The 230,686-nt window shown below is 43.1% G+C and carries 182 protein-coding genes, 5 tRNA genes and 1 pseudogene (1 of these 188 cut by a window edge); 88 read left to right on the forward strand and 100 right to left on the reverse strand.

The features are described from left to right. Positions 1–602: 602 nt before the first annotated feature. The 3 genes from truA to ACE38W_RS19200 all read right to left on the reverse strand — a co-directional run bounded on the left by truA (position 603) and on the right by ACE38W_RS19200 (position 3,548). Positions 603–1,358 carry a tRNA pseudouridine(38-40) synthase TruA gene (gene truA / locus ACE38W_RS19190; protein ID WP_375833364.1) on the reverse strand — a complete coding sequence of 252 codons (756 nt, stop codon included), beginning with the start codon at positions 1,356–1,358 and terminating at the stop codon, positions 603–605. Positions 1,359–1,442: 84 nt separating this feature from the next. Next, positions 1,443–3,014 (reverse strand): DUF4476 domain-containing protein, encoded by a 1,572-nt coding sequence (locus ACE38W_RS19195; RefSeq protein ID WP_375833367.1) that lies wholly within the window; start codon positions 3,012–3,014, stop codon positions 1,443–1,445. A 36-nt stretch (positions 3,015–3,050) separates the two neighbouring features. After that, positions 3,051–3,548 carry a biotin/lipoyl-containing protein gene (locus ACE38W_RS19200; RefSeq protein WP_375833370.1) on the reverse strand — a complete coding sequence of 166 codons (498 nt, stop codon included), beginning with the start codon at positions 3,546–3,548 and terminating at the stop codon, positions 3,051–3,053. Between the two features lie 131 nt (positions 3,549–3,679). Between ACE38W_RS19200 and ACE38W_RS19205 the strand changes: the two genes are divergently transcribed. After that, positions 3,680–6,211 carry a M1 family aminopeptidase gene (locus tag ACE38W_RS19205; protein ID WP_375833373.1) on the forward strand — a complete coding sequence of 844 codons (2,532 nt, stop codon included), beginning with the start codon at positions 3,680–3,682 and terminating at the stop codon, positions 6,209–6,211. Positions 6,212–6,312: 101 nt separating this feature from the next. Here ACE38W_RS19205 and ACE38W_RS19210 read toward each other — a convergent pair whose 3' ends face one another. From ACE38W_RS19210 to ACE38W_RS19225, 4 genes are all read right to left on the reverse strand, one after another. Then, positions 6,313–7,230 carry a hypothetical protein gene (locus ACE38W_RS19210; RefSeq protein WP_375833376.1) on the reverse strand — a complete coding sequence of 306 codons (918 nt, stop codon included), beginning with the start codon at positions 7,228–7,230 and terminating at the stop codon, positions 6,313–6,315. 20 nt (positions 7,231–7,250) lie between these two features. Continuing rightward, positions 7,251–8,036 carry a TPM domain-containing protein gene (locus tag ACE38W_RS19215; protein ID WP_375833378.1) on the reverse strand — a complete coding sequence of 262 codons (786 nt, stop codon included), beginning with the start codon at positions 8,034–8,036 and terminating at the stop codon, positions 7,251–7,253. Between the two features lie 38 nt (positions 8,037–8,074). Beyond that, complete coding sequence (locus ACE38W_RS19220) at positions 8,075–8,530, reverse strand: TPM domain-containing protein (RefSeq protein WP_375833381.1); 456 nt, start codon at positions 8,528–8,530, stop codon at positions 8,075–8,077. Positions 8,531–8,605: 75 nt separating this feature from the next. Continuing rightward, positions 8,606–9,184 carry a LemA family protein gene (locus tag ACE38W_RS19225; protein WP_375833384.1) on the reverse strand — a complete coding sequence of 193 codons (579 nt, stop codon included), beginning with the start codon at positions 9,182–9,184 and terminating at the stop codon, positions 8,606–8,608. Positions 9,185–9,576: 392 nt separating this feature from the next. On the opposite strand from ACE38W_RS19225, the gene ACE38W_RS19230 reads away from it, so the two are divergent. The 5 genes from ACE38W_RS19230 to ACE38W_RS19250 all read left to right on the forward strand — a co-directional run bounded on the left by ACE38W_RS19230 (position 9,577) and on the right by ACE38W_RS19250 (position 16,092). After that, positions 9,577–10,041 (forward strand): response regulator, encoded by a 465-nt coding sequence (locus ACE38W_RS19230; protein ID WP_375833386.1) that lies wholly within the window; start codon positions 9,577–9,579, stop codon positions 10,039–10,041. A gap of 312 nt (positions 10,042–10,353) precedes the next feature. Continuing rightward, positions 10,354–11,724 carry a dipeptidase gene (locus ACE38W_RS19235; protein ID WP_375833389.1) on the forward strand — a complete coding sequence of 457 codons (1,371 nt, stop codon included), beginning with the start codon at positions 10,354–10,356 and terminating at the stop codon, positions 11,722–11,724. 72 nt (positions 11,725–11,796) lie between these two features. Further along, entirely contained in the window at positions 11,797–12,195 is a 399-nt protein-coding gene (locus ACE38W_RS19240) for an RNA-binding S4 domain-containing protein (RefSeq protein WP_375833392.1), read from the forward strand. 132 nt (positions 12,196–12,327) lie between these two features. Beyond that, a complete protein-coding gene (lysA, locus tag ACE38W_RS19245; RefSeq protein WP_375833395.1) occupies positions 12,328–13,551 on the forward strand; it encodes a diaminopimelate decarboxylase in 1,224 nt (407 codons plus the stop codon). A 192-nt stretch (positions 13,552–13,743) separates the two neighbouring features. After that, entirely contained in the window at positions 13,744–16,092 is a 2,349-nt protein-coding gene (locus ACE38W_RS19250) for a GAF domain-containing protein (RefSeq protein WP_375833398.1), read from the forward strand. On the opposite strand, the gene ACE38W_RS19255 is transcribed toward ACE38W_RS19250, so the two are convergent. Together ACE38W_RS19255 and ACE38W_RS19260 are read right to left on the reverse strand one after the other, a co-directional pair. Then, positions 16,082–19,732 (reverse strand): BamA/TamA family outer membrane protein, encoded by a 3,651-nt coding sequence (locus ACE38W_RS19255; protein ID WP_375833401.1) that lies wholly within the window; start codon positions 19,730–19,732, stop codon positions 16,082–16,084. The genes ACE38W_RS19250 and ACE38W_RS19255 overlap by 11 nt on opposite strands. Next, the gene (locus ACE38W_RS19260) at positions 19,729–20,586 is read right to left on the reverse strand and encodes an SdiA-regulated domain-containing protein (protein ID WP_375833403.1); all 858 of its coding nucleotides are present in this window, start codon (positions 20,584–20,586) and stop codon (positions 19,729–19,731) included. The genes ACE38W_RS19255 and ACE38W_RS19260 overlap by 4 nt, the downstream gene beginning before the upstream one ends. Positions 20,587–20,658: 72 nt before the next feature. Between ACE38W_RS19260 and ACE38W_RS19265 the strand changes: the two genes are divergently transcribed. From ACE38W_RS19265 to ACE38W_RS19290, 6 genes are all read left to right on the forward strand, one after another. Then, on the forward strand, positions 20,659–21,918 hold the full coding sequence (locus tag ACE38W_RS19265) for a Pycsar system effector family protein (RefSeq protein ID WP_375833406.1): 1,260 nt from the start codon (positions 20,659–20,661) through the stop codon (positions 21,916–21,918). 11 nt (positions 21,919–21,929) lie between these two features. Continuing rightward, on the forward strand, positions 21,930–23,906 hold the full coding sequence (gene ppk1 / locus ACE38W_RS19270) for a polyphosphate kinase 1 (RefSeq protein WP_375833408.1): 1,977 nt from the start codon (positions 21,930–21,932) through the stop codon (positions 23,904–23,906). Positions 23,907–23,931: 25 nt separating this feature from the next. Then, the gene (locus ACE38W_RS19275) at positions 23,932–24,441 is read left to right on the forward strand and encodes a thioredoxin family protein (protein ID WP_375833411.1); all 510 of its coding nucleotides are present in this window, start codon (positions 23,932–23,934) and stop codon (positions 24,439–24,441) included. 8 nt (positions 24,442–24,449) lie between these two features. Beyond that, on the forward strand, positions 24,450–24,962 hold the full coding sequence (locus tag ACE38W_RS19280) for a DUF4442 domain-containing protein (RefSeq protein ID WP_375833414.1): 513 nt from the start codon (positions 24,450–24,452) through the stop codon (positions 24,960–24,962). Between the two features lie 25 nt (positions 24,963–24,987). Then, complete coding sequence (locus tag ACE38W_RS19285) at positions 24,988–26,391, forward strand: MBL fold metallo-hydrolase RNA specificity domain-containing protein (RefSeq protein WP_375833417.1); 1,404 nt, start codon at positions 24,988–24,990, stop codon at positions 26,389–26,391. A 303-nt stretch (positions 26,392–26,694) separates the two neighbouring features. Continuing rightward, positions 26,695–27,036 carry a hypothetical protein gene (locus tag ACE38W_RS19290; RefSeq protein ID WP_375833419.1) on the forward strand — a complete coding sequence of 114 codons (342 nt, stop codon included), beginning with the start codon at positions 26,695–26,697 and terminating at the stop codon, positions 27,034–27,036. Positions 27,037–27,106: 70 nt separating this feature from the next. On the opposite strand, the gene ACE38W_RS19295 is transcribed toward ACE38W_RS19290, so the two are convergent. Continuing rightward, positions 27,107–27,676 carry an ester cyclase gene (locus ACE38W_RS19295; protein WP_375833422.1) on the reverse strand — a complete coding sequence of 190 codons (570 nt, stop codon included), beginning with the start codon at positions 27,674–27,676 and terminating at the stop codon, positions 27,107–27,109. 177 nt (positions 27,677–27,853) lie between these two features. On the opposite strand from ACE38W_RS19295, the gene ACE38W_RS19300 reads away from it, so the two are divergent. Continuing rightward, on the forward strand, positions 27,854–28,261 hold the full coding sequence (locus ACE38W_RS19300; protein WP_375833425.1) for a DoxX family protein: 408 nt from the start codon (positions 27,854–27,856) through the stop codon (positions 28,259–28,261). A gap of 37 nt (positions 28,262–28,298) precedes the next feature. On the opposite strand, the gene ACE38W_RS19305 is transcribed toward ACE38W_RS19300, so the two are convergent. Further along, positions 28,299–28,688, reverse strand: a complete 390-nt coding sequence (locus ACE38W_RS19305; protein ID WP_375833428.1) for a winged helix-turn-helix transcriptional regulator — start codon at positions 28,686–28,688, stop codon at positions 28,299–28,301. 74 nt (positions 28,689–28,762) lie between these two features. Between ACE38W_RS19305 and ACE38W_RS19310 the strand changes: the two genes are divergently transcribed. Beyond that, entirely contained in the window at positions 28,763–29,506 is a 744-nt protein-coding gene (locus tag ACE38W_RS19310) for an SDR family oxidoreductase (protein WP_375833430.1), read from the forward strand. A 54-nt stretch (positions 29,507–29,560) separates the two neighbouring features. On the opposite strand, the gene ACE38W_RS19315 is transcribed toward ACE38W_RS19310, so the two are convergent. The 4 genes from ACE38W_RS19315 to ACE38W_RS19330 form a co-directional block, all read right to left on the reverse strand. Continuing rightward, positions 29,561–30,994, reverse strand: coding sequence for a TolC family protein (locus ACE38W_RS19315; protein ID WP_375833433.1), 1,434 nt, complete (start codon positions 30,992–30,994; stop codon positions 29,561–29,563). Next, positions 30,987–34,160, reverse strand: a complete 3,174-nt coding sequence (locus ACE38W_RS19320) for an efflux RND transporter permease subunit (RefSeq protein ID WP_375833435.1) — start codon at positions 34,158–34,160, stop codon at positions 30,987–30,989. Before ACE38W_RS19320 ends, ACE38W_RS19315 begins: the two co-directional genes overlap by 8 nt. 27 nt (positions 34,161–34,187) lie before the next feature. Beyond that, the gene (locus ACE38W_RS19325; protein WP_375833438.1) at positions 34,188–35,270 is read right to left on the reverse strand and encodes an efflux RND transporter periplasmic adaptor subunit; all 1,083 of its coding nucleotides are present in this window, start codon (positions 35,268–35,270) and stop codon (positions 34,188–34,190) included. Between the two features lie 185 nt (positions 35,271–35,455). Then, the gene (locus ACE38W_RS19330) at positions 35,456–35,860 is read right to left on the reverse strand and encodes a hypothetical protein (protein ID WP_375833441.1); all 405 of its coding nucleotides are present in this window, start codon (positions 35,858–35,860) and stop codon (positions 35,456–35,458) included. A gap of 190 nt (positions 35,861–36,050) precedes the next feature. On the opposite strand from ACE38W_RS19330, the gene ACE38W_RS19335 reads away from it, so the two are divergent. Both ACE38W_RS19335 and ACE38W_RS19340 read left to right on the forward strand, forming a co-directional pair. Further along, entirely contained in the window at positions 36,051–37,307 is a 1,257-nt protein-coding gene (locus ACE38W_RS19335) for an MFS transporter (RefSeq protein ID WP_375833444.1), read from the forward strand. Positions 37,308–37,437: 130 nt separating this feature from the next. Beyond that, positions 37,438–37,509, forward strand: a tRNA-Glu gene (locus ACE38W_RS19340). A gap of 50 nt (positions 37,510–37,559) precedes the next feature. Here the strand turns inward: ACE38W_RS19340 and ACE38W_RS19345 are convergent. Next, positions 37,560–37,997 (reverse strand): SRPBCC domain-containing protein, encoded by a 438-nt coding sequence (locus tag ACE38W_RS19345; protein ID WP_375833447.1) that lies wholly within the window; start codon positions 37,995–37,997, stop codon positions 37,560–37,562. A 114-nt stretch (positions 37,998–38,111) separates the two neighbouring features. Between ACE38W_RS19345 and ACE38W_RS19350 the strand changes: the two genes are divergently transcribed. After that, positions 38,112–38,690 (forward strand): hypothetical protein, encoded by a 579-nt coding sequence (locus ACE38W_RS19350; RefSeq protein ID WP_375833449.1) that lies wholly within the window; start codon positions 38,112–38,114, stop codon positions 38,688–38,690. 159 nt (positions 38,691–38,849) lie between these two features. Then, positions 38,850–42,035 carry a two-component regulator propeller domain-containing protein gene (locus tag ACE38W_RS19355; RefSeq protein WP_375833452.1) on the forward strand — a complete coding sequence of 1,062 codons (3,186 nt, stop codon included), beginning with the start codon at positions 38,850–38,852 and terminating at the stop codon, positions 42,033–42,035. A gap of 429 nt (positions 42,036–42,464) precedes the next feature. On the opposite strand, the gene ACE38W_RS19360 is transcribed toward ACE38W_RS19355, so the two are convergent. Continuing rightward, positions 42,465–42,536, reverse strand: a tRNA-Glu gene (locus ACE38W_RS19360). A 140-nt stretch (positions 42,537–42,676) separates the two neighbouring features. Between ACE38W_RS19360 and gap the strand changes: the two genes are divergently transcribed. The 3 genes from gap (at position 42,677) to ACE38W_RS19375 (ending at position 46,618) form a co-directional block, all read left to right on the forward strand. Beyond that, entirely contained in the window at positions 42,677–43,693 is a 1,017-nt protein-coding gene (gap, locus tag ACE38W_RS19365) for a type I glyceraldehyde-3-phosphate dehydrogenase (RefSeq protein WP_375833455.1), read from the forward strand. Between the two features lie 165 nt (positions 43,694–43,858). Next, the gene (locus ACE38W_RS19370) at positions 43,859–45,049 is read left to right on the forward strand and encodes a phosphoglycerate kinase (protein WP_375833458.1); all 1,191 of its coding nucleotides are present in this window, start codon (positions 43,859–43,861) and stop codon (positions 45,047–45,049) included. A gap of 147 nt (positions 45,050–45,196) precedes the next feature. Beyond that, on the forward strand, positions 45,197–46,618 hold the full coding sequence (locus ACE38W_RS19375) for a cation:proton antiporter (protein WP_375833460.1): 1,422 nt from the start codon (positions 45,197–45,199) through the stop codon (positions 46,616–46,618). 319 nt (positions 46,619–46,937) lie between these two features. On the opposite strand, the gene ACE38W_RS19380 is transcribed toward ACE38W_RS19375, so the two are convergent. From ACE38W_RS19380 to ACE38W_RS19420, 9 genes are all read right to left on the reverse strand, one after another. After that, positions 46,938–48,215, reverse strand: coding sequence for a transglycosylase SLT domain-containing protein (locus tag ACE38W_RS19380; protein WP_375833463.1), 1,278 nt, complete (start codon positions 48,213–48,215; stop codon positions 46,938–46,940). A 10-nt stretch (positions 48,216–48,225) separates the two neighbouring features. After that, entirely contained in the window at positions 48,226–49,671 is a 1,446-nt protein-coding gene (gene gatA, locus ACE38W_RS19385; protein WP_375833465.1) for an Asp-tRNA(Asn)/Glu-tRNA(Gln) amidotransferase subunit GatA, read from the reverse strand. A 58-nt stretch (positions 49,672–49,729) separates the two neighbouring features. Beyond that, positions 49,730–49,987: a twin-arginine translocase TatA/TatE family subunit gene (locus ACE38W_RS19390; protein ID WP_375833468.1), complete on the reverse strand. Its 258-nt coding sequence runs from the start codon at positions 49,985–49,987 to the stop codon at positions 49,730–49,732. Between the two features lie 164 nt (positions 49,988–50,151). Continuing rightward, the gene (gene rplS / locus ACE38W_RS19395; protein WP_167013105.1) at positions 50,152–50,499 is read right to left on the reverse strand and encodes a 50S ribosomal protein L19; all 348 of its coding nucleotides are present in this window, start codon (positions 50,497–50,499) and stop codon (positions 50,152–50,154) included. A 118-nt stretch (positions 50,500–50,617) separates the two neighbouring features. Then, entirely contained in the window at positions 50,618–51,289 is a 672-nt protein-coding gene (gene trmD, locus ACE38W_RS19400; RefSeq protein ID WP_375833471.1) for a tRNA (guanosine(37)-N1)-methyltransferase TrmD, read from the reverse strand. A gap of 43 nt (positions 51,290–51,332) precedes the next feature. Next, complete coding sequence (gene rimM, locus ACE38W_RS19405; protein WP_375833474.1) at positions 51,333–51,854, reverse strand: ribosome maturation factor RimM; 522 nt, start codon at positions 51,852–51,854, stop codon at positions 51,333–51,335. A 74-nt stretch (positions 51,855–51,928) separates the two neighbouring features. After that, positions 51,929–52,387 carry a 30S ribosomal protein S16 gene (rpsP, locus tag ACE38W_RS19410; RefSeq protein ID WP_375833476.1) on the reverse strand — a complete coding sequence of 153 codons (459 nt, stop codon included), beginning with the start codon at positions 52,385–52,387 and terminating at the stop codon, positions 51,929–51,931. A gap of 182 nt (positions 52,388–52,569) precedes the next feature. Then, positions 52,570–53,898, reverse strand: a complete 1,329-nt coding sequence (gene ffh, locus ACE38W_RS19415; protein WP_375833479.1) for a signal recognition particle protein — start codon at positions 53,896–53,898, stop codon at positions 52,570–52,572. A gap of 157 nt (positions 53,899–54,055) precedes the next feature. Continuing rightward, positions 54,056–54,925 (reverse strand): RNA polymerase sigma factor RpoD/SigA, encoded by an 870-nt coding sequence (locus ACE38W_RS19420; protein WP_073083942.1) that lies wholly within the window; start codon positions 54,923–54,925, stop codon positions 54,056–54,058. Positions 54,926–55,289: 364 nt separating this feature from the next. Between ACE38W_RS19420 and ACE38W_RS19425 the strand changes: the two genes are divergently transcribed. Next, a complete protein-coding gene (locus ACE38W_RS19425; RefSeq protein ID WP_375833482.1) occupies positions 55,290–55,670 on the forward strand; it encodes an START-like domain-containing protein in 381 nt (126 codons plus the stop codon). Here ACE38W_RS19425 and ACE38W_RS19430 read toward each other — a convergent pair. Beyond that, the gene (locus ACE38W_RS19430) at positions 55,667–56,281 is read right to left on the reverse strand and encodes a hypothetical protein (protein ID WP_375833485.1); all 615 of its coding nucleotides are present in this window, start codon (positions 56,279–56,281) and stop codon (positions 55,667–55,669) included. The genes ACE38W_RS19425 and ACE38W_RS19430 overlap by 4 nt on opposite strands. A 126-nt stretch (positions 56,282–56,407) precedes the next feature. Here ACE38W_RS19430 and ACE38W_RS19435 point away from each other — a divergent pair, with 126 nt between their 5' ends. Genes ACE38W_RS19435 through ACE38W_RS19445 form a run of 3 tightly spaced genes read left to right on the forward strand, consistent with a single transcriptional unit; the run spans position 56,408 to position 60,181 of the window. After that, complete coding sequence (locus ACE38W_RS19435) at positions 56,408–57,847, forward strand: LptF/LptG family permease (RefSeq protein ID WP_375833487.1); 1,440 nt, start codon at positions 56,408–56,410, stop codon at positions 57,845–57,847. Positions 57,848–57,858: 11 nt separating this feature from the next. Further along, complete coding sequence (locus ACE38W_RS19440; protein WP_375833490.1) at positions 57,859–58,533, forward strand: phosphatase PAP2 family protein; 675 nt, start codon at positions 57,859–57,861, stop codon at positions 58,531–58,533. A 19-nt stretch (positions 58,534–58,552) separates the two neighbouring features. After that, complete coding sequence (locus tag ACE38W_RS19445) at positions 58,553–60,181, forward strand: ArnT family glycosyltransferase (RefSeq protein ID WP_375833493.1); 1,629 nt, start codon at positions 58,553–58,555, stop codon at positions 60,179–60,181. 70 nt (positions 60,182–60,251) lie between these two features. Here the strand turns inward: ACE38W_RS19445 and ACE38W_RS19450 are convergent, their stop codons facing one another. Next, the gene (locus ACE38W_RS19450) at positions 60,252–60,989 is read right to left on the reverse strand and encodes a superoxide dismutase (RefSeq protein ID WP_375833495.1); all 738 of its coding nucleotides are present in this window, start codon (positions 60,987–60,989) and stop codon (positions 60,252–60,254) included. Positions 60,990–61,483: 494 nt separating this feature from the next. On the opposite strand from ACE38W_RS19450, the gene ACE38W_RS19455 reads away from it, so the two are divergent. The 7 genes from ACE38W_RS19455 (at position 61,484) to ACE38W_RS19485 (ending at position 68,166) form a co-directional block, all read left to right on the forward strand. Beyond that, positions 61,484–62,206, forward strand: coding sequence for a hypothetical protein (locus ACE38W_RS19455; RefSeq protein WP_375833497.1), 723 nt, complete (start codon positions 61,484–61,486; stop codon positions 62,204–62,206). A gap of 15 nt (positions 62,207–62,221) precedes the next feature. Beyond that, a complete protein-coding gene (locus ACE38W_RS19460) occupies positions 62,222–63,340 on the forward strand; it encodes a ThiF family adenylyltransferase (protein ID WP_375833499.1) in 1,119 nt (372 codons plus the stop codon). A 12-nt stretch (positions 63,341–63,352) separates the two neighbouring features. Continuing rightward, positions 63,353–65,527 carry a 7TM diverse intracellular signaling domain-containing protein gene (locus tag ACE38W_RS19465; RefSeq protein WP_375833502.1) on the forward strand — a complete coding sequence of 725 codons (2,175 nt, stop codon included), beginning with the start codon at positions 63,353–63,355 and terminating at the stop codon, positions 65,525–65,527. Positions 65,528–65,549: 22 nt separating this feature from the next. Beyond that, positions 65,550–66,647 (forward strand): ATP-binding protein, encoded by a 1,098-nt coding sequence (locus ACE38W_RS19470; protein WP_375833505.1) that lies wholly within the window; start codon positions 65,550–65,552, stop codon positions 66,645–66,647. Beyond that, positions 66,631–67,050, forward strand: coding sequence for a two-component system response regulator (locus tag ACE38W_RS19475; protein ID WP_375833508.1), 420 nt, complete (start codon positions 66,631–66,633; stop codon positions 67,048–67,050). The genes ACE38W_RS19470 and ACE38W_RS19475 overlap by 17 nt, the downstream gene beginning before the upstream one ends. 68 nt (positions 67,051–67,118) lie before the next feature. Further along, positions 67,119–67,194 (forward strand) — tRNA-Ala (locus ACE38W_RS19480). A 108-nt stretch (positions 67,195–67,302) separates the two neighbouring features. Then, entirely contained in the window at positions 67,303–68,166 is an 864-nt protein-coding gene (locus ACE38W_RS19485) for a VOC family protein (RefSeq protein ID WP_375833510.1), read from the forward strand. Positions 68,167–68,204: 38 nt separating this feature from the next. Here the strand turns inward: ACE38W_RS19485 and ACE38W_RS19490 are convergent, their stop codons facing one another. Continuing rightward, positions 68,205–69,278, reverse strand: coding sequence for a hypothetical protein (locus ACE38W_RS19490; protein WP_375833513.1), 1,074 nt, complete (start codon positions 69,276–69,278; stop codon positions 68,205–68,207). Positions 69,279–69,426: 148 nt separating this feature from the next. Between ACE38W_RS19490 and ACE38W_RS19495 the strand changes: the two genes are divergently transcribed. Then, the gene (locus ACE38W_RS19495) at positions 69,427–70,017 is read left to right on the forward strand and encodes a YdeI family protein (RefSeq protein WP_375833515.1); all 591 of its coding nucleotides are present in this window, start codon (positions 69,427–69,429) and stop codon (positions 70,015–70,017) included. A 42-nt stretch (positions 70,018–70,059) separates the two neighbouring features. Here ACE38W_RS19495 and ACE38W_RS19500 read toward each other — a convergent pair whose 3' ends face one another. Both ACE38W_RS19500 and ACE38W_RS19505 read right to left on the reverse strand, forming a co-directional pair. Then, on the reverse strand, positions 70,060–70,473 hold the full coding sequence (locus tag ACE38W_RS19500; RefSeq protein ID WP_375833517.1) for a VOC family protein: 414 nt from the start codon (positions 70,471–70,473) through the stop codon (positions 70,060–70,062). A 60-nt stretch (positions 70,474–70,533) separates the two neighbouring features. After that, positions 70,534–71,757, reverse strand: coding sequence for an ROK family protein (locus ACE38W_RS19505; protein WP_375833520.1), 1,224 nt, complete (start codon positions 71,755–71,757; stop codon positions 70,534–70,536). A 203-nt stretch (positions 71,758–71,960) separates the two neighbouring features. On the opposite strand from ACE38W_RS19505, the gene ACE38W_RS19510 reads away from it, so the two are divergent. The 7 genes from ACE38W_RS19510 (at position 71,961) to ACE38W_RS19540 (ending at position 79,110) form a co-directional block, all read left to right on the forward strand. Continuing rightward, positions 71,961–73,829, forward strand: a complete 1,869-nt coding sequence (locus tag ACE38W_RS19510) for an FAD-dependent oxidoreductase (RefSeq protein ID WP_375833523.1) — start codon at positions 71,961–71,963, stop codon at positions 73,827–73,829. An 8-nt stretch (positions 73,830–73,837) separates the two neighbouring features. Further along, positions 73,838–74,530, forward strand: coding sequence for a GDSL-type esterase/lipase family protein (locus ACE38W_RS19515; RefSeq protein ID WP_375833526.1), 693 nt, complete (start codon positions 73,838–73,840; stop codon positions 74,528–74,530). A 70-nt stretch (positions 74,531–74,600) separates the two neighbouring features. Beyond that, complete coding sequence (locus ACE38W_RS19520; RefSeq protein WP_167013154.1) at positions 74,601–75,533, forward strand: DUF4434 domain-containing protein; 933 nt, start codon at positions 74,601–74,603, stop codon at positions 75,531–75,533. An 11-nt stretch (positions 75,534–75,544) separates the two neighbouring features. Next, a complete protein-coding gene (locus tag ACE38W_RS19525; RefSeq protein ID WP_375833529.1) occupies positions 75,545–76,741 on the forward strand; it encodes an AGE family epimerase/isomerase in 1,197 nt (398 codons plus the stop codon). Between the two features lie 2 nt (positions 76,742–76,743). Continuing rightward, complete coding sequence (locus tag ACE38W_RS19530) at positions 76,744–77,979, forward strand: sugar MFS transporter (RefSeq protein WP_375833532.1); 1,236 nt, start codon at positions 76,744–76,746, stop codon at positions 77,977–77,979. Beyond that, a complete protein-coding gene (locus ACE38W_RS19535; RefSeq protein ID WP_375833534.1) occupies positions 77,976–78,881 on the forward strand; it encodes a DUF1501 domain-containing protein in 906 nt (301 codons plus the stop codon). The genes ACE38W_RS19530 and ACE38W_RS19535 overlap by 4 nt, the downstream gene beginning before the upstream one ends. A gap of 147 nt (positions 78,882–79,028) precedes the next feature. Next, positions 79,029–79,110: transfer RNA gene (locus ACE38W_RS19540), tRNA-Leu, on the forward strand. A 31-nt stretch (positions 79,111–79,141) separates the two neighbouring features. Here the strand turns inward: ACE38W_RS19540 and ACE38W_RS19545 are convergent. Then, a complete protein-coding gene (locus ACE38W_RS19545; protein WP_375833536.1) occupies positions 79,142–79,699 on the reverse strand; it encodes a hypothetical protein in 558 nt (185 codons plus the stop codon). 424 nt (positions 79,700–80,123) lie between these two features. Between ACE38W_RS19545 and tig the strand changes: the two genes are divergently transcribed. The 4 genes from tig to ACE38W_RS19565 all read left to right on the forward strand — a co-directional run bounded on the left by tig (position 80,124) and on the right by ACE38W_RS19565 (position 83,937). Next, entirely contained in the window at positions 80,124–81,503 is a 1,380-nt protein-coding gene (tig, locus tag ACE38W_RS19550) for a trigger factor (protein ID WP_375833539.1), read from the forward strand. Beyond that, positions 81,493–82,197 (forward strand): ATP-dependent Clp endopeptidase proteolytic subunit ClpP, encoded by a 705-nt coding sequence (gene clpP / locus ACE38W_RS19555; protein ID WP_167013166.1) that lies wholly within the window; start codon positions 81,493–81,495, stop codon positions 82,195–82,197. Before tig ends, clpP begins: the two co-directional genes overlap by 11 nt. Before the next feature lie 166 nt (positions 82,198–82,363). Next, entirely contained in the window at positions 82,364–83,608 is a 1,245-nt protein-coding gene (gene clpX / locus ACE38W_RS19560; protein ID WP_375833542.1) for an ATP-dependent Clp protease ATP-binding subunit ClpX, read from the forward strand. A 35-nt stretch (positions 83,609–83,643) separates the two neighbouring features. Next, positions 83,644–83,937 carry a hypothetical protein gene (locus ACE38W_RS19565; protein ID WP_375833545.1) on the forward strand — a complete coding sequence of 98 codons (294 nt, stop codon included), beginning with the start codon at positions 83,644–83,646 and terminating at the stop codon, positions 83,935–83,937. A 505-nt stretch (positions 83,938–84,442) separates the two neighbouring features. Here ACE38W_RS19565 and ACE38W_RS19570 read toward each other — a convergent pair. The 5 genes from ACE38W_RS19570 to ACE38W_RS19590 form a co-directional block, all read right to left on the reverse strand. Continuing rightward, entirely contained in the window at positions 84,443–85,582 is a 1,140-nt protein-coding gene (locus ACE38W_RS19570; protein ID WP_375833548.1) for an acyl-CoA dehydrogenase family protein, read from the reverse strand. A 44-nt stretch (positions 85,583–85,626) separates the two neighbouring features. Continuing rightward, positions 85,627–86,571 carry a ComEA family DNA-binding protein gene (locus tag ACE38W_RS19575; protein ID WP_375833551.1) on the reverse strand — a complete coding sequence of 315 codons (945 nt, stop codon included), beginning with the start codon at positions 86,569–86,571 and terminating at the stop codon, positions 85,627–85,629. Between the two features lie 181 nt (positions 86,572–86,752). Further along, entirely contained in the window at positions 86,753–87,514 is a 762-nt protein-coding gene (locus ACE38W_RS19580) for an MBL fold metallo-hydrolase (RefSeq protein ID WP_375833552.1), read from the reverse strand. A gap of 21 nt (positions 87,515–87,535) precedes the next feature. Further along, complete coding sequence (locus tag ACE38W_RS19585; protein WP_375833554.1) at positions 87,536–87,856, reverse strand: hypothetical protein; 321 nt, start codon at positions 87,854–87,856, stop codon at positions 87,536–87,538. A gap of 34 nt (positions 87,857–87,890) precedes the next feature. Beyond that, positions 87,891–89,444 carry a response regulator gene (locus tag ACE38W_RS19590; protein WP_375833557.1) on the reverse strand — a complete coding sequence of 518 codons (1,554 nt, stop codon included), beginning with the start codon at positions 89,442–89,444 and terminating at the stop codon, positions 87,891–87,893. Positions 89,445–89,787: 343 nt separating this feature from the next. Here ACE38W_RS19590 and ACE38W_RS19595 point away from each other — a divergent pair, with 343 nt between their 5' ends. The 10 genes from ACE38W_RS19595 (at position 89,788) to ACE38W_RS19640 (ending at position 100,463) form a co-directional block, all read left to right on the forward strand. Continuing rightward, positions 89,788–91,032 (forward strand): HD domain-containing protein, encoded by a 1,245-nt coding sequence (locus tag ACE38W_RS19595; protein ID WP_375833560.1) that lies wholly within the window; start codon positions 89,788–89,790, stop codon positions 91,030–91,032. 69 nt (positions 91,033–91,101) lie between these two features. Continuing rightward, on the forward strand, positions 91,102–92,151 hold the full coding sequence (gene lpxD, locus ACE38W_RS19600; protein WP_375833562.1) for a UDP-3-O-(3-hydroxymyristoyl)glucosamine N-acyltransferase: 1,050 nt from the start codon (positions 91,102–91,104) through the stop codon (positions 92,149–92,151). A 37-nt stretch (positions 92,152–92,188) separates the two neighbouring features. Beyond that, entirely contained in the window at positions 92,189–93,607 is a 1,419-nt protein-coding gene (locus tag ACE38W_RS19605; protein ID WP_375833565.1) for a bifunctional UDP-3-O-[3-hydroxymyristoyl] N-acetylglucosamine deacetylase/3-hydroxyacyl-ACP dehydratase, read from the forward strand. 5 nt (positions 93,608–93,612) lie between these two features. Beyond that, entirely contained in the window at positions 93,613–94,407 is a 795-nt protein-coding gene (gene lpxA / locus ACE38W_RS19610) for an acyl-ACP--UDP-N-acetylglucosamine O-acyltransferase (protein ID WP_167013186.1), read from the forward strand. Then, on the forward strand, positions 94,407–95,027 hold the full coding sequence (locus tag ACE38W_RS19615) for an ATP-binding cassette domain-containing protein (RefSeq protein WP_375833569.1): 621 nt from the start codon (positions 94,407–94,409) through the stop codon (positions 95,025–95,027). The genes lpxA and ACE38W_RS19615 overlap by 1 nt, the downstream gene beginning before the upstream one ends. Positions 95,028–95,070: 43 nt before the next feature. After that, positions 95,071–96,366: an MFS transporter gene (locus tag ACE38W_RS19620; RefSeq protein WP_375833572.1), complete on the forward strand. Its 1,296-nt coding sequence runs from the start codon at positions 95,071–95,073 to the stop codon at positions 96,364–96,366. A gap of 2 nt (positions 96,367–96,368) precedes the next feature. Beyond that, a complete protein-coding gene (locus tag ACE38W_RS19625) occupies positions 96,369–97,208 on the forward strand; it encodes an MBL fold metallo-hydrolase (RefSeq protein ID WP_375833574.1) in 840 nt (279 codons plus the stop codon). A gap of 84 nt (positions 97,209–97,292) precedes the next feature. Then, complete coding sequence (locus tag ACE38W_RS19630; RefSeq protein ID WP_205195123.1) at positions 97,293–97,673, forward strand: co-chaperone GroES family protein; 381 nt, start codon at positions 97,293–97,295, stop codon at positions 97,671–97,673. Positions 97,674–97,831: 158 nt separating this feature from the next. Beyond that, the gene (locus ACE38W_RS19635) at positions 97,832–99,379 is read left to right on the forward strand and encodes a helicase HerA-like domain-containing protein (RefSeq protein ID WP_375833576.1); all 1,548 of its coding nucleotides are present in this window, start codon (positions 97,832–97,834) and stop codon (positions 99,377–99,379) included. Positions 99,380–99,413: 34 nt separating this feature from the next. Continuing rightward, on the forward strand, positions 99,414–100,463 hold the full coding sequence (locus tag ACE38W_RS19640; protein ID WP_375833578.1) for a Gfo/Idh/MocA family oxidoreductase: 1,050 nt from the start codon (positions 99,414–99,416) through the stop codon (positions 100,461–100,463). A 51-nt stretch (positions 100,464–100,514) separates the two neighbouring features. Here ACE38W_RS19640 and ACE38W_RS19645 read toward each other — a convergent pair whose 3' ends face one another. Further along, entirely contained in the window at positions 100,515–102,413 is a 1,899-nt protein-coding gene (locus ACE38W_RS19645; protein ID WP_375833581.1) for an ATP-dependent DNA helicase RecQ, read from the reverse strand. Between the two features lie 48 nt (positions 102,414–102,461). Continuing rightward, positions 102,462–104,567, reverse strand: coding sequence for a heavy metal translocating P-type ATPase (locus ACE38W_RS19650; protein ID WP_375833584.1), 2,106 nt, complete (start codon positions 104,565–104,567; stop codon positions 102,462–102,464). A 171-nt stretch (positions 104,568–104,738) separates the two neighbouring features. Between ACE38W_RS19650 and tsaE the strand changes: the two genes are divergently transcribed. After that, positions 104,739–105,176: a tRNA (adenosine(37)-N6)-threonylcarbamoyltransferase complex ATPase subunit type 1 TsaE gene (gene tsaE / locus ACE38W_RS19655; protein WP_375833586.1), complete on the forward strand. Its 438-nt coding sequence runs from the start codon at positions 104,739–104,741 to the stop codon at positions 105,174–105,176. A gap of 49 nt (positions 105,177–105,225) precedes the next feature. Further along, positions 105,226–106,443, forward strand: a complete 1,218-nt coding sequence (locus tag ACE38W_RS19660; protein ID WP_375833589.1) for an alanine dehydrogenase — start codon at positions 105,226–105,228, stop codon at positions 106,441–106,443. Between the two features lie 92 nt (positions 106,444–106,535). On the opposite strand, the gene ACE38W_RS19665 is transcribed toward ACE38W_RS19660, so the two are convergent. The 3 genes from ACE38W_RS19665 to ACE38W_RS19675 form a co-directional block, all read right to left on the reverse strand. Continuing rightward, positions 106,536–107,336, reverse strand: a complete 801-nt coding sequence (locus ACE38W_RS19665) for an undecaprenyl-diphosphate phosphatase (protein ID WP_375833591.1) — start codon at positions 107,334–107,336, stop codon at positions 106,536–106,538. Between the two features lie 87 nt (positions 107,337–107,423). Then, positions 107,424–107,732: a DUF3098 domain-containing protein gene (locus tag ACE38W_RS19670; protein ID WP_375833594.1), complete on the reverse strand. Its 309-nt coding sequence runs from the start codon at positions 107,730–107,732 to the stop codon at positions 107,424–107,426. A gap of 33 nt (positions 107,733–107,765) precedes the next feature. Beyond that, on the reverse strand, positions 107,766–108,638 hold the full coding sequence (locus tag ACE38W_RS19675) for a cell division protein FtsX (protein ID WP_375833597.1): 873 nt from the start codon (positions 108,636–108,638) through the stop codon (positions 107,766–107,768). Between the two features lie 261 nt (positions 108,639–108,899). Between ACE38W_RS19675 and leuS the strand changes: the two genes are divergently transcribed. From leuS to ACE38W_RS19690, 3 genes are all read left to right on the forward strand, one after another. Beyond that, on the forward strand, positions 108,900–111,665 hold the full coding sequence (leuS, locus tag ACE38W_RS19680; protein ID WP_375833599.1) for a leucine--tRNA ligase: 2,766 nt from the start codon (positions 108,900–108,902) through the stop codon (positions 111,663–111,665). 151 nt (positions 111,666–111,816) lie between these two features. Then, complete coding sequence (locus ACE38W_RS19685) at positions 111,817–112,503, forward strand: peptidoglycan DD-metalloendopeptidase family protein (protein WP_375833602.1); 687 nt, start codon at positions 111,817–111,819, stop codon at positions 112,501–112,503. A 62-nt stretch (positions 112,504–112,565) separates the two neighbouring features. Next, positions 112,566–113,417 carry an endonuclease/exonuclease/phosphatase family protein gene (locus ACE38W_RS19690; protein ID WP_375833604.1) on the forward strand — a complete coding sequence of 284 codons (852 nt, stop codon included), beginning with the start codon at positions 112,566–112,568 and terminating at the stop codon, positions 113,415–113,417. A 59-nt stretch (positions 113,418–113,476) separates the two neighbouring features. Here the strand turns inward: ACE38W_RS19690 and ACE38W_RS19695 are convergent, their stop codons facing one another. The 3 genes from ACE38W_RS19695 to ACE38W_RS19705 form a co-directional block, all read right to left on the reverse strand. Further along, complete coding sequence (locus ACE38W_RS19695) at positions 113,477–114,229, reverse strand: hypothetical protein (RefSeq protein WP_375833607.1); 753 nt, start codon at positions 114,227–114,229, stop codon at positions 113,477–113,479. Positions 114,230–114,375: 146 nt separating this feature from the next. Next, positions 114,376–115,698, reverse strand: coding sequence for a M28 family metallopeptidase (locus ACE38W_RS19700; protein WP_375833609.1), 1,323 nt, complete (start codon positions 115,696–115,698; stop codon positions 114,376–114,378). Between the two features lie 9 nt (positions 115,699–115,707). Then, entirely contained in the window at positions 115,708–117,807 is a 2,100-nt protein-coding gene (locus tag ACE38W_RS19705) for a TlpA family protein disulfide reductase (RefSeq protein ID WP_375833612.1), read from the reverse strand. Between the two features lie 94 nt (positions 117,808–117,901). Here ACE38W_RS19705 and ruvB point away from each other — a divergent pair, with 94 nt between their 5' ends. After that, entirely contained in the window at positions 117,902–118,930 is a 1,029-nt protein-coding gene (gene ruvB / locus ACE38W_RS19710) for a Holliday junction branch migration DNA helicase RuvB (RefSeq protein WP_375834314.1), read from the forward strand. Between the two features lie 91 nt (positions 118,931–119,021). On the opposite strand, the gene ACE38W_RS19715 is transcribed toward ruvB, so the two are convergent. The 3 genes from ACE38W_RS19715 to ACE38W_RS19725 all read right to left on the reverse strand — a co-directional run bounded on the left by ACE38W_RS19715 (position 119,022) and on the right by ACE38W_RS19725 (position 121,642). Next, complete coding sequence (locus ACE38W_RS19715; RefSeq protein WP_375833615.1) at positions 119,022–119,723, reverse strand: response regulator transcription factor; 702 nt, start codon at positions 119,721–119,723, stop codon at positions 119,022–119,024. A gap of 146 nt (positions 119,724–119,869) precedes the next feature. Continuing rightward, a complete protein-coding gene (locus ACE38W_RS19720; RefSeq protein ID WP_375833617.1) occupies positions 119,870–120,661 on the reverse strand; it encodes a DUF3108 domain-containing protein in 792 nt (263 codons plus the stop codon). A gap of 9 nt (positions 120,662–120,670) precedes the next feature. After that, positions 120,671–121,642 carry a lysylphosphatidylglycerol synthase domain-containing protein gene (locus ACE38W_RS19725; protein WP_375834317.1) on the reverse strand — a complete coding sequence of 324 codons (972 nt, stop codon included), beginning with the start codon at positions 121,640–121,642 and terminating at the stop codon, positions 120,671–120,673. On the opposite strand from ACE38W_RS19725, the gene ruvC reads away from it, so the two are divergent. Together ruvC and ACE38W_RS19735 are read left to right on the forward strand one after the other, a co-directional pair. Beyond that, positions 121,538–122,251 (forward strand): crossover junction endodeoxyribonuclease RuvC, encoded by a 714-nt coding sequence (ruvC, locus tag ACE38W_RS19730; protein WP_375833620.1) that lies wholly within the window; start codon positions 121,538–121,540, stop codon positions 122,249–122,251. The two genes, ACE38W_RS19725 and ruvC, sit on opposite strands and share 105 nt — an antisense overlap. A gap of 178 nt (positions 122,252–122,429) precedes the next feature. Further along, on the forward strand, positions 122,430–123,125 hold the full coding sequence (locus ACE38W_RS19735) for a response regulator transcription factor (RefSeq protein WP_375833623.1): 696 nt from the start codon (positions 122,430–122,432) through the stop codon (positions 123,123–123,125). Here the strand turns inward: ACE38W_RS19735 and ACE38W_RS19740 are convergent, their stop codons facing one another. From ACE38W_RS19740 to rsmA, 4 genes are all read right to left on the reverse strand, one after another. Beyond that, positions 123,126–123,515 (reverse strand): HIT family protein, encoded by a 390-nt coding sequence (locus ACE38W_RS19740; protein ID WP_375833628.1) that lies wholly within the window; start codon positions 123,513–123,515, stop codon positions 123,126–123,128. Positions 123,516–123,604: 89 nt separating this feature from the next. Next, complete coding sequence (gene greA, locus ACE38W_RS19745) at positions 123,605–124,078, reverse strand: transcription elongation factor GreA (protein ID WP_375833631.1); 474 nt, start codon at positions 124,076–124,078, stop codon at positions 123,605–123,607. A gap of 185 nt (positions 124,079–124,263) precedes the next feature. After that, positions 124,264–125,193: an NAD(P)-dependent oxidoreductase gene (locus ACE38W_RS19750; protein ID WP_375833634.1), complete on the reverse strand. Its 930-nt coding sequence runs from the start codon at positions 125,191–125,193 to the stop codon at positions 124,264–124,266. Further along, positions 125,190–125,942 (reverse strand): 16S rRNA (adenine(1518)-N(6)/adenine(1519)-N(6))-dimethyltransferase RsmA, encoded by a 753-nt coding sequence (gene rsmA / locus ACE38W_RS19755; RefSeq protein WP_375833637.1) that lies wholly within the window; start codon positions 125,940–125,942, stop codon positions 125,190–125,192. The genes ACE38W_RS19750 and rsmA overlap by 4 nt, the downstream gene beginning before the upstream one ends. A 123-nt stretch (positions 125,943–126,065) precedes the next feature. On the opposite strand from rsmA, the gene pdxA reads away from it, so the two are divergent. Then, positions 126,066–127,112, forward strand: coding sequence for a 4-hydroxythreonine-4-phosphate dehydrogenase PdxA (pdxA, locus tag ACE38W_RS19760; protein ID WP_375833640.1), 1,047 nt, complete (start codon positions 126,066–126,068; stop codon positions 127,110–127,112). An 85-nt stretch (positions 127,113–127,197) separates the two neighbouring features. Here the strand turns inward: pdxA and ACE38W_RS19765 are convergent, their stop codons facing one another. From ACE38W_RS19765 to ACE38W_RS19810, 10 genes are all read right to left on the reverse strand, one after another. Beyond that, positions 127,198–127,845 (reverse strand): hypothetical protein, encoded by a 648-nt coding sequence (locus ACE38W_RS19765; protein ID WP_375833643.1) that lies wholly within the window; start codon positions 127,843–127,845, stop codon positions 127,198–127,200. A gap of 34 nt (positions 127,846–127,879) precedes the next feature. Continuing rightward, complete coding sequence (locus tag ACE38W_RS19770; protein WP_375833645.1) at positions 127,880–130,006, reverse strand: TonB-dependent receptor domain-containing protein; 2,127 nt, start codon at positions 130,004–130,006, stop codon at positions 127,880–127,882. A 238-nt stretch (positions 130,007–130,244) separates the two neighbouring features. Then, positions 130,245–143,090, reverse strand: coding sequence for a gliding motility-associated C-terminal domain-containing protein (locus tag ACE38W_RS19775; RefSeq protein ID WP_375833647.1), 12,846 nt, complete (start codon positions 143,088–143,090; stop codon positions 130,245–130,247). A gap of 148 nt (positions 143,091–143,238) precedes the next feature. Beyond that, complete coding sequence (gene atpA / locus ACE38W_RS19780; RefSeq protein WP_375833650.1) at positions 143,239–144,816, reverse strand: F0F1 ATP synthase subunit alpha; 1,578 nt, start codon at positions 144,814–144,816, stop codon at positions 143,239–143,241. 81 nt (positions 144,817–144,897) lie between these two features. Further along, positions 144,898–145,455 carry an ATP synthase F1 subunit delta gene (atpH, locus tag ACE38W_RS19785; protein WP_375833652.1) on the reverse strand — a complete coding sequence of 186 codons (558 nt, stop codon included), beginning with the start codon at positions 145,453–145,455 and terminating at the stop codon, positions 144,898–144,900. Positions 145,456–145,513: 58 nt separating this feature from the next. Next, positions 145,514–146,008 carry a F0F1 ATP synthase subunit B gene (gene atpF, locus ACE38W_RS19790; protein ID WP_375833655.1) on the reverse strand — a complete coding sequence of 165 codons (495 nt, stop codon included), beginning with the start codon at positions 146,006–146,008 and terminating at the stop codon, positions 145,514–145,516. Positions 146,009–146,088: 80 nt separating this feature from the next. Then, complete coding sequence (atpE, locus tag ACE38W_RS19795; protein ID WP_167013256.1) at positions 146,089–146,361, reverse strand: ATP synthase F0 subunit C; 273 nt, start codon at positions 146,359–146,361, stop codon at positions 146,089–146,091. A 38-nt stretch (positions 146,362–146,399) separates the two neighbouring features. Next, the gene (gene atpB / locus ACE38W_RS19800; protein WP_375833657.1) at positions 146,400–147,527 is read right to left on the reverse strand and encodes a F0F1 ATP synthase subunit A; all 1,128 of its coding nucleotides are present in this window, start codon (positions 147,525–147,527) and stop codon (positions 146,400–146,402) included. Between the two features lie 228 nt (positions 147,528–147,755). After that, entirely contained in the window at positions 147,756–149,423 is a 1,668-nt protein-coding gene (locus ACE38W_RS19805; RefSeq protein WP_375833660.1) for an ABC transporter ATP-binding protein, read from the reverse strand. 124 nt (positions 149,424–149,547) lie between these two features. Beyond that, entirely contained in the window at positions 149,548–151,743 is a 2,196-nt protein-coding gene (locus tag ACE38W_RS19810) for a hypothetical protein (protein ID WP_375833662.1), read from the reverse strand. A gap of 194 nt (positions 151,744–151,937) precedes the next feature. On the opposite strand from ACE38W_RS19810, the gene ACE38W_RS19815 reads away from it, so the two are divergent. The 3 genes from ACE38W_RS19815 to ACE38W_RS19825 all read left to right on the forward strand — a co-directional run bounded on the left by ACE38W_RS19815 (position 151,938) and on the right by ACE38W_RS19825 (position 154,827). Further along, positions 151,938–152,681 carry a DUF1003 domain-containing protein gene (locus tag ACE38W_RS19815; RefSeq protein WP_375833664.1) on the forward strand — a complete coding sequence of 248 codons (744 nt, stop codon included), beginning with the start codon at positions 151,938–151,940 and terminating at the stop codon, positions 152,679–152,681. Between the two features lie 162 nt (positions 152,682–152,843). Further along, a complete protein-coding gene (locus tag ACE38W_RS19820) occupies positions 152,844–153,527 on the forward strand; it encodes a response regulator transcription factor (RefSeq protein ID WP_167013266.1) in 684 nt (227 codons plus the stop codon). A gap of 184 nt (positions 153,528–153,711) precedes the next feature. Continuing rightward, complete coding sequence (locus tag ACE38W_RS19825; protein WP_375833666.1) at positions 153,712–154,827, forward strand: sensor histidine kinase; 1,116 nt, start codon at positions 153,712–153,714, stop codon at positions 154,825–154,827. A gap of 67 nt (positions 154,828–154,894) precedes the next feature. Here ACE38W_RS19825 and ACE38W_RS19830 read toward each other — a convergent pair whose 3' ends face one another. Beyond that, on the reverse strand, positions 154,895–156,211 hold the full coding sequence (locus ACE38W_RS19830) for a porin (RefSeq protein ID WP_375833669.1): 1,317 nt from the start codon (positions 156,209–156,211) through the stop codon (positions 154,895–154,897). Between the two features lie 168 nt (positions 156,212–156,379). Between ACE38W_RS19830 and ACE38W_RS19835 the strand changes: the two genes are divergently transcribed. Further along, complete coding sequence (locus tag ACE38W_RS19835) at positions 156,380–157,312, forward strand: helix-turn-helix transcriptional regulator (protein ID WP_375833671.1); 933 nt, start codon at positions 156,380–156,382, stop codon at positions 157,310–157,312. On the opposite strand, the gene ACE38W_RS19840 is transcribed toward ACE38W_RS19835, so the two are convergent. The 6 genes from ACE38W_RS19840 to ACE38W_RS19865 all read right to left on the reverse strand — a co-directional run bounded on the left by ACE38W_RS19840 (position 157,309) and on the right by ACE38W_RS19865 (position 165,274). Beyond that, entirely contained in the window at positions 157,309–158,793 is a 1,485-nt protein-coding gene (locus ACE38W_RS19840; RefSeq protein WP_375833674.1) for an MBOAT family O-acyltransferase, read from the reverse strand. The two genes, ACE38W_RS19835 and ACE38W_RS19840, sit on opposite strands and share 4 nt — an antisense overlap. A gap of 6 nt (positions 158,794–158,799) precedes the next feature. Next, positions 158,800–160,053 (reverse strand): GDSL-type esterase/lipase family protein, encoded by a 1,254-nt coding sequence (locus ACE38W_RS19845; protein WP_375833676.1) that lies wholly within the window; start codon positions 160,051–160,053, stop codon positions 158,800–158,802. After that, positions 160,022–161,452, reverse strand: coding sequence for a hypothetical protein (locus ACE38W_RS19850; protein WP_375833679.1), 1,431 nt, complete (start codon positions 161,450–161,452; stop codon positions 160,022–160,024). Before ACE38W_RS19850 ends, ACE38W_RS19845 begins: the two co-directional genes overlap by 32 nt. Before the next feature lie 59 nt (positions 161,453–161,511). After that, a complete protein-coding gene (locus ACE38W_RS19855; protein WP_375833682.1) occupies positions 161,512–162,048 on the reverse strand; it encodes a glucosaminidase domain-containing protein in 537 nt (178 codons plus the stop codon). A gap of 281 nt (positions 162,049–162,329) precedes the next feature. Next, positions 162,330–164,084 (reverse strand): aspartate--tRNA ligase, encoded by a 1,755-nt coding sequence (gene aspS, locus ACE38W_RS19860; RefSeq protein WP_375833685.1) that lies wholly within the window; start codon positions 164,082–164,084, stop codon positions 162,330–162,332. 128 nt (positions 164,085–164,212) lie between these two features. Continuing rightward, positions 164,213–165,274 carry an NAD(P)/FAD-dependent oxidoreductase gene (locus ACE38W_RS19865; protein WP_375833687.1) on the reverse strand — a complete coding sequence of 354 codons (1,062 nt, stop codon included), beginning with the start codon at positions 165,272–165,274 and terminating at the stop codon, positions 164,213–164,215. 242 nt (positions 165,275–165,516) lie between these two features. Between ACE38W_RS19865 and ACE38W_RS19870 the strand changes: the two genes are divergently transcribed. Together ACE38W_RS19870 and ACE38W_RS19875 are read left to right on the forward strand one after the other, a co-directional pair. Continuing rightward, a tRNA-OTHER gene (locus ACE38W_RS19870) sits at positions 165,517–165,635 on the forward strand. A gap of 150 nt (positions 165,636–165,785) precedes the next feature. Beyond that, positions 165,786–168,002: a hypothetical protein gene (locus tag ACE38W_RS19875; protein ID WP_375833690.1), complete on the forward strand. Its 2,217-nt coding sequence runs from the start codon at positions 165,786–165,788 to the stop codon at positions 168,000–168,002. A 73-nt stretch (positions 168,003–168,075) separates the two neighbouring features. Here the strand turns inward: ACE38W_RS19875 and ACE38W_RS19880 are convergent, their stop codons facing one another. The 7 genes and pseudogenes from ACE38W_RS19880 to ACE38W_RS19910 form a co-directional block, all read right to left on the reverse strand. Next, positions 168,076–174,165, reverse strand: a complete 6,090-nt coding sequence (locus tag ACE38W_RS19880; RefSeq protein ID WP_375833692.1) for an alpha-2-macroglobulin — start codon at positions 174,163–174,165, stop codon at positions 168,076–168,078. A 122-nt stretch (positions 174,166–174,287) separates the two neighbouring features. After that, the gene (gene sucD, locus ACE38W_RS19885) at positions 174,288–175,175 is read right to left on the reverse strand and encodes a succinate--CoA ligase subunit alpha (RefSeq protein ID WP_375833695.1); all 888 of its coding nucleotides are present in this window, start codon (positions 175,173–175,175) and stop codon (positions 174,288–174,290) included. A 132-nt stretch (positions 175,176–175,307) separates the two neighbouring features. Next, positions 175,308–176,126: an ABC transporter ATP-binding protein gene (locus tag ACE38W_RS19890; protein WP_375833697.1), complete on the reverse strand. Its 819-nt coding sequence runs from the start codon at positions 176,124–176,126 to the stop codon at positions 175,308–175,310. 16 nt (positions 176,127–176,142) lie between these two features. Further along, positions 176,143–176,886, reverse strand: coding sequence for an MlaE family ABC transporter permease (locus ACE38W_RS19895; protein ID WP_375833699.1), 744 nt, complete (start codon positions 176,884–176,886; stop codon positions 176,143–176,145). Between the two features lie 62 nt (positions 176,887–176,948). Further along, positions 176,949–177,980, reverse strand: a complete 1,032-nt coding sequence (locus ACE38W_RS19900) for a hypothetical protein (RefSeq protein ID WP_375833701.1) — start codon at positions 177,978–177,980, stop codon at positions 176,949–176,951. A gap of 118 nt (positions 177,981–178,098) precedes the next feature. Continuing rightward, the gene (locus tag ACE38W_RS19905; RefSeq protein ID WP_375834320.1) at positions 178,099–179,193 is read right to left on the reverse strand and encodes a phosphate acyltransferase; all 1,095 of its coding nucleotides are present in this window, start codon (positions 179,191–179,193) and stop codon (positions 178,099–178,101) included. Continuing rightward, positions 179,191–180,417, reverse strand: a pseudogene (locus ACE38W_RS19910) (malic enzyme-like NAD(P)-binding protein); the annotation flags it as partial. The pseudogene ACE38W_RS19910 and the gene ACE38W_RS19905, both read right to left, overlap by 3 nt. A gap of 146 nt (positions 180,418–180,563) precedes the next feature. Here ACE38W_RS19910 and ACE38W_RS19915 point away from each other — a divergent pair. Next, a complete protein-coding gene (locus tag ACE38W_RS19915; protein ID WP_375833703.1) occupies positions 180,564–181,007 on the forward strand; it encodes a DUF4293 domain-containing protein in 444 nt (147 codons plus the stop codon). A gap of 74 nt (positions 181,008–181,081) precedes the next feature. On the opposite strand, the gene ACE38W_RS19920 is transcribed toward ACE38W_RS19915, so the two are convergent. Then, positions 181,082–181,435, reverse strand: coding sequence for a DUF6717 family protein (locus tag ACE38W_RS19920; protein ID WP_375833704.1), 354 nt, complete (start codon positions 181,433–181,435; stop codon positions 181,082–181,084). 127 nt (positions 181,436–181,562) lie between these two features. Continuing rightward, a complete protein-coding gene (gene uvrA / locus ACE38W_RS19925; RefSeq protein WP_375833706.1) occupies positions 181,563–184,379 on the reverse strand; it encodes an excinuclease ABC subunit UvrA in 2,817 nt (938 codons plus the stop codon). A gap of 329 nt (positions 184,380–184,708) precedes the next feature. On the opposite strand from uvrA, the gene ACE38W_RS19930 reads away from it, so the two are divergent. Further along, positions 184,709–185,290: an RNA polymerase sigma factor gene (locus tag ACE38W_RS19930; RefSeq protein ID WP_375833708.1), complete on the forward strand. Its 582-nt coding sequence runs from the start codon at positions 184,709–184,711 to the stop codon at positions 185,288–185,290. Between the two features lie 155 nt (positions 185,291–185,445). On the opposite strand, the gene ACE38W_RS19935 is transcribed toward ACE38W_RS19930, so the two are convergent. Continuing rightward, positions 185,446–186,645, reverse strand: a complete 1,200-nt coding sequence (locus tag ACE38W_RS19935; protein ID WP_375833711.1) for an acetyl-CoA C-acyltransferase — start codon at positions 186,643–186,645, stop codon at positions 185,446–185,448. Between the two features lie 269 nt (positions 186,646–186,914). Between ACE38W_RS19935 and rlmN the strand changes: the two genes are divergently transcribed. The 3 genes from rlmN (at position 186,915) to ACE38W_RS19950 (ending at position 190,411) form a co-directional block, all read left to right on the forward strand. Continuing rightward, positions 186,915–187,958, forward strand: coding sequence for a 23S rRNA (adenine(2503)-C(2))-methyltransferase RlmN (rlmN, locus tag ACE38W_RS19940; protein WP_375833713.1), 1,044 nt, complete (start codon positions 186,915–186,917; stop codon positions 187,956–187,958). A 67-nt stretch (positions 187,959–188,025) separates the two neighbouring features. Next, positions 188,026–189,672, forward strand: a complete 1,647-nt coding sequence (locus ACE38W_RS19945) for a pseudouridine synthase (protein WP_375833715.1) — start codon at positions 188,026–188,028, stop codon at positions 189,670–189,672. 16 nt (positions 189,673–189,688) lie between these two features. Beyond that, on the forward strand, positions 189,689–190,411 hold the full coding sequence (locus tag ACE38W_RS19950; protein WP_375833717.1) for an RluA family pseudouridine synthase: 723 nt from the start codon (positions 189,689–189,691) through the stop codon (positions 190,409–190,411). Positions 190,412–190,663: 252 nt separating this feature from the next. Here the strand turns inward: ACE38W_RS19950 and ACE38W_RS19955 are convergent, their stop codons facing one another. After that, positions 190,664–191,299: a peroxiredoxin gene (locus ACE38W_RS19955; RefSeq protein ID WP_375833720.1), complete on the reverse strand. Its 636-nt coding sequence runs from the start codon at positions 191,297–191,299 to the stop codon at positions 190,664–190,666. A 316-nt stretch (positions 191,300–191,615) separates the two neighbouring features. Further along, positions 191,616–191,969, reverse strand: a complete 354-nt coding sequence (locus ACE38W_RS19960) for a hypothetical protein (protein ID WP_375833722.1) — start codon at positions 191,967–191,969, stop codon at positions 191,616–191,618. Between the two features lie 139 nt (positions 191,970–192,108). Between ACE38W_RS19960 and ACE38W_RS19965 the strand changes: the two genes are divergently transcribed. Further along, the gene (locus tag ACE38W_RS19965) at positions 192,109–193,113 is read left to right on the forward strand and encodes a helix-turn-helix transcriptional regulator (RefSeq protein WP_375833725.1); all 1,005 of its coding nucleotides are present in this window, start codon (positions 192,109–192,111) and stop codon (positions 193,111–193,113) included. Between the two features lie 54 nt (positions 193,114–193,167). On the opposite strand, the gene ACE38W_RS19970 is transcribed toward ACE38W_RS19965, so the two are convergent. Continuing rightward, positions 193,168–193,953: a hypothetical protein gene (locus tag ACE38W_RS19970; RefSeq protein ID WP_375833728.1), complete on the reverse strand. Its 786-nt coding sequence runs from the start codon at positions 193,951–193,953 to the stop codon at positions 193,168–193,170. Positions 193,954–194,051: 98 nt separating this feature from the next. Here ACE38W_RS19970 and ade point away from each other — a divergent pair, with 98 nt between their 5' ends. Next, complete coding sequence (gene ade, locus ACE38W_RS19975) at positions 194,052–195,689, forward strand: adenine deaminase (RefSeq protein WP_375833731.1); 1,638 nt, start codon at positions 194,052–194,054, stop codon at positions 195,687–195,689. A gap of 173 nt (positions 195,690–195,862) precedes the next feature. After that, positions 195,863–196,222, forward strand: coding sequence for an EthD family reductase (locus tag ACE38W_RS19980; protein ID WP_375833734.1), 360 nt, complete (start codon positions 195,863–195,865; stop codon positions 196,220–196,222). Positions 196,223–196,297: 75 nt separating this feature from the next. On the opposite strand, the gene ACE38W_RS19985 is transcribed toward ACE38W_RS19980, so the two are convergent. Then, positions 196,298–197,392, reverse strand: a complete 1,095-nt coding sequence (locus tag ACE38W_RS19985; RefSeq protein WP_375833737.1) for an anhydro-N-acetylmuramic acid kinase — start codon at positions 197,390–197,392, stop codon at positions 196,298–196,300. A gap of 107 nt (positions 197,393–197,499) precedes the next feature. Here ACE38W_RS19985 and ACE38W_RS19990 point away from each other — a divergent pair, with 107 nt between their 5' ends. The 5 genes from ACE38W_RS19990 to ACE38W_RS20010 all read left to right on the forward strand — a co-directional run bounded on the left by ACE38W_RS19990 (position 197,500) and on the right by ACE38W_RS20010 (position 202,791). Beyond that, a complete protein-coding gene (locus ACE38W_RS19990) occupies positions 197,500–199,299 on the forward strand; it encodes a von Willebrand factor type A domain-containing protein (RefSeq protein ID WP_375833740.1) in 1,800 nt (599 codons plus the stop codon). A gap of 44 nt (positions 199,300–199,343) precedes the next feature. Next, the gene (gene upp / locus ACE38W_RS19995; RefSeq protein ID WP_375833742.1) at positions 199,344–199,997 is read left to right on the forward strand and encodes a uracil phosphoribosyltransferase; all 654 of its coding nucleotides are present in this window, start codon (positions 199,344–199,346) and stop codon (positions 199,995–199,997) included. A gap of 167 nt (positions 199,998–200,164) precedes the next feature. Next, entirely contained in the window at positions 200,165–201,178 is a 1,014-nt protein-coding gene (locus ACE38W_RS20000) for a PorP/SprF family type IX secretion system membrane protein (protein WP_375833744.1), read from the forward strand. A 141-nt stretch (positions 201,179–201,319) separates the two neighbouring features. After that, entirely contained in the window at positions 201,320–202,084 is a 765-nt protein-coding gene (locus ACE38W_RS20005) for an EI24 domain-containing protein (protein WP_375833746.1), read from the forward strand. Then, entirely contained in the window at positions 202,084–202,791 is a 708-nt protein-coding gene (locus ACE38W_RS20010; RefSeq protein ID WP_375833748.1) for an SAM-dependent methyltransferase, read from the forward strand. The genes ACE38W_RS20005 and ACE38W_RS20010 overlap by 1 nt, the downstream gene beginning before the upstream one ends. Positions 202,792–202,840: 49 nt before the next feature. Here the strand turns inward: ACE38W_RS20010 and ACE38W_RS20015 are convergent, their stop codons facing one another. Together ACE38W_RS20015 and ACE38W_RS20020 are read right to left on the reverse strand one after the other, a co-directional pair. Continuing rightward, positions 202,841–203,236, reverse strand: coding sequence for a hypothetical protein (locus tag ACE38W_RS20015; protein WP_375833751.1), 396 nt, complete (start codon positions 203,234–203,236; stop codon positions 202,841–202,843). A gap of 31 nt (positions 203,237–203,267) precedes the next feature. Further along, complete coding sequence (locus ACE38W_RS20020; RefSeq protein WP_375833754.1) at positions 203,268–204,641, reverse strand: M20/M25/M40 family metallo-hydrolase; 1,374 nt, start codon at positions 204,639–204,641, stop codon at positions 203,268–203,270. A gap of 197 nt (positions 204,642–204,838) precedes the next feature. Here ACE38W_RS20020 and bshA point away from each other — a divergent pair, with 197 nt between their 5' ends. Next, a complete protein-coding gene (gene bshA, locus ACE38W_RS20025; protein WP_375833757.1) occupies positions 204,839–205,984 on the forward strand; it encodes an N-acetyl-alpha-D-glucosaminyl L-malate synthase BshA in 1,146 nt (381 codons plus the stop codon). On the opposite strand, the gene ACE38W_RS20030 is transcribed toward bshA, so the two are convergent. From ACE38W_RS20030 to porU, 8 genes are all read right to left on the reverse strand, one after another. Next, positions 205,981–207,360, reverse strand: a complete 1,380-nt coding sequence (locus ACE38W_RS20030) for a murein hydrolase activator EnvC family protein (protein ID WP_375833759.1) — start codon at positions 207,358–207,360, stop codon at positions 205,981–205,983. The genes bshA and ACE38W_RS20030 overlap by 4 nt on opposite strands. 50 nt (positions 207,361–207,410) lie before the next feature. After that, complete coding sequence (locus tag ACE38W_RS20035) at positions 207,411–208,874, reverse strand: murein hydrolase activator EnvC family protein (RefSeq protein ID WP_375833762.1); 1,464 nt, start codon at positions 208,872–208,874, stop codon at positions 207,411–207,413. Positions 208,875–208,983: 109 nt separating this feature from the next. Further along, the gene (locus tag ACE38W_RS20040) at positions 208,984–209,799 is read right to left on the reverse strand and encodes a DUF4292 domain-containing protein (RefSeq protein WP_375833765.1); all 816 of its coding nucleotides are present in this window, start codon (positions 209,797–209,799) and stop codon (positions 208,984–208,986) included. A gap of 51 nt (positions 209,800–209,850) precedes the next feature. Further along, on the reverse strand, positions 209,851–211,578 hold the full coding sequence (locus tag ACE38W_RS20045; RefSeq protein ID WP_375833768.1) for a tetratricopeptide repeat protein: 1,728 nt from the start codon (positions 211,576–211,578) through the stop codon (positions 209,851–209,853). 3 nt (positions 211,579–211,581) lie between these two features. Next, entirely contained in the window at positions 211,582–212,025 is a 444-nt protein-coding gene (dut, locus tag ACE38W_RS20050; RefSeq protein ID WP_375833770.1) for a dUTP diphosphatase, read from the reverse strand. Between the two features lie 35 nt (positions 212,026–212,060). Then, complete coding sequence (ispF, locus tag ACE38W_RS20055) at positions 212,061–212,549, reverse strand: 2-C-methyl-D-erythritol 2,4-cyclodiphosphate synthase (RefSeq protein WP_375833773.1); 489 nt, start codon at positions 212,547–212,549, stop codon at positions 212,061–212,063. Between the two features lie 116 nt (positions 212,550–212,665). Next, the gene (gene porV / locus ACE38W_RS20060; protein WP_375833775.1) at positions 212,666–213,844 is read right to left on the reverse strand and encodes a type IX secretion system outer membrane channel protein PorV; all 1,179 of its coding nucleotides are present in this window, start codon (positions 213,842–213,844) and stop codon (positions 212,666–212,668) included. A 104-nt stretch (positions 213,845–213,948) separates the two neighbouring features. Then, on the reverse strand, positions 213,949–217,296 hold the full coding sequence (porU, locus tag ACE38W_RS20065) for a type IX secretion system sortase PorU (protein ID WP_375833778.1): 3,348 nt from the start codon (positions 217,294–217,296) through the stop codon (positions 213,949–213,951). A gap of 267 nt (positions 217,297–217,563) precedes the next feature. Here porU and ACE38W_RS20070 point away from each other — a divergent pair, with 267 nt between their 5' ends. After that, positions 217,564–219,114 (forward strand): SUMF1/EgtB/PvdO family nonheme iron enzyme, encoded by a 1,551-nt coding sequence (locus ACE38W_RS20070; protein ID WP_375833780.1) that lies wholly within the window; start codon positions 217,564–217,566, stop codon positions 219,112–219,114. Between the two features lie 135 nt (positions 219,115–219,249). Here the strand turns inward: ACE38W_RS20070 and bcp are convergent, their stop codons facing one another. The 7 genes from bcp to ACE38W_RS20105 all read right to left on the reverse strand — a co-directional run bounded on the left by bcp (position 219,250) and on the right by ACE38W_RS20105 (position 226,645). After that, the gene (bcp, locus tag ACE38W_RS20075; protein ID WP_375833783.1) at positions 219,250–219,714 is read right to left on the reverse strand and encodes a thioredoxin-dependent thiol peroxidase; all 465 of its coding nucleotides are present in this window, start codon (positions 219,712–219,714) and stop codon (positions 219,250–219,252) included. An 11-nt stretch (positions 219,715–219,725) separates the two neighbouring features. After that, entirely contained in the window at positions 219,726–221,420 is a 1,695-nt protein-coding gene (locus ACE38W_RS20080; RefSeq protein ID WP_375833784.1) for a M23 family metallopeptidase, read from the reverse strand. 81 nt (positions 221,421–221,501) lie between these two features. Then, positions 221,502–222,311: an ABC transporter ATP-binding protein gene (locus ACE38W_RS20085; RefSeq protein WP_375833787.1), complete on the reverse strand. Its 810-nt coding sequence runs from the start codon at positions 222,309–222,311 to the stop codon at positions 221,502–221,504. Beyond that, positions 222,311–223,111: an ABC transporter permease gene (locus ACE38W_RS20090; protein ID WP_375833790.1), complete on the reverse strand. Its 801-nt coding sequence runs from the start codon at positions 223,109–223,111 to the stop codon at positions 222,311–222,313. Before ACE38W_RS20090 ends, ACE38W_RS20085 begins: the two co-directional genes overlap by 1 nt. Positions 223,112–223,186: 75 nt before the next feature. Then, positions 223,187–224,953: an OmpA family protein gene (locus ACE38W_RS20095; RefSeq protein ID WP_375833793.1), complete on the reverse strand. Its 1,767-nt coding sequence runs from the start codon at positions 224,951–224,953 to the stop codon at positions 223,187–223,189. A 47-nt stretch (positions 224,954–225,000) separates the two neighbouring features. Then, positions 225,001–225,987, reverse strand: coding sequence for a PspA/IM30 family protein (locus tag ACE38W_RS20100; RefSeq protein ID WP_375833796.1), 987 nt, complete (start codon positions 225,985–225,987; stop codon positions 225,001–225,003). Between the two features lie 4 nt (positions 225,988–225,991). Beyond that, positions 225,992–226,645 carry a hypothetical protein gene (locus ACE38W_RS20105; RefSeq protein ID WP_375833798.1) on the reverse strand — a complete coding sequence of 218 codons (654 nt, stop codon included), beginning with the start codon at positions 226,643–226,645 and terminating at the stop codon, positions 225,992–225,994. A gap of 284 nt (positions 226,646–226,929) precedes the next feature. Between ACE38W_RS20105 and gldA the strand changes: the two genes are divergently transcribed. From gldA to ACE38W_RS20125, 4 genes are all read left to right on the forward strand, one after another. After that, a complete protein-coding gene (gene gldA / locus ACE38W_RS20110; RefSeq protein WP_375833800.1) occupies positions 226,930–227,838 on the forward strand; it encodes a gliding motility-associated ABC transporter ATP-binding subunit GldA in 909 nt (302 codons plus the stop codon). Positions 227,839–227,921: 83 nt separating this feature from the next. Further along, positions 227,922–229,214, forward strand: coding sequence for a phosphopyruvate hydratase (eno, locus tag ACE38W_RS20115; RefSeq protein WP_375833802.1), 1,293 nt, complete (start codon positions 227,922–227,924; stop codon positions 229,212–229,214). A gap of 687 nt (positions 229,215–229,901) precedes the next feature. Next, on the forward strand, positions 229,902–230,183 hold the full coding sequence (locus ACE38W_RS20120; RefSeq protein ID WP_375833805.1) for a chitin binding peritrophin-A domain-containing protein: 282 nt from the start codon (positions 229,902–229,904) through the stop codon (positions 230,181–230,183). 124 nt (positions 230,184–230,307) lie between these two features. Beyond that, a protein-coding gene (locus ACE38W_RS20125) for a DUF1573 domain-containing protein (protein ID WP_375833807.1) crosses the window boundary here: on the forward strand, positions 230,308–230,686 show its 5' end (the start). Its footprint extends 728 nt past the window's final position; 379 of the gene's 1,107 nt are visible here — the first part of the coding sequence; its start codon is at positions 230,308–230,310; its stop codon lies beyond the right edge, outside the window.

The following is a 230,686-nucleotide window of genomic DNA, read 5'->3' on the forward strand; positions in this document are numbered from 1 at the left end:
AGCGTTCATCCTGAGCCAGGATCAAACTCTCCATTGTAAAGAAGTTGATACCTGACTAATGTCTCATCAGAGAATTAATCGGATATTTAATTATGTTTAGCTTAAACATTACCTGTGTTTATTTGAATCAAACTATCACTAATTTGATTCGTGCTGTTGTTTCCATTCTTTCAAAGAACTTTCAATTACTCTTTAGTAACTGTTGTTAATGTAAGAGATCCGATCTCTGTGCCCTATCGGCGTACATTTTCAATATTTCAATTCGACAATTGCTTTTCGTTTATCGCCCCGTTATCGTTGGGGTTGCAAAGGTAATCAACTTTTTATTTTCGCCAAATTTTTTTTAAAAAATTTTCATTTTTTATTTTTCATCATCAATGGCTTCAAACTCAGTACTAACAGGTTGTTAGCGTTAATGCCCTATCAGAGGAAAAGGTGAAAATTCAATGTCGTGAAGAGCTTTTATTTGCCGTGCTTTCTATCAAAGCGGGCTGCAAAGGTAAGCGGTTTTTAATATCTACCAACTTTTTCTGCAACTATTTTGAATAAAAAAGCTGAAATGCTTTACTACAAAGCATTTCAGCTGATAATATTTTTTGACATCAGAACGGATATGGCGTCAATAAACCTTCCGGATAATGCACTTTCATCAAAAACAAACCATGCCCAGGCACTGCAAAATCGGCATTTGTACAATCCTTACTCTCTATCGCAGTCCTGAACTGTGCCATGGTAAGCTTTCCCCTACCCACTCTCAACATAGTACCAACAAGGCCTCGCACCATTCCACGCAAGAAACGGTTAGCAGTAACGTTATAGACTATACGCTCTCCCTCTCTTCTCCATAAAGACTCTTCTATTTTACATATATATGTATGTACCTGGGTATTCCTTTTAGAGAAGGTGGTGAAATCCTCATATGATTTAATAATCTCCGCTGCTTCCTGCAAGGCATCCATATTCAGGTTATAAGGGAAGAAATAACCTCTGTCCTGCATAAACGGATCCTTATGGGTATATAATGTATACTCATAGGAGCGTCCCACTGCGTCAAATCTGCTATGTGCCTCCGCTGGCACGCTATAGATCTGGTTCAGGACCACATCTGCGGGTAATATAGCATTGATCTTATATAAAAACTGTGGATGTAACGGCAGATCAGTATCGAAATGCAGGAAGTTCTGCCTGGCATTTACACCAGCATCGGTACGACTAGAGCCCGTACTTTCAACTTTCGCTCTGAATAATGTGCTGAGCGCGCGATCCACTTCGGCTTGCACAGTATGGGCATTCTCTTGTACCTGGAAGCCACTGAAAGCTGCTCCCTTATATCCTACCTCTATAAAGTATCTGTTCATACGGCGCGAAGGTAATACGAAAAAAGAACAGGGGAGATATCCGCACCGGACATCTCCCCTGTTAATACTATTAAACTACGATAGTTATTTATGTAACATAGCTTTAAACCTGCCTTTGTAATAGTTATCTGTCAGTACAGACTCCAATACACTATATTTTTCTGTATCGTATGTTTTGGAATACGCCATATCCAGTAAGCGATAACGGGCATCTTCTCCTACTACCAGTTGCGCCAATGTTTTGATCTGGGTCGTTTCCATACAATAGTTACGACTCTGTTTACGGAAAACATCCAGCATACCATCGTCTGAAGCGGCTGCCACAAACTTGCGCAACATTTTGCGGAAGGTTGCATCATCCATAACATTAGCACAATCAGAATTAATTAGGCGTGTGCTGGAAGTCTTATCTGCTCCCTTATCGGCAACAACAGCAGCATTGTCATTTACAGCGACTGCATCGTCATCTCCTTTTTTCTTTTTCTTCTTGGCAGAAGTTGATGCCGGCTGGTCATACAATGCAACGCCATAGCCGCTGGTGTCAGTAACGATCTCACCAGAACGACTATCATCTCTTTTATGTTTTTTCCTGCCGGAAGTATGCTCCGCTTCTGTACTTACAGGTACGGCTACTGCTTCAGGAGCTGGAACAGCCACCTGCGCTTCAGTTTCAACAGCAGCATCTTCTCTTTCCTTACGTTTTTTCTTCTTCGGTGCTTCTTCTTCTACCGGCGTAGCAGTTACCGCAGGAGCTACAGTAGCATTTTTATCTTCCTGAAAATCTATAAACTCAGGATCATTTTCTTTCTTCTTATGATGTCTTGATTTCTTCGTGCTACCGTCCGCGTTAGTTTCTTTGGCTACGTCAGCTGCAGCAGCTTCACTAGCGGCAGTCCTGCTCTCCTCAGCCAGTACATCGGCCAGGAGGGCTTTTTCTTCCTCTGTGAGAGGAGCTCTTTCTACTTTTTCCTTGATAACAGCTGTAGCATCAGCTTTATTGGCCTCTTTGGCTTTTACAGCGCTTTTATTAGCTTCAGCTACCACTTCTTCGCGATCATCTCCACTCACCACAATTCTATCCAATGCAGATGCAAAACCGTTGCCAGAAGGTTTAGGTGTTTTTGTTGCAGTATTGGTAACAACAGCAGTGTTGCCAACGGCGGTCTGCAGATCGTTCTGCATTTTGTCCATCATTTCTTTGGTAGTATCAGGTGCAGCTACTGCTACAGCGGTCGACTCCTCTGCTTTTTCCACTTCCTGTTTGCCTTCATCTGCGGTAGCTTTCAGCAAAGCATCAGATTTCAGCTCACGGAATGTCTGCATATTATAGAGGGCATACGCATTAGCAGTGGCTTTCTTTAGCAAAAAGCCCTGATCTGCCTGAGTTACCTTGATATTGAAATGTTGTTCCGGCGCTTCATTTTTCGGGAAACCTACCGTAATAGGCACCGCACCGTTGCTCAGTTTAGGAAGGATGATATAACCCCTTTCCGTAGAGCTAAGGACGTCGCCATTATGTTTTACATAAAAAGGCTGCCCCTTTTCACTTTGAATATATATGTAATAGTGCTGGTTTTGCTGATTCTGGGCCACCAATCGGGTGCCCAAAAAAAGACATAAACAGGCCAGTATTACAGCCCTGTAGTTTAAATGCATACTAATTTGATCGAATAAAGCTCTCTTAAACAAATATTATTCCAGTACGATAAGCACCTCGCCTTTTTCAACAGCAGTACGCTCTGCGACCTTTATTTCTTTTACTACTGCATCCGAAGCGGCTTTGAATACATTCTCCATTTTCATTGCTTCCAGAATCAGTACCGGATCACCTTTCTTGATGGCTTGCCCCGGGGTTACCAGCACCTTTAAGATCAGTCCTGGCATTGGAGCCTTGATATCATTCACCTTACGAGCCATGGCATCTTTAATACCCATGGCGGCCAGCAGCTGATCTATTGGTTCTTCTATGGTTACTTCATGTTGCTGCTGCCCTATCTGTAATAATACAGTCTTGGCTTCTCTATCTACCTTTAAAACCTGGGCTTGATAACTAAAACCATCCATGATAATGCTATAGTCACCGGAGGGCAGTTTTACTGCTGACCAGTCAACTTCCTGATCATTACATACCAGTGTCTGAGCTTTATTTACGCTAAATGACGCTTTACCGTTTACTATTGCTTTAATCATAATGCTGTTTTATAGGCCCGAATAAAAACAAAAATAGCATTTTTAACCACTTGGCTGCTATTTGACCCATTTGTTTAAATTTGAGCCGCTTTATTTGCTATAAAGCAGATATTCACAATAAACTAAATTACATGAATCAACATCTGAAGCTGTCACTATTCGGATTGCTCCTGGGTGGCGCCACCGTTCTGGGATCGGGGCACTCTACCTATGCGCAGTCAGCTAAAGTTAACCCTGAAGACTCGCTCCTGAAAATCTACCGGGCATCTGCCACAAAAATCAATGACCTGCAACATACCAAACTGGATGTACGCTTCGATTACGCAAAAAGATACCTCTATGGTAAGGCATGGATTACACTGAAACCACATTTCTATAATACCGATTCCCTTACATTGGATGCTAAAGGAATGGATATCAAAGAAGTAGCCATTGTGGAAAACGGGAAAAATGCCCCGTTGAAATACTCATATGATAATAATCAATTATTTATTCATCTTCCTAAAACATATACTCCGGAAGAGAAATACACAGTATACATTGATTATACAGCTAAACCGGAAGAGTTGAAAGTAAAAGGCAGTGCAGCGATCTCTGATGCAAAGGGCCTTTATTTCATCAATCCAGACGGAAAAGATCCGAACAAGCCTACGCAGATATGGACGCAGGGGGAAACGGAAAGTTCTTCTGCATGGTTCCCTACCATAGACAAAACTAACCAGAAAACCACCGAAGAAATCAGTATGACGGTGGAAAAGAAATATGTAACACTTTCCAATGGTAAGCTGGTTAGCCAGAAAAATAATGCAGATGGCACCAGAACAGATACCTGGAAAATGGACCTTCCGCATGCACCATACCTGTTCATGATGGCTGTGGGTGAATATGCTATTGTAAAAGACACCTGGAAAGGCAAGGAAGTGAACTACTATGTGGAAAAGCCTTTTGAGAAGTATGCTAAGAACATTTTCGGTAATACTCCAGAAATGCTGACTTTCTATAGCAAGGTCCTTGGATATGAATATCCTTGGGTAAAATACTCCCAGATTACCGGCCGTGATTACGTTTCTGGTGCCATGGAAAACACCACTGCCACTCTGCACGGTGAATTCATGCAGAAAACCGACAGAGAGCTGCTGGACAACAACAACTACAATGAAACTGTAATTGCCCACGAGCTGTTTCACCACTGGTTTGGCGACCTGGTAACTGCAGAATCCTGGAGTAACCTGACCGTCAACGAATCATTTGCTGATTACAGCGAATATCTCTGGCTGGAACATAAGTACGGCAAAGACGCTGCAGATGAGCATCTGCTGGATGCCGGCAAACAATATATGCAAATGGTACAGTATTCCGGCGATGCTGACCTGGTAAGGTTCCATTATAAAGACAAAGAAGATATGTTTGATCAAATCACCTATCAGAAAGGTGGTTGTATCCTGCATATGCTGCGTAATGCAGTAGGCGATTCTGCTTTCTTTAAATCACTGAATCTCTATCTGAAAACAAATGCCTTCAAATCAGCCGAGGCGCATAACCTGCGTCTGGCCTTTGAAGAAGTTACTGGTAGAGATATGAATTGGTTCTTTAATGAATGGTATTTTGGAAAAGGCTCTCCGGAACTGGATATCAGTTATAAATACCAACCTGGTAAGGTTACTGTGCTGATCAACCAGCTGCAGAAGGCAGATAAGGTGTGGGAAGTGCCGATGGCTATCGATGTATATGCAGGTGGCAGTAAGACCAGATACAATGTAACCTTGAGAAACCGTGCAGATTCCTTTACGTTCAATGTTGCGGCTAAACCAGACCTGGTGAATGTGGATGCCGATAAAGTGATCCTTGGAAAGCGTGATGACCACCGTGATTTCAGCACTTATGTATTCCAATATTTCAATGCACCAAACTACCTCGATCGCCGTGAGGCAATCGAAGAAGCGCTGGATAATCAAGGAAATGCAGATGCAGTAAGAGTGTTACAGGCTGCACTGAAAGATAAATACTTCGGTCTGAGAGCTTTGGCAGCAGAGGGTCTGAAACTAGAGCTGGACGCGGTTAAAACTGCTACCGTTCCTGCATTAGTGAATATGGCTAAGAATGATCCTAGTGCTATTGCTAAAGCGGCGGCTATCAGGAGTTTGGGTGGACTGAAAGATAAATCCTATATTCCTTTATTCGAGGCTGCTACTAAAGATCGTTCTTATGGCGTAGAGGGGGCAGCATTAGAAGCGCTGAGCCAACTGGATATGGAAAAAGCCTATAGCATTGCCAAACAACTGCAGGCAGACTCTAAAGGCAAACTCGTGAATGCTATCACGCTGGTATATGCGAAGAAAGGCAGCAATGCTGATCTGGAATATGTAGCTAAGAAATTCGAAGAAACTGGCGGCCAGGATAAGCTGAACGCAGCCTTCGACTATCTGGGCTTCTTATCAAAAATCAATAATACTGATGCAGTGATTAAGGGTGTGGACCAGGTACAGGCAATGTGTGACCAGTTCAAAAATCCAACTGTGAACAAGTATATTGCTAACTTCCTGGAAAACATCTCTGATGTAAAGAAGGATAACGCTGGTAAGTCTACCGGTGCTGACCGTGATGAGTTGTTCAAACAGGCAGCTTATATGCTGAAGAAAGCAAAAGAAATACAGGTAAAGTAATTACTTGAAAAGAATAAATACTGAAGGAGGGTTGGCTATTGCCAATCCTCTTTTTTTATGCAGATGATGATCAGCAAAGGATTCCTTTGGGCGTGTGGCGCTTATTTCTGCATGGCTACGAGTCTACCCAGCTTTTTATTCCAGCGCCAGGGGCTTGTTTTTAGTCTGACTCCACCTAACCAACGATGTTCCATTGGAGCATAATCCAGGTAATTCTCTTCATTAGCTAGTATTTCCAAACCCAGGGAAGTAATTTTTAGTTTTTGATCATCTTGTTCCAGGACACCTACCTTGATCATACGATTAGTCATAATATCCAGCTGGAAGTCGCCGAAACCATAATCAGGCATTGAATCCCAGAACAGTTTGTAAAGGTCCTGCCAACGGTATTCACCCATTTGGAGGCGTTTGAGGAAGAACTCCTGTATGGAGCTAAGACCGTTTTCTGTGTTAGGAAATCTTGCCAGGTGGGCAGTGATGGCAGTGCTCATGTGTTTGAACTGCCCGTTATTCAGATGAGCGAAAAGTTCTAATGCTTGCGGAGTTTCGAGGCATAGAGCATCCCAGATATCATCAGCAATTTCGAGGTCGGTATCAGTAAGCGTGGTGCGGGTATCGAAAAGTTGTAAATAGTTTTCAGCAGTGGGGTGTCTGGGAATGTCCACCATACTGATTAGCGGCAGTACTTTGAATCGTTGTCTGATGAGGTGGATGATGAAAAGCAGGTTAAACTGGCAAAAGAGGTCACTATCGAACCAGAGGATGATTTCTTGTAAGGAACCGGAGGGTTTTAATTTCTCCAGTTCCTGTACAACCTGTGTATAATATGATTGTTTGTCAATACCATAGTGAAATTCGAGGTGTTTGGCCCTGCTTTGGAAGAATACGTCTGGGTCTTGGGTATTTTTGACTTTTCCTTCGCAGAGGACCTCCCTGCATACTACGAATTCACCGGGCAATTTGCTTTGGTGAAAGGCAGGAAGCACTGCGTCTCCGTTCAAAACATGCAGGTATGACATAACAACTTTTTTTGTGTTTATTACCAGCTGCCACTGGCGCCACCACCACCACCAGAACCTCCGCCGAAGCCTCCGAAGCCTCCGCCACCACTACCGCCGCCGGACCATCCGCCGCCACCGCCGCTTCCGAATCCACCCATACCACCAATTACAGGCCAGATCCATCCGCCTCTGCGGTTATAGGTAGTTCCGCGACCGCCGCCGCCACTGCCGCCACCTCCTCTGCTAATAAAGGAGATAACGATTACGATCAGCATTATCAGGAGGAACAGTGCACCAGGACTTATGCCAGGCTTACTTTTACGGGGATCAGCTTTGTATTCTCCTTTCATGGCCTTGATGACATCATTGGTAGCATCATCAAGTCCTTCATAGTAGTGGCCTTCCCTGAAGGCAGGCTGGATAGAATTGGAAATTATCTGATTCGCCAGCGCGTCTGGGAGGGCACCTTCCGCACCGGATCCAGTTTCGATACGTACTTTTCTATCATCTACAGCAACAAGAATAAGTACGCCATTGTTTTTGCCTTTGGTCCCAATTCCCCAGTCTCTGAGGATTTTAAGGGACACCTGGCTTATATCATAATCTCCGACAGACTTGAGAATTACGACCGCCACTTGTGTGGAGGTGCTGTCGTAGTAAGCAACTAATTTTTTTTCGAGCGCTTCGTCTTCATTTCTCAATAAAACGCCTGCAAAATCATTTACCAGTGTTGGCGGGTTGGGACGGGGCGGAATGTTTTGCGCATTTGCCAGGAGTCCCGAGAGCAGCAATACTACTGGTAAGAACCAACGTAATATTCTCATTAGTAACAAAGCTAAAGATGTTTGAAAAGGGTGGCCATTTATTTGCCGAAGACGATATCGTCTGGCAGTTCATTGACATCGTCGGCTTCATGTGGGAAGTGGGTACGAAGGGATTCACCGATTTCGCGGATACATTCTTCGATACCTTCAATGATGTGGCTATCACGGAAGTGTGAGAGCATGAGGTTAGCTTCTTTTATCCAGAAGTCGTTACCTACTTTTTCATGAATACCCTGATCACCCAGGATAGCGAACTGTCTGTCTTTTATGGCCACGTATACCAAAACGCCATTGCGTTGTTTCGTTTTTTCCATACCGAGCGAGGAGAAGGCCTCTTTGGCTCTTTCTATGGGATCGACGTATTTACAATGACTTTCTACGAATAACCTGATTTCTCCGGAAGTGAGTCTTTCGGCCACCCGGATTGCCTGCACGAGCCTATTCTTCTCCGATTCAGAAAAAATTTCCTTTCGTTTAAATGGTAAAAGCCCCATGATTTGGATGGATTTATCGGAGAGATGTCCCCGCAGGTTAAGCGGGGACTTCCTCAATTGCTGGATGTAAGAATATTAGAACTGCACTTTTGGCGCTTCCTGAGCGGCTGCGTCGGCAGTGAAACCTTGTTTTTGTTTGAAGCCGGTAACACCTGCAACGATGTTATTCGGGAAAGTACGAATGGTTTTGTTGTAGGAAGCAACGGCGTCGTTGAAATCGTTACGTGCTACGTTGATTCTGTTTTCAGTTCCTTCCAGCTGAACCTGAAGGTCGCGGAAGTTCTGGTTAGCTTTCAGGTCAGGGTAAGCTTCTGACACGGCAAGGAGTCTACCGAGCGCTTGTGATAACTGGCCCTGAGCGGCTTGGTACTGCTGTACTTTTTCAGGAGTAAGGTCGTTAGCATCCACTTTAATCTGGGTGGCGCTTGCGCGGGCTTCCATTACTTTAGTCAGGGTTTCGGTTTCGAAATTAGCGGCACCTTTAACTGTAGATACCAGGTTAGGGATAAGATCCGCCCTGCGCTGGTAGGCACTCTGAACAGTATTCCATTTATTCTTTACAGTTTCGTCCTCCTGTACCATTCCGTTGTATTTACCACAACCAACCATTACTAAAAGTGCAAGTACAATAAGTACAATAATACCTGTTCTCATCTGAGTTTGAATTTAAAGTTTAAGTTCCCGCTAATGATCAAAACGTATTCCTATTTTGAGCGTAGCCGGTGTAAGTAGTATAAAACGCCGGTAAATACTATAAATAAGGCGGTGAACGCCAGTATTTCCGTTGTCCACGAATGTAGCGAAAGAAATGCACTAAAACACTAATGCATACCGAAACGATAAATTTTAAAAAAAGTTCATCCATTGATTGAAAAATTCACGCTAAAACAGTATGTTTATATGTACCTTTACACAACGATAATGCTCATTTTCAGGTGAATTATCGTAATAGATGAATGGGGCAGAATGGTAACTAAATCGATTTCTAAGGTTTCATTGTTTTCTAACTCATTTATTATTAATTACTTGAGTCTAAGTCTTTTTAAATGAGTGCGCAACACATTAACATACTCTATATCGATGATGAAATACATAACCTGAATGCCTTTAAAGCTTCATTCAGAAGGCTTTATAGTATATTCACGGCTACTTCTGCCGAAGAGGCAGAAAAGCTGCTGCAAGAGCAGGAATTTCACATCATTATTTCAGACCAGCGCATGCCCAAAATGACAGGTATAGAATTTTTTGAGTCTATACTTGAACGTTACCCTGAACCGATCCGCATGTTGCTTACTGGTTATGCCGATATCAATGCTGTCGTTGATGCCATCAACAAGGGGCAGGTTTACAAGTACTTCTCCAAACCATGGAACGAAGAAGAGCTGAAACACAATATTGAAAAGGCTTTCGAAGTGTATTCCCTTAGAAAGGAAAATAAAGAACTGACCGCCAAACTTTTAGATGTAAACGAGAAACTTGAATTCCTTGTAAGACAGAAACTGATCTCCTAATTGCAGTCAATCGGTCATTCTGGCATTTTGTATAATATCTACCTGTATTTCATAGTCTACCTATTCCGATCATAGCAAACATCCTGGCAAGGGTTTAAACATCTTCCTGTTAATTACAGAATATTTATCTCCTTAAAATAATCCTGGACATTTATCTAACGAACAATGAAGGAATAATCTATTTAAATAAAATATAGGCAATTCTATTTCATTGTATTCAATGGAAAATAACCTACGTGTATAAGTTTTCATCATGGCACAGTAAGCAAAATCCTTAACTTGCAGCCTTTGTGAAACTTAACTTCATCAATCATGCAAGTTTGGAAAGACTACCAGGCTCAAAACAAAGATCGTTTCCTGGAAGAACTGCTGGATCTGTTACGCATTCCTTCGGTGAGTGCAGATTCTCGTTTTAATAAAGACACAGAGCGTTGCGCTGAAGCGGTTAAACAACGCCTCATTGAAGCTGGTGCTGATAAAGTAGAAGTATGTCCGACAGCTGGTCATCCTATCGTATACGGTGAAAAAATAATTGATCCATCTCTGCCTACAGTACTGGTTTACGGACACTACGACGTTCAACCTGCTGATCCGCTGGAGCTTTGGCATAGCGGTCCATTTGAACCAGTGATCAAAGACGGCAATATCTATGCGCGCGGAAGTGCGGATGATAAAGGTCAGTTCTATATGCACGTGAAGGCATTTGAAACCATGAACAAAACCAACACCATCCCTTGCAATATCAAATTTATGATTGAGGGTGAAGAAGAAGTTGGTTCTGCAAACCTGGGTATCTTCCTGAAAGAAAATAAAGAGCGCCTGAAAGCAGATGTAGTGTTGATTTCAGATACTTCAATGATCAGCCTGGAAAATCCTTCTATTGATACCGGCTTACGTGGCCTGGCTTACATGGAAGTAGAAGTAACCGGCCCTAACCGCGATCTTCACTCTGGCGTTTATGGTGGCGCAGTAGCTAATCCTGCTACCATCCTTGCTAAAATGATTGCCAGTCTGCACGACGAAAACAATCATATCACCATTCCAGGTTTCTACGATAAAGTACAAGAACTGACCGCTGAAGAAAGAGCTGCACTGAATGCTGCTCCTTTTGATGAGGAAGAATATAAGCAAGACCTGGGCATCAACGATGTTTGGGGCGAAAAAGGCTATAGCACTATTGAAAGAACCGGCATCCGTCCTACATTGGAAGTAAACGGTATCTGGGGTGGTTATACCGGCGAAGGTTCTAAAACAGTATTACCTTCTAAAGCATTTGCAAAAATCTCTATGCGCCTGGTTCCTGATCAGGATTGGCATGAGATCTCTGATCTGTTTACCAAACATTTCGAGGCAATTGCACCTAAGAGTGTGACCGTAAAAGTGACCAAACATCATGGTGGTAGCCCGTATGTAACACCAACGGATTCTGTTGCCTTTAAAGCAGCACAGCAAGCAATCAGTGATACATTTGGTAAAGAACCAATCCCTGTACGTGGTGGCGGTAGTATTCCTATCGTAGCGCTGTTTGAATCAGTACTCGGACTGAAAACTGTATTGATGGGCTTTGGTCTGGACAGCGACAACCTGCACTCACCAAATGAGAAGTATGGTTTAGCTAACTATTACAAAGGAATTGAGACTATTCCTTACTTCCACAAGTATTTTGCGGAATTAAGCAAGTAGTGCTATCGATATTTTATTAAAATGGTTCGATCGGCCTACGGCTGATCGAACCATTTTTTTTAACTTCACAGTATGAGTACGACAAACGAGAAATTAAGAGTAGATAAGTACCTATGGGCGATCAGGGTGTTCAAAACCCGCAGCCAGGCTGCAGATGCATGTGACGGCGGTAAAGTAAAGATGAATGGTGGTACCGTAAAGGCTGCAAAACCGGTATCTGTTGGCGATAAATTTGAGATCAAGACAGAAGCCCGCAAATGGGTAATAGAAGTAGTTGGGCTTATTTCTAATAGAGTGGCCTATAGTGAAGCCATTAAATTTTATGTAGATACAACACCAGAGGAAGATAAGCTGGCACCTAAATTTGAGGCGAGTGTGTTTCAGACGGGTAAGCGTCAGAGTAAGATTGGGCGGCCTACCAAAAAGAACCGCCGTACGCTGGATGGCTTTATGGAAAGCGATGAAGAATAACCCATCAAATGCCTTTCTGTTGCCCCTCTGCCATTGAATTCCCATATCTCTGCTTAGTAGTTACGAGAAAAAATAAAAATCTCGTATTTGCGTAGTAATTTTGCCAACTAATTTCTAAATCAAAGGATCAAAATGCCTAAAACAAGTGACGTTCTCAGCACCGATTTTCTGGTGAAAATCGCAGAAGAATTTGGTACCCCCGTTTATATCTACCATGCAGAAAAGATCAAAACGCAGTACGAAAAGCTTCAGAAGGCTTTTCATAAGTCTGACACCCGTTTCTTTTATGCTTGTAAGGCACTGACCAATATCAACATCCTGAAGTATATCAACTCTCTGGGATGTGGTTTGGACACTGTTTCTATCCAGGAAGTACAACTGGGTCTGAAGGCAGGTTTCGATCCTAAACGCATCATTTTCACACCTAATTGTGTTGACCTTCAAGAGATTATAGCAGCGAAAGACCTGGGTGTGAATATCAATATTGATAATATTTCTATCCTGGAACAGTTCGGTAACAAATTTGGAGACAGCTATCCTATTTGTATCCGTCTGAATCCACATATCATGGCTGGTGGTAACTTTAAGATTTCTACCGGTCACGTAGACAGCAAGTTTGGTATTTCCATTCACCAACTGCGCCATATTGAGCGCATTGTTAAATCTACCAAACTGAAGGTAACTGGTTTGCATATGCATACTGGTTCTGAAATCAAAGACGTAGATGTATTCCTGCGTGGTGTGGAAATCATGTTTGAAATGACTGCTAATTTCCCTGACCTGGAATCTTTAGATTTTGGTAGTGGCTTTAAGGTGGCTTACCAACCAGGAGATCCTGAAACTGATATTGATCTGCTCGGTAAAAAACTGACAGATGCTTTCAATAAGTTCTCTGCTAAATATGAGCGTCCGCTGCAGCTGTGGTTTGAGCCAGGAAAATTCCTGGTGAGCCAGGCAGGTTATTTCGTGGTAAAAGCGAACGTAATTAAGCAAACGACCGCTACCGTATTCGTTGGTGTAAACTCGGGCTTTAATCACCTGATCCGTCCAATGTTCTACGATTCTTTCCATCTCATAAAAAATATCTCTAATCCAAAAGGTACTGAGAGAATTTACACTGTGGTGGGTAATATTTGCGAAACGGATACTTTTGGTTGGGACAGAAAGATCAATGAAGTAAAAGAGGGAGATTTTCTGGTATTCTATAATGCCGGTGCCTATGGCTTTGAGATGTCTTCCAACTTCAACTCTCGCCTGAAACCAGCAGAAGTACTGGTAAAAGATGGCGTTCCTCAGCTGATCCGCAGAAGAGATACGCTGGAAGATCTGCTGAAAAACCAGATCGAGCTGGCTTAAGATAATACGATCGTAAGCGGTTATCATGCGTGTGTCAGGATAACTGCTTACGATCTTTTTCATACAATATTGCCCCGCCTTATTCGTCTTCTATACTATCCGCCCGCCTGTATAACCTTCACTGTATTCAACTGTTATTTGTTTGAAGCTTTTATTCATATGAATCCGTGTTGATTCAGAATAATTATTAATATGAAAATTTTAACTGCGCACCAGGATCTGTTTAATGATGATAAAGTGATTCAGTCAAACGTGTCGTTTGCCCCATTTTTGCGCTTTTTACAAAACAAAGTGGAACATGAGAAAGACGGCCGCACCGTTTTTTATCAATATATACTTGACAAATTCCAGGACAAACCTGAGTTACTGGGGCCGATTCCTGACGAAATGAATATGGATGAATACCGTAGTTACCTCGATCTGGTGATTGCGGCGATCTTCCCTGTGACCGTGGATACAAAAAAAGATATCTATGGTATCAGCATACCGTATAAGTTTTCCGTATTTTATTATTCAGAGATGTTCAAACAGCTGTTTACAGGGGAGAATGATTTCCTGTCGACGGTGCCTCATGGCATTTCTATTTCACGTGTGAAGCGCGACAAGAAGATCTGGTTATATAAACTAATTCTTGACAGACATTATCATTTCCCTATTGGTTATGCGAATGATATCATTCACACAATAGATACGCCAGATGGATTACGCAAGCAGGTGAAAGTGAATATTGACGCTCGTTTTGTGGACGTGCGTGTAAAAGGAAAGCTGCCCAAACTGGACTACAACCAGTTTTGCACCAGGCAGATGTCTGTGGATACACTGGAAACAATACTGCCGTTGGAGAATTTCGCACTGGAGGGCTTTGCCATCTGGACGATAGAAGATGTAACGCAGTCTGAGGCAGTGAATACCATCAAAGGGCTGGTCATGAATATGAACAGCACCAATGAAATTGAGAGCTATCGTTCATTAGAGCGCATGATCCCTACTATTCTTGGGATTTTTGATATCACGGCGCATATGGTTCCCTTTCCTAAAGTGAATGGCAAGCCTGTATTGGAGGAACAGTTTACCACTTCTGATCCGGTGTTGGGCATCGGCAATAAAAAGCAGCAGCAATTATTCTTCCAGCAGATGCTGGACTTTCTGCAGAAACGTCCCGAGCCGCTGATCATTCCGGAAGTAACGGAGGAGACTATCGCCAGTTATCCATTCCTGAAATATCTCTCCATAAAAAAAATCAGGAGCTTTATCCTCTTCCCTATCATACATAAAAAAGAACTGTTGGGGGTATTGGAACTGGCAGCATCTCGTCCGAATGCATTGTCTGAACGCCCACTGTGGCAGCTACAAGGCATATTCCCATTGCTGGTACTGATGTTGAACAGGAGTATCAACATACTGGAAGGCCGTATCAATGAAGTGATCAAAGACCAGTTCACGGCCCTACAACCTTCTGTGGAGTGGAAGTTTACCGATGCAGCCTGGAAGTACCTGCTAACGCCGGAGGCTGAACGAAAAGACATTGGCAATATCGGCTTTGAAGAAGTATATCCTTTGTTTGGTGCAGTGGATATCCGGAACTCTTCTATTGAACAGGGCAATGCCATTCGTGAAGACCTGGAAGAGCAGCTCCAGCTGATCAACGACACCTTACAAAAGGTATCAAATGCTATTCATCTGCCTTTACTGGAAGAGCTGCAGTTCAAAACAAAAGATATACTGGACCATCTTCACAATACATTACTGGCAGGAGAAGAAGCTAAAATCAATGAGTTCATTGACCAGGAAATTCAGCCTGTGCTGGAACATCTCTGTAGTAATAATGAAGCGCTTACTCCGGTGCTGCAGCATTATTATTCCTACGTAGACCAACGTGAAGGGCATGTTTATCATCATAGAAGAGAGTACGAAGAAAGCCTGGCGAGAGTAAACAGCGCCATCAATAAATATCTGGAAAAAGAGCGTCAGTATATACAGCAGTCGTTCCCATGTTACTTCGAGAAGTACAGGACTGACGGTGTGGAGTACACGATTTACATTGGCCAATCTATTGCCCAAGATAAAAAATTTGACAACTTATACCTGCGTAACCTGCGACTGTGGCAGCTTTCATCGATGGCTAACATTGCCAGGATCACGCATAAAATGATTCCTGATCTGAAGATACCATTACAGACAACACAGATGATATTGATGCACAGCGCTCCTATCACCATCAGTTTTCGTAATGATGAGCGCAGATTTGATGTGGAAGGCGCTTATAATATTCGTTATGAGATCATCAAGAAACGGATAGACAAAGTGCATGTAAAGGATTCAGGGGAAAGGCTTACACAGCCAGGAATGATCGCAATTGTTTATTCTAATGTGAGGGAGATGGAAGAGTATAAAAAATATATCAGCTTCCTGCAGAGTAAGAATATATTATTACCTGAGCTGGAGATGCTTGACCTCGAAGAGCTTCAGGGCGTTAGTGGCCTGAAAGCTCTCCGGGTAAAGGTTAATTTAGAAGGCTTACCGATAGATACTAAAATCTAAAGCCTAAAGTAAAGTACGGTAGGGTTTCCTCTTTGGAATGCCCTACCACCGCTGTAATGATCAGTGCATTGACAGGAGCCAGGTAGATACCTCCGCCATAGCCATCATGCCATACATGCGATGTTTCGTTTGAAGACCAAACACGCCCCACATCATTAAACACCAGCAAACCTACGCTGGCTGGCAGCAAATAAGTTTTCACATCAAAGAGTTTCAAGCGTACTTCCATGTTATTATAGGCGCCGGCTTCTCCTGCAAAACGGAAGTTGCGGTAGCCACGAAGGTTTTGCACACCGCCTACTGTATAAGCCTGGAAGTAATCAAAATTACCCCAAACCTTTCCACCTCCGAAACGGCTCACCAGCACAAACCTATCCGGATTATTGAAGCTGAGATAGATACTCAGATCAGTATTGAATGTTCCAAGATTATTGCTGGCACTATTGAGTCCACCGAGGCCAGTGAAGGTGGTTGTCCACAATACGCCACGTGTGGCGATCAGTTTATTATTACGTGTATCCAGCTGCAGGACTACCTTTCCCCCTATATAGCCTTTGTTTGCATAGGTATTGGCAGAATCAAGTCCATTTTCGGCCCAGTTGGTAATAAAGCGGCCATTGTTTTCTCCTTTATTGAAGGCGTAATAACCGCCAACAGGGCCATAAGAGATATTTAATTTAGGTCCGAAATCGGTTTTCAGCAGCAGTTCAGCGCTATATAGATTAAACCTGGCGCGGTAGTAGCTGATCTTTCCGGGTTTGGATTTATCAAAAATGGTTTCGTTGCCGTAGCCAAAGAAGTTAATGGTATTGTTAGGCGCTTTAGCTGTGGCGCGGGCGATGAGATCCGTTTTGCCAATGACATCTGTAAAGATGCCTTCATAGCGGAAGTTCCAGGCACGGGTAGATAATGCGTGAGTGGCGGAGAATGTCTGCCGGGAAGCGAAAGGTTCCTTTCTGAATCCATGTTTAAGATATTGCCCACCAAGTCCCAGTAAAATACCATCATCTTTATTAAAACCTATTGCCAGCAAAGGGAGTAACTTATCGTATTTAAAGAAGTTCCTGACATAGGTGATATTTTCCGGATCATTGGAAAGTCTTAATGCCTCCTGTCCTTTTACGTTGAAGGTATCGTTGCCGGTTTTCTGATCGTATATGCGTATACGTTTGCCTCCATCAGCATTGGAGCTATCGATATAGGTATCTGTATCGGCGCCACCAATCAGACGGATTCGTATAGGTGTCTTTTTAGCGCCGGTAATTTCCCAGCGGTCTTTTCCTCCGAGACCGTATATATTCAACTCTTTTGTTTCTTTTGGATCGAAGGTCCTGCTGTAGATATTTTGTTGGACTTCGTTTTTCTTGCTGATTTTATAGATATCCAGGGAGACGCCTCCATTATCTTTTTTATCGAGTTTAATGAGTTCATTTTTCTGTGTTGCCGGCACATCTACCCTTTTAGCCAGGAAGCGGTAATACCGCATCATGATGTCGTCCATATATTTACGACGCTCCTTTAGTGTATTGAGCATATAAGGATTTACGAGATGATTGACTGTATCCGGGAATGCAGATGCAGCTGCCTCCAACACGCTATCAGTCATTCTTTCAACGAGCTTACGTGTTTGCTTTTTCCAATCATCTTTATCTAAACCATTGAGGAAAGAGCGGTCAAAGAATCGGGTGGAAAAGTTCCATGGGCCGATGGCTGGCGTATTTTTTCTGAAGCCATAAAACTGCGGCATGAATGATGGTTTGGCCACAATGCGCGGGAGGAAGCCTGTGTTAATAAAGAAAGACTGATCGCGGTCGCGAGGAATCGGATAGAAATAATCTACGCCTTTATGTCTCTCCCTATACCATCTCCATTGGTCGTCATGACGATCATAATCACCGATGTAAGTATCGAAGACACGCGCTCTCAGCACAGCTTTCTGGTCTATCACATTATCATTATCTCCCAATACCTTAGCGACAACTTTGGGTGTATTGTATGTTTTGTCTTTATCACCGGTTTTAGGTTCTCTCTCTTCCATTAGATAGACATCATTACCGAAGTCATTTGCATAGATGCCGAGTATAGTATCTTTAGGCAGGAATACGAAACTAGGATGTGTATGCGGTACTTTAGCCGCTTCCGCCAGGATGCTTACTGCTAGCGGCGCATAAGGGTTCGCTGCTGAGATCTGGTCTTGTACTACTTCTCTGGCGATCGTTTCTCTTAATAATGGCGGAATAGCTGCCAGCGGATATTTCTTAAGAGATCGTATGGCGTATTCAGTGCCAGTACTATCTTCCAGGCGAAGAGAGCGGGTTTGCATACCACCGCCTCTTTGAATTATTTTGAGTCCCCCTTTTGCGGTTCTGAGGTCCAGCACCGGAAAGCTAACAGGGGCGGCCCATACATCGCGGTAGTTCTTTCCTAACAGCCATTTATGGAATCTTCCTACATCATTGTAAGTAGAATCAGCCGGCATCGTCACTTCTTTAGGCAAAGAGGTTGGTTGCTGGAAAGTGAGGCCCAGCCTACGGAAGTCAGAGAAATGCAGTAATGTATCTTCGAAAGAAGGTTTGCTCAGATCGGAGGCAAGGAAATATTTTACATGTACAGAGCTATCCTGTAATACTTCTAATACGCTGAAACCATTATCACAAGTGGCATACAGTGAATTCTTTCCTTTCTTCACGCGGTTATTTTTAGCGCCGCTACCGCTTACTATATAGTCGTTACCGTTATCTTTTATCAGCTGTAAGGTGTGATCATGGCCGGAAACGAAAACAACAGGGCCATGTTGTTTCATAGCAGCTTCCACACCTTTAACCATTTCCTGGTATTTAGGATTAGGTAGATCTTCCGGTGTACCAAAGACGCCTCTGGTGAGCGGATAGATGGAGCCGATCACTGGCAAGGGCACGTACAGCCAAGGTTTCAGGTCTGTAAGCGGAAAGATATGTTGCTTGATGGTGTAATAACCACCATGCGGACCGTGGCTACGGAAAGGGTGATGCGTTGCAAATACGATAAGTTTATTCTTGTTGAGGGCCACCAGCTCTGATATCTTCACTAATACTTCATCACGGGTTTTACACTCGCAATCAGATTCCACACCTGGCTTTTCGTACGGGAACACCCACCATTCGCTGTCCATGATAATAAGTGTAACATCATCGGAGATATTAACCGCTACCGGGCCAGGACAGCCATCTTTAGGGAAAAAAGTAACATTAGGCAGATGTAAGGAATCTACATAACGTTGCTGGTTAACTATTTGCTGCCATCCGTCTGGTTTGCTTTTTTGCCAGTCGTGGTTACCAGGAATGATAAATCCTCTGGAGCCAGTGCCTTTCACGAGGTCTATCTGGTAGTCAAGGATTTGTTTTGCTGTTGGATATTTTTTGTTGAGAGAATCGGGTAACCCTAATGGGTACACGTTATCTCCGAGGAACAGTACAGTGTTACGGCTATCCTGCATATTATACTTAGACCTTACTGCATCTACAACGGAGTTATGGCCGTTGGCGTGGAGTTCGCCGGCATCGCCGATGAGGATAAAGCGTTGTTTCACCTGATCGTCTTGTGCAAACAGGGTGGCGGACAGTAAGGAGAAGATGATGCTAAATGTATATTTCAGTTTCATTTTTTATGGTAGGTAAATTTGAGAATATTGGCTACACCATCGTAGCCGCCTTCATTAGAGATGTACATGTCTCCATTATTGGCAAAGGCGATGCCTTCTGGCTGTCGGAAGAGCCGGTGGCGCAGGTTATGTGCTTCTTGCACATGTCCTTCCAAATCGGCGATTACCAGAAGCTGGTTAACGGAAGCCATTATATATAGGCGGTGTTCCAGTGGATGAATAGCTGCTGCACTAGGTTTAAAGAAGCGCATATCGATGCCCGCCAGTTTTGCTATTTCAGGTGCACTGAATTGATAGGCAGGAACAGCGTCGAATTCCATTTTGTCCAGGTGGAACTGGAAAGCGCTGGTGACACCTTGCTTTTTGTCATCTTCACAATTCTTACATATCATAAAGATGCTGTTTTTTGTTTTGTCGTAGTAAGTAGCTTCAAATTCCTGCTTGCCTTCCTTTTTCCCGAGCTTATAGTGAACAGTAGTAATAGAGTCCTTTGTAAATAACCCATTAATCCGATATAGACTTCCATTACTCTTCAACACAAACCAGCCGCTATCTGTTCGGCAGATATCTTCATAATCTCCACTTTTACCAAATTTCCATTTGGGATAGGCCTTGGTAGCGTCTACATCGATCTGGTAAATGTAGCCTTCCTCATCGTTGATGGCGATAATATTGTGTTCATCGGGGTGTAGTACTATTCCGGAAATTTCCTGCATAGATTCTCTGACACGGTACCTCACAGGGGCTGCCAGGTCGTAACCGGCAGGCGAAGAGTATATTCTTTCTTCCCTGTCGGCAAAATAGTTACATGATAGCAGAAAAATCAGCAACAATGGAAGGAATCGGCGATCCATAGTGATATATTATAGCTTAAATTTAACTCAAAAATACAGTAACTTCAGATTGGATTTAATCATCTTCGTAATATGGAAAATACAGCCATTATAGATGCAGCAAAAGAATACGTACTGGCAAGGTATAGAGACAATCCCAGACCAACACTGGTATATCATAACCTCGTACATACGCAGGCGGTAGTAAGTGCCGCCGGGCAGATAGCTGCGCATTACCATCTTCAGGATGATGAGCTGACTGCTGTGTATGTGGCTGCCTGGTTTCACGACGAAGGTTACCTGGAAGGAGAAGGCAAAGTACATGAAATAGAAGGAGCAGCACAAGCGGTAAAATTCCTACAGGAACAAGGTGCTTCCGAGTCGTTGCAAGAAATGGTGAAAGGCTGTATACTGGCTACAAAGATGCCACAGTCACCGAAAAATCTCATTGAGCAAATCGTTTGTGATGCCGACTTATTTCACCTGGGTACCAAAGAATATGCTGACAGGAGCAAGCTGCTCAGACATGAAGTAGAACTCGTTCATCAAAAAGAAATCAACAGGATTGAGTGGCTGCGAGGCAATATCAAATTCCTGACGGAACATCAGTACTGGACAGACTATGCAAGAACTCTTCTTAAACAACAGAAAGAAGATAACATCAAGCAAATGCAGAAAAAACTGGACAAGCGACTGGCAGAAGAAACCAAGACGGCAAATACTGCTGAAACTCCAGAAATCAACGCAGGTACAGCAAACAGACAACCACTCACAGAAATAAGAAAGCCAGGAAAGGTAAAAGAAGAGAAATTGAAAAAGCCGGAACGCGGCGTTGAAACCATGTTCCGTATCACTTCTACGAACCATATACGCCTCAGCTCTATGGCTGATAGCAAGGCCCATATCATGATCTCCGTCAACTCTATCATCATCTCCATTTTATTGAGTGTGTTGATACGCAGACTTGAAGATTATCCTAACTTTTTGATTCCATCTTTGATATTTATTACTACCAGCGTGGTAACCGTCATCTTTGCGGTATTAGCCACCAGACCTAATGTTACCAGTGGCACATTTACCAAAGATGATATCTCCCGTAAAGATGCCAACCTCTTGTTCTTTGGCAATTTTTACAGGATGACATTAGATGAATATGAGTGGGGAATGAAGCAGATGATGAATGATGCAGACTTTCTTTATAGCAGTATGACAAGAGATGTATATCATCTTGGCGTGGTACTCGGTAAAAAATACAAGCTACTTCGTATATCCTATAACGTATTTATGTTTGGCCTGATAGCCTCTGTGCTGGCCTTTATGATTGCTGCAATATTTTTTCCGGTTAAAGTTTAAGTGAAACAGTTATGACGCCTTTGTTTAATCGGGACCTGAGCTGGTTGTCGTTCAACTTTCGGGTACTTACCATGGCACAAGACCAACAAGTACCTCTATACGAGAGAATAAAATTCTTGTCTATATTTTCTTCCAACCTGGACGAATTTTTCAGGGTTAGGATGCCAGCCATCATGGCGGTAAACAAGCTGCTGGAAAAGGAACCAGATGCCGGCGGCGACGAAACCGTGAGTCAGGATACACTCCGACAGGTTATGACGGAGATTAACCGGCAACAAGAAACCTACGGTCTGATATTGACCAAAGAAATTCTGCCAGCGCTGAAGGATCGTGGTATTCACCTTTGCTACAATGAGCCCTTTACTGAGCTTCAGCAGAAGCTGACAAAAGAATACCTGCTTACCAGTATATTGACTTATTTACAACCGGTATTTCTATCTGACCCAGACAAAAAATATTTCCCGGAAAACAATGCCTTACATTTCGCGATATCATTGTCCAGTGTGGAAAAGCCGGAACAGATCGAGTATGCCTTATTAAATATCCCGGCTGCATTACCGAGGTTTTATCAACTGCCAAAGGAAAACGATCTCGCTCAGATAACGATGTTGGATGATATCATACGTTATCATCTCAATTATATCTTCCCGGAATATCAGATAAATGGCTGTTACAGCTTTAAGCTTACCCGTAATGCAGAAATGGATATGGACGAGTTTAAAGGAGATATATTGGAAGAAGTAGAGACCTTGATCAAGAAGCGTGAGTTGGGTGTACCTACCCGTTTTTTGTTTGATGCCGCTATGCCAATGCCTTTGCAGCAATATCTTGCCAGTCATTTAAAAATAAAGCCAGAAGAAATGGTGGCAGGCGGCAGGTATCATAACCTGAAAGACCTGGCTGATTTCCCACTGCCATTGCCTTTGACGGATGTTTTTTATCCAAAGAATGTTCCCGCCAAAATATCCATGGCAGCAGAAACAGATCATATTCTTGATCTGATACAACGGCAAGACCTGGTGGTTCATGTACCTTATCAACGCTATGACTATATCCTGCGGTTCTTCAATGAAGCTGCGATAGATAGAGATGTCACGGAGATATACGTCACCCTTTATCGTATAGCCTCCGGATCTCAGATAGCGCAGGCGTTGATCACCGCCGCTAAAAACGGTAAGCAGGTGACGGTGTTCGTGGAGCTGAAAGCACGCTTCGACGAGGCTAATAATATACGTTGGTCTAAACGTATGAAAGATGCCGGCGTTAAAATCGTGTATAGCATTCCTGGCATGAAGGTACATGCAAAAACCGCACTGGTGAAGCGTAAGCGAGGATACTACCACGATTATTCCGGACTGATAGCCACTGGCAACTTTAATGAAAGTACGGCCCGTTTCTATGCAGATCATATTCTTTTTACCGCTCACCCAGGTATTACACGCGAAATGGAGCTACTGTTTCTCTACTTACAAAGTAGAGAACAGCCTGCAGACTTCCAGTACCTAGACTTCAAACATTTACTGGTGGCTCAGTTCAACATGACTGACCGTTTCAAATGGCTGATAGATCGTGAGATCGAAAATGCCAAGGCAGGCAAACCAGCCAGGATCACCATTAAGCTAAACAACCTTCAGGAAAAAGCCATGATAGCCAAACTGTACGAAGCAGCCGATGCTGGCATACAGGTAGACCTGATCGTTCGTAGTATATGCTGCCTGGTACCCAACTCCAATATTAAAGTGGTGCGTATCGTGGATAGATGGCTGGAACATGCCAGGGTATTCATTTTCCACAACAATGGCGAAGAAGAGATCTTTATGGGCTCTGCAGATTGGATGAACAGAAACCTGCACAGACGTATAGAAGTATGCGTGCCGGTATACGATCCGGAGATCAAAAAACAGCTGAAAGACATGGTGGACCTGCAATTGCAGGACCCTGCACAAGCCCAGACAGCAATTGCAGCGTATATCGGGAAAATAGAGTAAATTACAATTATTGAATATTTTGTTTATGAAGAAGTATGTATGGATGCTGGTATTGAGTTTCGGTTTTATTATTCCCGGAACCAATGCTCAGACGCATAACCTGGATTTAGAACATATCTACAATCCTACTGCCGATGCGAAGAAAGACTTAACAGCAGCGATTACACAGGCAGCAAAAGAAAATAAGCATGTGCTGGTACAGATTGGTGGTAACTGGTGTATCTGGTGCAAACGTTTTTACAAATTCACAGAAGAAGACCCAGAGCTGAAATCAGCTATGGAAAAGAATTATGTGGTATATCATCTGAACTACAGTAAGGAAAACAAAAACCTGCCTGTATTAAAAGAGTTAGGTTATCCACAACGATTTGGATTTCCTGTAATTGTTATTCTGGATGCAAAAGGCAATCGTCTTCATACACAGAATACCGGTTTATTGGAGTCAGCAGATTCATATGATAAGAAGAAAGTAGCGGAGATGCTGAAACAATGGAGTCCGGCTGCATTATTACCTTCTAATTATGTCAATGAATAAATAAAGTTATGGCCATAGAAAACGGCATCACTTACTTTGATACGGATGCTGTGCAATCTTTTATAAGATTTGCACAGCATCCGTTTAAGTTTTCGGCATTCATGTTCTGGAAACTTCCATCAGCATGGACTTCCGGCGTTAGATTGATATCGGTATCAGAAGAACAATGTGTAACAAGTGTACCGTATATGTGGCTATCGCAGAATCCATTTAATTCTACGTATTTCGCATGTTTGTCTATGGCCGCAGAATTAAGCACAGGACTGCCTGCGATGATGTATACCAAAAGTACCAAAGCACGTATATCCATGCTGGTAACAAGTATGCAGGCTGATTATATGAAAAAGGCAGTAGGTAAAACCTATTTTACCTGTGCGGATATTCCTGCTATGAAAGCAGCCATGGAAAAGGCAATCCGGGATAAGGAACCTACTTCAATTACCGTTCGTTCAGAGGGCAAAAATAAAGATGGCATACTCGTTGCCTCTTTTGCAATTACATGGTCATTTAAATCAAAGTAAATCTGTTCACAAAATATCCTAAGTTATGAAGATAGCATTTCATGGCGCCGCCCGTACAGTAACGGGGTCCAAGCACCTGATCACCTTGAAGAATGGTAAAAAAATCCTACTCGATTGTGGCATGTTCCAAGGGATGGGAAAAGAAACGGACGCATTAAACAGGGAGTTTGGCTTCGATCCGAAGGAAGTCACGTACATGGTGCTGTCTCACGCACATATTGATCATACGGGGCTTATTCCACGACTGATCAAGCAAGGCTATAATGGCCCTATCTATTGCACACCAGGAACCAGGGATTTGGCAGAAATCCTGTTATTGGATTCTGCAGAAATACAAGAAGATGATATCAAGTTTTCCAATAAGAAGCGCGCAAAAGAAGGCGCTCCTTATCTGCAGCCCTTATATACTGTGGATGATGCGAAGATGTCCATCGGATTTCTGAAGCCTACAGGCTATAACACCTGGACAAAGATAGATCCAGACATCCAGGTAATGTTTACCGATGCAGGCCATATCGTGGGCGCAGCAGCTGTGCATCTGCGCATAACAGAAAACGGCAAGACAGAGCAGATAACTTTCAGTGGCGATATTGGCCGTTATAACGATGCTATCCTGAAGTCACCCGCCGTTTTTCCACAGGCAGATTATATTTTGATGGAATCTACTTATGGTAGCACGCTGCATGCTGATGCCAAACCAGCTGATGATGAGTTGTTACGATATATTCAGCATACCTGCGTTGAAAAAGGCGGAAAACTGATTATCCCTGCATTTAGCGTGGGTCGTACACAAGAGTTATTATATGCCCTGAACAACGCGCAACTGGCCGGAAAGCTGCCAAGGATAGACATATTCGTGGATAGTCCTTTATCCACAGAAGCTACTGAAGTAACAAAAGAACATCCGGAAGTATTTAACAAACAGGTCTCTGATTTACTTAAGAAAGATAGTGACCCCTTTGATTTTCCAGGTTTACGCTATGTGAAATCAGTAGATGAGTCCAAGAACCTGAACTTCAGAAAGGAACCTTGCGTGATCATCTCTGCCTCCGGAATGGCGGAAGCAGGAAGGGTGAAACACCATATTGCCAATAACATTGACGATGCACAAAATACTATTCTTATCGTTGGTTATTGCGAACCTGAATCGCTTGGTGGTCGCCTGATGCGTGGCGCTAAAGAAGTATCCATTTATGGTACTCGCTTTGAGGTAAAGGCTGAAGTAGGCGTGATACGTTCTATGAGTGCACATGGCGACTATGAAGACCTGAGCCAGTGGCTTTCCTGCCAGGACCCAAGAGAAATTAAAAAACTCTTCCTGGTACATGGCGAGTATGAAGTACAACAGATTTTCAGAAACTGGCTGCATAAGAAAGGTTTCCTCGATATCGAAATTCCTTACAGACATTATGAGATTGGATTGACCTGATAAAAGTCTTTCTATACCCAATACATTTCGTGAAGCAGTGCCCAAAGCACTGCTTTTTCTTTTGCTTTTGATTCCGGTATACAGGACAAGTTCATTATCCTACCTATCTTTCCTGCTTATCATCTCCCTAAAAATCCAACTTACCAAGCTAAATCCACTGCGTGCTATAACTGGTTTGAATTTCGGCAGCAATATAATTGCAGTGAGCATCTTACTAAAATCAAAACACAAAATTATTTCATACATATCTGATACTTAATCTAAGTCCCATCAATTATCTTAACATTCTTAATTAATCCCTATATGAGTACCGAAACAGTAAAAAAGAAATCTCGCATTAAGTTAATCGTTGGCGCCGTAGTATTAATTTTTCTGATCTGGTTCTTTGTTGGTGGCGGTAAAGAGCAACAACAAAAAGAACTGGAAAAGCAAGCACACGAATCATTGCAGAGCATCCAGAACCAAGTTGCTGTTGATGCAGAACAGCAATACGAAATTGCTAAGAAGCAAGGTGATAAAATGCAGACCTATGTTCAGGCAGGACTGGTAGCTGCTGCTTATCTGCAGGCTAAGGATGAAGAAAACTACAATAAGTGGAAAGCGATTGAGAAAGAAGCTGGCAAGGAAGCTGGTATCTTTAAATAATTTACAGTACCTATTTTACCTAAAGTTATTGAAAAGGGCCGTCTCTATTGAGTAGAGACGGCCCTTTCGTTTATTGCCCAAGGCCAATTTGTTTCATAAATGATTGGTTATCCCAGAATAAATATTCTTCTGTCATCTTACCATCTTTCCAGTGGCCTATCGTTACCATTCCCAACTTAAAGGGCTTTCCTGTAGGTGGAATCGTTTTGCCTCCTCCTACAGGCATAGGCTTGGTAAACGTTCCGGTCATCTCTCCTATCACTGCTGTCCAGTCGCCTGAGCCAAAGCGAACCGGATGTGTTTTGATTTTTGTGTCTGGTGCAAATACGAACATAGGCTTCAGCATATCAATATGGGCAGGAAATAATCCGGTGGTAATAGCGCCATCAGGATAATACACTTTAATATCAGGTGCATGACTGATTGCCAACGAATCCCATTCCTGGCCTGAATAGAAGTCGAAATCCAGACTATCAAAGCGTTGCAGACGCATTGCGGTCATGGCCTTTTCATCACGGTATTGTTTTAGTTCAGATTGCAGCGAATCTACTTTAGCTTGTAGATGACCATCCCCCCCGTTTGTATTGCAGGCAGATAGTATGCAGATTGTTATCACGAGAACACCAATAAAACTTTTCATGATATGCAGTTTTTATTGATCGCTATAACAGCAATATTTACAGAATAGTTTTTGTCCACGCCTCTCCCTGCCCGGGTCAACCCTTGATTCGTCCAACTCAGGGACTTTCATTATGCCAAGCGCCTGCCACACAGCATTTTTGTGTCATAATCATTCACAAATAAACCTCTTGATATTATGAAACAGAAAACAACTACACTGATTTATTGGACAGGCGTCATTTTAACTTGCTTATGGTTTGGCGCCAGCGGTTTCTTTGAAATTACTGGCAACCAAATAGTATGGGGCATTACACAACAACTGGGTTATCCTCCTCATTTTATCTACATTCTGGGTATTGCGAAACTCTCTGGTATAGCGGTATTACTTGTACCAGGTAAATTATTAAGATTGAAAGAATGGGTATTTGCAGGTGTCTTTTTCGATATTCTCTTCGCCTTTGGATCCAAGATAGCAGTGCTGGGGCTTGCAGCTGCTACAGATGCCATTATCGCATTTATAATGGTATCAGTAACCTACATTATGTTTAGGAAATTATATAGGGTGGAAATCACGCCACGCACAACGGAGGCGGTGTTCAGTTAATAATTGGTTTTGCTGATAAAGCGGGTAATAGCCCGCTTTATTCTGTTGTTTTTCCCTTGATGATTTTAGCACGATGATGCTTTCCCCATTTAATCATTTCCAGGATGATATCTCCGAAAGAACGACAATAATCTGTGGCAGTATACTCCACGACTACAGGATAATCGGGGGTTACCGTTCTTTTTATCAGTTGGTTGGCCTCCATCTCTTTCAACTCCCGCGATAGCATACGGGTGGTAATACCCGGAATGCTACGCTCTATCTCCCGGAAACGATGGTTACCATTACAGATAGCATTGATAATAGGTAGTCGCCATTTTCCACCAATAACATAAATGGTGTCTTGAAGCGCTTGAACTTCATCTTTCTGATTACGAGGATTGGAAAGGACTTCCTTCACCAATTCCAGTCTTTTATCTTCTTTCATACTGGTATACTCTGTGATACTGGTTACAAAGTTATACCATCATCGGTATAACTTTGACAAAAATTAAAAATGCCATGAAAGGTTTAAATAATAAGGTGGCGATAGTCACCGGTGGAAACAGCGGCATAGGATATGCCACCGCAAAGGTTTTAAAAGAGCAAGGCGCTCATGTAATTATTACCGGCCGCCGCAAAGAAGCCGTGGAATTAGCAGGTCAGGAACTAGGTGTCACCGCACTGGTAGCTGATCAGGGCAATGTTAGTGATATTGAATTACTGGCTAAAAATATAGCAGCGCAATTTGGTAAGGTAGATATCTTGTTTATCAATGCCGGCATACTAGGTAGCGGCGCTATTGAAGATGCCTCTGAGCGTATATTCGACAGCGTTATGAATGTCAATTTCAAAGGTGCGTACTTCATGCTTAGCAGGTTCATTCCACTATTGAATGAAGGCGCTTCGGTCGTTTTTCTATCTTCTAACACTGCTCATATGAATCGCCCGAATGCTTCTATCTATTCTTCCAGCAAATCAGCGCTAAATGCCATTATGCGGATAGCAGCCATGGAACTGGCGCCTAAAAAGATAAGAGTGAATGCAGTGAGTCCGGGGCCAACAGAAACGCCGATACTTTCCAAACAAGGCCTGAGTGATCAACAGTTGAAAGACCTACATAATATCATTATTAACGAAGTACCACTGAAGCATATGGGTAAATCCGAAGATGTTGGGAAGATGGTGGCGCACCTTTGCAGTCCGGAAGCTGCTTTTATTACCGGAGCGGAATTTGTGATGGATGGCGGTATGAGCATAGCCTAATAAAAAAAGACCGTCTCTACCAAGTAGAGACGGTCACCTAAAAGAAGAGAAGAGTTACTTCCAACCACCCCCCAAATCTCTATAAACATTAACAACAGCATTCAGCTGATCTCTTTTTGTTTCTATCAGATCGAGTTTAGCCTCTAGCGCATCACGCTGTGTCATCAGTACCTCGAAATAATCTGCCCTGGCTGATTTGAACAGATCATTAGAGATATCGATGGATTTAGATAATGCATCTACCTGCTTAGATTTTATATCATAACTCTTATTCAGATTATTGATACTGGACAACTGGTTAGATACTTCCACATATGCGTTCAGGATAGTACGTTCGTAGTTGTACATTGCCTGAATCTGACGGGCGTTGGCACTGTTGAATTCTGCCGTAATAGCATTACGGTTGATCAATGGGCCAGCCAGATCTCCTGCGAGAGAAGATAACAGCGACTCAGGAAGTCGGAACAGGTAAGTAGGATTGAATGCCTGGAAACCCAGTGTAGCAGAGATGCCGAAAGACGGATAGAATTCTGCACGTGCTACTTTAACATCCAGTTTAGCAGCTGTCAGGTCCAGTTCGGCCTGTTTGATATCCGGGCGGTTGGCCAACAACTGAGAAGGAATACCTTCTTGTACCATTTGCGGCAGCAAGGCCAGGAAATTACTTTTATCCCTAGGAATTTCCTGTGGATAACGGCCTAATAACTGATTGATTTTATTCTCTGTTTCTTTGATCTGTTGCAGGATATCATATTCCATACTCTGCGACTTCAGCACTTCCGCTTCAAATTTCTTCACGCCCAACTCTGTAGCTCTTGCAGCTTCCTTCTGGATCTTCACGATATCCAGTGCATTTTTCTGCAGTTCTATTGATTGTCTGACGATCAGCAACTGATTATCCAGCGATAATAGTTCGTAATAAGAATTAGCAATTTCCGCGATCAGGTTAGTGATCACGAAGTTTCTGCCTTCTACTGTGGATAAGTATCTGGTAACTGCCGCTTTCTTGGCGTTATGGAGCTTTTTCCAAATGTCCACTTCCCAGTTGGCATAAGCGGAGATGTTATAGTCGCCTAATACTTCAGGAACTGTTTTACCTGGAGTGATTTCGGCAGAAGCATCACCAGCGCCCTGGCTGGTATACTTACCTACTTTTTCATAGCCAGCACCTATCCTGCCTCCTACTGTTGGCAGCAGTGCGGCTTTCTTAGAACGGATATCGTTTTTAGCGATTTCTATTTCCTGTAATGTGATCTGTAATTCCTGGTTATTCTTTAACGCAGTATCGATCAGGTTTACAAGATCTTTATCTGTAAAAAATTCCCTCCATTTGATGGAAGCAATGTTTGTAGAATCCTGTTTATCATTATAGGCTTGAGGCACATTTTTGTTTTCATTTACCTGAACAATTGCAGGCACTTTACAGCTTGCAATTGCCAGGCAAATTCCTAGTGCTCCAATACCTTTATTTATCTTTTGCTTATGCATATACTTTGTCCTCGATTTCTTCGGTTAATGGGTTTTCATCTTCCTTCTTCACCAGTTTACGTTTAGAGGCAATCGTTCCGAATATGAAGTACAATCCAGGAATTATCAGTACCCCGAAGATGGTTCCGAACAACATACCACCTGCAGCTGCAGTACCAATCGTTCTGTTACCAACCTTACCAGGGCCGGTGGCAAATACCAGCGGAATAAGACCCGCAATGAACGCAAAGGATGTCATGAGGATAGGACGGAACCTAACCTTAGCTCCTTCCATCGCAGCCTTCAATACAGAGATACCTGCTTCATGGCGTTGTGCGGCAAATTCCACGATCAGCACCGCGTTTTTACCTAACAAACCAATCAGCATTACCATCGCGATCTGCGCATAGATGTTATTTTCAAGACCCATTACTTTTAACAGGAAGAAGGCGCCGAAAATACCTGTAGGCAAAGAGAGAATTACGGCCAGTGGTAAAATGAAGCTTTCATATTGTGCAGAAAGAATCAGGTATACGAAACCAAGACAGATCAGGAATATGTATATCGCCTGATTACCTTGCGCTACCTCATCTTTTGAAATACCCGCCCAGTCGATACCATAACCTCTCGGTAATGTTTTCTTCGCGATTTCATTAATTACTTTGATCGCTTCACCGCTACTATAACCAGGTGCCGCAGAACCACTGATCTCAGACGCATTGTACATGTTGTGTCGGGTGTTCTCAGACAAACCATATACTTTTTTCATCTTCATAAATGCAGAGAAAGGCACCATTTCATCACGGTCATTCTTCACATATAATTTCAGGATATCCTCAGGCAAGGCCCTATATTCAGGGGCTGCCTGTACGATTACCTTATACTGACGATCGAATTTGATGAAGCTAATCTCGTAGTTACTACCTACCAATGTGGAAAGTGTATTCATCGCATTATCGATGGTAATACCTTTCTGCTGTGCCAGGTCGTTATCTACTTCCAGCATGTATTGCGGAAAGCTGGCGCTGAAGAAACTAAACACAGAAGCTAACTCCTTACGTTTATTCAGTTCTTTAACGAAGTCGTTACTTACCTGTTCCATTTTATGGGAATCTCCCATACCTGCCTTATCCAGTAAACGTAACTCAAAACCGCCAGCAGCACCGTAACCAGGTACAGCTGGTGGCTGGAAGAATTCGATGTTGGCGCCAGTGATATCCTTAGATTTTTCTTCCAGTTCATGAATAATTTCCTGTGCAGATTGTTTACGCTCATCCCAGCTTTTCAGGTTGATCAGACAGGTACCAGAGTTAGAGCCTGTACCTTCTGTCAATACTTCATAACCCGCCAGTGCAGATACGGATTTCACACCTTCTATCTTCTCCGCTATCTTCTGTAGTTTTTCAGAAACTTCGTTTGTCCTTTCCAGTGATGATCCCGGAGGTGTCTGGATAATAGCGTAGAACATACCCTGATCTTCATTCGGGATGAAGCCGGAAGGCACGCTGGCACTGAGGAAATAGGTACCGATACAGAATATTACCAGGATACCGAAGGTGATAACTCTTCTGTTGATAATGACTCCCAGTATTCGCTGGTATTTATTGGAAGCTCTGTCAAATGAATTATTGAACCCAGCCAGGAATTTATCTACAACTGATTTCTTCTTCGGCTTACCATGATTATTTTTCAGGATCATGGCGCAAAGTGCAGGCGTAAGCGTCAATGCTACCACACCGGAAAGGATAATCGCTGTAGCCATGGTAATGGAGAACTGACGGTAGAAGATACCTACAGGGCCCGACATAAATGCTACCGGAATAAATACCGCTGCCATCAGGAAGGTGATAGCCACGATAGCGCCGGCAATCTCTTTCATGGCTCGTTTCGTAGCCTTGAAAGGTCCTATATGTTCTTCTTCCATCTTCGCATGCACAGCCTCAATTACCACGATCGCATCATCCACAACCACACCAATAGCCAGTACCAACGCAAACAGCGTGATCAGGTTCAGCGTGATACCAAAGAACTGCATGAATACGAATGTACCAATCAATGATACCGGCACCGCCATGGTTGGAATCAGCGTAGAACGCCAGTCGCCCAGGAAGAGGAATACCACGATACCTACCAGGATAAAGGCTTCTACCAGTGTGTGTATAACCTTTTCAATAGAGGCATCCAGGAACTTGGATACGTCATAACTGATTTCATATTCCATTCCTTTAGGGAAGGAGTTGGCTTTAATCTCTTCCAGCTTCGCTTTTACGTCTTTAATAACCTGGTTGGCATTACTTCCGTAAGATTGTTTTAAAACCAAAGCCGCAGAAGGGTGACCATTCAGACTGGAATAGATATCGTACATGGAGCTACCAAACTCAATCTCAGCAACATCTTTCAGACGAAGGATCTCACCATTAGGATTAGAGCGGAGAATAACATTCTCGTATTGCTCTTTACTGTTGAACCTTCCGGAATATTTCAATACATATTCAAATGACTGGGATCTTTTACCAGAGCTCTCACCAGTTTTACCAGGAGATGCTTCCAGACTTTGTTTATCCAGTGCATCCATTACTTCATCAGCAGAGATCTTGTAAGCCAGCATCCTGTCAGGTTTCAGCCATATCCTCATGGCATATTCCCTGGAACCAAGGATATCCGCAAAACCTACACCGTCTACACGTTTGATTTCTGGCAGCAGGTTGATATCCGCAAAGTTGAAGAGGAATTTCTGGTCAGCCTTAGGATCCGTGCTGTAAAGGTTGATGTACATCAGCATGTTTGATTCTTCACGGCTGATCTTCACACCTTCACGTACTACCAGTGGCGGTAGTTTATTTACTACAGAAGCCACACGGTTTTGTACGTTCAATGAAGCCTGGTTAGGGTCTGTACCCAGGTTGAATACAACTTGGATGTTTGCCTCACCATCGTTACCGGCGCTGGATTCCATATATTTCATTCCAGGAACACCGTTGATCGCACGTTCCAGCGGAATAACCACAGATTTGATCATCAACTCACCGTTAGCACCAGGATATTCTGCTACTACGTTTACCTTTGGTGGTGAGATAGATGGGAATTGAGTTACCGGCAGCTGCGTAACAGCAATCACACCAAGGAATACAATGATGAGGGAGATTACTATTGACAGTACCGGCCTTTGTATAAACTTATTTAGCATTTCTCTACGTTATTGGTAATTGAACAACTACTCCGCTTTTAATCTCAGGTGAGAAATAATTTCTGCTGGTGCTTTATACTCAAAGCTGATTTTGTCATCATCTTTAGTTTTCTGCACACCTTCATAAAGGATCCTGTCTGTTTCAGCCAAGCCATCTGTAACTACGTACAGATCTGGCATACGACTACCTACAGTGATCAGTCTTGACTTCACATTACCATCTTTATCTACCAGGAAGACATATACTTTATCCTGTATTTCGTAAGTGGCTTTTTGTGGGATCAGTAAAGCATTTTTTAATGGCATGGTCATGAGTACCTTACCAGTTTCTCCGTTTTTCAGGAGCTTATCAGGGTTAGGGAACTTAGCTCTGAACGCGATGTTACCTGTTTCGTTGTTGAACTCCCCTTCTACAGTAGTCACTTCACCCGTGTATTTCAACTGGGTGTTATTTGCCAGCAGGAGATTTACTTTGTTATCACCACGACTTTTCATGTTCGTTTCATAGTCCAGGTATTCTGGCTCTGATACGTTGAAATAAGCGAACATCTGGGTGTTGTCAGACAGGCTGGTAAGCAGTTCACCATCATCTACAAGGCTACCAGGCTTTTTAGGGATACGGTCGATGATACCATCAAAAGGAGCCCTGATTTCAGTAAAGCCAAGATGAAGTTTAGCCATGGCTATTTCAGCTCTTGCCTGGTCCAGTTTCGTTTGAGCTACTGTTTGTTCGTTTTTAGAGATGATGTTTTTCTCTGCCAGCATTTTAGTATTCTGGAGCTCTACTTCAGCTGCTTTAGCTTCTGCTTCCGCTTTCAGTAATTCTGCCTCATACATTTTAGGCATCATTCTAAACAATACCTGGCCAGCTTTTACGTACTGACCTTCGTCTACCAGGATGGTTTGTAGATAACCTTTTTCCAGGGCACGGATTTCGATATTTCTAACAGATTTAATCTGAGAAACATATTCCTTCGTAAAAGAAGTATCCATACGTACAGGACTGGTAATCGTGTATTTACTGACTTCTTCTTTCTCTTCAGGTTTTGATTTACAGCTTGTGTAGCATAGTACCACAGACAAGCCGGCGAGCATGACAATTCTATTCATGATAATTAAAAAGGATATTATTCGACAAGTTGGTTGGAAGTAAAAAGTTTAGAGAACTTGCAGTAATTGAGTCAACGACTTGAGGAAAAGCATGGCACGGCAATGTGTAAATAAGATGGTTTCTAACTAAATACATATATACCAAGGTCTACATGCAAGCATGAGCCGAGACGATATATTGCAGGTCAGATTCTTAGAACACCTTGGAGTATATACTTACAGGATTCCTGTCCGAAGAAGGAGGACCGTGCTTTGAAGTATTGGTGTTGATTACTTAAACCAGCTGAAGAAGTCTGGTAATACGCTATGAGAAAGTATTTGAAAATTAGTTTGAACTTGGCAGCGAAGCCTTCCTGGTTATCATTCTCCTCTATATCTTCACTAACCATATATTGCTTGTCCTGGTATGGATTTTCATCATTAATAAAGATGAAATTCTGAGCAGGAGAGGCTTTGGTAACATGCTGTGTTCTATCCTGAAACTGAGTATGTGTATAGCTGATGCCATTGCGTTGCGTCTCCGCAAACAATCGTACATCCCCTCTAAAGAGAAGGAGGCACAGGCATACAAAAAATACTACTACTCTCATCTGTTCGCTAAGGCAATTAAAATGATATTAGAATCGGATTAGAACGTAAAACAATATCATAAAACGGAAACTTGAGACATGCGAATCAAACTTTAAGGAAGATTTAATATTTCCCGAGCGTATGCGGCGCTAACTTTGCAAAGTAAATTAATAAAGTTTCTTTACTATTTTTGGGGCGGAGATTCAGATCATGAGGATACAAACATTTAGTGCATTTCGGAGCCGTAACTATCGACTTTATTTCAGCGGACAATCCATTTCTCTTATAGGTACCTGGATGCAGAAAACGGCTGTCAGCTGGGTTATCTATGCTCAAACCCATTCTAAGTTCATGCTGGGGTTAACACTGTTTGCCAGTATGTTCCCTTCCTTCGTATTTTCTTTCCTGGGCGGCGTGGCGTCAGACAGATATAACCGATATAAGCTGTTGCTGGTGACACAGTTTGCATCGATGTTCCAGGCGGTATTGCTCACCTTATTGATCTATTTCCGTCATTATCAAGTATGGCAGATAATTGCACTAAGTGCTTTACTGGGATTGATCAATGCATTTGATGTTCCTGCCAGGCAATCCCTGGTATATGAAATGGTAGAAGATAAATCCGATCTGCCTAATGCTCTTGCATTAAATTCTTCCATGGTCAATCTCTCCAGATTGATAGGACCAGGTATTGCTGGTATCATTTTAGAGAAATTGGGAGATGATATGTGTTTTGCCCTAAATGCGGTTAGTTTCATTGCGGTGATCGGATCATTGCTAATGATGCGATTGCCGGCATATGAGGCTAAAAAGCGGCAAAAAAAGGTATTTACAGAGCTGAAGGAAGGATTGGCTTACGCCAAACAAACTACAGCCATTGCGCAAATACTGGTATTATTAGGCTTAATGAGCTTATTCGTACTGCCTTACACCACTTTGATCCCTGTATATGCGAAAGATATCTTTAAAGGCAGCGCCGCCACTTTTGGCGTGATAGACAGCGCCATTGGCCTAGGCGCTTTTCTGGGGGCTTTATATCTTGCTTCACTGAAACCAGGACATAACCTCCGCAAGATCCTGGCGATCAACACCATCATATTTGGTGTTGGATTAATATTCTTCTCACATACAACTATCTATCCTTTAGCACTGATCTTTGCTACTTTGTGCGGCTTTGGTATGATGTCGCAGATAACAATCAGTAACACCATTATCCAAACAACCGTCGATCCTTCCATGCGAGGAAGAGTTATCAGCCTCTATGCCATGGCCTTTTTCGGGATGCAACCGCTCGGCGGATTACTCGTTGGCACAATTTCTCAAACACTAGGCACACCAGACACGGTCATGCTGCAAGGCTTATTCACACTGGGTCTTGGCCTATATTCACTACAGCTGATCCGACGCAGACAACAGCAAATACAAGAGATTCCTGCAAAATCTTTTGCCGAAGTGAAGGAAAATTGACAAATATTACGATATTTGCACCCCGGTTCTTTGATAGCAATTGCTGACAGCAAAAAAAAATTCAAAAAAGTTGAAAATAAATTTTGCAGTTATAAACAAATGCCTATCTTTGCAATCCCAAAACGGAAACGCCGCGTTGGTCAAGGGGTTAAGACGCCTCCCTTTCACGGAGGAATCACGGGTTCGATTCCCGTACGTGGTACAAAAAATTAAAAAGCTGCTCTTCATCAGAGCAGCTTTTTTTTATCCCTATCACATCATCTTCTCTGCTATCTCTTTTATCTTATAAATTGTTCCTCTCCAATAAAATTCCAGGTGCTTACGTATAACCTCCGTAGGAAAATGATTAATAATAACCGTAAGCGCTGTTCCTCCTTCTTTTTCATTCAGCTCAAATCCAATCAGACTATAACTTTCCGCGACGTCCGGTAATCTCGATACAGAACTCAGGTGACTGTAAACAAGCCTTTTCTCCTGCTCCCACTCCATCACCATTCCCTTATTCTCAAAAGCAACATGATGAAAACCACTGATCCTGATAGCTGTATCCAACTCCCAGCTGGTTACTACACCTATCTGCATATCAGGAGTCCCCATCCACTCGGCCATCAATGATGTATCAGTCAAAACCCTCCACAGTATAGCTTTTGAAGAACCAACAGTTATTGTATGCGTATATTTTTCTGTCATATGCAGACGATTAAAGCGTTTTAAACGTTAATGTAAAATTTTCGACACGGACGCAGAACAGGAACTTTACAAGTGGCATATTACTTCCATGTAAAACAATCAAAAACTACCTATATGAAAAAAATCATCTGGCTATTGCTATTTCAATTAGTGCTATCACAAGCTTTCTCCCAGCCCGCCATCTACTTAGTAGCTAACTGCCAGGGCGAGAAACGCGCTATCCTCTTCAATGAACAACTAACCAATGTACTCTATACATCCTTCGGCAACTCCTTCAAGAAAAATGGCGTGATTAAGTACGCGGCTAATAATAAAATAGATAAGGATAGTCTCGATGCCGCAGCTGCTCGCCTGAAAGACGCTTTGCCAAAAGACTTCATGGAATACAACATTCCCGCTACAGCACTGAATTCACATCCTGATGAGCAAGGAAAAATCTGGTTCCAATATGTCATTACCGAAACAGTTAAAAACAAAACCAGGCTAATTGGCACGATCAAAGTCATATTCGCAGGAACAAATGCCGCCACCGTAAGCACAGACCCGAGGATTGAAGATATCACCATCTCCTCTGATCCACAGGATCTTAAGAAATACATGACTACTTTAAAACAGTTGAAAAAAGCCAATCACGTAAAAGCGCCATTAGCATCTCAAAAAGACGCTACAGCAGTGGCTTCAGCCAGAAGTTAACAGAAGAAAATATTCAAATTATAATAGTCAGGCCACCAGTCCGGTCTGACTTTTTTATTATCCACATGCCTCTGACTTTAAAAAATATCCATAATTCTTCTGCCAATAGTATCTTTACAGGAACCATAATAATTAGCAGGAATAAACAAGACGCCCCTAATGAGCCAGCTTCGTTCTATGCCAGGTTATGCCCCTTTCTGTGCTGCGGTCGTTTCCCTACTGCTCTGTTGTTGTATTGTATTCCGGCTCCAGGCCCAAACCAGCGTACCTCATAAATTCACACACCTGGATATTTCCGACGGACTTGCCAGCAATCATGTTTCTGCTATCATGCAAGACCATAAAGGGTTTATATGGATTGCCAGTACGGCCTTGCAACGATATGATGGTACCAATCTCATAACTGTCGCCAACTTCGACAAGGTACCCGGCTCTATTTATTATGATGATATCTGTCTTTGTGAAGATAAAAAAGGCCGTATCTGGATGGGAACACCAGAAAATATTCGTGTATACGATCCCGTTACTACCAAAGTAACAACGCTGAAAATGGCTGATAACAACCAGCTCCCGGAAGGCCTTGAATGCAGCAAAATCATCCAGGATCACAAAGGCACCATCTGGGCATCCACCCGCAACGGCCTCTTTCTATACGACGAACCATCTGCTTCCTTTCAAAAAGCTACCATCCTGCCAGAGCCTATCCGCGCAGAAATCCAGGATGGCATCCTCGAAGATGAACAAGGAAACCTATGGCTAGGTGGCCGAGACGGCATCTACCTACTCAATAGCAATCATACACAACTCTATCACAGTGGCAATAATCCCCAACACCTGCCAATCTTCGACATACATCACTCTATTAAAAAATTCTATACCGATCCACATCACAACATATGGATAGCGGCACGCGGCGGAAATGTATTCAAATACAATCCTACCAATCACCATCTGGATTCCTTCTTTTTCCGCCCTCCTCCCGGAGCTATGAAACTAGCCACAGATAAGGATCCCATCTTTGATGTTTCTGCCGATGTGGAAGAGAATATTTGGGTAGCTACAGAACATGGTGGCCTTTTCCGTTATAATTACCGCACCCAAAAATTCGATCTCAATATATCAGGGAACAACAACGATCCGCAAGGGTTACACTACAACTACGAAGCTAATTGCCTCATCAACGATCGCGAAGGCCAGCTGTGGATAGGTACCGACCATGGCGTGAATATCTTAAGTCTGTACAGCCAGACATTTCATCAGCTGGACGCTACTACCACTTTCCCTACTACCAACAAACGACTCCCCGCAGCAGAAGTCACCGGAATTTTTCAAAGTACTAACGGCAACGTATATATTGGCTATTGGGGCAAAGGCTTTGCCGTATTAAATGCCGATCTTCAATTAATCAACACCTACGCCGCAGGCCCCGAAGGCAATGCCACCACAATTCCCGAAGAAAGAGGACTGGTATGGACATTTGCAGAAATGAAAGATGGTACCGTTCTCGTCGGACAGGAAAATGGTAATCTCTCGCTCTATGATCCACGGCAGCACCGCTTTACACGGCATTTGCACGACGCTGCATTGTATGATCAAACGCTGCTAAATATACTGCCTGTAGATGACACAACCGTTTGGATTGGCCTCTACAAAAGAGGATTAGCTAGCTGGAACCCACAACGCAACACCTTTCGCAACTATAAAACATTATTGGACAGTCTGCACAAACCCACCTCCGTCATGGATATAGAAGCCGGCCGGGATGGCCGTTTGTGGCTAGCTACCAGCAATACAGGACTGGTACTGTTCAAACCATCTACCGATCAGGTACTACAACAGATCACTTTTAAATGGAATAATAAAACCTACACCAATGTCACATCTATCCTGAGACAGAATGACTCCACCTTATTAGTAGGAACGGATCATGGCCTCTGGATTTTCAATACACGAAGCTTCCATTATGAGCCCTACTTGGTGAACAGGCAGCTGTTTAATGAGTGGATTCTATGTTTACAGGACGATGATCAGCACAACATCTGGCTAACTACTCAATATGGATTCTATAAGCTACAGAGTCGCACAGGGATGCTTTTATCCTTTGTGCAGGGAGCCGATATCATCGACAATAATCGCAAGGTCAGGAAAAGGATTTTACAGTTAAAAAATGGAATGATGATGGTGGGCGCTTCAGATCATGTGGTAACATTTGATCCAGGGAGCTTGCTGGTGGCTCCTCCCCCTCCAGATGTCACTATATTGAATCTGCGTGCCATGGATAGTACAATCCAGGTTGAAGGCGCTTTGCGGGAAAACCAGCCAGTACAGCTGAGTTACCGTCAGAACTTCATCACTATTGAGTTTAAAAGCCTACAATATCATCCTGAAAAGATCAACTACTATTACAAGCTGGAAGGCATGGATGAAAAATGGGTGAATGCGGAAGGCTTGCTGACAGCACGTTACACAAATCTTCCTCCTGGCGATTATACCTTTCGGGTAAAAGCAGCCAATGCTACCAGCACTTTTTCAGACCATATCACGGAGCTGCATATACGAATTCAACCAGCCTTCTGGCAAACAAACTGGTTCCGTTTCCTGGCACTCATGTTGGCCGTAGCGTTGGTATACTTCTATTTCCGTTTACGCATCTCGCTCATCAGAAAAGAAGCAAAGCACCGAAACTCCATTCAGCAGAAGATTGCACAGCTCGAGATGAACGCACTTCGTGCCCAGATGAATCCACATTTCATCTTCAATGCACTGAACTCTATCCAGATATTCATGATGAAGAATGAGACAGAGTCAGCCCAGGCTTATCTAAGTCGTTTCGCTAAGCTGATTCGCAACGTCCTGGATAACTCCCAGCTAAATAATATTTCCATCTCAAAAGAAGTGAGTATGCTGGAGAACTATATGGAATTGGAGAAGCTACGTTTCACCGACCAGTTTGAATATAAAATAAACATAGCCCCTGAGTTAGATGCAGATATGGTGCAGATGCCAACCATGATTGTACAACCCTTTGTGGAGAATGCCATCTGGCATGGTCTCGTGCACAAAAAGGATAAGGGTCGTGTAACGATTAGCTTCAAAGAGGTTTCAGAACGCGTGTTATGCACCATTGAAGACAATGGCGTAGGTCGCGAAAAATCTGCCAGAATAAAACAACTACAAGGCTTACAACATTCTTCAAAAGGCTTACAGATTACGCGCGACAGGCTATCTATTTTTAGCAGCAAATTTGATGTGGAGGCAGGTTTCGAGATTGAAGATCTGTATGATGAGAGTGGGTATCCTACTGGCACAAAGGTTACGCTATGGTTCCCTGTAGAACTAAATTAACAACAGTGAAGAACCGGTGATAACAGGCAACTATCAAGTTAACCATGAACAGCTACCTGATTATCTACATCCGGTCAAACGGTTAATCAAACTCAATATCTTTTACTGATTATAGCACTTCCGGGTATGCCCCAACGTCTATTACAGACATCCGGTGGCAGAAGTAGTATATGAGTGGTTTTGGTATTTGGTAAATCAATCATTCAGGCTGTTATTAACAATGGCATGATCAAACCAACTAATACAGACAGAATAGGATTTGTTTTCGATTATTTTGATCTGAGCATTATAATATATCAGAGAGTAAACTAGATAGGTGAGATACCGTTTTTACCGGTTATTTTTTAAATAAATGTAGATGGGAGATGAGCAGTGAGGAAATGGCACAAATAAAAAACGGTCTCTACTGAGTAGAGACCGTTTTCTTTGTACCACGTACGGGAATCGAACCCGTGATTCCTCCGTGAAAGGGAGGCGTCTTAACCCCTTGACCAACGCGGCGTATCGTTTTGGGATTGCAAAAGTAGGATTATTTTTTAATTCTCCAAAAAATATTTTGATAACTTAAAAATATATTGATTTCTAGATCTATTGATTGTAAATTCGCCTTCGATTTTTTCATATTCAAATCACGATGTAAAATGGGAACTACTCTCAAAATTGGTATTAATGGTTTCGGCCGTATTGGTCGTTTGGTATACCGCCAGATTTACGCAATGCCAGGCATTGATGTTGTTGCTATCAATGACCTCACCAGCCCTAAGCAGTTAGCGCATTTGCTGAAATATGATTCAGCTCAGGGTAGATTTGATGCAGAGGTTAAAAATTCTGACAATTCAATTACTGTAAACGGTGACGAGGTAAAAATATATGCACAGAAAGATCCGGCTCAAATTCCTTGGGGCCAGCACGATGTTGATGTGGTTATTGAGTGCACCGGTTTCTTCGCTGATAAAGATAAAGCTTCTGCTCACCTCACTGCAGGTGCTAAAAGAGTAGTTATCTCCGCTCCTGCTACAGGTGATCTGAAAACTGTTGTTTTCAACGTAAACCATAATATCCTCGACGGTTCTGAAACAGTTATCTCTTGTGCTTCTTGCACTACCAACTGTCTCGCTCCAATGGCGAAAGTTCTCCAGGATAAATACGGTATCGTTAATGGTCTGATGACTACCATCCACGCCTACACTAACGATCAGAACACCCTGGACGCTCCTCACCCTAAAGGTGACCTGCGTCGTGCTCGCGCTGCTGCAGCTAACATCGTTCCTAACAGCACCGGCGCCGCTAAAGCTATCGGCCTGGTTCTGCCAGAACTGAAAGGTAAACTGGATGGTTCCGCTCAACGCGTTCCTACCATCACCGGTTCCCTCACAGAACTGACTGCTATCCTCGGTCAGAAAGTTACTGTTGAAGAAATCAACGCCGCTATGAAAGCAGCTGCAAACGAATCTTTCGGTTACACTGAAGATGAAATCGTTAGCTCTGACATCATCGGTATCCACTACGGTTCTCTGTTCGACGCAACTCAAACCAGAGTTCAAAACGTTGGCGATACTCAACTGGTGAAAACTGTATCCTGGTACGATAACGAAATGAGCTATGTTTCTCAGCTCGTTCGCACCGTGAAACACTTCGCTCAGCTGATCTCTAAATAATTATTACAAGCCCCCGCTTCGGCAGGGGCTTTGTTATAAATTCCGCGCAACTACACCATAACAGCAAACCAGCCGAATTGTCTTCGGATGATTTAAATGCTTTGTGCTGTTGGTTCCGCGGTTTTTTTATTGACTTATCCTCTGTTATTATAAAACTGATACTCCATGAGTAAGTTTTCAGAACATAACTTTAATGGCCAGAAAGCCCTGGTCCGCGTAGATTTCAACGTACCGTTAAACGATAAATTCGAAATCACCGACGATACACGTATGCGCGCAGCTGTTCCTACCATCAAAAAAATATTGAAAGATGGTGGCGCAGTTATCCTCATGTCTCACCTCGGCCGACCAAAAGATGGTCCTACGGATAAATATTCTTTAAGACACCTCGTATATCACCTCATCTCCCTCCTCGATGGCGTTACCGTAAAATTCGCCTCCGATTGTGTTGGTCCTGTTGCTGAAAAAGAAGCAGCCGACCTCCAGATGGGTGAAGTACTCCTCCTCGAAAACCTCCGCTTCCATAAAGCAGAAGAAAAAGGAGACGCTTCTTTCGCTGAACAACTGGCTAAACTGGGCAACGTATACGTAAACGATGCATTCGGTACCGCTCACCGTGCACACGCTTCAACTGCTGTAATCGCACAGTTCTTCGCTCCTGAAAACAGAATGTTCGGCTACCTCATGGAAGCTGAAGTTTCCAGCGCCGAGAAAGTACTGAATAACGCAGCAGCTCCTTTCACCGCTATCCTCGGTGGTGCTAAAGTGAGTGATAAAATCCTCATTATCGAAACGCTGATGGATCGTGCAAACAACATCATCATCGGTGGTGGTATGGCTTACACCTTCCTGAAAGCACAAGGCAAAGAAATCGGTAACTCTCTCGTAGAAAACGATAAACTGGACCTGGCACTCGAACTGCTGGATAAAGCAAAAGTGAAAAACGTGAAACTGGTTCTGCCTGTTGATTCCGTTGCTGCTGATAAATTCGCTGCTGATGCTGCTACCCAGATCGTTTCTAATGACAACATCCCTGCAGGATGGATGGGCCTCGATATCGGACCTGAATCTGTTAAACTCTTCAGTGAAGTCATTAAACAATCTAAAACCATCCTCTGGAATGGTCCTATGGGCGTTTTCGAAATGACCGCTTTCCAAAACGGTACCAAAGGTGTTGCTGATGCTATCGTTACTGCTACTGCTAACGGCGCATTCTCTCTGGTAGGTGGTGGCGACAGCGTTGCTGCTGTTAACCAATTCGGACTGGCAGAGAAAGTAAGCTATGTATCCACTGGCGGCGGCGCTATGCTCGAATTCTTCGAAGGAAAAATCCTTCCAGGTATCGCTGCTATCTAAGCATCCGCCTATATAAAATATAACTAACAAAGGTCTCTCTCTACCAAATGGAGAGAGACCTTTGTTGTTTAGGCGAATGACCGATTTCATAATATAAGCAGTAAAAGGTTTTTTTTATCTTTCAGGTAGATTTCAATTAGATAGATTATGAATAAACGCTTTATCTGGTATCCTGTGATTATCGGGATCTTTGGCGCCCTCATCTGGTTTGTACTGAGCAAAGGCCAATCTCTCCCTGTAAAACAAGCTATCGTACCTCATCATAGCCCTGCCGCTGTTCTCACCTCCAGCAATACCTGGAGCCAGTACCTGGAGAATTTTAAGCACCCGCTAAGCTTACTTCTATTACAAATTGTAGTCATCATGATCGTTGCCCGCTTCTTTGGTAAGTTGGCAAATCTGATCAAACAGCCTGCTGTTGTCGGAGAAATTATTGCGGGCGTCTTACTCGGCCCTTCCCTGCTGGGCTGGATCGCACCTTCTTTCTCTAGCTTCCTATTCCCGACAGAATCATTGAAAAGCCTTCAATTCCTCAGTCAGATCGGCCTGGCCTTCTTCATGTTCATTGTAGGCATGGAAGTAGATCTCAGCAAAATCAAGAATAAAGCACATGATGCAGTGATGATTAGCCATGCAAGTATTGTAGTCCCCTTTTTCCTGGGCGTAGGACTGGCTTATTTCATCTTTGAAAGCTATGCTCCTGCCAATGTTAACTTCATTGCATTTGCACTGTTTATGGGCATCGCGATGAGTATTACTGCTTTTCCTGTATTGGCTAGAATTGTGCAGGAGAGAAAATTGACAGGTACACCATTAGGCACATTGGCCATTACCTGTGCCGCAGCAGATGATATCACCGCTTGGTGCGTTTTAGCAGTGGTAGTAGCAATCGCTAAATCCACCGGCCTGGCAACAGCAGCCATTACAATTGGACTGGCACTCATTTTTGTGACCATTATGCTATTTATAGTTCGCCCATGGCTGAAAAATATGATCCAACGTCAGTTAAGTAAGGATAGTGAAAAAACCGCAGCAGGCATCGTATTCCTAACATTACTGCTATCCGCCTGGATGGCTGAAGTCATAGGTATCCATGCACTCTTTGGGGCATTCCTCGCTGGCGCCATTATGCCTGTACAGGAAACAGTACGTAAGGTATTTACCGATAAACTGGAAGATGTATCAGTGCAGATTTTGCTGCCGATATTCTTCGTCTTTACGGGCTTACGCACGCAGATTGGCTTGCTGACACAAGGGCATTTATGGGCCGCATTCGGCATGATTATGCTAGTGGCCGTAGGTGGCAAATTCGGAGGCAGTACTATTACTGCGCGTTTAATGGGTTCCAGCTGGCGTCAGTCTGTGAGCATTGGCGCTTTGATGAATACCAGGGGCTTAATGGAGCTGGTAGTACTTAATATTGGTTATGATCTCGGCATACTTTCTCCTGAGATTTTCGCAATGATGGTACTGATGGCGCTCACCACTACTTTCATGACAGGCCCCCTATTAGATGTAGTAGCATATTCTGAACGTAAACATCACGATGCACCAGCAGTAACCGCCTAACGTTTACGCCTATATCCGATTTATATTAATTATTTCGTCTCTATTCAATAGAGAGCAGATGATTAAGTAGAAATAAAAGCAGTGCCGTCTCTGTCAAAAAGAGACGGCACTGCTGCTTTTGTCATATGAGTTTGCCCTGCGGGCAGATGATTGGAGTAGAGACATACCTGAATCAGGTACCCTCTGCCTAACGTTGAAGTATATATTAAATGAGTTTTACAGCCTTCATCCAAAGGATGATGGCCATAAAAAAAGTCCTGGGCATATACCCCAGGACTTTTTCTTTATATCGTGTATATTTTATCGTAGTTGATAACGCTTACTTTTTAGCGGTTGACTTTTTCTTAGCAGAGTGATGTTTTTTCTTCGCGCTGCTGTGGTGATGAGTCGATGCTTTTTTGGTAGCGTTTCCTGCAGGTGCTTTAGCTGCCGGAGTTTTAGCTTCAGGCATTTTAGCTGGTGCAGGGAATTTAGATTTATCCACACCGCTAGCTTTATCATCCAGTGTCATCTGTACAGATTCTTTCAGTATAGACTCTTTATCAGCCAGGAACTGCTTCATTTTATCTTTAGGGATACGCAGGTCGTAGGCATTAGCAGGAGAAGCCATTGCTTTTGCGAAACCAGGATTCAGGCGGTCCAGTGCTGCAGGCTCCATATCGAGGCCTTTAGCAATGGCTTCCAGTCTGTATTTACCGGTAACGTTTACTTCTACGGAGCTGTAAATTTCTTCTTCTGTCAACGGGCCTCTTGCTACTGCAGCCATTGGAGCAGCAACTTCTGTAGCGTTAGTAACTACAGCTTTGTTGTCGTCCATGCTTACACCGAAGAAGTTGTTGAATCTATCAAGGATATAACCTGTAGCGATGAATTTGTAAACGTGGTTACGTGATTCAGCTGGCAGGAAATATTGCATGCCCCAGAAGTCTTCGCGGCCGCTGGCTTTCATAGCGCGTTGAACGCCGCCGGCGCCGCAGTTATAAGCTGCTACTACAAGTAACCAATCTCCAAACTGATCATACAGTTGGTTAAGGTATTGAGCGGCAGCGAGTGTAGATTTATAGAAGTCTTTTCTTTCGTCAACTTTTTTACCAACACTCAAACCGAAGATACGAGCGGTACCTGCCATGAACTGCCACGCACCTACGGCGCCCACTCTGGAACGTGCGTTGGTGTTGAAGCTGGATTCAATAACGGCGAGGTATTTCATTTCCTCAGGGATGCCGTGTTCACGGAAGATCTTTTCAACCATGGCGAAATAAGGCTGTCCTTTTTCGATCATGATCGCAAGATGTTGGCTATAACGGGTTGCATAGTTATTCACATAACCGGCAACCAGGTTATTATTAATTTGTTCGTAGACTTTTGGGCTACGAATATTATTAGGCAGGCTTTGAGCCGCCTTCTTTACTGCAATGGAGGTAGCTGTAGCGCGAACGACAGTATCCTTAGGTAGTTTTACCTTAGCATGATTTAATACAGCAGTGTCGGCGTATTGCGAGGCAATCGCCGTCTTTTTAGGTATGCCGTTGCTATCCGCTTTCACAATTCCAATACTCAATGCTGGCAATAGCGTAAGTAAAAAGATTTTTCTCATACAATTTATTTTATACAATCTCTCCCTGGTTGCGCTCCATCAGGTGATGGGCGATGTTTAACAGGTTCGACTCGTCAAACTTCTTTGTGATGATCTGTACACCAAAAGGCATCCCGTTAGAATGCTTCCACATGGGGACCGATATTGCAGGTACACCCGCCAGGTTCGCTAAGACCGTGTAAATGTCGGCAAGGTACATAGCTATAGGGTCGTCAGTCTTTTCCCCTAATTTAAATGCCGTTGAAGGCACAGTTGGCATTAAAATGGCGTCATATTGGTTGAGTACTTCATTCAGTTTATCTGCAACCAATCGCCTAACTTGCTGAGCTTTAGTGTAATACGCGTCGTAATAGCCCGAACTCAGTACAAAAGTCCCCAGTAAGATACGCCTTTTTACTTCTTTACCAAAACCTTCTGATCTGCTTTTCTTGTAAAAATCGACCAAATCGAGGTTTTGTTGCTCCGTTCTGTGGCCATATTTCACACCATCATAACGCGACAAATTGGAAGATGCTTCTGCGGTAGTCAGCACATAATAGGCTGGCACCACATAATCGATATAGTCAAAACCGCTTCCGGTTACTGTATGACCATCATCTACCAAAGATTCAAAAAGATCTATAAATGCGTTCTTTATCTCAGGATCAAGGCCATCATGATACAGTGCATCCCTTAAATACGCAAATTTGTAGGATTTATTGTGTGTGAGACCTGTCTGATAATCTGGTACTTCCTTTTGAGCAGCCGTGCTATCGAACTCATCAGGTCCTGCAATCACTTGCAAAACCGCTGCCACATCGGCAATATCCTTGCCAAAAACGCCAATCTGGTCAAAAGATGACGCATAAGCGACTAAACCATATCTGGATATTCTGCCATATGTAGGTTTAAGTCCCACAATACCACAGAAATCCGCTGGCTGGCGAACGGAACCACCAGTATCACTTCCCAGACTCACCTGACAGAGATCTGCCTGTACTGCTACAGCAGAGCCTCCTGAAGAGCCTCCCGGAACGCGGGTGGTATCCAATGCATTTAATACCGGACCATAGGCTGAATTTTCGTTGGTAGATCCCATCGCAAACTCATCACAGTTCAGGTTACCGATAATAATAGCATCTGCCTCCAGCAACCTTTCAATTGCTGTGGCAGAATATAAAGAATTAAATCCTTCCAGAATACGGGAAGCACAACTTACATTATGGCCTTTATAGCAAATAACATCCTTGATGCCAACTACCACACCAGCCAGGGGCCCTACCGTTTGACCGCTTTTTATGCGATCGTCCAGTTGGCGGGCCTTTTCCATGGCTTCCTCTTCATATACCTCCAGGAAGGCATTCAAATGTTTTAGCTCAGCTATACGGTTGAGATAGAAACGTACTCTTTCCGTACAGGTTATGCTGCCGGCGTATAATGCTTTGTGAAAAGTGATTATACTGCTGAATTCAGACAAAGCTAAACCAGTTAAAATAGATTAAAATATAGATACTCCGTAACGTGTACTAACCGAATTAAGCGCCGTGGCTGGTATCGGTAGTAGAAGATTGAGTGGGAGCAGCAGGTTTATCTTTCATACCTTCCTCAATTTCCTGACGCACGTTGTTTTTGGCATCATTAAACTCACGGATACCTTTACCCAGGCCACGCATCAGTTCAGGAATTTTTTTACCACCAAACAGCAGTAATACTACGATGGCAATCAGTAACAATTCAGAACCACCCACATCGGAGAGAAATAAGAAAGTAGATTTAGCGAAAACAGCAGTCATCTTTTTCGATTGTTTATTTAAAAATTCAGTCTACAAAGATAAATTATAAAATCCGCTTTTTTCTGGCAAATACAGGAGTGGAAAGAGATTTAATATCTTTTTAAGAAAACGAAAAAAGCGGAGCCTGCTGGCCCCGCTTATTACTAATTTCCCTGTATTTATTACTAAACCCTTTTTTCTTTAATACGGGCTGCTTTACCAGCGCGTTGACGCAGGTAGTACAGTCTTGCTCTTCTAACTTTACCTACCTTGTTTAACACGATACCATCGATGTTAGGAGAGTAAAGCGGGAACAATCTTTCAACACCAATACCGTCAGAAATTTTTCTAACAGTGAAAGACGCAGTAAACCCTGTACCCTGGATTTTCACCACATCACCTTTAAAGGACTGAATCCTTTCTTTATTACCTTCCACGATTTTATAATTGACAGTGACGTTGTCGCCTGCTTTAAACTTCGGGTACTGTTTTTTAGCTGTCAGTTGTTCGTGAACAAACGAAATTGCGTTCATCTTTCAAATATTTATGGGAGTGCAAAAGTATACTAAGAATTCGCATTTACCAAATTAATAGTGCATTAATTCTGCAAAAAGTTCAAAATACCTTTGTACTAATGTTTAAGTAATTAATTTACAATAAGTCAGGTCGTCTTTCTTTTGTTCTTTCTACGGCTTGTTGATGACGCCATTCATCGATTTTACGATGGTCGCCGCTCAACAGCACATCGGGTACTTTCCAGCCCCTGAATTCCGTTGGGCGGGTGTACACCGGCGGAGCCAGCAGATTGTCCTGAAAAGAGTCAAATAAAGCGCTGGTTTCGTCGTTCAGCACACCTGGCAACAGGCGGCCTATCGCATCTACCAGAACTGCTGCCCCCAGCTCACCGCCGGAAAGCACGAAATCTCCAATGGAAATCTCTTTGGTAATAAAATGATCACGGATGCGCTGATCTATCCCCTTATAGTGCCCGCATAAAATCATCAGGTTCCCTCTCATAGACAGCTGGTTGGCCATCTTCTGGTTCAGGGTCTCACCATCTGGTGTCATATAGATGATTTCATCATATTCCACCTTGGCTTTCAATGATTCGATACAGTTTACAATAGGTTCCAGCATCATTACCATACCGGCGCCACCGCCAAACTGGTAATCATCCACCTGCTGATGTTTCAGGGTAGAATACTCCCGCAGCGGATGCACATGCACTTCCAGCAAACCTTTTGCCTGCGCGCGTTTCATGATGGAATGAGAAAGTGGACTTTCCAACAGCTCCGGCAACACAGTTATAATATCAATACGCATAATGCTGGTGTGTTTTATCAAATTATTGCTGTTTTATTCCCCATTAACTGGTATAAAGCTCTACCAGGCCTTCCGGAAGCTGCAGATGTACCACCTGGTTCTTCTTATCCACCTTCACAAGCGATTGCTCGTTTACTGGCAATAAGGCTTCCTTGCCCTGGATCATGACTTTTATCAATACCTGCATGGGCATTTCGATAACTTCCTCTACGGTGCCCAGTGTTCCATATTGTTCGTCTTCCACTGTAAATCCCAGTAATGCCAATGGAGAAGAAGAGGCTGCCTGGTTTTTAAAATCAGCTTCCTGGAGATAAATCTGGCCTGGAAGCAGCTTTTGTGCCGCTTCTTTGGTATCGATCCCTTCCAGTTTAATATAGAGCTGTTCCGCATTTTTGGCGGTAACGTGCTGAATGAAATGAGGAATAAAAGAATTCTTTCTTTCCTCCAGGAAAATCGCTTCAACGCCTTTAAGCGTGGAACGTTTGCCCAGACTATGTCTTACAAGGATCTCTCCTTGCAGCCCATGGGCCGACAACATTTTCCCGATACTGAAGTAATTGCTCATAATTGGAAATTAAAAAAGGAAATATTTGCAGCCGCAAATATTTCCTTTTCAGGTATTTGTAAAACGTTGCCGTTTTATGCTTCTGTACCTTCGCCTTCTGCCGGAGAAGCCGGAGCAGCAGGAGTATCTTCTACTTTTCTAACGATTGGAGCAGCAAGTTTAGACTTTCTGTGTCCATCGCGGCGAGCAGAAACTTTCTGTTCGTGTTCAGCTTGCCATTGTGCAAATTTCTGGTAAGCAGTAGGCTCGTCGAACAGTCCCAGGGTAACACCTCTGAGGAGATGTTTCAAATACAATACACCTTTGAAAGAGAGGATTCTTCTTACAGTATCAGTAGGCTGAGCACCTTTCTGTAACCAACGCAATGCTTTTTCAGTATCGATGTTGATTGAAGCAGGTACAGTCAGTGGATTGTAAGTACCGATTTTCTGGATGAATTTACCATCTCTTGGAGCGCGAGCGTCAGCTACTACGATGAAGTAGAAAGGTCTTTTCTTCGCGCCATGTCTTTGCAGTCTGATTTTTACTGGCATAAATAAGTCGAGTTATTTTTTGCGAGTTAGGAAATATTGTTTAATTAGGGATGCAAATGTAACCTGTAATTCGATATTTGCAAAAAAAATTTATATAACTCAGTATAAACTTTACCCCGATTTATCTAGTGCCCTGACAATCAAATGGATAACCATTTTATGCGATGGGCGGTTACACAAAACTAGCGTTTCATCATGCTACCCAGGCCTTTTCCACCAGCACCAAACTTGTTCATCATCTTCATCATCTGACGCATCTGCTCGAACTGTTTCATGAACTGGTTGACATCCTGAATGTTTTTACCACTACCTGTTGCGATACGCTTACGACGGCTGCCATCGATCAGGTCTGGATTACCTCTTTCAGCTGGTGTCATGGAGTTGATCATCGCTTCAATACCTTTGAAAGCATCATCGCTGATATCAATATCTTTAATGGCCTTGCCTACTCCTGGAATCATTCCCATGAGGTCCTTCAAGTTACCCATTTTTTTGATTTGCTGCAGCTGTTCGCGGAAATCATCAAAATCAAATTGGTTCTGACGGATTTTCTTTTCCAGCTTTTTAGCCTGTTCTTCGTTGAACTGGGCCTGCGCACGTTCTACCAGGGTAGTGATATCACCCATCCCCAGGATACGTTGTGCCATACGTTCTGGGTAGAAAACATCGAGGGTATCGAGTTTTTCACCCATACTTACGAATTTGATAGGTTTTTCAACCGTATACTTAATCGTAAGTGCAGCACCACCACGTGTATCACCATCCAGTTTTGTAAGAACAACACCGGAGAAGTCGAGGCGATCGTTAAACGCTTTTGCTGTATTCACCGCATCCTGACCAGTCATGGAGTCCACTACGAACAGGATTTCCTGCGGTTTAACGGCAGCTTTAACGTTGGCTACCTCAGTCATCATCGCTTCGTCTACCGCAAGGCGGCCGGCGGTATCGATGATGATGATATTATTGCCATTGGATTTAGCGTGTTTGATAGCATTTTCAGCGATCTGAACTGCATTTTTGTTTTCAGGTTCGCTATATACTTCTACTTCGATCTGTTCACCCAATACTTTCAGCTGATCGATCGCCGCAGGGCGGTAGATATCGGCAGCAACCAGCAAAGGTTTTTTACCTTTTTTAGATTTGAGGTAATTCGCCAGTTTACCAGAGAAGGTAGTTTTACCAGAACCTTGTAAACCTGCGATCAGTACAACCGTAGGATTATTTTTGATATCAAATTCGGCTTCGGTACCGCCCATCAGTTCGGCAAGTTCGTCTTTCACGATCTTCACCATGAGCTGTCCCGGAGAGATAGAGGTAAGAACCTTTTCTCCCAGTGCTTTATCTTTTACTTTATCAGTAAATTCTTTCGCAATCTTGTAGTTCACGTCCGCATCCACCAATGCACGGCGGATTTCCTTAACGGTAGTGGCGATATTTATTTCCGAAATACGGCCTTCCCCTTTAAGTTGTTTAAATGCGGAGTCGAGCCGCTCTGATAGAGATTCAAACATTGTCGGTATTTTAAACGGATGGCAAATGTAGTTTTTTTCCCGGAGATTTTTTCCTTTCTTGTCTCTACTGATTAGAGACGAGAAAGCCTGTCTCAGGCGAAATAAAAAAGCGACAGGCCCATCGGGCCTATCGCTTTAAACCAAAATATCAATATTATCAACTTCCGAGATAATTGCGGAGCAATTTGCTGCGGGAAGTGGTTCTTAACTTAGTGATGGCTTTATCTTTAATCTGGCGTACACGTTCGCGTGTGAGGCCAAATTTTTCGCCAATATCTTCTAAAGACATTGGATGTTCTACAGCAATACCGAAGTATAACATGATCACATCCTTCTGACGGTCCGTTAACGTGGAAAGGGAACGCTCAATTTCACGGCGTAAAGAATCATGGTGGTCCAGTTCTTCATCGGCTGAAACGGCATTTGGATTTTCGAGTACATCGAGGAGAGAATTATCTTCTCCATCAATGAAAGGCGCATCCATTGATACGTGACGGGCAGCAACGCCAAGTGTGGCTTCTACTTCGTCGGTATTGATTTCAAGAATGGTAGCCAGTTCGTCCGGAGAAGGCTCACGTTCGAACTCTTGTTCCAACTGGGAATACGCTTTACTGATTTTGTTACTCAGGCCTACCTTGTTGAGTGGCAGACGCACGATGCGGGATTGTTCAGCCAAAGCCTGCAGGATGGACTGACGAATCCACCATACTGCATAAGAGATGAATTTAAAACCGCGCGTTTCATCAAAACGTTGAGCAGCTTTAATTAACCCCAGGTTGCCCTCGTTGATAAGATCGCTGAGCGACAGGCCCTGATTCTGATACTGTTTAGCAACGGATACAACGAAACGTAGGTTGGCTTTGGTAAGCTTTTCCAACGCTCTCTGATCGCCCTGCTTGATGCGGATAGCAAGATTAACCTCTTCCTCCGGCGTGATTAAATCCACTTTCCCTATCTCCTGCAGGTACTTCTCCAGGGATTGTGATTCCCTGTTAGTAATGGATTTAGTGATTTTAAGTTGGCGCATTGACATAGAGTCGGAACAGTTACAGGTTAATAAAATGTTAAGATTTGATGAATGCCTGACAAAAATAACTTTTTTTAGATACCGACCAAAAAATTTCTTAGGTTTTTAAAACATTTCAAAACAAAATCGATTGATGTTTAAGTGCTTGCAATTTTTGTAAAAATTTCCCATGGGAAACCATTATAGCGAATATACACTCATATATCAATAATTGATATTATTATTTATAATAATAAATAGATTTTTTTTAAAGCGAAGAAAGTTTTTTGAAGATAGTTAAAAAAAAACCGTAAATTATTTTGACAGAATAAATAATTTTCTATAATTGCAACCTGATGATATTGATTTACTAATTATTTGAGAGATGTCTAAGAAAGTGCTATACGAGCTGGAATTCCCGGTTAGATGTTCACCCTCTATTCTATACGAATTTCTTTCTACGCCGGCAGGCCTGCAAGAATGGTTCGCAGATAAGGTTGACTTCAGAGATAATGTTTTCTCTTTCTCCTGGAACGGCACGGAAGAAGAAGCTGAAGTACTGGAGCAGGAAGAGGATGAGTTTATCCGTCTACATTGGACCCATGCCCCGAAAGAAGAATACTTCGAATTCAGAATACAGATTTCAGAAGTTACCAATGAAACCATCCTGGTGGTAAAAGATTTCGCTGAAAAGAAGGAAATCAAAGATCAGAGCCAGTTATGGGAATACCAGGTAAAAGATCTGTTTCACAGAATCGGCAACTAACCAGCCTTTGTGTCTAGTAACGTAAGAAGTGTTGCGTATGTCGCCACAACTTCTTCCCTTACTTTTCCCCAATGCTCCAGCGAAAACGGTTTCGCTATTTTAAGGAAATCATGACGATTAATTATTACGCTCCAATCTTCTAAACTTAAACTTCCTATGGGCCTGTAATTCCCTCCTTCAAAATCATGTTCCCAGGGATCATCTCCCAGGTAAACCTGAAAACCATTACTGGCTAATACCGCATGGTTGCGTATTAATACGTTACTGAACATAGCTTTCACCCTACCTGCAAGATGAAGGGTGCTGCTAAAATAATGCCCCCACCAAAACATGGTGCGGAACGCAAATACATCACTATACCTAAAAAATCGTGGATAATCCAGCATTACCCATGGCAAACCCTTATACTGCTCACCTTTCGATATCTTAGCATGCTTTACTACCCATTCCGCCTCAAATGGAAACTGCTGATGTGCCACCTGTTCCCGCATATCCTCCTGTATGGCCCCCATCAGTTGCACCACCTTTCCTATCACGCTGTTCTTCATCCGCAATAGTTCCGCATTCGCGGCAATGGATGCCTCCGCTGCTGTTAATTCAAAATTTTCCATATAATTTAACGGTAATTTCAGGCGTTCTTTACGCTCCTTTGTGAAATCATACTAACTTTACGGTTTATAGTACCCGGAAGCTCGTGTATACGAAGTTCGGGATTCAGATCTAATACAGCATTATCAGTGAAAAAACTCGACAAACTCATTATAAAAACATTTCTTGGTCCCTTCGTAGCCACCTTTTTCGTGACGCTGTTTGTACTGATTATGCAGTTTCTGTGGAAGTACATCGACGACTTAGTAGGAAAAGGACTGGATACTACGGTAATTATTCAGCTGATTGCCTATACCAGCGCTACCCTCGTAACCCTGGCCCTTCCGCTGGCGGTACTACTCTCCTCCATCATGACCTTCGGTAATCTGGGTGAAAGTTTTGAGCTCGTGGCCCTGAAATCAGCCGGTATCTCCCTGCTTCGTTTTATAAGACCTTTACTGGTAATTTGTACTATCATCGCCATTGGCGCCTTCCTCTTTGCCAACTATGTAATCCCAGTGGCCAACCTTCAGGCAAAATCACTTCTCTGGGATATTACCAATGCCAAACCTGCATTCAATATTAAAGCGGGTGTTTTTTATAAAGATATTCCTGGCTATACCATCAAAGTAGCCCAGAAAGATAAAGATAACCAGACCATTCATCAGGTGATCATCTTCGACCACTCTACCGGTGGTGGTGATAAAATCATTACTGCGGAAAAAGGCCAGATGGTACTTACTGCCAATAAACGTTTTCTTTACTTCATCCTGGAAAACGGCTGGAGATATGAAGAACGCGGTAATCGTGGTTTCACCGTACCTCCTGACATGATCCGCTTTGGCTTCAAAAAATACAGCAAGGCATTCGACCTTAGCGCCTTTGCCTTCAACCGCCTGAACATGGATCTCTTTGCCTCCAACCAGCAAATGCTGAACGTTCGCCAGCTGGACCAGGCCATCGACTCCCTCCAGAAAGTAGAAGCCACCTACGGCAAAACCATGCGCGCTTATGTATCCAGCAGATATACTTTCTCTAAATGGAAAGACAGTGCCTGGGTAAAAAATGCACCTCCACTGAAAGTAAAAGAATTTGAAGATATTATCCCAATGGACCAGCGCAGAAATGTGCTGGAAAGAGCAGAACAAACCGTGCGTGAAGGGCTCAGCGCATTGGAAACGCCAGCAAAAGACTATGAAGACAGACATGGTGTTATCCTAATGCACAAAGTAGAATGGCAGCGTAAATTCACACTGGCAGCAGCATGTATTGTAATGTTCCTGATAGGTGCCCCACTTGGGTCTATTATCCGTAAAGGTGGGTTAGGTACCCCGCTTGTATTTGCCGTTATATTCTTTGTGATATTTAACGTATTTTTCATGATCGGAGAGAAAATGGCCAGAAGTGGTGTGATGATGACGTGGTCGGGGATGTGGCTATCCAATATTGTACTGTTGCCAATCGCGGCTTTTTTAATTTATAAAGCCATGAATGATTCGCAGCTTTTCAATAAAGAATTCTATTTTCGCATTATTCAAACAGTTAAGAAGTTCTTACAGAGATTTAAAAGGCAACCTACAACTACTTAAAACCTACAAAAGTGAAAACGCTGTTTACACTGTTCAGAAAGAATGCCTACTTCTTTCTGCCATTCTTCCTATGGGTTATCCTTGGAGGAGTCTTACTCTGCACCATCGGCCAACGTGATTTGTTCCTCCAGATTAACGGAGTACATTCAAATTGGGCTGATATGCTAGTGACGGGAATGACCTACCTCGGCGATGGTATCATGTTTAGTCTGTTACTATTGTTGATGTTGGTTACAAAAAGATTCAAGCTCTTTTTTACCGGGCTGGTTTCTTTTCTGCTGGCTGTACTAATTGTACAGGTGGCAAAACATTATTATTGCGCGCCCCGCCCGATCAGTTATTTTGGCGATCAGGCCGGAGCATTGGTACATACCGTAAAATGGGTAACTGTACATAGCAGCAATAGTTTTCCTTCCGGACATTCTGCCGGTGCTTTCGCGATGTTCTGCTTCCTTACGCTTGTTCTTCCTAACAAAAAATGGGGCATTTCATTTATCGCACTTGCATTATTAGCTGGTTATTCCAGGATTTATCTGGCACAACATTTCTTTGCAGATGTTTATGCCGGCAGTATTATTGGTACATTAAGTTCATTAGTCACCTATAGCATATTTCAATTCCGTAACACCACTTCTGCCACCGAACTATGTGCAGAAGCTATGTTGAATGCCAACGCGCCAGCTTAGAAAAATATTCACAACGATAATGAGATACCTGTTGATTGCCCTGTTTGCGGCTTTGTTGTTTATTCCTTTCCTCGGTGCAGTGCACCTTTTTGACTGGGACGAAATAAACTTCGCAGAAGCCGCAAGGGAAATGATTGTCACGCACAACTTTAGTCAAGTTCAAATCGATTTCAGACCTTTCTGGGAAAAACCACCTTTATTCATCTGGATGCAGGCAGGCAGTATGATGCTATTTGGCGTCAACGACTTCGCGGCTCGTTTCCCTAATGCAATCGTAGGTATCATTACTTTATTATCTGTTTATGCTATCGGCAAAAAAACTGCTGATGAAAAACTCGGCCTCTGGTGGGTGTTGGTATATGCAGGTTCCTGGTTACCTCATTTCTATTTCAAATCTGGAATTATAGACCCAACATTTAACCTGTTTATATTTCTTTCCATTTATTTTGCGTACCGTATTGCTTATGCGGAGAAACCTCTGTTGATGGCTGTTATAAGCGGTTTCCTGCTAGGCCTGGCGGTCCTTACCAAAGGCCCGGTAGCCATTCTGGTAGCGATTCTTTGCCTGGTGGTTTACTGGATTGTGAATAAAGGCCGCATTGCTATTAAATTTTCACATATTGGCATTATTGCATTATTCGCGTGCTTCACCACACTCCTTTGGTTTGGATATGAAATCCTCTCCCATGGCTGGTGGTTTGTGAACGAATTCGTGAAATACCAGATCCGATTACTTACCACAGAAGATGCTGGTCATGGTGGCCCATTCTTCTATCACTGGATAGTATTACTGGCTGGATGTTTCCCGGCAAGTATATTTCTCTTCTCTTATTTCCAGGGGAAAAAACAATCAATTTACAATGGCGGCAGCGGCTCCAGCCAGGAATTGAAAGATTTCAAAAAATGGATGTGGGTATTATTCTGGGTGGTGCTGATCCTGTTTTCTATTGTTAAAACTAAGATCGTTCACTATTCTTCGCTCTGTTATTTCCCATTAACCTTCCTTGCAGCTTATCAGGTTTACCTGCTTGCAGAGGGCAAAATACGCCTTCGTAGGTGGAATCTTAGCCTATTACTCTTCATAGGTGTTATACTCGGTATTGCCATTGGCTTATTGCCACTGGTAGGGTTTTACAAAGAACAACTGATACCATACATCGGTGATAAATTCGCCGTGGCTAATCTGCAAGCAGATGTGCCTTGGAGTATAGCCGAAGCTGGCTATGGTATTGCCTATGCAATTCTTGTTATCATCAGCGGCGTATTACTGGCTAAAAAGAAAATGAAGCAGGGACTCATTTGCTTGTTTGTAAGCACTATTCTTGCCATTCAAGTAACAGTAGTACATTTTGTTCCTAAAGTGGAAGCTTATTCACAGCGTGCTGCTATAGAATTCTTTGAGTCACTACAAGGCAAAGATGTGTATGTAAAAGCGCTTGGCTACCATAGTTATGCACAGCATTACTATAGCCGTGAAATGCCGCATGCCAACAAGAATTATTATCATGAGGAGTGGTTATTAAATGGTCAGATAGATAAACCTGCTTATTTCATTTGCAGGATTACAGATGCCGATCAATACAGGAATCATCCTAATCTGGAAGTTATTGGTGAGAAGAATGGATTCGTTTTCTTCAAACGTAAATAAAGTATCATAAAAAAGAAGCGGCCCGCAAGTAAATCACTTGCGGGCCGTTTCTTTTTATCTTAAGTGCTTATCAGCCGATAGCAGCTTTGTATCTTTTTTCTACCTCATTCCAGTTGATAACGTTCCAGAATGCGTTGATGTAGTCTGGGCGTTTGTTCTGGTAGTGCAGATAATATGCATGTTCCCAAACATCCAGCGCCAGAATTGGAGCACCGAGATCTTTTACGATGTTGGTCATCAGTGGGTTATCCTGGTTAGGGGTGCTGGTGATCGCCAGTTTCCTGTCTTTTGTAACAATCACCCATGCCCAACCTGAACCGAATACGGATTTAGCAGCATCGTTGAATTTCTGCTGGAAAGTTTCCCATGACCCAAAATCCTTATTGATAGCGGCTTTCAGTTTATCTGAAGGCGATGTTTTTTGTGGTGATAAGATTGTCCAGAACAGGGAGTGGTTATAGTGACCACCGCCGTTGTTACGGATTGCTTTATCAGCAGGATTAGTGCTAACTTTATTAAGAATTTGTTCGAGCGTAAGGGATGCATATGGTGTATTATTCACTGCATCATTTAGATTTTTAACATAAGCGCCATGGTGCTTGTCATGATGAATTTCCATGGTCAGTTTGTCAATGTTTGGTTCGAGGGCGTCGTAACCATAGGGTAATGCTGGTAAAACGAATGGGGCTTTAGGATCAGCAGCATTGGTTTTCACAGGGGCTGCCGCAGTTGCCAGACTACTGAGCGGACCGCTCAGCACAGCGGCACCGGCAAGGCCGGTAAGCTTTATAAATTCTCTTTTGTTCATATGAAAAGATTGAATTTGTTTAAACTGATGGTATTCACAAATCTACTGGTTCACAGGGGAAAAATTTTATCAAATTTTACACCAATATGTTGACTTCTAAATTTCTACAAAATATTTGAAGGGGTCTATACTATTGAGAACCAGTATTCCAGGTGATTTCACCCCGTTATTTCAACAAAATTCGCAGGTGACAATATGGATAATTCTGGAAATAATACTATTTTACCATTACCTTCATGTGAAGATGAATCGATTTTTAATCTTTTTCAACTGATGAAACTATTTATCCCGGGCGCCGCTAACTTCGGAGATAGAAACGCAACCCTTGCTGCTATGACCAACGTAAATCATTATCAGCTATCTCTGCTGGCGTAATCCGTTATTAGTGTGACCGAGTTGATCAAATTTAAGAGCATTAGTTCCAGTATTGTCTAAGCAGCAGCGTGGAAGCAACCGTAATCCTGGTTATAAATTATAAAAAGCATCCAAGTTACATGCTTAAGGTAAGAGTATTCAAGGCGATAGAGTATCCAGAAGAATGTTTGCAGTATATTGCAGGGCATCGTAAAGTGTTGGAAGCATACGGTGTTACTAAAGTTACGTCTGCAAACGTAGACTGGATGTACGAGCCTTATACTTATATCATTACCGTAAGCAACGACGACTATACGAAAATGTACGGCGGTTGTCGGATACAGCTGGCAGGCGGAAGTGTAGCTCTTCCCATTGAAAGCGCGATCAACACCATGGATCCCAGGATTTTTGAAATAGTACAGGAATTGGCTGCCACCGGAGGAACCGGCGAATTTTGCGGACTCTGGAACTCACGCGAAGTAGCTGGCTGGGGAATTGGTAGTATAGTACTATTCCGTGTAGTGAATGCAGTTTTAAACCAATTACCCGTTACTACATTTCTTGGGTTTTGTGCACAGACCACCTTCAGGAACAGTATTCGCACCGGTTATCAGATCATGACCAACATCGGTAACCAGGGTACATTTTACTACCCAAAGGAAGATCTTATCGCTACTGCCCTTATCCTGAAAGACCCGCTGGAACTCAAAAGCGCTCATCCTGAAGACCGAGAAAGAATGTTGAGTTTGCGTAACAACCCTGTTCAGACTATCATTGAAAAAGGACCAAAAGGTGAGATGCAGGTAGATTACGACCTTAGAATAATGTCAGCGGCCACTTCGGACCTGCCATTAGTTAAATAGCAACAAACTTCTGATATGAGCACAACTATCGAAAAGGCACTAGCAGCAGGCAGAAAGGATAATAACGAACGACAGGTAGTTTTTTATCGTTTGCATCAGCCAGAGCAGGAAACAGCACTAACAACCCTGCTACAACAATATCCTCATATAACCATATCCGATGCCTTTGAGGCGCAGGTCGCGGAACTGATAAAACTCCGCCATCCCACACAACGACTCACCGACCCGCAAATCCGGCAGCTTATCAACGAATATCTTGGTAATACTCCTCCATCACAACAAGGTGTTTGGGTTTATTATCCATGGTCATACCGCCTGGTACACATACTGGACGAGGCCGAATTCATAGAACTCAGGACTAGCAGGAATCAACAGAAAATAACTACTGCAGAGCGAAACATACTTGCAACAAAGAAAATAGGCGTAATAGGTTTATCCGTAGGACAGTCAGTAGCACTGGCATTGGCCATGGAAAGGCTTTGCGGCGAGTTGCGTATTGCAGATTTTGATACGCTGGACCTTAGCAATATGAACCGTTTACGCACAGGTATTCATAATGTAGGTATTCGTAAAACAGTATTGGTAGCCAGAGAGATTGCCGAAATAGATCCTTTTCTGGTAGTGCGTTGTTATGATGAAGGTGTTACCGATCATAACATAGATGGATTCCTTACTGAAAATGGGCAATTGGATATCCTCGTAGAAGAATGTGATGGCCTGGACATAAAAATTCTTGCCCGCCACAAAGCCAAGGCACTGCGTATCCCCGTATTAATGGACACCAGCGACAGAGGCATGGTGGATGTGGAAAGATTTGATGTACATCCTGATTTACCTATCTTGCATGGAAGAGTGCCCGAAACGCTCCGTCCAGAAGAGGTACGTACCATGGAAGGACCAGCACGTATGGCATTTGTAGATAGTATCGTCAATATAAGTGCGCTATCCCCTAAGATGCAGTCGTCACTGCAGGAAATCGGGAAAACCATCACCACCTGGCCACAGCTGGCATCAGCTGTTATGCTAGGAGGAGCAGCCATCGCGCATGTCTGCAGAGAACTTTCCCTGGGAGAAAACATACATTCCGGCAGATACTATGTAGACCTGGAACAAATTTTCAAAACATCAAAGTGATTACCTTATAAAATGCGACATCTGATCCAACCGGTATATTATAAATTCGTATGCCTGTTACTGTTAGTAACCTCATTTTGTTTACCAGCTTGGGCAGATACTATCAATATCTCAAATAATTATCCCATCCAGCTGGCAGAATACGGCCAGCTGGAGTTTTTACTTGATGCACCAGGTACCATGGATTTCAAGGAAATCCTTCATAATGGTAAATTCGCAAAACTACAGAAACAGATCCCGAATTTCGGACTCACAAAAGACGCTATTTGGCTAAGGTTTACTGTACAAAATAATACCAATGATGGAGAACTCATGTTCAATGTTACCTATCCTATCCTTGATATCATTGACCTTTATTACCCCGATAAGAATGGCCATTTTCAGATGATCCCCGGAGGAGAACTGAGGCCCTACAAAAAAAGACCTGTCAATCACCAGAACTTCGTTTATACCATCCAAATTCCATCGGGCACTGCACAAACGTTTTATGTGCGTATACAAAGCCGGGAAGCTATACTGGTACCGATCTACATAGGCACTTCCCGAGAAATCTATAACAAACTATACAATGACGATCTCCTATTATCTATCTACATAGGTATTATCCTCGTCATGATCTTTTACAATACATTTATTTTCTTCTCTGTACGCGACTGGAGCTATTTCTACTACATCATATATATCTTCTCTGTGGGCTTGGCACAAGTGTGTTTGCAGGGCTTTGGCTACCGGTTTTTCTGGAACGAAAATATATTTATCACCGAACAAAGCGTGCTATGGGCTGGGGCATTATCGGGTATATCCGTATTAGTGTTTGTCCAAAACTTCCTGCATGTAAAGGAAAAAGCGCCATGGGCTTATAGAATATTCACTTTATTCATTGTCGTTTATTCGAGCACGTTAGTAATGAGCTTACTGGGCTATTTTAGTATAGCCTATGCCGTTATTGATTTCCTGGCTATTACTGGCGTCAGCTTCATACTGCTTTTTGCGGTATCACAGGCATTCCGCCATTCCAAGCCGGCAAGGATATTTGTACTTGCCTGGACTATCTTCATATTATCGGTGATTGTATTTGTATTGAAAGATATCGGCATTATCCCGTATAACATATTTACCAGCCATATTCTTGTAATTGGATCAGGTATGGAAGTAGTGTTGCTGTCGTTTGCACTGGCTGATAAAATCAATACTTTCAAAGCAGAGAAAGAAGCCTCTCAGGCGCTAGCACTGCAGATTTCCAAGGAAAATGAGCAACTGGTAAGAGAACAGAATATTATCCTGGAAGCCAAAGTGCAGGAACGTACGGAAGAACTGCAGAACAGTAACAAAGACCTGAACGTGGCGCTCACCAATTTGAAAGATACCCAGACAAGGCTGGTGGAAAAGGAGAAAATGGCATCACTGGGTCAGTTGACGGCAGGTATTGCCCATGAGATCAATAACCCTATCAACTTTGTTACTTCCAATATCAAGCCATTGAAGATGGATATTGCAGATCTTAGAAGTCTGCTTAACCGCTATGATGCATTGAGAGACAGTCCGGATATCCAACAGGAACTCAACGGTATTGAAAAGTTCAAACGGGAAATTGATATTGATTATATTCATGAGGAGATTTCATCCCTGATAAAAGGAATTGAGGATGGCGCTGCCAGGACAGCTGAAATTGTAAAAGGGCTTCGTACCTTCAGCAGACTGGATGAGAGTGATGTAAAATCTATCGATATCCATGAAGGCTTGGATTCCACGTTGGTACTGCTTCGTAATGGTATTCCTTCCAATGTCAACATCATTAAGCATTACTCAGAATTGCCAAAAATAGAGTGCTATGCCGGAAAAGTGAACCAGGTATTTATGAATATCTTATCGAACTCGTTAAATGCGATCAGGACAAAAAAAGAGCAGACAGATCACGAGTCGATCACCATCTCTACCAAACAGGAGGGCGAGTTTGTTGTTATTAGTATTAAGGATACCGGTATTGGGATGTCTCAAGCGGTAAAAGAAAAAATATTTGACCCGTTTTTTACTACCAAGGATGTTGGCGAAGGAACAGGTTTAGGGCTTTCCATTGTATTTAGCATCATTGAAAAGCATAGAGGTAGAATTATCGTGAATTCGGCTCCTGGAGAGGGCGCAGAATTTATTATATATTTACCACTGGACCTTTCAAATCACCTGTAGTATTTAACCATAACTGCCATTGATGAAAGAGAACCGAATCAGAATTTTATACATCGATGATGAGATCCATAACCTGAACGCCTTCAAAGCCGCTTTCCGAAGGAGTTATGAGATCTATACTGCAACGTCGGCTCAGGAAGGGAAGCTGTTGTTGAAGGAAATAATGGTGCATATCATCATCGCCGATCAGAAGATGCCCGTATCCACTGGGGTGGAGTTCTTTAATGAAATAAAGGACGTACTGCCAGACCCTATACGCATCTTACTTACCGGTTATACTGATGTAGATGATATCATCGATGCTATCAATAAAGGTCATATCTTCTCCTACATAAAAAAGCCATGGGACGAACATGAGCTACATCGCACCATCAACAATGCCTATGAGATCTATTCCACCAGGAGACAATTAAAAGATAAGATTGCCGAATTGGAAAAAACCAATGATGAATTAAACAGGTTTATATACTCCACTTCTCACGATCTTCGCTCTCCATTAATGTCTGTACTAGGTATCATCAATCTTTCCCGACTGGATAATAGTGTTACTGATCCCAACGGATACCTGAACATGGTAGAAACCTGCGTACTGAAGCTGGATGGTTTTATTCAGAAAATTATAGAGTATTACAGAAATTCAAGGCTGGAAGTAGAGTATGAAAAGATAGAGTTCAATAACCTGTTGAATGACTGTATTACTGTCTTTCAACCACAGAATACGGATATACGTTTTCAGACCCAGGTAGACCAGCAGATTGATTTTCGGGGAGATACTTTCCGCATCAGCGTTATACTGAACAATCTGATTTCCAATGCTGTTAAATATCAAAAACCTGATGAAGCCAATCCAATGGTGTATCTTTCTGTAAAGGTAGAACCGCATAAGGCCACCATCTGGATAAAAGATAACGGCATAGGCATCTTAAGTGAGCATTTGAATAACATCTTCAAAATGTTCTTCCGGTCTAAGAATAATAACAAGCCAGGTAGTGGAATCGGATTATATATCGTTAAGGAAGCATTGACCAAAATTGGCGGCACTATTAACGTCGAGTCCAAATACGGAGAAGGCACTCAATTTGAAATTACTATTCCAAACAGAAATGAATTCGATACCTGATCTGAGAGTTATACTAATCGACGATAATGAAATAGATCTGCTGCTGCATGAGAAATTAATCACTTTGCAACAGATCAGTAGAACTGTGCTTTCATTCCTGAATCCGAATAAAGCGCTGGAATTCTTGTCCAGCAACATTTCCCTGCCGCGCATCCCTCCTACCATTATACTACTGGATATACAGATGCCCGAGATGGATGGATTCGAATTTTTACAGGCATTTGATACTTATCCTCAGAAAATAAAATCTCAATGCCATATTATCATGGTTTCTTCTACATTAGACTATAGCGACATCACACGTACAAATGCTAATCCTCTTGTCACTAAATTACTCCGCAAACCCTTACTGCTAAAGGAATTGAGAGAGGCAGTAGAAGGAATTTTCAAAGATTTTGTTTAAAATGTTTGGTTTTCAAAGAAAAAATATATTTTTGCATCCCGCAAGGGGTATAACAATACCATTGATATGGGGGATTAGCTCATCTGGTAGAGCGCAAGCATGGCATGTTTGAGGTGAGCGGTTCGAGCCCGCTATCCTCCACCACAAAATAAAAAGCTGCTTCATTCGAAGCAGCTTTTTATTTTTATAGACTTCCTTTAATCTCGCCAAAATAAGTAATTTCAATACTGTCAATCATCTCCCCCTGTTAACATGCGCATTTATACACGACTGATACTCGTATACTTACTTTGCGGTTCGAGCATACTATCCTCCACCGCACCGCCAAAAAAGCCACAGGCAAAGGTTTTGATACAAGGTATCGATCATATTCCTATTATTGTAAGCGATCCGGATAGTGTGGCAGTCATTTACAAAAAACTGGGATTCGCTATAAAGCCAGGCAGGTCACATCAAAATAGTATTCGCAATCAGCATATAAAATTCCCTGACGGTACAGAACTGGAGTTGATCACAGCCTCTCAGCCCACCGATGAATTATCCACGGAGTATTATAACTGGTTAAAAACAGGAGAAGGCCCATTATACTTTGGTCTTTATAGCAATGATATAAGTGCACTCGCAAAGCAATTAGATGGCTTCCGACAGTACGAAACTGAAGGCAATTCGATTACATTTCCAACCACAGATGTACTCCATCCATTGTTTTTCGGTAGTAGGAATTTATCTCCCTCAGATAAACCTGCACATTTTGCACATGCTAATACAGCCACCTCATTGATAGGTTTATGGATTGCTACTGATAGCATAGCTACTTACCTTACTCTTTTTAAAAGATTAAACATTCCTCTAGTATATAGGAAGATGAATACACCAGTGGGGAATGTAGATGTCCAGGTAGCGACCTTGGCGCAGGGAGAAATAATACTATTACCTAAATCTTTCAAAAAGATACCCGGACACCAGGTAATAGGTGCAACTGTAAGTGTAGCAGATATAACAGCAGTTCAGCAACAATTAGATCAAACAGGTATTAAGGCAGAAAGAAAGGCAAAAAGCATTTACATTGAGCCGGCGATTACACATGGTATCTGGTTGGAGTTTCGGCAAAAATAGTTAATAAAATGGCCTCTTGATAGAGGCCATTTTATTAACTATTTTTTGATGCTTTCTTTTATCTCTTTTACTTCTTCTTTCAATACTTTATTCTCGTTATCTAACTGAATCAGGTAAAGGGTTAACTCTTCCACCTTCTGAAGGAGTTTAGCATTCATCGCTTCCAGATCTATACCACTTCCTTTAATCTGCGCAGCAGCAGGCATATCAGGAAGATGTTTATTGCTGTTGATATAGGCAGATACTTCCTGCAATGTTGGGAGATGGTAGTTATGCTCGAAAACATAGTCCGGCCAATTTGTCTGACTTTTAACAATAACTTTTTCAGCGATGATATCTCCTCCTACAGCTAGTTTATGGCCTTTGGTATCATGAACGCCGATGCCTACACTCCCACCGTTGGGGTTTAGGAAGATGTTCCCATCTTGAGAAGAAGTTGAAAATGCCTGCAAGAAAGCACTATTATCCTGTCCGACAGAAATACCCATACCTCCTTTAAAGTTGGGAGATTCAAAGGTAATATGGTGGCCACTGAAGATTGATTCGGTATAAGTAGGCACCGTTATAGCCATACCACCAGTGGCAGAATGAAGAATAAAGGCATCTCCTTGATATTTATCTTTGGGTAACGCTGTTCCACTATTGTCAATAACAAATTGTGTCGGAATAGTAATTGGCTCATACTTCTCCAGATCCTTAACATTAGTTACTTCCTGATAGGTTACTAATTTAAAACCTGTCTCAGTTGTCCATCCAGTAAAAGCGAAACTATGAACCAGTGAGCCTGCGGCAATGGATAATGCCATATATTTTATCCCCTGGTAGTATAATGTCACTAATTTGGAGGGCTCCAAATAAGCAATTAAGGAACCTCTGTTTAAGTTATAAGCAGAGGAGGTATTTACTTCTACCACCCATTTGCGGTTCCAAGAGCCTTCATTTCCTCGCAGACCTGAAATCTTTCCAAAAACGTGATGATCTGGAATGAATTGGTTGTCATACGCCACATGTAAAAGCAAATAGTTAATACCTGTTCCGTCTAAAGTTTCACCAGGGATAGCTAGGTTTGTAGCATATGTACGTGACGACACTTGTGCCTGTGCTACATTCATGCAAAAGATTGTCGCTACAGTCAACAATAGGAAAACAAAACGTTTCATACGTATAGAGATTATTTTAATTCACCTTACAATGTCAACAAAAATCCCATTAAATTTATCATATCATCTATCTGATTTTAGCTTAGTAAGTTGAAGAATTATGAAACCTACATTTTTTCCTACTCCAAAAGATTTTCGTGAATGGCTACACAAAAATCATCTCAAAGAAAAAGAACTATTGGTTGGTTTTTACAAAACGGGCAGTGGTAAGAAAAGTATTACCTGGCCTGAATCTGTTGACCAGGCCATTTGTTTTGGTTGGATAGATGGTATCAGAAAATCAATCGATGAACATAGCTATACTATTCGCTTCACACCACGAAAAGCGGGCAGCATCTGGAGCTCAGTGAATATTGAAAAGGTGAATAACCTACAAGCCCAAGGCCTCATGTTTCCTGCAGGGTTGGAGATCTTCGAAAAGCGAAAAGTGGACAATACTAAGCGTTATTCTTTTGAGCAGGACAAAGAAAATGTGAAACTAGATGCCGCTTCAGAGAAGGCCTTTAAGGCAAATAAAGTAGCGTGGAAGTTTTTCACCGCACAAGCCGCTGGCTATCAGCACCAGGTAACCTGGTATATTCAAAGCGCCAAACAGGATACCACTCGTCTAAAGCGATTGCAAGAAGCGATTGAGTATTCTGCCTTAGAACAGAAAGTAGAGCGATTTATCAAATATCATAAGAAGAAATAAAAAAAGCGCTAACGAATATACATCAACGTTAGCGCTTTTTATTTACATGGGTTTGGTCACATTGACCATCCAGTTAAAACCATATTTATCTATCAGCATTCCGAAACGTTTTGCCCAGAATGTTTCTGCGAGTGGCATCGTCACTTTTCCACCTTTGGAAAGACCATTAAATATTTCTTCGGCTTCTGAGTTGTCTTCGGCATTGTAAGTCAAACTCACATTGGTACCCGTTACTGTTTTATCCTGGCTCATGTTATCACTGGCCATCAGTGAAAAGCCATTACCTTTCAGATAGGCGTGCATTACCTGATTGTGGTATTCCTCCGGTATCTGATCTTTGGCAGGCGAATCTTTTACCAACATCACCATCAACTGACCACCAAGTGCTTCTTTATAGAAGTTCATAGCCTCCGCACAATTGCCATTAAACGAGAGATAAGGTTCGATTTTAGACATAACAATGAATTTAGAATTACAGGAGACAATAAAGTTACTGCAATTCCATCGTCACTGATGCTAACTGATCAGTACCTTGTTTCTCACTAGCAAACAGGCGCCTATAATACCAGCACGCTCACCCAGACGAGAGATTTTCAGTCGCGTATCATTGTTAACCAGACTGAGAGAATATTTATTGATAGCGCTTTTTATTGGCAGACGGATATAATCTTCAGTAGCAGCCAGGCTTCCGCCAAGAATGACCAATTCAGGGTTAAAGATATTGATCAGCAAAGCAATACCGCGCCCCAGGTTTTCACCGATTTTAGCGATCAGTTCAATCGCTAATACATCATCGTGATTAGCAGCATTAATAATGTCTTGCAGCTGTATATCTACTGGTAGTATATTTTTCTTTGTCAGTAAAGATGAACTTCCTTCCTCCATCTTCTGGCGAAACATGCGTGTGAGTGCCCAGCCGGAAGCTTCTGTTTCGAGGCAGCCTTTCTTACCGCAGTGACAGATGATTTCGTTATCGAATAATGGGATATGCCCGAACTCACCCGAATAACCAGATTTACCATAGTAGAGTTTACCATCAATCAGCACGCCCATACCAATTCCATAGTCCAGGTTCAGGAATAGAACGTTCCTTTCGCCATGTACCGAATCGGAGCAGAATTCGCCATAGGCCATGGCCCTGGAATCATTTTCCAGGAATACACGGATACCTACTTTGGATTCTATTATTTTGGACAGTGGTTCTTCATCGAAATAGAAGAAGCTGTAACTATAGCCTGTTGCATAGTTAATGCGACCAGATAAGTTGATGCCGATACCAAGAATTTTTTCGCGGGGTACGGGTAACTCTTCAATGAACTGGTTAATGTGTTGACAAAGTTGCTCGAGCGACTCCTTATTATTATCCAGTTGATAAGGCAGGCTTTCAACTGTTTTGATCAGGTTTTTCTGTAGATCAGACAGGCCGAGGTTAAGATGATTTTGTTTGATGTCGACACCGATAAAGAAAGCAGAATCAGGAACGAGGCCGTAGAGATTGGGTTTTCGGCCACCTGTGGATTCTACTTTTCCATAATCTTTAACAAGTCCGTCCTGGATCAGGTCATTCAGTAATGTGGTTACCTTGGGGGCGCTGAGGTTTAACTCCTTGCACATATCTGCAATGGTAGCGTTGCCGATGTTGGCGAAATAGGCCAGGGCAGCCTTTTTCAAGTTGATGTTCTTGTATGCCACCCCGGTAACATTTTCACTATTGAGTTCTTCAAAAAATGTTTTAGCCATAACCGGTTTTATGCTTTTGCGATTTTGATTCTCCAATTTAAGCCGCTGAATTTTAATTTTTATTAAAAAATATAAAACAAAATTCGATTATTTAATCAAAATATTTAATTTTTAAAAAATATTTTCTTAATTACCAACATTAAATAAAATAAATTAAATAGTGTCTATTGTTTTTAAATTTATTTTTTTACTTTAGACCTATTATGAAACATTTATCAACCTTTATTCGCGGAACCATGCTCGCGGTGTGCCTCTATTCCACTACCGCCTATGCCCAACAACTACAAACAGACGTACTCATCATCGGCGGCGGCGCCTCCGGAACAACAGCCGGTATCCAGGCAGCCAGAATGGGCGCTAAAACAACCATCCTTGAAGAAAGCACCTGGTTAGGTGGTATGCTCACCAGCGCAGGCGTTTCTGCCATAGATGGAAACGACCAACTGCCATCTGGCCTATGGGGCGAATTCAGAAGCCGGCTCTTTAAATATTATGGCGGTCCTGCCAACGTTTCCACTGGCTGGGTAAGTAATACGCTCTTCGAACCTTCTATCGGCGATAGCATCCTCAAAAGCATGGCTGCCTCCGAGAAAGATCTCAATATCCTCTATTCCGTACAGTGGAAAACTGTAAATAAAGAAAATAATAAATGGATTGTCACCTTCCAAAAAGGTAAAAAGACACAGTCCATTCAAGCCTCCATACTCATTGATGCCACCGAACTCGGTGACGTAATGGCCGCCACCAATACCCCATACAGCATAGGTATGGACAGCCGCAATATTACCCATGAAGAAGTAGCACCAGTAGAAGCTAATCACTATATACAAGCTTTGACCTATGTGGTTACGCTCAAAGACTTCGGCACAGGTGCAGATAAAACCATTCCTAAACCAGCCGGATACGACCCAACTCCATTCCTCTGCTGCTGTAGCGCATCTAACCCTTACGGCAATACGAACAATGGTAAAATTGATTGTGATAAAATGATGGAATATGGCAAACTGCCTAACCATAAATATATGATCAACTGGCCAGGATGCGGTAACGACTATCCGCTGAACGTGATAGAAATGAGCAGGGAAGAAAGAAACGAAGCACTGAAAAAAGCCAAACTTCATACCCTCCAATATCTATACTACCTGCAAACCGCATTGGGATACAAACATCTCGGCATCGCTGATGAATATCCAACAACTGACAAATTGCCAATGATCCCGTATTACCGCGAGGCCAGAAGGTTACACGGTATTACCACACTTACACTCAATCATGTAGCCAAACCTTTTGACCAGCAAGAAGCATTTTATCGTACAGGTATTGCCGTTGGTGACTACCCTATCGATCATCACCAAAGCAAAGATCCTAATGTTCCAAAAATCGACTTCGGAAAAGCAAAAGTACCTTCCTACAATATTCCACTGGGCTCTCTCATACCTGCCAGCACAGAGTCTTTCATCGTTGCTGAAAAAAGCATCAGCGTTACCAACATCGTTAACGGCGCCACACGCCTCCAACCTGTAGTATTACAACTTGGACAGGCCGCCGGCGCACTTGCCGCTATCTCTATAAAACATAATATACAACCACGCCAGGTACAGGTACGTGAAGTACAGGATGCTCTCCTTAAATCAGGTGTTTACCTCATGCCTTATATTGATGTAAAGCCTGAAAATAAACATTTCGCAGCCATTCAGCGTATAGGCGCTACCGGTATACTCCGTGGTGCTGGCGTATCCTATACCTGGGCTAACCAAACATGGTTCTATCCAAACAGACCAATCAGCGAATATGAATTTGTGGAAGGACTGATGTCGTACTACCCTGCCGCTAAGAAATTACAACCTACCGGTGAAGACCTGACGCCAGCTTATATCGTTAAAGCCTTATCCACAGCAAGTACCAAAAACATCTCCTTGGAAAACCTTTCTAGCGCATGGAGTAAACTGCAACTGGACCTAGCCTTTAACGAACATACTCCCCTGAATAGGGAAGCTGCTGCTGTTATTACAGACTATCTCTTGCATCCATTTGACCTGCAGGTAGACTTTAACGGACACCTCATTAAATAATGGTAACCATGCGGAAATATACACTCATGCTGATATGCGCACTGACAGCCTCTTCGCTGTGCAGTGCGCAACAGCAGGATACAGCCAAAGCCAGCTATGACTCTACCTATCACAACTACTTGTATGATTCAAGGCTGAACTACTTCAAAGGACTACCAGATACAAAACACGAAATCATTTTTCTCGGAAACAGCATCACACATTGGGGCGATTGGGCCGAGCTACTCAACAATCCGCATGTACGTAATCGCGGTATCGCCGGCGATATCAGCTATGGTGTGCTTGCACGTATGGACGAAGTACTTTCTTCCAAACCTGACAAGTTGTTTATCATGATCGGTGTAAACGATATCGGCAGAAAGATCCCTTTGGAAAACACGTTATTCAACTATCGCCGTATCCTCGACAAAATCAAAACATTATCTCCCAACACAAAGGTTTATATCCAAAGCGTATTACCCATAAACGAAACCATTATTAACCGTGCCTATTATACCGGCACTATTCCTGAAATACAACGTATGAATAAGGCCTTGAAAGAACTGGCAGCTGCCAATAATGTTCCATTCATCGACCTCTATCAATTACTTGCTGATAAAGATGGTCAGATGCCTGCTGCATATACCTATGACGGCATCCATCTTTCAGCAGCTGCATACATACGCTGGACAAGCTTTCTGCGAGATAAACACTATTTATAGATACATCATCCAATATCATTTCACACGTTAGTTAACTGATAACCTATCGTGCCATCTTAAAATAATAACAATGAAAATCACAGGTACTTTTCTTGATGAAATCAGCCATGATATTCCCCATCAAAATTGGGGTCGCGCAGAATGGGACGCTGACTTCTCGCATATGAAGGCTATAGGAATAGACACAGTATTCCTTATACGCAGCGGTTTTCAACGCTGGTTAACTTACCCTTCAAAAGTATTGATGAAGGAAGAAAATTGCTACGAACCTCCGGTGGATCTGGTAAAGATGTTCCTGGAACTTGCCGATAAACATAAAATGAAATTCTATTTCGGACTCTATGATTCTGGCAACTACTGGTGGAAAGGCGATTTCCAAAAGGAAGTGGATATCAACCTGAAAGTAATTGATGAAGTGTGGAAAACCTACGGCCACTATAAATCCTTCCAGGGATGGTACCTGACACAGGAAGTGAGTCGCCGTACCGGAAAAGTAATAGACCTCTATGCTAAGCTGGGTAAGCATTGTAAAGATATCTCCGGTGGTTTGCCAACACTTATTTCTCCTTGGATAGATGGCAAAAAAGCTGTGATGGCCGCTTCTGGAACACTTTCTAAAGAAGACGCCGTTTCCCTGAAACAACATGAAGCTGAATGGTCAGAGATATTTGATGGTATCAAAGGCGTAGTTGATGCCTGCGCATTCCAGGATGGGCATATTGAATTTTATGAACTCCCGGACTTCTTCGCAGTGAACAAAAGTATTGCTGACAAATATGGTATTCAATGTTGGACAAATGCAGAATCATTTGACCGTGACATGCCAATAAAGTTCCTGCCAATAAAATTCGAAAAACTCCGCATGAAGCTGGAAGCCGCACGCAAAGCCGGTTATGACAAAGCCATCACTTTCGAATTCTCTCACTTTATGAGTCCACAGTCTGCCTATCTGCAGGCCGGACACTTATACAATCGTTATAAAGAATATATCAAAACCCTCTAATTAAAATAACTATGGGCTATAAAGAATATGCTGCATTATACCAGAAAAATCTGCTGGAAGATGTAGTACCATTCTGGATGAAAAACTCTCCTGATAAGGATTACGGTGGATATTTCACTTGTCTTGACAGATATGGAAAAGTATTTGACACAGATAAATTTATCTGGCTGCAATGCAGGGAAGTATGGTGTTTCAGTATGCTGTACAACAGAGTAGAGAAAAAGCAGGAATGGCTGGATATGGCTGCTCAGGGAGCGGAATTCCTGAAAAAGCATGGTCGCGATGCAGAAGGTAACTGGTACTTCTCTCTAACACGCACTGGTGAGCCTTTAATACAACCTTATAATATATTTTCTGACTGCTTTGCTGCAATGGCGTTTGGGCAGTTATACCAGGCCACTGGCAAAGAAGAATATGGAAAGATCGCTACGGATACGTTTTACAATATCTTAGAAAGACAAAACGATCCTAAAGGCAAGTACAGTAAAGCATTTCCAGGCACAAGACCTTTGCAGAACTTTGCATTGCCGATGATACTCTGCAACCTTGTACTGGAGATGGAACACCTGTTAGATAAAGAACTGGTAGAAAGTACTATTCAACATGGTGTTCATACTGTAATGGATATATTTTATCAGGAAGACTCAGGCCTGATACTGGAAAACACCACACCTGATGGTAGTTTCAGCGATTCTTTTGAGGGAAGGCTCATCAATCCTGGTCACGGACTGGAAGCGATGTGGTTTATCATGGACCTTGCCACCCGTAACAATGATACAGCACTCATCAGAAAAGCAACCGATATTACACTCAACCTACTGGAATATGGCTGGGATAAAGAACATGGTGGTATCTTCTACTTCCTGGACGTTAAAGGCGCACCGCCACAGCAATTGGAGTGGGACCAGAAACTCTGGTGGGTACACATCGAAACAATTATCAGTCTGCTGAAAGGCTACCTGCATACCGGCGATACTCGCTGCTGGCAATGGTTCCAGAAAGTGCACAATTATACATGGGCCAGGTTCCCAGACCCTTCCAATGGTGAATGGTATGGTTACCTAAATCGTCAGGGCCAACCATTGCTGACTTTGAAAGGCGGTAAATGGAAAGGCTGTTTCCACGTTCCACGCGGCCTTTTCCAATGCTGGAAAACATTGGAAGAGATTGAAGCCAAATATGAAGTTTTATCAACACAAGCAAAATAACTATGCCAATAGTTTCATCAACCAATGATCTAAAATCCTCTCCTGTAAGTGGTTCCGGGCAATCATACACGCCAGCGCTTATCTCGCTGGCAGTATTGTATTTCATGATGGGCTTTATCACCTGCCTGAATGATACACTGGTACCTTTTTTCAAGAAAGGGTTCACACTCACCTATTCCCAGTCTTCATTGGTACAGTTCTATTTCTTCCTGACATATGGTATTATGTCGATACCAGCAGGTAAAATAGTTACCCGTACCGGCTATAAAAAGGGCATGGTGCTTGGATTTGCGATAGCTGCTTTCGGCGGACTGCTGTTCTATCCAGCTTCCGTGTTCCATCAGTATACTTTATTTCTGGCAGCACTATTTGTGGTAGCTATTGGTATTGTGTTGCTGCAGGTGGCTGCCAATCCTTATATCACCGTGTTAGGTCCTGCGAATACAGCATCTGCCAGGCTGGCGCTGATACAGGGCGTTGGTTCTGCCGGTACTACGGTGGCTCCGTTGTTTGGTGCACATTTTATTTTGTCCAGGTTAGAAGAATCGAATGCTTCCAGCGAAGCCGTGAGATATCCTTATCTGGGGATTGCAGCCTTACTGCTCGTGATCGCGATTATAGTTTCACGTTTATCCCTTCCCGTTATATCCACCTCTGAAACCGGCCAGGATAGCAATAGTAAAGGACTATTCTCTTTCAGGCAGCTGAATTTAGGCATTATAGGCATCTTCATGTACGTAGGTGCAGAGGTATCGGTAGGTACATTTCTCACCAACTACATTGTGGACCTGTTGCATATACCAGAGCAGGAAGCTAACAATTACGTTGCTATTTACTGGGGGGCTATGTTGGTAGGTAGATTGATTGGCGCAGGATTACTAAGAATATTGAAACCAGCAATAGTGTTATCAACATGTGCAACGGCAGCTATTGCATTGATTGCATTGTCTATAAGCAGTACTGGTCTGGTGGCTGTTTACAGCATGATTGGCGTAGGCTTGTGTAATGCCATCATGTTTGCAACAATTTTCTCTTTATCGGTTCATGGTGTTGGCAAGCATACTACAGCCGCCTCAGGGCTGCTGTCTACCGCAATTTGCGGCGGGGCCGTCATCTCTTATCTGCAGGGCTTTGTAAAGGATCATTATACCTGGCAGGTGGCGTTTATGATACCAGTAGCTTGCTATCTCTACATTTTATTTTACGGACTGAATGGTCATAAACCCAGGACAGCATGAGAAGACGTGACTTTCTAAAACACGGTAGTCTGGCTGCAGGAGTAGCTATGATGCCTACCGTGCTCAAAGCGGCAGGAAAATCTGCTGTCAGTAATGGTAACAAAAACCTGATTTTTGTCCACCTTAAAGGAGGGAATGATGGCCTGAATACCGTGATCCCATATGCAGACCCTATGTACAGGGCAATGCGTCCTACTATTGCTGTCAGTAAGGAAGAGATGATATATGTAGATGATAAATGGGGATTTCATCCTTCACTATCATCACTGTTACCCATATACGAAGCGGGTCAGATGTTGGTGATGCACCAAGTGGGATTTGATCATAAAGAGCAATCTCATTTTCATGCCGCCCAAATATGGCAGACAGGCTGTTTGCAAGGCTTAGCAGCAAATCATTGGCTTCCTGACACACAACCTGTCAGAGATTACAGTGAGTTGGAATACGAAGTGGCACTAGATAAGATTTACACAGAGATCAGTGCAGATAATGCAGGTCATATCTATCATGTCGCCTTGGATGGATTTGATACCCACCAGTTTCAAAGGGTACAGCATGATTTGCTACTGGCAGCCTTCAGCGAGGGTATCAGCAATTTTATGAAACAATTAAAGGACAGTGCACATATTAACAACACGATGGTTGTTGCCTGGACAGAGTTTGGCAGAAGTCCGAAAGAAAATAACCGGAAGGGTACTGATCATGGCGCGGCTGGACAGCTATATGTTTTTGGAGGTCAGCTGAAGCGCGCTGGTATTGAAGATTGCAGCGTGGCAGGGATGCTGGAACGGGAAACGGCCAAAACCGACTTCCGTGAAGTATATGCTACTATCGGAGATTGGATGGGAATAAATCACCAGCTGACCTCGAAGAATGGCTACAGGAGGCAATCCTGGGCCTAATTTGAAATTTCCCTTCTGTACACCGCATCGTATAGAAGGGATTTCAGTTATAATTGATTTTGTTTATTCCTAAAAAAGAATACCTTTGCAATCCTTTGCTAGCTGCCGGTTATTTTGGCAGTAATTATCAATTGCAAATCATCACCTGCGGATGTGGTGAAATTGGTAGACACGCCAGACTTAGGATCTGGTGCCGCGAGGCATGGGGGTTCGAGTCCCTTCATCCGCACTAAAGCCAGCAGTGATGCTGGCTTTTTTGTTTACTCCCCCGTAACAGGCAATAAAAAATACTTCCTGTATTTGTGGTCTGTCCAGACATAATTCCCTCTTACATGCCCTTTGAAAATAATCATGTGGGATGCTGCATTTATAAAAAACTGATGTTCTACACCATCAATCAAAGCATATCCAACTATCTGCGCAGGCAAAACATCACACATCTTATCAATAAAATCAGCATCTGCGGCTTCTGCATTTCGAATGAGCGTAACCATGGTGGCGCTATCTAGCTTCCAGTATTTGCATTTTTTATAGAGCAGTACATTTGCCATAGTGTCTAATGTTGATAGCCTGGCGTCAGCAATAATTTTATATTCCACAATACTAATGGTGGCATTACGGAAGGATGGCGGAGAATCCAGCACCTGCAATGGTGTACTAGATGGAAATGAATCAGTGAGAATATGAAAGTTAGCAAGCCTTTTTTTGATAGTATCTTGTTGCACTGGAAGTCCATTGTCATGGGGACTTTTTACAGTTTTTGAAGTGCATGAAAAGAAGATTATTACATAGAACAGCATTAGGCAGTGCATGCGCATAGGGGAAACATTTATATAAAAATTATCGCAAATACCTGCGATTTCAATGGTAAAAGACTAAATTTTAACCCGCTTTTACCCTTTTACTTCGATAAAACGTACTATCTTCGCGCTCTGCTAGATTGGGCGTATTTTCATAATTTTATGTAAATCAATAGCTTAATCGACGAGATAGGACAGAAAAGCATAGGAAATCAGGAAAAAAGAGAAGAGGAACAGGCAGGCTTTATGCCAATATGACAACACCATCAAATTATCAGGAGGGCGTCTTTCCCCATTCAGATGTTCGGGTAAAAAACAAGTCTCCGCTTACCTTTCAGGAATTTTCCGGAAAACTGCCGGTATTTTTTGAAATGACGTCATGGCAGAAAAATAAAACAGGAATTATTATTGCTTCTTAAAGAACATTTTATACAATTCAATTATGGCAACCGTTACCAGAGAAAACATTGGTTTATTGAACGATAAGATCACTGTGAAAGTGAGCGCGGAAGATTACCTTCCTAATTTTGACAAAGCAGTAAAGCAATTCACGAAGAATGCTAACATCCCAGGCTTCCGTAAAGGAATGGTTCCTGCAGGTATGGTTAAGAAGATGCACGGTGCCGCTATTTTCAGCGACGAGGTGTTGAAATCAGTAGAAAAAGAACTGATGGGCTATATCCAGACCGAGAAACTGGAACTCTTTGGTCAGCCACTGTCACTGGAAAAAGAAGCTAAAAATTTAGACTTCAATCAGCCAGTTGATTATTCTTTCGACTTTGAAGTTGGTGTTAAACCTTCTTTCGATGTGACTCCACTCGAAAACAATAAAACTACTCTTACTAAATATAAAGTTACTGTTACCGAAGAAATGGTACAGGACGAGGTTGAGCGTTTACAACTGAAAGGTGGTAAAATGACTGAACCAGAAACAATTGATTCAGAAGATAACGTAATAAACGTTACATTCGAAGAATCAGATGCTGCAGGTAATGTAGTAGAAGGTGGTATCAACAAAGAAAATGCCCTGCTGGTGAAATACTTCACTCCTGCTATCCAGGAGCAGCTGAAAGGCAAAAAAGCTGGTGATTCCATCACTTTACAACTGGCTACTTCTTTTGACGAACAGCGTCTGGGCTGGGTACTGAGAGACCTCGGCTTTGCTGCTGACGAAAAAGAAGCTGCACAGAAAAATTTCAAACTGGCCATCACTAAAGTAGGTCTGATTGAAAAAAGAGAACTGAATGAAGAATTCTTCAAAGAAGTTTATCCTGCGGATAACATCACTACAGAAGAAGCATTCCGTGCTAAACTGAAAGAAGAAATCGAAAAGTACTGGAATTCCGAGGCTAAGAACCACATGCACAACGATCTGTTTGAAGTTCTGGTTCACGAAACACCTATTGAATTACCAAAAGATTTCCTGAAACGCTGGCTGCAAGTAGGCGGTGAAAAACCTAAAACTGCAGAAGAAGCTGAAAAAGAATTCCCAAGCTTCGACCATCAACTGCGCTGGACACTGATCAGTGATAAACTGATTCGCGATAATAAACTGGAAGTATCTTTCGATGAACTGAAAGAAAACGCTAAACAAAAAGTTTTAGGTTACTACGGTGGCGCTGCTACCGACGGTGCAGAATGGCTGGATAGCTACCTGGAACGTCTGTTGCAAGATGAGAAATTCGTAGACCAGACTTATCGTGAAATGATTACCCAGAAACTGTTTGACTGGGCTGAAGCGAAGGTGAATATTAAAGAAGAGGAAATCAAAGCAGAGGATTTTGTTAATTTACCTCATAAACATCACCATCATGAACATTAATAATAACGAATTCAGAAAGTATGCGATTAAGCATCACGGGATCAGCAGCCTGGTAGTAGATAGCTACGCTAAGAGCCATCAGGTGAACAGTCTGACTCCGTATATCTTAGAGGAACGCCAGATGAACATGACACAGATGGACGTTTTTTCGAGATTGATGGCTGATCGTATTATCTTCCTTGGAGATCCTGTGAACGACTACGTAGCGAATGTAATCACTGCGCAGCTGCTGTTCCTGGAATCTTCAGACCGCAACCGTGATATTCAGATGTATATCAATAGCCCTGGTGGTAGCGTTTACGCTGGCCTGGGTATTTATGATACCATGCAGATCATCTCTCCTGATGTAGCTACTATCTGTACCGGTATGGCCGCCTCTTTCGGCGCTGTACTTCTGGTAGCAGGTACAAAAGGTAAACGTACTGCACTGAAACACGCTCGCGTGATGATTCACCAACCACACGGTGGCGCCGAAGGTCAGACTTCTGACATCGAAATCACTGCACGTGAGTTCGTGAAACTGAAAAAAGAACTCAATGAAATCATCGCTGGCCACGCTGGTCAACCGGTGAAAAAAGTGGAAAAAGACGGCGATCGTGACTTCTGGATGACTGCTGATGAAGCCAAAGAATATGGCATCATCGACGACGTACTGCAGAAAAATCCGAAAAAACAGCTGGATACTCCACAGTAAATCTTAATATCAGATCAGGGTTTCCCTGATTTAGATTATTTTAACAGTCTCTACTTAGTAGAGACTGTTTTTATTTAACCGGGGCCCGGAATTTTAGTGTAAATTTGTAGCCCTGTGTTTTAATAGCAGGCAACGCCCAAGATTCGTCGAAAATTAATTTATTCAAATGAAAGAATCGAAAATTCGTTGTTCCTTCTGCAACCGCTCCAAAGAAGAAGTACAGATACTGATTGCAGGCGCAGAGGGACACATATGTGAAAACTGTGTAGCCAATGCACAGGAAATTATTGACCAGGAGCTGTTCGCTCCAGGCAAAAAACCTGTGGCTACTCCTGCTTCACAATTCGCCCCTAAGGTTTCCAAACCAATGGAAATCAAAAAATTCCTGGATGAATATGTGATCGGTCAGGATGATGCTAAAAAAATCCTCGCCGTAGCAGTATACAACCACTACAAACGCCTCAACCAACAAATCGATGAGGATGAAGTAGAAATCGAAAAATCAAATATTATCATGGTCGGTGAAACCGGTACTGGTAAAACCCTCCTCGCTAAATCAATAGCTAAACTGCTCAACGTTCCTTTCACCATCGTAGATGCTACCGTATTTACTGAAGCAGGTTACGTAGGTGAAGACGTAGAAAGTATTCTCAGCCGCCTGCTGCAGGTATGTAACTACGATGTGGAAGCAGCTGAACGTGGTATCGTTTACATCGATGAGATCGATAAAATTGCCCGTAAAAATGATAACCCTTCCATCACCCGTGATGTAAGTGGCGAAGGCGTGCAACAAGGCCTACTCAAACTGCTGGAAGGTACTGAAGTACTCGTTCCTCCTCAGGGCGGTCGTAAACACCCTGAACAAAAGCTGATCAAACTCAACACTCAAAATATCCTCTTTATCTGCGGCGGCGCATTCGACGGCGTAGAAAGGATCATCAGCAGAAGAGTGCAAACACATTCTATCGGCTTCAATGTGAATAAAGAGAAAGAAGAAGAAAGCAGGAAACAAATCCTCCGCTACGTAAACTCTCAGGACCTCAAATCCTTTGGTCTGATCCCTGAATTACTGGGTCGTTTGCCTGTGGTGACTTACCTGAATTCTCTCGACAGAGATACCTTGAAAGCTATTCTTACTCAACCTAAGAACGCACTCGTAAAACAGTACAAAAAACTGTTCAAGGTAGAAAACATCGACCTGATCGTGGAAGAAGATGCAGTAGACTACATCGTTGACAAAGCAATGGAATACAAACTGGGCGCACGTGGCCTCCGTTCCATCTGCGAAGTAGTACTCAGCGATGCAATGTTCGAATTGCCTTCTGCCAACGAAACCACCTTCACATTAACCAGGGAATACGCAGAAAACAAACTGGAAAAATCCACACTGGTTAAACTGAAAGTGGCTTAATAATATCGATTTCGAACCCTTTAAAACCCACAATCATGCAGGAACTTATTCAACAGTTACAGGAAAAAGTAGGTCTTACCGCAGAACAGGCCACTCAGTCCATCGACGTAATAAAGGAATATGTAAAAGGCAAACTGCCTCCTTTCATTGCTGGCACCGTAGATAGCTGGTTTGCCGGTATGGCCGGTAAAACCGAAGAAAAAGGTGACGGCATAATGGATAAAGCAGGTGATTTTCTGGATCACGCAAAAGATACTGCTGAAGACTGGGCCGAAGCAGCTAAAAATAAAGTGACTGACTTTTTTAATAAAGAAAAAGACAAACACTAAAACATTCGAATAAAACGCAAAGAGGGTGTCTCTATTCAGTAGAGACACCCTCTTTGCGTTTTATTAGCCCTATATTCAAACTGAAATAATCTCGCTGAACAATTTAGTGCCAATAAAAAAGACCGGCTAAAACCGGTCTTTTTATACGAGTAAGAATAAATAACTTATCAGTAATAAATAACGTGGATTACAGGTTATAATATCTTTTCAAACTTCTACATGCGATTTGAGCAGTTTCCCAATAAAAAGCACCCTCAGAGGGTGCCTTTGTTTGCGTAAATGTGTTTCAAATCTTAGTTTGATTTTGTGTTAAGGTTGATAAACGGTAAAGAGTGATGAATTAACCCAAATTTAACGTTCCTTTTGCAATATTCTATAACACAAAAGGGGTAATATTTCATTTAATTGTCAAAAAAGATGAATGGTTTGTAGTTAATATTTTTTTACATTAAAAAATATTTTCACTCTTAATATTCATCGTTATCAACAACCTTTTTCTCTATACTTATCGTAAAGCTTCCCTTGCGATCACAATCTTCTGTATTTCTGATGTTCCCTCTCCTATTGTACAAAGTTTAGCATCACGGTAAAATTTCTCTACCGGGAAGTCCTTCGTATAGCCGTAACCGCCAAAAATCTGTACCGCGTCATTCGCTACTTTCACAGCTACTTCAGAGGCAAAGTATTTGGCCATAGCTGCCTGTTGTGTCATTTTCACTTTCCTGTTCTTCATATCAGCAGCTTGCAGGGTCAGGAGTTCTGCTGCTTCTATCTCTGTAGCCATATCTGCCAATTTGAAAGATATACCCTGGAAATTAGCAATAGGCTGATCAAACTGATAACGTTCTTTGGCATATTTCAATGCAGCATCCCTGGCGCCTTTGGCGATACCCAGCGACAATGCGGCAATGGATATACGACCTCCATCCAATACTTTCATGGATTGAATGAATCCCTCTCCTATTTCTCCTAGTACATTTTCTGCAGGAATACGGCAATTAGTAAATACCATTTCGGCTGTTTCGGAGGCTCTCATGCCTAATTTGTTTTCTTTCTTTCCTCCACTAAAACCAGGTGTACCTTTTTCGACCACAAAGGCGGTCATTCCATGGCTATCTCTTACGGAGCCTGTCCTGGCTATCACCACGGCAATATCGCAGCTTTTGCCGTGTGTAATCCAACATTTTGTACCATCAATGATCCAGTCATTGCCATCCTGTTTTGCCACACATTTCATGTTCATGGCATCTGAACCGGTATTGGGTTCTGTCAGTCCCCATGCGCCTATCCATTCAGCGGTAGCCAGTTTGGGCAGCCAACGCTGCTTCTGTGATTCATTTGCGAATTGCAGGATATGGCCGGTACATAGTGAATTATGTGCCGCCACACTTAATCCAATAGCACCGCAGAAACGGGCTATCTCACTTACTACGGTTACATATTCCAGGTAGCCTAATCCACTACCTCCATATTGCTCTGGCACTAAAACGCCCATCAGGCCCAGTTGACCAAGCTCTTTGAATAATGCTACCGGAAATTCCTGGCTTTCATCCCATTCCAGCACATGTGGAAGTATGGCTTTCTTTCCGAAATCCCTGATAGTCTGTGCGATCTGTTGTTGTTCTTCGGTGGGCTCAAAATTCATAACGGGTATATTTGTTTTGGTATTATGCTAAAAATGAGGTCCAATCACGGCATTTCAATGTAATGTTCAATTTTACGATAAATAATATCATCCACCAACGGTAAGCTTTTCAACTCACCCACTCTCTTGAAACCCGCATGGGCATTACGATAGGCCACTATCATACTCGCCAGTTTCGAACGTATGTAAGGATGATTTGCCAAAGTCTTCTCATCTGTGAGGTTGAGGTCCATTTTTTTTAGAGAACTATCACCTATCTTCAGAAATGGTTGGATTTTTTTGAATACACTATCCGCAAGCCCATATGTTTCGGCCACCTGATCCACACTGTAAAAACCACCCAGCTTCTCCCTGAAAAGAACGATGCGCCTCGCAAAACCAGGACCTATCCCCGGTAAACCCTGCCAGACCAAAGTATCAGCCATGTTAATATCTATAACCTGTAAAGATTTCTTTCTGTAAGTAGGATATATACTATCACTACGTTTATACGTAGCCGTTATTTCATCCGGAATCCTTACATACGGTAAAATACGGGCCAGCATCTCCGCATGCAAACCATATATCTTTCCCAGATCTTCCGGTTTTCTGAACTTCCCCCCTTTTTCAACATAATGGATGATGCCAGTGGCCGTTTTAGCGCTTAGCCCCTGCTTTTGCCACTTTTCTATACTCATCTTGTTGGGATCAAAATAAAACAATGCGGATGCTACATTGATAGCAGCATTAAAATGCTGCTTGTCAGTCCTTTCGGTATAAACTCGTTTCGATGGCCAGGCATTACTATCTTTTTCATAGGCCATTAACTGCGATTCAAACGCTGTTACTGCCGCTTTGAGCTTAAGACTATCGGTGTCCTGCTGATCGATATAACAAGATGCAATCCTATGTACCAGACAACAAACTACCACCAAACAACTCAATACCAGGATGCCTATACGTTCCTTCACAGAAACATGCAATACTGCTGCTTTCAGCCGATTCCACATGGGTTAACAAATTTTTGGAAGGTCGAAATTATCCCATCTACTCCTATCATTCCTTTACCAGATGTTAACAGAGGAAAAATCTTTAAAAAATATTACAAAAACGCTTGATCATCTCCCTTTGGACAAAAAAAAATGACATCCGAAGATGTCATTTCAATATATAACTGTTCTTTATACTTCATTAAATCTCTATAGACAAGCCATCATACGCTAATGCCATTCCTGCTGGCAGCTCCTTCATCACTTCATCATGCAAACCAAGCTGATGGCTGATATGCGTAAAATAAACCTGCGGAATTTCCAGTTCTTGCCCCAGTGCTACAGCTTCATCCAGCGTAAAGTGAGAGATATGTTTCTCACGCCTCAGCGCATTCACTACCATTACTTTAGAACCACGAATCTTGTCTTTCTCCTCTGGTGCTATGGAATTAGCGTCTGTGATATAAGTAAAATCATGGATACGGAAGCCGGTAACAGGCATCTTATAATGCATCACCTGGATAGGAATGATTCTCAACCCATTCACTTCAAATGGTTCATCATCAATGGCTTTCAGGTTGATTTCCGGAATACCGGGATATTTATAATCTGCAAAAGCATAGGCAAATTCGCGCATGATCACATTTTGAGAGAAATCTGTTGCGTAAATATCTATTGGACTTTGCTGAAAATAATTGAAGGCACGGATATCATCCATGCCAGCGATATGATCTTTATGAGAATGCGTAATTAAAACGGCTTCCAGGTGCTGTACCTTTTCACGGAGCATCTGGTAGCGGAAATCCGGGGTAGTATCTACCACAATATTACCTGCGGGTGAAGAGATCATAATACTGCTGCGCAATCTTTTGTCTTTATGATTGGCAGAACTACACACTTCACAGCCACAGGCAATTACAGGTACTCCCTGTGAGGTCCCGGTTCCAAGAAAAGTTACTTTCATTCCAATTGCTTTTGTCTTAAACTATTCAGTTACTTCTCCTTCCTCATCTGGTGTGGCAGCTGCATCATCTGCCACTGGTCTGCTGTTAAGAATCTGTTTATACAGCTTGTGCGACTCGGCGGTGAGTAATTCTTCATCGAGCGGCAAGGTAGTAAGAATATCCAGCAGCGTATTGATACGACCTTCCAGGTTAAGAAACTTGTTAATAACCACCACTTTCTTATGTTCCAGAATGCAGTAGCCGGAAGTGAAAGTTCCCTTTTCGAAGCGCAGTACATACTTGGCATCATCGAAAATCTTTTCCAGCTTGCTCAGGTTATTTGGCGTGACTTTTAAATTCATGCTGCAAAAATAATTAAAAGCAGATAGCGATGGACTATTTGGATACCAGACGCGCTACCGGCACTATCATCTCTTCCAGTGAAATACCGCCATGCTGGAAGGTATTACGGTAATAGTTCACAAAATAATTGTAGTTATTCGGATAGCAGAGATAACCATCTTCTCTCGCAAATATGTAGGAAGAATTTACGTTTGGCTTAGGTAAGCCCGCTTCCCTGGGGTCTCTGAAGGCTAGTACCTCTTTAGGATCATAGTTCAGGTTTCGTCCATGTTTATAGCGTAGGTTCGTGGTCGTTTGTTTGTCGCCGATTACTTTCACCGGCGTTTTAACCCTTACACTGCCATGATCTGTAGCGATGATTAGATTAATTTTCTTATCACTGAGGCGTTTCAGCGCCTGATGTAGCGGTGAATGTTCAAACCAGCTGGCGGTGATAGAGCGATATGAAGTTTCGTCTCCTGCCAGTTCTTTCAGCACTTCCATCTCAGTACGGGCGTGGCTTAACATGTCTACGAAGTTGTATATGATGATAGACAGCGGGTAATCCAGGATGTTATGAATGTTGGTCAGCATCTGCTGTGCGTCTGCATGGTTCACTACTTTAGTATAGGAAAAGCGTGTATCCATGCGCAGCCGTTGTAGTTGTGCGGCAAAGAACTTCTCTTCATAGAGGTTTTTACCACCTTCTTCATCATCATTTTTCCATTCTTCCGGGAATTTATGCTCTATATCAATGGGCAGCAATCCTGCGAAAATGGCGTTGCGGCTGTATTGTGTGCTGGTTGGCAGTATGCTATAGAAAGTATCTTCTTCTACGAGACGGAAAGACTCCAGGAATATAGGTAGTATGGCCTTCCACTGGTCGTAGCGCAGATTATCTATCAGCAGAAAAACATTCGGAACGTTGGGATCCAGTGCAGGAATAACTTTATCTCTGAAAAGCGTATGCGACATAGTTGGTGCATCCTGTGCTTTGGGATGCAGCCAGTTGCTGTAATTGCGGCTGATAAACTTCGCAAATTCAGTGTTGGCTTCTGCTTTCTGGGTATTAAAAACTTCCAGCATTTCGGGGCTGTCGGTTTTGGTCATTTCCATTTCCCAATAAACCAGTTTTTTGTAGATATCCATCCATTCTGCGTGGTCAGGGTTAGAATTCAGTGCCATAAATAGGGTCCTGAATTGCTGCTGATACGCGCTGGTGGTTTTTTCTGCTATAAGTCGTTTATTATCAATAATTTTTTTGAGAGATAGTAATACCTGATTAGGATTGACCGGCTTGATAAGGTAGTCCGTTATCTGGGAGCCGATAGCATCGTCCATGACGTTTTCCGCTTCATTTTTGGTAATCATGACTACCGGTATCTGCTGGTCTATTTCTTTAATTTTTCCCAGGGTTTCGAGGCCGGTAATACCAGGCATGGATTCGTCCAGAAGTACCACATCTACTACCTGTTCTTTAAGGAACTCCAGGGCATCGTAGCCGTTGGTGAGGGCAGATACCTTATAACCCTTATTCTCTAAAAAGATGATCTGCGATTTCAGGGAATCGATTTCATCATCTACCCATAGTATATTTATCTGGCTCATAGTTAGTATTGAAAGGTCCTTTAAAACAGGAAATTAACCCATTTTTTTGGCAATAATCGTGTGTGTAGTGTCATCGAACTGAAATTATATGTTAAAAACATAACCTAAAATTAAAATGAGGGGCTGAAAACTAGGGGTGGGTCATAAAGTTATTTACCTTTGCGAATACAATTTTTCATACCTGTGATTCGTCTCCAGAAATATGAAAGATAGGGGTAGATGACTCCAAAGGCGTCTTTATAAGTAAAAAAAATACATATAATTAATTCCTGGTGTAGCTTTGCAGCGGATACAGGATAAATATGGGTGTGGAAAAACCGTTTGGATTGAATAACTAAATGCAATGACCGAAAGCAAGCGAAAAATTGTTAATGATCCGGTGTATGGCTTTATTACCATAGATCACCCGCTGATTCTTAACCTCATATCCCATCCATATTACCAGCGATTAAGGCGCATTCATCAAATGGCTTTGGCACATTTGGTTTATCCTGGCGCTGTTCATACTCGTTTTCATCATTCTTTAGGGGCTTACCATCTGATGTGTGGGGCATTACAGGAGCTGAAAGGAAAGGGCGTGGAAATCACCCCGGAAGAAGAAGTAGCCTCAAAAATGGCCATATTATTGCATGATATAGGCCATGGGCCATATTCACATGCCCTGGAACATGGTATTATAGAAGGCGTTTCTCATGAAGCCATTTCCCATTGGCTGATGGAGGCGCTGAATAAGGAGATGAACGGAGCTCTTTCTCTTACATTGGATATTTTTAACGGACGCTACCACAAGAAATTTCTTCACCAATTGGTTTCCAGTCAATTGGATGTAGATAGAATGGATTATCTCAATAGAGATAGTTTCTTCACAGGCGTTTCAGAAGGAGTGATTGGTTACGACCGGATAATCAAGATGTTGACCGTCCATAGTGGCGAGTTGATGGTAGAAGAGAAGGGCATTTATTCCATCGAGAAATTTATTATAGCCAGGAGATTGATGTACTGGCAGGTTTACCTGCATAAAACGGTACTGAGTGCGGAGAATATGTTGGTGAAGATATTGATCAGGGCCAGAAAATTGGCACAGGCAGGAGAAAAACTCTTCTGCTCGCCGGCTTTGGAGTATTTCCTGTATAACCATATTACAAAAGACAATTTCGAAAAGGATCCGGAATGTTTGCAGATGTTCTGCATGCTGGACGATTATGATATAATGGGAGCCATAAAAGTATGGACAACACACCAGGATAAGGTATTGTCACTTTTATGCAAATGGTTAATAAACAGGCAGTTATTCAAAGTCGTGTTGAGTCACGAGCCGTTTGATGAGGAATCGTTACAGTTGTTCAGACAACAGGTTAAAGAAAAATGGAATATTTCTGATCATGATTTAGACTACTTTGTATTCTCAGACGCTGCCACTTTGCGGGCATATAATATAAACGACGAAAAAATCAATATCCTGTTCAAAGATGGAACTGTAAAAGACATTTCATCGATTGACAATGCACTGATTAGTCATACGCTGGCTATACCGGTAAAAAAATTCTACATTTGTCATCCAAAAATTCAGGTTAATGGTGTTTTATAAGGCACTAAAACATAATAAAAACAGTTTATATAAACTGATATAGCCTGAAAAACATATCAATTTTAAACTATGCAGTTTAGCGCATTACAATTAGCTACCATGCTGGATGGGAAGCTGGAAGGGAATCCGGACGTGAAAGTGAGCAACATCGGCAAGATAGAAGAAGCCGGCGAAGGTATGCTCAGTTTCATAGCGAACCCCAAATATGAAGAGTTTCTGTATACCACTAAAGCTTCCATACTGCTCGTTAACGAGAGCCTGGTGATAGAACGTCCTATCGCCGCTACACTCATCCGCGTAAAGGATGCGTATAGTAGCATGGCGCAGCTGCTGGAAAAATACCATTACATGACCGGCAACAAGACCGGTATCCAGCAACCATCCTATGTACCAAAATCAGTTAGACTCGGTGAAAATGTATTTATAGGTGCATTTGCCTATCTGGGTGAGAATGTGGTGTTAGGAAATAATGTAAAAATTTATCCGGGGGTATACCTGGGTGATAACGTCATTGTAAGTAATGATTCAGTGCTTTACCCTGGCGTTAAAGTATATGAAAACTGTGTGGTAGGAAGCAGAGTAACGCTTCATGCAGGATGTGTAATCGGAGGCGATGGCTTTGGATTTGCTCCTCAACCGGATGGTTCTTATAAAAAAGTACCTCAGATCGGAAATGTTGTTATTCATGATGATGTGGAGATTGGTTCCAATACCACCATCGACAGAGCAACCATGGGATCTACCGTTATTCAGAAAGGTGTTAAGCTGGACAATCTGATACAGGTGGCCCACAACGTAGACATCGGACAAAATACCGTGATTGCTGCTCAAACCGGGGTATCCGGTAGCACCAAGGTAGGTCAGAACTGCGTAATTGGAGGCCAGGTAGGTATGGTAGGACATATCCACATAGCGGATGGTACTAAAATTAATGCACAGAGCGGATTGTCAAAATCAATTACAATCCCTAATTCTTCTTTAACCGGTTCTCCAGCATACGATTATAAAAGTTCGCTGAAAAGTCAGGCAATTTTTAGAAATTTGCCCGACCTTGAAAAAAGGGTAAAAGAATTGGAAGAAATGGTAAGACAACTCCTGGCTGAAAAAGCAGGTGTGTAATTACTCAAAAGCCGAAACAGTTATACATTAGATAATTATGATGGAAAATCAACAGTTGGAAAACCAACATACATTGAAAAGTGATATCCACATTTCAGGTGTTGGTTTACACACTGGGGCCAGTGTGAATATCACTTTGAAGCCGGCTTCTCCGGGCTTTGGGATTAAATTTCAACGTGTAGACCTGCCTAACCAGCCAGTTGTGAAAGCGGATGTGGACTACGTAGTAGATACTGCGAGAGGTACCACCCTGGAACACAATGGCGCCCGCGTTAGTACAGTAGAACACCTGCTGGCAGCCTTAGTTGGCACCGGTGTGGACAACGTGCTGATTGAACTGGATGGACCTGAAATTCCCATCATGGATGGTAGTTCAATGCCATTCATAGAAGCTATCGAAAAAACTGGTATCCTGGACCAGGACGCTAAGAAAATCTATTATACCATCGACACTAACATCACTTATTACGATGAGCAGAAAAAAGTGGAAATGGTGGCACTCCCGGCGCTGAACTACAGCATTACCTGTCTGATAGATTTCAATAGCCCTGTACTGGGTACTCAGCATGCCAAAATGAAAGGACTGGAACAGTTCAGAGATGATATCGCATCATCCCGTACTTTCTGCTTCCTGCATGAATTGGAATACCTGCTGAGCAATAACCTGATCAAAGGTGGTGATATCAACAATGCGATCGTAGTGGTAGACCGTGCGGTAAATGAAGATGATATGGCTCGTTTAGCCAAAGCCTTCAACCGCGAAACTATGTCAGTACAACGCGAAGGTATCCTCAATAATATTGAGCTGCGTTTCCCTAACGAACCAGCACGTCACAAACTTCTGGACGTAGTAGGTGACCTCGCCCTGATCGGATATCCTATCAAGGCACATATCATCGCTAACCGCCCAGGTCACGCATCTAACGTGGAATTTGCACGTAAGATTAAAGCGTATATCAAAAAGAACAAGCATAACCAGGGCGTTCCTGTTTATGATCCGATGCAGCCACCAATCTTTGATACCCCACGTATCGAAAGAACCTTACCACATAGATATCCTATGTTGCTGGTGGATAAAATCATTGAACTACAGGAAGAACGCGTAGTGGGTATCAAGAACGTTACCTTCAACGAAAACTTCTTCCAGGGTCACTTCCCTGGTAATCCTGTAATGCCAGGTGTACTTCAGTTAGAAGCGCTGGCACAAGTAGGCGGTATCCTGGCCTTGAACAGAGTACCAGATCCTCAGAACTATGATACTTATTTCCTGAAAATCGATAACTGTAAATTCAAACAGAAAGTTGTTCCAGGAGATACCATGATCCTGAAAATGGAGTTGTTGAGTCCGATCAGAAGGGGATTAGTTGAGATGCGCGGAACAGTATTTATCGGCAATAAGGTAGCTACCGAAGCTGATATGATAGCACAAATTATTAAAACAAGAGAGAGCAATTAACAGCAATGATCCACCCGCTTACTTACATACATCCGGACGCCAAAGTTGCGCCAAATGTAAAAATTGATCCGTTTACTGTAATTCACAAAAACGTTGAAATAGGTGAAGGTACCTGGATTGGCTCCAATGTAACCATCATGGAAGGAGCCCGTATTGGCAGCAACTGTCGTATATTCCCAGGTGCAGTTATTTCTGCAATCCCTCAGGATTTAAAATATGCGGGTGAAGAAACTACCGTGGAAATTGGTAACAACACCACCATCCGTGAATATGTTACTATTAACCGCGGTACCAAAGACAAATGGAAAACCACTATTGGTAACAACTGTCTCATTATGGCTTACAGCCATATTGCTCATGACTGCGAAGTAGGTAACTACTGCGTATTCTCCAATAACACCACCCTGGCAGGTCATATCACCGTTGGTGATCACGTAGTACTGGCAGGAATGGTGGCAGTACAACAATTCTGCAAAATTGGCGATCATGCATTCGTTACTGGCGGTTCCCTGGTACGTAAGGATGTTCCTCCTTTCGTTAAAGCAGCCCGTGAACCACTCTCTTATGTTGGCGTCAACTCAGTTGGTCTGAAGAGAAGAGGTTTCTCTGTCGAAAAGATAAATCACATCCTCGATATCTACCGCGTCATCTTCGTGAAAGGCTATAAGCTTTCCAAAGCTATCAGCATGATCGAAGCTGAATTCCCTGCTACAGACGAAAGAGATGAAGTACTCAACTTCATCCGTGAATCTGGCCGTGGTATTATGAAAGGTTATACTTCCAGATCTAACGACGACTGATGACGATATCACTGAATCAGACTGGAAAGCGCTTTAACTATGACTGGATTTTCCGTCAGGTTAACCTCACCTTTCAGGATGGTGAAAGATATGCTATTCTCGGTCCTAACGGATCCGGCAAATCCACACTACTACAAGTAATCAGCGGTGCTATTCAACAAAATGAAGGCACCGTTTCATACAGCACACCGGAAGGGTCCATCCCCGTTGATGAATTCTTCCGGTATTGTGCTATTGCAGCCCCTTATCTCGAACTAATCGAGGAACTCACTCTCCGCGAAATCATAGACTTCCATTTAGAGTTCAAGAACTTTCTGCCTGGCATGACCGCTAAAAAGGCCATGGAACTGGTAGGACTGGAAAAAGCTGCCAACAAACAAATCAGGCACTTTTCTTCCGGTATGAAACAGCGTACCAAACTGGCACTGGCTATCTTTTCTGACGTACCTGTACTTTTCCTGGATGAACCTTGTACCAACCTCGATGCTGCCGGTACAACCCTTTACCAACAACTGATCAGCGAATATGGCGGCAACCGCCTCATCATCGTTAGCTCCAACGATGAACGCGAATATTTCATGTGTAAGCACTTTATACATATCAGCGATTATAAAAAGTAGACTGCGTTATTATATCTTCGTTGCTACTAAAAGCTGAACAAGCATGCAAACTGCCAATAAGAAAGTCATTAACGGCTGGGCCATGTACGACTGGGCCAACTCCGTTTATAACCTGGTTATTACCACTACCTTCTTCCCTATCTATTTTCTTGCTGTTACCAAAGAAAAAGTTTCCTTCCTGGGAATGCACTTTGTCAACTCAGCACTCTACAATTACACCATGGCAGCGGCGTTCCTCCTGGTAGCCATCGCCTCCCCCATTCTATCTTCTATCGCAGATACCAGAGGAAACAAAAAGAACTTCCTGGTATTTTTCACACTCTTAGGCTCTATCTCCTGCAGCGCCTTGTATTTCTTCGACAGCAGCAACCTCTATTGGGGCGTTATCTTCTTTATGTTGGCCACTATGGGTTATTGCGGAGGACTTGTATTCTACAACTCCTATCTGCCTGAAATTGCTGCCCCTGAAGACCAGGACAATGTGAGTGCTAAAGGATTTGCCATGGGCTACATCGGCAGCGTAATCCTCCAGCTGTTAGGGTTCGCGTTGGTTATCATCAAACCATTTGGCATGACAGACGCTAAGCCCGTACAGCTTACATTTCTGCTGGTAGGAATTTGGTGGCTGGGATTTGCACAGATAACCTTCCGTGCGCTACCAGCATCCAAAAATGCAGTTAAACACACGGGAAATGCCCTTACTGAAGGCTTTAATGAATTGAAAAAAGTATATGCACAGGTGAAGCTGATGCCAGTGCTGAAACGCTTCCTGCGCGGTTTCTTCTTTTACAGTATGGGCGTACAAACCGTTATGCTAGCTGCCACTATCTTCGGCAGTAAAGTGTTACATCTTCCAGATACCAATCTGATTGCCACAGTAGTAATCATTCAGGTGGTGGCCATTCTTGGTGCATGGGGTATGGCTAAACTTTCCGGTATTTATGGCAATCTACGTGTAATCATTGCCGTTATAATAATGTGGGTTTTCATCTGTATTGCAGGATACAAAATGCAAACTGCGATGCACTTCTATCTGCTGGCGACCGCTGTGGGACTGGTTATGGGAGGTATACAATCCCTGAGCCGCTCCACCTACGCGAAGCTGATGCCTGAAACCAAAGACACCGCTTCATTCTTCAGCTATTATGATGTAACAGAAAAGCTCTCCATCGTAATTGGTATGTTTTCATTTGCTTATATAGATGACCTTACCAACAACCTCCGCTATTCCGTACTGGCACTGGTTGTATTCTTTGTAATAGGCCTGGTTTGGGTAATCTCTGCATTGTTGAAACAGAAACAATTAGCTGTAGAAACCTTAACTTCGGTAAAAGCATAATAATGAAATTATACACCATAGAAACCGGATTTTTCAAGCTTGATGGCGGCGCTATGTTTGGCGTTGTCCCAAAAACGATCTGGAATAAACTCAATCCGGCAGACGAAAACAATTTATGTACCTGGGCCATGAGATGCCTGCTGATTGAAGATGGTAAAAGACTGATCCTGGTTGATAATGGTATCGGTGATAAGCAAGACGAGAAATTCTTCAGCCATTATTATCTCCATGGTACAGATACACTGGATAAATCACTTGCTGCACATGGTTTCCACAGAGATGATATTACCGACGTTTTTCTAACACATCTGCATTTTGATCACTGTGGTGGAAGTATTGTTAGAGAAGGTGATAAACTGGTACCAGCATTTAAAAATGCTACCTATTGGAGCAATGCGGACCACTGGAATTGGGCTACCGTGCCTAACGACAGAGAGAAAGCATCCTTCCTGAAAGAAAATATCCTCCCCATACAAGAAAGTGGTCAGCTCAAATTTGTTGAAACCAAAGAAGGTGTTGCTTTCACAGATCATATATCCATTCGCTTTGCTAATGGACATACAGATGCTATGATGCTGCCACAGATCCATTATAAAGATCAGACCCTGATCTATATGGCCGATTTGCTGCCTTCCATCGCACATATTCCATTACCTTATGTAATGGCGTATGATACACGTCCGCTGACAACACTCAGCGAGAAGAAAAGCTTTCTGCAGGAAGCGGCAGACAACAAATACATCCTATTTTTTGAACATGATCCAGTAAACGAATGCTGTATCCTGCAACAAACAGAGAAGGGTATTCGCGCAGGCGAGACATTTAAGCTCAGCAGTATCTGATTATGCAAAAGGCCTGTCAGTATGTCATCCAGGGCTATTACAGCACCAATTTTGATGATAGGCTAATAGGAGAAATTTAATAACATGGCAATACATATCACACCGGATAATAAGTTGAAAAAATTGATCGTCGTGGGCGACCGCGTGCTGATCAAACTAACTACTCCGCATGATCGTACTACCAGCGGTTTATACCTGCCTCCAGGTGTGCAGGAAAAAGAAAAAGTACAACAGGGTTATGTCATCAAAACCGGCCCGGGTTATGCAATTCCCGTACCTGTAGATGAAGATGATTCCTGGAAACCTGAAGAGGATAAAATCAAGTATATCCCTTTACAGGCTAAAGAAGGAGATCTGGCAATATTTCTGCTCAGTGGCTCTACTGAAGTAGTATACCAGGATGAGAAATATTATATCGTGCCCCAGGGAGCGATATTGATGCTGGAGAGAGAAGAAGAATTATAACTATGATATTTAAATTCCCGAAATCCCCAGTCTCTACTAGTAGAGACTGGGGATTTCGGGTTTAAGGAGATATGTCCCATAGGTACTCATCCTCTTAGCCCCTCGGAGGTATTTAGATAGTGCCTGCTTTTCATTATCTTCATACAAAACCAAACGCCATGTCCAATAAAGATGCATTTCTCGAAAGCATAACGAAAGGATATACCTTCAAAGGTGAGCATTTCAGGCTAGGCTGTGCAATGCTGGATGGTGAAGTAGTAAAAGGCGCGGATGTATATCTCCCTCTCAAAACAATGAACAGGCACGGGCTCATTGCCGGCGCTACTGGTACTGGTAAAACGAAGACCCTGCAAGTCATTGCAGAAGGCCTTAGTGATGCCAGTGTTCCTGTACTGCTGATGGATATCAAAGGAGACCTTAGCGGCATTGCTGCTGCAGGTACAGATAATCCAAAAATTCAAGAGCGTTATCAGAAAATTGGCGGCACCTGGAGCCCAGCGGCCTACCCCGCTGAATTACTCACTCTGAGCGAGGAAAAAGGTGTACGACTACGTGCTACGGTCTCTGAATTTGGGCCGATCTTACTATCTAAAATATTAGAACTAAACGATACACAAGCTGGTGTGGTAGCCATGCTGTTTAAATACTGCGATGATAATAAACTGCCATTACTAGATCTGAAGGATTTCAAAAAAGTGCTGCAATACGCCAGTGATGAAGGAAAAGCTGATCTGGAAAAAGATTATGGGAAGATATCCACCACCTCCACTGGTACCATTCTTCGTAAGGTAATTGAACTGGAACAGCAAGGCGCCGCCTTGTTCTTCGGGGAAAAATCTTTTGAAGTAGATGATCTGATGCGTATCAGTGATGATGGCCGTGGTATGATCTCTATCTTGCGGGTGAGTGATATCCAAGACAGGCCCAAACTCTTTTCCACCTTCATGCTTAGCCTCCTGGCTGAATTATACGCCACCATGCCGGAAGAGGGCGACCTCGATAAACCTAAGCTGGTGATGTTTATTGATGAAGCACATCTTATCTTCAATGAAGCCAGTGATGCCCTTCTCAAACAGATAGATACCATCATAAAATTGATCCGCTCAAAAGGCGTTGGTATTTTCTTCTGTACACAAAACCCAATGGACGTTCCAGCCTCCGTGCTGGGGCAACTCGGCCTGAAAGTACAGCATGCATTGCGTGCCTTCACAGCCAACGACCGGAAAACTATTAAGCAGACGGCGGAAAACTATCCACTGTCCGACTTCTATAAAACAGATGAGTTACTCACCCAGATAGGCATTGGGGAAGCACTAATTACCTGCCTGGATGAAAAGGGTATCCCTACTCCCCTGGCGGCCACCATGCTGGTTTCTCCACGATCCAGAATGGACGTACTCACCGATGCAGAAATTGAGACGTTGGTAAATAACTCCAAGCTGGTGAAGAAGTACAGTGAAACCATCGACAACGAAAGTGCCTACGAAATACTTACTGCCAAGCTACAGGAAGCCGCTGATAAAACAGCAGCTACTACCACCGCTAAAACGGCCAAACCTAAAGAAGAAAAAAGCGTGCTCGATCAGGTATTAGATAGCTCCGTCGCCAAACAGGCCGGCCGCACCGCCGCCAGTATTATCACACGGAGCCTATTGGGCGCTTTAGGTCTCGGCGGCCGTAGCAGCAAAAAAAGCAGCTGGTTTTAAAACATTGACATTTATTATAAACACATAGCTAACTATGAGTAAAGTTATTAAGACAGGCATTTGTTCCTTTGGTATGTCAGGACAGATATTCCATGCTCCTTTTATACACGTGAATCCAAATTTCGAATTCACCGCGGTTGTAGAAAGAAGCAAAAACCTCGCTAAAGCTAAATACCCTAACGTAAAAGTATACACGAATATTGATGACATGGTCAGCGATCCGGACCTGGACCTGATCGTGGTAAACACACCTAACTACACGCACTATGATTACGCCAGAACTGCGTTGGAAGCTGGTAAACATGTAGTTGTTGAGAAACCTTTTACTGTACATCATCTGGAAGCACAGGAATTGATAGAACTGGCTGCCTCCAAGGGTTTACTGTTGAGCGTTTATCATAATCGTCGTTTCGATAGTGATTATAAAGTGGTGAAGAAAACCATCGAATCAGGCGTATTAGGTGATATCATTGAGTTTGAGATACACTACGATCGTTTCAAGGAAGAATTAAGCTATAAAAAACATAAAGAAGAAGCATTGCCGGGCACTGGTGGCCTCTACGACCTGGGCTCCCACCTGATTGATCAGGCACTCACCATATTTGGTTTGCCAAGGAAGGTATGGGCAGATATCCGCATTATCCGCAAAGATTCCGTGGTTGATGATTACTTTGAACTGGTGTTATTTTATGACACACTTCGAGTAAGACTTAAATCCAGTTATCTGGTGAAAGAGCCATTGGCTGCATATCAAGTCCATGGCCGCATCGGCTCATTCATCAAATCCAAATCAGATATCCAGGAAGCACAGCTACAGCGTGGACTGATGCCTGATAGTCCGGATTGGGGCGCTGAAGCACCTCATGAATGGGGGCTTCTCCACACCACTATCAATGGTAAAACAGTAAAAGAATTCATTCCTGGTGGCAGTGGCAATTATATGGATTATTACAATGCCGTTTATGAAGCTATTGCTAATGGGGCTCCTAATCCAGTAAATCCACAGGATGGCGCTAATGTAGTTCGTGTAATTGAGGCTGCATTTGAGAGTAGTAATGGTGGTAAAGTGGTGAATTTCGCGTAGTAGATAACGCCATAAACGAATTGGAAATGGCATCAGCGATGGTGCCATTTTTTATTTCTTCAATATCTTACCAGAGATATCACGCTTTATCAGTCCTTCGTTTTCCAGAAAACGTAATACTTCCAGCAGGTTATTCTTGCTGACATCTCTGCATGATTTCTCAATAAGGTCCAGTTCTACTGGCTCTTTCAGCAATTCCATCACGGTATCGGTTATACGCTTGAATGCAGCGGCATCCAATGCGGTGGCCTTTTTCTTGAGGCAGGTATCGCATACTCCACAAGGAGGCGTTCCTGATTCTCCGAAATATTTTACCAGCAATTGCGTACGACAAGTATCTCTATTTCGAACATAAGCGAAAACCGCTTCCAGCCTGTCTGTATATACTTTACGTCTCACCTCTATTCTTGCCATATTAAGGCGGAGATTAACTGCTGATACTCTTTCCTGCATAAAGCAAAGCTGTGGCTCATCACGGCGTGGAGCGTACTTCAGGATCCCATATTGATGCAGCTGATGCAACATGGCTGATATCTCATCTTCCTCAATCAATAAAATACGGCTGATCTGTCTTTCATAAACAGGAACAGGGTTATCAAAAATCCCTTCGTAGGTGCGTAATAATGTCTGGATAAGCTCTGCCAGCGCCGGATAAGCATCTTCAAACTGGTAAAGCGTTTCTTTATTGGTAACAAATTCTGCGCGGGAGGGCAATAATACACTTTCACTGACCTGCAAAATACCTTCCTGTTCCATCAGGCGAATGGCACTATAGGCAATGGTTAGATTCAGCTGAAATACCCTCGCAAATTCGTTGATATCAAAATCAAAATACACACCTTCAGCAGATCCTATTGGCACCTGGAGATAGTTTACGATGCACTGGTATACCTCCCGGATCTGCTCTAGGGAAGGGAATTGCAGTGCAATACGTGCATACATCTCCGTTAGTTCGTCTTCGTTATATAGAAGTACAGCATAGGCTTTTTCCTCATCACGGCCAGCACGCCCAGCTTCCTGGTAGTAGGCCTCCAGACTATCCGGCAAATCATAATGCACCACAATACGCACATCTGGTTTATCAATACCCATTCCAAAGGCATTGGTACAAGCCATTACTCTCACTTCGTTATTGATCCAGGCTTCTTGTCTGGCAGCGCGTTCATTTTGTGGCAACCCAGCATGATAGAAGCTGGCAGTAATACCTTGTAATTGCAGCAGGGTGGCTATTTCCCTGGTACGTTTCCTATTGCGGCAGTAGATGATACCACAACCTGGCACACGTTCCAGGATATGCTGGATTTTATCAATTTTAGTGGTTTCTTCTAATACGCTATAAGAGAGATTAGCCCTGGCAAAGCTTTTACGAAATACCTTTGGATCCTTCATCAGAAGCTTATCGCAGATATCCGTTTGTACTTTAGGCGTTGCAGAAGCAGTAAGCGCCAGAATTGGTATTTTAGGGAAGAAACTACGTATATCCGCTATCTGAAGATATGCAGGCCGGAAATCGTAGCCCCATTGGGAAATACAGTGAGCCTCATCTACGGCGATCAGGTTTACCTGTAATCCATCACAGTAAGTTTGGAATAGTTTGCTCTGTAACCTTTCAGGAGAAACATACAGAAACTTGCATCTTCCGCGGCGGGCAGCTTCCATGGCTACTTCCACCTCTTTATAATGCATACCTGAGTATATACAGTACGCACTGATACCACGTCGTTTCAGGTTAGCCACCTGGTCTTTCATCAGTGCGATCAACGGCGTAACAACGAGACATACTCCTGGACTCATCATTGCCGGCACCTGGAAACAGATGGATTTACCACCGCCAGTAGGCAATAATGCCAATGTATCATTTCCACTCAATACAGCCCTTACAATATCTTCCTGTAAAGGTCTGAACTGATCATATCCCCAATATTGTTTAAGTATGTCTACAGGCTCCAAAATGAGTATGGTGTTCGTTATGCGTTGTTGTACCTCCGCAATTTACCATTAATTGGTGACTCTTTTGTAGCGCAGCCTTACTGAATTGACGGCCAGGATCACGTCAGAGAGCCCCATTATTCCGGCCCCCACGATAGGGTTCAGGAAGCCCAGTGCAGCCACCGGGATGGCTACCACGTTATACGCAAAGGCCCAGAAGAGATTTTGTTTTATGGTGAGATAAGTATGTTTTCCCAGGCCCAGGGCCAGTGGGAGCGCTTCCAGATTATTGTTGAGTAATACCACGTTGGCACTCTGCATGGCTACTTGAGTGGCGTCGCTGAGAGAAATGCCTATCGTTGCTTTCGAAAGCGCCGGTGCATCATTGATGCCATCACCTACCATGGCCGTAGGCGTCGCTTTCATCAGCTCATCGATTTTTTGCAGTTTCTGCTCAGGTGATTGTTCTGCGTATACTTCTGTAATACCGATCAGTTTTGCCAGCTCATCACATTTGCGTTGGGTATCGCCGGAAAGCAGGATAGGCTTAATACCCATCTGTTTCAGTTCCGTAACCACAATGACTGCTTCAGGTCTGAGTTCATCGATTAAATCGATCCATCCTGCCAGTGCACCGTTTTTAAGGAGATAAAGGTTATGGGTATCATCCGTAGTAACGTTACCGGCCATACGAAAAGATCCCAGCTGCCATTGATTACCATCCTTGTCGCTGGCGCGCATGCCTAATCCTTTATGTTCTCTAACCTGCTGTAGCGGCGTAGTTTCAGTGGATTTCCAGTGGCTTATAATCGATCTGGCAATAGGGTGAGATGAGTATTTTTCGAGAGAATATACGATCTGTTTGAACGCCACTTCGGTCATCTGCTCATAATGATAATTTCCTATTTGCAGCTTACCAGTGGTGAGTGTTCCCGTTTTATCAAATACCACCTGGCGGATGTTTTTAAACATTTCCAATGTATGACCACCTTTAATAAGGATACCATTTTTAGCGGCACGGCCTAGTCCAACCATAACAGCGGCGGGCGTTGCGAGGCCCATAGCACAAGGACAGGCAATAACTAGTACGGCTACACTGCGCATCATGGCCGTGGCGAAAGTAGTATGGCCTACAAAATACCATCCCAGGAAGGTTATCAGGGCTATACCAAGCACCAGTGGCACAAATACAGCGCTGATCCTATCGGCGAGGCGTTGCATAGGCGGCTTGTCTTGCTGCGCCTGTTTAACCAGTTCTATAATATAAGAAAGCACGGTGTCTTTACCAGTGGCGGTAATGAATATTTTAATGCTGCCCTCTTCCAGGATGGTGCCGCCGATAACTTTATCTTTCTCTCTTTTGCCTACTGGAGTGCTTTCTCCGGTGATCATGGATTCATTTACATGTCCGCTGCCCCAGTAAATCGTACCATCCATAGGAATCTTATCGCCGGTATTAACCAGCACACAATCACCTGTTTTCAATGTGCGGTTATCTACCTCATGAATGTGTTCATGGCCATTTTCCTGGTGAATAAGCCTGGCGGTTGTAATCTGCATTTTAGCCAGGTCGGTAATAGCAGAAGTAGTCTGTTTAACAGATCGTTCTTCCAGGAGATTACCCAGAAAAACCAATGTGAGTATGGCTGCAGTAGTTTCGTAAAAGAGATAGTTATGATCGCCGTATACGATAGTGCCAATGAAGCTGTATACAAAAGCTGCGGTGGCGCCCAGCGTAACCAATACGTCCATATTGGCGATGCCGTTCATTATAGAGCGTATGGCGCTTTTCCCAAAATGCAGCATGCCTATAATATAGACAGGCAGTGTAAGTGCAAACTGTACCCACGGATTATGCAGCCATGGCCAGCTTACCCACATATGTAGTAATAATTGGAGTGTAAATATGAGGCAGAAAAAGAATTTAAATGTAAGGGTGCTATAGGGCGACACAACTGTTGGGGGGGCATCCTCCGATACGACCCTATATCCCATCTGGTTTATTCCTTCCAGTATCTCGGCAGAATTGCTGCCTTCAGGCAGGTTGAAGCTTACTTCCTCAGTGGCAAAGCTGACATTGACCTCCTGCATTCCTTTTTTCTCCAGGTATTTGGAAACGTTCATTGCGCAGTTAGTGCAGTGCATTCCTTCCACCTTGCAATTGATTGGTGTCATCTTATTACAAAGATACCCAACCATATTTCACAGCTTGAAAATATTAATGCAACGTAGCGGCAAAATCTACATAATATTCTATATAATAACTACTTATAAATAATACAATAATCAATATATTAACAGAATTTAACATGCTGTAAATAGGAGAAAAATGCGATAAATTTGTTGATGCGTTGGACATTTTCACAGGAAGAATTACCGGCAATTGCCCGTGATTTCTGGAAACAGTATGGAAACAGAAGAGTATTTACATTAGAAGGCCCTATGGGCGCTGGCAAAACAACGTTGGTAAAAGCACTATGCGCTGCTGCCGGTGTAGAAGATACTACTGCCAGTCCTACCTTTTCCATTATCAATGAATACAATTACAAAGACGATGCAGGTAAAACCCGTCGTATTTATCACCTGGACCTTTACAGATTAAGAGATGAAGATGAGGCGATTACGGCAGGTGTAGAAGACACGATTTACCAGGATGCCATCAGTTTTATAGAATGGCCGGATGTAATAACGGCACTCCTTCCGGACGACACAATACACCTTCAGTTAAGCGTATTACCTGATCAAAAAAGGGAATTACGTGAGGCCGGCCCTAGAAACAAATAACGTATCTTTGATAGTTACCATTTCAAACACAGATCAATACTGACCGCATATGGAGCAAAGGCAAAAACCTGTAGTGAGTGCTGGCTTTACCTATTCACCACTGGAAGAAACACTGGATATACCTACAAAAAATTCTCGTTTATTTATCGGTATACCTAAAGAATCCTCTTTCCAGGAAAATCGTATTGCCCTCACGCCCGATGCTGTCAGCATACTCGCTGCTCATGGCCATCATATTGTAGTGGAGCACAAAGCGGGAGACGCCTCTCATTTCTACGACACTGACTATTCTGAGGCCGGTGCTGAAATTCTTTACGACCGTAAGGAAGTATTCAAAGCAGAGATCATTGTGAAGTCGGCCCCGCTGACAGACGAAGAAATCGAACTCCTGCATCCTCATCAGATCATCATCTCTCCTATTCATCTGGCTGCCTTAAAAGCTTATCAGGTGCAGAAGATGATGGATAAACGTATTACGTTATTATCTTTCGAAAATCTGAAAGATGATTCTGGTACTTATCCTATTGTGCGGGCGATGAGTGAGATTGCTGGTGGTGCTGTAATGCTGATTGCTGGCCAGTACCTAAGCAACGATAACAAAGGAAAAGGTATACTGCTGGGCGGTATTACTGGTATTCCTCCTACCAAAGTAGTGATCATTGGCGCGGGTATTGTAGGTGAGTTTGCAGCCCGTACTGCTATGGCCTTAGGTGCTTCTGTAAAAGTATTTGACAATAACATCTATAAACTGAAGCGTTTACAGAATAACATCGGTGTACGTGTATTCACCAGCGTTATACAGCCTAAAGTGCTGGCGGAGCAGCTACGTAATGCCGATGTGGCCGTGGGCGCACTTTCCAGTCAGAGTGGCCGTACGCCTATTGTGGTGAGCGAATCGATGGTCAGTAATATGAAAGCCGGCTCCGTGATCGTAGATGTAAGTATTGACCGCGGTGGCTGCTTTGAAACATCCGAGATTACGACGCATGAAAACCCGGTATTCAAGAAATACGATGTAGTGCACTATTGTGTTCCTAATATTCCTTCTGGGTTTGCAAGAACTGCTTCTGAAGCCATCAGTAATGTGTTGATGCCTTTATTAGTGGAAGCTGCAGACGATGGTGGATTTGAAAACCTCGTGTGGATAAAGCGTGGGGTACGCAATGGTATTTATCTTTATAAAGGTGCTTTGACGAATTATCACCTGAGTGAGAAATTTAAGTTGAAATATACAGACCTGGAGCTGCTGCTGGCAGTGAAAGGTTAATAGAAAATATTTAAGTGAAAAGGGCGGTATCTACCAAGTAGATACCGCCCTTTTTTGTTTCATCAGCTGCGGTCAACAGCCGCAGACATGTTTTATATCTCCAAAGTATACCCCATTGCAATTGCTGCAATGATGATGATACCTACAACAATTCTATAGTAACCCCACATTTTGAAACCATATTTCTTCAGGGCGCCAATAAAGAATTTAATGGCCAGCATAGCCACGACAAAAGCCACAAGATTACCCACCAGCAATAGTTTCATGCTTTCAGGATGTTCCAGCAGTAGTTTATGTCCTTTCAGCAGTTTATAACCAGTAGCAGCTGCCATGGTAGGTACTGCCAGGAAGAAACTGAATTCAGCAGCTGCGTTGCGGGTCAGCTTTTGTTGCATACCACCGATGATAGAGGCCGCGCTGCGGCTAACACCAGGGATCAGTGCCAGGCACTGATAGAAACCAATACGTAGGGCAGTGAAAATATTCACATCGTTTTCAGACTCGATAGTGCCTCCTTGAAACCATTTGTCTACAAACAACAGGATAACACCACCCAGGAAAAGTGTGATGCCCACGGTGAGTGGACTTTCCAGCAGCATGTCTATTTTATCACTGAAGAGATAACCGCAGATCAGCGCCGGGATAACGGCTACAAACAGTTTAACATAGAAGTTAAGTCGGTTCTTATCGAATACGAAGAATTTCTTCCAGTAAAGTACCACTACCGCCAGGATCGCGCCCAGTTGGATACATATCTCAAATAATTTAGTGAATTCGTCTTTGCTGATGCCCAGGAGAGAGCTCACAATAATCATATGACCAGTGGAGGAAATTGGCAGAAACTCCGTTAAACCTTCTACTATCGCGATGATGATAGCCTGAAAAAAAGTCATGGAAAACAATATGGTTAAAAGTGAAAAAAAAAGCGATGAGGGTTTAGGTCATCGCTATAATAGAGAAAGTTCAATGTTAATGTTGGATTATGCTTCGTGTTTAGGACGACGCATGATAGCATATACTTCGATCATTAATCCCAAGAGGATAACAATTGGCGCCAGGGTAATTCTGCGGAAGCTATATACTTCTTCTGGTTTAAAAACGGTAGGATCATCGTTTTTTCCACCCATCATCAGCAAGAAGCCGATAATAACCACTACTAAGCCTATCAGCATGAAGCGGTAATTCGCTTTAGGGAAAATAGGACGATCTGCAACAGGTTCATTCGTAACGGCTGTAGGATTTACCGGTTTTGATTGTGCTGCATTAGGTTTTATGCTAAGTTTAGCCATGTTTTTATGATTAATATCTTCAAAAATAAACTATTAATACAGATCATCCAGTTTCAGGCGCAGATATTTCATTACGGAGCGGTGAGTGCTCAACAATGAGATAGCGATACCAATAACCAGCATTCCCAGGAACAGCAGGCCAATCATCAGGTTGTCGCGCATGCCGGTCAGCTCTGGCAGTACTTTGTCTGCGAAGGACATAATGGCCAGAAGCCCTGCAATAGCGATGATACCGCTGATGGCGCCGTTGATAATGCTGCGGAGATCAAATGGTTTGGCAATAAACCAGCGGGTAGCTCCTACCATTTGCATGGTTTTTATCAGGAAGCGGTTGCTGAACATTGCCAGACGGATGGTATTATCAATTAGGAAAATCACCGCCAGACATAGCACCCCACAAATGATGAGGATGATCATGCCGATACGCTGAACGTTTTCGTTGAGTTTATTTACCAGTACGCGCTGGTAGGACATCTCACGAACGATCGGCTGCTGTGACAGGGATTTTTCGATGACATTGAGACTATCAGCGTTTACATAGTTAGCATTAGCTTTTATGTTAATGCTGGCGTATAAAGGATTGTATTGAAGCAGATTGATAAAATCTTCCCCGAATTCCTTTTTAAAGCGCTCGGCGGCCTTATCTTTCGAAACATATTCGATAGATTTAATATATGGCTTCGTAGCGATGGAGTCGCGGAGAGCAATCGCCTGATTCTCTTTTACATTATCTCTTAAAATAACCTGTACTTCAATACTTTCTTTGAAGTATTTGCTCAGCTTATTTGCGTGTATCACCACCAATCCAAGAGTTCCCAGGAGGAATAGTACCAGGGCCACTCCGACGATGGAGTACAGGTAAGATGGTTTAGACTTCTTTGCTGATGATCTTCCTGATTGCGCCATTAATCTGTAGTTTATCCGGCGAAAATAATAAAAATTAGTAGTTATGTGTTTAATTTTGCCTTCCAACACTATCGGTTATAGGCAGCATTCTGAACGGCAATATAAAAAGTTGTTTGTGTTTGACATTGCTGTATTAATGAATTTAACATTATTTTGCTAAACTGGCTATCGCCGATATAATATTAAAATTTACTTTGATAACGTGGTTAGGGCTGGATGTATTGTTTATATCCGCTAATTAATCACTCATCTGCAACCAATATGGAATACAATTTCAGGGCAATTGAAAAAAAATGGCAGGAACAGTGGGTCAACACCCACGCCTACCGTGTAAGCAACGACAGCACGAAGCCCAAATGTTATGTGCTGGACATGTTCCCATACCCTTCCGGTGCAGGACTACATGTTGGTCATCCACTCGGGTATATTTCTACGGATATCTATTCTCGCTATAAAAGACTAAAGGGCTTTAATGTCCTGCATGCAATGGGTTATGATGCTTTCGGTCTGCCGGCCGAGCAATATGCCATTGAAACTGGCCAGCATCCAGCCGTTACCACTGCTAAAAACATACTTACCTTCCGCGAACAGCTGGATAATATTGGTTTTTCCTTCGACTGGTCCAGAGAAATCAATACCAGTGACCCATCTTATTATAAATGGACACAATGGATTTTCCTGCAGCTGTTTGAAAGCTGGTATAATCGTAGCACCCAAAAAGCAGAAGGTATCAACAACCTGACTGCCATCTTTGAAAAAGAAGGGAACGCACATCATACCTGCCCTGGCGACCGTAGCATACAATTCACTGCAGAACAGTGGAAAAGCTACTCAGAAGCAGAACAGCGTGAAATCCTCATGCAATACCGCCTTGCGTTCCTGGCGTATGCAGAAGTTAACTGGTGTGCCGAACTGGGTACCGTACTCGCCAACGACGAGGTTATCAACGGTGTGAGCGAGCGTGGTGGCTTCCCTGTAGTGAAAAAGAAAATGCGCCAGTGGTTCCTGCGTATCACCGAATATGCGAACCGCCTCCTCGAAGGACTGGAAACAGTAGAGTACAGCGATGCCATGAAAGAAATGCAACGCAACTGGATCGGTAAGAGCCAGGGCGCTGAAATTAAATTCGATATTAAAAACTCTGCTGATAAAGTAGAAGTATATACCACCCGCCCTGATACCATCTTTGGTGTAGACTTTATGGTGATAGCTCCAGAACATGAGCTGGTAGCCAAAATCACTACTCCAGAGCAACAGGAAGCGATCAATACCTACCTGGATTATGTACAGAGTCGCTCTGAACGTGAACGTATGGCAGATGTGAAACAGGTAACCGGCTGCTTTACAGGCGCCTATGCGATCAATCCTTTTGATGGTCGTGAAATACCTGTATGGATCGCGGAATATGTGTTGGCCGGTTATGGTACCGGTGCTATCATGGCCGTTCCTTGTGGCGACCAGCGCGACTTCAGCTTCGCGAAGCACTTCAACCTGCCTATCACCAACATTGTTGGCGATACTTTCAACGGCGAAGAAGCGAATCCTACTAAAGATGCTATCCTGCAAAACAGTGGCTTCCTCAACGGGGTCGATATGCGTAAAGCTGCTGATATCGTGATCGATAAACTGGAAGAAATGGGTATCGGTCGCAGACAGGTAAACTTTAAAATGCGTGATGCAGGGTTTAGCCGTCAACGTTATTGGGGTGAACCTTTCCCTATCATCTACAAGGATGGTATCCCTTATGGCATGGATGCGAAAGATCTGCCTGTGGAATTGCCCCATGTGGACCATTATAAGCCAGGACCTGAAGGAGAAGGGCCGCTGGCTAATATCACCGACTGGGTAAATATTGCACCTGGCGTTAAACGCGAAACCAATACTATGCCTGGTTATGCAGGTAGTAGCTGGTATTTCCTGCGTTATATGGACCCACACAATGATAAAACCTTTGCCGACCGTTCCATTACTGATTACTGGAACCAGGTAGATTTATATGTAGGCGGTACCGAACATGCAGTGGGGCACTTGCTGTACTCCCGTATGTGGACAAAAGTACTCTTCGACCTGGGCCTGATTGGTTTCAATGAACCATTCAAACGCCTGGTAAACCAGGGTATGATACAGGGCTCGTCCCGTTTCGTTTATCGTGTTCGTGGCACAAATGAATTTGTTTCTCTTGGTCTGAAAGATAGTTATGATACAGATCCTATCCACGTAGATGTTAACATCGTTGACGGCGTGGTACTGGATGTAGAGAAATTTAAAGCCTGGAGAAATGAATATGCTGATGCCACCTTCATTCTGGAAAACGGGCAATATATCTGTGGTCAGGAAGTAGAGAAGATGAGTAAACGTTTGTTCAACACCGTGAATCCTAACGACCTCGTTGAGAAATATGGTGCTGATACTTTCCGCATGTACGAAATGTTCCTTGGCCCGGTAGAACAGTCTAAACCTTGGGATACCAAAGGTATTGAGGGTGTTCACCGCTTCCTGAAGAAGTTCTGGCGCTTGTTTATCGACGAGCAAAAAGGACTGATCGTAACCAACGATAATCCTACACCAGAAGAGCTGAAAGTATTGCATACTGCAATTAATAAGATCGACAACGCTACCAGTAGCTTCTCTTTCAATACAGCAGTAAGTGCGTTCATGATCTGCGTAAACGATCTGCAAACGCTGAAATGCAATAAACGTAGTATTCTTGAGTCGTTGCTGATACTGCTGACGCCTTATGCACCACATGTTGCAGAAGAGCTGTGGCACATGGTGGGTAATGCAGATAGTATCCTGGATGCACCGTATCCTGTTTACAATGAAGCATATACTAAAGAAAGTAGCTTTAACTATCCAATTGCCATAAATGGTAAAACCAAGACAGAACTGAAGTTGAGCCTGGATCTTGAAGAAGCTGCCATTCATGCTGCTGTTTTGGGTAATGAAAATGTACAGAAATACCTGGAAGGTAAAACGCCGAAACGTATCGTTATTGTGAAAGGCAAAATGATCAATCTGGTAGTTTAATCTTTTCGACATTGAAATAGTTGAGGCCATCTCTTTGCGGAGATGGCCTTTTTCGTTGATTTCCTGGCTGAGTCCTATAACGGGCAAGCCTATCCGTGATTGTTTACGATAAAAGGCCTATATTTATTAAGCCCTTTACGGCATCCCTATTATGTTACAGGATGTTTTACAACTACACCAGTCTGCTTTTCAACCGGTAATCCAGCTGCTGGATCCCGCAGAATCCTTGATGGCAATGGATTTCACCAGAAATAATACCATGCTGACCATGTCAGTGCTGGAAGATCTGGACCGTTTCTGCAGGTATATCGATACTACCCTTAGTGATAATGGGTATAGACTGGGCATAGGCGGTTATGCGGAACACCGTACCATTTATGCGGTGAGTCCGCATTTTGATGCCGGAGAAGAACCAAGGAGACTGCATTTGGGCATTGATGTATGGGGGCTTGCAGGAACGCCCGTTTTTGCCCCGTTAAATGGTCATGTGCATAGTTTCCGTTTCAATGATCACTTCGGAGATTACGGCGCCACAATTATCCTGCAACATCAGCTGGATGGTTATAGTTTTCATACATTATATGGGCATCTCAGCATATCTAACTTACAGGGACTATACGAAAACATGCCCGTTACTGCAGGTCAGCAACTGGCCTATTTTGGATTACCTCCCGAAAACGGCGGTTGGCCACCACATCTCCATTTTCAGGTGATTGAAGATATTGGTAATTACCGGGGAGATTATCCCGGCGTTTGTCGTTTTAGTGAAAAAGATAAATACCTGCGCAACTGTCCAGATCCTGATATACTCCTGCAACTCAATAAACATATCCGTTAATAAAACTTAACAGATTACATTTCCCGCCAACTTGTATTTTTACGAGCTAAATCGATATAGCAATGAAGAAAGCAATTATCTCCTGCCTGTTGTCATTGTTTGCCGGCAGCCTGCTTGCGCAAATACCGCTACATGTGATGACGTTCAACATTCGTATGAACACTCCTGACGACAGCCTGAACGCATGGCCTTACCGCAAAGACAAAGTAGCTGCTACGGTTCAATTTTATGATGTCAGCACATTAGGCGTACAGGAAGCGTTGTACGAGCAAATGCAAGACCTTCATCAGTTATTACCAGGCTATAAATCTATAGGTGTAGGCCGTGATGATGGAAAAAAAGGCGGTGAGTTTTCTGCTATATTTTATGACACAACGCGTTTGCAGGCCTTAGATCAGCAAACATTCTGGCTATCGGAAACACCTGCTGTTGCTGGCAAAAAAGGGTGGGATGCAGCTTGCAATCGTGTAGTTACCTGGGCGAAGTTTAAAGATAAAAAAAGCGGTAAAATCTTCTATCACTTTAATACACACTTCGACCACATGGGAAAAGTAGCCAGAAGAGAAAGCGCCAGGTTGTTATTACAACAGGTAAAACATATTGCGGGTATCTCCCCTGCGATTATTACAGGCGATTTCAATGCAACTCCTGATGACGAGCCCATTCGTATAGTCACTAACGTTAGCGACCCATTGCATTTAACAGATAGTAAGGAATTAAGTAAGGCGCCACATTTCGGTCCTGTGGGCACTTTCAACGGTTGGCATATTGGGGAAATGGAACCTGCTCCAATTGATTATATTTTCCTAAAAGGAAATATAAATGTATTGAAACATGCTACGATCTCTGAAAGTTGGGGTGGCAGATATGCCTCCGATCATTTCTCTGTGCTGGCAGAATTACAATTGAAATAACTAACTGATAAGCGCAAGTCCATAACCCATGCGGGTTATGGACTTATTGCTCCTTTTTATTAGTCATGTGTATGTTCTACAGACATACTGCTTTCCAATGCACCTTCCAGTTTGTTGTGAACATTGGTGTTTACATCAACATTGATAGTAATCTTAGACCCGTCGAAAGATCCGGTGAAGTCTCCCACCTGAAGTTTACTAATAACGAGATCCATAGAGATTTGCAGTTTTCCTTTCCAAACAATACTGCTGTCAGTTACGACAACATCTTTGCCTTGTGCTTTTAAGTCAATGCTTCCAGACAATTGGATATCCATAGGAATATCTTTGCCTTGCCATGTCAGACGGCCTTTCAGAATAACGGCCGGATCTTTTTTGTCGCCTTGTACTTTGGCAGTAACCTTCACTTGTTGGTAGGTTCCTAAAGGAATTTTGATTGCACCGAGTTTGCCAGGAATTGCCAGCAGATTGATATATCTGTCTGTTGTCATCTTGAACTCAACCTGATCTTTTCCACGCTTAGCATCAAAGCTAATTTCTTTCAGACGTGCAGTTGCAGTATCCCAGGTGATATCAAAACCTCCACTGGTTTTAGCCATGGAAGCATCGCCTGTAATAGTGGCCAGTCGGCCTGTTGCATCCGCTGAAAGTGAGGTGGTTGGTGTGATAGCCTCAAGTTCATAGTTGACAGCAGCAGCATTTTTTTCATCAATCTTCGGTTGATCCGGCTGCGTCATCTCGGAATTACATGATGCGAGCATGAAGGCTGTAATGCCAGCTGCAGCGCAGAATTGAAGGATTCTGGTTTTCATTGTCGATATGGTTTTAATAAAATTTTTATAGGGCCAACGGGGGTAAAAATAAAGAAGAATTTTTGAATAACGTGCGTGCGGAGATTATTTTAAAAAGAAATATCCGATAACGTCAGACGTTATCGGATATTCATATGAAATGCAGTCTACTCTTGAGTTTGCTTGATTCGTGTAGGCGTATCCGTGCCATTAACGATTGTAGCGGAACTGGTCGCTATTGCCTGAATAATTGAAGTAATATTCGACATATCTAAAGTACTAATTTCATCTTTTACGGTATGATAAAATTCGTCTTTATCAATCTGTGTGGTAGAGATCGTATGAGCTGGCACTCCTAAACGGGCCAGGGTAGCATTATCTGAGCGATAGAATAAATTTTGTTCAGGATAAGGATCTGGATAGAAGTGGAACGTAGAGCCGTTGAGGTTACGTTGTAAAATAGTTCCAAAATCAGAACGTTCAAATCCAGTTATGAATGCGCTGTTCTTACCAAATTTGGACTCCTTACCTATCATCTCTATATTAAACATCGCCACAACCTTCTTCGGATCTAGCTTTCGAGAGAAGTATTGTGAACCATATCCACCCATTTCTTCTGCTGTAAATGCAACAAAAATCAGCGAGCGCTGCGGCTTAGTACCTTTAAAATAATTTGCCAGTTCTATTACAGCTGTAGTACCAGAAGCATCATCATCTGCTCCATTGGCAATACTATCGCCAGCTACAGCAGGCAAAATACCCAGGTGATCATAGTGAGAAGAAAATACTACATATTCATCAGGCTTACTACTGCCTTGTATCATAGCTGCAACGTTGGTGAACGAAACCGACTCAATACCACGATAGGCTTTCACCGTCCAGTTATCAGCTGCTGAAACCGCTTCTTTACTAACGACTACGGTTACACTATAAGGTGTTTCCATAGGCTCAATATTTTCAATCTCCTGCGGGGTATCATAATAACGTTGCGTAATATATTGCAGTCTTTCTTCCATATGATCTTCCAACATCGCAGGCGTCATAAACACAACTACGTTACGCTGTAATTTACTATTTGCGTATAGCCATTTACGTAACTCCTTAGGTTGTTGAATATATACCTCCTGATAGGTAGCGGTATCTTTTCCCCAGTCAATATTTCTCTCTTTACCTAAGACATAAACGGTGGCTTCTATTTGCTTTCCATTGACATCAACCGATGCAGAACGCTGTATCAGTCGGGCTTTCTTGAATTCCTGTTTATACGACATTGTTCCAGGAAGTGGCAACAGATTGAGTTTTGCGAACTCATCATTAATAAATTGAGCAGCCTTTAATGCACCGGTAGTACCAGGCTTACGGCCCATCATATCGTCGCTTGCCAGTGTGGAGACAATACGCGTAACATCTTTTTCTTTAATAACCTTCTGCGCATAGGAATGACCGACAGTTAAGGCAGAGGCGATAAACAGCAGCAATCGTTTTTTCATAATCAGTTGTTAGTCCCGAACAGGTTTAGTTTGCAGATTCGGGGAGATATTGTTGGCTTTACCAGTTCCTGCTGCCATATATTTTCTCATGATAGAGGAATAATTTTCCCCGAATACCAAGGGCAGCATTTTTCCATCTGGTGAAATTAGCACTTTAAATGGATATCCCGTAACGCCAAATCTGATGGCGGTTGCATCTCCTGAAAACGCGGATGCCAGTGTATATCCTTTCGTTTGAAGATATTTTTCGCTGGTAGCAGCAGCTTCATGACAGGCAATGGCTAATACTGCTGCTCCATTGTTATTTTGTTCCACCTGAGTGGCCAGGGCATTAAGTTTTGGAAGATCGGCACAGCATGGGGAACACCAGCTGCCCCAAAAATCGAGTAACAGCCATTTACCTTTATAGTCTGATAATTTATAGCGCTTACCGCCGGTCCCTTGTAGATCAAAGTCTGGAGCAACTTTCCACCTGTTAACAAGGTCTTTCCGTACAAATTCATCGAATGATTTGCCTGGATAATTCTTCTCATAAAACAGTTGTAAAGCATCGAGTTTGTCGTGGTCCATATCCTGTTGTTTCACCAGCATACCCAGTGCTACATCTTTTCTGCCTGTATTTTCGGCTACGGCAGTAACTTCCTCGAGATATTCTCCTTTTCCCTGGGTCATGGCGAGATCATAGAAGCATTTATTCAATTCTTCTTTTGTTGATGGCCCATCTGTAATAGTTTTAAGTAGATATTCAAATGCTGTTGCACTATCTGTGCCTTGGGTTGCCTGATATTTGCGATACCAGCAATCTGCCAGCAAGGCCTTATTGATGCTGATAACCTCCTTGTAGTTATTATCCTGACCAAGCATTTTTATACTGTCATTGAAGCTCCTGATACGTTGTATGGTGCCTTCGCGATAAGCTGCGGCGGCGGCATTCAAGCCATACTGCTGCATATGTTTTTCTATTAACGTTCTATATCTTGGTAATCTTCCGTAGATCATATCGTTTGATGTAAGGTTATCCAACTCGCGGGCATAAGCCGTTATCAGTGCAGTATCTGTTGTAGATACGGCGCTATTCATCAGTGACAAAGCTCTCAGTTGGCTTTTAATATTGGGAATATTGGATATCAACAGCTTGTTCAGCAATATCGTATCAGCGGCATATCTCTCCTTTTCTACAGGCTCCTTACCTTCCTTTCCATAGATAATTGACTGACAAAAGGATTCTTGAAGGAATGAACTACGAAAACGATTATTCATTACTTTAATGATCTTCACAATTGAATCTGCTGGTATATGCAGGCGTTGATCTGCATCACTTATCTTGTTGAAAAGATGAGAGGGTTCACCTTTTAGCAAATCTATCGGCATGGCAGCCAGTTCATCATAATATTCCGGCGAATCCATGTGTTGCAGCAAGCCTACTCTTTTCTGCCGATAGGTATTTCTTTTCCCATATATAGGATTGTTTGCATTCAGAAATGCTCTTACGCGAACACTATCATCCTCGCGTGCTTGTTGCAGCTCCAGCATGTCCCAGAGCATAAAAGCATACTTATCGTCAAATCGTCCCTTTATACTTGTGAGCGGCAGCTCTTCAATCTTTGTTTGTTCAGTGGACTTGTTACTCAACAGTATATTTGCAAATCGCCACATACCGCTGTCTGGTCTTAGCAGATATTCACTTAGATTTTGATTTATTTTTCTGCCCGCTGCTAGTTTAACACGCAGGCTATCAGCATTTTCACCAAGGTATGAAAGGGAGCAGTCTTGCTCTACGGTAAAGCGTTTGCCTATCATGGGTGTATAATAGTAGAAGTTGAAACCATAGAAGGGGCTTTCATCCAGGCTGTCTGTATCAAATATTTCAGGCACATAATCTTCACCGTATATGGAACGTATTTTAACCCGGAGCAATGTAAGATCTGCTACCGTATGCGCTTTCGTTTGTTCATGAAAATCTGCTCTGAAATAAACTGTGAGCAGGTTAATATGATCATCATAACTATAATCATTCGTGATCTTATAAATAACCGATTTGGGGTCTTTTTGGGCAAATGCAGCTGTTGCCAGAAAGAACATGCAACAGAGCAGGAGACTTGGTTTCATTGTTACTTTGGTTGGTTATTATAAATATAATTTTTAGCAGCTTATATAGTAGGGGCTGCCTATGAATATTTGCGTACTTTTGGGAACAATAGATATGGCTGATCAACCTTTAAGACCAGACGAAACCAAGCTCAGTAACACTGAGAAAGAGTTTGAGAACAGTATACGTCCTCGGGAAATCATCGATTTTTCGGGTCAGGACCAGATTATAGAAAATTTAAAAATTTTCATTAAAGCTGCCAAGTTACGTGGAGAGGCCCTGGACCATGTGCTTTTTCACGGTCCTCCGGGATTGGGGAAAACTACCCTGTCCAGGATCGTAGCCAATGAAATGGGAGTGAACATCAAGGAAACATCCGGCCCGGTCATTGAAAAGCCTGGCGACCTGGCAGGTTTGCTGACTAACCTGGAAGATAAAGACGTACTGTTTATAGATGAAATACATCGGTTAAGTACCGTAGTGGAGGAGTATTTGTATTCTGCCATGGAAGATTTCCGTATAGATATCATGATAGAATCAGGTCCTAGTGCCCGTTCTATACAGTTAAACCTGTTGCCTTTCACTTTGGTGGGCGCTACTACACGGAGTGGCTTACTGACAGCGCCTTTGTTATCGCGCTTTGGTATTAAGAGCCGCCTGGAATACTATAATGCAGCCACCTTAGAGAAGATCATCTGGCGTGCGTCTGGCTTATTAGGTACAAAAATTACTTCCGATGCAGCTGGAGAAATTGCCCGCCGTTCGAGGGGTACCCCACGTATTGCCAATGGCTTGCTGCGCAGGGTGCGTGATTTCGCGCAGGTAATGGGTAATGGCGTTATCGATCTGGAAATTGCACAATTCAGTCTGAAAGCCCTGAATGTAGACGAATACGGCCTCGATGAGATGGATAACCGCATCTTGCAGGTAATCATAGAAAACTTCAAGGGAGGCCCTGTGGGTATCACCACCATAGCTACTGCTGTAGGAGAAGAACCAGGCACACTCGAAGAGGTATATGAGCCATTTTTGATCCAGGAGGGCTTTATTAAACGTACGCCACGCGGCAGAGAGGTCACGGAGAAAGCGTATGTCCATTTAGGTAAGACCCCATTCAGAGGAGGAAATAACTTATTATTTTAAGGATATTCATTAATAAAGAGAGCGCTGGGCCTATGGTCCAGCGCTCTCTTTTTGGATTGGCCCTGAGGACCAATCCAAAAAGATAAGAAAATTATTCTTTCACCACTAGTCGGAACCCATTACCATGGATGTTCACGATTTCGATGTTGCTGTCATCTTTGAGATAGCGGCGCAGTTTAGCGATATATACGTCCATACTACGGCCATTGAAGTAAGTGTCGCTGCCCCAAATTTTCTTGAGAGCCAGTTCACGCGGGAGCAAGTCATTTTTATGCTCGCATAGCATGTGTAGCAGTTCATTTTCTTTAGGAGACAGTGTATGTGTTTCTCCGTTGCGGGTGAGCGTACGGAGACGGGAGTTGAACTCGTAAGAAGAGATTTTGAATTCGTGTTGTTCTTCCTCTTTGTTATGCAGCTCCTGGTTACGTTTCAGGATAGCTTTTATTTTGAGGAGAAGCAGTTCGCTATCAAAAGGTTTGGAAATGTAATCATCTGCTCCCAGTTTATAGCCCTGGATGATATCTTCCTTCATGGTTTTAGCAGAAAGGAAGAACAGCGGAATATCCGGATCTACATCACGGATTTCTTCAGCCAGCTTAAAGCCGTCCATGTTAGGCATCATGATGTCTAGCAGGCAGATATCAAATTTTTCACGACGGAAGGCCGCCAGCGCGAGGATACCGTCTCTGCAGAGCTCCACGTCATAATCATTTAACTCCAGGTAATTTTTCAGTACCATACCGAGGTTGGTATCATCCTCTGCCAGTAATATTTTCGGTTTACGTTCTTCCATAATCATAAAGGGTTGATTATAACAAATATAAATTTTTTCTGCGGCATGGAAGGTCGTAAAAATCCTGGTCCCGCCGGTCAAAAAAATTGTTAAAACTCCTGTAGTATTAGCTACATAACGCAAACCTATACACGAAGGTTGAATTATTATCGGGCTTTAAGGAGAGAAGAGAAAGGATATCTGAGGTTGCTGAAATTGATCATATCTACCACTACGCTACCTACGGAAATAGGGCTTTCTATGCGCAGGGGCACCTTATTGGCATCATCGCTGACCCATACGGTCATTTTTTCACCACCTTCAAAAACGGTCCCTTTAATTAGCAGGGGTTTGAATTTGATGGCGCGGAAGGTGCCAAATTTCGTCTTTATTTCTTCTTTACCGAGGTAACGGATATAGATATTGTAGACCTGATCATCGAGGAACATATTAAAGGGAATTTTATCGCCTTCACTGTATTTCCCGAAATCGATGTTCCGCATGTAGTAGATGGAGCTGATGATATCCTGTATACAAGGCGGAACGGTGTACGTGCCGGTGGTGCTGATCGCCTGGTGGCCGGCCTGGTTAAATACGACGTTATTGAGGATTTTATAGCCTCCTTCATTTACGTTACGAACAAACTTAAGTGGCTGCATGGTAGCGGTATCCAGGTAGGTTTCGTAACGATCGCGGACCTTGAAGAACCAGTCGTAGGCTTTATAGGTTTTGCCATCACCTACGATATGATATACATCTCTGTTGGCGAATCTTTCGAGGCCTACGTTGAAGGTAGCTTCTCCGGCGCCAATATACATTTTGCCGAGGTTATAGAATACTTTGAGGGTGATAGACTCACCCACTTTGAAGCTGGTGTTTCGGATAGAGCAGAAATCAGTCTGCGCTTTAACGGGGCATATACAGGTCAGGCCTAATAAGATAAGTAACAGATACCTCATTGCAAGAATCTATTTTTCCTTGATAAATTTTACCCCCAGCAGGAGAACGGTTCCTGCCAGTGCAGGCAGAACCAGGTTAACTAACCAGATTCCACCGGTTGCCGCCAGAATGGCTACATCGTTGGAACTGAGCAAACCGAGGAAAAAGATACTTACTTTTCCGCGAACTCCAAGTTCTGCTATGGCAATGGTGGGTACTACGGCCATTACCAGGTAAATTACGCTGTTGAGCAGGAATCCCTGCCACCATAAAAACTCCATTCCCAGTGCGTCGAGCAAAATCAAATACTGTGCCGAGAAGACCATGTATCGTAGTGCGGAAAGCAGCAACAGATAACGGAGTTCGGCTGATTTGTAGTTGCCGATTACCTGCACATATTTTGTGAATTTATGCAGGAATTTTACGCGCTTAAATACAGACAGAATAATTTGTAGCCTAAAATATAACAATATCGTCAGTGAGCAAATAACTATGATCGCAGCCAATACAATATTTCCCCAGAAATCGGGAGCCAGCCACCTGGAACCGCCTCTGGGCGCGAGACTATGAATATAATAGAAGAGTCCAATTAACCCAAAGATAACAGTCACGATGAGCTGACTAAAACTTCCTACAATAGTAGCAGCAATAGCTTTCAGCTTATTTTCGTCCTGGAGGTACAGGACCCGTCCACCGTACTCGCCTATACGATTTGGCGTATTGATCGATACAGAAACGCCGGAAAGGATAGCACTAAACGCCCGGATAAACGAAACGCGCTCCAGTGGTTTCACCAATACTTGCCATTTGCGTGCTTCAAATCCCCAGTTGAATAACATCAGAACTAAAACAAGGACAATGCCTGTCCAGCCTTTCTTATCAAGGGATTCACGCATTTGTTCCAAGGACTCGCGAAGGTTCTCGCGATGCGTTATCTGCGTATACAGCGAATAGGCCAGCCAGATGAAAAGCGCACCGCCTACTACGTAATTGAGAATTATTTTGGTACTTTTGTTCAGATATTAAGTTTTCGCAAAAATAACCTGTGGTTGGCAAACAAGGCAAAAATAATTCTGGGAATAGATCCTGGTACGCTCGTAATGGGATATGGTCTTATATTAACAGAAGGCAAAAAGGCTAGTCTCATTGAGATGGACGTAGTAAAACTATCCAAGCATAAAGACCATTACGAACGATTAGAGATGATACACAACAGTGTACATAACATTATCCAGCAACATAAACCTCATTGTTTTGCAATTGAAGCTCCATTCTTCGGTAAGAACGTACAGAGTATGTTGAAACTGGGAAGAGCACAGGGAGTGGCGATAGCTACCGCCATGCACGCCGGGCTGCCAGTAAGTGAATATTCCCCGAAGAAAGTTAAGCAGTCTGTAACCGGCAATGGTAATGCTGATAAGGAGCAAGTATGGCTTATGTTACAACGTATACTGAAAATCAACAGTCGTCCTGATTACTTTGATGCGACCGATGCACTGGCTGTTGCAGTATGTCATTACTATCAGGAAAGCAATCCCCTCGCAGGTCTCACAAAATCAAAGGGATGGGACGAATTCCTACGACAGCACCCCGACAGGATAGTTCGATAAGAAAAGCATATTTCATAAATCGGGAAATTGTAGTTACTTTGTTGAAATTCGAAATCATCCTAAATTAGAAGCTAACAGGCCATTTTTCTGCAAAATAGCTTCACTATGAAAAATGACCTTCACCTGTTATGCCGCATTTGCATAACTATATTTTTATTTTAATCAGCATCAAGCAGATATGAAAGCAAGAATCTTATTGGTGGAAGATGATCAGTATATTGGTGCAGCAACGAAGAAAAGATTAGAAGAAGCAGGCTACGATGTAGTGCATAGTATAGACGGACAAGCCGCCTGGGAACAATTCCAGTTACGCACTTTTGATATCTGCCTGCTGGATGTCGTAATGCCTAAAAAAGACGGACTTGCCCTTGCTGAGCAGATTCGCAGAGTGAATGATCACGTTCCTATTTTATTTCTCACTTCCAAAAACGAAAAAGAAGACCGTATCAAAGGTTTACGTACCGGGGCAGATGATTATATCAGCAAGCCTTTTAGTATGCAGGAACTGATACTTCGTATCGAAGTATTCCTGAAAAGGACCCGTGGCCACAACCCAGATAAAGTCAATATCTTCCATATTGGTCGCCTGACATTTGACTATGAAGACTTACGCCTCTATAATGAAACAGGAGAAATCTCCATATCATTAACACAAAAAGAAGCGGAACTACTACTCTATCTCTGTAACAATCCCAACAAAACATTGAAAAGAGAAGATATCCTTGCCAATGTATGGGGTAAGGACGATTATTTCCTGGGCAGAAGTATGGATGTATTCATCACAAAACTCAGAAAGCATTTCAAATCAGATCCGCATATCAAGCTGGAGACACTCCATGGCGTAGGATTCCGCTTCAATGTACCCTTGAAGTAATTATAAGCGTGCTATAATTGCCTGGCGTATTTCTTCAAACTCATCAACAGATAATTTCAATTTGCTGCGGGAAAAATTCATGTCATCCGCTGAATTAATCGGGATAAGATGCATATGTGCGTGAGGCACTTCCAAACCTACAACACTCACCCCTATACGATTACAAGGAATTACCGCTTCAATGGCATGGGCGATAGGCTTTGCAAATACTAACCATTCCTGCAGCAAATCATCAGATACATCAAAGAACTTATCCGTCTCCACTTTCGGTATAACCAATGTATGGCCCTTCACCAGCGGGAAAATATCCAGGAAGGCATAGAAATGATCATTCTCAGCAATTTTATAACTAGGTATTTCACCACGGATGATTTTGGAGAAGATGGTCATAGTTTAACGTTTAACAGATTTTTCTAGAAGAAATAAAAAAAGGCTTTGCGATTGCAAAGCCCTGTAAATATCGTTAAAAAGCCAGTGTATTATGCACTGATACTTTCAATTTTAAAGTTAATTTTCCCAGTAGGAGCCTGAACTTCCGCTACATCACCAACAGATTTACCCAGTAAACCCTTACCGATAGGTGAAGTCACAGAAATTTTGCCGGCTTTCAGATCCGCTTCCGTCTCTGAAACCAGCTGATAAGTCACTGTTTTTTTATTCGCGATATTGGTGATAGTCACCTTACATAATATTGAGACTTTAGAAGTATCAATGGAATCAGCCTCCACTATGCGCGATGTTGCAATTGCATTTTCCAGCGTAGCAATCCTTGCTTCATGCAAACCTTGTGCTTCTTTGGCGGCATCATATTCGGCATTCTCTTTCAAGTCACCCTTTTCTCTTGCTTCTGAAATGGCCTTGGCAATTTCTGCACGCCCCTTTGTTTTCAGGACGCTCAGATCATTCATCATCTGATCAAGGGTTTCTTTCGTAACATAGTTTATGCCAGACATAACCTGCTGTTTTTTTATGGTTATAAGAAAAAAAAATCAACGCCCCCACTTGCATGGAAGCGTTGTTTTCTGGTACTATAGCAAATATAATGAATTTTTTGGGAGAAAAAAATTTACTTTCCGTTGTTTAAATATGTTGAAAATCAACAATTTAAACAACAGAATGCAGTACTCCCCCGAGGGGTCTATATGATATTCAGCTTCTCCAAAACAACACGTGGCATTCTGATACTTGCCTCGTGACTGTAACCTGCTATATGAGGCGTCAGTACTACGTTCTGAGCATCCAGGAAATACTGTAACTGCTCTTTATCTTCGGCTGAATAGGTATTCAATTTTTCATTTTCCAATACATCCAGGCAAGCGCCACGCACCTGACCATTCTCCAACGCTGCAATCAGATCACGGTTATTCACCAGCTTACCTCTCGCAGTATTCATAAACCAGATTGGATGTGCAAAGGATTCAAAAAAGGCTGCATTAGCCAGATGCATCGTCTCAGGTGTCAGTGGCAAATGTAAGCTAACTATATCTGCCTGCTGATAAACTTCTTCCATACTCACCTCACGCACATCTCCAGTACCAAATCCTGTTTTGTACTTATCGTGTGCAATGATATTTACATCGAAGCCTTTGAGCTTACGTGCAAAAGTACTACCTGTATGACCAAATCCAATAATCGCTATCGTTTTTCCTCCAAGCTCCCATGCCCTGTTGCCATCACGCTCCCAGATACCTTTACGAAGTTCCAGGTTGCTTTTCAGCACGTTGTGCATCAGCGTCAGCAACATACCCACGGCCTGCTCTCCTACCGGATCACGGTTACCTTCAGGACTGCTTACACAGTGAATACCCTTGCTTTCTGCATATGGTACATCTATCAGCTCCATGCCTGAACCCAAACGGCCAATCCACTCCAGCTGACGTGCATGATCAATAATATGTTTATCGACTCTGATACGTGTCGTAACGATCAGGCCTACACATTCCGAAATAGCAGCATATACTTCTTCATAGCTGATATTCGGTTCATATATCACTTCAAATCCTTTAGACTGCAACTGGTCTGTAAGATACGGATGTACTTTAGCGGTAATTAATACTTTCCTGCTCATATCATCTTATGTGTCAATGCTGCAAAATCCGCCACAGTGAGCTCTTCTGCTCTTTTACTGAAAATAGGGTCCTGCAGGGTTTCTTTTGTAAATAGCGGTTTAAGTGGATTCCTGAGCTGTTTGCGACGCTGTCCGAATGCAGTTTTCACCAGCACCCGGAACTTTCTGTCCGATATCACATCGGCTGGTTGTTCCAGCCTGGTCAATCTGATAACCCCTGATTTTACCTTAGGAGGAGGATTGAAACAGTTTTCGTGAACATCAAACAAGTATTCGATCTTGTAATATGCCTGTAACAGCACACTCAGGATACCATAATCCTTGTTGCCATGACCGGCGGCGAGGCGCACAGCCACTTCTTTCTGGAACATACCCACTACCACATCCACCTGTTCGCGCCAATCCAGCACTTTAAACATGATCTGTGTAGAGATATTATAAGGGAAGTTCCCGATCAGCCTGAATTGTCCTTCAAAAGGCAGCTCAGCATCCAGTATACTGATGTTGATCAGCTTACCCTTGATGGCAGGATAGGTCTTCTCCAGGTACTGGACCTTTTCAGTATCCAGCTCAATTGCTTTGAATTGAATGCCTGGGATTTCCAACAGGTATTTAGTGATGGCACCCCCACCAGGGCCCACTTCCAGCACTTGCTGGCCTTCTGTTACAGGTAGCGACTCAACAATCTTCCGGCAGATATTTTCATCTGTAAGGAAATGCTGGCCTAATGATTTCTTTAGTGTATACATGACTAGTCCGCAAAGATAGCTAAAAGGTAATTAATCAGGGGCAAAACAGGTTTGCTGAAACCTGTCAGCTTTCACTTATCTTTGTCCATTATTGACGCTTCATAAAGCAAGAGTACTCCCAACATGAACAAACCGGTAATAGGCATCACCGTAGGTGATATAAACAGTATTGGCGCAGAAATTATTATCAAAACCTTTCTGGACAACAGAATGATGGAATTCTGTACTCCGGTGATCTTCGCGTCCAATAAAACCATCAACTTCTATCGTAAGTTGATGAATGAAAATAATTTTAACTATCAGTCTATCAAAGACTTCACCCGTCTGAACCACAAACAGGTGAATGTTTATAACTGCTGGGAAGAAGAAGTACAGATCACTCCTGGTGTACTGAACGAAGCTGGCGGTAAATACGCTGCCCGCGCCCTTGAAGTAGCCATCCAATGCCTGAAAGATGGTTCTATCGAAGGTTTGGTGACTGCTCCTATTCATAAAAACAATATTCAGAGCGAAAACTTTAACTATACCGGCCATACGCCATACCTTAGAGACGCCTTTGAAGCCAAAGACGTACTGATGTTTATGACCGCCGATAACATGCGTGTAGGTCTGCTCACGGAACATGTTCCGCTCGCACAGGTAGCAAGTTATGTTACGAAAGATAACATCCTGGCTAAATTGCAGTTAATGACCAACAGCTTGGTAAAAGATTTCGGTATCGATAAACCACGCATCGCAGTACTGGGCCTCAACCCACATGCCGGCGATGATGGCTTGATCGGCAAAGAAGAAATTGATCAGATCATCCCTGCTGTCAAACAGGCGAAAAGCAATGGGATCATGGCTTTCGGGCCATATAGCGCGGATGCTTTCTTTGCCCGTGAAATGTATGCCAAATTCGATGGCGTACTGGCAATGTACCACGATCAGGGACTGATTCCTTTCAAATCCCTGGCTAATGGCGAAGGTATCAACTATACTGCAGGACTCTCCATCGTGAGAACCTCTCCTGACCACGGTACCGCCTTTGATATCGCTGGTAAAAATATTGCCGATCCTTCTTCTTTCAGACAAGCGATTTTCACCTGCCTCGATATTATTGAGCAACGTGAACGATATGCTGAGAACACCAGAAACCCACTCAAGAAAACTGAGCTGGCTTCTGAATAATCGCTATAATCATCTTCTTATAAAAACAAAAAAGACCGGCATAACCGGTCTTTTTTTATTGATTCATCATTCCTACCTATTGGTCTTATTTTACATTGCTCAAAAGACCTTTTGCATAACCTTCTCCCCATACAGGATCCAGTGTAGTAGCTGGTTTGAAGGTGCTATATTTTTGTAATGCGAGTTCCAGTAATTTTTTACCACCTTCTTTACTTCCACCAAACTGCTCTGGCGTATAGATCAGTGACTGACCTTGCAATAAGTATACACGTGGATTTTCAGGATTGAAAGCTTTACCTTCTTCCAGTAACTGTGCTGCCATTGGGCCATACTTTGCTGCACGCTCCATTGGATTCACTGTGAGTCTTGCAGTAGCGATCAGTGATTTGATACAGCTGATCTCAGAGTTTTTAGGACTCAGTTGTTCTGCCAAGGTCAGGTCATTTTCTGCCTGATCAGCCATAGCATCTACTTTTGATTTATCCTGTTGCATTAAAGCGCTCATGATATTGCAATACGCAGCGTAGTAATAAGGCTGCCATTGTGATTTTTCAGCATTGGCAATTCTTTCGAAAACATTTGCTTTCTGTTGTAATACATCTGGCTTAAAGGTGGAACTACTATCCAGGTCGCTAATATTTTTGGTCATTGCATCCTGGTATTGTGAACTTTGCGCCATAGTAGCGGTTGTAACACCTGCAATCAATAATAAGGATAAGAAGATACGTTTCATATAATTTGTGTTTTTATGGGGAGATATTTAAAGATTATAAATTGTTAAGTACGTCCTGACGTCTGTCTATACCGAAGTTCATAAACAGCCCGAGGTAAATGAATCGTGGTACATTTGGCACCACTTCACTCCTACGCATTCCATCAGTAGAATAATGATAACCGAATACCTGTTTGTTACCTAATACGTTGGTAACCTGGAAAACGATGATGGTAAAGGCTTTGCGGATCGAAGTAAGATAACTGATGCTGGCACCTACTGAATTATAATCGATCGTTTTTTCAGACATGAACTTACTCACCGGCAAATTAGGATTGTAATAAGGACGGCCACTGGCAAAGCTGTAGGTCAAACCGAAATTCGTGCTAAGCTTTTCGACGAAATACTTACCCACCAGGCTGGCGGTATGATTGGCCGCAAAGTCAGGCTGCACCTGGAAAGGATAATTCAGATAGTTTCTTTTTGTATCTAGATAAGAATAAGACACCCAATAATCCAGGTTACGGACGGTTTTCTTATCTCTCCAGAATAACTCTACTCCTTGTGCATAACCGGTTCCATCGTTGTTATAGTCAGGCACTGTCTTTACCAGGTTATGATATTTTTTATAGAAAACCTCTGTACGGAAGGTGCGGAACTCGCTCACATACTGGTAACTGGCGATATAGTGTGTTGCTTTCATATAGTCCAGTCCTCTGTCGAAGCGAATATATTGCGGCTCTGGCTTTTGGTAATAGTCGCCATAAGCAAGCGTAAACTGTCCGTTGGCACTCACTTTATAAGACAATGACACACGAGGTGCCAGATTGGTCTTTGCCAATACAGAAGTATATTCTGCGCGGCCTCCGATACGTGCTGCCAGACTAGGTGTGAAGTATACGTCTGCTTCTGCGAATGCAGCAGTATAATTATCTGTGTAAGTCAGTTTATTGTTATTGAAAGCGGCAGATTCCTGTGCATATTGATATTCTCCACCAAAGCGTAATGCACTGAATCGTCCCAGACCTTTCGTGAGCATTAGTCTTGTTTGGGTGAGATCAGATCTTACTTTTATACCAGTAGGATAAGGAATTTTAGGCAAGGTATCAGTTGTGATACGATCGTAGTTAGTACTCCAGGATGCGCCAGCATAGAGTCTCCAGCCATTACCGATCTTATCTTGATAAGTCAGGTTCGTATAGGCGTTATTGTTTCTCATCTGGTAAGATTCCTGGCTACCTGGATATTCAATGCTGTTATTTGTAAAGCCCATTTTGCTCCAGTTGGCATAGCCATAGAATTTGAGCATACCTGTTTTAGAAGTTTTGTGACGGAAGTTTGCAGAGGTGCCGATGATTTCCGGGCCAAGATTCACTTCCTGCTTGGGTTTCACTACGCCGAAGTAAGGCGCCAGGTTAGTATAGTCTGCTTCTACACCGTAGGATGTTTTTTTGTCTTTAGAGAGATTATCCAACCCAGCATTCACACCGATAACAGATACACCAACAGAAGACGAAGATCTTGTAGGCAGGTCCTGTGATTCGAGGATCAGCGCAGAGGAAAGCCCCTGGCCATATTGGGCAGAATAGCCACCACTACTGAAGGTTGTTCCTTTGAACAGGAAAGGTGAAAATCGGCCACGGCCTGGCATATCCGGTAATCCACTATAGAAGGGATTGCGCACCAGCATACCATCGATGATGGTTTGTGTTTCATAACCTGTACCACCACGCACAAAGAGGCCTTCTTTATCATTCGTTTGCTGCGTTCCTGGCAGTGTTTTGATCGCATTCACAATATCAGCACCAGCACCTGCAGTAGTTACAATATCTAATGGTTTGAGTACTGTATTTTTCTTTTCATCACTGGCTTCAAAGCTGCCACTGGAAATGGTTACCACTTTCAGATTATTGGAACCAGTTTTCATGATGATGTTCAATTGGTCTGCAGAATCTGCAGGAACTTTCATTTCCAGTGGTTGATATCCTGGTAATGTAGCGGTAATAGTGATGACTCCTTTATTGGAAGTAACAAATGAAAACGTTCCTTCTTTGGTGGTGGTAGCACCGTCGTAAGAATCTTTAACAGCGATATTTACGCCAGCCAGTGGATGCTTTTTAGTATCTGTAACCTTACCGCTGATTTTGGCTTGTGCAAAGAGCAGTACAGGTGAAAATGTCATTAAAAGTAGCAATCGACTAAATAGTAACATGATTATAGGGGATAATTTTCGTCAAAGTTAGTCGGCTAAAAAACCATTACAAAAGAACGCCTCAAATACTCGGTCAATTTTACCGAGTATTTGAGGCGTTTTGCCGACAAGCTCAATACCACCAATAGTTTCAGGCATTTATTCGCTTAAATCATCTCCGGTAAAATCAATCAAAAACATGATTGATTTCCGGTGAAAATCGCAGTATTTACCTAACTAACTCTATCCACCCTTTGTATAGTCTTTCTCCGTTACCTGTATTTAGTTTGAGAATATAGAAATAAGTGCCTTCATTCAAATCCCTGCCATCCCAACTATTATCATAGTTCTTATTCTGGTATACCATATTACCCCATCTGTTATAGATCAACAGTGTTGAATTCGGATACCTATCTAACCCAGGTATCTTGAAGTTATCATTTTTACCATCTCCATTAGGCGAGATAACATTTGGTATGTAGATATCATCACCTGTTACCATAATCGATGTTGTAACATCGTAGTTATTGGATTGATCACCGTCAGGTGTTAAAGCACTCACTCTCGCTGCATTTACAGCAACGCCGGTATTAGTGATTCTGACAGTATAAGTGATGGTCTGCACAGTACCCACAGCCATGGAATCTTTTGTCCACAAGAGAATTCGGGTGCCTGGATCATAAGTTGCAGTACCTGCGCTTACCGCAGGTTGTCCGACCATTTCCAGGTTTGGTTTCAACGTATCTGTAACCAGCACGCTGCTAGCAGCTTTAGGTCCTGCATTGGTTACGCGGATACTATAGCTAGCCTTATCACCCACATGCAATGGATTTGCTGCTTGTACGGATTTAGTCAGCTGCATATCTGCGTTCATTCTTTCTACGATAGTAGTACCTGCAACACCGCTGGTATTGTTACTGAGGTCAGGGTCTGTAACGCCAGCAGGCACCGTAACCGTGGCCCTGTTGGTAATGAATCCTATTCCGGTTACCAGCCCTCTAACCATGACAGACACGGTACTTCCGGCAGGGAACCTACCAATGGTGGCATTCACGCTGTTATTCGAATTATTGATGATGACGTTACCTGATCCCAATATTGTATCTACGACAGTAACCACTGCACCAGAAATGGCTGCTGGCAGATTATCTGTTATCACTGCTCCATCCGCAGCCGCAGGACCACGATTGGTGGCAACCAACATGTAGGTAATAGAATCCAGTTCACCGATTTGTACGTCGCCCGACTTAGTAATCGATACATCTGCAGTTCTGCTTACCACCGTAGTGACCACATTAGAATTGGCTACCAGTCCATTCACCGCTGCCACTGCGCTGTTAGTCATGTTGCCACTGAAATCGCTGCGTATTTTTCCAGAGATATTAACAATGATGCTATTGTTGTTGCCAACTGGAATATTGCCAGAAACAGTTACCGGTGTATTAGTACCGATACCTGGCCTTGTGAGGCTAGCATTGCCGGTAGCATAAGCAATCCAGGTATAGCCTTGAATGGCTGTCGGAACATTATCGGTTAATGTAGCTTCTAATGCTGAAGAAGGACCATTATTTGTAAGGGTGATGATATACGTAATGCTATCACCTGCATCAGCGGTAGCAGGGCCGGTTTTCACGACCTGCAGCCCCGCCAGCTGATTAATATTTGTAGTAACCGTATTTGAATTTACGGCTACACTATCTGGCCCTTTGGCAACGGCACTGTTAGTGATACTGGTTGCTTTTGTATCAGAAGGTACCTGTCCATTGACGGTGATGTTAATTGAATTACCGATACCTAAAGGAATTGCACCCATCAGTGATATATTATTTCCATTACCCGAGCCCGCGCCCAATACTGTGGCGGCGCCGGTAGTTGTGGCTGTCCAGGTGACATTAGTAAGAGTTGCTGGCACTGCATCAGTTATCAACACGCCACCAATATCCGCAGTACCCTGGTTGGTAACAGTAATATGATAGCTGACTGCATTACCGGCATTCACTGTAGCAGGGCCGGTTTTAGTGATACCCAGCACTGGTACATTGGTAACGGTGGTGGTTACACTGGCTGTTTTACTTCGGCCTATATCATCCATACCAGTGGCCGTATTCACCAATGTGCCAGTAAAACCAGGATCAATTGTACCATTCACTTGAATATGTACCCGGTTAGAATCTCCCGCTGGCAAGAATCCTGCAATCCGAATCTGGTTACCGGTGCCGGTATTGGTGTGAGGCGATGTCATTACCGTTCTGCCATAGGTAGTAACTGTCCAGGTGACATTACGGATTTGTGGCGGCACATTATCTGTGAGTACTGCACTCAACAGATCAGAAGGTCCAAAATTAGCCGCGTCTATCAGATAGGTGATATTGCTGCCACTGGCCGCTGTAGCAGGCCCGGTTTTAGTAAGTACCACTGAAGGATTGTTTGTAATGGCAGTTACCTTTTGGTCAATCGCTAAGGTGCTGTTGCCATTGGATGCGCGACAGCTATTTGTGATACTGCCTGTTGCTGATGGCCCTACATACCCTGTGATGGTAATAATAATACTATTATCTGTGCCTACCGGTAGTGTACCATTAACAAGTACATTATTACCGGAGCCGGTGACGCCGCCAGTTATTGTTCCGCCGGTGGTGGCGGCTGTCCATGTTACCTGTTGCACATTAGCTGGTACACTATCGATGATAGACAGATTGTTTAACGGCACCAGGCCGGTGTTTTGCACCACCAGTGAATATGTAATATAACTGCCTGCAGATAGTGTATCAGGACCAGATTTACGGATACTTACTTTTTCATCCGCAGTAATTACAGATTGAACGGTGCTACTATCGGTAATTGTACCAGCAGTATAACTGGCAGTATTGGAAATAGTACCCGCAAATGAAGGAGCCAGTGATCCGATAACGTTTACGGATATATTATTATCTACACCTGCAGGTATATCAGCAGATATCATCACGTTACCTGTTCCTGTAAGTGTTTTAGCGCCACCTATGGTCGCCTGTCCATTAGCAGTAGCTACCCAGCTGGCGTTTACAATTGGAGCAGGCAGCTGGTCATTAATAGCCACATTGGTAGCATCTGACGGACCTGAATTTGTCACCAGGAGGTTATATGTTATTCTACCTCCTGCGTGTAGATTTGCTGCAGCCGTTTTGCTGATATGTAATCCAGATTTATTTACAACTACAGTATTTACTGTATTGGAAGGCACTGTTACATTATTTACTACCACAGCAGCATGGTTGTTGATTGAGCCAGTAAATGCAGGATCAACAATACCGTTAATGGTAACAAGAATACTATTATCTGCCCCGGCGGGGATATCAACAATAAAATCAGGGTTGCCAGTCTGGTTATTAATATTTCCACCCTGTATTACCGCATTACCTTTTGCAACCGCACTCCATCTCACATTACTTAATTGAGAAGGGACAGTGTCTGTAAAGTGAATACCGAATCCTTTGGATGGGCCATTATTCTGTAACACTACTGAGTAAGCCACTACCCCGCCTGCATTCACAGTATCAGGACCATCCTTCACTAATTGCATTGCTGCGTAGTTTGTCACTAATGTGTTAACGGTGTCGGTTACACGCATTTGGTTTGGAAGGCCCGCCTGACCAACATTGGTGATAGTACCACTGAATGTTGGGTCTATTGTACCAGTAATATTGATCACTACTGTATTGGCATTTCCTGCCGGGATATTTGCTATAAGTATTACATTTCCAGGTTTGTTGACGGTAGCGCCGCTGGTAATCACTGCTGCGCCTGTAGTGGTGGCCGTCCATACCGGGTTGAGAATTCCAGCTGGTATCAGGTCCCCAATGGTGGCATCCTGCGCATCTGAAGGCCCCGCATTTCCAACGACTATGTTGTAGTTGATTGCCTGACCAGCCATCACATTATCTGGACCTGATTTCTGAATATTCAGCCCTGCTTTCGCAGTAACAATAGTTGACACCTGGTTACTACTGAAAGTATTGGCCCCTAATGCAGCATACGTGGTATTGAGCAGTGTTCCGGTGAAGGAGCTGTTAACAGTACCGGTAACGATTACCCGCATCACACCACCGGCAGAAAGATTGCCCTGTACATTGATATTGCTTCCAGAGCCTGTTGCATTGGCGGTAATATTACCATTTACGGCCGCACTTGTCCAGGTTACGTTACTAATATCCGCAGGAATAGTATCTGTGATAGTGATACCATTAGCAGTGGCTGGTCCTGGATTGGAGACTGCTAATATATAGCTGATCGTACTTCCTGGTATGGCCGCCGCGGGTCCTGCTTTAGCCACCTGTAAATTATCACTGCCTGTTATAATAGTATTGACGGTAGATGAAACCGGCGATGGGCCTGATATGCCGGCAGGTAATGTAGCAGTAGCAGTATTAGGTAGTACCCCTGTATAATTTGGATCAACCGTTCCTGTTACAGTAACCTGCACACGTCCGGTGCTGGCAGGAATAGAAGCTAGCAATGACACATTGCCATTACCTGTAGTAGTGGCCACAGTAGCGCCACCACTGCCCGTTGCAGTCCACGTGGCATTAGTAACAGCAGCATTTAAGACGTCTGCAATAACTGCATTTGTGACATCTGCAGGACCGTCATTGGTGACGTTGATAGTATACGTTATTGGTTGTCCTGCTCCTAAAGTATAAGGTGCTGTTTTATTGATTCTGAGATTTACAGATTTATTGACAGAAGTAGTAACCGTGCTGGTACGGTCATCGCCAACAGTAGCCGTAGCACTGTTGATAATAGAGGTTCCTGCAGTAGGCAGTACCACACCTGTAATATTTACAGTGATTACACCAGACATTGAACCTCCCACATTTCCAGTAAGTGCAATATTATTTCCAGTACCACTTGCAGGGGAAACACTTGCATTACCAGTGGCTGTAGCCGTCCACTGCGTTACCTGTACGCTTGCTGGTACATTATCTGTAATAGAGGCACCGTTCGCGTCGGATGGCCCGTTATTATCCACGATAAGCTGGTAATGAATGGTGTCGCCGATATTCACACTGGCAGGTCCATATTTTGAAATCGCCAATCCAACCTTTGTACTTATATCAGCGGTAACAGTGCTGCTGTTATTGAGCAGGTTATCATCTGTAACTCCCGCTGGTGGAGAAACGATCGCTGTATTCGTCATAGTACCCGTAGCTGCCGGAGACACAGTACCAGTAATCGTTACCAACACATAATTTCCTGCGCCTGCGGCTATGTTAGCAACAGTGGTTACCTGTTGTCCATTTACTACTGGCGCCACAGAACTTGCGTTGCCACCAGATGTTGCCGTTGCGCTGCTGATAATAAAGTCGGCAGGCAACAGATCACCAATATTTGCACCGATAACATCTGCATATCCATTATTGGTTACACGCAGCGTATAGACGATGGATTGCCCGGCTGTCACAGTAGCAGGCCCGCTTTTCACGATGGCCAGGTCGGCAATCGGCATTAATTCCGTCACAAAAGTAGCCGTGGCCGGAGTTATTCCAGAACCTGGCTTAGCCGCAGTAGCTACGTTTACGATGCTATTGGCGGTAGTAGCCGGATCGATGGACGCATTTACCACCACCTGAATATTATTATTTATACCTGCAGGAAGGTCTGCAAGGAAGGATACATTGCCTGTGCCACTGCTTACAGAAACCGCAGCCCCAGCACCATTGGCGGTCGCCGTCCAGTTAACATTGGTAAGCGTTGCAGGGATAATATCCAGGAAGTTCAGACCAGTGGCATTACTAGGTCCCTGATTGGTCAGAGTTAGTATATAAGTAATTTTTTCACCAGGAGAGGCCACTGCAGGTCCACTCTTCGTTAGGCTCAAGGCCACACTTGGCGTTACTGTAGAAGTAACGGAAGATATCACTGGTGTACCACCTGTAAACTGCGCGGTCGCTGTATTCACCAAAGATGATGCACTAAATGATGGATCCAGTATACCCGTAACCGTTATCAATATTTGGTTAGCATTTCCAGCAGGAATATTACCTGTGAGATTAATATTCCCCGTACCACTTGCCGCGCTAACCGTAGCGCCACCACGGGTTACAGCCGTCCATTGTGCGTTTAATATACCTGCATCCAATTGATCTGCAATAGCAAGATTTGTAACATCAGAAGGCCCAACGTTACCCACCACAATCGTATAGGCGATATGGTTACCCGGGTTAATGGTGGCAGGCCCTGTTTTTTGTAATTGAATACCAGGACTATAAATCTTCTGTGTACTGGCTGTATCTGCCACAGGTTGCTCGCCGGAAGGCGTTGCTGAAGCAATGTTCGTTAATGTACCCGCAGTGGCATCGGAACGCAAGGAACCATTGATATTCACCACAATGGTATTACCTGTACCGGCATTGATATTACCCGTAATGTTGATGCTATTTCCATTACCGGCGGCGCCAGATGTTACCTGCGCAGTTCCGGTAGTAGTGGCTGTCCAGGAAACATTGGTAATATCCCCAGGTACAATATCTGCAATGGTTAATCCTGTGGCATTCGAAGGACCACTGTTAGACACCACCAATTGATAACTGATATTTCCACCGATATTAACTTTCGAAGGTGCATTTTTCGTAATGGCAATACCTGTTTTACGATATACTACTGTTTGTATTTGGTTTGATGGAACTGCCGGATTCCCTGTAATAACTGCCTGTGCACTATTAGGGATCACGCCTGTAAACGATGGATCTACTGTGCCAACAATAGTTACTTGTAAGAAATTGCGGACGCCTGCCGGAATATTTCCGTTTACCATTATATTATTGCCAGTACCACTTCCTGATATAATAGAGGCTGTACCAGCACTCCCGGTTGTCCATGATACATTTTGTATAAATGCCGGCACTGCATCTGTTATGAAGATATTTCTGGCATCTGAAGGCCCACTGTTAGATACCAACAATGTATAGGTAATCTGACTTCCTGCGGCTACCGAGTCAGGGCCTGATTTAACAACATTCAACGCGCTGCTGCTGGTCACGGTAGTTTGTACCGTATCGCTGTAGGTAGTATCGTGATCTTTAGGATAGATGGTGCCGAAATTGGTAAAGCTGCCAGCGTAATCAGGCTTAACGATGCCACTTACGTTAACGAATATATGATTTCCAGTACCCGCTGGCATATCTCCAGTAACAAATACATTATTGCCGGTACCTGTCTGCCCGCTACTGATAGTAGCCGTTCCACTAACAGAGGCAGACCAGCTGACATTAGTAATCGCAGTTGGAATTACATCTTGCAGTGTAACTGCTTTTGCATCACTCCTGGCGGTATTGGTAGCTACTAAAGTATAGTTGATAGCCTGTCCTGCATTGATTTGCGCGGGGCCGGTTTTATCCAACACCAATACAGGTTGATTCAATATTTGGGTGAGTACAGTTGCTTTCAGCGAATCCCGTTGATTCAATGTTTCTGCGGCTTCATTTATTACGGTACCAGCAGCAGATGGATCTGCTGTCGCATTTACAGTAATGATAACATGCCCCGTCCCTGCCGGAATATTAGCAAGTGTTTGTATTGCGGTCTGCGAACGGGATATAATACTAGCGCCACCAGTAGTCGAAATGGCATAACTACTGTTGATCATCTCTTTAGGCAGCATATCCGAAATATCCACGCGCATTGCATCCGATGGTCCGTTATTACTAACGTCTATCGTATATACGACTTTATCTCCAGCTCCTACTATTGTTGGCCCCGACTTCTGGATTACCATATTAGCGCTATTAACCACTACGGTATTCACTGTGTCAGAATTTATTGTACCAACACCATCTGCACCCGTTGTAGCAAAGTTTTGTAAGCTACCTGTATAGGAAGGACTTACCGTACCTGATACCAAAACAACAATGCGGTTGGTAAAGCCACGAGGAATATCTCCACTTACATTAATAGTATTTCCTGTTCCTGAAGCACCAGTTGTAACTGTTGCTGAGCCTAGCGTAGAAGCAGTCCATTTCACATTAGTAATTGCTGCAGGTACCACATCACTTACTGTTACATTTTGTGCATTGGAAACACCTGTATTACCTATTTGCAATGTATAGTTGATAGTTTGTCCCGCCGAAATAGAATCAGGGCCGTTCTTTTGTATGACCAGTTTCGGGTTGCTCGCTACTGTAGTAGTCACTACGTTAGATGGATAAATGGTAATACCATCATTGGTAAGATATCCAGTATTGTTTATTTGTCCCACAAAAGACGGATCTATGGCAGCAGTTATATTCAGGACAATTGAATTCGTAGCACCAGCTTTGATAGTACCCGTAACGGTAATAATATTTCCATTAACAGTGATATTGGAAACAGTAGCATTGCCATTAATGGTAGATTTAACGACGGCGCCACTGAGGCCAGCAGGTAATGTATCCCTTACTAAAATACTGGTTGCATCTGATGGGCCATTGTTGTAGATGGCAAATCCATAACTGATATTACTTCCTGCTTCTGCAGTAGCTGGCCCAGTTTTCACGATTGATAATCGTGCATTGACATTCACCTGTGTCTGCACCACATTAGAATTAACTGTTGTATTATTTCCAGTCACACTGCCAAAATTCGTAATTACGCCTGTTACATCAGGTGCAATCGTACCTGTAACAGTGACTGTTACAATGTTATTAGTGCCAACAGGAATATCGGCATCAACTAATACTGCATTGCCACTACCAGTAGCGCCAGACCTGATAACAGCTGATCCAACAGCACTAGCTGTCCAGGATACATTGGTAATCCCTACTGGTATCTGGTCACTAATAGCAGCACCCATCGCATTAGATGGCCCATTATTGTTAACCTGCAATGTGTAAGTAATTGTACCACCTGCATCAACTGTGGCAGGGCCAGATTTCACGATCTCTAACTGCGAAGCATTATCGATCAGTGTTTGGTTATTTGCTTGTTTAGAAGATCCATCCGTAGATATAGCATATGCGGTATTACTCAAGGTACCTGTAGCATTTGGACTAACGGTACCGTCTATATGAATCAATACCTGATTAGCAACACCTGCGGTAATATCTACTGTAGTATTTACAATATTACCACTACCGTTTGTAGGTGCGCCATTGACTATTGACGCCAATCCTATAGGTGTTACTCTCCAGGTTACATTTGTAATGTTAGCTGGCACAGTGTCTTTCAACACCAGGTTAGTTGCATTGGAAGGGCCGGAGTTTGTAACGGTAATATCGTATCCAATACTATTTCCAGCGACAACATGCCCAGAAGAAGGTCCTGTTTTCTGTATGGTAATTCCAGTTTTGCTGGTGATAATAGTGGTAACCGTATTGGAAGATACCGGCGTTTTGCCTGCAGGCGTAACAGTTGCGGTATTGGTAATTGATCCGGTAGCATCCGGGGAGATAATACCCGATACAAGAATTGTTACGGTATTGGCGGTTCCTGCCGGAATATTGGTAGTAAAGTTCACATTGCCGCTGCCACTAGCTGGAGAAACCGTGGCATTGCCAGCTGTTGTCACCGTCCAGGTGGGCGACAACAATTGTGATGGCAATAAATCCTGTACGCTTGCATTGACCAAATCAGAAGGCCCTGCATTAGTTACCTGTATGGAATAAGATATCGGATCTCCTGCATTTGCAGATGAAGGCCCGGTCTTTTGAACTGTCACCGCAACGGTACTATTCTGATCATCAATATCGGTCGCCGAATTTTTATCAGGATTGATATTCGTATAACCGTTAGGGATAGTTACCGACGCCGTATTTATTAACTGACCTGTATAAGAAGATGGAACTGAAATTGTATACGAAATCAGCGCACTTGATCCCGCGGGTAGATCAAAGGTCTGGTTGATAGAACCTGTACCAGAAGACCTTGTTGGTTGCGAACTGATCGTCACCACTGACCAGGAACCAATGGTAATTCCGTTTGGCAAAAGATCTGTAAAGGTACCACCAATCAGATCTGAAGGGCCCAGGTTCTTTACTACTATCGCATAAGTATTGTCTGCTCCCGGAACGTAAGTCGTTTTGTTATCTGTTTTAGTAACAACGATTTCCACCGCTTTTGTTACAGGAGTGGTAACACTATCAATGGCGAGTGTACTATCTGTTGTGCCAGCAGGTGGAATAGCAGTTACCTTGTTTGTAATAGTGGTGCCAGTATAACTAGAGGATACCGTACCAGTGATGGTAGCAGTTACTGATTGACCAGGTGCAAGCGTAACCCCTGTCCAGTTGCCACTGGCAACATACAAAGTACCTTGACTTGCAGTAACCCCTGTAGCAATAAAACCGGAAGGCAAAGTATCCTTCACGGTAAAGGTTTCATTCGGATGTATCGTTGAAACGCCTTTATTCGTAACAGTGACGGTATAGGTCAAAGCTCCGCCAGCGGTTACGGTAGCCGGACTTGCTGTTTTTTTCACATCGAGGTCAATTACCGCAGGCAGCACCGTTATATATACGTTACCGTTAACACAGGCTCCGTGAGAGTCGCATAACGTATATACGAACTTGTCATTTCCCGTAAAACCTGGTGCTGGCGTATAAGTAAAGGTACCATCAGCATTCAGTTGCACTGTTCCGTTGGAAGGACCAGAAGCTGGTGTGGTATTAACTGACAGCGCATCATTATCAGGATCATAATCATTAGTGATCACATTTCCGGAAACAGCCACATCGCGATAGGTGGTGTAGTTATCATCCACAGCTACTGGCGGATTGTTGGGAACTGTATTAGCAACAGTACTGGTGTTATTGTTTTGATTAGGATCAGGCATACTGGCATTAGGTGTAACCGTTGCGGTATTGGTGATAACAGTGCCGCCAATAGCAGTAGCAGCTATTTTGCCAGTAACAGTAATGACTATACGATTCCCTGTTGCAAAAGGAATATTAGCAGTAGCGCTCATGTTATTACCAGTACCAGACATTGGAGAGATGCTCACATTATTACCATTCGTAGCGGCAGTCCAGGAAACATTGGTAAGCTGGGCTGGCACGTTATCCACAATAGTAAAACCTGTGGCATCAGAACTTCCCAGATTTTGTACCAGCAAGCTGTATTGTACCGTAGTGCCAGTAGCGAAGTTGCCTGATAACACAGTTTTTGTAATCTGTAAATCTGCCTGAGTAAGATATTGTAGTACCACGGTATCAACAGAAATTCCACAGACACCGTTATCGATCGTCCACGTTAAAGTAGCGCTGGTATTAGGTTGCAAGGTCACCTGTGTGGTAGGATCTGTGGTACTGACAATTATGGCGCTTCCTGATATAACGGCCCAGGTACCATTACCGGTAGCAGGGTTATTGGCACTCATAGTAAATATGCCACTATTATATTTCGTTTGGTCAGGGCCAGCATTCGCGAGTGTGCCTCCTGATTGAACCACGATGTTTACCGTATCAATTGTATTTGGGCAATTACCACCCTGGATACTCCAGGTAAATGAATAGGTGCCTATAGTCAGATTTTCGATTCCTGTGGTTGCGGAGCTTCTGTTAAGGATATTAGCCTGGTTTGGCCCTGCTACCTGGTTCCAGGTGCCATTTTCATTCTGCCCGGGGCTATTGGCCTGCATAGTGGTGGATGTCACGTTACAAAGCTGCTGATCTGGACCAGCATTGGCTTGTGTTGGTCCGGCATTCACGTGAATGGTTACCTGCTGCGAGTTCGGCGGACAAACAGGTCCGTTGGAGGTTGTCCACACAAATACATAAGTGCCGGCAATAAGTCCTGATACAACGGTATTAGGATCTGCGGGATTGGCGAATGTGGCGGTATTGGGTCCGGAAGATTGGGTCCAGACGCCAGTTCCAGCAGTAGGTGCTTGCGCCTGCAGGGTGTATGAGCTGCCACAAATAGTAGCATCACCTCCAGGCCGCGATGGCGTAGGTTGCTCCCAGTTGGTGATCAACACCGTATCAGATACTTTTCCACATCCCCCGTTGGTGACTGTCCACACAAAAGCGTAGGTACCAAACTGTAAGTTATTCACATTGGTATTCGGAGATGTAGGATTGTTGATGGTAGCAGTAGTTGGGCCAGAGGCCTGCGTCCAGATACCAGTGACATTATTACCCTGTAGAGAAGCGCCTGAGTTTTCACAAAGATTCTGATCAGGGCCAGCATTTGCCTGTACTCCATTAGCTACCAGGGTAGTGTCTCTAAGGAGGTTATTACATCCACCTCCCGATGGCGGTCCATCACATTCTTGTTCTGGTGTTCCAGGAATCTGGTTGTTTATGTTGGAAGCATCTATGTCAAGGTCGGTAGCCGAGCGGGTAAGGAATGCCTCTGCTATGCCCAGGTCTGCGGGTGCGGGTAATGTTACCAGTACATTAAACGTAAAGGTAGCCACACCGCCAGCAACTAATGTTACCGAATCAGTATACACGCTATTCACTACGGATCCACTTCCAAAAGAACCACCGCCAGCGATGATCTGCTTATTAGTGAGGGTAAGGGTATTAACGGCAGTGGATACACTGAATTGGAATTTCCCGTTCACGGCAGAATCAGGGCCGTTATTACGCACTGTAACTTTAATAGTATAAGGAGAATTCACACAGGCATGGGCCGGCAGGTCCATGGTGACGATCTGTAAATCCATCAGTCGTCGGGTGTCTATGACATTGGAAGATGAATTGTTAGCAGGGTTAGTATCTCCTGTAGTAGCAACGGTGGCAGTATTGGTGATGGTATTGGGTGCATCAGACGCCACTTTTACAGGAATAGTGATAACGGGATAAATGCCGTCGGCATTAAGCACGTCTGTACGTGTAGCCGTAACAGTATTTCCAGTCACGGATATACTCCAGCCATCTCCTGTAGCAGTTCCGGGAATAAGTCCGGCGGGGAGTACGTCCGTCACCGTTACCAGGTTGCCAGAAGGCTTGGCAGCACCTTGGTTAATGACGGTTAAGGTAAAAGAGCCATTAAGACTTTTTCTGAGATTGCCGCTATTTGTTTTGGTAATAGAGAGGTCAGGATTTTGGGCCTTTGCCTGGAAACCCGCCAACAGCACAGAAATAAACAACAGTAGGACGTAACGTAATGTAGAAATACCCATAAACATCAGATTGGAGTAAACTGCGGATAGGGATGTAACAGGTCAGCAGGATTAACAACCAATTTAGGGGTGTATGGGTTCAAATCGGTATTAAAATAAAAAGCCCCCTCTACTGCGTAGAGGGGGCTTTCGTTATATAAGAATTCGATTATGCGAATCTTGCTTTCAGCTCATTAGCCAGGGTAACCATTTTCTTGATACCATCTTCTGGTAAGTTACCTTTTTTGAATTCGAGGAGAACGTCTGGCAGACGAACATCCATTTCATTCAGGAATGCTTCTTCGAAAGCTTTTACCTGTTTAACAGGAACTTCACGCAGCAGACCATTGGTACCCAGGTAGATCATAGCAACTTGCTTTTCTACTGGATAAGGGCTGTACTGTGCTTGTTTCAGGATTTCCACGTTACGCTGACCTTTGTCGATTACGGCTTTGGTAGCAGCATCGAGGTCACCACCGAATTTGGAGAAGGCTTCCATCTCACGATATTGAGCCTGGTCCAGTTTCAGGGTACCGGATACTTTTTTCATGGATTTGATCTGCGCGTTACCACCTACACGGGATACAGAGATACCTACGTTGATCGCAGGACGGATACCAGCGTTGAACAGGTTACCTTCCAGGAAGATCTGACCATCGGTGATGGAGATTACGTTGGTAGGGATATATGCAGATACGTCAGATGCTTGTGTTTCGATGATAGGCAATGCTGTCAGGGAACCACCACCTTTAACCAGGTGTTTGATAGACTCAGGTAAGTCGTTCATCTGGCGAGCAATTTCATCTTTGTTGATGATTTTTGCAGCACGTTCCAGCAGACGGCTATGCAGGTAGAATACGTCACCTGGATAAGCTTCACGACCTGGAGGACGTTTCAGCAGCAGGGATACCTCACGGTAAGCAACTGCCTGTTTAGACAGATCATCATATACGATCAGTGCAGGACGACCGCTATCACGGAAGAATTCACCGATAGCAGCACCAGCGAATGGAGCGTAGAACTGCAGTGGAGCAGGATCAGCAGCGTTTGCAGCTACGATAGTAGTGTAAGCCATTGCACCAGCTTCCTGTAATGTTTTCATTACACCAGCAACGGTAGATGCTTTCTGACCGATTGCAACGTAGATACAATAAACTGGTTTACCAGCTTCGTAGAACTCTTTCTGGTTGATGATAGTATCAATACAGATAGCAGTTTTACCTGTCTGACGGTCACCAATTACCAGCTCACGTTGACCACGACCTACAGGGATCATCGCGTCGATCGCTTTAACACCTGTTTGCAGTGGTTCTTTTACTGGCTCACGGAACAGAACACCCGGTGCTTTACGCTCCAGTGGCATTTCGTACAGTTCACCAGTGATAGGGCCTTTACCATCGATTGGTTCGCCCAGGGTATTTACCACGCGACCAACCATACCTTCACCTACATTGATAGATGCGATCTTTTTGGTACGACGTACTTTATCACCTTCTTTAATGCCTGTTGATTCACCCATCAATACCACACCTACGTTATCTTCTTCGAGGTTCAATGCAATCGCTCTAACACCATTGCTGAACTCAACCAGTTCACCGTAACCTACGTTACCCAAACCGTAAATGCGCGCAATACCATCACCTACTTGCAGTACTGTACCAACTTCTTCCAGGTTGGCATCAGCATTGAAGTTGCTTAACTGCTGGCGTAATATCGCCGAAATTTCATCAGGTTTAATATCAACCATAATTATGCTTTTTAAAAAGAGTCGTTAGAATAAGTTGTGTAACGACAACAGCTTTGCGTGTACGCAGCGGCTGCTGTATGATTAACGTATATCAGATACGTAAATATTCTTAGTAAATTGTTGTTTCAGCGTTTTCAGTTCATTGAGAACAGACGCATCATACAACTGATCTGCGGCTTCCAGCACAAATCCACCAATCAGCTCAGGATTAACCTTAGCTTCCAGGTTGATAGTCTGGCTACCGGTAGCTACTTTCTGTTTGATCATGTCCAGTGTAGCCTGTTCCATAGGAACAGCGGTAGTTATTTTTACAGTAGCAATGTTTTTGATAACATTATACTGATGACCGAATTCACTTGCAATTTCTGCCAGGTTAGCCTCACGGCCTTTCACTACCAGTAATTTGATGAATTGCTGAGTGGTGCCACTCACACGGCCATTCAGGACCGCGTCCAGGATTTTCTGCTTAGCATCAGCCTTAACAATAGGGCTTTTGAGCAACAGTACTAGTTCGCGGTTAGATTTGATCACCTGTTGTAAAAACAGCATATCGTTATGCACTTCTTCTAACTGGCCCTTTTCCTGAACCAGATCGATTAATGATTTTGCATACCGGGATGCTAAACGGGGATTCTGCATATCGCTTATTGCTTTAAACCTTTAACTGTTATCGCTAACAGTCAAAAGCCGATTTTTCTTAGTTCAATTTGATTTCCTGTGCCAGTTGTTTTACATAACCTTCCTGAGCAGATTTGTCTGACAGTTCTTTTCTCAGAACTTTTTCAGCCACTTCAATCACGAGGGTACCAACCTGGTTTTTAACTTCCGTTAAAGCTGCCATTTTCTGGGTTTCGATAGCGGAATAAGCTTCAGAGATGATCTTCTTAGCTTCAGCTTGTGCCTGAGTTTTGGCTTCACTGATGATCAGATCTTTTGCGTCTTTAGCTTCTTTCAGGATTTTGCTTCTTTCAGCTTTTGCTTCAGCCAGCACGTGTTCGTGTTCAGCTTTCATCTGTGCCATCTCTTCTTTCACTCTTTCTGCAGAAGCGATAGAATCAGCAATAGATCCTTCCCTTTCTTTCAGAACCGCCAGGATAGGAGTCCAGGCAAATTTCTTCAGAACGAGGAATACAATAACGAAGATTACAAAAGAGATAATAAATAAGCCGACCGCTGGTATCAACAGATCCATATTACGAGGATTTAATTTTTTTAATTGTAAAGATTACTGCATCCTTTGCCCTGTGCGCCGGATGCAGTAAAGAGTTTGGCTTACATAACTACCGCCAACAGACCAGCGATTACACCGAACAGGGCAACACCCTCTACCAGCGCAGCTGCCAGGATCATGTTTGCACGGATGTCATTTGCAGCTTCTGGTTGACGAGCGATAGATTCCAGAGCGCTCTTACCGATGTTACCTACACCGATACCAGCAGCGATTGCTGCGATACCAGCACCGATCGCACCACCAGCTTTTGCTAAACCTGAAGCAGATGCAGCAGCTTCGTTAGCAGCCTGCAATAAAACAGTCAAAAGTGCCATAATGAATATGTATTTGAATTTAAAATTAAACGAACCTATTAGTGGTGTGCACCATGTGCATCATCATGTCCACCTTCCATCGCCTGACCAATAAATACTGCTGTCAGCGTAGCGAAGATAAACGCCTGGATAAACGCTACCAACAACTCCAGCATCATCATTACAATGTTGAAGAAGATAGTAATCGGTAAGAAACCATAACCAGCAGCCTTATTCAGACCACCAAATATAAATACCAGGGAAATAATGCTCAAGATGATAATGTGACCCGCCAGGATGTTGGCAAAAAGTCGGATAGCCAGTGACACAGGCTTAGTGAATACTCCGATCAGCTCCACCGGCGCCAGAATTACTTTAACACCACCAGGAACCGGAGGATTAAAGATGTGACCCCAGAAATGCTTGTTAGAACTAATCAAGATGGCAATGAAACTAACAATAGCCAATGCAGCAGTTACTGCAATGTTACCTGTTACGTTGGCAGAACCTGGTAACAGACCCAACAGGTTGTTAATCAGGATAAAGAAGAATATAGTCAGAATAAAGGGAGTATACTTCTCAGCTGCTTTACCAGGAATGTTTGGCTTCACCACCTCATCTCTCATGAAAATGATAACCGGCTCCATCACACTCTGGAAACCTTTAGGCGCTTGCTTGCTACCACGGGTTTTGTAAGCTTTAGCTACTGATAACATCATCCAGATCAACAGAATCGCTCCGATGATCATAGAAGTAATGTTCTTCGTAATAGAAAAATCGTAGATCTTCTCTCCAGTTGGATTATCCTGTCCGTCTACCGCAATGATAGTTCCTGTTACATATTTCGCAGGACTCAGGCCCTTCTCTTCCACATAATGCTTTGTTACCAAACGATAACCATCATGTGAAGCATGACCATGCTCAAAAGCTGAAGACATAAACGCAGATGTACCGCGAGCAGGATTGTAGATGATAACTGGTAATGGAATTGTTACCTTGGTTTCTCCCAGGTCCATAAAATGCCAGTCGTGCTGATCTTTTACGTGACCAAGGATCTCCTCCTTAGCATCAAATTTCTCTTTGTGCTCAGCCTCAGCATGGGTAGACTCGCCACCCTCGCTGTTTGCCGCGGCAAAAGCTGAATTACCAAAACCGTGAAGGCCTAACGCCATCACAAGTGCTACCATACTATGTTTGAACCGACTGAAAGATATCACCGTTTTCTGAAATTTTGCGCAAAGATAAACGTTTTTATCTCAAAAATTCAGCGATAATGAAAAAAAAGGAAGGCTTTATATAAGACAATTGAGGGTCAACAACTTATAACTTAAAAATGCTTTGATTTTTTGGAAGAATTTTCCCGTTTTTTTACAGGTTATATCGGTATAAATCTATATATAATTTTATGTAATATATCAGGAGGCCGCAGAACTGGTAAATTGCATACTGTGAAGCTTGTAATAAAACCCTTCCAGCTTCAATAACTCTTCATGACTTCCCATCTCCTTAATCTCTCCCTTATCCAGCACAATAATCTTATCAGCCTTACTAATCGTTGATAATCTGTGCGCTATGATAATCGCCGTCCTGTCCGCTATCAACTTATCAATCGCATTTTGTATCAATAACTCCGATTCCGTATCCACTGATGAAGTAGCCTCATCCAATACCAAGATCGCCGGATCATACAATAACGCCCGCACAAAGGAAATCAACTGACGCTGCCCCAACGATAAAGTACTACCCCTCTCCATTACCTGGTAATCATAACCTCCCGGCAACTGCATGATAAAGTCATGAATACCAATCAGTCTCGCCGCAGATTCCACTTCTTCTCTACTGATCGCAGCGTTATGTAAAGTAATATTGTCGTAAATAGACCCACTGAACAGAAATACGTCTTGCAGTACCACCCCTATTCTACTGCGCAAAGCATGTAAAGAATAATCCGGCAACGGAACGCCATCTATCTTAATACTACCTTTCTGCACCTCATACAAACGATTCAGGATACTGATAATCGTAGTTTTACCAGAACCGGTATGCCCTACAATAGCAACAGTATCTCCGGGTTTCGCCTCAAAATCGATGTCTTTCAACACATACCGATCCTCTACATAAGCAAAAGATACATGATCAAAGCTGAGTGCCCCTTTCATGTTTTTACCATCCTGCTTGCCATGATCAGGGATATAATCCTCATTGTCCAAAATCTTAAACACACGCTCACTAGCCACCATACCCATTTGCAAGGTATTGAACTTGTCAGCCATCATGCGTAAAGGCCTGAACAGCATATTCAGATACATGATAAAGGCAATCATCACTCCCTGGGTAACCTCATAATTCAGCACTTTATTGGAACCCCACCAAACCATCAATCCAAGGGAGATAGCCAGGATAATCTCAACTACAGGGAAAAATACAGAATAAGCAAAAATTGCATCAATGTTGGCATCTCTATGGTCTTTATTTATCTGCTTAAAACGGGCAAATTCACGCTTTTCTCCGGTGAATGCCTGTACCACTACCATCCCAGTGAGATGTTCCTGTACAAAGGCGTTTAAGGCCGAAACTGCATTACGTACCCGATAAAAGGACTTGTTTACAGTTTCTTTAAAAATATAAGTAGCGATAATAAGAATGGGAAATGGAGATAAACTCACCAGCGTTAGCCGCCAGTCTTCGATAAACATCACCGTCAAAATGGCGATAATCATCAGTAAATCAGCCACTATACTGATAATCCCTTCTGAAAAAACATCATTGATAGCTTCTATATCATTGATCGTACGGGTGGTCAGGGTACCGATTGGAGTTTTATCAAAAAAGGCCAGGTTCAGGTGAATGATCTTCTTAAAAACCGTTACACGCATATCCTTCACCACAGATTGTCCCAGCCAGTTAGTGAGGTATGAAAAGAAAAACCTTACTACTGTTTCCAACAGCAGTAAGGCTATCTGTAATACGGTTACCAGCACTAGCATGCGCATCAGCTGGTTCGCAATATATTTATCAACGGTTATCTGTATCAGATATGGCCGTAATGGTGAGATCACTGCCAATACCACAGTTAACACCATGGACACATAAAATGAGCGCTTATAGGGTTTCGCAAAGGAAAATATCCGTCTAAGCAGGCTAAAATCAAATACTCTTTTTACTGCCACGTTACTCACGGTCGTTGATCTATTAATTAGTCTATGATTACTTATCGTCTTTCATGATCTGCCTGTAAGCTTTAATGAATATAGCTCCCAGGTTTTTGTGAGGAGGAACGTAATCGCTGAACAGCTCTTTATTACGTGCATCTCCTGCAAACTTCTTCGCTAAACCTGCCCACATCTGCACCCAGTCAATATTTTTTCCACTCAGGATTACTTCTTCCAAGCTACGAATAATTGGCTCGTTCACAAAACGGGTACCCACCTGTTTGGAAGAAATAATATGTGCATCCGGTGCTTTCTGCAGCACTACCGCCAGGTTATGGTAACCACCACAAGAACCCAGGATAACGATTTTCGCAGAGCTCTGCAGGTTATCCAGTGTAGTGTTCACATGATAACTATGCCCACGGTGGATAAACACTGTTGGATGAATATCATTTTCATCCAGGTAGTCAGAAAGTCTGGAGATAGCATCTTTATCTGCAGGTTCATCTAACGGAAGATTTGCAAAGATAGTGGTTGGTTTTCCTTTTAAAGAAGTTATTACCGCCCAGTATTTCTCTTTTCTTACAGACCACTCGCCCTTAGGGAAGTTAGTCATAAAGCTGGCAAAGGATTCCTGACCATCTTTATCTCCATAGAAAAATACCTGTTGATAAACACGACCGCTGTCACTTTGCAGCGCGCTATAAGTCACGAAGTTGATTGGAGGTAACTGTAGCTTGGCGGCCATATCATTGGCAATAGTAGTTTCACTACCAGGTGTAGACTCGGATTCAAACAAGCTGCTGAGCAACTGATAGATCACGATACCACGATGGTCGTTATGTTTTTTAACATAAGCCAGGTTGTTGCGCACCTCTGCACGGAGGAAGTCCAGCAACTTAGGATCACGGATACTTCCGAAGGAATTTGCTACGTCCACGGCATCTTCCAGATCTTCTGTTTTCTCCAGGTTCTGTACATATTTCTGCATCAGGTAGTTGGAGTTTTCAGGCGCCATAGACTTAAGGAAGTTGTCCAGTGTATTGAAACCTGCTGCCATGGCGATAAATTTCTTGAAACGGTCAAAATTTACCGTCATCAGCAAACTATCACCACGTGGAGGCTTCATACGTGCCATCATCTGGTCATATAAACCAGCATTATTGTGGTTGGTATAGCTGGATGTATATAATTCTTCCTGTCCGTTGATAATGAGGTAGTATAGCTCAGCAGGGCTGAAATCATTTACTATCTTGAACCTTACCGGTGCAGATTCTTCGTGAAGGTCATTTACCTCACGGATATAGATCAGTGATTTTGCCTGCATATTTTCCATCATGGCTTTCATACCAATCGGGTGCTGGTTTTCACTTTTCATTTTCTGCAGGTTGATCATGGATTTTACCATCTGACGATAGTACTGGCGATCATTGTCTGCTACTTTCTCCAGTTTCTCGATGCTGGTAGTACCAGCCAGTAACTCATCTATGAAAGGGAGGATACGAGTGCTTTGCGGCGACTTACCAATATTCACGATCGTTTGAACGATTGGATCCGGATTACGCTTGATCGCATTTGCCATCGGCGTATAGGAGGTAGCGTAGGTAAGCACCTGATTTGGGTATTTACGGGCTACTGCAGCCACTATTGAGTCGGTACCTGGATAATCAAGGTAGTTGCTCAGTTTAGGCATCACTGTTTCCAGGTTATTAAAGGCATATTTGGTAAATACCATTCCTTTCGCAGCCTTATAACCAGGATTATCGTTAAAGATTTCAATCAGTTTTTCTGAACCGGCAAAAGAAAGTCCCTGAATATAAGGGGCAATGCTTTGATGCTTGATGTCAGCGCGCATCATGTTATGATAAGCTTGCACAATAGCAGGTGCTTCTTCGGGTTCGATCAGGTGATGTGCTCTTTTGAAGTTGTAATCCTTCAGCATGGAGTAAAGCCCAGTGAGATATTTAACTTTCAGGCGGTGGTCGAGCGAACTGTCTCTTTCGATTTCCACCTGCATATCGTCCACTTCTTTGATCAAGGCATTAGTTACCTGCAGATTGATCGTCTGATCATCTGAAACACGTACGAGATCGTCGGCTTTACCGTCGAATTTCGCCGCCATCGCTTGTTCTTTGTCTATGTTATCATGGAATCCCTGTCTCGATATTGGGATTTGCAAATGACTACTTTGTGCATACGTCAGGCCGCCTTGACAGGCAACCAACAACAACATGATTAAAATTTTCCTCATTATTTAATCTCCTTTTCAGCCAACCTGATAGCAAATTTACAACCAATTTGCTTGCATTCCCGGTCGGCGCCGTTAGTGACTAGCTTTTAAGTACAAATAAATATGATTTTCCTATATCTTTATAGAAGTTAACCATAAAAAAGGTCATAGATAGTAACAAACGAAGCACATTAACTGTTAAAAAACAGGTCATTATGAACACATTTGTGAGTGATATTTCTGGAAAAACCTTCCCCGAAATCGAAAAAGTAAGTGCAAAACTGATACGTCCATCGGTGCTTCAGATGATAAAATCTGATCATCCGCGCTTTAATCACAAATGTCATATCGCGTTATCTGAACTGACACATTACCGTCAAAAGTTCTATGAGTCATTGTTTTCGGAGGAAATGGGCGAGCTTACCCAGGTAGAAAGAGAAGTACTGGAGAACCTGAAAAGCAATAAGATCCTGACGGATAAATTGGAAGAAGACTCACAGAATGTTCACCTCAGTTATGGCGAGAGGCTGGCAGATAAAATTGCGGAATTTGGTGGCAGCTGGAGATTCATCATTATTTTCATGGCCTTTATCGTAGTTTGGATGGGATTGAATGTCTACCTTCTGCTGAATAAGGGCTTCGATCCATATCCGTTCATTTTACTGAACCTGATCCTCTCCTGCCTGGCGGCCTTACAGGCACCGGTTATCATGATGAGCCAGAACAGACAGGAAGATAAAGATCGTCAACGTGCAAAGAGTGATTACATGATTAACCTGAAATCAGAGCTGGAAGTAAGAATTTTGCATGAGAAAATCGATCATCTTATAATCACCCAACAGCAGGATATGTTGGATTTGCAGCAAGCTCAACTAGCATTGATGAATCAGATCATGGCTGCTATAAAAAATGGCAATTCGAATAATAATCAGAAAGATGTTAATATAAAATTATCTTAATACAATAGCCTTTATCCCCTTACCTGGAATTTTGTCTTAATTTTGAATTGACCGTGAAAAATGGGTTAGCATATTGAATTAACAATTTCATAATGTTATTTTTCCATTAATCACAGGGCACAGATTATAATTTTGTGCCGTCTTTATTAAAGCATAAAGTTTATGATAGACCAAGCCGTAGCTGGAAAAATCCTGGTAGTAGATGATGAGTTGGACATACTTGAAATCATCAGTTACAATCTCAAATCTGCGGGATATGATACCGTAACTGCAAAAGACGGCAACGAGGCTATCCAGAAAGCAAAGATATTCAGACCTGACCTGATTATGCTGGATATCATGATGCCGAACAAAAACGGAATCGATACTTGTCGAGAGATCAGAAAGTTCCCTGAGTTTAAAGATACCATGGTACTGTTTTTAACAGCACTTAATGATGAGAAGTCGGAGATCGACGGTCTTAACATGGGTGCCGATGATTACATTGCCAAACCTATCAAACCTAAATTACTGGTAAGCCGCATCAATGCCTTATTCCGCCGTTTGCACAAACCGGAAGAAATGCAGGTACAGTTAGGAGATCTTATTATCGATCGTGAGAAATTCACGGTTACCTACAAAGGTCAGGAAATCATCCTTGCTAAGAAAGAATTTGAACTGTTGCAATTGCTGGCATCTAAACCAGGCCGCGTATTCCTTCGCAATGAAATCCTCAACCAGGTTTGGGGTACTGAAGTAATCGTAGGTGACCGTACAATTGATGTTCACATACGGAAGATTCGTCAGAAGATAGGGATAGACCTCATTACTACCGTAAAAGGTGTAGGGTACAAATTCGAAATGTAATTCTCTTTGACAGCTGCTTTACGCAGCTGTTCCCTTTCAGATATTTCATTTTTTTGCCGGGGAATTCCACTCCGCCTGAGGCGGGATGGAATTCCCCGAGGTTTTTTCTTTGCCATAGGCAACGAAATCCTCGGAAGAAAAAACAATAATCGACAGCTGAAACCACGCTATACCAGACAATTTTATGGCAAGAAAGAAATTTAATGTAATTTCCCACTATTACAATAATTACTCACTTTGGAGTATGTTTAAAACGAAGAACCTTTCCCCGCAAAAATTGGCGGGATTCACAGCACTAGTTGTTTCGATAGTAATAGCGCTAGGTGGCCTGGTGGTCAGCAATGACTGGAAAATCGCTGCAGGCGCGTTCCTGCTCACTTTCCTGGTATCTTACTATCTGTACCTGTATACATTGCAGAACTTTATCTACAGGAAAATAAAACTGATCTATAAGTTCATCTACCAAACAAAAGCTTCTAAAAGAGAAGAATTCTTTAACAAGAATATTCTTCCTTTAAAAACTATTGAAGAGGTAAGCGAAGACGTAGAGAAATGGGCCAGTCAGAAAAAAGAAGAACTGGAAAACCTGAAAAGAAATGAAGAGTTCAGGAAGGAATTCCTGCTGAACCTCTCTCATGAGCTGAAAACGCCCATCTTCGCGGTGCAGGGTTATATCCACACCCTGCTGGATGGCGCCCTGGAAGATCCGGGTGTCAATAGGCTTTTTCTGAAAAACGCTACCAAAAACATCGATCGTCTTTGCCGTCTCCTGGACGATCTGGACGAAATCTCCAAACTGGAAAGCGGTGAGATGACTGTCAATACAGAAGATTTTGTAATACAAGACTTGTTGAAAGATGTATTCGATACGCTGTCATTGAAAGCCAATACCAAAGGCATCAAATTCAGCATCAAGAAAGGCTGTGAACAACCAATACATGTACTCGCCGATAAAGAAAAGATCCGTCAGGTACTGATCAACCTTGTTGATAACTCTATCAAATATGGTAAACAGGATGGGCACACCATCGCCAGCATCTACAACATGGATGGCAAACGCGTATTGATAGAAATCTCGGATGATGGTATCGGTATGGCGGAAGAACACCTGCCACGTGTATTTGAACGTTTCTATCGTACAGACCGCGCCCGTAGCCGTGATATCGGTGGTACCGGCCTTGGATTGGCAATTGTTAAACATATCGTGGAAGCGCATGATCAGTCGATCACTGTAAGAAGTAAACCTGAGATTGGTAGCACTTTCGGCTTCACTTTGGGATCTGGCAGAGGAGAATTCTAATCCTCCTAAAATAAAAAAAGGACGGCCTAAGCAATGCTTAGGCCGTCCTTTTTTGTGCGTAAATATCCTAGAACCTGTACTGAACGCGACAAGTCAGCACATTATCCCTGACATCTTTAGTATAGTTAGGTAATAAAGTAGATTCATTCTTTACCCAGTCGTAATACACCGTGAATTTCAAATGTTCATCGGCGTAATACAGATATCCCACCCCTAGTGTATTATAGCGTATATCCGCTTCCGTTGTACCCGAACCTGGTGCTCCGACCTGTGTACCTTTTACATCCTTGTTAGGATCATACCAATCGTAACGTACCACCACCTGGTGTTTCAGGCTTCCGAGATTTTGAATGAAATACAAGTAGGCACCGTCAAAATTGCGAATGTATAACGGTGCATATTTCCCTGCGGCATCTAACGGGATGATTCCAGGTGTTTCAGCGGAAAATTGCGTAGCTGTCTGCTTTCCACGGATATACTCCGCGCGGAATTGCGTCCACCCTTTGTTAGGACCATTAGGAATTTTCAGCTGCATATCTGCTCCATAATAGTGACGTGGGGCAATTTCACCAGCATTTGTAACAGCCGAATCAACCTTAAATGCGGCGCCGTCCATCTTATAAATAACGTTAGTAAATTGCTGCATGCCACCGTACAATACAGAGGCTCCGCCAGATAACAACCATTTTCTTTTATTCAGAAATATAGGCTTAAACCCAATCCTGCCGATAAAGTCTTTATGACTATCAAAGTCGCTGGGCCCTGTCAATCCTTGTCCATTAAACAATCCGGCATCGATCTTCAGGAAATACAGCGGGTGGTCTTTTCTTCGTGGTTCAAAAGAAACCATACCACCCAGGTCACGCTCCGTTTTCATCAGTATCTGAGACATACGCCCTCTTTCTGGTGTTTCACGGTCGGCAGAAGACAGGTTGACCTCATAACCGAATGGCCGCGCAAACATACCGGTAGCCAGACTAAGTACATTAAACTTTGTTTCGAAGAAGCGGCCATAGAAGTCGCGGATAAATACTCCCCTTTCCGTTCCGTCGAACTGGAACGCAAACTGAACTACTGGCATATCCTGCTTATTGTAGCGCTCATAGTCTACGCGGATACGCCCACGGCGTAAGGTCCAGCGATTGTCTACTTGTGGTAGGAAGTCGCCGCCAGCATAGCTTTTAGCACCTCGTTGTGAAATGGCCTGGAACTGTGGCTGAATATAGCCACTGAAACGTAGGGCATCGTATTTATGATACATGGACAACATACCTTTCCCGAGTTCGGAGGTAGTATCGATCATATCCATGAGAAACTGCGCATGTGTAACGATGGAAGAGCATAACAGTACACACGACAGCAAAAAGATTTTGGCTGTACGCATGGCGAGATTGATGAATTTGGGCGCAAAAGTATGGAATCGACAGAACAAATAACAATCCTGAATTGCTCACTTGTTTTAGTTAATCACTTGTTAATCATCTAAAACAACAGCTGGCATTAAGTATAAAGTCTCCCATTTACCGGAACTTCTTCTTAGAAATATTTTGACATGAAAGAAAGTACCCTACATCACTGGAGGGGGCTGGTAGAGAAAGCAATTGCTATCACTGACAATAACATGTCACAGGACCTATCTGTTACAGATGTTGCTGCCCAGCTCTCTGTTGACGCCCAAACATTAGGACGCCGCTTTGAAGATTTAAAACAGGAGTCATTTAAGCAATTTACCAGAAGAAGGAAACTTGAAAATGCAGGTGGTTTACTCCGACACTCATCATTCTCCATCTCACAAATCGCTGATTTATGTGGATATACTAACTCAGCTGCACTTAGTAAAGCCTTTTCCCAAGACTTACACTTTTCTCCTACCGCTTACCGCGACAGGCCTTGTCTGGTCAATGAGGACGAAACATTATACCGTACAAAGATTATCACATCTGCTGAAGATGAGATGATGTCTGATATATTCTGTATGGATAATACGGAGGAGATCAATCTACCATCATCTACACTGTACTATGTGTTGCTTCCGAGCCAGAATGATCCTATCAGGAACATGGTAACCTTTATGGAGCATTTCATACAAGAGTTCAGCATCATCAAATCAACAGTATTTCTGCAAGATGCCAAAATCATCACAGGAACTTTAGATGCTGTACCAGTAACGCTTTATCATAGGATGATGATGTATGTGGGATTGCTGGTGCCAAACGGCCCTGGCTATGAGAAGGTGCATCGTCAGATGCAATTTATGGGGTTATACGCTTGTACACTGCATACAAAAGATATTGCAGGTAATAGTTACAAACATCTGAAAGTAAACATGGGCTTCGCCGAAGCCGGCTTGCCCATGTATAATTTCATTAATCATAGTTGCCGTGTCGGATACTTTAAGATGACCAGCAACCAATTCTTTATTTCTCTTACCGGAAGAAATACCTGTGAAGTATTTATTCCTTGCGAAAAGAGGTATGGTTGTTAGAACTGGAAGTAGATTGGTATCATTGGCTGCGTACTCTTAACCTGCACCAGCAGCCAGATAAAGGCTACCATTATCGCAACGCTGCCCGCTACCGGGATACGTGCATAAAGTCCTTCCAGGGAAAGCTCTGCTTTAGCCGGCATGAAATGCAGGATAAAGCCTAATATCATTACCCAGAACACAGCGGTATAACCGGTATACAGTTCAGGCCATATCTCTGGCTGGAAGTCGTATGCTATCTGATGTATCAGCGACCATGCATCATGGAAGGTAGATGCTTTAAAGAAAATCCAACAGAAACATACAAAGTGGAAGGTAAACAGCACGCCAAGTACTTTCAGCAGGTTGCCTGACCAGCCACCAAATTTGATTTGCTTTTTGCGGAGATAATCTATCCTTACTTTATCAATAGCCAGCATACTTCCGTGCATACCGCCCCAGAAGATAAAGTTCCAACTGGCACCATGCCAGAAGCCACCTATCAACATGGTCAAGCCCAGGTTGATGTACTGACGCACCTTCCCTTTACGGTTACCACCTAATGGAATATATAGGTAGTCGCGCAGCCAGCTCGACAAAGAAATATGCCAGCGGCGCCAGAATTCAGTGATAGAGCTACTTTGATAAGGAGAATCGAAGTTTGGCGGAATCTTGAAACCTGTCCAGCGAGCAATACCCAATGCCATATCCGAATAACCGGAGAAGTCACAGTATATTACTAACGCATATCCATATACGCCGAGGAGACACTCTAATCCAGTGTGTTTACTTGGGTCATCAAATATGTATTGTACAAAGTTTTGGTAGATAAAATCTGAGATGACTATCTTCTTAAATAATCCACTGATAATCAAATACATCCCTTTGCCAATGTCGTTGGATTCTATAAAATATGGCTTAGATATCTGCGGGATAAAATCAGCAGCACGAACGATAGGTCCCATCATCAGTTTAGGGAAGAAAGAGAGGAAGAAGAGATAGTCCATGAAATTATCCACTGGCTCGATTTCATCTCTGTAAACGTCGATGGTATAGCTAAGATTTTCGAAGGTATAGAAGGAAATACCGATTGGTAATATCAGCTTCAGTAAAGGGATATGGCCGGCGGTCATATCATTGATGATCCCTATGAAGAAGTTGGTGTATTTGAAATAGAACAGTAGTCCTAGGTTAAGGACGATACTGAATATCAGCAGTGTTTTCCTGAAAGATTTATCCTTCGATCGATGTATGGCCTTCGAGAGATTAAAGTCTACGATGGCCGAGAGTATTACCAGGCCTACATAGTAGCCACAGGCTTTATAGAAGAAAAATAAGGAGAAGAGCGTATATACCCATACTCGTCCTACTTTGCTTCGGTGTACAGCGAGGTAACACAGGAGGAAAACGGCAAAGAAATAGAAGAAGAAAGCGCTATTGAACAGCACCGGATCATTCGGGTCATAACGCAGTAGATTCAACAGCTTGTTGATGTCAATCATTGGATGTTAGTATGTTTTCTTTGTTTCAGCCAGATATTTTCTATACGCTCCCTGTATAGCTTCGTTGAGCAGCTGTCCTTGTAGTTGGTATCCTTTCACACTGAAATGCACGTGGTCCGGGGCCCAGAGTTGACTGAAGCGTGCACGTTGCACTTTATTTACAGCATTGAAATTCCAGCATGCAAGTCCGTGTTCGCGGGCATAGCCCTCGATTTGTGCGGATGCCATAGCGATATACGGGTTGGGAGTGACAGAGGTTTTGGAATATTTTCTCCATTTGCCTTTTACCTTTTTACGATAGGTGCTGTGGGTTACACGCATACAATCGGGAGGTGTGGTCAGGAGAATACATACGTTGGGATTCTGTTCCCTGAGCAGGGTAACAGTTTTGTCTATTTCATTTCTGAAAGTCAGGGCATCAAATCTGCCATAGGCTTCATTAGTTCCCAGGGAGATGATCACCAGTTGTGGTTTGATGACCGACATTTGTGCCAGCAGGATATTACTAAAATCATTGTAATGCTGGTACATGGCGCCATTAATACCCACGCTGGAATAAATTACACCATGTTCGCCATTACGGAGGTAAGCTCCATAAAAACGGAATGGCCCTTTAGCGGTATTGTCAAATTTTACAGCGAATGTTTGTTGTAAGTCCTGGAACGAGAGTGCTGCTCTTTGAATGGTTGGAGAACCAGTGAAGGGCATTGGGGTGACAACAATATCAGCCCCATTGGAGACAATCTCTGAAGAGTCATTTCCTGGGTCGTAGAATAAGTCGGCTTCGATAAAGGAGTTCTCAATGAAAGAATCCTGTCTGCCTAAAAAGCTTAATGAAGGAGAATTTGTATTAGTGTTGATAACAATAGCTCCAGGGCCCAGTACCGGTGATTTATAACGGTCTACTACTCTTTCGCTGTTCCATTTTACGGGACTGCTCCAGCGGTAGTCTTCGGGGCCATTGGTACCTGCAAGATTGTACGGGAATACGAATCCTCTTCCTGCATTTCCAAATTGTTGTTGCATCATTCCGCCATTGGTTTGCGGGAAGTAGCCAGCCTGCACATGGGAGTCGCCCAGGTGCAGCACGGATACTACGCTGGTATCAGCATGCTGTAATAATTTGAAAAAGCGATGTAAGGCCGTATCCTGCAGGATCGCATTATCACCGTTGAATGAAGTCTGCGCACCGGCTTTGCCACCGACGAGCAGCATCACCAGGGCGATACTACTGAATATTGTTTGTCTGACTGTACTCATTCATAATAGCTTTATACAGTAGCGCCGCTACTTTAGACGCTCCCAGTCTGTTAAAATGTGTGTAATCCTTGTTTGCACCAGGGTTTTCACTTTCTACCCACTTCACCATTGATCCTTCACCACCCATTGCTGCATACAAGTTCCAGTAGGCGGTTCCATGTTGTGCCGCCAGCTCGTGTTGCACAGATAACAGCGCTTCTACTCCGGGAGCAGTAACGTAATGATCTCCTTTTCTGTAAGACTTATCGGCGGTGCCGATGATAAGGAACGAGGTTCCTGGGAAGTCGTTACGGAGGGCATCCATTACTTTAGTCATTGGGCGTTCGTACCAGCTGTAGTCTGTCAGTTCAGGCTTCCAAAGTACATTGGCGCCATAATGAAGTACTACTAGATCGTACGGACGTTCTTCCTGCATTTTTTTGACCATATCAGCGGAAAGATGTCCTAATTCAACACCGCTGATTCCTCTGAAAGAATAGTTGTCGACATAGATACCATTATCACTCTCGAAGCACACGCCATATAAAGAACTTTGTGCGCCGCTGGCATATTTGATGGTCATGCCTTGCTGACCTGAGTCGAGGCGCAGGTCTAATCTGTTTACGGTTGCGTTACCGGAAAGCGTATATGCTTTATCGTTAACGGTGATGCCGGTATTTCCAGCGGGTCCGTAGAGGACAGCCACTTCATCGAATTTATCGAGGCGTGGTTTTTTCACTGGAGAATACTTGGCCCAGCTGCTGGACGAAGGCACAAAAGTGTGTCCTGATAAGCCCAGGTTTATATTTGCCGGAGGATCTTTTTTATAACTGTAGTCTGTCCAGTCTTTGGAGAAAGTATGTGTGATCGTTGTTCTGAACGATGCCACTACGGAGGTGATAGGAACGAAGCCTACACCTTGTCCGCCAAAGAATAGTTGGAGACTGTCTCTCAGGTCACCTGTGATAAGGTCACCTTCGATCATAGAATCGCCGAAATAGGCGATACGTACTTTTTTACGTTTACCTGCTTTCAATTCGGCGAGGGCCTGCAGGAAAGCGTGCATACCAGCACCATTTTCACCGTATTGAGATGCAGCGTACTGCATAATACCGGTATATGACATGAAGTCGTGGTGGGCATCCGGGTTGGGTAACGTTGTTACTGTGCCAGTACTGTCTTTTACTTTCACGACAGAATCTGTTGCAGCAGCAGGCCTGCCATCTCCGGAGTTACCGGCTAGGGCAGGCCTGTTTTTATCTTCAACTGTAGAAGTCCTGATATCGGACAACATATCCAGTTTTCTGAATTGAAAATCCTTAAATGAAAAGCTGTAGTTCAGCTGGGATAAAGCCACTAAGCAAGCCAATGATCCTGCGATAATTAAAAATGGATAGGCTGCCTTATTCTTGCCAGGCATAATATTCATGAACGGTTAGCATACTCTCGACTACATCCTGGCAGCAAGTGGCATCCGCGTCAGGATCCTCTTGCCACATCCATGGCTGCGTCCAGCTTGTAAAGTTTGTAACGATTAATAATAGATGTCACACGTCTGATCCATTCCTGGCCTGCAGTAGAGTATCCGCTATGATTCATTTTCTTTAACCACGTGCTATACTCTGTGTTACCTTTCATCTGCCCGAACCATTTTTTCTGGGTCAGGAGTTGAACGAAATGCTCATAAGATGCCACATCTGACAGGTACTGTTTGTAAACTGACCTATGTCCCGGATTAGTCTGAGACAGGTTGTTTTTACCAACAATGCCAAAATGATTATGCAGCAATTTAGCACTTTTACTTGTACCTGTACCTGATTCCAGCATTGCAATTCCAAGAATTACGCTGGCAGGTATCCCTGTTTCCTGCATTAATTCAATAGAAACAGGCTTAAATTTCTTTAAATAATTGTCTGTGGACTGTTGCGCAAACCCAACATTGCTGAGCATTAGCAATAATAACACCGCACATATCCAGGCTCCTGCTTTGCTCTTGTAGAATTTCTTAATTCCCATAAGCTTAGTGTTAGTGGTTGTTACAGGTGATGATTTCTTGTTTGTTTTCAGCATCATTTCATACCTCACATATCAACGATGATCACACATCGCAATATTACTTTAAAAAATTAAATAATACGTTCTCTCTTCTCTAAAGTCCTCTAAAGTTTCTCCGTTAATTTCTTGTTAAAAATATTGTACCATTATTTGCAGTAATCCCCTTTGATGCAGTTCGAATAAACTATATCAAAGGGGATTTTTCAAGTTTGAAAGCCGGTAAGTTGCAAATACTATGCCGGTTATTCCTTTATCAGGCTGATCCGAAGCTCGTCCAGCTGGTGCTGATCGATGGCTGATGGCGCATCTAGCATCACATCACGACCTGAATTATTCTTAGGGAATGCGATAAAATCACGGATACTTTCACTGCCACCCAAAAGCGAGCACAAGCGATCAAATCCGAAGGCAATACCTCCATGTGGTGGCGCTCCATATTCAAAAGCTCCCAGCAGGAAGCCGAATTTATGATCAGCCTCTTCCTTAGTCATACCCAATGCAGCAAACATTTTCTCCTGCAGGTCGCGTTGGAAGATACGGATAGAACCGCCGCCGATTTCCGTACCGTTCAGTACGATATCGTAAGCATTGGCCTTAATCTTAGCGTACTGAGACATATCATCCATCAGGGCAATCTGTTCAGGTTTGGGTGAAGTGAACGGATGGTGACGTGCTACCCAACGGTTTTCTTCTTCCGCATATTCAAATAATGGGAAATCGATCACCCAAAGTGGCTTAAACACATTCTTATCTCTCAGTCCGAGACGTTCACCCATTTCCAGGCGCAAAGTACTCATTGCCTGACGAGTGCGGCTTTCTTTACCAGCCAGTACCAGGATCAGATCACCAGGCTCAGCCTTGGTAACTTCCACCCATTTTTTCAGCTCCTCTTCATTGAAGAACTTATCTACTGAACTTTTCAGGCTGCCATCTGCACCATATTTAACATAGATGAGTCCGCTCATACCAATTTGTGGGCGTTTTACCCAATCGGTCAGCTCATCCAATTGCTTACGGGTATATTCGGCACAACCTTTAGCAGCGATCGCTACCACCAGTTCAGCGTCATCAAATACCTTAAAGCCTTTATTTTTAACGGTATCGTTCAGCGTAGCCAGTTTCATTTCGAAACGGATATCTGGTTTATCGTTACCATAATATTCCATTGCATCATCCCAGGTCATACGAGGGAATGCATAATTCAGATCTATACCTTTGATTTCTTTGAAGATATACTTCACCATGTTTTCAAAAGTATATAGAATGTCTTCCTGTTCAACGAAGCTCATCTCACAGTCAATCTGTGTGAACTCCGGCTGGCGATCGGCACGTAAGTCCTCATCGCGGAAGCATTTAACGATCTGATAATAGCGATCATAACCACTTACCATCAGCAGTTGCTTGAAGGTTTGCGGAGACTGTGGCAAAGCGTAGAACTCGTTGGTGTTCATACGGCTAGGCACTACGAAATCGCGGGCTCCTTCCGGTGTAGATTTAATCAGGAATGGAGTTTCTATATCCATAAAACCTTGCGTATGAAGGTAGTTACGTGCAGCACGGCCTACATTATAGCGCAGTTCAAGGTTCTGTTTAACGGCATTTCTACGCAGGTCCAGGTAGCGGTATTTCATGCGCAGCTCATCACCACCATCCGTATCATCTGTAAGAGTGAAAGGAGGAGTTTTGGATTCGTTCAGGATCTTGAACGATTTTACTGCGATTTCCACGTCTCCTGTAGGGAGATTCGGGTTTTTGCTGGAACGCTCGGTAACAGTACCAGATATCTGGATAACATATTCACGGCCAAGAGGTTGGTCTTCCAGCTGAGCTATTAGGTCTTCACCAAATAACAGCTGGGTAATACCGTAACGGTCACGCAGATCTACGAAAGACATGCCTTTACCAAATTTCCTGACAGTTTGTACCCATCCGGCCAGTGTTACTTCCTGACCTACCTGTTCCATTCTTAGCTCCCCGCAAGTGTGCGTCCTGTACATGCGTAAAAAATTGATTTTAATAGTTTTATGGTTGAAAACCGGGACAGCCGTTCACTGTAATTGACCACTTTTCCAGCGCTTCAGCCATACCCACAAGGGCAGCAAATATACGTTTTGATCGCTGGATTTTAGCCCCGGCCTGTGTTAAAATATCTGTTTACATCCACTTCTGGCATCAATGAGGTGGTTCCAGCGAGCACATCACTGAAATGTGCCGCCATGAAGGGCGCCAATGAGCATCCTTTGGTACCGAGGCCATTAAATATACCAAGAGCAGGATATTCCGGATTAAACCCTATAATAGGTCGTCTGTCGTTGCCGGAAGGGCGCACGGCAGCCAGGTGGCCTGTCACGTCGTATGGCACTTTCAACAGTTGCCGCAGCTTTTCCTCCAAATGGTCACGCTGCACCCAGGTTGGCTGTTCATCGGCATAATCCCATACGAAAGAAGATCCCGCCCAGAAGGTACCGTCTTCCTGAGGCACTAACGTAATACTTTTCTTTATAATATCTGAGGTTTCCAAGCCGGGAATGCGTACCAGTAATACTTCTCCTTTATTGGGTAGAAACTTGATCTTCTCAAAATATTTATTGCTGGCTGTAGCCATTCCATCACAAAAAATTATTTTTTTGGCAGAAATCCCACAGTACGTCACATCTGATTCATTGATAATCAACTTATTAATATCAAAAGTATCATCCAGTAAGGCATTTTCTGCGGCTAACATCTTTCTGTATGCTGGTAAAAAAGATTTTAGATTAACAGTGGCACCAAATATGATGGCAACCCCGAAAGGTTGTTGCAAAAACTCCTCATATTGTAGCGCTTGTGGAACAGCAGTGTATTTATCCGTTAAACCCTTGCTGACCTTGGCATCGAAGGCTTCTTTCAGTTGAAGGGATGGAAATACGTTCCACAATCTCCTTTCAGTTAATATATTTATATTTAGTAATGCAGACAATTCGGCATATGTCGATTTGGCAAACGGAAAAATCTCGTCATATAACCATGCCGGTTCAAATCTTCTTCCAGATACCGGATTAATTATTCCTGCTGCTACTCTCGATGCACTGTTAAACTTTGCATCATCTATCACCAACACTTTGTTGCCACGTTGCTTCAGGAACCAGCTTAACATGGTGCCTGCAATACCTTGTCCAATAATTATATAATCAACTTGCTTCATCATTACGAAGGTATTAATACTAATAATTGTTTTAAGGACTTTACTATCTCACAAAAAAAATATCTCCCCAAACCCAATACCGACAATAGTTTCAGAAAATAATGCTGGAAATTTTTTATCCAATTTAAAGTGCGCAGAAAGACTGCGCACTTAGGTGGCCATCTTTGTACCATCGGAAGCGGTCAAGAAAAAGTTACTTCAACTTCACTGTTAATGAAACACTTTTCACATTACCGCCGAAAGGTAAAGCAGTAGCTCAGTTGGTAGAGCAATGGAACATAATTTTAAAATTACCATGTGGTCAATTAAAATTTACTTCAAGCTTATAACCCTTAGGTCGTTGGTTCGAGTCCAACCTGCTTTGCAAAGTGGTCAAGAACACTGTTACTTCTACGATTACAACAAGTTCAATTACCACATTAATACTTAGATATTATGTAGGTCAATTGCTGCTTACTTCAAATTTTTATAGGAAAAACAGCAGCAAAATTATCTCATATTAAAACCCAAAAAAATGAACAACCTCTTAAAAGTAGCCATCCGTCAGCAGGCCATTTATATACCTGCATTCACGTCAGCCCCATCATTGTTTGTACCCATCAAAGGATTGCTGGTAGCTAATCTGGCTAAGTTAGGATTTGGTGTTACTGAAGAATTGTTACAAGCCATCAACCAGTTATCTGAAAAAGACCAGGATACCATACTTCGTGTATTCATGGACGTTACTAACGTAAATAAGAACTGGGCCCCATTGGTAAAAGACTGGTTAACCCCAACCAATGAAACGGCTGCTGATCATATATACAACTGGTATTACAACATGTTCGCGAAAAACAAAGGCAAAAATATACAGCTGCCTTGCGGACACACCATTTTACCAAATACCTTTCCATTACATCGATATAATGGCTGCCCTATTTGTGGAACTTCATTTGTCAACGCTCCTGCGAATGATTACGGTGAAGGATATACGCTTAAAGTATTAGCTTATTGGACATCTGCAGATTTGAAAAAATATCTGGAGAGTTTGTTAACCGCCAAAACAGCATTGGATGCAACGCAGATAGATAGTCTGAAAATATTATTAAAGGAATTTCCATTGCCTGCTGTTACCATAGGAATGAAAGAAACGTTGATGCTGGTCATCGATATGCTGATAGCTGTTGACCCAGCAAAAGCACAACCACTTCTGACTTCACCTACCGACATACTGCGTTACCTCTGGTATAAACGTACCGGTTATCTTCAACTATTGGAACCAAAGGTAGTATTGAATCGTATGAAACGTAATAACAGGAGAACATTTGGTGGCGCAGGTCTGCAAGAACAAAAAATACCTTCACTTGATTTGAAATACAATCGAAAAGAGTGTTTGATGGTGGCTTCCTGGCTGAATAACATGAACCTAGACGTGGCTAAGATGTGTGAAACTATGCATCCTAAACGTAACATGTGGGTACGTTTCATCCGTGCATTACGACTCGCAGAATACGCCAAACGACCTGGATTCGATCAGCTCCGTAAGCTGATGGACGCTTTCTACAACGAGGCATATGAAGTATGGCAAGGACGCGTAAACCATTTCCGTTTACGCCTGGACCCTTCCAGCACATTCTATTTATTGCAGCAGCGACCAGGACTTTTCGCCCGTTCCCTGTTTGCAAATATGTTGTGGTTTGGTGCGAAACCCACTACTGAAGCCTTCGCACTGGTAGCAGATAAAGTGCCTGCACGCTTATTGTTATCCTTACAGATGTATGCTGATAACTATTTCCATGGTACGCATAGATCAGTAAAACCTTTGGGAGGCGTGAACAGGTTAGTTCCTGCTAACAAAATGCTACACGCTCATAACACTGAACAACGCACCGCCATGGCGGATGCTGTAACAGACCTGTGTTTCCAGGTGATGAAAAAGCGTTTCGCTGCTTCTCCAACTGAAAACAAAACTATCTACATCGATCCTGCCTTGTTCAATGTACCATTGGCAATTGGCGATCGCGCAGAAACAGTGCAAGACTTACCTTCTGCTCTAATGGGAACAAAATTCCCGTTGCAGGGAGATCAGGTCAGACTGTTTATGCAGTGGGGAACAGGATTACGTAGTCAGCACCTGGATATGGATCTTAGCTGCAATATCTATTATCCAACATCAATAGATACTTGCTCTTTCTCAAGATTGACAACCATTGGTTGCCAGCATAGCGGGGATATACGCCATATTCCAGACCATATCGGAACAGCAGAATACATCAACCTGGATATTAAAGCACTGCAAAAGGCAGGCGCCCGACATGTGGTATTCATTACCAACGCTTATACCGCCGGTTCATTATCACCAAATATGGTGGTAGGTTGGATGGATAGTGCTCATCCGATGCGCGTTTCGCAGACCAGTGGTGTTGCTTATGATCCATCCTGCGTGCAACACCAGGTGCGTATCACCTCTAGCTTGTCAAAAGGGCTGGTATTCGGGGTGTTAGATGTTGTGGCGCGCGAAATCATCTGGCTGGAAATGGCCTTTGATGGTCAGATAGCACAGCAACTTTATTCCTTTGGGGTAAGTGCTCTACTGGCAAAGCTGAACTGCAAAATGAGTATTGGCGCATTGTTACAGGTTAAAGCAGCAGCCCAAAACCTGACCACTACCGATACCCCAGAGGCAGATGAAGTCTATACTATCAAATGGGCAAGAGATAGTGCTGCCGTCACACAATTATTCGTAGACTAACGGTATTGAATAAACGAAAGAAGCGTATTCAACTTAATGAATACGCTTCTTTTTTTGCAACTATGCAGAAGAATTATTCTTTCACTTTCAGTATTACGCCTTCGCTATGTGCGTTAAACTCTGGCGCATACATGCATTGTACGGTGCTGATACCGTTAGAGAACGTACCATTGTGCGTTACGTTCAGCGCATATTCAAACACCCATGTGCCTTTTGGCAGACTACTAAAGAAGAAATCTGTAGACACATCTTTGGTGCTTTCATAGTAGCTGAGTCCATTTTGCCATTTGGCGCCGCTCAATACATTCTGTGGCTCAAATGCAGCTGCACGCATATCCATCAGGTGAATGTATTCCATGTCTCTGTCCACACGTAAGATGATACGCACTTTCAGCTTATCTCCTACTCTAAGTTCGTTGTTATCGTTAAGTTTCGTCAACACAGGACCTTTGTCAGTGTTAACTTCTTTATACAATTCTTTTTGAATAGATAATGGTGAGCCAGCAGACGTTATTTTATCCAGTTGCTCGAAATACTGCCAGTATACAGCGCCCCAGGATGGTTGTCCTTTGCTGCCTTTCACTGTCACCGTAATATTTCCCATATCCGGTTTAATGGTTTTGGCAAATACCTGTTCTTTCATATATCCTGTGCCGGCTTCTGTTTTGCTTTCGTTGGTATTGAAGTCTACATTACCCAGTTTGATATCTACTTCAGGGGTGGCACTGAGCCAGTTGCTTCCACCGATTAGCATAGCGTAACATGCGTCTGCAGTGGCTTTGGTAGTTTTCCAGTTATTGGTTTGCTTATTTTTCAGCAACCATGTTTTCATTTGGTTTACAGCTGTCTGGTCATGCGTAACATTGCTGAATGCTTCTATGAGCAAGGCTTGCGTTTCTACAGGTGCCTGATACCAGTAATATCCGCCGTTATTAGCTTTCCAATACATGCCCATTTCCGGAGAAACTATTGCATTTTCTTTCAGCGCTCTTACGATAGCCGTAGCCGTTGGCTGATCATTCAGGCGATTGAACAACAATGCAGCCATTGCCTGTTGATATAAACCAAGGCTCGTCCAGTCTTTCTTAGCAAGTCCCAGGTAATAGTTCCAGGCAGTTGTAAGATCAGTGGATTTATTGTTATTGTAGAAGCTTCTGGCGTAGAGATATTGTAATGCAATACCATCTATTTTTTGCTTCTTCAGATCCGCTTTTGTTTTCAGCAGGGTCTTATAATCAGCGATGATGCGCTGGTCCATGTAGCTCACTGCTTTATCTGCAATCTTTTTAAGTTGATCATCTTTAAGACCAGTGAGTGCATTTAATCTACCTATACCTGCAACAATATACTGTGTGATATACCTATCTTCTGTCATGCCGGAGAACCAAGGGAAAGCGCCGTTGCTGGCTTGTTTCTCTGCCAGTTGACTAATTGCTTTTCTGGCGCCGCTGTTGATAGTTTTTGCATCAAACAAGGTAGCAATCTGACGTTTCTGTTCGGATTCATTTTTTGCATCCAGCACCCAAGGTGTTTGTTGCAAGAGGATAGACTTCAGCTCTTCATTTTTTTCCAGATTACTCAACAATGCGCTGCTATCTGTATTTTTCCATTTACTGAAAATATCAGCGATCGCAGGCTGTTGTTTTACAATCCAAGAAGCAAGTGAATTTGCATAATAGCGGTTAAATACCTGCTCAGCACAATCATGTGGGAACTCCATCAGGTATGGTAATGCCTGCACTGCATACCATGCTGGATTGCTGGTATACTCTACTGTTAATCCATGTTGTTGTAAGGTAGAAGAAGATTCACTCTCCTTTAATTTCTGGAAGGTCAGGTTCTTAGTACCATCACCTTGCATCCATACCGGCAATGTTTCTGTTACCAGCATTCTGTTGGTAAGTACTGGTAAAGTATTTTCTTCACCATCTGTGAAGCTTCCTGCGGTTGCAGTAATGCGATAAATTAACGTACTACCGAAACCGTTAGGTATTTGTATCGGGAATACAACTGCAGCACTTTGCCCTGCTTTAGCGGTGAAATGCTGTACCGGGAAGATATTCTGGAACCAGCCATCTACTGGTTGCATGGTAGCAGCATCCAGCAGCTCCAATCTTGCCTGACCGATTACTTGTGAGTCAGACAGGTTACTAATTTTTGAAGAGAATTCAATTTTATCTCCTTCACGCAAGAACCTAGGTGCAAAAGTCTGTACCATCAATGGTTTCTGCGTAACAATTTCTGTTTCTGTTTTGCCGAAGGCGGCATCCTGTGTATGTGCTAATCCCTGGAATTTCCATTTGGTCAAGGCTTCCGGCATAGAGAATTCGAATGCGATGTTACCTTCTTTATCGGTTCTCAGGTCTGGCAGGAAGAACGCTGTTTCACGGAAGTCTTTGCGAGCTTGTACACCAGCTGCGTTTCCTTGTTCTGCCGGGCCTTCCAGACTATCTTTCATAGCCATCGCAGGTGCTGGCGCTGGTGGTGCAGGGACTACTGCTGTACCTTTGGAATCTTCCAGTAATCCAGCTTCAATACCATTAGGATCTCCTACCTTCTTTCTCAGATTACCGCCACCTCGTACTGTCATCATGCTGGCTGCATACGCCATGTGACGAGCGGTGTGATCAAGATCCAGGTTCCAGTCAAACCATCTTAAATAAGGATAAGTCTGGATATAAGTTTTTGCATTATTCTCTGTGACAGCAATACCATTTCCACTTACGGTTCCACTATTATTTTGCATAGAGAAACGAGCAGGAGAGCCTACTTCAGGATATATTGCCGGCGTACTCCAGTTGAATGGATATAAAGCATCCAGCGAAGCATCATACATGCCAGCCAGGAGTTCAGCTCCAGCTTTATCTACATCATTACCTTTGATCTTAACAGTCCATTTTTCTTTTTCGCCTGGTTGTAATTTATCGCGGTGTGTCGCTATTTCTATTTGCAAATCTTTATTCTGGCTAACGCCGAAGTATACTTGCTGAGAAATAAACCTGTTATCACGTACCCAATTATACAATACGTAGATACCACCTTCTTCTGTAGTAGTTACCGGATATTCTTTTCTTTCTATATTATTCAGATGGAAATAAGCGATCTCGTTTTCTTGCTGTAAGGTGGAATATTGTTGAATAACGTAGGCACTCTTAGCTGAAGCCAGTTGTACACGTCCTTTATCACCAGGTTTCAGATTGCTTTTCTCTTGATAAACCCAGCTATATTGAGGATAGAGCATTTGTGGTTTAGCATCATCCACTACACTGAATATTGCTTTCTGAACAACAGTCTCTCCTTTTTCAGAAGTGGCAGTTACTTCCAGCTGGTAGTATCCTGGCGCCAGTTGAGGGAAACCTGGTTTCAGTTTACCATTTTCCTGGCTAGTCATTGTCTTCTCATATACCGAGGCTTTCACTGGCCAGTTCTCCGGATTATTTTCATTTTTGTAGATATCTAACGGGAATAATTTCACGTATTCCTCTTTGCTATAAATGAATGTATCTGGCTGTGACCAATAACGGGAGCGCAAGAGGCGCTGTTCTGGCTGCAGTGAGGAAAGCTTCAGTGCCAGGGATGTTTTTGCATACTGGTCGTTCAGATTGGTGGTTTTTACTGTAATCTCTTCTAATGCTTTCTGTGTAGTGGTTGAAGGCACGTTTACAGTAGTGAGAATACTAACATAACCAGCGCTTACATACATGGTCTCATTACGAGTTTCTCCATTGATATCTGTTACGCTTGCAAATACTTCATAAGTGAATACAGGCTTGCCAGCAGGATCTACCTTTTTATCAGGAAGCGCGTTGAAGTTTATTTTGAAACTTCCGTCAGCAGCGGTGGTGGTAGTACCATGGCTTATTTCCTGTGTAGACATTGGGAACATCTTCCTGGATATCCATGGATAAGGAAAACGTATACCACGTTTTACGGTGTAGGTTACCTGAGCATTGTCGATGTTATTACCAGCATAAGCAATAGCTTTACCGGAAATAGTAACGGCATCGCCTAAACGAATTTCTTGTTTCACATCATCAAACTTCACTTCAAACTTAGGGCGCTTATACTCTTCTACCCTAATATTCGTATAGCCATTATTGATAGTTTCCTGAATGGAGTAAGATCCTGGCAAACGGTCGGTAGGCAAGGTAAATTTACCAGAGAAAGAGCCGTAATCATTGGATTTCAGGGTCATTGAATCTACCAGCTGTCCGTTAGGATCTGTCAACTGCACTCTTACACGCTGATTAGCTTTTACATGTTTACCAGGTTTACCGTTAATTTCTTCCAGTAAGATTCCTTTGAAGTAAGCAATCTGCCCTGGTCGGTAAATACCTCTGTCGGTAAAGAAATAAGTGCGTACGATGGACTTAGGTTCTGCAGATGGTTTTCCATTGTTTGGATAAATGCGGAAAGCATAATCACTGTAGTTTAAAACCAGCAGAGAATCATCTTTATAATGCCAGTTCAGCTGCCTGGTGTTATAATCTTTGTTGGTATACTGTACATCCAGTTTACCGGCTGCATCTGCAGTACCGGTATAGTAAGTAGTTAAAGTTTGCTTATCGTAGGAATTAGGCTGGGTGCGGATTTCCAACTTAGCTCCTGCCAGTGGTTCACCGCTGGTTCTGTCTAAGGCGTAGACCAGACTGCCTTTGGTAATAAACGCAATATTGGATACGGAGAACAGGTTACCGACCATATTGTTGTTCTGACGGCTGAAGGCTTTATTGGCACTGGCTACTAACAGGTATGTTCCTGAAGGCAAGGCATCTGCTTTTACTTCGGCACTATGTGGCAGGTGGTCGCCAGGATCGGGTAATGTCTGGCTCCAGGCTTTTGCAGGCGCCAGTCGTAGGACGCTATCAAGGCGGTTACCTTTTTCGCTATAGGCATCTACTTCTAATCTACCTGCCTTCAGCACCGCATCAGGCACTTTAATGATCTTGAAATAAACAGTTGAAAGGTTCCTGAATTGTGTGAGTACGCGGAAGGCCTGCCCTGGAACGTTTACTTGTTCTGTCTGGAAGTCCAGGTCTGTTTCCAGCAGACGCTGTTTGATATTGTAACATTCAGCACCTCCTACTGAATTAGGGAAGGATTTGATAGCCTGGTCACACAATGATAATGCAGTAAGAATTTCTTCTTTTTGATTTTTCGTATATACGTTATTGTTATTGAAGTACAGCGGAATACCTTCTATGTGGGTATTGGCTAGCAGCATGGTTGCTTTTGTTCCCTCGGGCACTTGCTGGTAGGCTTTCATCGCTGTTTCCAGTGCGGATTTATATAAATCTTCTTTATTATCAGCTACGGAAATATTGTGCAAAGCAGTAATCCTGTCGATATCAGCATCTGCCAATGCGCTTTTATTTTCATCATTCAGGTGAAAAGCAATTTGCTGTTGTCTGAGCTGGAGCGCTTTAAAATACAGGGAGCTGCTATCGGTGCTGGTGAACTTATGCTGCGCAAAGGTGGCTGCCGGCGAGAATGCAGCAGGGTCAGTAAGTTCAAAGGCATTGGCCGGTTTAGTCAGGTAAGCTTCTCCTGAACTAAAGAATTCCAGTGCACGTACAACCAACAGATCATAAAGCGTCGGTTGTAGGTTTTTACTATTTTCTCCCTGGGAGATGATCACCTGGTAGTCGTTCAGGCTAGCCTTTTTCAATGCAGCTGGATCTGTGAGGGATGCCTCATATGCTGTGGTGATTTCATCATTCAGTTTATCGATTGGCCATGTGCGGATATCAGTACTTTTATTATCTGCAATACTGGTCAAATTGCGGATTTCATAGCGGTGATTTTGCAGGTAAGTACGAAATATTTCACCTTTCATACTTAGGAGTATGGCCTTTTTCGGGCCGGTAGCCGCTTTGATTTCTTTGTTCAGCAGGGCAATACCAGTGGTCAAGCTGCTATCATTGAGGATAGCATTGTACTTTAATTTAAAGATGAGTGCTTTGATCTGTTGCTGATCATTTTTTTCAGCTACTGCCTTCTGGTAGATGGCATCTACTTGTTTGAGTGCAGTGGTTGACAAGTCTTTTGCGTCTGACTGTTCTACCTGTTTCCAGGCGTTGTCATAATAGGTCTGGGCCGTCATAGAGATACAGCTAAAGATTAAGAAACATGATGCTACGAGAAAACGCGAAATGGGTTTCATGAAAAAAGATTTTCAGATTATTTCCAGCTGGGGCCGGGGGTATTTATAAAGCGAAAGGTGAAAAGCAAATGGTATGCCCCATTCACTTTCCACCTTTCTAAAGTATTGTTAGACTGAAAAAATTAAGCCAGAGCAGCTTTTTTGCTCAGTACTTCAGCCATAGTTTTACCGATATTAGCTGGGCTTTCAACTACGTGAACGCCACATTCAGCCATGATTTTCATTTTAGCTGCAGCAGTATCTTCAGCACCACCGATGATAGCACCAGCGTGACCCATACGACGGCCCGGAGGAGCAGTCTGGCCAGCGATGAAACCAACAACTGGTTTAGTACCGTTTTCTTTGATCCAACGAGCTGCTTCAGCTTCCATGCTACCGCCGATTTCACCGATCATGATGATACCTTCAGTTTCAGGATCGTTCATCAGCAGTTCAACTGCGTCTTTGGTTGGAGTACCGATGATTGGGTCGCCACCGATACCGATAGCGGTAGAAACACCCAGACCAGCTTTAACAACCTGGTCAGCAGCTTCGTAAGTCAGGGTACCTGATTTAGAAACGATACCGATTTTACCTTTTTTGAAGATAAAGCCTGGCATGATACCTACTTTAGCTTCTTCAGCGGTGATAACACCAGGGCAGTTAGGGCCGATGAGGCGGGTGCTGGTTCCCTGCAGGAAGTTTTTAGCTTTCACCATGTCCTGAACTGGAATACCTTCTGTGATACATACCACCAGGGCAATACCAGCTTCGGTTGCTTCCATGATCGCATCAGCAGCAAAAGCCGGTGGCACAAAAATGATAGAAACATTGGCGCCGGTTGCTTTTACAGCATCCGCTACGGTATTGAATACCGGGCGCTCCAGGTGAGTAGTACCGCCTTTGTTAGGGGTAACACCACCTACTACATTGGTTCCGTATTCGATCATCTGTGTGGCATGGAAAGTACCTTCAGTACCGGTAAACCCTTGCACAATCACCTTGCTATCCTTATTAACTAAAACACTCATCGCGCTTGTTTTATTGGTTTATTTTTTTAATATCTTATTTCGTCTGGTGACGCAAAAATAAGCTGATTTGAACAATTCTGCAATTTAGCACCTTTCGGATAAAGCTGAGAACTAAACACTGTTAATTAGCGGCTATTTTTTGGAATCACCATCTTGCTGACCATTTCCCTTCCATTCTCCCCTATCTATCAGGTCTTTCTGACGCATTTCCTTCGCTTCTCGGAGGAAATCTGAGGCAAAAATAAAATCATTTAGCAGCTGATCTTTACTAAATACAATGTCTTTATTAGAGCCTTCCCACTGCTTTCTCCCCTGATACATATATACAATATTATCCCCGCTTTCCATTACGGTATTCATATCATGGGTGTTGATGACGGTGGTAATATTATATTCTGTGGTCAGCTCCTTGATAAGCTGGTCTATCACCAAAGAGGTCTGTGGGTCAAGGCCGGAGTTAGGCTCATCACAGAAAAGGTATTTGGGGTTCAGGACGATCGCCCGGGCGATCCCCACCCTTTTTTTCATCCCTCCGGAGATCTCTGCCGGGAATTTTTTAGCTGCATCTTTCAGATTCACACGTTCCAGGCATTCCGCTACACGCTTTTTCTTATCTCTATAACTACCTGTCCCGAACATCTCCAACGGAAACATCACATTCTGCTCTACCGTCATGCTGTCGAATAATGCAGATCCCTGAAACAGCATGCCTATTTCCTGGCGGATAATCTTTCGTTGATGAATATCCATCGTGGTAAAGTCCTTTCCGTCATACATTATCTTGCCCTGATCAACCTCGATCAGCCCCACCATGCACTTCATCATTACAGTCTTACCACTTCCACTGGTACCGATAATAAGATTTACCTTACCAGATTCCATAGTAGCCGATACGCCTTTCAATATCTCCTTGTCGCCAAAGCTCTTTTTTATGTCTTGCAGTTGAATCATGATTTCTCGAAATAGCTTACAGTAATATAGCCGTGAGGGCATAGTCCATGAACAATACCAATACACAGCTTACCACTACTGCGGTAGTACTGGCCTTACCGATTTCCAGCGCTCCACCACGTACATTATAGCCATAATAGGCGGAAACACTGGCAATGATAAAACCAAAGGTATATGACTTGGCCAACGCAAAAAACACGTTATAGGCCTTGAATTCCTGTCTTAAACCCTGCATAAACTGCTCCGCGGAAATAATACCGGATAATACACCCGCTTCTTTACCACCCCAAACACCCAGGAAACCAGAAATGGCTACCAGGATAGGGACCATCAATATAGCGGCAAGTATTTTTGGTAAAATCAGGTACCCTTTTGTATTGATACCCATGATTTCCAGGGCATCGATCTGCTCGGAAACCCTCATATTACCCAGCTCCGACGCGATCTTAGAACCCACAACACCCGCCAGTACAATACTGGTAAGGGTTGGGGCAAACTCCAGGATAATAGTATCTCGTACCACCTGTGCAATCGTGCTTTTAGGAATAATCGGACTTACCAGCTGATAAGCCGTTTGGAGTGTAGCCACACCTCCAATAAATAATGAAATGATAAATACTATCCCTAACGACCCTACGCCAATATCTACACACTGTTGCATAAACTGTTTCCAGTACATCCTCATGTTCTCCGGACGGGAAAACATGCCCTTAAGCATCAGCAAATAATTTCCGAAATGATAGAAGAATTTGAACTCCATAACCGGCCAAAGATAGGAAGGATTTTAACAATGATACCTGAAATTCCCATTTATCACGATAGCTATTTCAAACTACTTACGAGCAGCCTTTTCAGACTCCGCTCCACGATTTCCCCCATAGACTTGCATCTGGCAAATACCGGATCACGATAATACTGCGCCAGTTCTTCACCCAGCTGATGAATTTTTTCAGGAAAAGAAACCCTGTCTGTCATGATAACATCACGCAGATCCTTGATTCTATGCCGCTGCACCACTATACGCCTGGCCATGAGGGCTCGTTCTTCCTGCTGATATTGTTTCACTACTTCTGCATTCAAATGCTTAATAGCCAAATCCACAAACACACGGTTCTCTTTAAAGTACTGCGGCATATAAAGGGTCCTCTTGCCTTCATAAAACTGCTGATCGAAGTCTATGGCACGAATACGAAACTGTACATCATCAAAATCAGGAGTAATATCAAACACAAAATTATAAGAACGCATATCTCCCAATAAACGTACAAAACAACGTTCATTGAACTTAACAAACTCCTTGGCGATACGCTTTGGATTAAATTCTGGTCTGTTGAGATAGTGCAGGATAAACTGATCTCCGGGAACACCAGCAATATGTTCTTCTACCAACGTATTACCGTCAATCAGAAAATTCATCCAGTAAGGAGAAAGTATATGCTCCAGCTCAAGACCATAGATACGGGAAGCATCTGCTATCTTGATATAAAAGTAATCGTATACTTCGTTGTAGTTGTTGACAATTTTTATCCGGAAAGGATGTGAATTACCGAAGGTGCAAAAATCAATACGCTCAATATGTAAATGCTCTTCGGCGGCCTGGTCACCACCAGCTTTCAATATGGAATAAATTCTTTTCAATCCTGCATGAATAGAGTTTATCATGCTTTGCGGATATAATACGGTTTCCCACAGCGAATCTTTTCCTTCCTTATCATAAACAGGAATAGAAGACTCGTAATACAACAGCTCCTGGTAAGATATAGGCAGCTTTATCTCCCGCTCATACAACTTCAGGTAATTGCGGAAGGCCTGGTTAATCGGGAAAAATATCTTCTTCCTGGAAATCTCTTGCATATGCTAAATATAGCACAAAATCGCCGGACAGCATACAGCTAAAAAGCCATCAGCGCGAAGATGGCGGCTCTAAAGCCGATACCTTCACGCTGATGGCAGCTATTAATAGTGGCGTAGACTATTTCTTCTTTTTGTCTTTAGATTTCTCTTCAGCTTTGCTTTCGCGGCAGCATTTTTCTTGAGCGTCCACTACGGCAATATTTACCATGTTCACGATCTGACGAACGGTACTACCCAGTTGCAGAATGTGTACAGGTTTCTTCATGCCTAACAATACAGGTCCGATAGCATCGAAACCAGCAACTTCCTGTAACAGGTTATAAGCCACATTACCAGCAGTCAGGTTAGGGAAGATGAGTGTATTCACTTCTCCTTGCAACAACTCAGTAAATGGATAGTTATCCTGGAGGATTTCCTTGTTAAATGCCATTGCAGCCTGGATTTCACCATCTACAATCAGCGAAGGATTACGTTGTTTAACGATATCGCGGGCTTTAGCCACCAGCTGCGCCTCAGGGGTTGGGCTGGAACCAAAGTTAGAGTAAGAAAGCATGGCGATACGTGGAGTGATATTGAAGTGTTGTACTTCTTTAGCCACCATCAGGGTAATATCTGCCAGTTCTTCTGCAGTTGGATTGAAGTTTACGGTAGTATCAGCCAGGAACAGCGGTCCACGCTTAGTCTGGATGATATACATACCTGCTACTTTATTCACACCTTCTTCCATACCGATTACCTGTAATGCCGGACGGATGGTATCAGGATATTTACGTGTCAGACCAGAAATCAATGCATCTGCCTCCCCGGTTTCCACCATCATACAACCGAAGTAGTTACGTTCACGCATAACTTTCTTCGCTTCGTACATGTTGAACCCTTTACGCTTACGCTTTTCAAAGAACAGCTCACCAAAATGATGACGTTTTTCCTGCATTTCATCGCTCTTAGGATCGATGATCTGGATACCTTCAATTTCGATTGCATGTTCTTTCGCGAGACTACGAATTTTCGACTCATTACCCAACAAAATTGGGATGGCGATACCTTCGTCATTCACTACCTGCGCAGCTTTCAGCACTTTAATATTGTCTGCCTCAGCAAATACAACTTTCCTTGGATCACGGCGCGCTTTGGTACCGATTACGCGGAACAGTTGGTTGTCGAGCCCCAGACGTCCATTCAGCTCTACTTTATAAGCCTCCCAGTCAGTGATATGGTGATGAGCTACACCACTGTCCATAGCCGCTTTAGCCACCGCAGGAGCAACAGTGCTCAGCAAGCGTGGATCGAGTGGTTTAGGGATAATATATTTAGGACCGAAGAAAATATTTTTCTCGTTATAGGCGAGGTTAACGATATCTGGCACCGGAGATTTTGCCAGTTCAGCCAGCGCTCTTACAGCAGCGAGTTTCATTTCCTCGTTGATTTCAGTAGCTCTGACATCGAGGGCGCCACGGAAGATATATGGGAAGCCCAATACATTATTAACCTGGTTAGGATAATCGGAACGACCAGTTGCCATGATTACGTCAGGACGTGCTGCCACTGCGGCGTCATAGGCAATTTCAGGATCAGGGTTTGCCATCGCCATCACAATTGGGTTTTTACCCATGCTCTTGATCATCTCAGGCGTAACCACATTACCTACAGAAAGACCCAGGAATACATCCGCATCTTTCATTGCTTCAGCCAAGGTTTTAACCTTAGACTTGGTAGCAAACTGCATGTGCATAGGACCCAGATCTTTACGTTCTGTGTTCAGCACACCGTCTTTATCAAATAAGATGAAGTTTTCCAGCTTCGCTCCTAATGCTAGATAGAGGCGAACGCAGGCCATAGCAGCGGCGCCAGCGCCATTTACTACGATCTTAACTTTCTCAATTTTCTTTTTAACAAGTTCCAGACCATTGAGCAGTGCAGCACTTGAAATGATCGCCGTACCATGCTGGTCGTCGTGCATTACAGGTATTTTCAGCTCTTTACGCAGTCTGTCTTCAATCTCGAAGCACTCAGGACTCTTAATATCCTCCAGGTTAATACCTCCGAAGGTTGGTTCCAATGCTTTTACGGCAGCTACAAAGCTATCCGGATCTTTTGCATTTAACTCAATATCAAAAACGTCAATGTCTGCGAAAATTTTGAATAATACACCCTTACCTTCCATCACTGGCTTACTGGCTTCAGGACCAATATCACCCAATCCCAGTACGGCGGTACCATTACTGATTACGCCAACCAGATTACCTTTTGCAGTGTATTTGTATGCGTTTTCTACATCGTTGTAAATCTCCTTACAAGGTTCAGCTACCCCTGGAGAGTATGCGAGGGAGAGATCCCATTGTGATTTCGTATTCTTCGTAGGTACTACTTCAATTTTGCCCGGCCTGCCTTTTGCATGATAGTCTAATGCATCCTGCTTGTTCAGTTTTTTAGCCATATCAAGTTTAGATTGTTGTTGTTGGGCGTCAAATATACGAAGTATTGCACTACGACCGTTGATAATTAGCAGTAGCCCCCATAGGTCACCTCATAAATAACAGTTAAATTTACTTACTTTTACGTCGTTAAACATTCGCAAATATCATGATACAACGCATCCAGAGTCTTTATTTGTTATTAGCCGCCGGAGCAGGCGTAGGAGTACTATGCAGCAACCTGTGGAAAGCCACCATAGCCGGTTCTGCTGAGGTCTCTGTTGTAAATGCATCTAATAATTATTTGATGTATGTGCTCTATATCATCATCATCCTGATCGCATTTGCATGCATCTTCCTCTACAAAAAGAGAAAATTGCAGTTCCGCCTTACCGTAATCGATATCCTCCTTACCCTCGGCGCCATCATTTACCAATATGCACTGGTTTCCAAACAAGCTAATGCATTGGTTTCCAGCGGAAAAACTATTGCCAGTGCCTCTTACCTGCCGGCATCTTTCCTCCCGATTGTTATGGTTGTACTGCTGTTCCTCGCCGCCAGAGGCATCTATAAAGATGAAAAACTCATCAAATCATTGGACAGACTGAGATAATTACCTTTTGATATAAAAAAGAGAAAAGCCGTTTCTACTAAGTAGGGACGGCTTTTTTCTTTTACTGTATTAGGTTAAGCGGCAGTTACTTCTACATAAATAGTAGCAGGCAGGTAACCAAAAACATATTCGGTAACCTCACAAAGCCACATTTCCTGATTTACGGCCTCTCCCCTGAACATTTCCATCAGATAGTTACCACCACCAATAGATTCTTTCAGGTTCTCCATCAGCTTAGCTTCGTCTGCACCAGCAAACGGCTCGTCACTAATTTTCAGAAAACATTCTGCCGTATTGCCACTGGCTACATCCAGCATTGTATCTGCACCTAATACCATCTGCAGTTCTGCAATATCTTTGGTCCATTCGGGGATATCAATGAACCATTTACCTTCCGATGTTTTGTAAAATCTGTAATTACCAGTCATATAGGTTTTTTTAGGGGTTATGGAGATATAAATGCCATCGCTGATGGTCATTTTTTGTTTACAATAACAAAGGCCACTCCCGGTGAGGTGTAGCCTTTGTTATTTACTATTATTGTTGTGAGATGATTTACAGATATTGACCTGTATAACTTCCTTTTACTTTTTTCAATCCTTCAGGAACACCTGCATACAAGAGATTTCCGCCACCAACACCACCTTCAGGGCCAAGGTCAATTACCCAATCGGCACTCTTGATCACATCCAGGTTGTGTTCAATTACCAGCACTGTATGCCCTTGATCAATGAGTGCATTAAATGATGCCAGCAATTTCTTGATATCATGGAAATGCAAACCTGTGGTAGGCTCATCGAAGATAAACAGAATATGTCCCTGCGCTTTTCCTTTACCCAGGAAAGATGCCAGTTTCACACGCTGTGCCTCACCACCAGACAGTGTATCGCTACTCTGTCCCAGTTTCACATAACCTAGTCCGACATCGCTCAAAGGACGGATTTTATTCACTACATCTTTCTCATCTTTGAAGAACTCCAAGGCCTCATCCACACCCATCTCCAGCACTTCGTAAATATTCTTGCCTTTATAGGTCACTTCCAGTACTTCATCTTTGAAACGCTTTCCGTTACAGCTTTCACAAGTAAGGTGTACATCTGCCAGAAACTGCATTTCTACAATTACTTCCCCTTCTCCTTTACAAGCATCACAACGGCCACCATCAACGTTGAAAGAGAAATGCTTCGGCTGGAAGCCACGCATTTTACTCAGTGGCTGCTTTGAATACAGGTCACGGATTTCATCATACGCTTTAATGTAAGTTACCGGATTTGAGCGAGAAGATTTTCCGATAGGATTCTGATCTATCATTTCTATCTGGGTAATATCATCCACTGCTCCTGATAATGCACGATGGCTACCTACTTTATCAGCAAATTCTCCTTTCAGTTTCATCAGGGCAGGGTAAAGGATTTGCTTTACCAGTGTGGTTTTACCGGAACCGGAAACACCACTTACTACCGTGAATACATTTAATGGAAAATCTACGGTTACACTCTTCAGGTTATGTTGTTTTGCACCTTCTATTGTAATGGCTTTCTTCCATTTACGCAATTTCGCTGGTGGATCAATGGTGTAATTACCATTGAGATATTTACCCGTAAGACTTTTACTGTCTTCCAGGATCTCAGGATAAGTGCCTGCAAAAATTACTTCTCCACCCAGATGACTTGCCAATGGCCCCATATCAATGATATAGTCGGCTTCTTCCATCATCAGTTCATCATGCTCCACGACTACAACGGTATTACCCAGATCACGCAATTCTTTTAACACACCAATCAGCCTTGCTGTATCACGCGCATGTAATCCAATGCTAGGTTCATCCAGGATATACATGGAATTGGTGAGGTTACTTCCGAGAGAGCGGGTCAATTGTATACGCTGACTTTCACCACCAGATAATGTATTAGCCACACGATTAAGCGTAAGGTATCCTAACCCTACATCCAGCAATGTTTTCAATCGGTGATCTACTTCAATGAGTATACGTTTTGCAATCTGCTGATCGAACTCACTCAACTCAAGACTGGTAAACCACGCATAGAGGTCGGAAACAGGCATATCCACCAGTTCGGCGATATTTTTACCACCAATTTTGATGTACAGTGCTTCCTTACGAAGACGGCCACCACCGCAGGTTGGGCAGGTAGTACGGCCCCTGTATCTCGATTGCAATACACGGTATTGCACTTTGTACAGGTTCTGTTCCACCATCTTGAAGAACTCATTTAATCCGTAGAAGAATTCATTCCCTGTCCAGAGGAGATCATATTGTTCATCAGTAAGATCAACGATAGGTTTATGTACAGGGAAGTTGAATTTACGGGCTGCCTTAATAAGGGCTTCCTTGTATTCGCCCATCTTCTCGCCTCTCCACGGTGCGATAGCACCTTCGTATACACTCAGGCGTTTGTCTGGGATTACCAGATCGGCATCTACACCTAATACCTGCCCAAACCCTTCACAGGTAGGACAAGCACCATATGGATTATTGAAAGAGAAGAGATTAGGAACCGGTTCTTCGAATTGCATGCCATCCAGTTCGAAGCGATTGGAGAAATGTTTCATCTCTTTACTATCTACTTCTACATAACATTCACCTTCACTTTCGTAAAAGCATGTTTGTACTGAATCGGCTATTCGATGTTTATCATCTTCATCAAAGTCTTTGACAACTAACCTATCAATAAGGACCCAGGCATCTTTAGGTACAGTTACTTTTTTAAGTTCGAGTAACTCTTCGATGCGCAGGAGGCCTTTTCCATCTTTACCTGGCTCGTATAAACGAGAAAAACCTTTCTGCATGAGGATATTTAGTTCCTCTTTGGCATCACGCTTGGCATGACGGCGGAAAGGAGCCAGCAGTAAGACTTTAGCACCGGCCGGTAATTTAATGATGAAGTCGACCACGTCGCTGACTTCATTTTTCTTCACCTCTTTTCCGGATATGGGAGAATAAGTTCTGCCCACACGTCCAAAGAGGAGGCGGAGATAATCATATATTTCGGTCATGGACCCGACGGTAGAACGTGGCGTTCGGGTTATTACCTTTTGTTCGATAGCTATGGCCGGGCATATACCTTTGATGTAATCCACATCCGGCTTGTTCATGCGCATGAGAAACTGCCTGGCATAAGCGCTTAGGCTCTCGGCATAACGGCGTTGCCCCTCCGCATATAGTGTGTCCATTGTCAGTGAAGATTTACCGGAGCCTGAAACACCGGTAACTACTACCAATTTGCTGCGGGGGATCGAGACACTCACATTCTTTAGATTGTGTACCCTGGCGCCTTTTATGAAAATGCTGTCCTGAGGGCTAACTTCCTGAGGATTAACAGCGGTTCCCTGTTTTTTAACTTTTGTACCCATTCTGCAACAAATTTAAGGTAAAAGATGTTACTAAAGTAATTAGCATTTTTATTCATTTCCTTTAGCAAATCCAATGGGCAATCTATTGGTTTGGAATCTGCTGTAACCTAATATTAACGGGCGAAAAGAAGAAAATTATATTATTTGTTTTATTGAACTATTCTATTATATTTGCGTAGGTATTGATATATTCTGGTACCTCTCTGAAAATTCCTAAACTATAAAACTGCACTCTATCGCATAAACTCTACTCTAAAAAAAATAAACAACCAAGAAGAGGCTGTAAAGTCTGTACACTCATTTACTAACCCGTCTAGTTGTAGAAGTTTATGCAAATAATGTACAAATTGTGCGATGAGCAGTTGATTACCCTTTTTAAGAAAGGCCACACATCGGCATTAGAAGAATTAGTGCACCGTCATAAAGACAAGGTGTATACTTCTATTCTGTTACTGGTAAAAGATGCTTTTCTTGCAGAAGATATCTTCCAGGATACCTTTATAAAAATCATCGACACCATCCGCGCCGAACGTTACACTGAAAAAGGTAAATTCCTGCCATGGGCCATGCGTATCGCCCATAATCTCTGTGTAGATCACTTCCGCAAAATCAAACGTACGCCGATGATCAAAACCGGCGACGACAAAGATATCTTCGATGTTCTCGGATTCAGTGATAGCTGTGCCGAAGAAAAAATCATCACCAGACAAAGCCATGATCGCGTAAGACGTATGCTGGACCTTCTTCCTGAAGAACAAAGGGAAGTAATCATCCTGCGTCATTATGCTGAACTGAGCTTCAAAGAAATTGCAGACCTTACCCAGGTGAGTATCAATACAGCGTTGGGGCGTATGCGGTATGGTCTGATAAATCTCCGTAAAATGATGACGGAGAAACAAATCTGTCTGTAATTATTAATAGACCCTTTTTTGCTTGCCATCAGCGGGCGGCCGGATGTAATGTCCGACCGCTCGTTTTTTATTTTACCTAGGCTTTCAATTACCTTTTTATAAAAATGGCCTCGCTCATAGCGAGGCCATTTTTATAAGTTTTATTTAAATTTCGACTATAATCGCTCATAAATAATAGCAGCACCCTGTCCCACTCCTATACACATAGTCGCCAAGCCATATTTAGTATCAGGCCTACGCTTCATTTCATGTAACAACGTGGTGGTAATACGAGCGCCACTGGCTCCAAGCGGATGCCCAATAGCAATAGAGCCACCATTTACATTCACAAACTCATCATTCAATTGAAGGTCGCGCATACACGCCAGTGTTTGAGAAGCGAAAGCCTCATTCAATTCCGCAAGACTTACATCATTAACAGTCAAACCAGCACGCTGCAGTGCTTTTCGTGTAGCCGGCACCGGTCCGATTCCCATGATGGAAGGATCCACTCCTGCCACCGCCATAGAAACTACTCTGGCCATAGGTTTCAGATTAAAGGTTTTTAATGCTTTCTCTGATACTATCAACAACAAAGCTGCGCCATCGTTTATACCAGAAGAATTCCCTGCGGTTACAGTTCCATCTTTGGCAAAAGCTGGCTTTAAGGAAAACAATTTCTCTAGTGTAGTTTCTCGTGGATGTTCGTCCTTACTTACGATTGCTGGCTCTCCTTTAGCTACTGGCGCTGCAATTGGGATAATTTCATCTACCCACTTCCCTGCTTTTGCCGCGGCAGCATATCTACGCTGACTTCCCAACGCAAATATATCCTGGTCTTCCCTACTGATATTCCACTGTCGCGCTACATTTTCCGCCGTTTCTCCCATAGAAAACGGATAATACTGTGCAGCCAGCACCTTATTCGTAAAACGCCATCCTAAGGTAGTATCATAAATTTCTGTTGAGCGTTGAAAAGGAGATTCCGCTTTAGGCAGTACAAAAGGTGCACGGGTCATACTTTCTGTGCCTCCTGCCAGGTAAACATCTCCTTCCCCGCACATAATGGCCCTGGAAGCATCCATAATAGCCTGTAAACCAGAAGCACACAAACGATTTACAGTGTTACCAGCTACCGTTACCGGTAGTCCGCCCAGTAAAGCAGCCATACGGGCCACATTACGATTATCTTCACCGGCCTGGTTGGCTGCGCCGGCAATAACGTCTTCAATAACAGCGGGATCTACGGTGGAATTTCTCTCCAGGATTTTCTTGATCAGATGCGCTAGCATATCATCCGGACGGATACTACTTAATGCGCCACCATGGCGACCTATGGGGGTTCGAACCGCATCAATGATATAGGCAGATTGCATGTTGATAAAACAGTTGTTTTGGTAAGTAAAAAGTAAGCTCTTTCCGCAAGTAAACCATTTCTATTAACTCTGCCAATAATATATCCATCCGGTTGATCATCTCTCAAAAGCTAACTCTTCCGTATATTTTTCCTATTTAACTGGGTTTCAGCATGCTACACATATAGCTCACTTAGGGGCCACAACGCTAATTATCAATGAATTTCAGTACCTTTGCAGCTACTTTCCGACTGCCGTAAGGCAGCCAATTGCTTATTTAAAGGTCAATAATGAAGTCTGACAAAAAAAATATCCGGCATTTTAGTCTGCCACAATTACAAGAATATTTCGGGTCCATTGGGGAAAAAGCATTTCGTGCAAAACAAGTGTACGAATGGTTATGGCTTCGCCATGCCAGCAGCTTTGAAGCAATGACCAACATCTCCAAAGACCTGAGGAGTAAACTGGAAGAGAACTTCACCTTACCTGCCGTAGCGGTTGACGCCACGCAGCAAAGTAATGATGGCACCATTAAAAGCCGCTTCCGCCTGCACGATAGTCATCTTGTAGAAGGCGTACTTATCCCTACAGATAGCCGCCAAACTGCTTGCGTTTCTTCACAAGTGGGTTGCAGCCTCAGCTGTAAGTTCTGCGCTACCGGTTATATGGCACGTAAACGTAACCTCGATTATGACGAGATCTACGACGAAGTAGCCCTGATTAACCAGCAAGCAATGGATGCTTATGGCAAAAAACTCACGAATATTGTATTCATGGGGATGGGAGAACCGCTGCTGAACTATAAAAACGTATTGCAGGCCATCGAGAAAATCACTTCTCCAGAAGGCATGGGCATGTCTCCTAAACGTATTACCGTTTCTACTGCGGGCGTTGCAAAAATGATCCGTCAGTTGGGAGATGATAAAGTAAGATTCAACCTGGCTCTGAGTTTGCACGCAGCAACTGATAAAAAACGTAGCGAAATCATGCCTATCAACGACAGCAACAGCCTGAAAGAGTTGATAGACGCGCTGAATTACTTCTATAAAGCTACCGGCAACGAAATTTCATTCGAATATATTCTCTTCGATAACTTCAACGATAGTAAAGAAGATGCGGATGAACTGATCAAAATATACCGCCAGGTTCCTGCCGACCTCGTAAATATCATCGAGTACAATCCGATCGATAATGCAAAATTCCAGAAGCCAGACGCGTTGAAAGCGGAACAGTTCATGGAATATCTCGCTAAAAACCGTGTGAATGCCAGATTAAGACGCAGTCGTGGTAAAGACATTGACGCCGCTTGTGGTCAACTCGCTAACAAAGGTTAATCTGGAGATTTCAATATTTGCAAAATACCCTGATCATCTACCGATGATCCTCAATCAATAAAAATTTATGAAGAAAAAATTACCTGCTAGTAAAGGTTTTTCCCCTTTCAAAGAAAATAAATCCGGTAAATCAGACAAGCCGGCAGCAGGCAACCGCAATCGCCCTTCCTTCGATGGTGAAAGGCCTGGAAGAGCATCCGCAAAAGACGAAAATACTTCCTCTTTCCGTAAACGTAGCTTTGATGCAAACGACGGAGATGCTAAACCTGCACGCAAACGTTTTGAGAAAAACGATGACGGCAAAGCACCTTTCCGTAAACGCGAATTCAATGCCGGCAAACCTGAAGATAAACCAAGGTTTGGTAAACGTAACGACAGAGACGATAAACCAACTTTTGGCAAACGTGCAGATAGAGATGAGAAACCGGCCTTTGGCAAACGTTTCGACAGAAAATCAGACGATAAACCAGCTTTTGGTAAACGTACAGATAGAGACGAAAAACCGGCTTTCGGCAAACGTTTCGACAGAAAATCAGACGAGAAACCAGCTTTTGGTAAACGTACAGATAGAGACGAGAAACCAGCTTTCGGCAAACGTTTCGACAGAAAATCAGACGAGAAACCAGCTTTTGGTAAACGTACAGATAGAGACGAGAAACCAGCTTTCGGCAAGCGTTTCGACAGAAATTCAGACGACAAGCCAGCTTTTAAAGGTGGTCGTAAAAAATCCGATAACTATAAAAAGGATGATGAAAGCTCCTTCCATGGCGATTTCAAATCCAAATCTGATAAATCCTCAGCGAAAGAAACACCAAGTGGTTTCAATCGTAAAAAATTCTTTGATCGTACAAACGATCGCTTTGCCGATAAACAGGACCGCCGTACTGAAAAGCACGAACGTCGCAGGAAACCAATCCAGCCAAGAGAAGAATCTGCAGAATTAAAGCAGATCAGAAAAGAAGCGAAGGAAGTAAAATCCGGTAGTGGCTTTGGTCCTGGTGAAATGCCCCTGAACAAATATATTGCACACTCTGGCCTCTGCTCACGCAGAAAGGCTGTAGATTATATCCGCGAAGGAAAAGTTACCGTTAACGGCATGACTGTTACAGAACCTGCCACCAAAGTAACTGCAAAAGACACCATTACCCTGGCTGAGAAAAAACTGAGCCTGCAGAAAAATCTGGTGTACATCCTCCTGAATAAACCAAAAGGATACATCACCACCACCGATGATCCAGAAGGACGCAAAACCGTAATGGAGCTGATCGAAGACGCTGTGGAAAACGAACGCGTTTACCCGGTAGGTCGCCTCGACCGCAACACATCTGGTTTGCTGCTGCTCACCAACGACGGTGAACTGGCCCAAAAACTGGCGCATCCAAAACATAATATCAAGAAGATCTACCAGGTAGAACTGGATAAACCGCTTACAAAAACAGATGCTGAAAAAATCTCTGCTGGCGTTACCCTCGAAGATGGTGTGGCCCATGTAGACGCACTAGGGTATTTAGATCCAAAAGATAAAAAGCAGGTAGGTATTGAAATCCACAGCGGTAAAAACCGTATCGTTCGTCGTATTTTCGAACACCTCGAATATAGTGTGGAAAAACTGGACCGTGTAATGTATGCAGGACTTACTAAGAAAACACTGAACCGTGGCCAGTGGCGCTTCCTCAGTGAAAAAGAAGTAATCCTCCTGAAACATTTTAAGTAATAATTGCCTGTTCGTAATGCATATAGAAGAGCATATTATATTAGAAACACCAGACTTTATCATTGTCAATAAGCCATCAGGAATGCTAACATTACCTGATCGCCATGATAATGAGCTTACGTCACTGAATGCCGTGATGAAAAAGGCTTATGGTAATATTTTCACTGTTCACAGGCTTGACCGTGATACCAGTGGTATTATCCTTTTCGCCAGAAATGAAACTGCACATAAATACTATTCCCAACTTTTTGAAAGCAGGGATGTCCAGAAGTTCTATCTCGGTATAGTTAACGGCCAGATCGTTCCAAAGAAAGGCAGTGTGAATGAAGGTATCATGGAACATCCTGTTCAAAAGGGAAAGATGGTTACCAATAGAAAAGGGAAAGCCTCGTTAACGGATTATGAAGTGCAGGAAGAATTTGGATTGTTTAGTCTGGTCAGGATGCAGATCCATACAGGTCGTACGCATCAGATCAGGGTACATATGAAGCACCTGGGTCATCCTATTGCTGTAGATGAATTATATGGCAATGGTGAACCAGTAAAGCTGAGTACTATCAAGAAGAAATTCAAGCTGGGCAAGCATACCGAGGAAGAAAGACCGTTATTGAGCAGACTGGCGTTACATGCTGCTATGTTGGTATTTAAAGATCAGCAGGGTGTGGAACATACGGTGGAGGCACCTTTGCCAAAAGATATGGCGGCGGTGTTGAACCAGTTGAGGAAACATAAAGGATAATATTTCTTATTAGGATATTTTTTTAAAAGAGATCGCTTGATACGGTCTCTTTTTTTATTTGTGATAGATGATTGCGCTTGGCCTACTTGCCCATTTTAAGGAGATGCGTTAGACCTAAAAGAAACAATAAACCTATATAAAATAAAAAAACGGGGAAAAATCCCCGTTTCGTAAAAATCAAAAACCAACCATTAAAAAATCTTTATCGGAAAAAACGATTCGCCTGGTGGTGGAGCGAATGTTCCGGTATAATTATTTGTTAGGTTGAGGTGTTGTTCTCAGGTAAGGCTTAATAATTTTGTGGCCTTTCGGAAAACGTTCAGGGATGTCTGCGGTAGGCACTGCTGCCGTAACGATAACATCTTCACCATCTTTCCAGTCTGCAGGTGTAGCAACGCTATACTGAGCAGTCAGCTGGAGGGAGTCGATCACACGCAGTACTTCGAAGAAGTTTCTGCCGGTAGAAGCCGGGTAAGTGATCATGAGCTTTACTTTTTTATCAGGTCCGATGATGAAAAGGGACCTAACAGTAAAGGTTTCTGAGGCATTAGGATGAATCATGCCATACAGGTTGGCCACTGTTTTGTCTTCATCAGCAATGATAGGGAAGTTAACGTCGCAATGTTGAGTTTCGTTAATATCACCAATCCAGCTTTGATGTTTGTCCAGCGGGTCAACGCTGAGGGCCAGCACTTTTACATTGCGTTTAGCAAACTCATTGCTGAGCAGCGCTGTTTTACCTAACTCGGTAGTACACACAGGTGTAAAATCTGCAGGATGCGAGAATAATACTCCCCAGGAATCACCAAGGTAATCGTAAAAATTTATTTCTCCTAATGTCGTTTTTGCTGTAAAGTTGGGAGCAATGTCGCCCAGTCTTAAACTCATAGTTTTACGATTTACTTGACCAAAAATAGTATTTTCCTACAAAAGTTATAGACTTTAAAGTAACTTTTTTCTTTTTTTCCCATTAAATTATGATTAAAGGAAAAATTGGGGTTAACAAACAATGGTCCTAAAAAAGGATAGATTAGGGTTAATTCATCTGGATAAACAATGTACAGGCAGGCCATTACGGGGTTAACAAACGTTCCTGCAGACGATCCAACCAGCAGTTGGGGGTGTTAAAAAGTCTGCCATGGAAGAAAATGGCCAGCGTTCAATAATTTCTACTATTTCTGGTCAAGTAATGTATATGTGAAAATCAGGCTGTGTGATGCAGCTGCCAGGCATAATAGGCAAGACTGAATTTCATGTCATCAGTCAGGTCTGCCTCCTGACGGGCAGCTTCATCTTCCAGCTCTAATTCGAGATATCCGAGGTATAAATCATAATTTCGTTCCAGGTTTTTTACACACTGGCGGATTTTCCGGTTTATATTTTTCCTGGCGGCTGGTGGAAGTACAGGTACATCTGGTTCCATCGTTCGGACAGGCATTGTGATAACTTTTCCCTTTTCTTCTGCAGCCTCGTCCATCTCCAGCCAGTTCACCCGCTGCAGGATAGTTCCGATCTGTATTGGCTGCCGGCTCCTGTTAGTAGTTTGTGCTGTATTCATCACCGTAGGTTTTAATTACAATACAAATTTACCCGGCCATTACGCATGGAATATGCGTAGTGAAATCTGCTTTAAATATTTTTTTAATCTCCGCTCCTATGGCGGAATTGTGTATTTTTAGAACTTAAATTTTTTGTTTGTGCCAAAAAATAAAGATGCACTATCGCGTTATCGCTGGCTCGACGAACGATTACGCAATAAACGATTACCTAAACCCACCCTGGAAGCGCTTATCGCCTATGTTTCTGATAAAATGGGAGCTGAAGTATCTACCCGAACCATCCAGAAAGATATCCAGGACATGCGGCAAAATCCGGAGCTGAACTATATGGCGCCCATTATATATGACCGCGCCACCGGCACCTATCGCTATGCTGATGATAACTACTCCATCGGCCAGCTCCCTATTGAAGAAGCAGATCTTCAGGGTCTGGAAATTGCCATCGGTATCCTCGAACAGTTCCGAAGCCTCCCAGTAGTACAGCAATTTGAAGACGCTATTCTCAAGATAGCAGCCAGCCTGAAAATCAACAGGGAAGCCCTTCAACACCAAGGACTTATCAAATTTGCCCGTACTTCTCAATACAAAGGCGCCGAACATATTCCGGAAATCGTGGATGCCATCAAAAACCTGGAAGTCATTCGTATCGCCTACCAAAGCTTTGATAGAGACGAACCTAAAGAATACTGGGTGGAGCCTTATCACCTCCGCGAATACCAGCACCGCTTCTACCTGATCGGTAAAAGTCAGCAAACTTCTGGCGGCGACCTCCGTACCTTCGCCCTCGATCGCATCGTAAAGCTATGGCCCACCATGAAACATTTCGATGAGAAAAACTTCGATGACGCCAGCTATTTCCAACATGCCATCGGTATCACCGTCCATGACGGGGAACCAGAGCAGGTGCTCCTCGCCTTCACACCACGACAAGCGAAATACATCAAATCTCAGCCTATCCACTCCTCTCAAAAGGTGATAAAAGATGGCGAGAAAGAATGTCAGATCGCACTAAACGTGGTAATAAATCACGAACTTATTATGACGCTGCTCTCTTATGGCAGCAATGTGAAAGTCCTGAAACCGGCATCACTTACAGATAAGATGAAAGAAGAGGCCAGGAATATGCTGGCCAATTACAAATAAAAAAAGCCCGTCTCTACTAAGTAGAAACGGGCCGTTTTCTCGAATATTCTTCAATTAGTTCTTTGCGCTTTTTGGTGCTACTGGCGGCGGTGGCACAGCATCATTAGCAGTTGCAGCTGGTTTTGCAAACAAGCTTTCATCGATAGGCTTGTTCACTTCCATCTTGTCAATTGTCATGGTAATCATTCCACCTTGTGCTCCCTGCGTACTCTTTGCAGGATACACATAACCATCTGGATTCTTTTTGAAGTCTGAAAAATCAGAAATCATTTTTTGCTCCTGACCTCCCATTTTCAAGGTATTTTCTGCTCTCACAATGTAGTAAGATTCAGTGTCGATATAGACATACCCAACATTCCCTTCTTTGGTTACCACTTTAATTTTGTAAGCTGGCTTAGCATTAACGCTGTCCTTTCCTATCAGACTAAGCTGCTTTCCTTTAGCAGTATAATTATATAATTCACTGCCTGAAAGATCCAGCATAGGCTTCATTGCATTTTGGGTAGCAGCGTCCATATCCTGTGGAGAAGTCTGGCCCATTACCGGCATCAATGCCCATCCGCTTTTATCGGTAACCACCTGAATATTGGTGGTGCCCATTACTTCAAACTGCAGACGCATTGCCTTGTCATTAAGTCCCCATCTTTTGAACTCGATGTTCTGGCCTTCTGCACTGGTAGTGCCTTCCATGTACTGTGTTTTAATACCGGAGATTTTAGCCACTCCACCGAGTGCAGTATAGTGCTTATTCAGGATGTCTGTGAGTGTTTGTCCGAAAACAGTATTAGTCAATGCTACTAACAGCAATGCTACAATACTTAAATATTTACATAGTTTCATACAAGCAATTTATCAATTAAAGATAACCAAAAAAGGCTTCCGCCAAATTCTTCTTGTTCCTTTCTGTCAAACTCCATGCTATTACTTAGATTTACGGTATGAATAGCTTTGAAATTACCGCAAATTTGGTGGATGTACTGCAACAGGAAATATATCCGGCCAAGATATATATAGCTGACGGCCGCATCCGACAGATTACCCGTACCACAGATGATTGTGAAGGTTTTATCATGCCTGGATTTATCGATGCACACGTGCATGTGGAAAGTTCAATGCTGGTCCCATCGGAATTTGCCAGGCTGGCAGTGGTTCACGGTACGGTAGCTACCATTAATGACCCTCATGAAATTGCCAATGTAGTAGGTGTTCCTGGTGTGGAATATATGCTCGAAAATGGGAAACAAGTCCCCTTTAAATTCAATTTCGGCGCTCCTTCCTGTGTTCCGGCCACCGCATTCGAAACAGCCGGCGCCACCATTGATGCTGCTGCTGTTGCCAGTTTACTTCTCCGTAACGATATTAAATACCTCACGGAAATGATGAATTTCCCTGGGGTCTTGCATAAAGATCCTGAGGTAATGGCCAAAATAGCGGCTGCAAAATCTATGAATAAGCCCGTAGATGGCCATGCGCCAGGCCTTCGTGGAGAAGATGCTCGTCATTACATTCAGGCTGGCATCAGCACAGACCACGAATGTTTCACCATAGAAGAAGCCCGCGAAAAGCTCTCCTATGGCATGCATATTCTTATCAGAGAAGGTAGCGCCGCTAAAAACTTTGAAGCGCTAATTCCTTTGCTTCCTGATTATTACGAGAAAATTATGTTCTGCAGTGATGATAAACATCCAGATAACTTGGAAGAAGGGCATATCAACTTACTCGTGAAACGCGCCCTGGCTAAGGGTAACGAGCTTTTCAAAGTATTGCGTGCTGCCTGTGTAAATCCTGTGTTACATTACCAGCTGGATAATGGGTTACTTCGTGAAGATGATGCCGCAGATTTCATTCTCGTCGATAATCTGAAAGACTTCAACATACTTGGCACCTGGATCAATGGTATTAAAGTAGCTGAAAATGGCCGTACGCTTATTAAATCTGTAGACATAGCGCCTATAAATAACTTCGATTGTGAGCCTAAAAATGTAGTTGATTTCTTTATACCAAGCACACGCGAAAGTGTCACTGTTCCTGTTATTGGTGCTATTGAAGGAGAGCTAATCACTGAAAAACTCAGTGCCGTCTTGCATCCGGTGAACGGCAATATACAGAGCGACACCAGACAAGATGTGCTGAAACTTGCAGTGGTAAACAGATACACCAACGCGCCTATTGCAATGGCCTTCATTAAAGGTTTTGGACTGAAAGAAGGCGCAATTGCCTCTTCTGTAGCACACGACAGCCATAATATTATTGCTGTTGGGGCAGATGATCAAAGTTTGTGTACCGCTATTAATGCTGTTATTGCTGCCAAAGGAGGGATCAGTGTGGTGAGCAAGTCAGGCATGGATGTATTGGCCTTACCTGTAGCCGGTTTAATGTCTAACCTTGATGGATATACGATTTCTGCCAAATACAGTGCGATGGACCGTGCGGCAAAAGGAATTGGTTCTACTCTCGCCTCTCCATATATGACTTTATCATTCATGGCGTTGCTGGTAATACCTCACCTGAAACTCAGTGATAAAGGACTGTTCGATGGTGATACCTTTACATTCGTTGATCAGGATCTAAACTAAGCATCTATTAACTTCTACTAAAACCTGCGTTCTTATTCATTAGGGACGCAGGTTTTTTTATTTATAACATAACGGTCTTCATCTCCCAAAAATCTATAAAAAAACAGGTGAACTAATAATTCACCAGGATGTTACTTCTTTGCTGAAAAGCAATCTATCAAAATCTACTTATTATGGTGAAATTAACCGTCATGTATCCCAATTTACCGGATACTTCTTTCAATATGCATTACTATCTGCATACACATATGGAACTAGTGAAAAGTAAGCTGGGCAACTATCTGAAGGGTTTTATGGTGGAAGAAGGTATCACCGGAGATGTAAGCCCTGACAGTAAACCAGGTGACAATAAAGTGCCAGCTCCGTTTGTAGTTATTGCGAATCTGTTTTTTAATTCTATCGAGGATCTTTATCAATCATTCATGCCAAACCTCGAAGTGCTCGTAGCTGATTGCCCTAATTTCACGGATATCAATGTTAAAATACAGATAAGCCGCGTTACTGGTTTTTATATGCAGAGTACAATGGTATAAAAAAATACCATCAGCAAAAATCTGCTGATGGTAATATATTTAGTGTATGAATATCTGTTTAGGAACTCCTATCTATTACTGTACCCAAAGCGCTCCGCCAATACTGTCTCTTTCGGCGCCTGTAACGGAAGACAAAACATTTTCTTCCTGTCTCCAACGCAGCGTACCAATCAACGCCATGATCAGTGCTTCTTTATAACTTATCGTCAGTTCATCAGGTATCGCTACTTCAATATCCAATGGTTCCAGGTGCTGACGGATACGGCTTATCAGGTAAGTATTCATCGTACCGCCGCCAGTAATCAGCATTTTTGCCGGCGCAGCAGGGTTTTCCATCTTTTCTTTGAGGCCCGCTACCGCATTGGCTATCTGGATCGCGATATGCTCAACATATGTATTCAGCTTGCCCTGCACAGAAATACGCAAAGCGTCAAACATTGGGAGAATGGTGGCAGTGCCAAAGTCGTTTGCCAGGGATTTAGGCCATGGCTCATTATAGTACGACAATCCATTCAGTTTGTCCAACAGATCATGATCAGTAACACCACCGGCTGCTAATTCGCCGCCAGCATCGTATTCACGGTTCAATGCTGCTACAAGTCCGTTCAGAACACGGTTTGCAGGACAAACGTCAAAAGCAATAAAGCCATCAGGTAGTATTGCGGAGATATTAGCAATACCACCGAGGTTCAGATAATACTGATAACCAGGGAAAAGATATTTTTCGCCGATTGGAACAATTGGCGCGCCCTGGCCACCTAATGCCACATCCATTGCACGCAGATCGCTGATAACTGGCAGCTTGGTAACCGCTGCAATAGCAGCGCCATCGCCCAACTGCGCCGTCATTTTTCCAGCAGGGATATGAAAAGTAGTATGACCGTGAGAGGCAATAAAATGCACTTTATGGTCCAGTTGATAAGTCTCAATGAATTTATTGATACGATGGCCGGTGTAATGACCATATTCGCTGTGCAGCAGCAGGTAATCACGTGCCGATAATTCTGTTGCATTCGCCAGCTTTGCGACCCATTCCTGCTCATAAGGCAAACTCTCCGAGGCCTTGATGCTGTATGTCCATTGCCCACGTATCTCTGTCAGCTCCGCAAACACAATATCCAGTCCGTCCAGTGAGCTGCCCGACATGGTGCCTATCACATTATATACCATCTGAAAAAAATTTCAGCAAAGGTAAATTATCTACCGAAAGAAATTTTTTAAGGATTTATGGAATTCGGATAACTTCTGACATCCTATACCTATAAAAACGACCTGACATGAAAACATTACTCGCCCTGTTCATCTTTATGATGATTGCCACAACCGCACTGATGGCCCAATCCGGACAAATCTCCGGTACAGTAAAAGACAGTAAATCGGGAGATCTGCTGGGAGGTGTTACCGTTATGATCAAAAATACAGTCACGGGTGTACAAACTGACAGTAAAGGTCATTGGAAGCTGAAGGTCAACGCAGCCAGTGTTGTGGTGCAGTTCACGTTTATCGGATATCAGAAGAAAGAGCTGACGTTGAAAGTAGGTTCTGTTACAGATATATTGCTTGAACCCGATACAAGAACTTTGCAGGATGTAGTGGTAGTAGGATTTGCAAGTACCAAAAGAATGACGACAACAGGATCTATAGCAAGTATCTCAGGAAGCAATTATGAATCGACGGAGGCCTATGGTGTGATCAATGAAAATACATTCCATAATGCGCAGCGAGAGCCGTTAAGTACTTTCAGTGCAGATGTAGACAGGGCTTCCTACAGTAATATCAGACGTTTTTTGAATAATGGTGAGATTCCTCCTTCAGATGCCATAAGAGTAGAAGAAATGATTAATTATTTTGATTATCATTATCCACAACCTAAAGGAGATGCACCGGTGGCCATTGTAGCGGATATGGCAGTATGTCCCTGGAATACAAAACATCAATTAGTACGCATTGGTATTCAGGGTAAAACTGTAGAAACCAAGAACTTACCACCCAGCAACCTGGTCTTCCTGCTAGATGTTTCCGGGTCTATGGAAGCAGACAATAAATTACCGCTTGTAAAGAGAGCAATGGAAATTTTAGTCAAACAATTAAGGCCGGAAGATAAAGTATCCATTGTGGTATATGCAGGAGCTGCGGGAGAGGTATTGCCTGCAACAAGTGGTGCACAGAAAGAAAAAATATTGGCTGCATTGGAAAAATTGCAGGCTGGTGGCTCCACAGCAGGTGGCGACGGTATCCAGTTAGCATATACAATAGCAGCTAAAAATTTTCTTCCAAAAGGGAATAACCGCGTGATACTGGCTACGGACGGCGATTTCAACGTCGGCCCAAGCAGTAGCGGAGAATTGCAACGTATCATCGAAAAAGAAAGAGAAAGAGGTATTTCCTTGTCTGTACTAGGTTTCGGGATGGGTAACATCAAAGATGTGAACATGGAAACCCTGGCAGACAAAGGCAATGGTAACTATGCTTATATCGATAATTATGAAGAAGCCAGGAGAACTTTCGAAACTGAATTTGGCGGTACATTGTTCACTATTGCCAAAGATGTGAAATTACAGGTCGAGTTCAATCCGGCCACAGTGCAATCTTACAGGCTGGTAGGCTATGAAAATAGACTATTGGATGCGGAAGATTTTAATAATGATAAGAAAGATGCCGGTGACATGGGTGCGGGACATACTGTAACTGCGCTGTATGAGGTGATCCCGGTGGGTAGTGATGATAAGTCGGTGAATTGGATAGATCCATTGAAGTATCAGCAGTCTGTAAACAGTAGCAGCAATGAGTTGCTGACTGTTAAGGTCCGTTATAAAAATCCAACGGCTGAGAAGAGTAAACTTTTGCAAGTATCACTTGGAGCGAGAGCTTTCTCCATAGATAAGATGGATGCGGATTTCAGGATGGCAGCCGCGGTAGCCTCATTCGGTCAGCTGCTCAGAGGTTCCTCTTTTAAAGGAAATGCCACTTATGACGATGTGTTGAACTGGGCTTCCCGCGCCAAGGGAGACGATCCTGAGGGCTACAGGAGTGAGTTTCTCCAGCTTGTCAAAAAAGCGCGGTTGCTGAATAAATGAGCAATCAACAATTTTCGGTAATTTGCCGCCTCAAAGGCAAACAAATGGTAATTAATTTAAGTGAAACTAATTCGCTGGTAGGTGAATGGCTCAGTGAAATCAGAAACGTAGATGTTCAACATGATCGTATGCGTTTCAGACGTAATATGGAGCGCGTAGGTGAAGTTGCAGCGTATGAAATCAGCAAAACACTGGAATATGTGGAGAAAGATATTACTACTCCGCTGGGTATTGCAAAATGCCGCGTGCTGAAAGAACAGCCGGTATTAGCAACTATCCTGCGTGCAGGACTTGCTCTCCATCAGGGTTTGCTGCATTACTTTGATAAAGCTGACCACGCTTTTATTTCTGCATACCGCAAACATAATCATGATGGTTCTTTTGATATTAACCTGGAATATGTGAGCAGTCCTTCCATCGAAGGTCAGGTACTGATCGTATCCGATCCGATGCTGGCTACCGGTGCTTCCCTAGTGAAAACAATCGAACACCTGGAAGAAATTGGTAAACCTTCACATATTCACCTGGTTGTAGCTATCGCCTGCACCGTAGGCATTGAATATGTATTAAGAAATACTAAGTCCAACATTACTATCTGGGCTGGAGATATCGATGATGAGCTGACTGCAAAGGGCTACATCGTGCCGGGCCTGGGCGATGCTGGTGATCTGGCATTCGGAAATAAAATACAACAATAGTCACGTTTTAACGTTTAACGGATATACGCAGTTGTGAATATCACTGCTGCGTATATCCGTTTTTTTTATCTGTATAAGACTTTTTATACATTTATTTAATTTGAGATATGACATAAATGGTGTACCTTCACCACAACGCATAAACCCTATGCATAAGCTTAAACCTTATGAAAAGAGCTTTACTATTCCTGACCATATTCTTCAGTTTAAATTCCTTGCGGGCCCAAGATCCGCATTTTTCACAGTTTTTTGCGTCGCCACTCACGCTTAACCCAGCGTTTACTGGTTTATTTTCAGGCGATTATCGTCTGTCCGGTAACTATCGCTCCCAATGGAGAAGTATCTCTACTCCGTTTGTGACCGGTACTGCTGCGATTGATTTTGGCATCCTGAAAAACGTAATTTCCTATACTGACATCTGGGGCGTAGGGCTGATGGCGATGTATGACCGCACAGGCGGTGGTGCACTCACCTCCTCTTATTTATCTGCCAGTACAGCATATCATAAAGGACTTGACCCGGAAGGTAACCATACCCTTGCCATTGGTTTGCAAGGTACACTGGTACAGAAACGTGTGGATAATGACAAGCTACGTTTTGAGAACCAGATAGATAACAATGGTTATAATCCGTCTATTCCTAGTGGTGAAACATTGATCAATCCTAAGATCACTTATTTCGATCCGAATGTGGGTATCCTCTACAATGGGCTCATTGGAGAATCTACCAACATCTATGCAGGTGTATCTTATTATCATATTACCCAACCTACAGAATCCTTCATGAACATGACCCAGAACAGGTTGAGCTACCGCTGGACAGTGCATGGTGGCGGATCTGCTCCGGTAAATGGGAAAGACAGGATACACGGTAGCATCCTGTATATGAAACAAAGCACTGCTACTGAGATCACCTTTGGTGGCGCTTATGGTTTTACGCTGGATGACATGGACGACAACCCCACTGTGTTTTATGTAGGTAGCTGGTATCGTTGGAAGGATGCAGTGATCCCTTATGTTGGCGTTGAAATCAAAGGCTTCCAGGTAGGCCTGACTTACGACACCAACGTTTCTTCACTGAAACCAGCATCGAATTATCGCGGTGGACTTGAGCTTTCGCTGATATACATCCACACGAAGAACCAGATGAACAAGTATAAAACACTGTGTCCTAGGTTCTAAGAAAAGTTTTTATCGATACATTATAAATAATAAACCCGGTCCGTAAGACCGGGTTTATTATTATGGCGCTTTTTTGGTAGTTTCGTGATCTTTAACTTTAGAGAAAAAAACCAATCTGTTTACGATAAAACTGTTCATACTTTGTTTTCATTCAGAGAAGTGCTGTCAGCTATCCAGTCCTACGGAAAAGCGCACCAATTCATTAAGCAGCACAATTTGTGGAAGTGGATTATCATTCCTGGCGTTGTCTATGCTATTTTGTTCCTGACGGGGGTTTACTTCGTGTTTAATTATTCGCGAGATTTTGTCGAATATCTGACCGTATTTTTTCATATCCGAGAATGGATCGCTGACCTGGAAAGCAGTTGGATAAGTTTTCTGTACATCCTTATTGAGTGGGCGGTTACGATAATATTTCTATTCTGGTATCTCTCTATATTCAAATACTTATTTCTCATATTGGGTTCCCCGATATTTTCCTGGCTATCTGAAAAAACAGAAGCTATACTGGAGCATCGTGAATTTCCATTCAGCTGGAAACAGTTGTTTTCAGATATGTTGAGAGGTATTAAGATGTCGTGCCGTAATATGGTATACCAAACTGGCGCCATCCTGATATTACTTGTTGTATCCTTCATTCCTATTGTAGGCTGGATTACGCCGATGATCGGGTTCTTTATTGAATGTTACTTTTATGGTTTTTCGATGATGGATTACAGTTGTGAACGTCATCGACTGAACATGTCGCAAAGTATTACGTTTATACGTCAGCATAGAGGGATGGCATTGGGTAATGGCCTGGTATTTTGTTTATTTATGATGATACCAGTTCTTGGCTGGGTGCTGGCGCCTTCTTACGCTGTAATTGCAGCTACTATTGATTTACAAAACAAAAAACTAAGATAATGTCTGTCGGCAAAGTGTATCTGATTCCTACTGTGCTGAGTGCCGATGCCCTCTATAGTATTCCGGCGTATGTTACGCCGTTGGTGCAGCAGTTAAAGGTTTTTTATGTAGAAAATGAAAGGACTGCCCGCCGGTATCTGAAGGCACTGGACAAGCAGATTAACATAGATGCATTGCAGTTACTGCCGATGCATGAAAATCAGCTACCAGACACAGAACTAGCGAAAAAGTATTTAAAGGAGGGAACTGATATTGGTGTGATTAGCGAAGCTGGTTGCCCTGCGGTAGCAGATCCTGGGCATCTCATCGTACAGGCTGCACACAGCATTGATGCACCGGTGGTGCCGATGGTTGGCCCCAATTCTATGCTGCTGGCCCTGATGGCTTCCGGTATGAATGGTCAGAATTTTCAGTTCGTAGGATATCTTCCTATAAAACCTCATGAGCGGGTAAAGGCTATTAAAGACCTGGAATTACAATCTCAAAAGAAAAAACAAACACAGTTGTTTATCGAAACGCCTTATCGCAATAATCAACTGCTGAAAGATATCCTGGATAATTGTAAAGACTATACGCGGGTTTGTGTTGCGGCAGATATTACAGGGCCAGAGGAATTCATTAAAACAAAAACTGTGAAGGAATGGCGCAAAGCCTTACCGGAACTACATAAGAAGCCGGCAATCTTCCTGCTGGATGCTGATAACTAATTAGGAAAAAGGCCTCCCTCTACATAGTGAAGGGAGGCCTTTTACTTATTTAAGGAATCGGGTTGCGACCTTGATTCGGATCTGAAATAGAAATGATACTATCCACTACAAATGGGCTGAACCCGCGCCATGGAATTGCTCCAAGGTATTCTTTGTAATGTAGCTCTACCACTTTACCGCTTGCTGTCATCAGCTTACTAGCAATATTTTCATCGGTCACAGAAAACTGGAATTCATTGGACTGAATTGATCCTGAGGTCTGGCCTTTGTACCCTGACTGGATGATCTTTCCTTCGTAGGTTTTGAAGATATATCCTTTCTGTACAAAATAATTCAGCTCTCCTGCTTTTACACCCTTTCCAAATACGAAATAGAATTTATAAAAAAAGATGCCGCCGAGAATCAGTAGTATCACTGTTACGACGATGAATACAAATCGGCCCATGTGGGGTAGGTTTATAGATTTACGTTAGCAATCAAAAGTTTCTATCCACCATGTACAACAGGGCTGCCATGCCGAAGGCGCCTAGTTCCAATTCTCTTTTATTCACATTTTCAAACACGTCATTTGGAGCATGATGAATATCGAAATAACGCTGAGAGTCTGGTGAAAGTTCGGCCATTGGCGTACCTAATGCGGCATGTAACTGACCTACGTCTACTCCACCACCTTCTTCATCAAAATCGTATATGCCATAAGGTTCGAACAGTGGGCGCCAGCTAGCGATTTTTGCTTTTTTCTCAGCGTCCATGGTCATACTGAAACCTCTTGGTGTAAAGCCACCAGCGTCACTTTCCAATGCGAAGATGTGCTTTTCATTACGTTCTTTTGCCAGCTGTGCATATTTCTTACCGCCACGGGTACCGTTTTCTTCATTTGCAAACAGCACCACTCTTAGCGTATGTTCAGGGCGAAGGCCCAGTGCTTTAAAGGTACGCAGTACTTCGATAGATTGAACACAGCCGGTGCCATCGTCGTGTGCGCCTTCGGCAACATCCCAGGAGTCCAGGTGGCCGCCTACTGTCAGGTACTGATCAGGATACTTCGTTCCTTTCAGCTCCCCGATTACGTTATGACCAATGGTATCCTGTAGCATTTGGCAGTTTGTACGAAGAAACACCTGTGCGGTAGGATCATCTTTGAGGCGGGAGCTTAAGCGATCAGCATCTTGTAAACCTATCGCCACTGCCGGGATTTTTGGATAGGCAGTGTCATAAGACATAGCACCAGTATGTGGTTCATTATTAGCGCCATGCGACATAGAGCGAAGGATTATCGCCACTGCGCCGTATTTAGCCGCGCGGCTAGCGCCTTGTCCACGATATTTTACGGCATCCCCGTAGGAATAGAATGTTTTAATGAAAGTCGGATTAAAAGCATAATTATAGAAAACTATCTTGCCTTTTATCTGGTCTTTTTTAGCTTCCAGGTCGTCGAAGGAGCTCACTTCCAGGACAGGCGCTGTAACACCGTTTTCGCCACTGCCAACGGAGTTACCCAGTGCCAGTACATTCAGTGGTGGTGCAACATCTCTGAATTTGGAGATGATACGCGCCTCTTCACGAGCGCCACGTACCCAGTGAGGAACCATGCATGGTTGCATATAAACAGTATCAGCTCCAGCAGCACGAAGCGCAGCTACACCCCATTGCTCGGCCTTTACCATTCCAGGAGATCCCGCCAGGCGGCCACCTACCTGTTTGGTGAGTACACGGAGGTTTTCATAGGCAGTACTATGTGTAAGTACCTCGTTAGCAATATGTTTTATCGTGGCTGAATCTTGTTGTTGCGCCATCGTCATTGCCGGCGCTGTGCAGGACAATAAAATTGGCAAAAGGTATCTTCTCATACAAGTCGGTCTGTTTGACGATAAAACTAATTAATTGTGCTCTTACCTACAAATAACAATAAAATGGTTTGTGTGGTTAACCGAATTAAAAATTCAGCTGTACCTTTGTTGGTGCACAGTAAAAAAGCAGATGATAAGGGCACATATTACTGTTTTTTATACTATAGGCTTTTCTTTTTCGCTATAAATATTAAATCATGCGTATTGGAATAGTATGTTATCCTACATACGGTGGTAGTGGCGTACTGGCAACAGAGCTAGGTAAAGCATTGGCAGACAAAGGCCATATGGTCCACTTCATCACATATCAACAGCCGGTAAGGCTTAACGCGTTTCACGCAAACATATATTATCACGAAGTTCAGGTTCCAACCTACCCGCTTTTTGATTTTCCTCCTTATGAATCAGCGCTGAGCAGCACCATGGTGGATGTAATTATCAACCAGAAGCTGGATTTGCTGCATGTTCACTATGCGATCCCACACGCATCTACCGCCTATATGGCGAAACAGATCGTGGCTAAGCAAGGTCGCGTGGTTCCATTTATTACTACACTGCATGGTACTGACATTACCCTGGTAGGTAAAGACAAGACCTATGCTCCTGTGGTAACTTTCTCTATCAATGAGTCCGACGCTATCACTGCGGTATCTGAAAATCTCCGTGATGAGACGTTCAAGTCTTTCCAGATCGAGAAAGATATCTCTGTGATCTACAACTTTGTGGATACCCAGCGTTTCAGTCGCCGCGAGCTTCCTCATTTCCGTAAGGCTATTGCACCTAATGGTGAGAAAATACTGCTGCACGTTTCTAACTTCCGCAAAGTGAAACGCGTACCGGACGTTATCAAGATCTTTAAACAGGTGAGAGATGCTATGCCAGCGAAGTTGCTGCTGGTAGGTGATGGCCCTGATCGTCCTACGATTGAGTGCATGTGCAGAGAGTTAGGTTTATGTGATGATATTCGTTTTGTAGGTAAACAGGAGCAATTGGAAGATGTGATGTCTATCAGCGATCTGTTTATTCTGCCTTCAGAATATGAGAGCTTTGGTTTGGCTGCACTGGAAGCAATGGCTTCAGAAGTGCCGGTGATTTCATCTAATGCAGGTGGTTTACCAGAAATCAATATTCCTGGTGTTACCGGTTATATGGGAGATGTGGGAGATACCGATACCATGGCAAAACATGCAATTCATTTACTGGAAGATGAAGCGCTGCTCGCACGTGTACGTAAAGGCGCATGGGAGCAAGCACAGCGTTTCCATATCGACAATATCATTCCTCAGTATGAGGCTTTATATGAGCAGGTATTACTGAATCAGCGCCAGGAGCAATTGCTCTAACGGCCTCTGAGCCATCGCTCAGGATTCTGTTTAATAAACTCCTTGTATATCTGTAATTCTATCTGGCCGTTGCTGCTTCCGGTTGCGGGAGCAGCAGCGCCTAATACATGACCACCGGCAACTGTCATTCCTTTCTTCACACTAACGTCCAGCAGGTGTACATAATTGGTAAAGTATTTTCCGTGTCTTAAGGTTACCATATAACCGGCTCCCTGGATCATAAATACCATAATCACTTCTCCACCGAAAATAGCTTTTACAGGCGATCCTTTTGTAGTAGCGATAATGATACCGCTATGTTCCTGTTCTACCTTTCCTACTTTATTAACGCCGAAGTGTCCAACTACTTTGCCATTGGCAACAGGCCATGGCAGACGGCCGCGATTAGCTTCGAAATTCCTGGAAAGTGACAATGCTTCAGGCGTGGCTTCCAGTACATCTTTGGAGGCCGTTGCTGGTTCATCGTCGTCTTCTTCTGGTTCTTCTTTTACTTTAGGAGCAGGAGGAGGTTTCACACCTTTCTTAGCGGCGGCCTTGCGGGCAGCTAATGCTTTACGTGCGGCTTCTTCTCTTTGTTTTTTACGTTTAGCGGCGGCTATACGTTTTCTTTCTGCTGCTTCAGCAGCCGCTTTACGGCGGGCAGCTTCTATCTCGCGGCGGATTGCATCCTGGATCGCGTTATCTACCTGCTTTGCTTCTGCCTTGCTTTTGGTGATGCTTTGTTGTAGGTCTTGTTCTTTTTGCTGCAGTTGGCGTATCGTTTGTTCCGTTTCTTTCTGGTCAGCCACCAATGCTATTTTCTGTTGTTGTTCTACATGAAGGGCGCCAGCTCTTTCTGCTCGTTGCTGTTGTAATTCTGTTAGTTTTTTGCCAAGCAGATCTTTTGTGGAGAGCAGGCTTTCGGCCTGTCTGCGTTTACTTTCACGGTATTCGCGTAGATATTCATACCTTCTGATGGCATCATTAAAGCTGTTGGCGCTAAAGAGAAAGTTTAGTACATCGAAGCTTGTCCTGGATTTATAGGTATAAACTATCAGCTGGGCGTATCGGGCTTTGAGGGAGTCTACCTCCTTTTCGAGTCCTTGTACATTGTTGTTGGTATTATTGATTTCACCGTCTAGCTGTGCCAGTTCTGTGTTGATAGTACTAATTTGAGCATTGCGGGACACGATTTTGTCCTGCAGTTCTTTCTGCAGGGACAGGTTTTGTTTTGTCGACTTTTTCGTGACCTGGAGTGTACGGGTAGCTTCGGCAATTTCTTTTAACAATTGCTCCTTTCGCTTTTCCAGGGCTGCGCGCGACTGTTTACTACGCTGAGCATTGAGCATAGCGGGTAACAGGCATAACGCCAAAATGAAAGGGATCAACTTTCTCAAACAAAAATGCATTAGGTTAGTAAGTAGGGCTTGCGTTCATACCCGCAGGCCTATCGGCGACGTATCCACTGCTCTGGATTTTGTTTATTGATACCTTTCCAGATTTGCAGTTCCACTTCCCCGGTATTTTCTAATTCGTTTACGCCGGCAGTACCAATCACCTGACCAGTTTTCACCATGTCCCCTTTCTTCACGCGGGTGGTTTGCAAACGCACATACGTTGTAAAATATTGTCCGTGGCGGATAATAATCATATATCCCATGCCAGGCATTACCACTACAGATTTCACTTCACCATCGAAGATAGATTTTACTGGCCCTCCTTTGGTGGTAGAAAGTACTATACCATCAGAAGGAACGGTAATATGCTCCATTACAGCATGTTGGTGGATACCAAAGTGTTCAATGATATTTCCTGCCTCTACCGGCCAAGGCAGTTTACCTCTGTTGGCTTCAAAGCTTTCAGATAGTGCCAGGGCTTCAGGAGATGCTTCCAGTACGTTTTCGCTACGTGCAGGTGCGGGTGGTGGTGGCGGAGGTGCTACAGGCGCAGGTTTTTCTGCAGGTTTTTCTACAGGTGCCGGCGTTGTTGGCGTCGGTGTTCCTGCGGCATTGTTATTATTTGCGGCAGCAGCAGCGGCTCTGGCCTTTTCTGCAGCGGCAGCGGCCAAGGCAGCTTTACGTGCTTCCTCATCTTTACGTCTCTTTTCTTCCAACGCTTTCTTACGTGCAGCTTCTTCTTCAGCGGCTTTACGTCTCGCTTCTTCGATCTCACGACGAATAACGTTACGAATAGCGATCTGTACTTTCTGCGCGTCTTTATTACGTTGGTTAATATCTGCTACAAGTTCTTTTTCTCGTCCTTTCAGCTTCTGCAATACTTCATCCTTCTCTTTCTTATCTGACTCGAGGGTTGAGCGTTGGTCTTGCTCTGTTTTCAGGGCATCAGAACGTTTGACACGCTGGCTTTCCAGGTTATCTATTTTCTTAGCGAGTAATTGTTGTGTAGATAAGATATTATCGGCCTGGCGACGGCGGTATTCGCGGTATTGTTTGAGATATTGAAATCTTTTTACGGCATCGTTGAAGCTGGAAGCTGAAAATACGAAGTTCATCATATCATATGCACTTCTGTTTTTGTAGGCATATACCACCAATTGTGCATATTGTGCCTTCAGTGTGTCCAGATCACGGCGGAGTGTTATTACATCGCGGTTAGCAGTATTGATATCTCCGTTGATGAAATTAATTTCTTCGTTGATGCTGTTGATAAGTCTGCTACGCAGGCTGATTTTATCACGCAGGGCTCGCAGCTGCCCGAGGCTTTCCTTTGTAGATTTCTTGGTTTCTTTCAGTTGCTCGTTTGCTTCGTCAATTTCTTTTTGCAGTTCTTTCTTACGGCGCTCCAGTTCTTCCCGCGATTGAGACGGCTGTTGCTGAACAGCATTCTGCTGCGCCACCACGAGAGCAGGCATCAACCATACAACCAAAACCAACGGGATAATCTTCTTCAAATACAACATGACTATATTAAGTAACTGCGAAAATTAATATCAGATATATAAACGATAAATATACAACGTTTATTAGTTTAATGAAGGGGAACTATTATCCGTTCTTCATTTAAATTCGTTTGTAGCCTGATGGCATACTGAATGGAAACGATACCGGCACATCAAAATCGTAGCGGGTAAAATCCAGTGCTACTTTAGTAATGTTCTTTTCTTCCACCAAGATTCTGCGGGTAGTTGGAAATCTCCTTGTACCAATATTCGCATAATCGCCGTAGGTCATCTCACAACTGCGTTTTACGGCACTATCCTTATCCATCACCTTACTCTGCTGCAAACCATAATCATCTGCATACACATTAAACAAGCTGATAAATTCAGGATTATCACAACTGAAAGAAATAACAGAAGGTGTTTTAATCACCTGGTAAATAGAATCTGTCAGATACACAGGATTGCCAATCAGTAAGTCTTGCAGCGTATTGAAATCGAAAGGAATATTCAGCATTTCCTTTGCATTATCGATATCACGTAATACCAACTGTTTCTTTAATCTGTTATATAACTTCAGGCTATCCTTTGTAATTACGGCTCTTACTACTTCGTCGATCACTGGTGCAGAAATAGATATCCAGATGATACTATCTTTCTTCATTCTTACGCTTACGGTAAGTCCGCTTTTGCTATCCTGTTCGTTTTCGAATGCAAATTTTGCACGGCCGGAGAAGGAGTTGAAGTCGATATGATTTTTGCGAATGCCGGTGAGCATGGAGTCAGTAAATTTCTTCATTTCCTCACTAGCATTATCTTTGATCACAACTGCATGCGCTGTATCCGCAGTAGGAAATGAACTGCGGGCCAGTTCTTTGGGCCGGCGGCAGGACACTGTGACAAGACCTATTAATCCCACTAATAACAATAATCTCATACTAGCATTTATCTTTTAGCGCGTTATTTTTCCTGTAGAAAGATAACAGGCTTATTGAATATATCTTTTCTCAGCGATTTTCCTGGTGAGGTCTACTGACGATGCGCCTTTGTCTTTAGCCATCTGCCAATATTCTACCGCTTTATTAACATCTTTCAGGTTATATAGAATATCACCGTAATGTTCCAGCAGATTTGGGTTCTGCTTGGATTCGGGATATTCCAATGCTTTGTCCATCCATTCTTTTGCCTCCTGGTATTTTTCCTGACGGAATAATATCCAGGCGTAGGTGTCCATAAACGTAGGACTATCCGGGTCGATATCCAATGATCTTCTGGACATCTCTGCCGCTTTATCAAGATTTTCGCCTCTCAACGAAAGATAATAGCTATAATTATTGAGTACGGACGCATCTTTAGGACGGATCACCAATGCTTTTTCGTAGCTGCTGTCGGACAAGGAATGTTGTCCGGTGGCATGGTAGGCATCTCCCAGCAGGGAATAAGCATCAGCAGCAAATCTTTTTTCAACATTTCCGAGTGCTAGTCCAGCATTGAGTGCTGTAATAGCTTCCGGGAATTGTTGCTGTAGATAATGGGCCAAACCATTAAAGTAATAGCCCATAAATTCTTTAGGGAATAACTGCTTTACGGTATCGCTAATAGCCTGTAAGGCTTTAGGATCTTCTTTACGAGAGTAAATCCACATCTGCTGGTACCATACAGAAAAACGTGTATTATCCAGTTTGATAGCCCGTTGATAACTTGTCTGGGCGCTGTCCAGCATATCTACCTGAGAAAATAAATCTCCCTGTAAAGCATATGCTTTGGCATCATTAGGGTGTGATTGAACGATCAGGTGAGTGAGGCGTAAACCTTCCTCAAATTTGGTGGAATCCGTTTCCAGCATTTGCAGATAAGGATAAACATAAGCCACCTTTTCGTCTATGCTGTAGTTGGGATTGGCAAAGGCGCGGGTCAGGTAATTCCAGTACCCGTCCATGTTACCATTTTTTTTGGAATAAGTTGCCAGTGCGATCAGCGCCCTTGCGTTCTGAGGATCTTTGCTCAGGATGTCGTTGTAGACAGCCGTGGCATCTTTGATCTGATCATTGGCATCGTATAATTCGGCTAGCAGGTAGTAATACCTGGTTTCGGCCGGATTAGTAGCAATGAGTTTTTTAATTTCTGCAGCAGCTTCGTCGGCCTTACTCATTTTCAGCAACAGTTTCTGTTTCTGATAAGTGACCTCTTCTACTACGCCGGTTTTCTTTTCCAGCTGGTTGAAGACGGCAAGAGCAGCAGCGGGTTGATTGGCTTTAGAAAGTAAAATACCCTGATTATAGTAATAGTCTTCATTCTCAGGGTATTTTAAGCTCAGTGTTTTATAAACCATGGCAGCGCTGTCAAACTTTTCAGTTACAGCGTAAGTATCCGCCAAAAGCTGTTGGTACCAATGGTTTGCGGTGTCCATGGTAGCGGCTTTCCTTGCAAAGTTTAATGCATAGGGGCCACTATGATTGTCCATGAGCAGGCGTGCTATTTCATAATACACCACAGCATTGCTTTTATCCAGGCGCAAATAATCGGAGTACTGGGTTAAAGCAGTACGATAATCTCCTTTCATTTTAGAACGCTGGGCCGCAAAGAAAAGGCTATCCGAACGTTGTTTCAACAACTCGGGGTTTCGTGTGACGGTATTTGCAGATTTTTTTGAGGAGCTGCAGGCTACTGTCAACAATGAAAACGACAGCCCTATAACTGTGATGTATAAACGCATTTATCAGGATTTACCGGTATGACCAAATCCGCCTGTTCCACGGTCAGTAGTACTGAGTATTTCAACAGGCTGGATGGTAGCTTGTACGAAAGGTGCTACTACCATCTGTGCGATACGATCACCAGGTTGAATAGTCTGTGGTTCGGTGGATAAATTGATCATAATAATTTTCACTTCTCCCCTATAGTCAGCATCAATTGTGCCGGGCGTATTGAGAAGGGTAAGTCCCTGCTTGATTGCGAGGCCGCTACGAGGGCGAATTTGCGCCTCATAACCAGAAGGCAGCTCCATAAACAACCCAGTAGGCACGAGGGTACGTTCCATTGGTTGCAATGTCAGCGCTGTTTCCAGGTGTGCTCTGAGGTCCATTCCTGCCGCGTCAGCAGTAGCATAAGCAGGCAGTTCGTTACCAGACTTATTGATGATTTTTACAATTACTTCAGCCATTCAGCAAAGATATTTTTTTAAAGTAGCTTTTGATCTTAATTATTATACTTTTCGAGCAGTACGGTGGCATAGGCCATCACGCCTTCCTCCCGGCCCACAAAGCCCATTTTCTCAGTAGTTGTCGCCTTTACGGAAACATCATCCACACTGATTCTCAGACGTTCTGCAATTACGGCTTGCATCTGTGGTACATAAGGTTTGATCTTAGGTGCTTCCAGACATAAAGTACTGTCTACATTTACCACCTGGTAGCCTTTTTCGCCGATCAGCTGAGCACAACGGGATAACAAAATTTTGCTATCTATGTTTTTGTAAGTATTGTCTGTATCAGGAAAATGTACGCCAATATCTCCCAGCGCAAGTGCGCCCAGCATAGCATCGCAGATAGCATGTAATAATACATCTGCATCACTATGTCCAAGTGCCCCTTTATGGTGAGGGACCAGCACACCACCTAACCAAAATTCACGGCCTTCTACCAGTTGATGGAAATCTACTCCCAGTCCAATACGTATACTGCTCATAAGATAATGTTTTTAATCGTTTTGCCAATCCGCAAAATACGGTATAAAAAACGAATCCCTCCGATTGGAGGGACTGTTTTAATTATTTTAACTGAATTTTTGTATATACGGTAGATTTACCACCCTGTTCTGCTTTCATCTTTCGAACCCAGGTCGAAAGTAAGGGTGAAACGGAGTGTATTGCTCAGCGGATTACGCTGTATACCAGAGCCGGAAGGCACCAGGTAAGAGAAGTTGATACCGAAGATATCGTATTTGATACCCACACCTGCGGTGAAATATTTACGGTTACCCTTATTCTTGTTTTCGTTGAAATAACCGGCTCTCACAGCAAACTGCTTGTTATACCAGTACTCCATACCAAGGGAATACATCAGTTCCTGCAATTCCTCTTTTAAGCCTCCAGGCGCATCACCAAAGGAAGAGAACATACCTTCTATGGATGATTTATTCCTATAGTTACCAGCGGTATCAGGTGTTGGCACCATCAACTTGTTGATGTCCAATGCCCAGGTAATGGTATTTAATTCGTCGAGAGACAAGGTATATGCCGCACCCAGACCGAAGTTGGTAGGCAAGAAATCTTTGTTTTGAGCAGAGCTGGTATAAGAGATTTTAGTACCGATGTTGGTAAGGGCCAAGCCTACGCTCAGTTTATTTACAGTACCATCATCTTTTTCAAAGTCTTTGGTATAGAACCCGGAAACGTCAGCAGCAAAAGCTTTTCCAGGGCGGATAGTCTGATCATTGATAGTTTGACCACCTGCCAGGTTGGAATAGATAAAGCGGCCGGTTAAGCCCACACCGAAATGCTCATTGAGCTTACGGGCATAACCTGCATCCAGCGCAAATTCTCTGGGATGGAAGTTACCCTGATCGGTGTTAGTAATGTCACGGAAGTTGATGGTACCAAGAGAAAAATAACGCAGTGATCCTGAAATTGCCTCATTATCGTTCAATTTCGTATAGCCGCTAACTGTAGCCAAAAACACATCATTTACCAATTCCTTCAGCCACGGAGTATAGGTTACAGCAACACTTGATTTAACGTCGGCAAAGGGTACTTTAGACAGATTGAAATACATGGAAGATGCATCCGGAGAGATAGCAAGTCCCACGTCTCCCATTGCACCGCTACGGGCATCAGGAGTAATTCTTAAGAAAGGAACAGCTGTGTTGATAGTATTGGTACGACCATCTAATTGACCAGTAGAGTCTATACGCTGGGCTGAGGTTCTTAAACTTGTGAAAGTACTATATATGAACACCAGGCTCAAAGTTAACTTTCGGATCATGCAATGTTCGTATTTGATAGGATGTAAAAATAATCTAATTTATAATATATTAATCATGTAAGGGGTTGATAAGGGGAAGACGGTGTACTTCATATTGCATAGGTTTAAAAAATTACAACTTTTCCGCCCTTGACCTTTTTCTTACCGTTACTGCTAATAGTTAGTCGATAAAGATATATACCTGAGGATAATCTCGCTCCCGAATCCCCAGTACCATTCCAGGGCATTCCATCAAAACGGTTGCTTCCCGGAATTATTGTGTCTTTTAAAGTTTTCATTATCCTTCCACTTAAGTCGAAAACCTGTATTGTTACGATAACCTCTTGTCCTTGTTGATTATGTGTAAATACAAATTTTGTCTGATCATGAAAAGGATTAGGATAGCAGGATACATCTTCAATTACCACAGTGCCATTTTCCGTTACTACAAAATCAATCTCTTGGCTGGCTACATTATTGTACGAATCCCAGGCTTTAATAATGACCCGGTGCGGACCAGCTGTAAGGTTTGATAAAGGGTATGCAACAGTTCCTGTTTTATAGCTATCCAAAGATGCGCTAAAATAATCATTTAATGCAATATATTCTGTATTGTCTAATAATGCAAGAATATTATGGGTCGTATCTAGTCCCAGGATATTTATCCCGCTTGGATCTGCAATATCTGCCAGCAAAATCACATCCTGGCCCACTTTATCTCCATTCACAAACTGCCGGTTATTGATCCAGGCCTGAATTACAGGTCCCGTGTGATCCTCAGGTCCCGTAGCAGTAGCATTTACAGAGAATTGAACATTGTACCCTGCAGCATCCATCGGACCTCCGGTAGCATAGAAGCTCATCTTTCCCTGCCCACCTGCTACATCTGCCGGTATGATCATCGTCAGAGAAAAATTACCATCATTGATGGACTGCTTCCCCCTGAAAATAACTTTATCCTGTTGCTGGAAAGGCGCTACAATGCTACCTGTAGTATTACCCAGTGTATAGGTTGTTACAGCGGCATTAAAGATCGTCGTATATATGATACCGTTATAATCCGGGATCCTGTTGCCTGCTTCATCTTCCAGATGACCAGTAATTTTTACCGGCCGTAATGCGGCCAATTCGACAGTACCAGTGCCGGGCTTTTGCCCGTCTATACTATCCACCACCACTTTCCATTGCGGGTAAGCCAAGGTCAGTGCGGGATCTCCCAGCAGCTGGAATTTACGGTTATTTATGATATCAGTGCTCGTGGCATAAGTCAGATTTTTAGCGTCTCGGGCAGCCTCGCCAAGGCTTTTCCAGCTTCCATCACTGTTACGTGTAAACGCAGCAGAGATATAATTACTGTTCATTATTTTATTAGATGCTGCAAATACTGCTCTCGTAGTCGTCATCAGGGCAATGGCCCCTGAAGGACGTTGCAATAATAACTGCTGTCCCGGCGAAATAACCGCAGGGTTATCAAAAGGCGCAAAATCGCAGGTGGCAGTCAGCAATAAAGGCAGCCTGTCATCATTCTTCCATTCCTTGATGGTATTGGCATCCACTATATTTTCCTCTGCCAGACGGGTGTTACTTCCATGCCCTGTATAATTAACCATGAGCGCCCCCTGGTTTATGCGGCGGTTTAGTTCTTTTACAGCAGCAGGATACTGGGGGCCTCCACTGGTAGTAGTACGCTGATATGCATCTAAATAAATCTTGTTGATATTGAAAGATGGATAGTTGTTGGTGATTTGTTGGGTAAGATATTCTGCATCATCAAAATGCAGGTTATTATCTTCATCATCTGCAATGAAGATCAGCTTATTACGCCAATCGCCCTGGTTGGCCTTTTCCTTGTAATTAATTATTTTATCAACAATAGTGGCTGCTTCTGCAGCAGTTCTTACCGGGATACGTCCGATAGCCACCTGTAATACATTTCGTATATCCGTTCGGTTTATATCATCGGTTGTTTGTAACAGACCAAAATAATCATCTGACACATACGAGCTTACCGGATCCAGGGAAGCGGTACTTTGCCAGGACGGAACCATATTCGTATTGTTTTTCACCCGTTGACGATAATCATAGGAGGCCGCCCCAAACAATAACAAATAGGCAGGTGCTTGTCCGCGGGCATACTGCATTCGGAGGAAATCACGCAGTGCCGTAGGGTCCGGACTTCCGGCCGCAAATTCATTATAGACCTGGTCCATGGTCACCACAGCGGCGCTAAGGCCTTGCTGCGTATGCCATTGGGCCAGTCGTAAGGCCTGTGAATATAAAGCCGGCACGGTGGCAATGATCAAATTCGCATTGACAGCATGCAGGTCTTGATTGGCAACCTGGCCGATAGCCACTGGCAACAAAGCTTTTGAGGGATCAAAGGCCAGCAGCTCCCTGGGCATATCTGTTGGAACAGAACATAACATAGAATCTGCTGTCTGCCGCGTTTTTAGCGCCACTGGTTTCCAGAGGTCTGTCACATCCCAGATTTGCGTTTGTGCGCCAGCGTTATGAAGATAAAAGCCTGTGATAGTGTTTTTTAACTGAGATCTGTCATTTCTAAATTCCAGCATACCGGATGATGGTATTTGTAATGGACATCTGGCGATGATCTCCAGATAATCGAGCCACCCGCGGGCATTATTATCTCCCTGTAAAAAATCTACATCTGCCTTTATAATACTATCACTGATAAATACACCACCCGTGCCAGTAGCCGCGGTAGCAAACGATTCAAATACGTTGCCACTCACTGGCAACAGGTAAGTGGTAGCAGCAGCCTGTTGATTCAGGCTCACCTGGAAATTGCTGCCATTAGCACCTCTGGCGGCTACACGTAAATTTACGGTAACAGCACCATTGGGAATGCCGGGCAAAGAAAATTTATAACTGTGCCGGCTACCCGCAGCAGGGTCCAGACTAAATTCCTCAGCATACCATTGTTTGCCACTACGCAGAAAATTCAGACTATCCTTTTCATAAAAAGTGTGATAATCAAAGGCATATACTTGCTGTTGTGGCGTTTTCAACTGGCTCTCCTGCTGCAATCGGAGACTGGTGGCCTCCGCACCTACTGTCAGAAAATACCAGGCACTGTCAGTATATATATTATACTGATGCAACCAGGAAGAAGTGGAATTGTTATATATCCATTGATGCGGACCAGGCGCATAAAATAAGATATAGTCGTTAGCGTTAATAGTATTATCGCCCCCATCATTTACGAAGAGTGCTATCTGTTGAAGATCATCTGGACGGGGCTGATTGTTCTCAGGCAGCATACGACCATGATTTCCATAGAGTTGTATTTGACTTGCTTTAATCTGATCTGGATTCAGGCCAAGTTTTTTCAGACAAGCAGCATCGATGCGATAGATTCCTGGTTGGCTGACAGCCAGCTTATACCAATTTCCAGTTTGAAGGATGGAATGGTTAGCATAGGGCTGAGCGATTACCAAACTGTTATCAATCATCAAAATAAATAGTAACAGTATATAAATACAGGGTAGTTTCATTATCTTGTTCGACACATTGAGAATAAGTGCCGGGTGCTAGGCCCAGCTTACAAAATAGAGCATAAAAAAATCAAATATATCTTTTTTATTCCTCTGCCTGTAGGGAGAAATAGTGTATGAGCGCAGGTTATATAACGGTTCATTACAAATTAAATTATTTCTACATAAAATAAAAAAGACTACATTTGCGTTTACTGTAAATATAATCGACTAAAGCTGTATCACATGCGTAGATTAACCTCTTTGTCATTGCTCGTAGGTACCAGCGTAATGCTATCCATGACTGCCTGTCACAAAGACGGCGGGGGGCTTTTCGGCAAAAAGAAGGAATCATCTTCTGCTACTGGCTGGAACTACAACGACCCTAAAATGGGAGGTTTCAGCGTGGCTAAGAATAAGAACCAGCAAACCGGACCTGGTCTTGTATTTGTTCAGGGCGGTACTTTTGCCATGGGCGCCACCGAGCAGGACGTAATGGGCGACTGGAATAACATTCCACGTCGTATTACAGTTTCCTCCTTTTACATTGACGAATCTGAAGTAGCAAACGTTCACTATCGCGAATACCTTTTCTGGCTGAGCCGTGTATACGGGGAATCATTCCCTGATGTTTACCGCCAGGCATTACCAGACACCTTGGTTTGGCGTAGCGAATTGGCTTATAACGAGCCATTGGTAGAATATTATTTCCGCCACCCTGCGTACAATGACTATCCTGTAGTAGGTGTTAACTGGAAACAGGCAACTGACTATTGTAAATGGCGTTCCAACCGCGTAAATGAAAAGTTACTGATGGACAAAGGTCTGCTTTCCAAAGCAGATGTTGGCAATCAGTCAGACGATAACACCTTCGACACCAAAGCTTACATGGCTGGTTTGTACGAAGGTACTCCGGGCAAAATGTCTAAAGGTTCCAAAAACGAATTCAAAAACGCGGATGGAACTCCACGTAATGCTCAATTCGAAGATGGTGTAATGCTCCCTAACTACCGCCTCCCAACAGAAGCAGAATGGGAATACGCCGCTCTCGGTTACATAGGTCAGAACCCTGGCCCTTCTAAAAAAGAAGGTAAACATGGGGAAGAGCTGATCATGAACAAACAGGTTTATTCTTGGGGTACCAACACCAGCGGTTTACGTGATATCCGCCGTGGCAACTTCCAGGGTATGTTCCTGGCCAACTTCAAACGCGGTTCCGGTGATAACATGGGTGTGGCCGGAGGTTTGAACGACCGTGCTTCCATTCCAGGACCGGTTCGCTCCTTCTTCCCTAACACTTTCGGTATCTATAATATGTCCGGTAACGTTGCAGAATGGGTACTTGACGTGTACAGACCACTCAGCCCTATCGATGGCGATGACTTCAACTACTTCCGTGGTAACAAATTCCAAACTGTGTTCCTGAATGGCGACAAAGAAATGGAAAAAGATAGCCTCGGTCATATCAAAATGCGTGATGTAACAGATGAAGAAAGTGCTAACCGTCTTAACTACCAGAAAGGTGATGTTATCAACTACCTTGATGGTGACTCCCTCTCTATGGTGGAATATGGTTATGGCATAACTACCCTCATCAACGACAAATCTCACGTTATCAAGGGTGGTAGCTGGAATGACCGTGCTTACTGGCTTTCTCCTGGTACCCGCCGTTACATGCAGGAAGATATGGCAACGAATACAGTAGGTTTCCGTTGCGCTATGGACCGCGTAGGTAGCCCAGAAGGTAACAAGTTCAAAACTGGTAACCTGTTCAAAAAACAACGCCAGAAGAGATAATTGCTAATTAGAACTTCTCATAGAAAAGCCCCCTCTGCATAAGAGGGGGCTTTTTATTTTTATGTTTTTCCAACAAAAAGACCTGGTCTTTACTGAGAAGAGACCAGGCCTTTTTGTTAAGAAATATCAAGTAAATTATTTCCAGAGTGCTAAAATCTCTTCTGTATGATTTTTAGTATCCGGCTTTTTGATAATGTGATCAATCACCCCATCACCATTGATTAGGAATGTGGTACGATGCGTGCCATCATATATCTTACCCATCATTTGTTTCTCGCCCCAAACACCATACTGGTTTACTACTTTATGATCATCATCTGCCAGTAAAGTAAATGGTAGTTCAAATTTTTCAATGAATTTCAGGTGACTCTGTTCACTATCGGTGCTAACACCAACTACTACGTAACCTTTTTTCAGTAAGTCTGAATAATTATCTCTCAGGTTACAAGCCTGTGCCGTGCAACCAGGCGTGTTATCCTTTGGATAGAAATAGAGGATTACTTTTTTGCCTTTGAAATCGGTCAGTGCGATGGTTTTACCATGCTGATCTTTTCCTTTGAATACAGGCGCTTTATCGCCTTCTTTTAATACTACTGCCATATGAATAATATTTATCTTTTAAATGAGAGTCTGTATTGACCTTCGTTGCCGGCAACATCTGTTACTTTCATCACCAGCATATGAGCGCCAGGTCCGCAATGTTCATCGAAGGTATAAGTAAGTACATTACCCTTACGGCTAAACATTAACCATTTACCATCCAATTCTGCCCTGTAGCTTTTGATGCCGCTGGCGTCACTCATAGCAAAGGATATTTTAGCAGCCTTGCTCAGGATAGCGCCTGGCTTAATACCTATTGGCGTCACTTTGGGCGCGATGGTATCTATTTCCAGGTGGAAGGTACCAAAATCGCGGAAGTTGCCTTTATACCAGCCATTTTCCAGCGTAGTGGCGGAAGTACCGCTGCCTAAGCCTTCTCTTACCATTACCACATTTGATTGCAGGTTTTCAGGAACAGGCTTACTGGCCTTTAATCTCACATCAAAGAAATCATGCACTGGCACTAATGGCGTATGCAGCATGAAGTTATCAGATTTGGCCTTAACAGAATTATTAGGTGTTTCCTGGTAACGGAAACAGATGTTATCATATAATGCTCGTTCGTCCAGATAGAATTCTACCTGGTTATTCTCGAAGATATTTTTAGAATCCGGATACATGGTATTAGCACAAGGCTTTTCCTGTGGCTCCACGCCGGAATGTTGCAAACCAAATTTTACGTTGCTGGTATTACCGTAGGCATCTTTCACTACCAACTCCATGTTATGAACTTCTCCATCAGAGATGTCAATGGTTCCATCGCCATCGAAATCGTGGTAGATATCCAGTTCATTGCCCGGCAATGAGAACATCAGCTGAAGGTAAGGCCCATCTGCTTTCTTCACTTTATAATCGATATGAGCATTGAGATAACGGGTTTCATCATAGCCGATGTTATCCAATTCAAAATCTATATCTGGCTTATCGTTATGGAAAAGTTTCGCTTCGTATATGCCGTAGGTGTTAGGCGTATTATTCATTCGATCGATGGCTGTCAGTGCCAGCCCTGCCTTTGTAGCGGCAACTCTTACTACAGGTTGGGTGGTAACGTATGTATTTCCTACCTTCTTAACCGCCACCATTACAGGCTGCTGCTCATAAATACTTCTTGATCTATCATAAACAGCGATACGATATACTTCAGGCGCTTTACTATCAGGTATTTCAAAGCCAAACAACAATGGGTTTAGCGGCTTTTCGGTTTGTGTATTACGTATTTCGAAATGCAGGTGAGGCCCGGCAGAACCGCCGGTGTTACCACTATATGCCACCAGGTCTCCTTTCTTCACCGGGAATTTTCCAGCAGGAATAGCCAGATCCGTTGCCCAACTTTCGTTCTGGTATTGGTTCTGTTTTACATATGACTGTAAAGCAGGAAAGAAGCTGTTTAAGTGTGCATAAACAGTCGTATAGCCATTAGGGTGAGTAATATAGAGTACATTCCCGAAACCGGTATGAGAGACGCCTATGCGGCTCACATAACCATCTGCCGCGGCATGTACCGGCAGATTCTCACGTTGCTGTGTTTTGATGTCCATCCCAGAGTGGAAGTGATTTGGTCTTAGTTCACCAAAGTTTCCGGCCAGTTCAATCGGAATACTCAAGGGGTTCCTGAAATATCCCTGTGGATAATTCTTTTCAACACCTGGGGTCTGAGCATTCAACAATGTTGGGAGTAAGCAAAATAAACCAATGATTCTCTTCATAACTGCAAATATAGCAAATCGGTTAGTGGTTGAAAGTTAGCGCATTTACTAACAATCAACCACTAAAATCCGGGCCATTTTTTACAGCAGGTCCTGGATCCCATGCACTAATTCATGGAATTCGGGCTCCTTACGGATTTCAGGCTGCCATGCCAGTCCCATAGCACAGAGGTCATACTCCTTGACAATGGTAGCGCCTTCTTTTTCCTGTTCCGCGCCCAGTACCCATACCGTATCTGAAATAGCTGCTGCGTTTACGATATCGTGGCTCACCAGGATCAGGGTATTAGTTTCCTGCAAGGTGGAAACCTTCAATAACAACTGAATCACTTTATTAATCATTAGCATATCCAGGCCGGAAAAGGGTTCATCCAACAGAATGAATTTATTACCGGTAAGCACTTGCTGAATGATACTCACACGTTGGCGCTGGCCACCACTCAGCTGTGCGGGGTATTTTTCCAGATGTTCAGTTAATTGGAATGTATGTGCATAATCCTTGATGACCATCTTCTTCTCTGCATCTGTAAGCTTGATTGTACCATTATCCAACCCAATTTTCAGGTTTTGGTAGATGGTACGGTGGTTGAACAGAATGTAGTTTTGTGGTACAATACCTACTTCCCCTGCAAGCACTGGATGCTGGTCTGAATCAATCAGCACCTCTCCTGTGGTGGGTTTATTTAAGCCTGCTAATATTTTAAACAGCTGTGTTTTACCGATACCACTTCTACCAATCAGTGACACTACCTGTCCTTGCTGCATATCCGGCCGATGAATATCTTTGATACAAAAGTTGATATCCCGAAGGATCACTTTATCACCATATTGTAGCCCGATATTATTGGCACACAACAGGTTTTCATGTTTGGTATATACCTGCGCGTTCATTAGTTTCTGATTTGAAGTTTAGTATAAGGAAATAACCATTCACGGAATTTACCGAGGGTGTAATCGAAGAGAATACCCAGTAAGAAAATTATGACGAGTGTTCCAAACACTACGTCGAGCTGGACGTATTTGTTTGCACGGATCAGCATTACGCCAAGGCCGCCTTCACTCATACTTAAGCCTTCTACTGAAGTGATCATCAGCCATGCAATGGCAAAGTTTTGTCGCATCACTTCAAAAACCTGGTCTAATCTCCCTACAATAACCACTTCCCACAAGGCTTTCCAGTTATTCATACGAAGTGTAGTACATAGTTCGAATTCCTGATTATTTATATTATCAATAACAGATAACAAAGACGTCACAAAGAAGGGAACGATACCAAATATGAGCAGACTCATTTTCAAGTCATGTCCATCTTTTGTTAGGAGCGTAAACAGGAAAATCAAACCTGTAAGTGTGAGATAACGGCACTTGATTACAAATCTGGCAATAGGATTGAAAAAAGGCACTATCGACAGATAACTAACTATTAATGCAATGATGATAGAGATCAGCATTCCTTTTACGGTCAGCATTACACTGCTAAAAAGATTATCCACAAATCCCGGTGCCTGAACTATTTCTGTTAAGGCATGTAAAACCCTTGATGGAGTGGGTATTAATCCTCCTCCGCTCAGTTGCCAGCAGGCTATTGCCAGGATAGCTTCTGCTATTACCAGCGTGAGCATAGTTTTTTTTCCGAGAACCTGCAGCGGAGTAAAAATCCGCAGCAGCTGCCTGTTTTTAATGTTTGACATGTTAACGTCGTTTGAAAGTGCCGGTGAAGCCATTTGCATTCACCGGCTATAGGTATAGGTATAAAGGGATAAATATTACAGACCCAGTACTACTTGTACACGTCTGTTCTGTGCACGGCCTTCATTGGTATTGTTATCAGCAACAGGTTTGGCAGAACCATAACCTTTTGATTCGATACGATCTGCAGATAATCCTTTAGAAAGCAGATAGGCTTTTACAGCGGCGGCACGAGCTTCGGATAATTGCTGGTTAGCAGTTTCGTTACCAACGTTATCGGTGTGTCCATACACGCCCAGTTTAAGGCCTTCCGCTACCACCGCACTTTTCAGTATTTCATCCAGTACTGCATGTGAGGCAGCTTTGATATCAGATTTACCTGTTTCAAATTGCACCTGGTATGCCTTGGAAGAAACTTCATTGGTGATGCTTTCCGCATACTTCTCCTTGATAGCCGTACCTTCTAGCAGCTCAGGGTGATTAGCTACCACAGATGCCAGGAAAGACTTATCAACCACCTGTGTATATACTGGGTACACCGGCATGATTTCAGGATACATTTTAGTCATGATATCACCGAAAGTGTTATACACGATCTTGTACCTGTCTATATTATCTTTACCTAAACCGAAGTTGTTGGCAGCATCCGCGAGGTTGAAGGCAAGAGAACCACCCAGCGCAACCGTTTGTCCCTGTGCATCTTTTTCTTCTACACCATTGTAATACTTCAACCAATACGCACCATCCTGTTCATTATACACTTTCGCAGAAACGTTACCAGCAAAGGATTTCGCGTCATTAAATGATCTTACCTGATCACCTGCCTGGGCCAATGCCATAATCAGGTTTTCCATATCCGTACGGTGATCGTAAGCGAATTTTTTAATGGTGATGGTGATGTTCGGCATCTGAGATGAATACTCACGTGTAGACGCGATATTTACCAGACCGCCTTTTTTATGCGCGATGTTTACGTCACCAGGAGTCCAGGTGGCAACGGCATCAACACCTACGGTAGTATCTCTTGCGACCTTCTTACCATTTATCACCAGCTTGCGTGGTTCTTTGTAACCAGCGATATATTTAGCGCCGGCATCAAGGAAATCATTTGCTGCGATGATATTAATAGCAGTTGGATCATAAGTTGTTTCATCTGGATTCACGCGCAAACCGTTATCTCCAGCCCATTTCAGCAAGATGTTGATATCACCGTCGCGGAGTACGCCTGCTACTGTTTTACCTATGGCGCTCTTAGGATCACGTTTCCATTCAACAGGGCCCATCAGTTTATCTTCACCATAGCTTTTACCCATAGCGTAGAAAGCGATTGGCTGATAGTCGGGACCCAATGGCTGCAGTTCCTTTGTCAGCGCGGCAAAGAAGGCTGGCATACCATCACCCATGAAGGAGGCAAAAACACCCGGTGTGTTAGGGTTATCTTTGTATTCTTGTGCAAATTTTACCATGTCGGCGATAGATTTATTACAATCATCCTGACGAACCAGGCTTACATCCAGTTTCGCTTTATCGATTAGCGAACCCTTTGTCGTGTGTACGCCACCGTTAGCATACATCAGCGCAAACTGTGAGTTCCAGGCCATTACACGCCATGATATTTTAGTACCACCGTTAACTACTGACTCATCAGAAGGCAGTTGTATTTTAACAGCGTTGTTACCTAACGATGCCTCAGCAGCATCAGGGAGTTGTACCTTACCGATTTCGGTAGCGGTTTTAGCTTCTTGCGGACGTTTATCCCACCAGAACATTTTACCGGCATAGATGGCACCAAGAAGCAATACGATGCCAAGAACCTTTCCACCAGGTTTCACTTTGACAGACATAAAAATATTTTTAAAACGTTAGTTGTAAGTTGTGTGAGCTTTGAATTTTAGCTTAATAAATCGGAGTAATTATCGGGCGGTAATGTACCAGGTTGGCGAGTTTGGTGTGATGGCTCGTTTTTCCTGATGTCGAGTGTATATGTCTTATCCGGATCGTATGACTCCAACATTTTAAGCCCTTGTAGTTCGAATGTAGCATTATCCAGGTCGATAGATCGCATAAAATCAGCAGAATAGTTGATGGCTTTTTTCATGCTCGACAGTTTGGTAGCGATATCCTCTTTCAGGAACTCCATGGATTGTTCTACCATGAGTTTCTTTTCAGGATCTCCGTTGAAGATTTTCAGTGCAGTGGAAAGGGCTTTATTACCTGAGGTTACGGACTTGTACAGGTCTTTTTTCAGCTCTAATTCATTGCGTGCATCTTCAATCATGTACCCACTGTTTTTGTGCACTTTGGTCAGATAGTCGCCGATACGGGCCAGGTTATCACGTATGGGAGAGAGTTGTGTGATGTACTCTTTGATACGTGCCATCTGTCGAGTAGCGTTGCCTAATTCCGGCAGCAGATTGTTTTGCTGTGCGGCTTTGGCGCGACTCATCAGTTGTTGCATCTCCTTTTCTTTCTCTGAGATTTTCAGATTGATTTTTTCTTTTTGCGCATCTACTTCGACAGATTGGTGATAGAGTTTTTCGCGTTGTTCTTCCATGTCAGAGATATAATCTTCTGCGATGAGGAAGGGATCGAGTTCAATCACCATACCTATCAGTTTTTTCATGATCCATTCGTAGAGATAGAAGAAGCTGAGTCGGAGCTTACGATGTGTGATACAGTACAGGAATACGCCTAGTGCTACGAGTGCTAATCCGAAGTTTAGCGTGTTCCATACTATTTTCGTAAGGATAGGGACTACATAATAGGCGGCAGCTGCGATGAGCCCGAGGCCTATGATTACACCAAATTTACCACCCGGTCTGTTCCAATAGGATTTAAGCTTTTGGCTCGATTCAGACGGGAAATACTGTGTTTCCATGGCATTACAGGGATGATTCAAATTTCTGGATATCGTTGTTTATTTTTCTAATCATTGCCTCACTGGCTACCTGATATCCACGGCGGCTGTTGAGGATTTTTTCTTCCTGGTCTTCGACTTCTTTTTTCAGTTCGGAGGCCTGTTGTTGCGCTGCTGTTATCTCCTGTGTTAGTTGCTGTATCAGTGTACTGTTATCAGCGATCTTTTGTTGCAGGGCCTGCATTTCATTGCGGCGCTTTTCTACTTCATCAGATTCTTTTGCACCTGCTGCTTTATCAAAAGCCGCTTTATCTTCTTCGATAATCAGCTTATATTTTGCAGCAGATGTGATTAGGCTTTCTTTTGTTAAGCCTTGTACACTGAGTGTAGCAAAAACAACAGGTATACGGGCGTTTTCGTCCGGCAGATGTTTCTGCAGTGCTTCCATCATTTTCCAGAACTCAAAGTAGTCCGGACCTGGAAGATTGCTTTTTTCAAATAGTCCTGTGAAATGCTGTTCAAATTTGTCAAGATCGGCTCCAGAAATGGCGGAAGGAGTGTTTGTTGTTGACTGAAAGTTGGTCAGCGGGAATTTTTGCGACAGGGGGGACTGATCCTGGCTGTTCGCAGGTTCGTTACCGGGTTCAAATTCCACAAAAAGGCCCAAAGCTCTTTTCATAAAGTTTGACATCGAAGTTTACATTGATGTGAAGTTTTAGAGAGTTGTTTTTGTTTGTTTAGCTATCCGGGTTATGCATAACGTATAGGTGTGCCAGTTAATGCAAGAGGTATGCCAATTCACTAAAACTATGTTAAAATTACTTTTTCACTAGATGATCATCAGATAACACGCATATATATAACCACTTATATTTCATATATTTAAGAAGAAGTTTTATATAGCACAATAAAACCTGAATGATTTACGTACTTTAGGTGCCGCAAAAGAGGAAATTAAAACCGATGTCAATAAAAGTTTCATCACTAACAAAAATTTACGGAGAACAAAAGGCTGTAGATGCCATCTCCTTTGAACTTAAAAAAGGGGAGATTACCGGGTTTCTTGGACCTAACGGAGCAGGTAAATCTACCACGATGAAAATGATTACCGGTTTCCTCCCTCCTACCAGTGGCTCCGCAACTGTTTGTGGCTTCGATATCGTAAAAGAATCGTTGGAAGTCCGCAAACGCGTTGGATATCTTCCTGAGTCCAATCCTTTGTATTATGATATGTATGTAAAGGAATTCCTGGAATTTATGGCCGGGATACATCAGTTAGGTAAATCTTCTTCCAAAAGAATAGCAGAAGTGATAGCCCTTACAGGATTAACTCCCGAAAGCAAGAAAAAACTGGGTGCGTTATCAAATGGTTATAAACAGCGTGTTGGGCTGGCACATGCACTATTACATGATCCGGAAGTATTAATTTTGGACGAGCCTACAACCGGTTTGGACCCAAACCAGCTGGCGGAGATCAGAGGCCTGATAAAAAACCTGGGAGCAGATAAAACAGTCGTGCTTTCTACCCATATCATGCAGGAAGTAGAAGCCCTCTGTGACCGTGTGATGATCATCAATAAAGGAAAAATCATTGCAGACGATAAATTATCCACTCTTCAGCAATCTGGCGGAAATAACGGTTATGTACAGGTTAGCTTCGGCGAAGCTGTAACAACAGCCGAACTACTGGCTATTGATGGCGTAAGTCATACAGAAGCCCAGGAAGGCAATTCCTGGAGGCTTTATGGCAGCGAAGTAGAGCAACTCAGAAAAAACCTCTTACATTTTGCTTTGATTAATAACAGGAACATACTTTCTTTGCAGAGCAATTCACAAAGCCTGGAGACCATATTCCGGGACCTGACGAAGTGATCCCTGGTTTTTGCGCCCGTAATTGTGCTGATTATCAATATTATACAGTACTAGCCATATAACAATTTTTTAATTTTCGAACTATGAGTATTATTTCAGAGATCCATGCCAGACAAATTCTGGATAGCCGTGGTAATCCTACTATTGAAGTAGACGTAACAACTGAAGATGGTCATTTTGGCCGTGCAGCGGTACCTTCCGGAGCTTCTACAGGTAAACACGAAGCAGTTGAACTGCGCGACAATGATAAGAGTGTTTACATGGGTAAAGGCGTACTGCAGGCTATTGCCAACGTAAATGAAATCATTGCTGAAGAACTCGTAGGTTGGGATGTTACTGACCAGACTGGTATAGATAAAATGCTGATCGAACTGGACGGCACTCCAAATAAAGCTAAACTGGGCGCTAACGCTACCCTGGCTGTTAGTATGGCCGTAGCTAAAGCTGCTGCTGAAGTGTGCAACCAGGAACTGTATCGCTACCTCGGTGGTGTGAATGCTTTCACCCTGCCTGTACCTTTGATGAACATCATCAACGGTGGCGTTCACGCTGATAACAAAATCGATTTCCAGGAATTCATGATCGTTCCTGTAGGTGCATCTACCTTCTCTGAAGGTCTCCGTTGGGGCGTGGAAGTATTCCACCACCTGAAATCCGTTCTGAAAAAGAAAGGTTACAGCACTAACGTAGGTGATGAAGGCGGTTTCGCTCCTGAAATTCAGAGCAACGAAGAAGCTATCGAAACAGTACTGGAAGCTATCAAAGCTGCTGGTTACGTTCCTGGCGAACAAATCGCTATCGCATTGGATGCTGCTTCCAGCGAAATGTTCAACGATGCTGACAAAACTTACAAATTCTACAAATCTTCTCAGAAAGTTATCTCCAGCGATGAGATGGTAGCTTATTGGGCAGAATGGTGCGCTAAATATCCTATCGTTTCTATCGAAGACGGTATGGCTGAAGATGACTGGGCTGGTTGGAAAAAACTGACTGAAGCAGTTGGTGATAAAGTACAGCTGGTAGGCGACGATCTGTTCGTTACCAACGTTAAACGCCTGAAAGAAGGTATCGACCAGGATATCGCTAACAGCATCCTGATCAAAGTTAACCAAATCGGTACTGTTACTGAAACGATCGATGCTGTTAACATGGCACACAAAGCTGGTTACACTTCTATCATGTCTCACCGTTCTGGCGAAACTGAAGATGTTACCATCGCTGACCTGGCAGTTGCACTGAACTGCGGACAAATCAAAACTGGTTCTGCTTCCCGTACCGATCGTATGGCTAAGTACAACCAACTGCTCCGCATCGAAGAACAACTGGGCACCAACGCTATTTACCCTGGTAAAAGCATCCGCTTCGGTAAAAAATAATCAGGCATCTCCTGAAATATTATAATAAAAAAGCCGTCTCAAATATGAGATGGCTTTTCTATTATCCTAAGCAAAAAATGATGTTCCTATACACTAGAAATGTTTATTAAAATAATACTTACCCTATAGAATTTTCACAATCCATACGTGATAAGTGTTTCAATTTTTTTCAGAAAATCAGCAAAAAAATCAGCAACAATCGTTTGCATTTTTCATCATTACTATTTATTTTCACCTTAACGAATAATGCCAGTAAATACACGCCGTACGACCCTGTGAAGTGAAGACCTTACCAATTGTTTTTTGTTAACCTTAATTAAATAGAATGCACAACCTTAAAAGAACTATTAATAAAATAAAACCAATACCATTAAATAAATTTCATCACGAATCAACTCTTAACACAAGCATTTAAAACCAAATAAATTATTATCTCAATAACCTTATTTGCTGTGCAAACGCGGCAGAATAAACCTTTGATCTTACCGGTATGACCTGTATGAAATATCCTTAAACGAATCATTTTAAATCACCTGTTCCATTAATTACTTACTGTATCAACTTTTGATACGGAGTGGAATTTTCATGTCATATTCTCTGTTAGTACATGCAGAAAATATGTGCACGGGCCTTCTATTGCCTATTGTTTTCAATAGATATATTTTCTAAACACTTAAAAAAAAACAAATGAAAAAAATCAAACGCGCATTTCTCGTGGCTGCTATTGCCACATCGGCACTGGTTTCAACCTCTTTGTCTGCACAATGGTATGGTTTACCATGTGACATCAACATCCAACCTCCTTTCGTTTCTGATCCCGTAGAATGTAATGCCTACGGCGAATGCGTTGCTGACGGCTCAGGTGGTGGCGTATGGGTAAAGCACTACTGCCCTACCGGCCTTAACTGGCATTGCATTGAGCTTTGCTGCGATTGGCCTTGGGAAACCGAAAAATGCTGCCCTTGGTAGTATGCAATCCCTGTACTGGTGACAAATTCATTTACACCAGCAACAGTAAGTACAATTGCGCTACTTTAATCCAGGTATACCGGAAATTCAACATTTCCGGTATACTTTTAAACATTCAGATACAATGAAAACAAGTTCATTCCCTTTACAAAGATTTGGACGATACCTGATAGGAAGCATAGCAATACTAATGTTCGCTTGCAGTAGCTCTCATACAAATCAAACCAGTTTAAACAATGTACCATTTGCATTTGCTGTAGATAAAGCTACCTCACTGAAAAAGGGAATAGTAATGCTTTCGGGGGAGGTTGGCACTACCTCATCACTCTTCCTGGAAGCTGATTTATCTAATGATGAAAGCTATGCGAATAAGTTTTATAAAGAGAATATCCTTGTAAGAATAGATGGAAATGCCAAAGGATTTGAGTGGTTATCCCAAATCCTTGACAACAAAAAAACACCTATCGTTCTTTACTTTGATAAACATTTGAAACTAGGAGGAA

This window comes from Chitinophaga sp. Hz27, from assembly GCF_042263525.1.
In the GTDB taxonomy this organism is placed as follows: domain Bacteria; phylum Bacteroidota; class Bacteroidia; order Chitinophagales; family Chitinophagaceae; genus Chitinophaga.

Bases quoted from the DNA above. Each gene is read 5' to 3' on its own strand.
- truA (WP_375833364.1), bottom strand. From the start codon at position 1,358: ATGAACAGATACTTTATAGAGGTAGGATATAAGGGAGCAGCTTTCAGT.
- ACE38W_RS19195 (WP_375833367.1), bottom strand. From the start codon at position 3,014: ATGCATTTAAACTACAGGGCTGTAATACTGGCCTGTTTATGTCTTTTT.
- ACE38W_RS19200 (WP_375833370.1), bottom strand. From the start codon at position 3,548: ATGATTAAAGCAATAGTAAACGGTAAAGCGTCATTTAGCGTAAATAAA.
- ACE38W_RS19205 (WP_375833373.1), top strand. From the start codon at position 3,680: ATGAATCAACATCTGAAGCTGTCACTATTCGGATTGCTCCTGGGTGGC.
- ACE38W_RS19210 (WP_375833376.1), bottom strand. From the start codon at position 7,230: ATGTCATACCTGCATGTTTTGAACGGAGACGCAGTGCTTCCTGCCTTT.
- ACE38W_RS19215 (WP_375833378.1), bottom strand. From the start codon at position 8,036: ATGAGAATATTACGTTGGTTCTTACCAGTAGTATTGCTGCTCTCGGGA.
- ACE38W_RS19220 (WP_375833381.1), bottom strand. From the start codon at position 8,530: ATGGGGCTTTTACCATTTAAACGAAAGGAAATTTTTTCTGAATCGGAG.
- ACE38W_RS19225 (WP_375833384.1), bottom strand. From the start codon at position 9,184: ATGAGAACAGGTATTATTGTACTTATTGTACTTGCACTTTTAGTAATG.
- ACE38W_RS19230 (WP_375833386.1), top strand. From the start codon at position 9,577: ATGAGTGCGCAACACATTAACATACTCTATATCGATGATGAAATACAT.
- ACE38W_RS19235 (WP_375833389.1), top strand. From the start codon at position 10,354: ATGCAAGTTTGGAAAGACTACCAGGCTCAAAACAAAGATCGTTTCCTG.
- ACE38W_RS19240 (WP_375833392.1), top strand. From the start codon at position 11,797: ATGAGTACGACAAACGAGAAATTAAGAGTAGATAAGTACCTATGGGCG.
- lysA (WP_375833395.1), top strand. From the start codon at position 12,328: ATGCCTAAAACAAGTGACGTTCTCAGCACCGATTTTCTGGTGAAAATC.
- ACE38W_RS19250 (WP_375833398.1), top strand. From the start codon at position 13,744: ATGAAAATTTTAACTGCGCACCAGGATCTGTTTAATGATGATAAAGTG.
- ACE38W_RS19255 (WP_375833401.1), bottom strand. From the start codon at position 19,732: ATGAAACTGAAATATACATTTAGCATCATCTTCTCCTTACTGTCCGCC.
- ACE38W_RS19260 (WP_375833403.1), bottom strand. From the start codon at position 20,586: ATGGATCGCCGATTCCTTCCATTGTTGCTGATTTTTCTGCTATCATGT.
- ACE38W_RS19265 (WP_375833406.1), top strand. From the start codon at position 20,659: ATGGAAAATACAGCCATTATAGATGCAGCAAAAGAATACGTACTGGCA.
- ppk1 (WP_375833408.1), top strand. From the start codon at position 21,930: ATGACGCCTTTGTTTAATCGGGACCTGAGCTGGTTGTCGTTCAACTTT.
- ACE38W_RS19275 (WP_375833411.1), top strand. From the start codon at position 23,932: ATGAAGAAGTATGTATGGATGCTGGTATTGAGTTTCGGTTTTATTATT.
- ACE38W_RS19280 (WP_375833414.1), top strand. From the start codon at position 24,450: ATGGCCATAGAAAACGGCATCACTTACTTTGATACGGATGCTGTGCAA.
- ACE38W_RS19285 (WP_375833417.1), top strand. From the start codon at position 24,988: ATGAAGATAGCATTTCATGGCGCCGCCCGTACAGTAACGGGGTCCAAG.
- ACE38W_RS19290 (WP_375833419.1), top strand. From the start codon at position 26,695: ATGAGTACCGAAACAGTAAAAAAGAAATCTCGCATTAAGTTAATCGTT.
- ACE38W_RS19295 (WP_375833422.1), bottom strand. From the start codon at position 27,676: ATGAAAAGTTTTATTGGTGTTCTCGTGATAACAATCTGCATACTATCT.
- ACE38W_RS19300 (WP_375833425.1), top strand. From the start codon at position 27,854: ATGAAACAGAAAACAACTACACTGATTTATTGGACAGGCGTCATTTTA.
- ACE38W_RS19305 (WP_375833428.1), bottom strand. From the start codon at position 28,688: ATGAAAGAAGATAAAAGACTGGAATTGGTGAAGGAAGTCCTTTCCAAT.
- ACE38W_RS19310 (WP_375833430.1), top strand. From the start codon at position 28,763: ATGAAAGGTTTAAATAATAAGGTGGCGATAGTCACCGGTGGAAACAGC.
- ACE38W_RS19315 (WP_375833433.1), bottom strand. From the start codon at position 30,994: ATGCATAAGCAAAAGATAAATAAAGGTATTGGAGCACTAGGAATTTGC.
- ACE38W_RS19320 (WP_375833435.1), bottom strand. From the start codon at position 34,160: ATGCTAAATAAGTTTATACAAAGGCCGGTACTGTCAATAGTAATCTCC.
- ACE38W_RS19325 (WP_375833438.1), bottom strand. From the start codon at position 35,270: ATGAATAGAATTGTCATGCTCGCCGGCTTGTCTGTGGTACTATGCTAC.
- ACE38W_RS19330 (WP_375833441.1), bottom strand. From the start codon at position 35,860: ATGAGAGTAGTAGTATTTTTTGTATGCCTGTGCCTCCTTCTCTTTAGA.
- ACE38W_RS19335 (WP_375833444.1), top strand. From the start codon at position 36,051: ATGAGGATACAAACATTTAGTGCATTTCGGAGCCGTAACTATCGACTT.
- ACE38W_RS19345 (WP_375833447.1), bottom strand. From the start codon at position 37,997: ATGACAGAAAAATATACGCATACAATAACTGTTGGTTCTTCAAAAGCT.
- ACE38W_RS19350 (WP_375833449.1), top strand. From the start codon at position 38,112: ATGAAAAAAATCATCTGGCTATTGCTATTTCAATTAGTGCTATCACAA.
- ACE38W_RS19355 (WP_375833452.1), top strand. From the start codon at position 38,850: ATGAGCCAGCTTCGTTCTATGCCAGGTTATGCCCCTTTCTGTGCTGCG.
- gap (WP_375833455.1), top strand. From the start codon at position 42,677: ATGGGAACTACTCTCAAAATTGGTATTAATGGTTTCGGCCGTATTGGT.
- ACE38W_RS19370 (WP_375833458.1), top strand. From the start codon at position 43,859: ATGAGTAAGTTTTCAGAACATAACTTTAATGGCCAGAAAGCCCTGGTC.
- ACE38W_RS19375 (WP_375833460.1), top strand. From the start codon at position 45,197: ATGAATAAACGCTTTATCTGGTATCCTGTGATTATCGGGATCTTTGGC.
- ACE38W_RS19380 (WP_375833463.1), bottom strand. From the start codon at position 48,215: ATGAGAAAAATCTTTTTACTTACGCTATTGCCAGCATTGAGTATTGGA.
- ACE38W_RS19390 (WP_375833468.1), bottom strand. From the start codon at position 49,987: ATGACTGCTGTTTTCGCTAAATCTACTTTCTTATTTCTCTCCGATGTG.
- rplS (WP_167013105.1), bottom strand. From the start codon at position 50,499: ATGAACGCAATTTCGTTTGTTCACGAACAACTGACAGCTAAAAAACAG.
- trmD (WP_375833471.1), bottom strand. From the start codon at position 51,289: ATGCGTATTGATATTATAACTGTGTTGCCGGAGCTGTTGGAAAGTCCA.
- rimM (WP_375833474.1), bottom strand. From the start codon at position 51,854: ATGAGCAATTACTTCAGTATCGGGAAAATGTTGTCGGCCCATGGGCTG.
- rpsP (WP_375833476.1), bottom strand. From the start codon at position 52,387: ATGCCAGTAAAAATCAGACTGCAAAGACATGGCGCGAAGAAAAGACCT.
- ffh (WP_375833479.1), bottom strand. From the start codon at position 53,898: ATGTTTGAATCTCTATCAGAGCGGCTCGACTCCGCATTTAAACAACTT.
- ACE38W_RS19420 (WP_073083942.1), bottom strand. From the start codon at position 54,925: ATGCGCCAACTTAAAATCACTAAATCCATTACTAACAGGGAATCACAA.
- ACE38W_RS19425 (WP_375833482.1), top strand. From the start codon at position 55,290: ATGTCTAAGAAAGTGCTATACGAGCTGGAATTCCCGGTTAGATGTTCA.
- ACE38W_RS19430 (WP_375833485.1), bottom strand. From the start codon at position 56,281: ATGGAAAATTTTGAATTAACAGCAGCGGAGGCATCCATTGCCGCGAAT.
- ACE38W_RS19445 (WP_375833493.1), top strand. From the start codon at position 58,553: ATGAGATACCTGTTGATTGCCCTGTTTGCGGCTTTGTTGTTTATTCCT.
- ACE38W_RS19450 (WP_375833495.1), bottom strand. From the start codon at position 60,989: ATGAACAAAAGAGAATTTATAAAGCTTACCGGCCTTGCCGGTGCCGCT.
- ACE38W_RS19455 (WP_375833497.1), top strand. From the start codon at position 61,484: ATGCTTAAGGTAAGAGTATTCAAGGCGATAGAGTATCCAGAAGAATGT.
- ACE38W_RS19460 (WP_375833499.1), top strand. From the start codon at position 62,222: ATGAGCACAACTATCGAAAAGGCACTAGCAGCAGGCAGAAAGGATAAT.
- ACE38W_RS19465 (WP_375833502.1), top strand. From the start codon at position 63,353: ATGCGACATCTGATCCAACCGGTATATTATAAATTCGTATGCCTGTTA.
- ACE38W_RS19470 (WP_375833505.1), top strand. From the start codon at position 65,550: ATGAAAGAGAACCGAATCAGAATTTTATACATCGATGATGAGATCCAT.
- ACE38W_RS19475 (WP_375833508.1), top strand. From the start codon at position 66,631: ATGAATTCGATACCTGATCTGAGAGTTATACTAATCGACGATAATGAA.
- ACE38W_RS19485 (WP_375833510.1), top strand. From the start codon at position 67,303: ATGCGCATTTATACACGACTGATACTCGTATACTTACTTTGCGGTTCG.
- ACE38W_RS19490 (WP_375833513.1), bottom strand. From the start codon at position 69,278: ATGAATGTAGCACAGGCACAAGTGTCGTCACGTACATATGCTACAAAC.
- ACE38W_RS19495 (WP_375833515.1), top strand. From the start codon at position 69,427: ATGAAACCTACATTTTTTCCTACTCCAAAAGATTTTCGTGAATGGCTA.
- ACE38W_RS19500 (WP_375833517.1), bottom strand. From the start codon at position 70,473: ATGTCTAAAATCGAACCTTATCTCTCGTTTAATGGCAATTGTGCGGAG.
- ACE38W_RS19505 (WP_375833520.1), bottom strand. From the start codon at position 71,757: ATGGCTAAAACATTTTTTGAAGAACTCAATAGTGAAAATGTTACCGGG.
- ACE38W_RS19510 (WP_375833523.1), top strand. From the start codon at position 71,961: ATGAAACATTTATCAACCTTTATTCGCGGAACCATGCTCGCGGTGTGC.
- ACE38W_RS19515 (WP_375833526.1), top strand. From the start codon at position 73,838: ATGCGGAAATATACACTCATGCTGATATGCGCACTGACAGCCTCTTCG.
- ACE38W_RS19520 (WP_167013154.1), top strand. From the start codon at position 74,601: ATGAAAATCACAGGTACTTTTCTTGATGAAATCAGCCATGATATTCCC.
- ACE38W_RS19525 (WP_375833529.1), top strand. From the start codon at position 75,545: ATGGGCTATAAAGAATATGCTGCATTATACCAGAAAAATCTGCTGGAA.
- ACE38W_RS19530 (WP_375833532.1), top strand. From the start codon at position 76,744: ATGCCAATAGTTTCATCAACCAATGATCTAAAATCCTCTCCTGTAAGT.
- ACE38W_RS19535 (WP_375833534.1), top strand. From the start codon at position 77,976: ATGAGAAGACGTGACTTTCTAAAACACGGTAGTCTGGCTGCAGGAGTA.
- ACE38W_RS19545 (WP_375833536.1), bottom strand. From the start codon at position 79,699: ATGCGCATGCACTGCCTAATGCTGTTCTATGTAATAATCTTCTTTTCA.
- tig (WP_375833539.1), top strand. From the start codon at position 80,124: ATGGCAACCGTTACCAGAGAAAACATTGGTTTATTGAACGATAAGATC.
- clpP (WP_167013166.1), top strand. From the start codon at position 81,493: ATGAACATTAATAATAACGAATTCAGAAAGTATGCGATTAAGCATCAC.
- clpX (WP_375833542.1), top strand. From the start codon at position 82,364: ATGAAAGAATCGAAAATTCGTTGTTCCTTCTGCAACCGCTCCAAAGAA.
- ACE38W_RS19565 (WP_375833545.1), top strand. From the start codon at position 83,644: ATGCAGGAACTTATTCAACAGTTACAGGAAAAAGTAGGTCTTACCGCA.
- ACE38W_RS19570 (WP_375833548.1), bottom strand. From the start codon at position 85,582: ATGAATTTTGAGCCCACCGAAGAACAACAACAGATCGCACAGACTATC.
- ACE38W_RS19575 (WP_375833551.1), bottom strand. From the start codon at position 86,571: ATGTGGAATCGGCTGAAAGCAGCAGTATTGCATGTTTCTGTGAAGGAA.
- ACE38W_RS19580 (WP_375833552.1), bottom strand. From the start codon at position 87,514: ATGAAAGTAACTTTTCTTGGAACCGGGACCTCACAGGGAGTACCTGTA.
- ACE38W_RS19585 (WP_375833554.1), bottom strand. From the start codon at position 87,856: ATGAATTTAAAAGTCACGCCAAATAACCTGAGCAAGCTGGAAAAGATT.
- ACE38W_RS19590 (WP_375833557.1), bottom strand. From the start codon at position 89,444: ATGAGCCAGATAAATATACTATGGGTAGATGATGAAATCGATTCCCTG.
- ACE38W_RS19595 (WP_375833560.1), top strand. From the start codon at position 89,788: ATGACCGAAAGCAAGCGAAAAATTGTTAATGATCCGGTGTATGGCTTT.
- lpxD (WP_375833562.1), top strand. From the start codon at position 91,102: ATGCAGTTTAGCGCATTACAATTAGCTACCATGCTGGATGGGAAGCTG.
- ACE38W_RS19605 (WP_375833565.1), top strand. From the start codon at position 92,189: ATGATGGAAAATCAACAGTTGGAAAACCAACATACATTGAAAAGTGAT.
- lpxA (WP_167013186.1), top strand. From the start codon at position 93,613: ATGATCCACCCGCTTACTTACATACATCCGGACGCCAAAGTTGCGCCA.
- ACE38W_RS19615 (WP_375833569.1), top strand. From the start codon at position 94,407: ATGACGATATCACTGAATCAGACTGGAAAGCGCTTTAACTATGACTGG.
- ACE38W_RS19620 (WP_375833572.1), top strand. From the start codon at position 95,071: ATGCAAACTGCCAATAAGAAAGTCATTAACGGCTGGGCCATGTACGAC.
- ACE38W_RS19625 (WP_375833574.1), top strand. From the start codon at position 96,369: ATGAAATTATACACCATAGAAACCGGATTTTTCAAGCTTGATGGCGGC.
- ACE38W_RS19630 (WP_205195123.1), top strand. From the start codon at position 97,293: ATGGCAATACATATCACACCGGATAATAAGTTGAAAAAATTGATCGTC.
- ACE38W_RS19635 (WP_375833576.1), top strand. From the start codon at position 97,832: ATGTCCAATAAAGATGCATTTCTCGAAAGCATAACGAAAGGATATACC.
- ACE38W_RS19640 (WP_375833578.1), top strand. From the start codon at position 99,414: ATGAGTAAAGTTATTAAGACAGGCATTTGTTCCTTTGGTATGTCAGGA.
- ACE38W_RS19650 (WP_375833584.1), bottom strand. From the start codon at position 104,567: ATGACACCAATCAATTGCAAGGTGGAAGGAATGCACTGCACTAACTGC.
- tsaE (WP_375833586.1), top strand. From the start codon at position 104,739: ATGCGTTGGACATTTTCACAGGAAGAATTACCGGCAATTGCCCGTGAT.
- ACE38W_RS19660 (WP_375833589.1), top strand. From the start codon at position 105,226: ATGGAGCAAAGGCAAAAACCTGTAGTGAGTGCTGGCTTTACCTATTCA.
- ACE38W_RS19665 (WP_375833591.1), bottom strand. From the start codon at position 107,336: ATGACTTTTTTTCAGGCTATCATCATCGCGATAGTAGAAGGTTTAACG.
- ACE38W_RS19670 (WP_375833594.1), bottom strand. From the start codon at position 107,732: ATGGCTAAACTTAGCATAAAACCTAATGCAGCACAATCAAAACCGGTA.
- ACE38W_RS19675 (WP_375833597.1), bottom strand. From the start codon at position 108,638: ATGGCGCAATCAGGAAGATCATCAGCAAAGAAGTCTAAACCATCTTAC.
- leuS (WP_375833599.1), top strand. From the start codon at position 108,900: ATGGAATACAATTTCAGGGCAATTGAAAAAAAATGGCAGGAACAGTGG.
- ACE38W_RS19685 (WP_375833602.1), top strand. From the start codon at position 111,817: ATGTTACAGGATGTTTTACAACTACACCAGTCTGCTTTTCAACCGGTA.
- ACE38W_RS19690 (WP_375833604.1), top strand. From the start codon at position 112,566: ATGAAGAAAGCAATTATCTCCTGCCTGTTGTCATTGTTTGCCGGCAGC.
- ACE38W_RS19695 (WP_375833607.1), bottom strand. From the start codon at position 114,229: ATGAAAACCAGAATCCTTCAATTCTGCGCTGCAGCTGGCATTACAGCC.
- ACE38W_RS19700 (WP_375833609.1), bottom strand. From the start codon at position 115,698: ATGAAAAAACGATTGCTGCTGTTTATCGCCTCTGCCTTAACTGTCGGT.
- ACE38W_RS19705 (WP_375833612.1), bottom strand. From the start codon at position 117,807: ATGAAACCAAGTCTCCTGCTCTGTTGCATGTTCTTTCTGGCAACAGCT.
- ruvB (WP_375834314.1), top strand. From the start codon at position 117,902: ATGGCTGATCAACCTTTAAGACCAGACGAAACCAAGCTCAGTAACACT.
- ACE38W_RS19715 (WP_375833615.1), bottom strand. From the start codon at position 119,723: ATGGAAGAACGTAAACCGAAAATATTACTGGCAGAGGATGATACCAAC.
- ACE38W_RS19720 (WP_375833617.1), bottom strand. From the start codon at position 120,661: ATGAGGTATCTGTTACTTATCTTATTAGGCCTGACCTGTATATGCCCC.
- ACE38W_RS19735 (WP_375833623.1), top strand. From the start codon at position 122,430: ATGAAAGCAAGAATCTTATTGGTGGAAGATGATCAGTATATTGGTGCA.
- ACE38W_RS19740 (WP_375833628.1), bottom strand. From the start codon at position 123,515: ATGACCATCTTCTCCAAAATCATCCGTGGTGAAATACCTAGTTATAAA.
- greA (WP_375833631.1), bottom strand. From the start codon at position 124,078: ATGTCTGGCATAAACTATGTTACGAAAGAAACCCTTGATCAGATGATG.
- ACE38W_RS19750 (WP_375833634.1), bottom strand. From the start codon at position 125,193: ATGAGCAGGAAAGTATTAATTACCGCTAAAGTACATCCGTATCTTACA.
- rsmA (WP_375833637.1), bottom strand. From the start codon at position 125,942: ATGTATACACTAAAGAAATCATTAGGCCAGCATTTCCTTACAGATGAA.
- pdxA (WP_375833640.1), top strand. From the start codon at position 126,066: ATGAACAAACCGGTAATAGGCATCACCGTAGGTGATATAAACAGTATT.
- ACE38W_RS19765 (WP_375833643.1), bottom strand. From the start codon at position 127,845: ATGAAACGTATCTTCTTATCCTTATTATTGATTGCAGGTGTTACAACC.
- ACE38W_RS19770 (WP_375833645.1), bottom strand. From the start codon at position 130,006: ATGACATTTTCACCTGTACTGCTCTTTGCACAAGCCAAAATCAGCGGT.
- ACE38W_RS19775 (WP_375833647.1), bottom strand. From the start codon at position 143,090: ATGGGTATTTCTACATTACGTTACGTCCTACTGTTGTTTATTTCTGTG.
- atpA (WP_375833650.1), bottom strand. From the start codon at position 144,816: ATGGTTGATATTAAACCTGATGAAATTTCGGCGATATTACGCCAGCAG.
- atpH (WP_375833652.1), bottom strand. From the start codon at position 145,455: ATGCAGAATCCCCGTTTAGCATCCCGGTATGCAAAATCATTAATCGAT.
- atpF (WP_375833655.1), bottom strand. From the start codon at position 146,008: ATGGATCTGTTGATACCAGCGGTCGGCTTATTTATTATCTCTTTTGTA.
- atpE (WP_167013256.1), bottom strand. From the start codon at position 146,361: ATGGCACTTTTGACTGTTTTATTGCAGGCTGCTAACGAAGCTGCTGCA.
- atpB (WP_375833657.1), bottom strand. From the start codon at position 147,527: ATGGTAGCACTTGTGATGGCGTTAGGCCTTCACGGTTTTGGTAATTCA.
- ACE38W_RS19805 (WP_375833660.1), bottom strand. From the start codon at position 149,423: ATGGTGTTAACTGTGGTATTGGCAGTGATCTCACCATTACGGCCATAT.
- ACE38W_RS19810 (WP_375833662.1), bottom strand. From the start codon at position 151,743: ATGAGGAAAATTTTAATCATGTTGTTGTTGGTTGCCTGTCAAGGCGGC.
- ACE38W_RS19815 (WP_375833664.1), top strand. From the start codon at position 151,938: ATGAACACATTTGTGAGTGATATTTCTGGAAAAACCTTCCCCGAAATC.
- ACE38W_RS19820 (WP_167013266.1), top strand. From the start codon at position 152,844: ATGATAGACCAAGCCGTAGCTGGAAAAATCCTGGTAGTAGATGATGAG.
- ACE38W_RS19825 (WP_375833666.1), top strand. From the start codon at position 153,712: ATGGCAAGAAAGAAATTTAATGTAATTTCCCACTATTACAATAATTAC.
- ACE38W_RS19830 (WP_375833669.1), bottom strand. From the start codon at position 156,211: ATGCGTACAGCCAAAATCTTTTTGCTGTCGTGTGTACTGTTATGCTCT.
- ACE38W_RS19835 (WP_375833671.1), top strand. From the start codon at position 156,380: ATGAAAGAAAGTACCCTACATCACTGGAGGGGGCTGGTAGAGAAAGCA.
- ACE38W_RS19840 (WP_375833674.1), bottom strand. From the start codon at position 158,793: ATGATTGACATCAACAAGCTGTTGAATCTACTGCGTTATGACCCGAAT.
- ACE38W_RS19845 (WP_375833676.1), bottom strand. From the start codon at position 160,053: ATGAGTACAGTCAGACAAACAATATTCAGTAGTATCGCCCTGGTGATG.
- ACE38W_RS19850 (WP_375833679.1), bottom strand. From the start codon at position 161,452: ATGCCTGGCAAGAATAAGGCAGCCTATCCATTTTTAATTATCGCAGGA.
- ACE38W_RS19855 (WP_375833682.1), bottom strand. From the start codon at position 162,048: ATGGGAATTAAGAAATTCTACAAGAGCAAAGCAGGAGCCTGGATATGT.
- aspS (WP_375833685.1), bottom strand. From the start codon at position 164,084: ATGTACAGGACGCACACTTGCGGGGAGCTAAGAATGGAACAGGTAGGT.
- ACE38W_RS19865 (WP_375833687.1), bottom strand. From the start codon at position 165,274: ATGATGAAGCAAGTTGATTATATAATTATTGGACAAGGTATTGCAGGC.
- ACE38W_RS19875 (WP_375833690.1), top strand. From the start codon at position 165,786: ATGAACAACCTCTTAAAAGTAGCCATCCGTCAGCAGGCCATTTATATA.
- ACE38W_RS19880 (WP_375833692.1), bottom strand. From the start codon at position 174,165: ATGAAACCCATTTCGCGTTTTCTCGTAGCATCATGTTTCTTAATCTTT.
- sucD (WP_375833695.1), bottom strand. From the start codon at position 175,175: ATGAGTGTTTTAGTTAATAAGGATAGCAAGGTGATTGTGCAAGGGTTT.
- ACE38W_RS19890 (WP_375833697.1), bottom strand. From the start codon at position 176,126: ATGATTCAACTGCAAGACATAAAAAAGAGCTTTGGCGACAAGGAGATA.
- ACE38W_RS19895 (WP_375833699.1), bottom strand. From the start codon at position 176,886: ATGGAGTTCAAATTCTTCTATCATTTCGGAAATTATTTGCTGATGCTT.
- ACE38W_RS19900 (WP_375833701.1), bottom strand. From the start codon at position 177,980: ATGCAAGAGATTTCCAGGAAGAAGATATTTTTCCCGATTAACCAGGCC.
- ACE38W_RS19915 (WP_375833703.1), top strand. From the start codon at position 180,564: ATGATACAACGCATCCAGAGTCTTTATTTGTTATTAGCCGCCGGAGCA.
- ACE38W_RS19920 (WP_375833704.1), bottom strand. From the start codon at position 181,435: ATGACTGGTAATTACAGATTTTACAAAACATCGGAAGGTAAATGGTTC.
- uvrA (WP_375833706.1), bottom strand. From the start codon at position 184,379: ATGGGTACAAAAGTTAAAAAACAGGGAACCGCTGTTAATCCTCAGGAA.
- ACE38W_RS19930 (WP_375833708.1), top strand. From the start codon at position 184,709: ATGCAAATAATGTACAAATTGTGCGATGAGCAGTTGATTACCCTTTTT.
- ACE38W_RS19935 (WP_375833711.1), bottom strand. From the start codon at position 186,645: ATGCAATCTGCCTATATCATTGATGCGGTTCGAACCCCCATAGGTCGC.
- rlmN (WP_375833713.1), top strand. From the start codon at position 186,915: ATGAAGTCTGACAAAAAAAATATCCGGCATTTTAGTCTGCCACAATTA.
- ACE38W_RS19945 (WP_375833715.1), top strand. From the start codon at position 188,026: ATGAAGAAAAAATTACCTGCTAGTAAAGGTTTTTCCCCTTTCAAAGAA.
- ACE38W_RS19950 (WP_375833717.1), top strand. From the start codon at position 189,689: ATGCATATAGAAGAGCATATTATATTAGAAACACCAGACTTTATCATT.
- ACE38W_RS19955 (WP_375833720.1), bottom strand. From the start codon at position 191,299: ATGAGTTTAAGACTGGGCGACATTGCTCCCAACTTTACAGCAAAAACG.
- ACE38W_RS19960 (WP_375833722.1), bottom strand. From the start codon at position 191,969: ATGAATACAGCACAAACTACTAACAGGAGCCGGCAGCCAATACAGATC.
- ACE38W_RS19970 (WP_375833728.1), bottom strand. From the start codon at position 193,953: ATGAAACTATGTAAATATTTAAGTATTGTAGCATTGCTGTTAGTAGCA.
- ade (WP_375833731.1), top strand. From the start codon at position 194,052: ATGAATAGCTTTGAAATTACCGCAAATTTGGTGGATGTACTGCAACAG.
- ACE38W_RS19980 (WP_375833734.1), top strand. From the start codon at position 195,863: ATGGTGAAATTAACCGTCATGTATCCCAATTTACCGGATACTTCTTTC.
- ACE38W_RS19985 (WP_375833737.1), bottom strand. From the start codon at position 197,392: ATGGTATATAATGTGATAGGCACCATGTCGGGCAGCTCACTGGACGGA.
- ACE38W_RS19990 (WP_375833740.1), top strand. From the start codon at position 197,500: ATGAAAACATTACTCGCCCTGTTCATCTTTATGATGATTGCCACAACC.
- upp (WP_375833742.1), top strand. From the start codon at position 199,344: ATGGTAATTAATTTAAGTGAAACTAATTCGCTGGTAGGTGAATGGCTC.
- ACE38W_RS20000 (WP_375833744.1), top strand. From the start codon at position 200,165: ATGAAAAGAGCTTTACTATTCCTGACCATATTCTTCAGTTTAAATTCC.
- ACE38W_RS20010 (WP_375833748.1), top strand. From the start codon at position 202,084: ATGTCTGTCGGCAAAGTGTATCTGATTCCTACTGTGCTGAGTGCCGAT.
- ACE38W_RS20015 (WP_375833751.1), bottom strand. From the start codon at position 203,236: ATGGGCCGATTTGTATTCATCGTCGTAACAGTGATACTACTGATTCTC.
- ACE38W_RS20020 (WP_375833754.1), bottom strand. From the start codon at position 204,641: ATGAGAAGATACCTTTTGCCAATTTTATTGTCCTGCACAGCGCCGGCA.
- bshA (WP_375833757.1), top strand. From the start codon at position 204,839: ATGCGTATTGGAATAGTATGTTATCCTACATACGGTGGTAGTGGCGTA.
- ACE38W_RS20040 (WP_375833765.1), bottom strand. From the start codon at position 209,799: ATGAGATTATTGTTATTAGTGGGATTAATAGGTCTTGTCACAGTGTCC.
- ACE38W_RS20045 (WP_375833768.1), bottom strand. From the start codon at position 211,578: ATGCGTTTATACATCACAGTTATAGGGCTGTCGTTTTCATTGTTGACA.
- dut (WP_375833770.1), bottom strand. From the start codon at position 212,025: ATGGCTGAAGTAATTGTAAAAATCATCAATAAGTCTGGTAACGAACTG.
- ispF (WP_375833773.1), bottom strand. From the start codon at position 212,549: ATGAGCAGTATACGTATTGGACTGGGAGTAGATTTCCATCAACTGGTA.
- porV (WP_375833775.1), bottom strand. From the start codon at position 213,844: ATGATCCGAAAGTTAACTTTGAGCCTGGTGTTCATATATAGTACTTTC.
- porU (WP_375833778.1), bottom strand. From the start codon at position 217,296: ATGATTGATAACAGTTTGGTAATCGCTCAGCCCTATGCTAACCATTCC.
- ACE38W_RS20070 (WP_375833780.1), top strand. From the start codon at position 217,564: ATGCGTAGATTAACCTCTTTGTCATTGCTCGTAGGTACCAGCGTAATG.
- bcp (WP_375833783.1), bottom strand. From the start codon at position 219,714: ATGGCAGTAGTATTAAAAGAAGGCGATAAAGCGCCTGTATTCAAAGGA.
- ACE38W_RS20080 (WP_375833784.1), bottom strand. From the start codon at position 221,420: ATGAAGAGAATCATTGGTTTATTTTGCTTACTCCCAACATTGTTGAAT.
- ACE38W_RS20085 (WP_375833787.1), bottom strand. From the start codon at position 222,311: ATGAACGCGCAGGTATATACCAAACATGAAAACCTGTTGTGTGCCAAT.
- ACE38W_RS20090 (WP_375833790.1), bottom strand. From the start codon at position 223,111: ATGTCAAACATTAAAAACAGGCAGCTGCTGCGGATTTTTACTCCGCTG.
- ACE38W_RS20095 (WP_375833793.1), bottom strand. From the start codon at position 224,953: ATGTCTGTCAAAGTGAAACCTGGTGGAAAGGTTCTTGGCATCGTATTG.
- ACE38W_RS20100 (WP_375833796.1), bottom strand. From the start codon at position 225,987: ATGGAAACACAGTATTTCCCGTCTGAATCGAGCCAAAAGCTTAAATCC.
- ACE38W_RS20105 (WP_375833798.1), bottom strand. From the start codon at position 226,645: ATGAAAAGAGCTTTGGGCCTTTTTGTGGAATTTGAACCCGGTAACGAA.
- gldA (WP_375833800.1), top strand. From the start codon at position 226,930: ATGTCAATAAAAGTTTCATCACTAACAAAAATTTACGGAGAACAAAAG.
- eno (WP_375833802.1), top strand. From the start codon at position 227,922: ATGAGTATTATTTCAGAGATCCATGCCAGACAAATTCTGGATAGCCGT.
- ACE38W_RS20120 (WP_375833805.1), top strand. From the start codon at position 229,902: ATGAAAAAAATCAAACGCGCATTTCTCGTGGCTGCTATTGCCACATCG.